Here is a 228,308-nt window from a genome sequence, read left to right as displayed (position 1 = left end):
CTGCTGATCGAGGCCGGGGGCGAGGACCGTCATCCGATGATTCCGATCCCTATCGGCATCGGCAAGACGCTCTATGACCCTTCGCTTTGCTGGTATTATCCCACCGAAGCGGAACCGGGCAACGCCGGCGAACCTCGCATGTTCATGCGCGGCCGGGTGCTGGGTGGGTCGAGTTCCGTCAATGGCATGGTCTATTGTCGCGGCCAGCCGGAGGATTATGACGGTTGGCGTGACCTTGGATGCACGGGCTGGGGCTGGGCAGACATGGCGCCCGTCTTCCGGGCCCTGGAGGATCATGAACTGGGCGATGACGGGGTGCGGGGCGTTGGCGGGCCACTCCATGTATCGGTCCGCAAAGACCGGACGCCGCTGACCGAGGCGCTGATCGACGCCGCGAACGCCATGGGGACCAGGCGCCGGGAAGATGTCAACCGGCCCGATCAGGAAGGCATCGGCTATTGTCCGGTGACCATCCGCAACGGCCGCCGCGTGAGCGCTGCGGATGCGTTCCTGAAACCGGTCCGGCACCGTCCCAACCTGACAGTCGTCACCGACACGCTGATCGACCGCCTGATGTTCGACGGTCTGCGGGTGGTGGGCGTGGTTGGCCGCGCCAAGGGTGCGCCGGTCGAATATCGCGCGCGCGGAGAAGTGATCGTCAGCAGCGGAACACTGCAGTCGCCCAAGCTGCTTATGCTGTCGGGCATCGGTCCGGCGGAAGATCTGAAGGCGTGCGGCATCACGCCACTGGTCGACAGCCCGTGGGTTGGCCGCAACCTGCTGGAGCACAAGACCATATCCCAGCAGATCCGCCTCTCGCGCGATTTCAGCCTCAACGGGAAGCTGCGGGGCTGGCGGGCCGGCCTCTCTATGCTGCGTTACCTCCTTCGGCATGACGGGCCGATGGCGGCGACATATGATATCAACGCCTTCATCAAGACGCGGCCTGAGCTTGCGCAGCCGGATGCGCAGATCCTGTTCTGGGCGATGACCATTGATCGTGACTATCAGGCTGGCGTCCGACCGGAGGCGCAGCCTGGTCTGCTCGCCATGGGCTATCCGCTGCGCACCAGCAGCGCCGGCTCGGTCCGGCTGACCGGGCCGGGCCCGGACGCGCCCTTGTCCGTCAGCACCAATTTCCTTTCGACCAATCACGACTGCGACGTCATGGTCGGCATCTTCCACTATATGCGGCGGTTGTTCGCGCAACCGGCGCTCGCCCCCTTCGTCGCGTTCGAAAGCTTTCCGGGGCCGGATGTGAAGAGCGACGAGGACATACTCGATGCGTCCAGACGCGACCTGACCTGCCAACATGCGGTCGGCACATGCCGTATGGGTCGGGCAGGGGAGGCGGTCCTTGATGAAAGGGCACGTGTCCGGGGCGTGGAGGGGTTGCGGGTCGTGGATCTTTCGGCAATGCCAACGCAGGTTTCCGGGAACACCAATGGTCCGGCCATGGCGCTTGCTTGGCGGGCTGCGGAGCTTATCGCAGCCGATAGTTGAACCGCGGCTGGCATGCGGCGCTGCCACCGCGCCAACTGGTTGCCCACCCAGAGGCTCGGCGGGCAGCCTCAGGCTATCGAGGCGTGGCATCCAGCACAGTTCGCGCAGCAAGATCCGCACCACACATCATCGCAATCTGAATGATTTCCACAGACATATATTTCCAGGACTAGGGCGGTCTGTTGCCAAGAAGTGGACGCCGCGCGTGTCGGTGTGATATGCCCTCGATGATCGCACGAATGTCTATGCAACGTTCAGCCAGGGCTTCAAGTCGGGCGTGATCCCCGGCGGCGCGCCCGAAGTCAAACCGGAAAAGATCACGGTTATGAGGTCGGCTTTAAGACCGCGCAGAGCAACTTCACGCTGAATGCTGCTGCTTTTGTAACTGTTTGGATATGTCTTTTGACGTTTTTCGCCGACAGTCTAATCTGAGCAGTCACGCCCAGGCAGTTTCAAGGCAATATCCGGGCGAGGATGACAATTATGATACCAAAGAGCCAATCCCGCACTGTCTGTCAGGCTTGTCAGGCGCATTGCACCCTTGTGGCGACGCTGGAAGATGGACGAGTCATGGCTCTCCACGGTGACAAGGATGACCCTGCCTATCACGGATATTCCTGCATCAAGGGGCGGGAGATGGCAGCCGTCCACCGCTTTCCCTCTCGTCTCCTGCATTCGATGCGGCAGTTGCCCGACGGCCGCCACGAGCCCATTGCGGTAGACCAGGCTTGCCGCGAAATCGGGAGCAGACTGCGAACGATCATTGACGAACATGGTCCGCGTTCCGTGGCGCTCTTTATCGGCACATACGGCTATTGCAATTTCCCCGCCCAGGCATTCGCCCTGGCTCTGATGCGGGCGCTCGGCAGTCCGATGGTCTTTTCCCCCCAGACGATCGATCAACCCGGCAAAGGGATTGCGATCGGCATGCATGGACTATGGCTGGCAGGCAATCCGCCGCTCGAAAGCTGGGAAGCGTTGCTCCTTGTTGGCACAAACCCGATCGTGTCGATGAACGGCGGCCTGGGGCCGAATCCCGCGCGCGCGCTCAAACGTGCCCAGGCGCGCGGGATGAAGCTTGTGGTCATTGACCCGCGCCGCACCGAAACGGCGCGGCGCGCCGATCTTCACCTCCAATGTCGCCCGGGCGAGGATGGCGCAATATTGGCGGGGATCGTTCGCGAACTCATCGCGACGGGCCGGCTGGATAATGCTTTCATTCGCGATGAAACGACAGGCCTGGATGCGCTGAAGGCATCGGTAGCGCCTTTCACCCCGGCCATGGTGGCCGAACGCGCCGGCATTCCCGCGCAGCAGATTATCGAGGCAGCGGCAATTCTGGGCAACGCGCGCGTCGGCGGAGTATCGGCTGGCACCGGCGCGAACATGTCGGGCGAAAGCGCCGTAACCGAATATCTCCTTCGTGTAATTCAAACGCTTCGCGGCTGGCTACTGCGCGCCGGCGAAAAGCGGCCCAATCCCGGCGTGCTGATAGAGCCGCTTCCCGCGCTTGCTGCTGCATCGGGTCCCAGCCCTTGCTGGGATATGGGGGAGCGCATGCGGGTGCGCGGGCTGGCGGGCACGAACATGAACCTGCCCACAGCCGCCCTGGCCGACGAAATATTGATGCCCGGCGAAGGACGGATACGCGCGCTGATCGTGCTGGGGGGAAATCCGGTTGCCGCCTGGCCCGATCAGATCAAGACGCAGGAGGCGATGCGCGCCCTGGACCTGCTCGTCTGCCTTGATCCCCGGATGACGCAGACAGCCCGGAACGCCGATTATGTGATACCGCCCAAGCTGCAGCTTGAAATCGAGACCAATTCGGCCTTTTACGAGCATTGCGGTACGGCAGGCCTGGGTGGCTGGGGATATGACGAGCCCTACGGCGTCGTCTGTCCTCCAGTGCTTTCGCCCCCCCCGGGCGCAGACGTTGAGGAGGAATGGGAGAGCCTCTACCGGATAGCTCAATCGGCAGGGGCGCCGCTGGCCATTCGCTCGCTCTCCATTCTTGATCCCGCACGTGCAGAGGCGGAGGAAACCCGGCTCGACATGACGATAAAGCCCGATGTCGCGACGGTTTGGCACGCGGTATTGAAGGGTGCGCCGGTTGACTATGACGTCGTGGCGCGATCCCCTGAAGGGCGGCTGTTCCCACGAGAAACGGTGGTGGAGCCGCGACCTGAGGGATGGACGGCGCGCCTTGACCTGGGGGCGGCACCGATCATGCAGGATCTCGAAGCGATCGCAGCGCGAAAACCGCGCGGGGATAGCTATCCCTTTAGGCTGATTGCACGTCGCATGAATGATTTCCACAACTCCAACTGGCGCGAAAGCCCTCGCCAACGTCGGCATTATTCGTACAATCCCGCGTTCATGCACCCGGACGACATGGCTGCGATCGGAGTTTTGGAGGGAGAAGAGGTGCTGATCCGGTCCGAGCGTGCGACTGTTCTGGGTATCGCCGCTGCCGATGAAGGATTGCGACCCGGTTGCGTGTCCATGAGCCATGCCTGGGGTGGCGCTCCTGACGAACCGGACCAGCCGGCAATCCACGGCACGAGTACGTCCCGACTTTGTTTCACTGATCGCGATTATGATCGCTATTCGGGGATTCCGCTAATGAGCGCGATCCCGGTTGCTATAAGTCCAGCGACAGACAATCAAGCGGTGTGATGCGCTTTGGTGTGCCGGGACCACGGTTCCCGGCCAAAGGAATTCCGGCGAACATGGCCGCCCCATCGATGCTGGGCTACTCGCCGGGAGCAATCTTTCCATAATGGGACGACGCGACGAACCCATCACGCTCTTTGAAAATGAGTATAGAGGTGGAGGAGGTACGACCGCCAATTTCGCACGTTGGCCTTAAAAGCACAGCTCCCAAGATGCGCCGTGATTGACGCGGCACACTCTTTCACTCGGCCAAGCGCACGTTGCGCATAAATGATAACATAACACGCCAAGAGGGAACGGCTACGGTTTTTCATATGACGCACAACATGCGACAAAATTCCAGTAAAACAATGAAATATAACGATATGTGGGTGACACATTAGCTTGTCACCGTTATCGTTCTGATATCCTTTTCCGCCAAATCTACGATGCGCTCGGCTCAGCCGATTTACAGGCGAAACAGCAGAGTTATTGTCCGCGTCCGTGGTGGCTGACCGGTGCCCGAGCGAGTCAGCGGAAAGCAAGGAGAGGACATCATGGTAGAGAAAGGAGTGGTTCGCCGCGTCGTCACGGCTCAGTCCAGTAACGGCAAAGGCGTTATTTCCTCCGACGGTCCTGTCCCTACTGTTTTTCGCCTTGGTGATCCAGAGGTGGCTCTCGTCGAAATCTGGAAGACCACTTTAACACCTTCCATCTTGCGCTGCGCTGATGAGGAACCAGCAACCGGTCCTTTGCTGCTGCCTCCGCCAAAAGGCGGTCATTTGTTCCGCATCTCTGACATCCCGCCCGATCCCGAAGGGCCGGTGTCGGCGGAGGCCGCGGAAGCGCTGTTCGCGCAAATGGGTGCGGTGGACGCCTCATCACATGGAGCCGAACATGAAGATTCAGGCGGCATGATGCACAGGACAGAGAGCCTGGATTACGGCATTGTGTTGGACGGCGAGATCGTTCTCGTTGTCGATGAGGGCGAAGTCCTTCTGAAGCAGGGCGACGTAGTGGTTCAGCGTGGTGCAAATCATGCCTGGTCGAACCGCTCAGGCCGCAATTGCCGTATGGCCTTTTTCATGGTGGATGCTCGCTACGCATCCGAATGAACAGCTGACGAGGACGTGCAAAGAGCGGTTGCGTTATACCGCTCGACTGGTCCGGAACGGGAACCGGGCGATTGTTCATCCCAGGCATCCCCCAAATCAACATGCGGACAACAGCGAGGTATGGAAATGAATGATCAATCGTGCTTGTACGGAACATGTTGCATAGCTGACTTGGAACTGAGCCGGGGGCCAGCGCATGACTGAGCGGTCATCTTCGCGTCTCGCCGGCCGCCACATACTGATTACTGGCGCCGCGTCCGGCATCGGCCTGGCGACTGCGACGAGGTTCGCGGCGGAAGGCGCTAAACTTGCCCTGCTAGACCGGGACCGTGAAGGACTGGAGCGCATCGCGTGTCGCTTCGGTGCCCATTTTGAAGTCGTGGACCTCCTCGACGAGGCACAGATCGCCCAAGCGGTTGCACGGTCCGTGGCGGTGCTGGGAGCGCTGGATGGCGTCGTCAACGTGGCCGGCATAGGCGGCGACATGCAGCGTCTCGAGGATATCGACAGCGCGACGTGGCGGCGCGTGGTCGATGTCAATCTGACCGCGCCCTTTCTGGTTATGCGCGAAGCGCTGCCGCATCTGCGTAAGGCCAAGGAGGCTACCGTCGTCAATATCTCATCAGGTCAGGGGCTGATGCCATCGACGCCCGGCATGGGCAGTTATTGTGCATCGAAGGGCGGACTCGTTATGTTCTCGAAAGCCATGGCGCTCGAACTTGCCCCGACCATCCGCGTCAATGTGGTGTGTCCAGGGGTCGTGGACACGCCATTGTTGCCTCCCAGCATGAGCGAAGCGGCGAAGCGTCCAGAATCTCCCTATGCGCTTAAGCGCGTAGGGGAGGCGAGCGAAATCGCTGACGCCATCTTGTTTCTGACGAGCGGGGAATCCTCCTTCGTGACCGGCATCGCCATGTCGGTCGATGGCGGACGCGTCTACCATTAAAATCATCCCAAGGAGGGAAAAAACGAGAGCATTTCTATATAGTTGCGCGATCGTGGCGCTCTCGGCACCCCCCGCATTCGCCCAGACCGCAGGCGACACGGCGCGGGCCCTGCATCAGATGGCAACGACATCATCGTTACGGCATCCAAGCTGGGCTCGCTGGACCGTCCGCCCGTTGCCGCAAGCGAAGTCAGCGCCGAGGCGGACTATCCACCATATGGCAATAGACCGGTCATCGACAACAGCTGGCTGGAGGCGATCCGGCGCGACGATGTCCGGCTGCTGAGCGATGGTATCGAATGTTTCGATGAAAGTGGGATCATCACGCTGAAGGGCGAAAATGTACCGGTGGATATCGCAATCTTCGCCACCGGTTTTCAGCCGAACGATTATTCTCACAGATCGCGACAAGCGGCAGGAACGGCGTCAACATCAACGATGTGTGGGCCGTTGACGCGCCCCGGGCCTATTGCGGCGGCCAGACGCGCGCACGGCTACGCAGTCCGACGTGCGCGCCTCGCGCATCTTGGCTGGGTTGCTGCTCCATCTTCATAAATGACAGGAGTTCGCTTATTGTCTTCTGAAATATGGACACGCAACGGATAGAGGCTGCAGAGGGGGCGCCCTTCACGGTCCGCTGAGGCGTTCTGCGTCAATAGAGCAAACAGTAGAGAATATGTTGGTCAAGCAGGAGAGAATTGAGTGATTACCATTCCCAGCCATAAGCTAGAAGGATTTGCGACCACCCCCGGACCGCTGCTCCCCGAGCTTTTTGCCAGCGATACGAGGCCACTGGAACCGGCATTGAAGGCCGACGGCAACTATGTGCCAGACTCGCGCAAGATTCCCTTCAGCCGCTATTTCAGTGCTGAGTTCGCCGAACTGGAAATGGAACATGTTTGGAAGAAATCCTGGCAGGCGGTAGCTCGGGAGGAGGATTTCCCGGAGATCGGCGATCGCAAGTCCTACGATGTGGGCAAGCTTTCCTACATTATCATCCGTTCGGGGCCCGAAAGCTATAAGGCGCTGCAGAACGCGTGCCTCCATCGCGGCACTCGCCTGTGCCACGGCTTCGCGGGGGGTGAAGCCATCAAATGCCCCTTTCATGGCTGGGAATGGAATCTTGATGGATCTCTGAAGGAAATCCCGAGCCGCTGGGACTTTCCGGACGTGCAGAATGACGCCTACCGCCTGCCGGAAGCGAAGATCGGCACCTGGGGAGGGTGGATTTTCATCAATCCGGATCATGAGGCCGGGCCGCTGGAGGAGGCGCTCGGTGTCCTGCCCGATCATTTCGGGCCGCGCGAGTCGGCTGAACGATACACGGCCGTGGGATTTCGCAAAAAGGTGCGCGGCAACTGGAAGCAGGTGCAAGAGGCATTTTTCGAGGCATATCACACAATCGCCACCCACTCCCAGATCATGAGCTACAACGGCGACACACAGACAAAATATGATGTTTGGGACGACGGCAAGTCTCAGGTCAGCCGCTTGATCACCCCATCGGCGATCCCGAGCGGGCATTTGGGCGAAGAGGCGTCGGGCCTGCGCGCGGCCGAAGATGCCATGACGACCTTTGCCCTGCCCTTTCCTGGCATTGAACGTTGCTCGATCGATCCGGATCAGGATGGTCGTGCGCAGGTTGCAGAATGGCGGCGGCAGACTCTGGGCAGCATGTTCGGAATTGATTATTCAGCCTGCTCCGACAGCTATATGCTTGATGCGACGCAATATTTCATGTTCCCGAACTTCTGGCCCTGGTGGGGAGAGGGCTTGCCGCTTGCCTATCAGTTCATGCCGCATGGCGATAATCCTGACGAATGTGTCATGGAGGTTCGTCTGACCCTTCCTATACCTGCGGCCGGGCCACGCCCCAAGTCCGCGGAACTGGTGGACATCGACTTTGACACGCCGATTGCAAGCGTGCCGGAGATGGGGATCATGGCGACTATATTCGATCAGGACTTCACGAACAGTCCCATGGTCCAGATGGGTTTGCAGTCGACGCTCGATCCCCATTTCGAAGCCACCTTCGGCCTATATCAGGAAAGCCGCATACTTGCCTTCCATGACATGATCGATCGCAAAATCAGCCAAGGCCAGGCATCGAAATAAGCGTGCCAACGAGCGCTAGTATCGACTGCCGCACCGGCGCTCGTTGGCAATTTTTGGCCCGCGGCCAACTGCCCCGGCGGTAGATGGTCGCGCTCCTCATCCTCGCTAAAGGCGACCCGGTCAGCCATAAGCCTGTTACGCCTCTTCCTTGAATGCGCTGATCGCCGACTAAACGAGTCGCTCCGAGCCATCGGCTCTGCCAAGCACGATGGAATAGTTGGTACTGGGGCAAGCGGCTTCAGATGGCGCCTGACCTGGCCCCGCTGGTAGAGCATCTCAAAATATTTCAGCGCTCCTCCGCATGGGTCGTGCCGACGCTAGGCTATCGCGACCGGCTGCCGGATGAGGCGCTCTGGCTGGATGCGAACGTGCCCTACTACACCAACTGGTCGCGCTTCGTGATGGGCTGGATTTTGGGCGACCACAAGCTTTTCAGCATATTCGATGTCGACCCCGACTGGCCCGATCCCCTGTCCGTCAACGCCGAAAACCAGGCCGCCCGGCAGATGGCGCTGGCCCATCTTGAAAACAAGCTGAAGGGTAGGCCTGACCTCATCGCCAAGAGCATCCCCGACTATCCAATTTTCGCCAACCGGCCGGTGCTGGACAATGGCTGGTTCGACGCGCTGCTGCGTGACAATGTTGAACTGGTCACCGACAGGATCGAACGCTTCACACCCGAGGGGATAGTCACCGCCGATGGCCGCAGCCATCCTCTCGATCTTGTGGTGATGGCGACCGGTTTCAATCCCAATGATTATTTCTCGGAGATCGAAATCATCGGCCGCGACGGCGTCCGCATCGCGGACCTATGGGCGGAAACCGGCCCGCAGGCCTACTGGGGGGTGATGGTGCCACACATGCCAAATCTCTTCATCCTCTATGGTCCCAATGCTAATCCTCGTAACCCTGGCCCAGTGCAATATGGCGAATGGGCCCTGGGCTTCATCCTGCGTACCATTAAGCGCATCATTGAAAATGACTGGGACGCGTTCGAGGTCAAGGAAAGCGCCTATCATGCTTTCAACGAGCGGCTGGTCGAACGATTGCAGCACATTGTATCAGTCAACCCGCGCACCACGCATGCATCCTATTATATCACCCAGCCTGGCCGATCGGCGGTGCAGTCGCCCTGGTCTTCCGCAGAGGTGCGGGCAGCGTTCACGAACATGCGCGATGAAGATTTCCTGATCGAACCAGCAGGTGGCAGTCTGGATTGATCCGGCGCTGGGGGATGGGCGAGCGGGGAGACGGGGCGTCGGCCGGTTCGCTATCGCTGGCCCGCGCTCCATTGCGAGATTGTTTGACCGGTCCATTTGGCGAACGCCCGCCGCAGGCCCCGTGCGCTGTCAAAGCTGCACATGTAGGCGACATCCTTGGCCGTCGTCTTTTCATGAAGCAGAAGCGCCATCGCCAGATTCATGCGATAGCGGTCGACCAGGCTGATATAGCTCAAGCCGAATTCCGCGAGTTTGCGGTTCAGGGTACGCTTTGAGAGGCCGAGGGATAGGGCGACGTCGCCGACCTTTGGCGGCTTGCCACATGAAAGCAGCAACTCCTGCCGCACGGCCTGGAGCAGAGGAGGGCCATCGGCAAACTCTGGCAAGAGCATGCCGCAATTGATTTCACAAAAGGTGAGCAGCGTCTTGCGATCAAGCCGCAATGGACGCATCCGATCGATCAGGCGCATCGTCATGCGGTTGATGGTTGCGCCGCTGGACACGATGTCGGCATCCAGAAGCTGTTGGCCAATACGGTCCCGTTCCGCATCGAAGGTCCGCAGCGTGATAGTGGGCCGCGAGAGACGGTGACCAGTCAGAATTTCAGCAATGGGAAAGACGCTGGCCGACGCTTCCTCGACGCAGAAGCGCTCCACTGTTGCCGACATGCCCGCGCGGCGGGGCGTCATGGTTAGATGCCAGCCTTCGCTGTCCACTGATGACACGAAGGCCAACGGATGCTCCATGAAATCCATGTAATTGATGTAGCGGTCCGTATATTCGCCATAGGTCCGGCTACGCAAAAGGCAGTAACCGATAAGCCGCAGGGCATTGAAGTTCCAGAGCAGGCCCAATTGCCAGCCCAGGCTGCCCGACCGGCGTCGGGCAAGCTCCTCCAGCCGTTCCGTGGTCTGATTCAGATCAGCCGCATTCGAACCCGGGGGCGAATAGGCAATCTGCGGAAACGGGTATCCCCGTAAGCTGTTCAGCCGCTCTACCGGCACCGACGCGGCGAACAGCAATGCTTCGACTTTTGCCGTGTGCATGCTGCTATCTCTCCTCTCATCCAAGGTACGCGCTTTGCTGGCGAGACCAAATGAAAATCACGCTGATGGCGCATTTTGCCCCCTGCCCGGCGCATTTTGCCCCCTTGCCCGGCGCATTTTGCCACCCCGTGCGGCTTCCGCCGCCACGACCATCATCTACACTGCGAACATTAGCGAAACGCACCAGCACAAAGTGCGTCTGAACGGGAGAGGCAGATGTCCGCAGAAGGGCAAGAGGGGCAGGTCGCCGAACTGCTAGCACGCGAGGCGATAAAGGAACTGCGTTACGAATTTTCGCATCTCGGCGATATCGTCGATGGTGAGTTGCGGGCCGACGAAATGGTGGCACTCTTCACTCAGGATGCGCGGTTCGAGGTAGGTGGTGCTGCCGTGCAGGGTCATGCCGCCATCCGCGAACAACTGGTGACAGGCGCGGCGCCTTTTGCGCGCGTCATGCATATCATGACAAACCCTATTTTGAAGGTCGCGGGGAACGAGGCAAGCGGTCGTTGGGCCGGTATCTTCCCGCTGGTATTTCAGGGCAGCGATCGCCCCGTCTGGCTGAGCTATTATGCTTTCGACCAGTATCGGAAGGTCGATGGCCGCTGGCTGTTCAGCTCCATCCGGACAGCACCGACAATCATCCCGCCCGAATTCAAATAAGGGTCGGACCGAATGACGCTTTCCGACCTTGCCCCTGTGCCGCCGCACGTCGATCCTGCGCTGGTCCGCGACTTTGACATCTACAATGACATGGGTTTGCTAACCGACCCTCATGCTCGCTATGTCGAACTGTTGCGCGATGCGCCTTCTTTTTTCTGGACGCCGCGCAACGGCGGCCATTGGGTGGCGTGTGGATATCAGACAGTCTCAAAGGTTTATCGCGACTTCCGCGTTTTCGGGAACGACAATCTGGGTATTCCCAAGCCGCCCGTCATGCCGGCGCGCAAGGCGTTCATTCCGTCTCAGCTCGATCCGCCCGAACATGCGGCCTACCGTCGTCTTGTCGACACGCTGTTCACGCCCGCGCGGCTGGCGGCAATGGAAGAGGATGTGCGGGCGCTGTGCAATAGCCTGATTGATGAGTTCATCGATAAAGGCCGCTGCGAGTTCGTTTCGCAGTTCGCGCTTCCTTTGCCAGTACTGATTTTCCTCAATCGCATGGGCATCCCCTCCGACCGCTACGAAGAACTCGCCGGTTGGGTGCAGGAACATAATTCGGGCAAGACCGCGGAGGCTCGCCTGGCCGCGCTTGATCGCATTGCGAGCTTCATGCGTGCCATACTCGATCGCGCCATTGATGGGCACCACGACGACTGGGTGAGCGAACTGCTGCAGATGCGGCTTGGCGACCAGCTCCTCCCCCGCGATGATGTCGTACTGCCGATGGCCATCACTATTTTCTTCGGCGGCCTGGACACCGTCAAGAATGCGCTGGCGCATATCGCGCTCGTGCTGGCTTCAAGGCCCGATCTGCAGACGATGATCGCACGGCGCGAGGTTAATTTGGCGAATGCAGTGGAGGAGCTGCTCCGTTTTCGCGGCCTTGTGAACCAGCAGAGGATCGTTCGCCAGGACACGGCGTTCGAGGGAGCGCAGATCCGCGTCGGCGAGATGGTCCACATCTGCAACGGCACATCGGGCCTGGATCCCAAAGCGAATGCGTGCCCGATGGCCATCGATCTGGAGCGGACGGGAATTAAGCACAACACCTTCGGCCAAGGGCGTCATTTCTGTGCGGGTGCGCCACTCGCCCGGCTCGAACTGCGAATATTCCTGGAGGAATGGTTCGCCCGTATTCCGCAGTTCCGGCTTGCCAACGACAAGATCGAGCGATCAACCGGCCTGATCAACACGATTGAAAGCCTGCACCTGGCGTGGAAGGATTGAGGAGGCGCGCATGACCAAGACATGGTTTATCACTGGCGCAGCGCGGGGGATCGGAGCGTCCATCGCGCGCGCCGCATACGCAGCAGGCGAGCAGGTCGTTGCGACCGCCCGGGATGTCGCGACTTTGAAGGCGGCCTTGGGCGCCGAAAACGAAAGGCTGCACTTCGTACAGCTCGACGTTACCCGGAGCGACCAAGCCACCGCCGCGGTTGGCGCTGCGATGGAACGCTTTGGCCGGATCGACGTGCTTGTGAACAATGCAGGCTATGGCCATCTCGGCATTTTCGAGGAGTTTTCCGAACAGGACATCGAACAGCAATTTGAGACGAACACATTCGGGGTTTTCCGGATGTGCCGGGCCGTGCTGCCTATAATGCGCGCACAGCGCAGCGGCTATGTCGTCAATATCAGTTCCATCGCCGGCATCGCCGGCGGGCCGGGCGGATCCATATATTGCGCTAGCAAGCATGCGGTCGAAGGCTTTTCTGAGGCGCTTGCCGGTGAAGTGCAGCCATTCGGCATTTCGGTCACGATCATAGAACCCGGCTTTTTCCGCACTGACTTCATGAGCGGTAAGTCGCTAAGATTTCCGACAGATGCCCTTGCGGATTATGCCGACATCAATGCCGCACATCGTGAATTCTATGCCCGAAATGACGGCAATCAGCCGGGAGACCCTGACCGCCTCGCCCAAATCATTTTGCAGTTTGCGGCAAGCGACGAGCCGCCGCTGCGGTTCGCCGCCGGTGGAGACGCGGTAGAGGTCATCCTGGCGAAGGCCGCAAGTCTAGGCAGCAATGCCCGGGCGCTGGAGGAACTGTCGCGGTCGACGTCGACCTTCACAGAGTGACCCAATAGGCTGGACTAAGAAAAACACGTTAAACGGGGAGAGACAGGATGCTCAGGCACAATTCAGGGTTGCGATGGATCGGGGCGTCAGCCCTCTCGATATTCGTGGCAACCATTCCGCAGATGGCATGGGGGCAGCAGGACGGCGCCACGCCCGGCCAATTTGAAGAGATCATCGTCACTGCGCAGCGCCGCAACGAGTCACTGGAGAGGACGCCGGTTGCTGTTTCAGTCCTGAGCGCATCGGCCTTGTCTGAACGCGGCATCGTCTCCGAAAGCGATTTGCAGTCGTCGGTAGCGGGCCTGACGGTGCGCGCAACGCAGAACTCAAACCAGTTGAATTACGCGATCCGCGGCCAGTCGATCGACGCCTTCTCAGATTCCCGGCCGGCTGTGCTGCCTTATTTCAATGAGGTGCCAGTGAGTAGCGAAGGATCGACGGCATTCTTCGATCTCCAGTCCATCCAGGTGTTGAAAGGTCCTCAAGGAACCCTGTTCGGTCGCAATGCCACCGGCGGCGCTGTGCTGATTACCTCGGCGGCACCGTCGAACCAGTTCGAAGGCTTCGTCAGCGGCAAGCTGGGAAATTATGACCTTCGCAGCATCGAAGGGGCGATCAATGTCCCGTTGGTGGAGGACAAGATACTCCTTCGCCTGTCGGCATTCCATCAGCGGCGCGACGGGTATCAGAAGGACGTGTTCGACGGCCGGGACATCGGCAAGATCAAGCGGACGGCGGCGCGGTTTAGCCTGACCCTCCGACCGGTGGAGGGTCTCAGCAACACGACCGTATACAATTACGAGGATGACGGCGGGACGAACACCATCCCCGTCCTGTACGGCGTCTATCCCGTTGGCTTCATCAATGCGCCCATTCCCGCGAACATACTCTTTACACCGGCGCTCGACTCTTTGTTCGGCGCAGGTGCCTGGGCAACCTATGTCGCCGCCAATCCCCGGGTCGATCCCGGCGGGCTATTTTCTTATGCGGATGTCCAGAAGGCGAGAGGGCCATTCAAGGTTAACACGCCAGTTGATCCCCGCCACGATTTCAAAAGCCATATCCTAACCAATACAACCTCTTTGGAGATTGCCGAAGATACGCAGTTACGCAACATTTTCGGCTATGTTGACATCCACAGCCAGGATATTCTGGAACTGGACGGCACGCCATTTGGTATCGAAGAGTCGGGGGCAACGGGACGGATACTCGACAGCTGGTCTGTTTCCGACGAATTGCAGATCGTAGGCAAGGCATTTGAGAAGCGCCTCGATTATGTCGCGGGGGTTTTTTATTCCAAGGATAAGAACGATACCTTGTCCGACGCGACTTTCGTTGGGCTGGAGCCGCTCCTTCCACGGGCGCGTCAGCATAATGACCAGCGCCGCCGGACGGAATCATGGGCTGTCTATGGTCATGGAACCTATGATCTTTCGGACATGACCGGGATCGGCGGTCTGAAGGTCAACGCTGGCTTGCGCTACACGCATGAGAAGATCGAGGTGTCGCAGCTGCCGACGTCGGTCTATTATAATTTCCAGCTGCAGTTCCCGGAGGCACAAGCCCTGCTATCGCGCGCTTTCGATAAGATGAGCTGGCAGTTTGGGATTCAGGATCAGGTGAATAGCGGCCTGCTCTTGTACGCTGTGACACGCCGCAGCTTCCGTAGCGGCGGCTTTAACGGGGCCGCGCCCCCGTTCCCCGGTGACGCGTCCGTCGGCGGGGCGGCATTCCGCCCGGAAATCGCGACGGATTTGGAGTTGGGTCTCAAATATCAGGGCAGTATCGGCGGCATGCCGACGCGTTTTTCGCTCGCCGCTTACAACAGTTGGGTCAAGGATGTGCAGCGGACAGTCTATGTCGGCATTCCGCAGATCGGCGGCGGGCTGGCGGCGCTGACGATCAACATCCCCAAGGCGCGGATCCGCGGCGTTGAACTGGACGGTCAGATTGCGCCTGCCAGCTGGCTGACCATTGGCGGTAGCCTCACCTATACTGACGCCAAATTCACTGATAACGAATCGACATTGTTCGGTGTGACAACGCGCTACGGCCCGTTCGCCGACACGCCAAAATGGGCAGGATCCGCCTTCGCGGATATCCGGATGCCGGTCGGCGCGGATAATGAGGCGATCCTACTGCACGGCGATGTCTATGCCCAAAGCAAATTTTACTTCAGTTCGCTCAACGACACGATCAATCCGGGTACTGCGCTCCCCGGCTATGCCATAGCCAACTTCCGATTGGCGTGGGAGCATGTCAGGGGCAGCGGGGCGACGATTTCTGCGCTGCTGCGCAATGCGTTCGACCGCACCTACTATACCGGCGGCCTGCCGGTCGGCAGCGTGCTGACCCTGAACACGGCACTTCCAGCCGAACCGAGAACGTTTCAGGTGGAGGCAAAGTTCGAATTCTGAGCCGCATCGATGTTGAAACACGCCAACGATGCCGAACGCGGGGGGCCGATCAGCGGTGATCTGCCCCCCGCTGAGTGGTCCATCGGGAACGTGCTCGCGTTCCATGATCGGATTATCCGGTATCCACATCGCACCACCGGAATAGGCGGTGGTGCCTCCGAACGTACTCAGTTTCTCCACGATGAGGGGTACCATGCCGCTCTGCTTGGCACAGCGCTGCGCAGACGGCGCTTGCCCCACTTCCGACGATCAACAGGTCCACGGTCTTCGCGGCGTCTGTGCCTTGCATGACCTCTACTTCCCAAGCTTTCGAGACGCCTTGTGCCAGCGCCATCGTTATTGACCGGGCGGGATGCGCACGCCTGCCTCTATCCGATTGACTCTTGGGAGCATACAAAGCCTGGCGGCAACTCACCGGAACGGGGATCCTTGATCAGCCTTCCTCGGGAGATGATTCCGCGAATATTCTGCCGATTACCCAGGATACCGATATTCTTGCTCGGATCGCCATCGATCACGAGAAGATCGGCTCGCTTGCCCTCGGCGATGGTTCCGAGGTCAGCGGTTCCCATCAGCGCCCCGCCATTTTTAGTCGACCATTTCAAAACCTCGAGTGCTGAAACATCCGCATTGTCGACGTAAAGGGCCAACTCGCTCGCATAATCGCCATGCGGCATGCCGGCAGCGCCATAATCATCGCCGATGCAGAGGCGGACCCCGGCCTTAGCCGCCTTCGGCAGGATGGCGAACATGGTCTGCAGATCACGCTTGATCTCGTCGGCGTCGAAACCAAACTGCGGACCCATCGCGAGCATGCGCGTCGGCAGATTCAAACTAGGCAGAACGAATACATCAGCCTTGACCATGGCATCGATGCATTCTTCGTCCATGTCGTCGCAATGGTCGAGCACGTCCACACCCGCTGCAATACACTCGAGAATGAAGGGCTTACCCACGACGTGGGCGCGGATGCGTGCACCGCGATCGTGCGCGGCCTCGACGCAGGCGCGAATCTCGTCGGTCGTGAAGTTGCGCACACCCTTTTCGCCGGCACCATGTCCGCCACTCACGAAGATTTTAATGATCTGCGCGCCGCGCTGAATCGCCGTTCGGGTCGCTCGGCGAACGCCATCCGGGCCGTCGCACAACACAAGGCCCGGCTCCGTACGGCCATCGATCCACCATGGCAGGGTCTGGTCTGCGGACGACAGCAGGTCGCGTCCGCAGGGCACCATGCGCGGTCCAGTAACGAGGCCCTTTTCGATCGCGCTGTTGAGCGACGCGTCGATATCATATACGCAGCCTGCTCCCACGACGCTGGTATACCCCCACGACATCGCCAACTGGGCATTGGACAGGGCGCGGTAGGCCGTGAATGCCGGCGGCCGTTCGAGCAGCGGGAAACCTGGCTCGGCGCCGAGATTGTGGTAAGTCGTGTGGAAATGCCCGGAAACCATCCCGGGCATCAGGATCAGGCCTTCGAGGTCGATCGTCAGATCACCGACCTCCGGTGGCGCGGCGGCGTGCGATGGGCCGACGAAGACGATGCAATCACCATCAACAATGACTGTCCGATCAGGCGTGGCGGGGTTCTCGCCATCCAGCAGGACTGCGTTGCGAAGATAGATTTTTTGCAATCTTCCTTCCTCTCACATTTCATCTCGTCGTCGTCTGCAGCCGTTTGCAGGCGCCCTCCACCGATCACCATCGTTCTCTTGAAGAGCGCGGCTGCCGGTTTTTACATTTAAATCCTCACTGATTCTTTACGATTTATAAACCGAATTGTCAGGAATTGACGACCTTGCCAGCACGCGCTTCTGTCACGACGTTCTGCCCCCATGCGACCGCACCCCTGACGATCGTCATTTCCACACCTTTCGACGTGATGATCAGCCGTTTAGCCTCGCCGGCCGATCATATCGCCTTTCCCACTTGGCCCCCGAGTCTACGGTAGTTAGGGATCAAGCTGGCGGTCGCCGGCCGTTGCGCGGATCCTGAATGATGAGCAGCACGATTGGCGGACCTACATCGGGGACGGACCGCCTATCCAGCATGGAAGGCGGGGAGATCAGTAGTCCGCGTCGGGGGCTTCTCACACGACCGGTCGTTCGACCGTCAATTTCCGCTCATGCTATTCCTGGATTGGGAGACTGGGCATCGAAGCGCTGCCGGTCCCGTATCTGGGCCCAGCGATCAAGCAGAGGGGCGAGATTGGCGGGCGTGCTGGCGTGGAAGGCGACGCCGTCGACGCCGGCATCGAACCGGTCCTGAACCGCCTGGGCGCAATGTTCGGCACTGCCGGTGGCGGTCGATCCATCGATCCACTCACGCGGCCACAGATCGCGCATGCGCCGGATCTGGTCGAGATCGCGCGAGGTGTTCTCATCGCCGATGGTCCCGGACTTCTGCTCGCCATCAATTTCGGCCAGTGCCGCCTGCAGCTTTTCAGCCGTGGCCGGATCCCAATTGTTGATCCGCATTGTCGCCTTCCACTGGCGCGGGAAGAACAGATAGGTGTTGAGCCGACGAATGATCGTGAACAGCTCGACATCTTCAGGCACTTCGCATGCGGCGGCCAGAATGGCCCAGATCTTGATCTTCGATGGGTCGCGCCCGGCCGCCTCCGCCGATGCCCGGATCCGGCGCACGCCTTCTGCCGTGGCTTCCTTGGTCCAGAAGGTGTTGAACAGCACGCCGTCGCAGAAACGCCCCGCCCATTCGCAATTTTTGAAGCCGACCGCACCCATGATGACCGGCGGCGGAGTTTCCAGTTCGATGCCGAGCGTTGCGCCGTCAAACTTGCCGGCAGGCCCTTCATAGGTCAAGCGCTCGCCGCGCCACAGGCGACGCAGAATGTCGACATAGTCCTCCACCAGCTGGTCGCTGGCGTGCGGAATGCCCACTGCTTTCTCCAGCGAATCCGTGCCGCGTCCGATGCCCAGCGTGAAGCGGTTCTGCGAAAGCATCATCGCGGTGGCCGCGTAGCTCGCCACGACCATCGGATTGCGCAGCGGCAGATTGTTGATGAGCCCGCTTGCCACCGCCATGCGGTCGGACCGGGCGATGCACGCCCCTGTCAGAACGCCGATATCCTTGGTGTTTAGCCGTTCCGAAATCCAGACCGAGCCGAGGCCCAGCCGATCTGCGTCGCGCATTTCCTCGAACACCGGGGTCGGGGCGAAGACGTGACCAGGCAAAGTGTAGAAGCCCAGCTCCGGAAAGAACCGATCCATATTCAACTCTCCAACCAGTAAAAGCCGCGAGCGGCGATAATTTCACCAAGCTCTCGCTCAAGCTTGGGCACATAGGTCCAATAGGATGACAGCACGATGGGCAGCACGGAGACGTCGTGATGATCGCCGCGGTTGAACTGCGCCATGGTGACCGTGCCATAGACGGAATTGCGAATGTCACCGAAGACGCGGCAATAGGCCAGTTCGCCGGCTGTGGGCGCTGTCCCGCCATTGCGCACATAGTGGTCGATCAGTGCGTCGGGCCGCGCGAGATAGGATGATGCATAGGCAAGATCCTCAACCGGATTGGCGATGTGCGCCAGTTCCCAATCCACCAGCGCCGTCGCCTGCCCATGCTCGATCAGGATATTGTGGAACCCGACATCGCCATGGACGATGGCGCTGCGGCCAGCGACCAGATGCGCATTGGCGCGCAGCCATGCCAGGCCGATCTCCAGCGCGGCGGACGGCACCTCGACATGTGCGCGGTATATCTCGATCCAGCGATCGATACGCTCTTGCTGATCGGTAAGGCTGGTTGCCGAATCCGGTGCGCCATCCAAGCCGGCGGCGGAAAAGTCGAGCGAATGCAGATGTGCGAGCAGGCGCCCCAACATGGCCTCCGGATCGAAATCGGGCGTTTCCCCCAGACCGAGTGAGTTTCCGTACAACCGGCCGGGCATGCGCTCGCTCAAGAGGAAGGGCGTCTGCAAGATCGCCGGATCCGCCTCCAGCAGCAGAGGTTCGGCCACAGGATAGCCCTGATCGAAAAGACTGCGCAGGAGCGGATATTCCAGTGTCACGGACGATCGATCAGCCGCGGCGAACGGCAGGTCCCGGCGCATGACCAGTTGCCGCTGCACGGCACCGCCGCGCAGCATGTCGACAAACAGCGTCTGTTTGGAATAGCCGCCGACGGCGCGCCCGACCAAACGCCCCTCTACCGCGTCGTCCCCGCTCCATTTGCGCAGAATTGCGGTCAACGCGGCGTCGGTCGGGACATCGAACACTTCGTCCTGGACCGCGTTCTCGGCCTCGATCCGCGCCCTGTGGCCCGCCTGGTCCTCCTCATACCAGCACGAATCCTCGCGGAGTAGGTCGAGCAGGCGCCCTGACGCATCGCGCCCCACCCCCTCGCCGCCGGTCAGTTGGCGGATCTCTGACGCCATCTGCTGTGCCCGGTCCAGCGATGGCGCCGCAGTTGATCGCCGATGCATCAGGTTGACGATCATCTCGATTGACTTTTCGGCAGCGAACAAGGCGCTTTCATCCGTAATCTTCGGCAGCACCCGCTGGCGGAGAGTTCGGGCGAGACCGAGCAGAAGAAGATCCGGATCAGTAAAAACAGCCATTGCTTATGTCATGCTTCCCGTGTGAATGTTTTTTCATCGGTCCCAATCGCCGCATCGCTCGCCCGGCCAATTTAGAAATTGGCCTGGAAACGAACGCCCCACGTCGCCGGCGGCCCGGGAATGCGCCAACCGCCGGTGCCCTGCCGCACCTTCAAAATGCTGTATTTGCGGTCGAGAATATTGTCCCCAAAGACGCTTATCGAATATTTGTCGCCTGGCAGAACCCAGGTCAGACCCGCATTCAGCAAGGTGCGCGCAGGCTCCCGCAACGAACGCTCGGGGTTATAGTAGAATTCGTCCGTATAGCTGAGCAGCGCGTTCAACCGGAGCGTGCCCAGGGCATCGGACAATGGCTGTTCGAATTGTCCCCGGACATATCCGCTGATCTTGGGTGCCTGAGGCAGGCCCTGGCCGCTGAAGTCGACGCCTGCCTGGATGCCATAGCCAAGCCCGCCCTGCGTGATGCACTGCGCGTTCGTCGGGAACGCGTCACAGGCAACATAGGCGTCGCCCAGATAATTTTTGTAGCGTGTGTGCAGATAGCCACCGCCGACGCCCAATTCCACCTGCCGCGAAGGGGCCCAAGTGATGTCCGTTTCTATCCCCCAGATTTTAGCCGATGCGGCGTTTTCGACCGCTGTACCACCAGTGTTCTGATCGGTCCTCTGAACCTGGAGGTCCTTATATTTGTAATAGAAGGCAGATCCGTTGAAGCGCACATTGTTGAACTGAGTTTTCCACCCGATTTCGAAATCGTCGAGTGTTTCGGGCTCAACCGTATCGGCGATGGTGAATGCCGGGGTATTGAACCCGCCACTTTTGAACCCCTGGCTATAACTGGCATAGAGCAGGACCCTGTCGACCGGCTTGTAGCTGATGCCGATTTTGGGTGTGAACTTCTTGAACTTGCGTGATGCCCCGGCTTCGTTCGACAAAGGCAAGGGATCAGGCCCAAGGCCCGTCGCAAAGACCTCGTTGCTGTCCAGCGTCTTCTTTTCCCAAGTATAGCGAAGGCCGACCAAAATCTCGAGGCTGTCGGTGATGCCGTAGGACGCCTGCATATAGGGCGCGAAGGAGTCCGTCGTCAGGTGGGAAATGGCATTCAGCTGCGGCCCTGTGTTGACTTCCCCGGTCAGTGGCCCGGACGGCACGCCGAATTGACCATCGACCGCCTGGCCGAAGACCTGGAACGTGTTGCCCCCCACCTCGCGGAAATAATAGAGGCCAGCAGTCCATTTGAACGGGCCAGTCCCGTTGGATACGGCTTGGATTTCCTGCGAATAGCTGTCGCTTTTTTCCAGAAACACATCGTGCTGGAAAGGAATGTCGACGGTATCGAGGTCGGCCGGCGCGCGCAGGTTGTTGTAACGCCAGCCGGAAATCGACGAGAGGGTGAACGGATCGAACTCATAGTCGACCCGCACCTGAACGCCGGCCTGCTTGATGTGAAGGCGTTTCACCCGGTCCTGTGTCGCGGTGTAAAAGTCGGGGCTGGGCGTTCCGCCAATCGCCACGCCGGTCTGTCTCGGCGCCCCATCGACATTGATGAACGACGCTCCCTCGAAGTCATTCTTGTCCGAATAGTCACCGGAAATCTTGATCGTCAGGCGGTCGGTCGGCTGGAACAACAGCTTGCCGCGGATCATGTCGATATTACGGTCGTTCATGCGCGGCAGGGCCGGATTGATATTGTGGACATAGCCATCGCGCTCGTCATGGAAATAGGCGAAGCGGACGGCCAGCTTGTCGCTAAGCGGAACATTGAGAACGCCGTCCACGCCGAGGCGGTTGAAGCTGCCGGTCGTCAGGCCGACATTTCCTTCGAACTGATATACAGGGTCGTTGGTGATGATGCGCAGCGCGCCGCCCGCTGCGTTGCGGCCAAAGAGCGACCCTTGCGGCCCCTTCAACACCTCTACGCGAGCGATGTCATTGAACGAGGTGAGCGCGCCTTGCGGGCGCGACATATAGAGGTCGTCAAAATAGGTCGCGACAGAGGATTCCAGGCCAAGATTGGCATATTGCGTGCCGACGCCGCGCAGATAGGGCGAAAAGAAGGCCGAGCCCGAATTGACGGTCAGGTTGGGTGTGAGCTTGGGAATATCGGCGCCCGCGTCGATGCTGGCGGACCTAAGCAGGCTGCCAGAAACCGCTGTCACCGCCACAGGAACGGACTGCAGGTTTTCAGAACGCTTCTGCGCCGTCACCACGATGTCCTGCAAGGTTGAGCCATCCTGCGGACTCGCTGCACTCTGCTGGGCCATGGCCGGGGCCGCGATCAGCAGAGCGATAGGAAGCGTAGATACTGCGCCCAAATAACAGGTCTTTATTGCCATCAGTCTCTCCCTTTGCCGTCGTTGCGGCCCGCGTCGGCTTCGCTAGCCGATTCCGACATATGTCGATGTCGTTCTTTGGATCCGCCAGACCGGTTTGGCAAGGCTGTTTTTTTGTGTTCGGTTATGCTCTATGGGACATCCGGCTTCGCTCTGATGTAAGTTTTGGGTGGGAGCATCAAAGAGGTTCATCTGGAGAACGTAGTGAGAAGCGACGGCGGAGCAGTGATGAGGAAACGGCCCCTTCGCAATGACAGTCGTGCCAAAGTCGAACAGATCGTCGATGGAACGAGTCGGCTTTTGGAACATCATGCATTACGCGACATTACCATTATCATGGTCGCGAAGGAGGCGGGGGTCGCACGCACGACGATATACGACTTCTTCCCAACGCCTTTTGCAATTTTTCAGGTCATCGCACGTGATCACGTCACGCGATCATGGAATTGGATCCACGCGGAAATCGCCAAGGCCGATCCCCAATCGCTGGACGCGTTGATTGACGCCAGCGTCGATGCGGCAAGCCGTTATTTCAACGGAAATGGCGCGGCTCGCAAAACGCTGTTCGGCAGCGGCGCGCTCGAACTTCATGTGATCGAGAGCGACTGGGATCTGATGAGTGCTCGGATGTACAGGGACTTCATGCAGCCCGCCTGGCCCGTTGAGGCGTTTTCGACAGCCGACCCTTTTCGGACAATGGGTATTTTGATGAGTGCGATCTATTCGACAAGCGTCAGACGATGGGATGCGATCACCTCTGAGATGGCTGATGAAGCAAGATTGGTGTCGCGTGCCTATATCGCAATGCGTGAGCAAACATGGGGTATGAACTCGCTCTAGGTCACATATCTATAAATGGAATCTGCCGGGGAGGTGGCTGTTGACTCGATGGCGCCATAATTTGCGTGGGCTGAGATGGCTGGGTTTGATCCATAGACTTTGAGGGGCGGGGACAGAGCCAGATGATATTATCTCCGTCAGCAAACGAGGGCTGGATCGACTACTTCCCGAATGTCTAAACGATTCCAGGCTTTTATGCCGACCTGAGCACGAGTTTCCCGATCCGGTCACAACAGGTGCAGCGGCAGTTGCAAACATTGATCTGCCCCCCACTGAATGGACCGATTGGTGGGGGCAGATCATTCTATCGCATGGCATTAGGGCACTGGCGGCATTTTCCTCGGCATTGTCCGCCCCGCCGATGCAAGCCACGTATGCGACCATTGCGCCGGCTGCCGCAGGATTCAGGATCTATTCCACCCCGCCTTTTTCGACATCACCTATAATGCCGTATCTGTCGCTGGATTGCGCGCGTGCCGGCTACTGATGCGAGAATATGTGCCATCATCAAAGTCGATCAAGCAGCGAACACTCGCAATACGCTCTAAACAAGGTCAGTCCAGACACATGCCGAGGTTGACAGCGACGGTGGTCTGACCTGCTTGCAATCGGGAAAAGGGGCGCGCGCTTCCGCTATCACTGCGGCAACTGGTAGGCAGAGGCAGCGACCGACATGTCCATTCGGTCTGATCGCTGGGGAAACAGGCAATAGTAAAAGCCGTTCAAAGCGGCGCGCAGAAATTTGCGTGTCTTGGAATAAGCACCCACGCTGCCGATCTTCCATGAGTTTGGTGCAGGTGGACCAGACTTGTCTGATCCACCTGCACCTCATTAACCGCTCAAATGGTGGACGGCACCAAAGAACGCATCGGACTGTTTCGCGGATTAGAACTTCGCTTCCACCGTGCCGCCCCACAGCCGGCGCTCGCCAAAGGCCACATAAGTGCCGAACGCGGTACGACCGCCAAAGGCCTTATAGGTCTTGTCGAACAGATTTTTCACGAACAGATATGCGCCGTATCTGTCATCCTCGGTATGCACACCAATACGTCCATTCACTACGGCGAACCCGTTCTGACGCAGCGCCGCGGTATTTTCTGGGTCGAAATAGAAGCTGCTGCGATAGGAAACAGTTCCCGAACCAGCAAAGACCAGGCCATTGTTGAGCGGCTGTTCGACATCAAGCGTTGAGTTGAACTGCCAGCGCGGCGCCTGAATCATGCGATTGCCGCTCGCATCGAAGTTCACCGCGTCCGCGACCACGAAGTCCTTGTAATTACCGTGTGTGTAGGCGCCGCTGGTCGACAGCGTTATACCTTGAGCTACGCGAGCCGTCAGTTCAAGCTCCGCGCCGGATACCTTGGCCTTGTCGGCATTGAGCACGAACGAGGTGGCCTCGGCGCTCAATGTACGCGCAACCTGGATGTTCTTGTAGTCATAGTGATAAGCCGACGCGACAACGCGCAGCCGGCGATCGAACAGTTCGGCCTTGTAGCCTGCCTCGTAGCTGGTCAGCTTTTCGGGCTTGAACTGGTTGATCCCCACTGGCGCTCCATTCACCAGCGCAGCGGGATTGAGCAGGTTGTTCAGGCCGCCGCTCTTGAAACCTTTGGCCCATCGAGCATAGACGATGCCGCCACTCGGAATGTTGTAGTTCAGCGTTACTGAAGGGGTGAATGCATGTTCCCGGCGCGAACCGCTAAAGCTTACACCGCCAGTATTGATTTGGCCCGGGAAATCAAGCGTACGCTTCTCTTCCGCATAACGACCAGAAGCGATCACTTCCGCATTGCCGAACTTATAACTTGCTTGGCCGAACACAGCCCAAGCCTTGGCCTTGAGCGTCGAATATAGATTTGGAAGCGTGGCGCGGGGGAAATCGCCGGCAAGGATTTGGGCCTTAGTGAGGCCGGTAGCGCCGCCGGGGAAGAGGATTGTGCCCGCTTCGCCTTGAATCTGATCGAACGTCTTGTCATGGAAATAGCTGCCGCCCACGATCCAGTTCAACGGACCGTCGTTGTCCGAGACCGCGCGCAGTTCCTGACTGAAGATTTTGGAGCTGAAATCAGCCGTGAATCCAGCAAGAGGGATAGGTGTCGCGTCGATTTCTGTCGATCCGATTTGGGCGTTCTCACGATAGGATGTGATCGACGTCACTGTGACATTGTTGATCGACGCCTCGATTTTTGCCGAGCCGCCGTAATCTTCAACCCATTTGAACGCCTGCTGATCCTGAGTGGACGTCCGACCGGGACGACCGGTGACAATTTCATCCGGAGTGAAATTGAAGCCGGTGATAGCGCTCAGTGTTGCAGCGACCACTTCCGGTTGAGTGTTGATCCAACCGGTGGTCCCCGTATCGTAGATATTAGTATAATCGCCGCGCAGAACGATCTTCACGTCGCCAAATTCGAGACGGATCTTCGCATCGAAGATATCGCTGTTCTTGTCTTCATAGTCACGGCGACCCTGCGGCCCCTTGCGCGGATAAATCAAGCCGCCATTGAGATTGATCTGACGTGTATCACCGGCCGTCGGATTCAGCGGATTGCTGGTATAAGGCGACGTCGCCTTGACCAGACCGTCGCGCTCGCGGTGAGCATAGGTGAAATTGGCCGCGATATTGTCCGACAGCGGAACATTGACATAGCCCTGCGCTTCCAGGGCGTTAAAGTTGCCATAGGTGAAGCGTCCAACGGCGGAAAAATTATCGGACGGCTCTTTGGTCACGATATTGATCGCGCCACCGGTTGCGTTGCGGCCGTAAAGTGCGCCCTGCGGACCTTTCAGCACTTCGACACGTTCGATGTTGGCCAACTCGGTCGATGAACTGGAACGGGGACGCGGGACATCATCGATATAGATGGCGACGCTGTTCTCAGCATAATTGCCGGCAACTTGGTTGCCTACGCCGCGTAGGAATGGCGTCAGATAACCATTCGACCCATATTGCATGTTAAGGCCTACGACGGCGTTCTGCAGTTCTTCAATTCTCGAAATGCCCTGTTTCTGCAGCATACTGCTGTCCACGGCTTGAATGGAAAGCGGCACGTTGATCAGGCTTTCCGCACGGCGCTGAGCGGTGACGACGATGTCGCTCAGGCCTCCGCTACCGGGACGACTCTGGTCAGCGGCCTGCGTAGCGGCTGAACTGGTGCTCCCGCTGTCCGGCGTACTCGGGTTGATGGGCGCAGGCTGCGCCATGGCCGAGGCGCTCCAGGCCGCCACGGCGCTTAATGCCGTTCCGACCAGCGCTTGGGTGCGTTGTACCTTCATGTTTCTATCTTCCTCCCATATGTGCGGCTCATTTTTTGAGTCGCTGTTGCTGTTATTTCGACAGGGCTAAGATCCCCGATTGGATCAGATTGATGAAAAAGCTCTGCTTCCCTTGCCTCAAGACTATTCTCCTGAGCGATTGGCGCCCCAACGCCACAGATCGTTCAGACGCCGGGATGAACCGCCATCATGCCGCCATCAACGAGATATTCGCCCCCCGTCACGAAGCTCGCCTCGTCGCTCGCCAAGAACGTCGCCATTGCGGCGATCTCGTCGGGAGCGCCCATGCGGCTCATCGGCGACATACCCGCAAAGGCCGCAAGCAGAAGCTCGGGCGCCTCGCTTTCGGCCAGCAGCTTATCGTGGATGGCTGTCTGGATAGCGCCAGGATGTATCGAATTGCAGCGGATAGGCAGACGGGCGCGGGCGCACCATACCGCGATTGACTTCGTCAGCATGCGGACAGCGCTCTTGCTGGCAGTGTAGGCTAAGTCATCGGGGATAGCGCCGTAAGCAGCCGTCGAGGCGATATTGATGATTGAACCCTGATATTCACCCGGATTCTGCCGCATAAGGGCAATGGCCGCCTGACATCCCAGCATCGGCCCGGTCAGGTTGACCCCCATGGTCCGATTCCAGGTGGCCAGGTCGGTGTTCTCAATCGATTGATAAGACAAGATGCCTGCATTGTTGACCAGGATATCAAGCCGGCCAAACCGATCACTCACAAATTGCGAGAGCGCATTCCAGGAGTCCGGATTGGCTACATCCTGCAACCGAAAAGAGCCGCCGCAAGATTCGGCAACTTGACTGCAAAGTTCCTCTTGAATGTCGGTCAATATGACTTGGGCACCTTCGGCGCTAAAGCGACGAGCGATCGCCGCGCCCATGCCTGATGCGGCTCCAGTGACTATCGCGACTTTTCCTGCCAAGCGCTCCAAACTATCCTCCCATGTAATTGTTCTTTGCGTCGCTGCGCCGATCCAAATTGACCAATGAAGATCAGGAAGCTAGCGTACCGATCGTTACGTGTCGATGCAACCTCGTATCTAGGGGTCATTCGAAATTGGCCATTCCCTTGAACAGGAACGGTTCGTCATCGGGAGAAGTGAGTTGGCAACCAAGGTTTATGGCGTAGGATTGGTCGGCGTTCAAGCTGGCAGAAGCTGGGCTGCGATAGCGCATATTCCGGCAATTCAAGCGCTTTCCGAAGACTTCAGGATTGTCGGCATCGCCAATACCAGCCTGGAGTCGGCGCAACGCGCCGTCGAAGCGACCGGCGCGGGCCGGGCTTTTGCAAGTGTAGCCGAACTCGTCAACGATCCCGACGTCGATATCGTGGCCATCACTGTGAAGGTTCCCAACCATTTCGATGTCGTCAACGCTGCGATCGGTGCCGGTAAGGCCGTGTATTGCGAATGGCCGATCGGCAATGGCTTGGCCGAAGCGCGGGAAATGGCCGAGCGTGCGCGAGAGAAGAACATACTCGCCGTAGCCGGCACCCAGGCGCGTGCCGCGCCGGCCATGCGCTATGTCGCGGATCTGGTTGCTCAGGGCTTCGTGGGAGAAGTCTTGTCCAGCACGCTGGTCGGCACTGGAATGAACTGGGGGCCTATGATCGAGAAGCCTAACGCCTATACCCTGGACGTCAGGACTGGTGCGAACATGCTGACGATACCTGTCGGGCACACGATGGCCGCGATAGCAGACACGCTGGGCCCGGTCGCCAATGTGTCCGCGCGCCTGGCCACCCGTCGGAAGACAGTTCATGTGGTTGATACCGGCGAAGATGTGCCGATGACCGCACCCGATCAGGTGCTTGTCGCTGCCACGTTGGAAAGTGGTGCGCCCTTGTCCATCCACTATCGTGGCGGCATGCCTCGGGGGACCGGTCTGTTATGGGAAATTAACGGAACAAAGGGCGACATTCAGGTCATTGGCATGGGAGGGCATGCGCAATTTGTCGACCTGTCCGTCAAGGGCGCGACCGAAGGTGATGAGGGGCTGCGCGATCTGCCGGTTCCCCAGTCATATCTGCCGTCTCAGGAATTTGACATGTTCACGCGCAATGTGGCCATCATGTATGCCCATATGGCTCATGACCTGCGCACGGGTGAAAGCACTGCCCCGACCTTTTCGGATGCGGTACGCACACATGAACTGATTGCGGCGATTGAACTGTCGGCGCGAGAAGGGCGTAGCGTAAGCGTTAAGGATGTCTGAGGCGTTCGTCGCGTGCTGAATGGCTGCATTGTGCAGAATGTGGCGATCGGCATTGTCCGCGAAGTGCCGATGGACCCGCCAGAATCGGCGCATCATACGATGCTGGACGCCGAGCTGCGCAATCGCTCGCGTGAAGCCCCGACGCCGAGACGAACTATCTCCGGATCGAGATAAGGCTGCTGCTGCAGGAAGGAGGTGCAGCCGGACGATCCGGTCCGGCTGCCCAAGAGTAACAGACTGGCCCAGCTAAATGGCTATTACGCCGTCATGCGCCCGGAATCGCTTCGATCTCTCCTTATTTGCGTCAGCCTTGGTCATAGGAAAGGATTACCCGATCAGCGGCTTCGATGGCCGCGTTAGCCGATTTCTCCGCAGAGAATATCTGGGCTGAACAACTCGCTCCCTCAAGCAACATCATGATCGCATAGGCCAGTTCGCAAGGCTTTCTTATGTTCATCTGCGCGGCGATATTGTTCAAATTTTCTAGGAAGGCGATTTTTAACTCGTCTACTTTTTGCCGCACTGGGTGATCGCGGTCAGGAAACTCTATGGCGGCATTGGCGAGTGGGCATCCTCGGTACCCTGGAGACCCTATCGCCTTCGCCGTTTCACGGATGATATAACGCAGCTGCGCTTTGGGATCGCCCGGGTGGGACGTGAGCGCATCCTTGCATATTTGGCGACCCGCTCTTGCCTGTTCGTCCAGATAGGCAATGACAAGTCCGTCCTTGGACCGGAAGTTCCGGTAAAGGTTGGTCTTGGCGACGCCCGAGAGTTCCGATATTTCGGCTACTCCGACGGCGCGGATGCCATGCCTGTAAAAAAGGCTGCTTGCCGCCTCCCAGACCTTCAGGCCTGCAGGAGTAGGTTCAAGGCCGCTTGCCATTCATAATCTCCGTTCCGTCCGGCGCTTTATCCGCCTGGGGCATTCTTCACCGCCGCATGGGCCTGCGGTAAAGCTCGCAGAGGTTCTCCGCGCTCGTGAAAGGTACATGCGTGCCAGGCCGCGCTGGAACAAGTAGAAATTTTAGCATGTTCGGCGTTCCCCTGCAGGAAAAGGGGAACGTCCGCGCCCCACGCTACATCCACGAAAGATAATAGAGTCACCGGGTTTGCCTGCTCATGCGATCACGATGCTTCCACTTTGCCCGGGTCGGCTGTAATTACAGGCTGGCCGGCAAACAGAATCCTGGAGAGTTGCATGACGTCACCCGAAGCATTTGCCATCCGGATTTCGGACGACCGCCTGGACGAGATGAAGCGCCGTCTCGAATCGACATCCTGGCCAGGAGATTTCGGAAACACGGATGGCCGATATGGCGTGAGAGAGGAGTGGCTGCAAACCATCGTGGACCACTGGATCAATCAGTATGATTGGCGCGATCATGAAGAGAAGATGAATGAGTACCCGCATTATCGGACAGAGATCGATGGCGTGCCAGTTCACTTCATTCATGTACGCAGTCCTCGGAAGGATGCGATTCCCCTTCTTTTGACACATGGCTGGCCGTGGACTTTCTACGATTGGCTTGGGGTCGTCGATCAATTGAGCCATCGCCACGATGGTCCTGCGTTCGACATAGTGGTCCCTTCACTCCCAGGTGTGGCATTCTCCGCGCCGCTTGCCACCACTGGTCTCAACGTCCGCGCTATTGCAGGGCTTTGGGCAAAGCTGATGGAGGGCTTGGGTTATGATCGTTTTGCTGCCGCGGGTGGGGATTGGGGATCACTCATCACAGCGGAACTTGGACATGCGCATGCGCATAAACTGCGCGCGATGCACCTCACGCTTGTGGCGCTGCCAGGTGTGAATCACATGCAATTGTCGCCCAGCGATTATGCGTCAGATGAGCAATGGATGGTCGCGCGCAATGCGAAAGCGCTTCCGATGATTACCAGTCACGTCGCGGTGCACAGTAATGATCCACAGACGCTTGCCTACGCCTTGGCGGACTCTCCCGTGGGTACTGCCGCCTGGATATGGGAGCGGCGGATCGCATGGGCTGACCGAAGAGAGAAGGTCGAAGATAAGGAGGAGCGGGATTTTCTGTGCACGACCGCATCGCTATACTGGCTCACCAATACAATTGGATCGTCCCTTCGTATATATAAGGAGCAGTTCGCGGGCAATGGCATCGGAATGAACTGGCTGCCACTTCACGATCAGTTGCCCCTGATAACTGTACCCACGGCGGTTGCGGTCGCACCAAAGGAACTTGTCCTCCTGCCGAAGTCATTCGTTGCCGAGCGGGTCAATCTCATGCGGTGGGAGTTGCTGCCACGGGGAGGGCATTTTTTGGCATATGAGGAGCCGTCACGCCTCGCGCGGGAATATGGCGAGTTCTTCGGGGCGCATGCCTGAGACATTCTCTGTAGTGTGACTCTAAATTCTATAATGGAAATTCGCTGGCTTAACGGGGTCCGGACATGGGCGAGGATTGCTCGCGACCGCTTCTGCGTGCTGGACCAGTAAATGCTATGGCAACGGCGATTGACAGAGCAAGATGTCGCACAAGTTGCATAACTGCGGTGCTTAGGCGATGGTTACGTCTCAAATCGCGCTACGCGGGCGTTTCTCTGATCCATGGGCCGTGGCGATATCTGATGTTGGGGGAGGTTCTTCCGGTGCTTCAGCAGTTCCAGCAAGACAATATTGGCGCCTTATCGGCGTCAAGTTTGGCGTGAAACTTTGACAAGAGACGCCGTTTTTAGGTGAAAAAGTCGCTCCAGACCGATAGCGAGGGGCCAGCAATCAATAGAGCAGACCCGTGCCGCCTCGCAGCCCGCGAAGCGGCACGGCATGCTCAGGCAAAAGAAAGTAGGTGAGTGATGTTGACCCCCTATGACGAATTCCCTGTGCATCAGGCACCTTACACGTTCAGTTACATCCCCTCCACCGACTATGCCTGGGACGAGGGTTACTGGTTTGCGGTGTTCAACCCGGACGAGAAAGTTTTTCTTGGCACCTATTTGCGGGTGAACCCGAATACCGACATGATCGGCGGCTGCGTCCTCCTGAACGTCGGCGGTATCCAGACGACGCTGCGCTTCAATCGTTGCTGGCGGGGCAACTTCGCGCTGGAGGTCGGGCCGTTCCGCGTCACGATCGTCGAGCCGCTTAAGCGTCTGCGCCTGGAACTGGCGGAGAATGACAGCGGCATGAGCTTCGACATCTTGTGGGAGGGCACCTCGCCCGCCTTTCTGGAAGACCATCATATCGCCACCAATCGGGGCCGCCGCACGACAGATCAGACCCGCTATTCACAGCCGGGCAAGGCAAGCGGATGGCTCAAGCTACGTGAACGCGAATGGAAGGTAACGCCAGACATCTGGTCGGGCGCCCGCGACCATAGCTGGGGCCTATATACCTCGCGGCCGCCGCTGTCACCGCCGCCTTCCATCCTGCCGCCGCCGTGGAGGGACGAGGGCCCGAAACGCGCGATGCGCTTTTGGACCTGCTTCCGCACAGAGCCCTATAGCGGCTTCTATCATGTTCACGAAACGGCCGAGGGCGTGCAATGCAAAATGAACGATGTATTCGGCACGCCCTTTGGCGGACGCATCTTTAAGGGCTGGGGCGAAGAGGATATCGAACTGGTGTCGGGGCGGCATGAGATGGAATTCAATCCCGGCACTCGCATTCTCAAGAAGGTGACCTTCTACCTTACCGACGTGCAGGGTCGGGACTGGCGGCAGGTGTTCGACATTGAGACCCCCCCCTGGATCGTGCAGCCCATGGGTTCCTTTCCGGGTAGCTGGAAGGATGGCGGTACATTCTTCACCTATCATGGTTCGGAAGAACTGGCGCTCGAATGGGACGAGGGCGACTATTCGGTGCAGCCCTTCGAATACATACCCTATGCCGTCAGCGGCGCGGCCGCATCGGAGGGATTCAACACCGGTACGTCGATCGGTAACATGGTGCATGGTCCCGAATATCTGGCGCGCGTGACCACCTATGCGCCCGACGGGTCGGTAAGCACAGGTTCGTCGCAGGTCGAATTGTTCATTAATGGGCCGTATGCGCCCTATGGATTCGTCTAAATGCGGTTCCCGCCGCACGAACTGGAGCCGATTCTCGCCTGCCGTGTCCGCGGGAGACGCGCTTCATGCGCTACGCGGGCGGTCCCACCTCCGCAAAGAAGCGGTAAGCAATGTCGTCCCGGTCGCGCCGGGCAGGCGCGACGATGGCCTCTATGCCTGAATCTGGGTCTCCGTGCGTGGCGGGGCGGAAATGTTTCCATTCCACGGTGATCTCGCGGTGGGAGATACGCCATTCCCCGTTGCGTCGCGACAGTCGGTCGACATAGCGGCCGCCGCAGATGAACTCATGGCCATCATCTAATGTGCCGTCCGTGCGGCATCGGTCGGCATAGGTTTTGCCGAAGAAGCCGGCGACCTTGGCGTGGTCGCCTTCCATCCGGTGATAGGCGTAATAATAGGATTCCGCTGCCGCTTCGTCGCCGTTCACGCCGATGTGGCTGTGGGTCACATGATGCATGGTCGTGACGAAGGCGTCGCCCAGAAAGGCGATGACATGGTCTGCGAATTCCTGCGCCGTCCCCTTGAAAGAAGCATGGTCGTCGCGGGCTTCGGGATGATATAGCGATTTGAGTAGATCGATATCCAGCCTGTCGATCGCGCGCGCGTAGCGTGTTAAAAGATGCTGTATTTCCTGCCGGTCCAGCAGTTCACGCAGCAGGCCTGCCTGGTTATCGGTCATCCCGTTCTCCCTTCTTGCTCAATGGTGGTAGTCGGCGTTCCCAACCATGGCCGCATCATGATGCTGGTGCCGCCGTCCACCGGAATGCTCGCGCCCGTGATATAGCGGCCGGCATCGCTCGCCAGCAACTGGACAATGCCGTGCAAGTCTTCAGGTTCGCCCAGGCGACCGAGCGCGGTCATGTCGACAAAGCCGTCAATCAACGCCTCCGCCGCATCGTCACTTTCCTCGTCGCGCAGCTGGGTGACTGCTTCGCGCAGGATCGACGTCCAGAACACGCCCAGGATCAGGCTGTTGACCGTAATGCCGAAACGACCGAGCTCCGCTGCAATGACGCGCATGAAGCCGTTGATGCCACTCTTCGCCGCTGCATAGGCCAGATTGCCCTGCAAAGGGGCGGCAAGATGCGCGGCAGTCGAGGAACTGAACAGGATGCGACCCCACCGCTGGGCCATCATATGCCGGGCGAAGCTCTGACTGAGCGCGATGTTCGCCGAAAGATTGAGCTGGAGCGTGCGGTCGACTTCCTTCGGCGTCATGGCGCCAAAGCCCTGGGCGTGAACCGCTCCGGCGTTGCCGACGAAAATGTCGACGCCTTCCAGTCGACCGACGGCGACTTCGGCAAAGCGTAGGACATCGTCCATGTCGTACAGGTCCACGGCTTCATGCAACAGCGTGGCGCCAGGCACTGCTGCGCGCAACTGCTCTGTGGCATCCACCAGCATCCCGATCCGGCGCCCGGCGATCATGACCGTAGCACCCGCCGCCGCCAGCGCTTGGGCCATGGCATAGCCCAACCCTGTCCCGCCGCCCGTTACCAAGGCCTTGCGTCCGGTGAGTTTGAACGCCTCTGGCGCGACCATGCCTCTCTCCCCGTTTTGACTTGTCGCCCATAGTCATAAGCAATTCGTGGCAGGGAGCAGGGGGGAATGATGGAATGTTCCAGAACTTCGTCAAATAGTCCCGATCGGGGGTTTTGCGGCTTGAGGACCTCTTCGGCATGATGGTGGCACACGGCGAAGGCCGAACAATGTACCAGGAGATGAGAATGACCAGCACGGCAGAGCCGATCGATCCGATCGACTTCACCAGCGTGATGCAGCAGGGCTGTCCCTATCAGACCTATACGCGGATGCATGCGGACGGACGGAAGGTCTACCAGGATCCCGGCAACGGCTATTATGTCGTTACCGATTATGCCGAAGTGCGAAAGATCGCCGCAGACACCAAGCGCTTTTCCAACAAGACGGGCATTCTGGTCCAGCGTGACACGCCGTTGCAGAAGCAGATCGACGCGATGTACGCGAAGGACGCCTGGCCGCAGATGCACACGCTGGTCACAAATGACCCGCCTTCACACCGCATGTTCCGATCACTCGTGGACCGGCTCTTTACTGCCCAGCGCGTGGCGCAGATGGAAACCTATATTCAGATGCTGGTTGACGAGGCCATCGACCGGGTCATCGACACGGGCGAGATCGACGTGGCGCGCGACCTGGCAGGTGTGTTCCCGGCGATCATCGCTGGCGATTTTCTTGGTCTGCCTCGCGAAGATCAGGAGAAGCTCAAGGATTGGACCAACGCATCCAACGCTCTTACCGAACCGACCTTCGACGAAGAAAATGAGATAGCGATGAACCGCAAGGTCATCGAATTGCTCAATTACATGGTCGAGCGCGCCAATGTTTCGGCGGCGGCCGAAGACGGATCGTTCATGCATCACGCCCGCACCTTCGAGGTCGACGGGCGGCGGCTGACTGATCAGGAACTGGCTTGGTTCCTCCAGCCCCTCTATGTCGGCGGCCACGACTCGATCACACTGCTGATTCCCACCGGCATGTTGCGCATCATCGAACAGCCGGGGCTGGAGCAGCGGCTGCGCGAGGACCCTGCACTGATCACCAATTTCATAGAGGAGTTGATGCGTTTTGATGCGCCGGTCCAGGCGCTCTGGCGCCGGGCGCTGCAGGAAGTGGAAATCGACGGCGTCGTCATCCCGGAAGGCGGCATCATCCAGCTTCAATGGGCTGCGGCCAACCGCGATCCGGACAAATTCGATCATCCCGACGAGTTCATCGTGGACCGCCCGAATGCGCGCCAGCATCTGGCCTTTGGCACGGGAGCGCATCTCTGCATCGGCAACCAGCTTGCACGCGCGGAAATGCGGATCGCCTTTGAAACGATGTTGCGCCGTATGCGCAACTTCCGCCTTTCCGACGAGGAAGGCGCCGTGCAGATGCGGCGTCACTATATGCAATGGGGTGCAGAAAAGCTGAAGCTGCGGTTCGATAAGATCGCCTAGACCGGTATAATCCCGCAGCGGGATCGTACTGCCTCTGTTGGAAGAAAAGGCCGACGCATCGATCGATGCGTCGGCCACCCCCTAAATCATTCGATACCGCCGGGCAGGGCGCTGCTGTAGAAGCCGGTCGTCAGGCCGCCGTCCACGACGATCTCCGCCCCGGTCATGTAGGCCGATTCATCACTGGCAAGGAACAGGCTTGCCTGGGCGATGTCGATCGGCTCCCCGATACGAGCAATGGGCAGTCCTTTCTGCCGGGCGTTGAGCGCTTCGGTCGATTCCTTGGCGACGTTGCCCATTTCGGTATTGATGGTGCCGGGAAAGACCGCGTTCACCCGTATCTTCTTCGGTCCCAGTTCCATGGCTGCCGTTTTTGAAAGGCCGCGCAGTGCCCATTTGCTCGCAGCATAGGGGGCGATACCGTTGAGTCCGGTCATGCCGGAAATGGAGCAGATGTTGACGATCGATCCGCCGCCGCTGCGGATCATGGATGGCGCGACATGCTTGATACCCAGCCATGCGCCCAGCAGATTGACATTGTATAGCCGGTCGAAATCGGCTTTCTCGATCTCCAGTATCGAGCCGCCCCAAAAGACGATGCCGGCATTATTCACCAAAATGTCGATTTGACCGAAGCGCCGCGCGACTTCAGCTGTCACCGCCTGCCAGCGGCTTTCGTCAGTGACGTCATGGTTCATCGCCATTGCGGCGGTGCCGATCTCCTCAGCCACAGGAGTCGTGTCGAGCACATCGGTGACGCAGACGCGCGCGCCTTGTGCGGCGAACTGCCGCGCGGTTTCCGCCCCCATGCCCCGCGCCGCGCCGGTGATTATCGCGACCTTGCCTTCCAATCTGCCCATACATTCTCCTATCCTGATTATCGCGGGCATTTTCAGCGAGCGGCGGGCGTGGGCAATCGGAAATTCTTTAAGGATTCCGGTCAGGCATCCATTATTTCTGTGCGAGACACAGATGGCTGCGCGCTATAGCTCCGGCCGACATCGTGTCGGAGACGCCATATCACGTCGCCTCTGCGCGTTTGGTTGGTGTTCAGCTCGGCGCATTGTCGCTCGGAAGAGGACATCCGATTGTGTGTTGTTAGCCCATGCCGTAAATACGCCGGCGAACAAAAAGCGAGGATGTGGAATGATCGATGTTTATGGCCCGGAATCGCCAAACGTCATAAAAGTCCTGCTGATCTTGCAGGAATTGGGCATGGCGTATGAGCGCAAGCCGCTCGACATTATGAGTGGCGAACAGTTCAGCCCCGAATTCCTGGCGATCAGTCCCAACAACAAGATCCCCGCGATCGTCGATCATGATCCGGCTGACGGCGGCCCGCCGCTGTCGCTCTTTGAATCGGGCGCGATCCTCATCTATCTCGCGGAAAAGGGCGGCGCGCTGCTGCCGACCGAGCCACGACCACGCAGCACGGTGCTGGCCTGGCTGATGTGGCAGATGGCGGGGCAGGGGCCCATGCTGGGGCAGGCGGGCCATTTCCGCAACTATGCGCCCGAGCCCAATCCCTATGGCGTGCGCCGCTATTCGGATGAGGCCGCCCGTCTGTATGGCGTGCTGGACCGGCGTCTGGAGGGGCGTGAGTGGATCGCGGATGCTTTTTCCATCGCCGACATCGCCTGCTGGCCCTGGACCCTTTTTCGTGCCCATCATGGCATCGAACTGACGGACTATCCCCATGTCAATCGCTGGTTCGCGGCCATGGAGGCAAGGCCGGCGTTCGGACGAGCCCTGCCGGACTTTCAAGCGCCACTGCCGATCACTCCCGACGACGAAACGCGGCGCATCCTCTTCAACATCAAGGATTGAAGCTATTTCGTTGTTCGGGCGCGAAGTCGATCGAAGAATAGCAACGACAAAATCAAGGAGAGGACATATGCGTCGCGACTATATCACCGTCGAGCAGGCGGTGCCGATGGCAGGCCTTCGCATTGCTTTGACGCAAGGCGTGCCCGGCCCATGGGGCGAAGCCGCGAAGGCCTTTTTCAACATCAAGGGGATAGACTTCCAGCCCGTTATCCAGAACGGCGGCCAGCCCAATGCGGAACTGCAGGCCTGGACGGGGCAGAATTCGGCACCCTGCGCCGTGCTGGATGACGAACGTCCCCGGTCTCACTGGTCGGAGATACTGATGCTGGCCGAGCGTATGCAGCCCGAGCCCCGACTGGTGCCGCTGGACGAGGAGGAGCGCGTGGCCATGTTCGGCATCGCCCATGAACTGTGCGGCGAGGATGGATTCGGCTGGTCGGCGCGGCTGTTGATGCTGCACATCATGGAACAGACCAATGCGGGCGTGCCGATCGAGCATATGCGCCGAAAATTTTCAAGTGGCGCCCCGCTCGATCATGCGGCGTCGCGAGCAGGCCAGATCCTCGACATGCTAGCCCGCCGGGCTGAGAAGCAGCAGGCCAGGGGAAGCGATTATCTGGTCGGTGACGCTCTCAGCGCGGCGGACATCTACTGGACCTGTTTTTCCAACCTGGTTGTTGCGATGGACGAGGCGGACTGCCCGATGCCGCAATATTATAGGGATTGGGGGGCAGGCTGCGTCCAATTGATCGGCCAGCCGGTGCCCGACGTTCTCATCGCGCACCGGGAACGCATCCTCAGACGCCATTTTTCCCTGCCCATGTGGTTCTGAACGGAAGCCGGGATCAGGATCGATGTTTCGCTTTCGGTCCTGATCTACCTCGCCATCAGCCCCGATCTCGCCAGATCTTTCCGATGAACTGATCCAGCGTCGTGGGCGGCCGGCCGAGCAGCCAGGTCAGGACGTTCGGGTTGCCGACGAAATCATATTGGCCGTACCACATGGCAACCGATCGGATCATCGCCTTGGGATAACGGTAGGCGTCGCCATCCCCCATGCCGTAAAAGGCCCGGAAATAATCATCCGGGGTGATGATTTCCGCGCCGATGTCCAATCCCGTCACGCGCGCAATCGCGGCGGCGATGTCGTTGCCGGAAAAATTACCCGGTGCGCAAAGCTGATAGGTCGCGCCAAAATGCGCCTCATGCTCCCGCGCGACCTTGACGACGACCTCGGCAACATCCTCCAGCGCCACCATCGCCTGCACGCGGTCCAGGTCATAGAGCTGACGCCAGACGCGGCTGCGGATCGCTTCGCCGATGACGTTTGGCATCATGTAGTCGGCGGGCTGCAACACGGTGAAGGCGATATTGGCTTCCAGCAATCGCTCCTCGATGTCCCGCTTGGCTTTGTGCTGCAACATGGGGCTGGCGATCGGATGAAGCACGGAACTGTAGATGAGATGGCCGATGCCGCTCTCACGCACGGCGTCGATCATCGCCCAACCCATCTCGCGCTCCTGCGGATGGGCGGTGGGGGTGATATAATAGACGGCGTCGACCCCGGCGACCGCTTCGCGCAGGAACGCCCGGTCGCAAGCATCGCCCACCATCACTTCGTTGGCGCCGAGCTTTTTCAACTCGTCCTCGCAATCCGATCGCGCGCGCACGGCGCGTACTTCGATTCCGGCTTCCCGCAAGCGCGGCAGGAGTATGCGGCCCTGATTACCGGCCGCCGCCATCACCAGCAGCTTCATCAGCGACGCCCCTCCAGATAGTCGTTCAACACTTCGTTGAAGAAACGCACCCGCGTCTCCTGCCCGGCAAGATAGGCGTCGGTGTAACCCTGCGAGCGCAAGCCGCGCTGCTGCCCCTCTGCGAGCATCAGGTCCTGGATCACGACGCCGCCATGCAATTCGGGCACGCCGCGCCCGCGATCGAAGGGGCGGTGGATCGGGGGCGCCTCGCGGATCGGCAATCGTTCCGAACCGACCATGGGCGTTTCGGTGAGATCCTGCCCCTCCACCGGAAAGACCATGCACCACAGGTCGAACGTGCATTTGCCCGGATCGTCGGGGTGCGGCTCGGTGCGCTGGAAGAAGATTTCATCCGGCCCGAAGGTCAGCGTCACATTCGGAAAGATGGTCGAGTGGATGCTCTCGGTCAGTTCCCGGTCGCTGAGCCGCGCATACCAGTTGCGTCCCCGTCCAGGCCCCAACCGGCGCTTGGCGGCGGCAAGGTCGTGCCAACCACGCACCACCATGGTTTCAAAGTCGGGGTAATCGGCCGGGTCGAGGCCCCAGTTGCGCAACACCTCCTCGAACGGATGCGGACCAGCCCCATAGGGATTGTCGCGCAGCGATGGGCGGAAGGGCTGGATGGTTCGGCCATGGCCTTCGCGGAACATCTCAAGCCGCGCGTTCCAATGATCCTGATCGCAGAAGGCGGACACCTGCGGATGGGCGGTGCGGGTGTGATAGCTTTCCGAGAAATTTTCGGTCGCGAATTTCCAATTGGTGTCGAGATCGATTTTGATCTGGAAGACCCGGATCATCGTGTCGAGCGGGAAATTGTCATATTGGTGGAATACGGGGCCGAGAAACGCCTCGAAGGAGGGCGCGGCGGCGCTCATCGCGTACCAGACGAACCCGCCCCAGCTGGCAACGCGCACTTCACGCAGGGAAAGCCGGCCACAAGGATTGCCCTGTGGAAAGTCGTCGGGATCGGGCAGGTCGGCAAGAACGCCGTCCTTGCCCCACAGCCAGCCATGATAGGGGCAGGTGAAACCGTCGGAGGAGCTGCTTTCCCAGGCAAGCCGCTGCCCGCGATGGCCGCAGCTGTTGTAGAATCCTCGCAGGGCGCCGTCGTCCTGGCGGACGATGATCACAGACTCGTGCATGAAGTCGTGGACCAGATAATCGCCGGGTTCGGGAACCTCATTTTCGCGGCCGGCGATGTGCCAGACCTTCTTCCACATATGGTCCCATTCGGCTTGGGCGAAGGCGGGCGACCAATAGCGTTCACCGTTCATGGGATCGCCGCGCACATTGGTCGCGTCGGCCCCGTTCATGACTGCGGAAATATCCATGCGCCTCTCCTTGGCCGGACTGACGACCATCATGCGGGTGGCGTTGGGTCGCCTTGCTCCGTTGGAGGCGAGATTAGCAAGATGAAGATATTATGCTACTATAATATTTTGCTGTACCTCGGTCCCGGCGTGGATTATCGACCGGTGATCGGCAATGCTCTCGCTTGCCGAAGGAAAGGCGCAGGACCGGACATGACCGCAGACAGCAGCCGGGCAAGCGATGGGGTAGGCCCCGTGCCGGTCGATCTCATCAAATCCAGCGCGCCCTATCTTCTGACGCTCGCCGCTCGTCTGCAGGCGGCGATCTATGCCAATCGCACCGCCGCCTGCGAGGTAAGCCCGGCCGGCACCTATATTCTTTACGAACTGAGCCGCACGGAACCGCTCACGTCCAAGGCGCTGTCACAGCAATTGAGTCTCGGCCCGGCGGCGATCGGCCAGACACTCACCCGGCTGGAGCGGGACGGGCTGATCACTCGGGACCGCGCCGCAGCCGACCGGCGCTGGGTCGAAATCCGCCTGACGCCGCGCGGCCGCGCCATCGTACCGCCGCTGAATGATGCGTCGATGGCGCTGATCCGTGAAATCCGGACCGTTCTCGGCGTGGCGGGAGAGCGCCGCTTCGTCGGTGATCTGGAAACATTGATCGGGCATTTCAGCCGCGAGGCCGAGGATGAAGGCGCCCTCCACCGCGCGCGGGCAACGGCGCGGACCGGGACGGAGGCCTGACCGCTATTTTCACGACTCCACAAGGCACAAAGCCGGGGCAAGAACAAGAGAGGAAGAGCGATGGACAGTTGGGACATGACGGCGGACGTCGTCGTCATCGGATCGGGATCGGCGGGCCTGTCGGCGGCGCTCAGCGCCCGGAATCAGGGTGCCGACGTGCTGATTTTGGAACGCTCCGACAAGCTCGGCGGCACCAGCGCGGTTTCGGGCGGCCTGCCCTGGATTCCGAACAATGCGCATATGCACGAGGTCGGGGCGAGCGACAGCCGCGAGGAAGCGCTCGCCTATCTGCGGCGCTTGTCGTTGGGCAAGATGGACGAGGCGCTGTGCGAAACCTATGTCGATGCCGCTCCTGACGTGATCCGCTTTCTGGAGGCGGAAACGGAACTGGAATTCGTCGCGCTCACCATTCCGGACTATCATCCGGAACTGGAAGGCGGCAAGATCGGCCGTTCGCTGACAGCCCGCCTGTTTCCTGCAGGCGAGCTGGGCGAATTGCGTCCGGCGCTGCGGATGAGTCCGCATTTCCCGATCCCGGTTTCGCTCGCCGATGTCGCGGACGGCAAGACCAATCTGCTCGATCCCGCGATGATCGCGGATCGCATGGCGAAAGATTTGGTAGGAACCGGCCACGCGCTGATGGCCGGGCTGATCAAGGCGGCCAGGGACAAGGGCATTGCCATGCGGCGCGGCGTGCGCGCGCAGCGGCTGGTGATTGAGGACGGCGTCGTCACCGGGCTCCATGCCGAAGAAAATGGCAGGTCTGTCCGGATCGGCGCGCGGCGGGGGGTCGTGATCGCATCGGGCGGCTTTGAATGGAATGCAAATCTGGTCAAGGACTTCATCTACGGGCCGGAGGCCGCTCCGCTCAGTCCGCCCTTCAATGAAGGCGATGGCCTGTTGATGGCGATAGAAGCCGGCGCCGAACTCGGCAACATGTGCGAGGCCTGGTATCATGCCTCGGTGCGCATCCCCGGCGAGGATTATGAGGGGCATCAACTCAACCGCCTGACATCGGCGGAACGGCACAGCCCCGGCTCCATCATCGTCAACGCGCAGGGCAAGCGCTTCGTCAACGAAGCCCTGAGCTATCACGACGTCTGCCTGGCGATGCGGGCGTTCGATCCCACCAGCTTCGGTTTCCCCAATGCGCGGGCCTGGGTGATCGTGCACCGGGACTATCTGGATAAATATACTTTCATGACCCGCATGCCCGGCGATCCCATCCCGCGCTGGCTGGCGACAGGGGAAACTATCCGGGACCTTGCCCAGGCAATCGGCGTCGACCCGGATGGGCTGGAGGACACCGTCGCTCGCTTCAACGCCAACGCGGCCAAGGGCGTGGACCCGGACTTCCATCGCGGCGAGAGCGCCTATGACCGCTATTATGGCGACCGGGAACTGGAGGGCGCGTTCCAAACGCTTGGTCCGCTCGACAAGGCGCCGTTTTTCGCGTGCGAACTGCGTATCGGCACGATCGGGACGCGCGGCGGCCCTCGCGTCAACAGCCGGGCCGAGGTGCTGTCCAGTCGTGGTGGGATCGTGCCCGGCCTCTATGCGGCAGGCAATGCGATGGCCAGCTTCACCGGCATGTCCTATCCGGGCGCCGGCGGCACGATCGGCCCGGCGCTGACATTCGGCCACATCGCCGGGCGCTCCGCCGCTGCCGGCAGCAATCGGTTCTGATATGCCCGTAGTTGAGATAGAGCGGCTGACTGCCGCGTCCCCTGCCGATGCCTGGGCGTTCATCAGCGATATGGATCAATGGGCGCCGTTGCTCGCAGGGTATCAACGGCATCAGACGATCGATGATCGTCATTCGCGATGGACGGTCAGGGGGGAGTTGGCCGGGCTTTCGCGCACGGCTGATTTTGATGTGACCATCACCGAATGGGTCGAGCCCAGCCATGTCGCCTTCACGCTTCAAGGCATTGATGAGCCCTTCGCCGGCGAGGGTGCTTTCCGGATTGCCGGGATCATGTCTGGCGAAGGGGCGGCCGAAACGTCACCAAGCCAGAACCGATGGGCGCGATGGCGGGCGACATGGCTGCGCTGGCTGCTGTCCCGCCTCACGGGACGGCGGTTGGAGCATGGCCAAGCCGCGGCAGGTCATGCGGCTGTCAGCCAAGGCGCGATGCTGAGTTGCCGCTTGGAGATCAACGCCAGCGGCGGTTCAGGCCCCGTCATGAACCTGCTGCTGCCGCCTATCCTTGCAGCGGTGGCCGAAGACACGGCGACAAAGATCGTACTGGCGCTCAATCAGGGGATGCCTGATCGCGGGGCGGCGCCAGCCATCCCACGATAGGGGCCATTAGCCGCGCCGCCTCGTGATCGCGCGAAGCATTCCGCAAGTTCAGTCCGCTCTGAAGGCCAGATCCAAAATACAGAGATCAGGCGTGATGTCCTGCCTGAATTTTCCGAATCCAATCGCCGATGCGATCTGCCCGTGCGGCGCTGTACCGCAGTTCCGGCCTATCGCCGAGCGTGAACAGCGCCTCGCGGCATCCCGCCGCCGCGCCGGCGCGGGCTAGGGCGAGAAGGTCGGTGCGGGACAGATAGAGGCTGGCTGCGCGGGACGACGGGACCGCGGGACCGCGAAGGTGCAATAATGGCAGACGTCGCGGCAAAGCTGCGTCAGCGGAATGAAGATCTTTCGCGAATAGGTGACGAGCGCACCCTTGCCCTCCAGGGTCATAGCCTCGCTCGCGGCCAGAAGGGTGGGAAGATCGAACCGATCGACAACATCCATAGCGGCTGCTGCGTCCAGCGTTTTGAGATCCGGAACTGTGGAAACGCGTGCGTTGCCGCTGCGATGCCCGCGTCTCGCCGCCCTCAATCCCTCCAAACTTGCTGTTTTGGTTCGCCAAGTCTAATCCGCTCAGCCGGTCAATATGGCGGCCATTCGCCGTTAGCAATGGCAAGCTTTGGAAACCGGTCATGAGCGAAAGATGTAGGTGCTCAACTCTACTCAAGCTCATCAGACGGACTGTTTTGCCATGCGAGATTGATCTGCGAGAGCAGGTTGTGGAGCACATCGGTGCAGTGTCATCGACTGCCCGTTGCGGCCTCGACAGCCATATGCCTGCCCTCGCTCAGCTTGCGGGCCCACCGTCCCGGGAGCACGCCCTTTCGGGGCGTGCCTCATCATTTCAAATGGGCGACGCCAGAGTCACTGCGCTGAGGGGAAGGATGTCGGCCGCTTTTCCAGGAACGCCCGCACCCCTTCGGCGAAATCGGGATCGCCCACGCACGCGACAATGCCGGCGGTCTCTGAATCCAGAATATCGCCCAGCGTCTGTTGCGGGGCGTCGTTCACCAGCTTTTTCGCGGTTTTGATTGCGAGCTGCGGCGCACGGGCGAGACGACGGGCCATCTTCATTGCCTCGTCCTCCAACGCGTCGGCAGCGACGATCCGGTGGAGGATGCCAAGGCGCAGGGCCTCTTCCGCATCCACCTTGGCAGCGGTCATCAGCAACATGCGGGCCATGCGGGTGCCGACGACCTGCGGCAGTACCGCAGTCACGCCGCCGTCCGGAGACAGAGCTACGCGTTGATGCGCGAACACGAAGGCAGCGCTTTCGTCCCCGATCGCATAATCGGCCACCAACGGGTAGAAGAGGCCGGCACCAGCGGCTGCACCGCGAACCGAAGTGACGATCGGTCCGTCAAAGGCGGCGATGGCTTCCACCAGCTTGCGCGCCAACGGCAGGCGGCGAGCGAAGTCGGCCTGGCGTGTCTCGACATCCTGCTCAAGCGACTGCGCAAAACCGGCAATATCGCCACCGGCGGAAAAGACCTTGCCTTCACCGCGCACCAGGATGCAGCGCACCGACGCATCGGCCTGCGCGGCGTGGAACAGCTCGATCAGGTGCGGGACCGAAGTCTTGGGTATGGCATTGCCGAACTGAGGCCGGTTGAACGACAGGCGCAGGACGCCATCGATCAACTCGACAAGATAGCTTTCATCTTCCGCCGATTGGATCATGTTGCAATTCCTCATGTCCGGCCGCCCCCCCCAGGCGGCAGCCGGATCGTCCGGATCAGCCCAGCGCTACCTTGACGGCAGCGATGATCGACGCGGGGTTGGGCGCGAACGCCAACTCAAGCGGCTTGGAGAAAGGCACCGGGCTATATGCACCGCCCACGCGCTGCACCGGCCCCTCCAGCTTGTCCCAGAGTTGCTCGTGCAGGACCGATGAGATTTCTGCACCAACGCCATATTCCTTGACCGCTTCATGGACGACCACGGCGCGGCCCGTCTTGGAGACCGAAGCCAAAACAGCCTCGCGATCCCAGGGCGAGATGGTCCGCAGGTCGATGACCTCGGCAGAAATGCCGTCAGCTGCCAACTTTTCCGCGGCGGCCAGCGCGTGCACTGCGCCAATCGCATAGGAAATGATGGTCACGTCCGATCCTTCGCGGCTGATCTTCGCCTTGCCCAGAGGTACCGGCTGGAAATCCACTTCGGCCGGGGTCCAGTAAAGCGGCATGCTCTCGATGAACATGACGGGATCCGGGTCCTCAATTGCCGCGCGCAGCAGGCCATAAGCGTCCGCCGGATTTGACGGTGCCACCACCTTGATGCCGGGGGTATGGGCAAACCAGGCTTCCAGATAGTCGCTGTGCTGCCCGCCCTGCGAAAAACCGCTGCCAGTCATGGTGCGGATGACGATCGGCACGCTCGTCTGACCGCCCGACATGAAGCGCAGCTTCGCGGCGTGGTTTGTGATCATGTCCATCGCCACGGTGACGAAGTTCATCAGCATGATCTCGGCCACCGGACGATAGCCGACCAGCGATGCACCGATCGCGGCGCCCATGATCGCCTGCTCGGAAATCGGCGTGGATTTGATGCGGTCGGTGCCAAAGGCGGTCGACAAGCCCTTGGTGATGCCGACGACGCCGCCTTCCTCATGGTCGGCGAGATCCTCGCCCAGCGCTAGCACTTTGGAATCGGCCGCGCAGGCATCGTGCAAGGCCCGGTTGATGGCCTCGATCATGTTCATTTTCTTAGGTTCATTCATGGCGGGCCTCAAGCAAGGTCATAGGCGAACACGTCGCGCTTCAGTTCGGACACATCGGGCAATTCGGCTGCAAAGCCGGCCTCGACAGCAGCATCGATCGCTGCCTTGATTTCTGCCTCGATCGCGGCGAGATCGGCTTCGCTGGCTACGTTTTCGGCCAGCAGGCGGGCACGCAGCGCTGGCACGGGGTCATTCTGCTTCGCGGCCGCCAATTCTTCGCGGGGAATATATTTCGCCGCGTCGCCGACCAGATGGCCGTTGAAGCGGAAAGTCATCGCCTCAATCAGGGTCGGGCCTTCGCCTGCACGGGCGCGCTCGACCGCCACCTTGACCGCGCCGTACATCTCGTCGGGATCATTGCCATTCACGGTTACGCCTTCCATGCCATAGCCAGCCGCGCGGATGGAAATGCGCTCCACCTTGGTCGAATTGGCAAAGCTGGTATGTTCGGCATAGCGATTGTTTTGGCAGATGAAGATGACCGGCAGGTCCCACAGCGCCGCCATGTTCATCGACTCGTGGAAGGCGCCGATATTGGCCGCGCCGTCACCGAAATTGGCGACCGACACCTGGCCCTTGCCGTCCAGCTTGGCAGCCCAACCCAATCCGACGGCGATCGGCATAGAGGAACCGACGACGCCCGTTGTGACCATCATCCCCTTCTTGGGGTAGGTCAGGTGCATCGGGCCGCCCTTGCCCTTGCACGACCCGTTGACGCGGCCGGCCAATTCACCCCACAGCGCTTCCAGCGGAAAGCCCTTGGCCAGCATATCGTGCGTGCCGCGATAGATGGTGCAGATATAGTCTTCGTCGGTCAGGTTCGCCGCGACGGACGAAGGGATGATCTCCTGACCCTGCGACGAATAGAAGGGCATGATCAGCTTGCCCGCGGTCATCTCCCTGATGACGCGCTCATCGTTGAGCCGGATCAGTGCGGCCTTCTTGTAGATTTCCAGAAGCGTCGCCGCATCTGGCTTCGGGTAATTCGACATATCGCCTCTCCAGTTGGGCTGATCAGTAGGATTTGGGCAGATCGAGCACCTTCTCGGCGATGAAGCTCAAGATGAGTTGCTCGGTGATCGGCGCGATCCGCAGCAGGATCGACTCGCGGAACAGGCGTTCCACCTGATATTCGCTGGAATAGCCCATGCCGCCATGGGTCATGACGGCGCGGGTGCAGGCCTCGAACGCCGCACGGCCGCCCAGGAACTTGCCCGCATTCGCCTCGGCGCCGCAGGGCTTGCCCTGGTCGTAGAGGTTGGCGGCGCGCATGATCATCCAGTAGGCCGATTCCAGATAGGTCCAGTTTTCGGCCAGCGGATGCTGTATGCCCTGATTCTGGCCGATCAGGCGGCCGAACACCTTGCGCTCACCGGCATATTTCGCGGCGCGCGCCAGGGCGCCACGGCCCAGGCCCACGGCTTCGATGCCGACCAGGATACGTTCGGGGTTGAGGCTGTGCAGGATATAGTTGAAACCCTTGCCCTCCTCGCCGATCCGGTCCTCGTCAGGCACGAAATAATCGTCGATGAACGTGGCGTTGGAATCGACCGCGTTGCGGCCCATCTTGGGAATGCGCCGCACTTCAATCTGCGACTTGTCGAGATCGGTGTAGAACAGCGTCATGCCGTCGGTCGGCTTCTTGCACTGTTCCTTGGGGGTGGTGCGGGTCAACAGCAGGATCTTGTTGGCGACCTGGCCCGACGAGGTCCAGATCTTGCGGCCAGTGACGCGGTAGCCGCCGGGCACCTTGGTCGCGAAAGTCTTGATGCTGGTGGTGTCGAGGCCGGCGTCGGGCTCGGTGACGCCGAAGCAGGCGCGGTCCTCGCCCTTGATCAGCGGGAGCAGCATGCGCTCCTTCTGTTCCGGGGTGCCGTGCACGACGACCGCATGCGGGCCGAAGATATTGAGGTGGATCGTGCTCGCCGCGGAATAGCCGCCGGCACTGGCCGATACCTCATGCATCATGATCGCGGCTTCGGTCACGCCCAGATTGGCGCCGCCCAGTTCCTCAGGCATGGTGATGCCGAGCCAGCCGGCGTCGGCCATCGCTTTGTGGAATTCGAACGGGAAGGTCTTTTCCTCTTCGCGCTTCGACCAATAGTCATCATCGAACTGGTCGCAGACCTTCCGCACGCTGTCGCGAATGGCCTCTTGCTCTTCCGAAAAGCTGATATCCACTCAATCCCTCCTACTGGGGCATAACCTAGAAAACCATGCCCGATCGAGCCGGCGTTGGTACGCATTCTAACTATAAGCAAACTCGCTGAAGTCAAGGTGCCGCACGGAAGTTTCACCCCTTTGCCGACCGGCCGAGGACAGGCCTTTGCACGGCGTTGATTCCGGATTTCATTGTCAGCCAAATCGCCGGGAATGGGAAGCCCCGATCGCCCGGGTCGGCTTTGCCCAACGCTGATCCGACGATCATCCGCCAGGCAAAAAGGCGGCGGACTTGCGTCCACCGCCTCTTCATGCACGGACCTGACGGATCAGGCCGCTCGATCATCGAACTGCGTCAGAACTTGACGCCGGCCTTCACGCCCCAGGTGATCGGCGCACCCGGTACGTACCAGCCGCCGGTCTGCTGACGCGACACGTTGACGCGATATTTCTCGTTCAGCAGATTGTCGCCGAAGACGCTGAGCGAGAATTTCTCGTCGGCTGTGGTGTAGGTGACCGAGCCCGACACCATGTTGCGCGACTTTTCTGTACCATAGGAAGCGTCCGGCCCGTAGAAGATCTTGCCGGTATAGCTGTAGAGCGTGTCGAAGCGGATCGTCGCGGCCGACGGCAGCTCCAGCGTGTAGCTCGCACGGGCATAGCCGCTGAGCTTGGGCGCCTGGGGCAGGCGGCTGCCGCTATGGTCGACGCCCGAGACGACCGTATAGCCAAGGCATGCGGCATCATCGTCGGTCCCCGGCGTCGCGAGCGCCGCCGAGCATGCCGATGTCGTTGACGACAGCACATAGGTGTCACCCACATATTTCTTGAACTTGGTGTCCAGATAGCTGGCACCCAGCCCGAATTCCAGGCCGCGGGCAGCGGCCCAGGTCAGATCGGCCTCCACGCCCTTCACTTCGGCGGTCGCGGCGTTCACCACGCAGGATCCGCCGCAGGCCAGGCTGGTCTGCGTGACCTGAAGGTTGCTGTAGTCGTAGAAGAAGGCGGCGCCGTTGAAGCGGACATTGCCCATCTCCGTCTTCCAGCCCAACTCGTAGGAATCGAGCACTTCGGGGGTCACGCGGTCGGACGGCACCGCCGTCGAAGGCGAGTTGATGCCACCCGACTTGAAGCCGCGGCTGAAGCTTGCATAGAAGAGCACATCATTGCTGGGCTTGAAGTCCAGCACGATCTTGGGCGTCAGCTTGTTGAACTTGACCTGTCCGGCCGGCTCGCTGCCGATCACCGACGTACCCGAACCCGGAATGCCGGCGATCAGGTCATGATAGAGCTGGCGCTTGCGTTCGGAGGTGTAGCGCAGGCCCGCGGTGAGCGAAAACTGGTCGTTGATATCGTAAGTGGCTTGGGCATAGGGCGCCCAGCTTTCGATATTGAACGCGGCGACAGCCTTCAGATAGGGATTGTCATACACGCTGCCGCTGGTCGGCGCGGCGTTGATGCCCAGCTGGCTGTTGACCGCCATGCCCGCGATGTTGAAATCGCTCCAGGACTTCTCCTTATAATAATAGAGGCCAACCACATATTTGAGCGGCCCGGAATTGTCGGAGACCAGCTGCACTTCCTGCGAGAAGGACTTGGTCCGTTCGCCATCGGTCAGGGCGTGGAGGAACGGGATGCTGGTGCCGTCCAGGTCGGCGCCGCCGGTGAACTTGTAGTAGCGATAGGCGGTGATCGACGACAGCGTGGCAGCGCCCAGATCCAGGTCGGCGCGCAGTGCGGCGCCGCCGTTGATCGTGTGCATCTTGTCGCCCTTGATCCGGCGCGCCAGATAATCCTGGCCGTTCTCGTAGAAGCCGGTCGGCGCCGTGCCGCCCAGGCACAGGCCGATCTGGCCGTCGGCGCAGCTGTCTTCGAGATTGGTGAAGGCCTGGCCTTCGCGGTCGCGCTTGACGCCATAGTCGCCCGACAGCTTGATCGTCAGATTGTCGGTCGGCTCATAGAGCAGCTTGCCGGTCGCGTGGAACAGGTGGCGGTCCTGCAGGCGCGGCAGCAGAGGGTCCGACGTCTTCACATAACCATCATTGGCATCGTAGATGATCGACGCGCGCGCGGCGAGATTGTCGGCCAGCGGGATATTGATCAGCGCGTCGGCGGAGGTGCGGTTGAACCGGCCATAGGTCAGGCTGGCAGCGCCTTCCCATTCACCGATCTTGGGGTCCTTCGTCACGACCTTGACCGCGCCGGCGGCCGCGTTGCGGCCATAAAGCGTGCCCTGCGGGCCCTTGAGCACTTCGATGCGCTCGATATCGTTGAAGGAGAAGGCCGCCGTCGCCGTGCGCGGCATATAGGTGTCGTCCAGATACATGGCGACGCTCGATTCCAGGCCGGGATTGGCATAGAGCGTGCCGACGCCGCGCAGGAACAGGCCGACGAAATTCGCATTGCGGTTGACCGACAGGCCCGGCGTCAGGCGGGGAAGGTTTTCCGACGCGTCGATCCGGGAATTGGTGATGAGGCTGCCGGCAAGCGCGGTGACGGCGACCGGCACATCCTGCAGATTTTCCGAACGCTTCTGGGCGGTGACGACGATTTCTTCAAGGCCGGAACCGTCCTGAGATGTTGCCGCGTCCTGAGCATAAGCGATCTGCGGGACGCATGCCAAAGCAGCGCTACCCAGCATGAGAGAGAGGCGGAACCCCATCAATTTCCTCCATATGTAGTAAAATACGCGAATGATTATCTGGTATATGGTTATAAAACGTATGGTGCACATACCGCGAGAAAATCCGCTATCAACAATGAATTGGCCAAGGGGGTCGCGTCGCAAGCTGACTGCGGCAAAAATGTCGCACCCAGGAACTTGGCCAATTGAATTAGAAGGATAGCCCAGCGAGATTCGGCCAGAGCGGCAAAGGAGAGACGATGATGGAAAGTTGGGCGGGCAAAAGTTGGTTTATCACCGGTGCTTCAAGCGGTCTCGGCAAAGCGATCGCGCGCAAGGTGCTGAAGGAGGGTGGTCGCGTGATCGCGACGGCGCGGGATCCGGGTGCGCTGGCGGAGCTTGTCGAGCTGGGCGGTGACCGCGTGCTGCCGGTCGCGCTGGATGTTGGGAACGCGGCGCAAGTGGTTAGCGCGGTGGCCGAGGCGGAGCGTTTCGGCGGCTTCGATGTGTTGCTGAACAATGCCGGCTACGGCTTTCTCGGCGGTGTCGAGGAAAGCTCCGACGAAGAGATTGCGCATCAGATGGACGTCAATTTTTTCGGGCCGGTCCGGCTGATACGCGCGGCCTTGCCGGCCATGCGCGAACGCGGGAGCGGCTATGTCATCAACATGTCCTCCATCGCCGGGATGCGGACCCGACAGGGTGCGGCCTTCTATGGGGCCTCCAAATTCGCGCTGGAAGGCATGTCGGAAGCGCTGGCGGGCGAGCTGCGATCCTTCGGAATCCACGTGATGATCGTGCAACCCGGCTATTTCCGCACCGATTTTTCGGGGCGGTCGATCGTACATGCCTCTACGCCGCATCCGGCCTATCCCTTCCTCGCTCGCCAGCGCGAACAGGCAGCGACGGTGGACGGCAAGCAGATCGGCGATCCCGCGGCGGCGGCGTCCGCCATCGTCCGCGCGATGGACAGCGATGATCCGCCGCTGCGGCTGCTTCTGGGTAGCGACGCCTATGCCATGGCGCTCGACGTTCTCGACAGCCGCCGGGCGGCGGTGGAGGACTGGCGGGGCCTCAGCGAAAGCACGGACTTCCCGCGCGACCAGTGAGCCTACGCCTTAGCGCCGCGGTCCCTTGTCCTCGAATGCCGGATGGATGAGCCTGGCTTCGGCCAGCACATCAGCGGTCAGATAGGCGCGGATCGCGGCGCGGGCCGCCTGATAGTCCGGCTCGTCCCGGCGTGCCTCCCGCTGCGACTGCAGATAGGAAAGGATGTCCTGCACGACCGCGCGCAGCGCACCCGCCTGGGTCGCCAGAATCTGGACCGACGGATAGCGCCCGGCGGGTGGCTCGGCGGCGGACATGGAGGTGGCAATGCCGCGCGCGCGATCCGCGTCGCCCGCCGAGCTCAGATAAGTAACCAACTCGCCCAGCAGCGTTTTCAGCGCCGCGATGTCGTCGGTCAGCAGCTGCCCCTCATCCTCGATTCGCAGCGCGACGTGGCGCAAAAGGTGGCCGATGGTGGCGAGCGTGCTGCGCGCGGTCGTGGTCTGCACGGCAGGTTCGACGATGTCGACCAGCGTGGCTTCGATGTTGCGGATGATTTCAACGGCGGATGGATGAATCATCGCTCTATCCCATGTCCACGGAGGTATTGAGCTGGGCGAAGCGCGGGCCGGGGATCGGCGGCACCAGCCCCATGGCAGACGCCAGGATATGCTTTGACAGATGCAGCACCTCGGTCGAGGTCCATCCCTGGCGGATATGGGCGTCCGGCCGCCGCAGCGACGCCGCGCTGTTGTGCGACATGACTGCCAGGCGGAGCGCGCGGACGAGTTGATAATATTGCACCGCCTCCGGCGCGATGCGGATCCCGGTCAGCTCGGCATAATAGTCAAGCGCCGGCTCCAGTCCCCACAGCTTTTGGCCATCGCGGACGATGTCGCCCAGAAAGCCTTGCATGAAGGCGAAGTCGGCGGCCGGATCGCCGATCGTGACCTCTTCCCAGTCGCTCAGCGCGACGATGCGGCCGTCCCGGAAAACCTCCTCGCCATAGCCATTGGTGCCCTTGCACAGGCACAGCTTTGGCGCGACGGGCGCCTTGTCGGACAGCCATTCCACCGCCTCCAGCAACAGCGGGATGGGCTCGGTAGCCAGGCCAAGAAACTGGTCGCGCGCATGGCGCAGCGCGCAGGGCGCCGCATCGGCTTCGTCACGCGGCACGGGCAGCCGCTCGCCAAAGCCGATCGTCCGCCAGTCGATCGCGTGGACGCGGGCCAGCGCGCCGATATGCTCCTTCGCAATGGCGATGCGCAGGCTGTCATAGGCCGGATCGGGATCAGAAAAATGTTCGATGTTCCAGTCGCCGTCGATCTTCTCGCGGGCGTAGAAGGGGCGGTCGGTGCGCGCGGGATCGGCTTCCCAGAACAGCGTGCGCGCGGTCGGTACGTCCACCTGCGTCAACCGGTCGTAGATGAAATATTCCAGATCCAGCGGATTGGGATCGGTGCTGCCGGCGGGAAAGTCGCTGCGCAGCACCATCTCCCGCGTCTCGCCGCCGTCGATGCTGTAGGTGACGAAGCGCGTTTCGCGCGAAGAGCCTCGCGGGAAGCCTTCTACCTTGTCCACCTTCACCCGGCCGTTCAGATGGTCGGAGAGGATCGGCTCCAGTTGCTGGGGTGTGAAGTCCATGGCGCTCAATTCATGAAAAGGGAAACGGGGGGAATACGCGATCAGTGCGGGGTCAGGCCGCCGTCGACGAACAATTCCGTGCCGGTGACATAGGATGCCGCATCGGAAGCCAAAAAGGCGACGACGGCGCCGACTTCCTCGGCCTGTCCCATGCGGCCCAGCGGGATGGCGTCGCGCAACGCGCGCACTTCGGGCAGGTCGGCCTTGGAGTCGCCGCCCAGCAGCATCTCCGTCGCCTGCGGCCCGGGATGCACGGAATTGACGCGGATGCCGGTGCCCGTCTGCGCCAGATGGATTGCGGCCGACTTGGTCATGTTGGCGACGGCGGCCTTGGTGGCGGCATAGGATGTGGTGATCGCGCTGACCCGCTGTGTCGAATTGGACGAGATGTTGACGATTGCGCCGCCGCCCTGCGCCTTCATCACCGGGATCACCGCCTGCATGCCGCGAAATGTGCCGAGCAGGTTGATGTCCAGGATCGCCTGGAAATCGCCGATCGTCAGATCTTCGATGGTGGCGGCGGTCGCGATGCCGGCATTGTTCACCAGAATGTCGAGCCGGCCGAAGGCGTCGGTCGTTGCCCGCACGGCGTCCGCCCACGCCGCCTCGTCCCGGACGTCCAGCGGAGTGAACCGGACATCATGCCCGGCCTCGCGCAATTCGGTAGCGGTCTGCTCACCCCTTTCGACGAGTAGGTCCGCGATCATGGCCTTGCCGCCCGCCTCGCAGATCGCCCAGGCGGTAGCCGCGCCCAGTCCGCGCGCGCCGCCGGTGATCAACGCGACCTTCCCGTCCAATTCGGGACTTTTCGTCCTGCGCATCCTCATCCCTCATATTTTCTGGCGGAGTCATTCTCACCGCGATAATCGGGTGCTAGCATATGGTCATCATCATAACCAGTAGCTGACGGAGAAGGAGAGATCATGGTCGACAAGCCCCTGGGACGGCTAAACCAGATTGCCTACATGGTGCCCGACCTCAATGAAGCGATCGATTGGTGGACCGAGGTGATGGGCGTTGGCCCCTTCTTCGTCTTCCCGTCCTTCGACATGGTCCGGGGCGATTATCGCGGGAAGGATCATTTCGCCCAGTTCGGTGCGGCGATCGCCTTTTCCGGCGATCTCATGGTCGAACTCATCGAACCGCGCGGTCCGTCGATCTTCCAGGAATTTCTGGATGCCGGCCGCAAGGGCGTGCATCACCTCTGCGCCTTTTCCGACAGCATGGAAGATACCGAAGCCTGGGTCGCCGAGCGGGGTGGCACGCGGCTGCAGGGCGCCGAGTTCGCGGATGGGTCCAAGATCGCCTATTTCGCGATGACCGAGGATGAGACGGTCATTCTGGAAGTCGGCGTCCTGAAGCCCGAAGTGCAGGGCCTGTTCGACATGATCCAGCAGGCTGGCGCCAATTGGGACGGCAAGACCAAGATCTTCGACCCGATGGCAGGCTGAACGCTGGTTTGGCGGGGTGGTCCACAAAAGCGGGCCGCCCCTCTCCCAGCTAATCCCCGGTAAAGTTCAACTCCACCCGCACTCCGTTCGGATCGATGGCGAAGATCTGGCGCAGCCCTATCGATTCCACGACATTGACCTCATGGGGCAGGCCCATGTCCGCCAACGTCCGGGTGATGGCGTCATGGCCATGACAATCGAACGCGACATGATGGAGCCGGCCGGTATCTCCGGCGGGGAACTGCTGGTCCCCCGGCATCGGCTCGACGAGGTGAATGACCGGGAGGCCGGCGCTGTCGCACAGCCAGACGACCTGCATGCCCGGCGGCATCCCCGGCGGCACGGTTCGCACCAGCCCCAGCAGCCGCTGGTAAAAGTCCGCGCTTTCATCGACCTGATCGGTGCGGATATTCACATGATCAATCTTGCGGACATGATTGACGGCGGTCATGCGGCGCTCCTGTTGGCCGGGCGAGGGCGATAGCCCGCGATATATTTGTCGATCATGGCATGATATTGCGCGACGCGCCGCTCCTGATTGGCCAGGATCGCCCCGCGATAGCCGCGCGAGCGCATCGCCTGCTGTTGCCCCGCCATTACCCACGCGTCGCCATCGAGCACGACGCCCAGGCTCTTTTCCCCATAGTCGATAAATTCCCGCTCGGCATGCGGCTGGTCCGACTCCCCTTCCAGCGTCACCAGCTCGATATGCGAGCTCATGCCGCCGAAACTATAGTACCAGCAGTCAAAGACGCAGCGTTCCGGATCGGTCGCGTGCGGCGTCGCGCGCAGGAACAGCATCCCGTCGGCATTGAGCGAGGTCGCGAAGTTCGGGAAGACCGTATAGTGGAACACGTCGGTCAGCTGCGCGTCGCTCAGCGCCTCATAATGGCCAAGGCCGCGCGCGGCCGCCAGCTTGCGCTTCTGCTGCTGCACCGCCTCCCGCGCGTCCCGCTCCCGTCCCGCAAAGTCCTTGGGATCAAGCTCCCACCGTTGCAGGTCGGCGGCGATCGGCGCGGTCATGCGCGGCTTGTGTTCGGGCAGCCGGTGCGCGGGCAGGCAGCATTTCGACTGGCCCAGCGCATGGCCGTTCTCGAACAGCTCCAGCCGGGTTTCCTCATAGCTGTCCTCGGAATATTCGATGCCTTCCGGGTGCGCGGTCGGCAGATGATAGGTCTCATGGAAATTGTCCATGAGCAGCTTCCAGTTGCACGGCATGCGCACCGATGTCGCCTGCACCCGCACCATATTGTCCAGCGGATAGGCGAGCCACTCGTCCCAGATCGCTCCCAGCGAGTCGCGCAGGGACGCACAATCGGGGTCCATGTTTACCCAGACAAAGCCGGAAAATTGTTCGCAGGCGACTTCGATCAGCGAAGCTTTGGCGCACGGATCGCCGCCGGGAAAATCCTTAGGATCCTGGACATAGCTGCACCGCCCGTCCAGTTCGAAGCGCCAGCTGTGATAGGGGCAGGTGAAGGACGGCATGCTGCCGGTGGCTTCCCACACCAGCTTGTTTCCCCGATGCTGGCAGACATTGTAGAAAGCCTTGATCGCCCCGTCATCCTGCCGGACGATCAGGATCGATTCGGGGCCGATTTCCTCGACCATGAAGTCGCCGGCTTCTGGAATTTCGTCGGCGCGGACGGTGATCAGCCAGCTTTTCGTAAAGACATTTTCCCATTCCGCTTCCATGAACGCGCGGGACGTATAGCGCTCACCGGCCAGCGGTCGCGCCGCACCCGGGTTGATCGCATAGCTATCGGCCATGACCTCTCCTCCAGTCTTTTGGATGGTCGCCCGAGATTATGGTTTGCGGGCGATCCGTATGGTAGCATATTAAGGCGATCGCGAGGCATTGCCAAGCCTGCGGCAGATGAGAGGATGAGTGAATGGAAGAAACGCTGTCCGGGCGGCAACCGCCCATGGCACATGCTGCGCCTGATCTGCTCGCCGCGCATTGGCTGCTGGCGGGGCAGAGGCCCACCGCCGATCCGCTGCCCTGTCCCATTCCCCTGACGGATCGCGTGCGCGCGGCGCAGCGGGCAGGCTTTGCCGGCATCGGCTTGATCGAACCGGAACTGGTCGATGCCGTCGCCATCCACGGTGTCGCGGGAATGCGGTCGCTGCTCGCCGATCATGGCATGCGCCATCTGGAAATCGAGGCATTGACCGGCTGGTGGGGCGACGATGACGACTGGCGCCGTTCGCTCGACACCATGCTCGATCTTGGGGGACAGCTTGGCGCGCGCATTCTCAAGGTCACAGGGGATTTCGCCGCTGAACCCGCGTCCACAGCGCGCATGACGGATCGATTTGCCGCCGTTGTGGAGCGCGCGCGGGGGAGCGGTGTCGTTCTCGCGCTGGAGATCATCGCCTTTTCCAATATTGCCGACGTCCCGTCCGCTCTCGCCGTTCTCGGGGACAGCCGGGACGAGGAGGCGGGATTGATGCTGGACAGCTGGCACTTCGCGCGCCGGTCGCTGCCGCTTCAGTCGCTCGCCGGTCTGCCCAGGTCGCGCATCGCGGGGGTCGAGATTTCCGACGTAACCCCCGGGACGCCCGATGATCTGTTCACCGACACGGTCGATCACCGGCATGTACCGGGGGAGGGGGCCTATGATCTGCCCGCCTTCCTTCAAGCCGTGGCGCAAACCGGTTATGACGGACCGGTCGGACTGGAAGTGCTGTCGGCGCCGCTGCGCAATGGCTCTCTGGACGATGCCCTGCAACGCTGCGCCCATGGCGCACGCGCAATAATGGCGCGGGGGCATTGAAATTATGCGCAATCATACAGTAAGCCGCCGAACCTGTTCTAGGAGAGATTTCTGACGTGACCAATGCCCAATATCTGTGGAGTGTAGCGCGCGGTTTGCGGACGCAGGTCCGCCCCAGCGTTGAGAACAGCAATGCGCGCGACGCCCTGGATAATGGGATCAGGATCCTGACCACCATGGCTAATGCTCTGGAACCGGGACCCGATGCGCTGCCAGCGCTTGCTGCCGATCAGCCGCTGGTGGATACCGACCGGCTGATTGGTCCGCCCGAAAATGCCGCCGCCTATCGCAACACGGGCGCGGCGATCGCGCAGGCGGCAGGGCAGCTGGATCAGGGCGCGTCCTTGAGCGCGCTGGCCGAGGCGATTCGCTGGGAAAAATCGCTGCTGGATGCGGCGGTGAACCGCATCGACGCCGTTGAACGATCCGCGCCCGCCCATGAGAGCGCCGATGTCAGCACGATCGATCCGATCCGTTTGCAGGCCTATCTGCGCCGCCGCCCGGGTTGCGAGGATGTGGAAGTCACCGCCTTCCGCCTGATCGTGGGCGGACGCTCGCGCCAGACCGCGTTGTTCTCCATCGCCGGGGGTGCGGACCTGCCGCGCGACATGGTCATCCAGCGCGGCATTCCCGGCCGGGCCAGCAGCGACGCCTTCCTCAGCGAGGCGCTCCAACATCAGCTACTGGAAAAGCTTGCCGGCGCCGGCATGCGCGTGCCTCGCCCCGTGCTGGTCGAAAATGATCCCGTCTGGCTGGACGCGGCCTTCCTGCTGGTCGAACAGGTGGCTGGATCGACAGTGCAGCCGGATTACTGGCTGCCGGCGAAAAGCGAACAGGTAGTACTGGGCCTTGCGCGCGAAATGGCGGTGCTGCACGCTCAGCCAGTCGATACGGTGGGCGCGGGGCTGCGCCAGGCACGCGAACGCCATGACGTCGAAGGCTGGCGCGCCGAGCTGGAATTGCTGGCCGAACAGTGGACCAGCCGGGCCCATTGGCAGTCCGTCACCATGTCGGCGGTGATTTCATGGCTGCGCGAGAATGTCGACTGCATGGATGATCGCCGGGCGATCGTCCACAACGACATGGTTTTCCACAATATCCTGGCGCAGGACGACCAGATTACCGCCGTCCTCGATTGGGAACAGTGCGCGATCGGCCATCCGGGCGAGGATTTGGGCTATTGTTATCCGGTCGTCATTGCCGTCACCGACTGGTCGAAATTCATGGACGCCTATCGCGCGGCGGGCGGCGCCGACGTACCACAGCGGCAGATCGATTTCTTCGCCCTGCGCGCGGGCCTGCGCCTCATGAACCTGGTCATCAGCGGCGGGCGCGATTCCTTCGAAGGCGGCCTGAACGACGATATTCTGGTCGCCAGCGCCGGCGCACACTTCACCCAGCGCCTGCTCCATCGCATCGCCTTCATGCTCAATTCCATTCTGGAGCGCCAGTCATGAGTGAAACCATTACCCCGTTCGTCCTGGCCGTTCCGCAGAGCGAGCTGGACGATCTGAACTATCGTCTCGACCACGCGCGCTTGCCCGAACGGGAACCGGCGGAAGGATGGTCGCAAGGTGTTCCGCTGGACCGGCTGCGCGCGCTCATCGACTATTGGCGGAACGACTATGACTGGCGCCGCTGCGAGGCGATGCTCAACGGTTTCGGCCAGTTCAAGACGCAGATCGACGGGCTCGACATCCATTTCCTGCACATCCGTTCGCCGCATGCCGATGCGATGCCGATGCTTCTGACGCATGGCTGGCCTGGTTCGGTGATCGAATTCCACAAGGTGATCGGGCCGCTCACTGATCCGGTCGCCCACGGAGGCGATGTCTCCGATGCCTTCCATCTGGTGGTGCCTTCGCTGCCGGGCTACGGCTTTTCGGGTAAGCCCGCCGAAACCGGCTGGGGCGTCGAGCGGACCGCGCGCGCATGGGCCGAACTGATGCGGCGGCTGGGCTATGACCGCTACGTCGCGCAGGGTGGCGACTGGGGCTCGGCCGTCACCGTGGCGCTGGGCGTGCAGGCGCCCCAGGGCCTTGCCGGTGTGCATTTCAACATGCTTTCCATCCGCCCCGACGATCTGGGGCCGGAACTGGATGCCGATGAGGAAAAGGCGATCGGCCAGCTCAAGCATTTCGCCGACGTCGAGTCCGCCTATGCACGGCTCCAGGCCACCCGGCCGCAGACCATCGGCTATTGCCTGGCGGACTCGCCGGTCGGGCAGGCGGCCTGGATCTATGAAAAGCTGCGCGGCTGGAGCGACTGCGATGGTGAGCCGGAAACGATCTTCACCTATGACGAGATGCTCGACAACATCATGCTCTATTGGCTGACCAACAGCGGCGCGTCATCGGCGCGGCTCTATTGGGAAAGCATGGGCTTCTTCCGGCCGATGAACATCGCCATTCCGCTCGGCTACAGCCAGTTCCCCCGCGAAATCATGTCGCCGCCGCGCAAATGGGGGGAAACCCTGTTCAGCAACATCATCCACTGGAACAATGTGGAAAAGGGCGGCCACTTCGCCGCCTTTGAACAACCCGAGATTTTCGTGAATGAAGTGCGCACCTGTTTCCGTCAGCTCCGCGGCTGACGACCTGCGTTGACCGGCGGTGCTGCGATCAGTGCAGCTCCGCCGAACAGCGATCCAACACCACCAGATCGCGTTCCTTGGCAATCGCCCTGAACCGCAGCAATTTGCTGTTTTCTTCATGAAACTCGATCCGGATCGTCTCGCCCGGCATCACCGGACGGCTGAACCGCACGAACATTGATTTGAGCCGCGCCGGATCGCCTCCGCAATAGGCGCTCAATATCGCACGGCAGGCGATCCCCTGTGTGCAGAGGCCGTGCAGGATGGGTCGTCCGAAGCCCGCCCGCCGAGCAACGGCCGGGTCCGCGTGCAGCGGATTCCAATCCCCGTTCAGCCGGTACATTAGCGCTTGCCCCGGCAGCGTCGCATATTCAAGGACGCGACCGTTCGCCGGCCCTTCGATCGGGGCGGGCGGTGAGATGGACTGGCCAAATCCTCCCTGGCCGCCATTGTTACGCAGGAACAGTGTCGCGCGGAGCGTCGCCAGCAGGTCACCGGATGCAGCATCCACCAGATTGCGCTGCTGATGCAGAAGGGCGCCCCGTCCAGCGCCCTTGTCTTCAATGCCGATGATGCTGCTGAATCCCCGCAGCTTGCCTCGCGACGGCAACGGCCGATGCAGCTCGAAACGTTGCTCTGCGTGCAGGATGCCTTGCCAGTCGATGCCGAAGGCCGGGTCCTTTTGCCAGAAAGGAGCTTCGCAAAGCAGGTTGGCGAAGGAGGGCAGGCACTGAAGATTGCGTTCGTACACAAAGGGCAGTTCATCTTCCGCGAGGGGATCGGCGCCGTAGCCGATCCCGAGCGCGTAGAGTATCACGTCCCGATGGTCGTAGGATTGTTCGACGGGATCGAGCGCGAGCTGTTCTATTTGCGCGATTTTCATCTGCGTCCCTCTTTATGTCGAAGCCGTCAAAGGCCATGGCCTGGCCTGCCCCGTGCGGCAGTGGAGCCGGTCTTGGGAGAGACTTCCGATAAACCCGTGCATGGCCGCCATGCGCCCGCACATGATCCGCCGTCGCTGCGTGGCCAGGCGAAGCTCCTGTTCCTGGATCCAAGGCGGCCGCCGAATAGGCCCTTATTGCGCGAGGGCGCCGCCATCGACGACAAGAGAGTGGCCGGTGACGAAGCTCGCCTTGTCCGAACAAAGCCAGATGATTGCTTCCGCGATCTCTTCGGGCTGAGCGATGCGGCCCATCGGCGCCATATTTTCCAGAACCCGGCGCTCATCCTCGCCCATTTCCATGACGTCCTTGACCATGTTGGTCAAGGTCACGCCCGGCAACACCGCGTTCACGCGGATGCCTGCCCTTGCGTGCTTGAGCGCGGCAACCTTGGTAAGGCCGATCACTCCATGCTTGCTGGCGGTATAGCCAGGCTGGGAAGGCACCACTGAGGCGATGAGTCCGGCGATCGAGGCGGTGTTGACGATCGAGCCCTTGCCCGTCGCGGCCATATGGCGCAGTTCGGCCCTTAGGCAGTGCATGACGCCCGAGAGGTTGATGTCCAAAGTGCGCTGAAAGGCGTCATCGTCCCACTCCCCATCCTGGGGATGGACGATGGCCGCATTGTTGACGGCATGATCCAGGCCGCCCAGCCTTGCTATGGTGTCCCCGATCATCTGCTCCACGACCGCTTTGTCGGACACATCGCCATAGACGAAAATGACTTCCGCGCCGGAACCCCGCAAAAGTTCGGCCGCTTGCTCGCCGGCTTCGCGATTCACATCCGCGATCGCCACCCGCGCGCCGCGCTCCGCAAAAAGGCGAGCAGTGGCAAGGCCAATCCCGTTTCCGCCGCCGGTGACCAGTGCCACTTTGCCTCCAAATTCCTTCAATGCATCCTCCGTAATTGCTTATTGTGCGCCGGCTATGATGGCCGCGCTTGCTTCCCAGGGATAGTCAAAAAGGCTGGCCGCGAACTGGGCACTTCCCTTCATTCGCGATAATTTCGTATTCGACAATGTGAATATCGTATACAGAAATGCTGTGGCGATTTTTGAGAGGGTCCATGTCCAGCGCCCTATTGTGGCGGATATTGGAAAAGCCGATGGTCGTGGAAGTAGCTGAAGAAACGACGGAATCCCGGCGCGGGGCGGGCAACAAGATCGGGTCCAGCGCACTGGTGGTGCAAGCGATTCAGCATATCGACGGGTTGATCGGCCGTGGATTATTGCGTCCCGGTGACGCTATCAGCGAGCCGGAAGTGGGTGCCGCGCTTTCCATCGGGCGCGTCCCGGTACGGGAAGCCATTCGCATCCTGGCAGGCGAGGGCATTCTTGAACTGGTCCCGAACCGAAGTGCTCGTGTGCGTCTGATCGAACCTGAAGAGATACTGGAAAGATTCGAGCTTCTGACATGGATGTCGGCCTGTGCCATGGAGCGGCTGGTCGTCGACGGGGGCCATGGAGCACTGGCCGATGAATTGATCAGAATCGCGCGACGCATAGAGGAGAGGGGCAAGGGCCTGGATGGCGCGGCGACCCTGCGTGAGATCAACCGCTTCCATTCGCTTATCATTCGTTCCTGCGGCAACCGCTATCTTGCCGACATGGCTGGCCGTACCCGCATGAACCATTATACCCGCTCTATCGCGACGATCCTGGGGCATCGCGCGATCAACGCGTGCGCCCCCAAATATCCTCAGATAGCGCAGGCGCTCAAGGCTGGCGACGAGGGCAAGGCTATCAAGATCCTGATGAAGCAGACGCGCAAGGTGCTAAACGACTATCGCGCTGACCGCGGCTTTGTCGAACACAAGAAGGACGGGGGCCCTCGGGCGATCGGTCATCCGCAGTCAATCTGAAGCGGAGGGCGGTTCGCCCACATGCGGGTAGTTTCCGCAGTTCTGCATCAAGAATCTGCGGCCATTCCCGCAAATTGGGCGACGATCTTGCCGTCGCTGATGGTGAAGGCATCGAACGCGCCACTGGTTCGGAAGGCGGACGTAGTCGCGTCCCAATGCACCAGGGCATGATTGCCGGAGATCAGCTCCGCCGTGACCTGGAGACGGGTATCATCGGGCCTGAATATTTCCGCGAACACATGTTCAAACAGCGCCCTGATCTGTGGTTTGCCCGCTACAACGCCGGTATCTCGAGTCATCATCACAGCGTCATCGGCATAGTCGGCCAGCAGTGCGTCGACATCTCCCTTCTGCCAGGCGTCCAAGTGCCGGTGCACGATAGCTGTCGTCTGCTCACTCATTTCACTCTCCCTGCCTAGCTCTTCATCTGACCGGACTATCGTTTCGTCAGCAAGACGGTATGCCACACTACCGTTGACGGAATCCGAGTCAACCCATATCGTATACGAGATCGTGGCGAAAAGACGCAGATAATTGCGAACACATGTCCCTTCGCGCAAAGGAGAGCGTGAATGAATACTGCAGCGAGAGAGCCGAGGGATAATGCGATGAGCGGTGAAGCATTAGAAAGCATTCTGATCGTCTATCAGAACGCGGTGGAAGGCCGTCAGGCCAGCTATGACGACTGGTACACCAATATTCACATCCGCGACGCTATGCGTCTGGACGGCGCGATCGCGACCCAGCGCTTCATTACCTCTCTGCAGCAGCCGATCGTGGACGGCCGGCCGGTCGATCCGGGCTATTTCGCGCACACCATCTATGAATGGGAAAGCGCGGCCAAATCAGTCTTGGGCCATAACGAGCGCGTGGGGACAGTTGACATGGAGGTGATCCGCGACGCGTCCTTCGAGGGACTGCGCGATTATTTCTATCGGCCCGTCTTCCTGTCGCATGGATGGACCCGAGAACAAGGCTTCAGACGTGGTGACGACGTGATCACGGCCCTGATAGTCCCTAATGAAAGAGGGGGGCTTGGCTTCAGTCAGTGGTTCGAGCAACATCACGCGCCGGACACCTTGACGTTGCCGGGCTTCGGCAGCGTCGGCCTGTTCAGCTATCATGAGGAACAGTCGCTGCCGACTCCGTTTCGGTTCCCCCTGGTCGCGATTTACGGCGTAACCGATCGTTCCGCGGCAGTGCAGGCCTGGACCGAACGCTATCATAATCGGGGCGAACTGGACCTTAGTAGTCAGGCGGAAGAGGTGGAAACGGGCTGCTGGCAGGCCCGGATCCCACGATTGCGATCGGAAGAAGTGCTTGATCCACCAGCGGCGGCAGTGGAGGAGGAAACGCGCGCACGCAAGGCCTACGCTGGCCAATTTCTGTCGACAAAGGAAGTCGCCAGTATGTTGTAGTCCGTGGCAGCGCCAGAGCTTAGGGGTGCCCGAAGGCTGAACCGGTCAATCCTCATGGATTAAACCATATACTAATATACAGTACGCTAAGCATTTTGTGCGTGCATCTTATCGAACGGTGCGTCATAAAACGAGGCGGCATACTTGCCGCTCATCTAGAAGAAGATCGATGAAAAACAGGGAACAAGCCGCCGATAAGGTGGACAATTTAGGAGAGGAGCCTTCGGCGCAACATTTCGCCTTTGGCTATCTGGTACACGACGTTTCACGCATTCGGCGGACGGTCATGGACCTCATCATGCGGCCTTATGGGATCACCCGTTCGCAATGGTCGGTGTTGAGCGCTCTGTCGCGTGGTGGCAATAACGGCATGATGCAGGTCGATCTTGCCAGATTGATGGAGGTCGGGAAGGTGACCGTCGGCGGTCTCGTCGACCGACTGGAAGCGTCCGGTCATGTCGAGCGCAGAGCAGATGCATCGGATCGGCGGGCCAAACGGGTATTCATCACGGAACGAGGGTTTGAGGTCATTCACCTGATGGTGGAGGTGTCCTCGGACGTTAATCGAAGGATATTCTCGGGCCTGACGATGCAGGAGGTCGAGGGGGCAGAGAAAGTCCTTTCTGTAGTGAAGAAAAACCTGAAGGAAATTCTTGCTGACAAGATTTCCATGGGCGAATCAAAAATATCCAGTTTGTCTGATGTGAAGACTGAGATGAGGAATGGAATCTGAAGCATCCGCGCGAGGGATGCTATGGGATGGAGCTAGAATGTATTTCATGATATTTGCCGCCGATCGACCGGGAGCGCTGGAAAAGCGCTTGGAGCATCGGCAGCGTCACGTGGATTATTGGGTCGCCCAAGGCGATATTTTGAAGGTCGCTGGAGCCATGCTCAGTGACGATGGCCCCGATGCGTCTGCCATTGGCAGTTCTTTTCTGCTGGAGGCAAAGGACGAAGAGGCGGTGAGCGCCTTGCTGGCGGCCGATCCATTCATGATCGAGGGCATATTCGCCGATAACCCGACCATCCAGCCGGTTCGCCCTGCCTTGGGCAGTTGGCGGCAGGATTGACGGACTTGGATTAGATGGGGACGGCGCCCGAGCACCGTCCCCTCTTGCAATAAGGGGCGGGGCGTTCCGGTCAATCCTCGCCGATGTAGATCAGTTTCTTGCCGGTATTGGATCCAGCGAAGAGTTCCTCAAGAACATCCGTGATCTTGTCGATTCCGTTTTCCACATCTTCGTCATAAACGAGCTTGCCTGCGAGAAGCAGGTCAGTAAGTCGTTCAATGGCGTCGCCAAAGCGAGCCACATGGTCGAAGATCACAAATCCGGTCCAGCTGAGCGTCCGCATCAGGATTTCGCGTTCGTTGCGCAACCCGGTCGGCGGCGGATTCCAGCTGGGCGTGGCAGCCGTGCCGCATTGCACAATGCGCCCGTTTTTCGCCATGGCGCGAATGGCGGTGTCCAGGATCCAGCCCCCGGTATTGTCGAAATAAATGTCGAAGCCCTCGGGCCGCGCCGCCGCCAATGTCTCCGCCAGATCGCCGGTCTTGTAGTTGAAGGCCGCGTTATAGCCAAAGCGGCTGACGCAGCGCTCAATCTTGTCGTCACTGCCGGTCAGGCCCACAACGTAAGCGCCCGCCTGCCGCGCGATCTGCCCAACGATGCTGCCGACGGTTCCAGCAGCGGTCGACACCAATATCGCCTTGCCCTCCGACGGCGGCGCGATGTCATGCAGCGCCAGCCAGGCGGTGACCCCAGGCATTCCCAGAATGCCGGCATAGGCCGGCAGCGGTGCCCGAGGGTTGGAAATATGGGACAGCAGGTCGGCGCGGGTTATCACGGCATAATCCTGCCAACCCAGGAAGCCATAGACCAGGTCGCCTTGCGCAATGGTCGGGTCCTGACTTTCGATCGCGATGCCGACCGCCAGGGCCCGCATCGGCGCGTCGATCGGGGTGAGCGCGGGGTTGCTGGCCCAACCGCGCTGCACAGGGTCGGCGGATAGATAGAGATTGCGCACCAGCACCTGGCCGGGGCCGGGGACGGGGCGCGCGACTTCCTTAAGCGCGAAATCGCTCTTGCGCGGGGTGCCCTGGGGACGCTGGGCCAGAACGATCTGGCGGTTCTTTTCAGGTGTTGAAAAGGGCGGGATTTGGGTGGTCATGACAGGCCCCTGAAATGTGTCAGAAAGTCGCGGATCGGTAGTGCAGCCCCGGTCTAGCGTCAACCGCCGGAGATGGGAGGGGCGTCGCCTCGTTGCCGCCTGCATCTCCGGAAGGTGGCGATCAGCGCCGACCCGGCGCGTCCTTCGGATCGTCGCTCACATAACGGCTCAGCGTCTGGTGCATGTGCCGGATGCGGACTTCCTGATAAGCCGAATAGATGATGTCGGCGTCACCGCCATTGCGGATGCCGTCCTGGCACAGGCGAAGGCCGGTCACGTCCTGGTCATAGATTTCACCATGCCAGGGCGGAAGAACGCCGGCGGCGGCAAAAGAGCCTTCGTCGCCCAGATCGACGACTTCCACTTCCGGAAGGAAGTCGGCATCGGCCGGTTTGGGCTTGAAGATCATGAATTCGAACGTGGACCGGTTGGGATTGCCCCGCTCGGGCAGGAAGCGATAGGCGTAGGGATAGCCGAGCGACCGGAACAGGATGATGTTCGGGAACAGCGAATATTGCACGGCATCGGCCGCTTCGGAATCGGACATTTGCGAATAGTCACGCCCATGGGCTTGGCTCATCGCCGTACGCATGCTCTCGGCCATGAAGTGCCGCGCCTTCACGCCTTCGTCCAGACGGGGGACTTCCCCGCCGCCGAACACCAAGGCCAGGGCCGAATCTAGGATTTCCTGCTCCGACAGCGCCTGGGGCAGCTGGTCGCTCATGACGCCGGTGGGCTCCAGGAAGCGGCTGACATGCGGATCGTCTGCCCAGACATCATATTGGGTGCTGGCATCGCCGCCGAAGGGCAGGGCCTGGGCGTGGATGCCCGCAAGATGGAAGGATTCGACAAAGCCCTCGATGCAGGTTTTCCAATTGGCATCCATATTCTTGCGGATGACCGTCGCCAGATACATGTCCGAATAGGACCAGTCGGCGAAATGCGCTGGCATGTGGCCCAGATAGTCCATCAAGGGCGGCGCGTCGTGGTCGCGGTTGATGAAGACGAAGCCGTCCCAGCATTCCACCCGCGCCTCGGGCAGGTTCATCTCGTTTTCCTGCAGATCAGGAAAATCCCAGCGGGACGGCACATGAGCCAACGTCCCGTCGAGGTTCCAGGTGAAGCCATGGAAGGGGCACACGATCTTGCGAACGCTGGTGTTTTCCGCGCACAGCTTCATGCCGCGATGCAGACAGCTGTTATAATAACTACGGATCTCATCGGGTGCGGAACGCACTATGACGAAGGATGCGCCGGGGCTGTTGTAGACGAGACAGTCGCCAACTTCGGGTATCTGTTCTTCACGGCAGGCCATCTGCCAGACGCGCGGCCACATGCGCTCATCCTCGAGCGCGGCGAAGGCAGGGCTACGATAGCGGTCGCGAGGTACGTGGGCCACCGGTATGTCCAACTCGGAATATTCGCGTAGCACGGCGGGCGCGGGCACGGGATCATCGGCGATGACCTGTTGGAAGAGGGGGGCGGCACTCTGGCGATAATCGGGTGCGACCTTGGTTTGGTTACCCATGCGTCCTTCTCCATAAAATTATGAGCGATCCACTGCCGCCGTGGCGACCGAAATCCGCGGAGGCGGAGCATAGCTTCCCTTGCTCCAAAGTCAAGATCGTATGCTAGCATAGCATTATATGCTGGCATCCGCGCTTTTTGATTGCTAGCATATAATGCGATTACGAACTAAGAGCGTTCAGATGGCTTGAAGGGCGCGCGGCGTCGAGGATTGAGAAGCTTATGGATATCGAAAAAATCAGCAATATGGTGATCGAACCGATCTTGCAGCCGTATGACAAGCGCGACACGATCCTGTTCGCACTGGGCCTGGGCTACGGGTCGGACCCGTTGAACGAAGCAGAACTGCCCTTCGTCTATGAGAAGGATCTGCGCTGCGTTCCGGCTTATGCCAATGTTCTGTGCCACCCAGGCTTCTGGGCGCAAAAACCCGAATTCGGCATCGACTGGGTGAAGATTCTGCACGCCGAACAGGATCTGGTCGTGCACAAGCCCCTGCCCGCGACGGGTGCCATTCGCGGTGAATATCGAGTTGCGGGGATTGAGGACAAGGGCGAAGGGCGCGGCGCGCTGCTGCACCAGGAAAAGAACCTTTATAACGACGCCAATGGAGAGCATCTGGCGACGGTGCGCTCCACTCTGTTCCTGCGGGGCAATGGCGGCGAAGGCGCTTTCGGCAATGCCATGCAGCCGGCTCAGCCTGTTCCCGATCGCGCGCCCGATCGGGTCGTGGAGATCCCGACGCTGCCCCGGCAGGCGTTGATCTACCGCTTGAGCGGCGACTGGAATCCGCTGCACGCCGATCCTGCGATCGCGCGCAAGGCCGGCTTCGAAATGCCGATCCTGCATGGCCTGTGCACCAAGGGTCTGGCCAACCGCGCCATCCTGTCGGCCTATTGCGACAATGATGTTTCGCGCTTCAAGTCGATGTTCGTGCGGTTCAGCAAGCCGGTGATGCCCGGCGAAACGATCCGCATCGAATTCTTCGAGGAAGCTAACGGCAAACTACGCTTCCGCGCGGTCGCGGTCGAGCGTGGCGAGGTGGTTCTCGATCGCTGTTCGGCGACGGTGGCCTGACCTCCTTCTCGCTTGAAAGGCGCTAGTCGATGCGTTGCCTCATCCTCTACTATTCGCTGACCGGTCAGGCCCAGAAGGCGGCCGCGTTGGCTGAGGATGCGGCGCGCGCCGCAGGGTGGGACGTGACATCGTGCCGGATCAGCACGAGCGATCCAGCCGATGTCCTCGCCCGCCCCATGAATGTCGCGGCGTCGAAAAAATGGACGCAGGGCGCCCAAAAGGGAATGGTCGTCCCTCTCGCCTATGAACCGGCGGGCGCGGTCGCGCAGAAATATGATCTGGTGCTGCTGTTCACCAACACTTGGGGCGATAATCCTTCAGTGCCGGTGCGATCCTTCCTGGAAAGCGCCGAGGCACAGGCGTTGCTGGCCGACACGCCCTTTGCGGTCTATGTGGTCTGCCGCCGGCTGTGGCAGAAGAATTTGTCTATCGTCCGCGGCTTGGCCGAGGCTGCCGGCGGACAATATCTGGGCGGCGAGCCCTTCATGCATCCGGGCGGCCAGATCGGCAGCCTGATTCAGACAGTGACATATCTGTATCGCACCGATGATGGACGGAAGCGGTTTCTGGGCTTCCCCTTGCCCCGCTATGGCCTGTCGGACGAGGCAGTGGCACGGGTCCCTGCCTTCACCAACGAAATTTTGAGCAAGGTTGACCGTCACTGAACTGACATCAGGTGGGCCTATAAAAAGATTGACGGACGAGAGCCAATGACCAGCGCAGCGCATGAATTCGATCGGGTTATCCCCTTGGAGGGAGGCCATAATTTCCGCGATATCGGCGGGTATCGGACGCAGGATGGCAGGACGGTTGCCAAGGGTCTGGTCTATAGATCCGGCACGATGTCCGAACTTTCGGACTGCGACCATGCCGCCCTCGACGCGCTCGGCCTGCAGGTGATTTGCGATTTTCGGTCGACCAGGGAACGGAACCGCCGGCCCTCGCGGCTGCCAGACGCGGCGACCTACGAAATCTGGTCGCGCGATCATCAGATGAGCGCCGGCGACCTGACCGAAGCCATGCAGCATGCCGACGCTACCCCTGAAAAGTCGCGCCAGCTGATGATAGAGGCCTATCATGATCTCGCCTATGAACAGGCACCGTCCTATCGGGAACTGTTCCAGCGACTCGCCTATGGCACGCTGCCGCTGGTCTTCCACTGCGCGGCTGGAAAGGATCGCACGGGCGTCGCGGCTGCCTTGCTGCTCGACCTTCTCGGCGTTTCGCGGGATCAGGTGATCGAGGATTATAAGCTCACGGACCAGTTTTTCTCGCGCGGCTGCGAATTGGTGACCAAGGACCCCATCGGCAACAAGCTGGCCAATGTTGCGCGCGAAATCTGGGAGCCGATGATGCGCGCCGACCCGGGATATTTGACTGCCATGTTCGACACGATCGAAGCGCGGCATGGATCAGCCGAAGGTTTTATCCGCGAAGAACTCGCCTTGGATGATGCTGGCATAGCGGCGATCCGGACGCGTCTGCTCGTCTGAACGAGTCCGCTCAACCGGGGTGGAATAAGCTGGAGCTTGGTCCTTCGGCTCCACCGGATGATTGAAACGCGATCCGCCCATAATCGGAATACATTGCCTGCCGCAAGCCGGGCGAATCGCTACTGGCTTGCGGCAGGCACGTTGTCAGGTCTTCTCAGCCCCGCGATGGGTCCGCGAAAGATACGACGGTGAGTCCCCCATCGGTGAAAAGTTCCGCCGCCGTCATATAGCTGGAGTCTTCGGACGCAAGGAAGGTGACAACCTTGCCGAACTCTGCGGGAAGCCCCATCCGACCCATTGGAATGGCGTTTTTGAGCGCGCGCACGTGCGGCAACGCCTGCACTTGCGGATTGTCGATCATTTCGGTCAGGTGCATGCCCGGATGGATCGAATTGCACCGGATATTATCGCCACGCAGGCCGCAATGAACCGCCGTGGTCTTGGTCAGATTGGCCAACGCCGCCTTGCTCGCGCCATAGAGCGAGGTGGTCGGGAGAACCATGGCGGTCGAATTGGATGAGACGTTGATGATCGAACCGCCATCATTTTTCCGCATGGCGGGCAGCGCGGCCTTGATCCCGAGGAAGGCGCCGAGCAGGTTGACGTCCAGGATCGACTGGAACTGTTCGAGCGTCGCTTCTTCGATATCGATCGGGATATTGATGCCCGCATTGTTGACGAGGCAGTCGAGCCGGCCCCAGCGGGCCATCGTATCGTCGATCGTGGCCGCCCATTGAGCGGCATCGCGGACGTCCAGATGGACATAATGGACCTTGTGTCCTTCGGCCGTCAGTCGGGCGGCGCGTTCCTGCCCGGCCGCGTCGATCACATCCGCGATGACGACCGAGGCGCCGTCGGCGCAAAGGGCATCGACGGCGCTCCCGCCCAGGCCGCGTGCGCCGCCGGTGACGATGGCGACCTTTCCATTCAATCTGCCCATGGAATTTTCCTTCCGATCGTCAGGACCGTACGGGCGCATAGGGCGCGTCCGTGGCTAGCGTAAGCGTCTCATCGACTACGGACCGTGCCAGGATCGACAGGATTTCGGGGAAATCCGGGTCGGTCTTCAGCGCCTCGACCGCCGCGAAATAGGTATTGGCGTCCGGCACATCCCATATATGGATGACGGTATTGAGCCGTTCGACCTGCTGAAACATCGCGTGCAGCATTTTGCATCCGCGTGCTTCCATCTTTTCCCGGACCTTCGGTGCGACGGTCATGAACTCCATCACACCGGCGTAGGAAAGCTCCAGCCTTGCCACCAGATACATAGCATCCTCCCGATCATGGCGGTTTATTCCGCCTGTTCCATAAAATATTTGCGAATGGCGGCGCGTTGCACTTTGCCCGATGCAGTGCGCGGCAACGCGACGCCGACCTCGATGCGACGCGGAATCTTGTACGCCGCAAGCGACTTGCGCGCAAAGGCGATGACTTCTTCCGGGTCGACATCCTGCCCTGGGCGCAGTTCCAGTGCGGCGGTCACGCCCTCGCCCCATTTGGGATGGGGAAGGCCGAACACGGCGCAATCCAGGATCGCCGGATGGTCGCGCAGCACGGCCTCGACTTCGGCCGGGTAGACATTTTCGCCCCCCGACACGATCATGTCCTTGATACGATCAGTCAGGAACAGATAGCCGTCCTTATCAATCCGGCCACCGTCACCGGACCGATACCAACCGTCGATCAGCGCTTCGGCCGTGGCTTGGGGCTTGTTCCAATATTCGATCAGCAGGCCGGGCCCTTTGACCCAGATTTCGCCGGGCGTGTCGATCGGCAAAAGCTCGGCATCCGGGCCGCGGATCGCGATGCTGAAGCCGGGCAAGGGTCGACCGACCGATCGCAGCAGATAGGGATTGCTGGCATCATGCTGCTCAGGGCCAAGGATCGCCATCGTGCCGGTCACTTCGGTCATGCCATAATATTGCAGGAAACGGCATCCGATGCGATCGACCGACCGTTCGAGCAGCGCCGGATCCATCGACGCGGCGCCATAATGGATCCCCCGCAAGGTGGGTACGCGCACGCCCCGCGCATCCATTTCGCCGATCAGCGCGCGAACCAGGGTGGGTACAATGAAGGTGCGGGTGATGCCATGTGCAAGGCAGTTGTCGAGGATGACCGCAGGATTGGTGTCCGCGATGACATAGACGGTCGCCCCTCGAACCAGCGCGGTGCACACCCACGACATGCCGCCGATATGGAAAGAGGGCAGGGGAGAGAGGAGGACTTCATCGTCCCCCCAATCCGAGAAGAAACCTGAAATATTTTCGACATGGCGGGCGATGCCGAGCGCATATTGCGATGTAACCACGCCTTTGGGACGGCCGGTGGTGCCGCTGGTATAGAGCTGAAGGCAGGGTGCAAGCGGATCAAGGGCCATGCGCGGCGCAGGCGTGGCGGCGGCGATGCGCGCGCGCAGGCCCTGCGGTCCGTCTTCATCGACCAGCAACAGCGGCAGGCTCCGCGTGTCGGCTTCCTTGATGAGGCCGGCAAATTCGGAGTCAGCGATGATCAGGCTGACCGCGCTGTCTTCGAGGACATAGCGGGTCTCAGGTGCGGTATTGCGCCAGTTGACAGGAACCATCACTGCTCCGGCGCGGATCGCGCCGATCAGCAGGATGAAAAACAGGTCATTATTCTTGCCCATATAGGCAAGGCGCCCGCCGGCGCTGACGCCATGTTCGGCAAGCAAGGTGACAGCCGCATCGCATGCCCGATCCAGTTGCGCATAGGTCCAGCTGTAGGAGCCGAAAATCAACGCGGGCTTATCGGGCGTGATGGCGGCGAAATGATTGGGATAGTCGGAAGGCAGGATCAGCCCGCTCTCATCGAGAGCGGGCCCTTCTGCAAACGCCATGCCGTCGGCGATGCCGCCGACGGGTAAGGCGATATCAGAAAGCGACATTGTCGCCCCCCTTGGTCTGCATCATTTCGCGCGCTTCGGCCGGCGTCGCGACGGTCAGGCTGAGTTCTTCGAGCACGCGGCGGATCTTCTCCACCTGCACGGCGTTGGATGTCGCCATCACGCCCTTGCCGGCATAAAGGCTGTCTTCCAGACCCACGCGCACCGATCCGCCCAGCAGGGCCGACAGCGTGACCAGCCGCATCTGATGCTTGCCCGCCGCCAGCGCCGAGAAAATGAAGTCCTCGCCGAACAGCCGGTCCGCCGTGGTTTTCATGTGCATGACATTTTCAGGATCCGGGCCAATGCCACCCAAGATGCCGAAGACGCCCTGGATGAAGAAGGGCGGTTCGACCATCTTGCGATCGACAAAATGCGCCAGATTGTAGAGATGGCCGACATCGTAACATTCGAATTCGTAGCGCGTGCCCTGTTCGGACAGCTCCGTCATCGCCCGCTCAATCTGCGCGAAGGTGTTCGACAGGATGAAGTCCTTCGTCATTTCCAGATAGGGCTTTTCCCAGTCGAACTTCCATTCGCTGGTCTTGCCGCCCGCGCCGGAGATGTTGAAGTTCACCGACCCCATGTTCATCGAACAGACTTCGGGCTTGAACTTCTTCGTCGGCGCCAGGCGATCGTCCAGGCTCATGCCCAGGCCGCCGCCGGTGGTGATGTTCAGGATCGCGTCGGTAGACTGCTTGATGCGGGGCAGGAACTGGGCAAACAGCTCCGGATCCTGCGAGGGCTGGCCGGTTTCCGGATTGCGCGCATGCAAGTGCAGCATCGCCGCGCCTGCTTCGGCCGCCGCAATGGCGTCCGCCGCGATCTGGTCCGGGGTTATCGGCAGATGGGGCGACATGGTGGGGGTGTGGATCGAGCCGGTGACGGCGCAGGTGATGATGACCTTGTCAGTACGCTTCATTTCTTTCCGGCGTCTAGCACGCCCCTCCATGTTCGATGTTCGATATTCTCGGGTCAGGCCGATCAGTTCAGGAGATTTCACCCAGAATGGTGCCGACCTCATAAGTCTCGCCCGGTTGCTTCAGGATCTTCAGCGTGCCGGAGACGGGCGCTTCGACTTCCTGAGTCGACTTGTCGCTCTCCAAGGCGAACAGGGGTTCACCCGCCTTCACTTCACCGCCATCGGCGACCAGCCACTCGGCCAGCGTGCCTTCGTTCATCGAAAAACCGAGTTTGGGCAAGATGATTTCCGTTGCCATATTCAATCCTTCTTATGGGACCGGCGAAGGTTCACCGATCATAAACATGCGATGTATGAAGTAATCTAGCGTACCGGTTCCGTCCAGCAAATTGCGCAGATTTTCTTCATTCGGGAAGAACAGTGCGCGCTGTGCGACCTCGCGTCGTAGCGCGCCCCATCTTTGCCATTGGGATTTCCGATCGATAGCTGCCACGGCGCTATCGCAGCGAAATCGCGAACGCTGTTTGACATTATTCAACAGCTGATGAATATGGGGTGCAGCAAAATTGAGTCGTGCCATGTCGAATTCCGCTATCAGTGCTGATGCCACGCGTCGAGGTCGCGGGCGCCCTCGCGCGGCAGCGGGAGCGGTAGGGGCTTCGGTGCCAGAGATGCTCCTGTCCGCCGCTATTGGGCAGTTCGCCGCGCAGGGCTATGATGCCGTGGGCGTACGGCAGATTGCCGCCTGCGCGGGCGTGGATGCGGCGATGATCGTTCATCATTTCGGCTCGAAACTGCTGTTGTGGCAAGCGGCGATCGATCAGTTATCAGCGCAGATGCTCGGTGCGCTGAAAAACCTAACGCTAGACGCGCCGACTGAGATGAACGTTGGCCAGCGTATGGATCAGGCGGTAGGCCAGATCGTCGACATGCTGTGCGACACGCCCGCCTTGTCGGCATTCGTCCTGCGCGAGATCGTCCTGGAAAATGACCGGTCGGACTATAGCTATGAACGGCTCGTCAAACCGATCCACGACAGGCTGCGGCCATTGATTGTCGAATATTCCCGCCCCCAAGGGAGCGTCGACGCCGACTATCTGTTCATCGCCCTGACCGGGGCCGTCGTCAGCACGATCGCAGCCCGGCGATTGTTCGACCGCATTTCCGGCGAGCCGCAGGATGATCGTGAATTTCGCAACCTTCTTAAGAATACCGTTTCCGCCCAGTTGGCCGTTCGTGTCGGTCGCGCCCGCGGATCCACCTGACCAAGGAGAAAGAATATGTCCAAAGCCACCGACACAGCTGACGCACCGCTCAGTTTCGCTGATCCCGCCGTTCAGCGCTGCCCTTTCTCCAGCTATGATCGGCTGCGCGAAGAGCGCCCGGTCTATCATGACCCGGTTACGGGCAACTATGTCCTGACCCGCTATGAGGATGTTCGCAAGGCGCTCCTGAACGTCAAGGCGCTGCGTAACCGGACCGGCATCAATTCGACTCGTTCGGACCCCACGGCCAACCGGATCTATGAGGAAAAGGGATGGTTGCCGATCGACACTCTGGTCTCCAACGATCCGCCGGATCACCGCATCTATCGCACGCTGGTCGATAAGGTGTTCACCCCGCCCCGCGTCGCGGCCCTGGAACCCCGCATCAAGGAGATCATCGACGAGCTGATTGACAATTTCGTCGATGCGCCCGAGATCGACTTCCTTGAGGCCTTCGCCGTGCGCCTGCCCATGTATGTGATCGCCGAGCAGCTCGGCGTCTCGCGCGCGCATATGGACCGCTTCAAACTGTGGTCGGACGTGTCGGTAGAATCGGTGAGCCCTGTTCTGACCTCCGAGCGGGAGGTCGAGATTGCGGAAATCCTTACGGAAATGCAGCGCTATCTGGCGGCGGAAATCGAAAGTGTGCGGCAAACGCCCAACGATACGCTGATCAGCCATCTGGCGAACACCGACACCGACGGGCGTCTGCTGGAGATGCGCGAGCTGCTCAGCATCATCCACCAGTTGCTCGTGGCGGGGAATGAGACGACGACGACGACACTCGCTTCGGGGATGAAGCTGTTCATCGAACAGCCGGCACTGGCCGAGGAAATCCGGCAGGATCCGGCTCGCGCCAAGCCCTTTGTGGAAGAAGTGCTGCGCACGCTTGCGCCCATCCAGACGCTGTTCCGCCGGGTGGCTGAGGATGTGGAAATCGCGGGTGTGACCATCCCGGCGGGGTCTCTGGTCGAGGTGCGCTATGGTGCGGCAAATCGTGACCCGAAACAATATGCGGAACCGGCGAAGGTCGATCTTGATCGCACCAATGCCGCCAGCCATCTTGCCTTCGGCGCGGGGCCGCATTTGTGCATCGGCAATCAGCTGGCCCGTGGCGAACTGCGTCTTGCTTTTCAGATGTTGACGCGGCGGCTGACGAATTTCCGCGCGACACGCGGGGATGACAGCTACAGCTGGATGACCAGCTATATCGCTCATGGCCCCGATCAGCTGTGGATGGCGTTCGACCGGCTCTGACCTGTCGGTCGATCGACGGACCGGCGAATGAGGCGCGGGCATTGCGGCCCGCGCCTTTTTGCTATCAGGCGAAGCTGTCCAGAACGTCGAGATCGTCGATGGCGATGGCGATGCGACGGATGAACTCGACGGTGATGTCGCGCGGCTGCATGTCCGGCACATCCTTGGACGGCGTCAGCGTCATCGTCCACCAAGCGAGCGTGGTCAGCAGCTGCTGGCGGTAGTTGAACCACGCCTCCTCGAACGGCACGGCTTCGCCGCCCGCGGCTGCGAAGGCGTCGAGATAATGACGCAGCAGCTGTTGTTCCCATTCGCGCCGTTGCTCAACGGTCAGCGCCGTCGTGATCGTATAGGCAACATCGCGCGACCAATGACCCTTCGATGTGACCTGCCAATCGCCCAGGCCCATCCGACCCTCATCGGTGATGTACCAGTTCTTCAGATGCACGTCGCCATGTGTGATGGTGAGCGGCAGTTCTCCGTGGCGCGCCGAAGCCTTGACCGTCGCGGGCCATACCTCCGCCTCGCGCGCGAGCAGGCGGGGCGGTACGACGTCAGCAGCCGCACGCAGACCCGCCTCGCACATGCTTTTGAAGTCATGGTCGCGATCGAGGGCCGCGAAACGGTCATCGTAGCGGAACATGTGGCCCAGTTCGCCATCCAGCTGCGGCGATTTATAGAAATGACCATGCAGCTTGGCGAGCAACTCCATCTGGTCCTTCACCCGCTCCAGCGTCATCTGGGTATGATGCGAACAGAAGCTCGCCTTTCCGGCCAAATCCTTCAGAACCACGATTGAGGCGTAGGATTCCGTATCATAGACCGCCAGATAGGCTTCTGGCGCTTCGATATTCAGTTGCGGGCGGATCTGGTTGTAGAAGGTGGTCTCGCTCAGCAGGGCTGACGTTGACAGCAGGATGCGATTGAGCAGGTCTACCGTTGCCTTGCAGAAAACCGATTTGGGCAGGCCGAGACGCTCGCCCGCGTCATTATATTCCACGAACACGCGGCGGCGGTTCGATGTGCCGGAATCGGGCGCGTCCAGCGAGACGGAGACGACTTTTGCCTCCGGATGGTCCTTGCACAGGATATGGGTCATCCATTCCGGCGTGATCGCCTCATAGCGCCAGGGGATGTCGCCCGGATTGACGGCGGGGCGGTCCTCCCGCTGATCGCGTTCAAAGGCCGCCTTGATGCGTTCGATCTTGTCCGACGTCATGTCTTAACTCTCCTGATGCCTTTGCGCGCGTTGAATGGAGTGCGTTATTAATATTCTAGCGAACAATATCAATGCGTACGATGATCAGATATCGAGCGTCTGTCGAGCCTCTCGGGGCCATGCGACCGGCGGGGAGCATCAGCGCACACGCTCAGCCGGGCTGGATCCGGCAGGGATGTGGGGCAACGGCGAATCATTCTATGTGGTTAGGGAGGGATTATGATGGAAGATCAGCGTTTTCTGGGCAAAGTGGCCGTCATCACAGGGGGAACGCGCGGCATCGGCCTTGCCACCGTGGAATATCTGGCGAGGCGCGGGGCGCGGGTAGCGCTCTCGTCCCGGAAGGCGGAAGCTTGCGAGGCGGTGCAGCAGCGGCTGGAAGCGGAAGGGCTCACCTGCCTCGCTGTGCCGGGGCATGCCGCGAACGACGCGGATGTCGCGCGCCTGGTCGATGAGGCGGTCAAGGCCTTTGGGGGGATCGACATGGCGATCGCCAATGCCGGTATCAACCCGGTCTTCGATCCCCTGACCGACGTCGCAGAAGAAAGCTGGGCCAAGGTCATGGACACCAATGTGGGAGGCCCACGCCGTCTGGCGCGTCATGCGCTGCCGCATATCGCCGAGCGGGGCGGAGGGGCGATGGTGTGCGTATCGTCGGTCAATGCGCGCTTCGGCATGGTCGGGAGCGGCGCCTATGGTGTGTCGAAAGCCGCCCTGGAGCAGATGGTGCGCCAATTGGCGGTCGAGTGGGGCGGGCAGGGCATCCGCATCAACGGCGTTGCGCCCGGGACCACCGGAACAGACATGATCCGCGCGCTGCAGGATCGGCCCGGCTTCATGGACACGATCCTCAGCGGCACGCCGCTACGCCGCATTGCTGATCCGGAAGATGTCGCCGCCGTGATTGCGTTCATGGCATCTGATGGCGCGCGTCACGTGACCGGCCAGACGCTGGTGGTGGACGGCGGCCAGACGATCACGCGCGGCTAAGGCAGTCGAACGCTGCGGTGCTTCAGGGATGCAGGCGGGTTGCTCAAGCCACCCGCCGTCCCTTGGAACACTAGGTCGTGCGGTCGGTCGCTTCGGCGAAGCGGGCCAGATGCAGTTCCACATCCCCGAACTGCCGCGCGATGACGTAGAGCCGCCGATAATAATGGCTGATGTTCAGTTCTTCTGTCACGCCTATGCCGCCATGCAGTTGGATCGCCTGCGCACCGACGTAGATGCCTCCGCTCGACGCATGTGTTTTGGCCGCGGAAACGGCTGCGGCGCGTGAATCGTCGTCGCCCTCGGCCATGGTGCCCAAAGCGTGGAACAGGATCGAACGAGTCATTTCCGTTTCGATCAGCATGTCCGCCATGCGATGCTGCAGCGCCTGAAAATTTGCGATCGCCGTGCCGAACTGCTTGCGAACCTTCAGATAGTCGCGAGTCGTCCACAGCGCCGCGTCCATAACGCCCAAGGCTTCTCCGCAAAGCGCGACGATGCCATGTTCCACGGCGCGGTTGATAGCGGCTTCCGCCTCCGGACCCGACGCGAGCAGCGTGCCGGCGACGTTTTCGAGACAGACGTCGGCCACCCGGCGATTGTCCAGGGTGCGGTAGATCGTCCGCGTCACGCCGGGCGCTTGCAGATCGACAAGATAGAGGCTGGTGGTGTCACCATCCCGAGCGGAAACGATGATCTGTTCCGCCGTCGCGCCGCCTTCCACCAGCGACTTGACGCCATTCAGGACATGGCTCTCGGACTTTGTGTCGATCAGCCGCCAGTCACCCCGGCCGACCGGTTCCTGCAGGGCAGGGACGATGCGCTTCTCACCCATGACCAGCCCGGCGATCAGGTCTGCCGTCACATCACCGCCGATCGCGGCCAGCAATTGGGTGGCGACGACATGAGCGATGAAGGGTTCGGTCACCAGACCGCGCCCCAATTCCTCGGCGATCAGCGCATTTTCGATGGCCCCGCCACCAAAGCCGCCGGCCTCCTCCGACAGGCCGGCACCCAGCCAGCCCAGTTCGGCAAAGGTCGCCCAGTGGCCAGCTGCCACGCCCTCGGTGGAACGGATGATGCGAAACCGTTCTTCCCAGTCAAATTCGCGCTCGACAAAGCGTTTGACACTGTCGCGCAGGGATTCCTGTTCGGATGTGTAGGAAAAGTCCACGGCGTCAAAGCTCCAAAACGGTCTTGGCGATCAAGGTGCGCTGAATCTCGTTCGCGCCGCCATAGATGGTGGTGGCACGGCGGAACATCGCCTTGGCGGCGATGCCGATGCCATGGTCAGCGACAGGCGAGGTGAGGCCATCGTCGAACATCCTGTGCTCACCCTCGGGATTGAGACAGATCGCAAGGCCACGATCGCCCAGCGCCTCGTCGGCCAGGTCGGCCACGCGCTGGCGCAGCTCCGATCCGCGCACCTTGACCAGCGATGCGACCGATCCACCGTCATGCGAGGCCGCCGTCAGCGCGCGCAGCACCGCCGTTTCCAGCGCCATCGTGTCGATTTCGATCCGCGCCAGCCGCGCTCGGAAATTGGCATCCTCGATCAGGGGGCGGCCATTTTTCAGCTCGATCTTCGCGATTTCGCGCAGTTGCGCAATGTCGCGCTTCGTGTGCGGGACTTCGGCGCTGTTGGTGCGCTCGTTGTTCAGCAGGAACTTGGCATAGGACCAACCCGCGCCTTCTTCGCCCACCAGATTTTCGGCCGGTACGCGCACGTCATCGAAGAAGAACTCGTTGACGGTCAGCCCTTCGTCGATCGTCCAGATCGGACGGCGCGTGATACCGGCGCTTTTGAGGTCGATCAGCAGCGCGGAGATGCCTGCCTGCGGCTTCACTTCGGCGTTGGTACGTACCAGCATGAAGATCATGTCGGCGTGTTGGCCTTCGGTGGTCCAGGTCTTCTGCCCGCTGACGACATAATGATCGCCGTCACGCACGGCGCGGGTGCGCAGCGATGACAGGTCGGACCCCGAACCAGGCTCCGAAAAGCCCTGCGCCCAGAATGTGTCGCCTTTCCGGATAGCGGGCAGATATTTCTGCCGCTGCTCTTCCGAAGCGAAGGTGTATAGAACCGGCGCGACGAGCTCGGTGCCGATGCGATCGGCGGTCGGTGCGTGGGCGCGGCGCATTTCCTCTTCGAAGATGAAACGCTGGACGCCGGTCCAACCCGGCCCGCCATAAGCTGCCGGCCAATGCGGCACCGACCATCCCTTTTCCGCGAGAATCTTGACCCAGCGTGACTGGTCCTGGCGTCGCGGGTGATAGTCATGAAGCCCCTGCCGCGCCAGATCAGGGGGCAGATGGGTTTCGACGAAGGCACGGACTTCAGCCCGGAAAGCCTTCTCCTCCTCACTATAGAATGACTGCATCAGTCCTCTCGAATCCTTTTCAACCCTAGTTAGCTAGCATATGGTTCGAATATTTCCTATAGCGGGATCAGGGACGTGGAGATAGGTTAATGCGGCGATACGATGCGACAGTCTATAACGGACAGTGGAGCAAGGACATTCCGACCTTGCTGGAGCTGGATGAAGTCGGGCCCGATCGATTCCGCAATCGCCACAATCAGCGTAATGTCTACCGCGCCCTCTTCGGGGGACAGATCGTGGCGCAGGCGCTGGCTGCTGCTGATCGTACGGCACCCGGCCGCACTGTGCATTCGCTCCATGCATATTTCCTGCGGGCGGGCACTGATATCGAAGCCATTGATTATCAGGTGGAGCGTATTCGGGATGGCGGGCGCTTTTCCACGCGGCGCGTCGTCGCCCAGCAAAAAGGCCAGACGCTGTTCACCATGGAATGCTCCTATCGGACGCCGGTGAACGGGTTCAGCCATTACCGTCCCAGCCCCATCCCTTTCGATCCGGAAAATGCCTTCGGACAGGACGAATTCAGCTCTTTCACGGCCGCCGACGGGAAACAATATGGCGCACTGTTCCATGGCCATTATCCGATCGAGGTGCGCTTGCCCGGCAAGGCCGGTTTCCTTGAACCTACTACGGAAGCCAAACGCCATTACTGGCTGCGGGCGCCGGGCACAGAAGGCATTGACGACCCCGCGGTGCAGCGGCAGATTTTCGCCTTCCTGTCCGATTTCATGCTCGCCGGAGCGCCGTTGGCGCCGCATACGATCGCGCTGCCCGGCCCGCATCTCTTTGTCGCGAGCCTCGACCATTGCATATGGTTCCATCGTGATGTCCGTTGCGATGACTGGCTGTTGTTCGAAACCGAAGGCCCCAATGCCGAAAATGGCGTGAACATGGCCCGGGGGCTGGTTTACAACCGGGCAGGCGAGTTGGTCGCGTCGCTCGCGCAGGAAGCGCTGCAATATGAAACGGGCGACGAAGCGGGCGCCTGATCCGGCTGATATCAGGAAGGGGTGCCGATTGCGCACCCTGTTTCAGCGGGAAGCAGAAGCAGAGCCCTTATTTCCCCCGGCCCATTAGAGGCAATGCCTCATAGCACCGGTCGGCGTCCGTGCCGCCGGCAATGCCGAGCGCGACGAGTTGCGTCATGTCGCTGGGCGCAACGTCTAATGTCACGAAGCTGTCCCAGACCAGACGTCGATGGCTGATCCGCCATTCACCGGCCCGCTTCTCATAATTGTCGAGATAGCGACCTGACACGAGGACATGCTTCGCATCGGAGCCCAAGGTGCGGTGATAGGCAATGAAGTAGAGTTCGCCATCCGCCCGTTCCTGATCGATGCGATAGGAACTGTTGCAGATATAATGCGCAGTCAGCTCGAACTGCGCCATAATTTCGGACAGCCGATCGACAAAGATCGTGGCCTTGTCGCAGAATACGACGCCATGATCATCGATGGCGTCATCATGATAGACTGATCGCAACAATTCAGGATCGCGACGGTCGATGGCACGTGAATAGCGTGCCGCAAGATCGCGCAACGCTTCCTTGTCCAGCAGCGCCTCGATCGCTGCGTTCCGGTCCATGTCCATGACTTCAGGCCCCCACAGCTTCGGGAAGGGCGCGCTGTGCCGCCTTAACACCCGCGCGGCGTCCGAAGACCACCGAACTGCCGATGCTGGTGCCGCCGCCCGCATAGCGCTTGCCATGGAAGCAGCCCAACACCTCGCCCGCGCCATAGAGCCCTTCAATCGGCCGACCACGCGTGTCGAGAACCTGACAGTCCATATTGATGTCCAGACCGGCAGCGGTGAAACCGATGATCGCGGCGCGCACCTCGACGGCATAGAAGGGCGCCGTCTTGATCGGGGTGAGCTTATGACCGTTGCCGTCTTTGCGGAACTGGCAATCCTCCCCATGCACCTCGACATCATGATTGTAGCGGCGGACCGTCTCTTCGACGGCGATGGGGTCCAGACCGGCCATGCGCGCGACTTCGGCAATGCTGTCGGCCCGGAAGGCGACGCCCTTTTCGACTTCGCGCGTGATGGTGAGTTCTTCCCAGCTCGATGTCGCAAGGCCGCTATTATAGGGATCGGCATAGGACAGATCATCGCCATTTTCGACCATGGTGGGATGATCGAAGATCGCCCAGCAACGCTTGCCAGGCTGCTCGCTGATCAGATAGCCGCAGACCGCATAGCTTTCCCATTCGGCCATGAAGCGCTTGCCCTGCTCGTTCACCGCGATGAGCCAGGGCGGCAGGAAGGCTTCGACATAGCGGTTGTCGAAGCAGGGGGAGGGTTGGATGAGGCCGCGGTCGAACCCCGTGATCTGCGCATCCACGGACTCGCCGAGCTTGATGCCGTCGCCCAGGATGAAGGGGGCGTCGCGGTGCACGGCCCAGGCCCGGTCGCCATGATAGGCCGCGGTGGGGAACCATTTTTTGAGCATTTCCGGGTTGTTGCCAAAGCCGCCCGTGGCGATGATGACGCTCGGGGCGCGCAACTCCGTTCCCTCAGCGGTGATGCCGACCACCTTGCCGTCCTCGACCAGGAAACCGTCAACACGGGTGCCAAGCGCGGTTTCGACGCCTAGGGCGCCGGCGCGGTTGATCAGCGCATCGGCGATGCCCAGGCCGAAGGTCTTGGAGGTATGGCCGCGCTGGACGTCGGTAACGTCGGAATGGACCAGCATGTTAGCCGGAAATTCGATGCCTTTTTCCTTGAGCCATTCGATCATGCCACCGCATTCGTCGGCATAATAGCGGATCAGGTCGGGCCGCACCGAATGCTGGTTCAGCGTCATGATATAGTCATAGACCGCATCGGCATCATCGCTGATGCCTTTTTCCTTTTGCGTGCTGGTGTTGCACGCATAGACGACGCCGGTCGAATTGCGCGTCGCGCCGCCCAGATGGTCATCGGCCTCCAGCACCATCACGGTGGCGCCGGCCTGCCGCGCTTCGATGGCGGCGGACATCCCTGCGGCGCCCGAGCCGATGACGATGACGTCGAAATCACGGGACATGGTGTCTCTCCTGTCGGTCGGTCGCGTTCAGGCGCGGCCGGGGATCGTGTTCAGATAGACGGGATCCTGCCGGTCGCGGCGGCCTGGCAAATTATAATGGGCGACATGGCCCGCATCGGTGATGCGCGTGCTGGGACGAATGTCGTTCCATTCATTGGTGATCTTGCGGCGCAGGATCCTCCACTGGCCGTCGCGTCGTTCGAACAGGTCGATATAGCGACCGCCGCAATAATAATCATGATAGCCGTCGATCGTGCCGTCGGCCTTCGCCTTGTCGGCATAGCCCTGACCGAAGAAGGCCGTCACCGCCTCTTCGCCGCCCGGCGCGCGCTGATAGGCCCAATAATAGGATTCGGAGGTGGCGAAGTCACCATCGACGTCGATGGTGCAATGCGTGACTGTATGCATGCCGTCGAGAATCCCCTCGCGCAACGAGGGGATGATCATCTCCGCGAACTCCATGGCATTGCCCGAAAAGGCGCCATGATCGTCGGTGCCATCGGGATGATAGATGGTCTTCAACAGTTCCAGGTCGCACCGATCGATGGCACGGCAATAGAGTTTGAGCACATGCTCGATTTCCTGCCGATCCAGCGCCAGGCGCAAACGCGCTTCGAGACTGTCGTCCATCTATCATCCTCTCATGAGCGACTCAGTCGATCGGGCCGCCTACATATGATATGGTTACATACGGTCATGGCGGGGAAAAGCCATGAAATGGCATGGCGTCTTATTTGCCGGTGAATTCAGGGCGCCGCTTTTCCAGCATGGAATGGACGGCTTCGCCAAAATCGGCGGTGTAGGTGGCCAGCCCTTCATAGGCGACACCCGCTTCAAAGACCGAACTGAACAGCTGGCGCAGGGCGATATTCGTGACTGATTTGGTGTAGCGGATGGCCGTCTGCGCGCCGCGGGCGAGCTTGGCGGTATATTTGTCGACGAACGCGTCCAGTTCGTCCGCCGGGACCGCGAAGTTGATCAGATTGCACCGCTCTGCTTCCACCGCGCCGATCGGCTCACCGGTCAGAAGATAGTGCTTCGCCTTGGCGAAACCGATCAGCTGCGGCCAGATCAGCGCGCCGCCGTCGCCCGCGACCAGGCCCAGCTTGACATGCGGGTCGGCGAAGCGCGCATGGTCGGCAGCGATGATGATGTCGCACAGAAGGGCGATGGATGCGCCAAAGCCCATCGCGTCGCCATTGACCTTCGCAATCACCGGCTTGGCACAATCGAGCAAGCCCATGACGATCCGCCGCATGCTCTTGGCTTCATGGACGAACGGCACGCGCTCACCCCTGGCCTGCTTTTCCAGCCAGTCGAAATCTCCGCCGGCGGAAAAGGCTTTGCCCTCGCCCGTCAGCACGATGACGTCGCTTTCCGTGTCGTCGGCGGCGTCGAAGAATACCCGGGCCATCTCCTCATGCAGCGCGTGGTTCACCGCATTGAGCAGTTCCGGGCGATTCATGGTGATGGTGAGAACGCGGCCGTCCCGTGAAAAGGATAGCATCTCATAATGGTCGAAGTTCATGTCGGCTCCTTGATAGGCGATAGCTGGATATTCGACATTGCGGATCAGAACGCAACGTGCAGTTGATCGAGCGTGTGGATGGCGTCAAGCAGCCGATTGTTGCGCTCGACGGTGACGTCCGACCACAGCTTGAAACGGTCATAATCCGCCCTGTCCACGCCCAGTTGATCGGCGATGATGTACATCGGCACCTTGATCGCGAATTCGGGCAACAGATGGGCCTTCCCGTTGGGCAACATCCCGTCGATCAATTCATCGACCAGCTTTTCGATATAGGGTCCAGGTCTTTGACGTCTCTTGCTTCGTCGTTGCCAATTCAGCGGCCCTATGCTCTATCCCAGTTAAGACGCTAGCATATCAAATGCTAGCATACATATCAATCGAGGACGGAGAGAAGAATGCCCGATGCAGTGGAACGCTTGGTCGCGATCGAGGAAATCAAACGTCTGAAGGCGCGATATTTCAGGCTGATGGACATTAAGGACTGGGACGGATTTTCAGCGCTTTTCACCGAAGACGCAATATTCGACGTGCGCGGCGCGCTGGAGGAAAATCCCGGACCCGATCAGGAACCGATTATCGGCCGTTCCGCTATTGTCGATTATGTCAGCAGCGGCATCAATCCGATCACCAGCGCGCATTATGGGCACATGCCCGAAATCGACATCCTGTCGGATGACGCCGCTACCGGTATCTGGGCGCTGGCGGACATATTGCGGATGCCAGCCGGAGCCCCCTTCGCGCGCTTTTACGGCTATGGCCATTACCATGAACGCTATCGTCGCGTCGAAGGGCTGTGGAAGATTGCCTCGCTCCGGATCAGCCGGCTGCTGGTGGAGACATACTGACCCCGAGCGGACGGGGTCGATAAACAAGGAACAGCACCCCGATCAGCACGAATGTCGACACATGGAGCAGGACGGTCGGCCCGTAGCTGCCAAAATGATCGAACATGGCGCCGGCCAGCGGGCCGGCGCCAAACATGAAGGGTATCTGCAGCGTATAGCACAGCCCCATGCCCAGGCCGACATTCGCCGATCCCAGCCAGCTACCCATGGTCGCGCCGAACAAGGTCAGGATGGCGTTGCTGCACATGCCGATGATGAAGGCGCATACCAGCAGCAGCGGCAGGCTATTTCCCGCACCCATCAGTCCAAGCCACGGCGCGATCTGCAGCAGCGCGATGAGGGCGAATGTCCGGCCCCCACCGATCCGATCAGCGACCCAGCCGAACAGGGGCGCGCCGACGATGCCGGCGAGGCCGAAGGCGGAAAGCAGCAGCGACGCTGACCCCAGGTCGATGCCCCGGTCGGTTGCGAGAGCAACGATGTGCGTCACCATCACAAGCCCCGCGCAACTCAATAGCGTCACGCCCGCAGTGAGGACCAGAAAGGCTTGGGATCGCAAGATCTGCGCGGCCGTCATAACCGTTTCGGCGCGCTGCGAATCCGCTGCGGCGCCCTTGGCGTGCTGACCGATCTTTTCCGGCGCATCGACCAGGAACCACATGATTGGCAGGAGCAGGGCGAGGATGAGCGCGCATGACAGGAAGGCGACCTGCAGTCCGTACTGGCTGAGCAACAGCGCTGCCAGAAGGGGCATCAGGGTATTGCCCGCCGGCATGTTGATGATGCCCAGCGCCTTGCCACGGCCGCTGTTGAACCAGTTGGAAATGACCGCAGTGCAGGTGACAGGGCCTGCCAGCGCGACGCCCGGACCGATCATCAGCACGTAGATTGCGAGCAACAGCCCGATGCTGTTGATCTGGGTGAGCGCGACGAACCCGAGCGCGTTCAGGACGACGCCGCTGATCATGATCCATTTGATGGACACGCGCTGCATGAGCGCTCCCACCAGAGGCGACAGCAGGCCCAGGGCGAGCGTCACCATGCTCAAGCCCGCCGAGGCGAGGGCGCGGCTGGTGTTGAACTCCCGCTGGATCGCTTCCACCATCGCGCCATAGGCGGCGAAGTTGACGCCGAGCACGCAGTTCAGGATCAGGAAGGTGATGGCGACCATGCGCCAACCATGGAAGCTGGACGCCGAAGGCGATGATGCGGCAACAGTCATTGTGATGGCAATCCCCTCTTGCCGGCGGCGCTAAAAGCTATTGATCCGTTCTTGCCGCTTGGCCAAATGTATGTCAGCACACGATAACAAATTCTGCTGCATGTCAAACTTTCAGGAGAGAGAGATGACAGGCCTGATCGCAGGCAAGCCTATCAGGCAGATCGCCTATTTCGTGCCCGACGTTATTACCGCCGCCAAGGCCCATATACAGGCCTTCGGTTCCGGCCCTTTTTACGTCGCTGAACATATTCCCCTGTCTCTTTCCCTTCATCGCGGGCAACCGGCCGAACTGGATCATACGTCCGCCTACGGCCAGTGGGGCGATATCATGGTGGAGTTCGTGCAGCAGAATAATGCCGGCCCCTCCGTCTTCCATGACATGTATCCCGATGGCGGGCAGGGCATGCATCACGTCGCCCTGATCGTCGACGATATCAAAGCGGAAATGGCCCGCTTCGAGGCGGCTGGACACCCTGTCGGTCTCTATGCGGAGGTTGCTCCTGGCGTCGGATTCGCCATGATGGATTGTGTCGCCGAGCTTGGTCATTATGTCGAGCTATATGAGCCAACCCCGCAATTGCTCGGCGTTTATGACTTGGTCCGCAAATCGGCTGAGGGCTTTGATGGTGCCGAGCCCATTCGCTATTTCAAGATTGGCTGATCGACCCGTTCGCGTTGACGTCAGGCCATGTTTGGAGCATGTGATCGGGCCAGGGGAGCACATGTTCCGGCGCCGCCCTTGACGCGGCGAAAATCAATCGAGGCCAGGCCGGTTGAAGTCAGTGAGCAGAATCTGGTTCACCCGCGTCAGGGTTTCCGTCAGCTCCTCCATCCTCCTCTTGCCCAGCGCCTCTTCCAACGCGTCGGTTTGCTGAACCGTCGCGCCGCGAAGCGGCTCGCGCAAGGACCGGCCCTTTTCCGTCAGATGCACCATCACGACTCGTCGATCGGACTGGACGCGCCGACGTTCGATCACGCCTGCCCGTTCGAGCCGGGTGAGGGTCTGGCCGATTGTCGCCTTGCCGATTTCCAGTCGCCGGGCCAGTTCCACCTGCGACAGCGGTTCGTTGAACCACAGTTCGCCCAGCACATAGGCTTGAGCAGGCGCAATCCCGGTGCCCGCGATCCGGGCCATATAATCGTTCTGCGTCAGCCGGGCGAACAATTGCGCCTGATAGGCCAGGCTTTCCTTGAAATGGGGGAAAGGCTCCTGCTGTTCAGGCGGCGAAACTTTCGCCAGATCGCCTTTCGGACTTGTGGATGCCATTGCTTTCCCCCGTTTAGTCAGATCCCCGGTCGCAAACCCGGGGAACCGATTTTCTTTGCCGAAGCTGGTCTTGCGGTCAAGCGTGGCCGCGTTCGATTCAACTCGTTAGATGCGCCGTCGCCTTGGCCGCGATCTCGCCCAGTTCGGTCAGGCTGGGATTGCGGCGCAGCGTCAAGCCGCCGTTGATCTGCAGATTCTGCCCCGTCATGAAGCATTCGTCGGACGCCAACCAGACCACGCCTGCGGCAATATCGTCCCGCGTACCGATCCGGCCCAGCGGATATTCACGCTCAAAGGCCTGCACCATCTCAGGATAGTCGAAGGTCGAGCCCGCCATCGGCGTTTCGGTGAGGCCCGGCGAGATGGAATTGGCCCGGATTCCCCGGACGCCATATTCATTGGCGACGGTGCGGATCACATGGTCGATGCCGGCCTTGGTGCCCATATAGGCGGCGTGATTGTCCAGCATGATGGTCGCGGTCGCCGACGAAATCTGGATGATCGATCCGCCCCGGCCCATGGTGCGCAGCATCGCCTGGATGAAGAAGAACGGCCCCTTGAACTGGATCGCCAATATCTTGTCGAGGTCGGCTTCGGTCGTTTCATGCGTCGGCTTCAGAAGACCCCAGCCGGTCGCATTGACACCGATGTCGAGCTTGCCGAAACGTGACACCGCCAGGTCCGCTGCGGCATCGACTTCCGCCTTGTCCGTGATGTCGACCTGGACCGCGGCGCCGCCCAGTTCCTTGGCCAGTGCCTCAAGTTCATCCATGTGCCGGCCACCAACGACGACCTTGCATCCTTCCGCAGCAAGGCGGCGGGCGATGGTCTGGCCCATATTATCCTTGCCAGCGGCCCCCAGGACGAGCGCTACCTTGCCGTTCAGTCGCATGTTCTTCCTCTCCCATAGCTTGATGCATGGTTAGCATATATACAGTGTGTGGGCATCCCATTATAGGGATATCTCGCATCGGTGCAATCAAGGAGTGGATGTATGGCTGGGAAGCTTGAAGGTCGGGTGGCGGTGATCACGGGCGGCGCGCGCGGGCAGGGCGAGGCCACGGCCCGGCGCTTCGCCGCGGAAGGCGCGAAGGTGGTTCTGGCGGATATGCTCGAAGCAGAAGGGCAGGCCGTGGCCGCCAGCATCGGCGAGTCCGCCATGTTCTACAAGATCGACGTGTCCGACGAAGGACAGTGGGAAGCGCTGGCGAAGGCGACCACCGATCGCTGGGGCGCGGCGGACGTGCTGGTGAACAATGCGGGCATCGTCCATCCGGCTGCGATGCTGGACCTGAAGAAGGATGATTTCGAGCGGGTTCTGCGCATCAACCTGGTGGGCGCGTGGCTCGGCATGAAGACGCTGGCGCCCGGCATGATCGCCAAGGGGAAGGGTTCGATCGTCAATGTCTGTTCCACCTCGGCACTGTGGGGCATGAACGGGCTGACCGCCTATTCGGCCAGTAAATGGGCGCTGCGCGGCATCACCAAGACGGCGGCAATGGAATTCGGGCACAAGGGCGTGCGCGTCAACGCCGTCTTCCCCGGCGGCATCAACACGGTGATGGGCAATGTCACCAATGAAGCGCCCGAGGAGCTGTCGAAATATTATGTCGGCCAGACGATCCAGCGCATCGGCGAGCCGGAGGAAGTGGCGCAGGTGAACCTGTTCCTGGCGAGCGACGAGTCCTCTTACATGTGTGGTGCGGAACTGGCCGTTGATGGCGGGCAGACGCTGGGCGTGTTCACGCCCTTCCTGCCCGGCGCTCCCAATTCCATCGTCTGACATGTTGAGGCGGCCACCTTTCGTGGTGGTCGCCTCGACCTGCGCCAAGCGGGTGGAGCGGCCATTCCTGCTTCACCCGCTATGCAACCGATCCTCGCGCAAGCGGCGCTTGTCGACCTTCCCGGTGCCCGAGAGCGGCAGCGCGTCGATGAAATAGACCGACTTGGGAAGCTTATACCCCGCGATCCTTTCGCGCGCCCAGCCTATGATGCTGTCGGGGTCCGGACTGGTGCCCGGGCGCGGGACGATGACGGCTGTCACCGCCTCACCCCAATGCGGATGCGGAAGGCCGATCACAGCCACGTTCGCGACATCGGGATGGCTGATTAGCACATTTTCGACCTCGGCCGGATAGATGTTCTCGGCGCCGGAAATGATCATGTCCTTCATCCGCCCCCGGACATAGAGATAGCCGTCAGAGTCCAGATAGCCCGCGTCGCCGGTCCGAACCCAGCCGTCGGGTGTCAGCGTATGCGCGGTCTCCTCCGGCAGGTTCCAATAGCCGACCATGTTGGCGATCGACCTGATCCGGATTTCGCCGGTTTCGCCGGTCGGCACCGGGCGCCCTTCCTCATCGGTGATGAGCAGTTCGGTCGCCGGCAGCGGCTTGCCCGCGCCGGTCATGCGCCTCGTCCCGGCCGGATCATGGTCGTCTGGCGGCAGCGCCACCGTGGGGCCGCTCGTCTCGCTCATGCCATAGCTTTGGGCGAAGCGGCAGCCGAAGGTCGCGATCGCCTGGCGCAACAGGCTGGGCGTGATCGGGGCGGAGCCGTAGATGACGGTGTCGAGCGACCGGTAATCCGCGCCTTCGGATTCCGGCAGGTCCAGGATCATCTTGATCGCGGTGGGGACGAGGGACAGCTTGCTGACCCTGTCGCCTTCGATGGCGGCGAGCGTTGCCACCGCGTCGAAGCTTTCGTGAATGACCGCCAGCGCGCCGAAGAACAACGCTCGCATCATCATGCCGAAGGCGCCGATATGGCCGAGCGGCGCCTGCACCAGCGTCACATCCATCGGGCCCCATCGATCCCATGCGATGGCGGGGCGCAGGACGTTGATGCCGAGCAGGGCACGGTGCGGCAGCATCACGCCCTTGGGGCGGCCGGTCGAGCCGGAGGTGTAGACCTGTATCGCAATCTGTTCGGGGTCATGCACCATTTCGACTGGCGCCTGCGCTTCGGCCAGCCATTCCCCGTCGTGGCGCACGGAGCGGGCGGACAGGATGGGGACCGGGTCTTGGGAGAGGGCCGTCGCCTCCTCCGCTATCCGTTCGAAGCCCGGCTCGACGAAGAGCAGGGGCGGCGCGCAATCCTGTACGATCTGCGCGATCTCTGCCGGGGCGAGGCGCCAGTTGAGCGGGACGGGGATCGCGCCGATCTTATTCGCGCCGAGTGCGAACAGGGGCACAGCGTCGCTGTTGCGGCCGAGGAAGAGGATGTGCTGCCCGGCCTTGATCCCGTCGCGGATCAGGCTGTGGGCGACGCGGTCGGCCAGGGCGTCAAGCTCCCGATAGCTGAGCGTCGCGCCGTTGAAGCGGATGGCGGGGGCATCCGGGGTCTGGCGGGCGTGACGCGCGACTGTGGCGTGGAGCGTCGGGACGACGATGTCAGGATATGGACGCATAATGGTCGCGGAGGAGGCGTTTGAGGAGTTTGCCATTTTCGCTGCGGGGGAGTTCATGAATGAAATCCACAAAAGACGGGGATTTGATGGAGGCGAGGTGCTCCCGACAATAGGACAGTAATATTGCCTTTAATTGCTCCGGGTCGACGCTCTGTTTGCGGGGGCAGATGATGGCGGCGACGCGTTGGCCATATTCCGGGTCGGGCAGGCCGATCACCGCGACTTCGCGGACGGCGGGGTGCGCTTCGAGCAGCATTTCCACCTCGCGCGGATAGATGTTCACGCCGCCCCGGATGATGAGGTCGCTGCGCCGGTCACTGATGAAGAGATAGCCCTGCCGATCGACATGACCAAGATCGCCATAGGTCGCATAACCGTCGGGCGCCCCGGCCGGCGCGTCCTGATCGCCGATATAGCGGAAGGGCACGCCGCCTTCGAAATAGATGAGGCCGATCGTGCCGGGCGGCAATTCCGTCTCGCCGTCCTCCTCGTCCAATATGTGGATGGGGCCGGTGATGGAGCGGCCGACCGAGCCTGGATGCTCCAGCCACTCCGTCGACGTGATGAAGGTGACCCCTGCATTTTCCGAGCCGCCATAATATTCGCTGAGGATCGGTCCCCACCAGTCGATCATCGCACGCTTGACGTCGATGGGGCAGGGGGCGGCGGCATGCAGTGCGACGCGATGGCTGGAAAGGTCATAGGCGGTCCGCTCCGCCAGCGGCAGGGCGAGCAGCCGGGTGAACATGGTTGGCACCCATTGCGAATGGGTGACGCGCCAATTCGCGATCGCGCGCAGGGCAGCGGCGGGATCGAAGTGCGGCAGGATGACGTTCGTGCCGCCGCTTTCGATCAGCCGCATGAGATAGCGCCCGGTGGCATGGTAGAGCGGCGCGACCGAGAGATAGATGCTGCTATCGTCCAGCGCGCACGCGGCGCGCAATTTCTGCTCGAAGGCGGGAATGACGCGAGCCTGCGCGGCGGGCGCCAGATCGCGCCTGATCCCCTTGGGCCGCCCGGTCGTGCCAGAGGAATAAATGATCTCCCGCCCGGTGACGGACGGCTGGAACGGCGTGGGCGGCATGGTGGCGACTTGCCCATCAAGGTCGGTCCAGCCTTCGCGGGCGCCGCCCAGCATGATCCAGTGGGCGGGCCCCTCGGTCCCGCATTCGCCGCGCGCCGACGCGGCGAGGTCGGCGAACGCGGGCGCGGCGACGAGCGCCCGTGCGCCACTGTCGCGCAGGATATAGACGATTTCGGCCGGTTTCAGGCGGGTGCCGAGCGGCACGAAATAGAGGCCCGCGCGCCGCGCCGCCCACCACATCTCCACGGTGCGGGCATCATTGTCGAGCAGGAGGCCGATGGTGTCGCCTTCCCGCAATCCCAGGCCGCGCAGCCAGCAGGCCAGGCGCGACGCGCGATCGTCCAGCACCGCATAGCTGACGCTTGGCCCGCCGACGACATGCAGGGCGGCCTTGTCCGGCTGCCGGGCGGTGTGCCAGCCGAGCCAGTCGGCCTCGGGCAGCTGGACCATCATGCGCAATTCAGGGCGGGAGCTGCCGCTCCTGCTCGCCAGATCATCATCGGGTGGGGGAAATCATTCTGCCGCCGCATCATGGGCCGGCATATCGTCTTTGTCCCCGCCCCGCAATGGAGCTGCCCCCGATCACCCCGCCAGCGTTTCCAGTGATCGGCGCGCCATGGCGGCGATGCGCACCACACGGTGCTGGCTGTGCACCATGACGCGCGAAGATGCGGTGCCGTCGGCCGCGCGCTTCAATATGCCCTGCACCATCGCGGCATAGCGGAACTGCGCGTAGGCGAGATACCAGCGCATGTCGGGCACGGCCATGGCGCGGCGCTCGCAATAGCGGGCGAGATATTCGTCCATCGAAGGGATGCCGAGCGCGGGCAGGTCAAGGCCGACAAGGCTGGTGGCGGCAAGGCCGGAATCGGGCAGATCCCACCAGGCCCGCAGATGATGGGCCAGGTCGATCAGCGGATCGCCAAGCGTCGCCATCTCCCAGTCGAGGACCGCCATGATGCGCGGCTCCGTGGGATGGATGATGAGGTTGTAGAGGCCATAGTCGCCATGGATGAAGCTGGTTTGTTCATTCGCAGGCAGATGACGAGGCAAGGTCTCTATCAGCCAGTCCATGTCCGCGATCGGCTCCAGCGCGGATTGCTGGTAGTTTTTCGACCAGCGGGCGAGGTTGCGCGTGGCATAGTCCCCGGTGCGGGCGAGATCGCCCAGTCCGATCGCCTGCGGGTCCAGATCATGCAGGGCGGCGAGCACGCGGTTCATGTCGTCATAGATGGTCGCGCGGTCCGACGGGGACACGCCTTCCATATCGGCTTCCCAGAAGACGCGGCCCGCCACATGTTCGACGATGTAGAATTCCGAGCCGATGACCCCTTCATCCTCGCAATAGAGGAAGGGGCGCGGAACGGGAAGGCCGGTCGATGCGAGCGAGGAAAGGATGCGATATTCGCGGTCGATCTGGTGCGCGGACGCCACCAGCTTGCCCGGCGGCTTGCGGCGCAGCACATAGGAGCCGCCGGGGCCGCTAAGCCGATAGGTGGGGTTGGACTGCCCTCCCTTGAACTTGGTGGCGATAAGGTCGCGATCCACGCCGGGCAACCGCGACGAGAGCCAGGCGGCGAGCCGGCCCAGGTCCAACTGAAGATGGGCGGGCGGCGCTTCCTCGCCGCTGAACTGTTCCTGACGTCCCGTCATGTCATGCCCTTTTGGTTATGGACGGCCGCCATCGACCCGGATCATCGATCCGGTGGTGAAGCCGCTATGGTCGCTGCAAAGATAGAGGATGGTGGTGACGATCTCTTCGGGCTCGCCGAAGCGCTTGAGCGCGGCGGGCGTGCTTGCTTCCTTGTCGGCGGGCCAATATTTGGCGACATCGGTACGGAAGGAGCCGGGCAGCACCGCGTTCACGCGCACCTTGGGCGCATATTCCTGCGCATGCGCGACCGTCATGGCGTTGAGCGCCGCTTTCGCGCCGGCATAGGGTATGATTTCCGGCGTGGGCCGGATCGAGCCCGCGCTGCTGATATTGATGATGCAGCCGCCGTCACCGGCCGCCATGCGTGAGCCCACGAGCGCGCTCATCCGCATCGGCCCCTTGAAGTTCAGCGCCAGGACGGCATCGACCAGCTTTTCTGGCGTTTCCAGCGAGGAAGCGGCCATGGGCGACATGCCGGCATTATTCACCAATATGTCCAGGCGGCCGAAATGCGCATAGGCGCGCTCCACTACCGCCTCGATCTCGTCCCAACGCCCCATATGGCCGGCCAGGGCGAGCGCGCGTCGTCCGCGTTGCTCGACCTTGCGAGCGACGGCCTCGCAATTTTCAAGCTTGCGGCTGACGATGGCGATATCGGCGCCATGATCGGCAAGGCCAAGGGCGATGGCGCGCCCCAGGCCCCGGCTGCCGCCGGTCACGAGCGCGATCTTTCCGCTTAGGTCGAACAGGCCGGTCATGAGTTCCCCAGGGTGAGCAACCTTCTGGCCGGCGATTATTACGGTACATTAGTATTTGTCAAATCTGTTCCGTCGGACGGGCAGGAACGGCGTACCTATAATGTCTGCTAACATACCATCTTGACAGGGCACGCGCGATGGCTAGCCTGCACCGCAATGAATCGATGGAGTCCGGCCCGAGCCGGATCCGAAGGTGGAGAGACTGTCGCAATGGCATCCAACATTTCAGTCGCGTGGCCCGAAACCGGGGTCGCGCTGGTCACGGTCGGCGACGGCGGCGCCTCCAACCACACCACGACGTGCGCGACGGTGTCGGCGCTGGCCGATGTGCTGGAAGGCGCGATCGGCGACGGCGCGCGGATCATCGTACTGGCATCGTCGGTGGAAGGTCATTGGCTGGAACATGCCTATCTCGACGACATCGTCCAGCTGGTCGAAGGCAAGCCGGCTTCGGGTGATCCGGCGGGCTGGTTCCGCTGCCTGCAGATCCTCAATCGGGGCAAGGCGGTGACGATCGCTGCGGTCAATGGCGACACCTCGGGTGGCGGCTGCGAACTTGGCTGGGCCTGTGACCTGCGCGTGGCGGAGGAGCAGGCGCGCTTCAGCCAGCCGGAAGTCATCATCGGCGCCGGCACCGGCATCGGCGGCACATCGCGCCTGATGCGCCTGATCGGTCGGACGGTGACCGCCGAGGTCGTGCTGACCGGCCGTCCACTGACGGCGCGGCGGCTCTATGAACTGGGCGGCGTCAACAGCGTGGTGGCGAAGGGCAAGGCGCTGGAAGAGGCGCTGAAGCTCGCCAGCGAGATCGCCAAGCTGCCGCCGCAGTCGGTGGCGGGCATGAAGCAGATGCTGGGCGAGGCCGAGGACCTCAATCAGAGCCAGGGCATCGAAAATGACCAGAAGATCAGCCAGACGCTGTTCGCCAACCCGGACAGCATAGCGAGCATGAAATCGATCCAGGCACGTTTTGATGCCGGAGAGAGCATGGATAAGGTATATTGGAGCAAGGGCTGACCGCGTCGGTCGGCAAGGCTCTCATCAGGAGGGACGATTATGGATTTGGGTCTGTCTGGACTGAAAGTGATCCTAGGCGGCGCGACCCGGGGCATCAGCCGCGAAACCGCGAAGCTGCTGGCGGCGGAAGGGGCTGAACTCGGCCTGTTCTCGCGCAATGGCGATGCGCTGGAGGATTTGAAGGAAGAACTGGGCGGCAAGGTCGTGACCCGCGAGTTCGTGCTGGAGGATCGCGACGGTTACAAGGAGATGCTGTCGGGCCTGGCCGAGGAACTGGGCGGATGCGACATCTTCATCCATTCGATCAGCTCGTCGGGCGCACAGGGTTCGATGGACTGGGACGAAAGCTACCGGCTCGACATGCTGGGCGCGGTCGACGGCTGCGAAACGCTGGAGCCCTATCTTGAAAAGTCCAAGGCCGGCTCGGTCATCCTGATGTCGAGCACCGCGGCGTTCGAGACCTTCCTGGTGCCGCAGGCGTTCAACGCGATCAAGGCGGCGGTCATCACCTATGGCAAGCAGCTGAGCCAGGCCTGGGCGTCCAAGGGCATCCGCGTCAACATGGTCTCGCCCGGCCCCATCACCTATCCGGGCGGCAACTGGGAAGGCGCCAAGGCGCTGATGCCCGATCTCTATAACGGCATCGTCGCGCAGATCCCGATGGGCCGCATGGGCAGCCCCGAGGAAGTCGCGAAGGTCGTGGCGTTCCTGGCGAGCCCGGCGGCTGGCTATGTGACTGGCACCAACGTCGTCGTCGACGGCGGTTTCACCAAACGCGTCCAGTTCTAAGGACGCAAACAAGGAGTAGGCGCGATGGCGAGCAAGGTTCGCTATGCGGAAATCCGGTTCAACGACCGGCCAATAAAGCAGCAGTTGGTAGACCCGGAGAGTTTCACGCTCGAACCGGGCGAGGTGACGGCCGATTACGAGGCCCGTTCGCCGCACCGGCTGGACCAGCTTTATCCGAACATTGCCGACTATCGCGCCGTCTCCACCAAGCGCTTCGTCGACCCGGCCGAAAAGGCGCGGGAAGAGGAAAAGCTGTGGAACAAGGTCTGGCTGCTCGCGGGCATTTCCAGCGACATTCCCAATGCCGGCGACTGGTTCAAGTTCGACATCGGGCCGCAGTCGCTGATTATCGTGCGCGACAAGGACAATGAGCTGAATGCGCTCTACAATGTCTGCAAGCATCGCGGCAATGAACTGGTGCAGGAGGATTTCGGGCAGGACGCCACCTCCTTCACCTGCATCATGCACAGCTGGCGCTACAACCTCAAAGGCAAGAATGTCCGCGTTACCGATCGCGACACTTTCGGGCCGGAGGCGCTGTGCCAGAATCTCGACCTGACGCCGGTGCATGTGAAGGAACGTGCGGGCCTGATCTTCGTCAGCCTGGCGCCCGAGCCGATGCCGTTCGAGGAATTTTACGGCGACCTGCTGCCGATGCTCGATTCCTATCACATGGAGAATATGTTCGTCGTCAAGCATCTGGTCGTGGAGGTGCCGGCAAACTGGAAGACCATGTATTCGGTCTTCAACGAAACCTATCACGCGCATGCCACGCATCCGCAGATCAAGCCCTATGTGGACGATCATTTCGTCCAGTATGACTTTTATCCCAACGGCCATAACCGCAATCTGTTCGCGGTCGGCACCGTCAGCCCGCGCTGGCCCGACGGCCGCTTCGTCAACATGGGCCTGGCCTTTTTCCTGCAGGAAGCCGGCGTTAAGACCGCGGGCTTCAAGGGCGACGCGCGCCATGTCCGCCGCGCCATCCAGCAGGCGAAGCGCAACGTGGAAAACCCCTTCGGTCTCGATTATTCGGGCTTTACCGACAATCAGCTGACCGACGACTGGAACCCCTCGCTCTTCCCCAACGTCACGATGAACATGCATCCCGAAGGCGTGCTGTTGCAGCGTTTCCGTCCGCATCCGACCGATCCGGAACGCGGCTATCAGGATGTGTTCGTGCTGTCGGCGCATCTCGCCGAGGGCCGCCGCCCGCCCGCCTATATGGGCGTCGAGGACGATGTCGACGTGTCGGGCAAGCAGCGGCCCATGGTCCGCCGCACGACGCATGAAGATCCGCAAGGCGGCGAAGTCGTCGAGCAGGACATCGCCAACATGGTGACGTTGCAGCGGGGCATGCATTCACGCGGCCTCAATGAGACGATCGTCTTTTCCGAACAGGAGCGGCGCATCCAGCAGTTCCTGGCCGAACTCGACCTGTATCTCGAAGACAAGCGCTGACGCGGCTTGCACCGGCGCCTGGCATAGGCAGGCGCCGGTCGTTCGACTGCGGCGGATGTCGCATCCCGTCACACCGGAGGATAGCCGGACCACGCACCGGCGCGGGCGGCGGCCATGCCGAGATTGACCAGCCGCGCGCATCCCGGTTCGTGCGGATCGCGACCGGGACCATTTCCCGGCGCCGGAATGCTGCTCTATCCCCGAGCCCCAATGCCAACCCGAGGACGCGACGCGGTCTTGCGGAAGCTGTCATTTGGTCTATCGAGCAAGAGGCTTGCGAGGCGGAAAGGCAGAGATTTTGGCGCGACGCGACGACAGGCCGGAACGGACGGAAAATCGCATAGCGTTTCAGCGCCAGCAGATTGTCGACCTGGCCCTTCGCCTGTTCCTCGAACGTGGTTTCGATGCCGTGAGCATGACGGAACTTGCCCAGGCGGCGGGCATCTCGCGTCGAACATTATTCCGTTATTTCGCGACGAAGGACGATATCGTCTTCCTTTCCCTCGACCGGTGTGAAGGCGACTTCATGCGCAATCACTTGCGCTCTGCGGACGGACCGACTGAGCCGGTGGAGCGGATCAAATGGGCCTATCAGGCGCTCGCGATGGAAGAGTCGCAGCACAGCGACGCGGCGCGGATCAAGACCCGGCTGATCTTCGACACCCCCTCTCTTGCGCGCCGCATGCACCAGGGGCTCAACGACTGGCAGCGCGAATTTGCCGAACTGATCATCGACCGGGTCGGCGCACAAGGTGATGCGGCGTTCCAGGTCCATGCCCAGGTCGTCGCCATCTCGATGCTCTACACCACCGCCTTCCGGCACTGGCTGGTGGATGATCGCCATAGCCTGGACGAATGGATCGAAATCGCCTTCGCCGCATTGCATTGATCAGGCCGCGTTGGTTTCAGCGGCGCGGTTGACCGCTCCGCCAGCGGCCCAATGGCCCGTCCGTCCATTTCTGAAAGGCGCGGCGCAGGCTCTGATGATTGCGGAAGCCAACTGCGCGGTATCCTTGGCACCAAGCCGTCCGGCCCGCGCCAATATTACAGCATAGGCGCGCCGATGCTCGTCAAGGACGTTGGCCGAAGCTGGTGCCTTCACTGGCTAGGCGCCGCACGAGCGTCCGGCTGCTGCCCCCCGGCGGAGCGGAGCGCCTCGATCAAGCGGGAAAAGCGGCTCGTGCGCCGCAAGCTGGCCTACATGCTGCCCAGCATGCCGGGCCTTGTCATGCCCCATTATGATCCGGCCAAGCCGAAGGTGCTGACCCGCATCGCCAAGGCGCTGGAATTCTACAAGCAGCGAGAGCCGATTCGGGTGAGCTTTGCGGATGTGGCGGACACGATCGCGCAGGCGGCCCGACCCTCCTCTCCACCTGGCGCGGTCGGGCGAAATCCCGATCGCGCGATTTTTTTCATCCCGCGATCCAGAAGAGCGTCAGCAGCGCGATGGCGACGGCGAAGACCCACGCCTCGAAGGCAAGACGCAGCGGCAGGATCGCCTCGTCAATCTCCATGTAGCGCAGGCCGATCAGCCGCACCTTGAAAAAGGCGATGACCAGGATTGCCGATCCCACGATGCGGGGATCAAACTTCATCGCCTCCAGCTGGAACAGATAGGAAGCGAGCGTCGCAACGACGAGGATGGCCCAGATCGTGACCGGGGACTGGATAACATGCTTCATGGCGCGCTCACTGATGCAGATAGAGGATGGCGAACAGGATCACCCACAATATGTCCACCAGATGCCAGAACGCGGCGCATCCTTCGATCGCCCTGATGCCGTTCGGAACTAGGGGCACGTTGCAGCGACTGCGGATAAAGGCGAGAGCGCCCAGGCCCGCGATCACGTGCATTAGGTGGATGCCTGTGAAGCTGAAGTAGAACATGAAGAAGTTGTTGGTCGTCGGATCGATCCCGGCCGCTATCTTCTCGCCATATTCGATGATCTTTACGCCGATGAAGCCGAGTCCCAAGGCGATCGCCAGGTTCGCGCCGATGCGCGCGCGGCGCAAAGCGCCCTCGCGCAGCGCGGCCACCGTGATGGCGATGGCCAGCGAACTGCTGAGCAGCAACATGGTATTGAGCAGGCCCAGGCCCTGGTTAAGCTGCACCTGCGATCGCGAGAACAGCGCCACCTCATCCAGGCGATAGGTGGCGAAGGTCAGGAAGAACAGGCCGAAGACCAGCAGGTCGCCGAACACGATCACCCAGAGGCCGGGCTCGCCGGGGATGCGCTTGGCGTGGGCATGCTGGACGGATCGTAAGTCATGCATAAGGGGCATCGCCTTCAAAGGTACGATTGATCGCGCTGAGCGTAATCGGCGTCATGATGATGAGCCAGATAAAGAAAGCCGGCGCCGGAATCCAGAAGGAAAGACGGGGTCGGGGCGCTTGTCGCTCAGCGCGCCGATGGCGATCGCGCCCACCGAAAGGTTGGGGGCAGGGGGCGCCAAGAAGCCCGACATCAGCAGCCCCGCGCCCAGCGTCGCGGCGCAGAAAGGCCCGCGCCAGGCGCATATCTTCTGATCGAGCTTGCTCAATCCTCACCCCTCCCAAATCCGATTTCTGCGCTCGATGGCCCTGGCGGTATTATGCCGTCTTCAGAATGATCGTGCTCCAATGGCACCAGGTGCCAGATATGTCAATTTGTCGCGGTCGCAAGTCGATATGCTCATTGGTACGCAGGCATACTTATATTTCCCCCCGCGGCGTGACACTGCCAGCCATGATAGACGCCCTGCGCCTCGCTTGCATCTCCATCTATGTGGCGCCTGGCATCCGCTGATCATGGCTTGCGCTTTGCCCGAGAAGGTATAATCAGCAACTGATGAATATCTGCTTGTGGCCAGCCTGAAAATGCTGGCCTCGGCAGTGTAACAACAATGAAACAGTTGAGGGGGGAAGTATGTCGGTTTCGATCAATGCACAGCGTGCGCTGATCTGGTGGGCTCTATTGATGATGGTCACCTTCATGCTCTGTTTCGTGTTCCTCATCAAAATGGTGCCGTTGCCGCCTGCGTCGCTGAACGCGGAGCAGGTCGCCGCCATCTATCGCGAAAACAGCGTCAGCATCCGCATCGGCGGCGTCATCTGCAGCTGGGTCGCCGCGTTCATGGTGCCGCTGGCGCTGGTCATCGCCGTCCAGATGCGGCGCATCGAACAGGGTTGGCCGATCTGGTCCGTCCTGCAGCTGTGCGGCGGCTGCCTCATGTCGATGTTTCTGGTCTTCCCGCCTCTGATCTGGGGCGTGGCGGCCTTCAGCCCCGATCGCCCGGCGGAGATCACGCTTGCCATTCATGAGCTGGCCAATCTGACACTGGTGACGACCGACCAATATTATATCTTCCAGTTTGTCGCGATCGCGGTCGTGTCGCTCATGGGCCGACAGGATGCGCTGTCGCCTTTCCCCCGCTGGTTCGGCTATTTGACCATCTGGACCGCGATCATGTTCGAACTGGGCGCCTTCGGCTTCATTCCGCGTACCGGTCCCTTCGCCTGGAACGGTCTGTTCGTCTTCTGGATTCCGCTCAGCATTTTCGGCCTTTGGATCATCGTAACCAGCGTGTTGATCCTGGGTGCGCTCAAGCGCCAGTCACTCGTTCCAGCCAATGCAACAGCGGACTGATTTAGCTGTATAGACAGGGTTGATAATCAACGATCGTTGAATTAAAAGGAAGGCATGTCATCATCGCCTTCCACCCCCCGCGCGCGTGGCCGACCTAGGCGTAATGCCGCCGATACCAACAGCCAAACCGGTGCCGAACGGTTGCTGGCGGTGGCGTTGGAGGCGTTCGCGACCCAGGGCTTTGAAGGCGCCGGCGTTCGGCACATCGCTGCGCAGGCGGGCGTCGATCCGGCGCTGATCAAGCATCAGTTCGGGTCGAAGGCCGATCTGTGGCGCGCGGCGGTCGATACCCTCGCCGATCAACTGCTTTCCGCCCTTGCCCCCGCCAGGGCGATCGTGAGTGAAGGCGCGGACCGGGCGGTGATCGACGCCGTATCGCATCTGGTCGATGTCACCTGCGACAATCCGCAGATCGCCAAATTCGTGCTCAGCGAACTGGTGCGGCAGAATGAACAGAGCGACTATGTTTTCCAGAAGCTGGTCAAGCCGATCCACGATCTGTTGGCGCCCCTGATCGCGTCGGCCTGCTGCACGGGCGAGGATGCGCCCGATCCCGACCTGCTGTTCTTCGCCTTCAACGGCGCGATCGTGACGGCCATTGCGGGCCGTCCCTTTATCGAGCGCATGTCGCAGGCGGCCGGCTCGAACATCTATTTCCGCGAGCAGCTCAAGCGCACGGTCGTCGCGCAACTGCTGCCCGCTGCTGTGAGAGGAAACGCCAATGGCCTATGATTTCGTCGTTGTCGGCGCGGGCAGCAACTCGCTGACCACCGCCTGCTATCTCGCCAAGGCCGGCCTGTCGGTGCTGGTGCTGGAGCGCGAGGAACAATGCGGCGGCGGCGTCGTGTCGGTGCATACCGATCCGCGCTTCACCCATGACAGCCACGCCATGGGCTATCTCATGCTGCTCGCCAACCCGGCGCTCAAGGATAATGAGCTGGAGCTGGAAACGCGCTTCGGCCTGGAATTTGCCTATGCGCCGGCGCCCTTCGCGTCGCTCTATCCCAATGGGGAGGGGCTGATCAGCTACACCGACTTCGACCGGGCGGTGAAGGAAATCGCCCGTTTTTCGGAGCGGGACGCGCGCGCCTATACCCAGCTGGTCGAGGAAGCGAACGAACTGCTGCCGCTGCTGTCGCGGGGCTTCTTCATGCCGCCCATGCCGCATGACGGCTTCATGCGCCTGCTCAACGACAGCGCCAAGGGTCGAAAGATCCGCGCCGAGCTGGAAGGCAATGTCATCGACTTCCTCAACGCGCGCTTCGAATCGCCGCATGTGAAGGTGCATATGGCGAAATGGGCGTCGGAGGTGATGAGCGCGCCCGATTATCCGGGCACCGGCCTCACCATGTATCTGATCCTGGGGCTGGGGCATAAGTACCGCATGGCGACCGTCGTCGGCGGCGCGAAAAGCGTTACCAACGCCCTGATCGCCTGCCTCAAGCATCATGGCGGCGAACTGCGCACCGGCGTCACGGTCGAACAATTTATCGGCGGCGGCGGCCGGATCGACGGCGTGATCACCGATACCGGCGAGGAAATCCGCGCGCGCAAGGCGGTGGTCGCCAACCTTCACCCCTGGGACATGGGCCGAATGGTTCCCGGCATTGACAAGGGGATCGCGGAGCGCGCGGCGGCGGTCAAGCTGTCCGAATATGGTGCCATCAACCAGCAGATCGCGCTGTCCGAACGCATCCAGTGGATCGGCGGTGAAGCCTATGACGAAGCAATCCTGGTCGAATGCATGGAGCCCGACTGGGACAATTTCATGAAGCCTTTCGAGGCCTATCGGCGCAACGAATTTCCCTATGACGTGCTGCAACCGCTGGGCGGACCGCAAAGCAATTTCGACCCCAGCCGGGCGCCCGACGGCATGACCGCCCTCTATCTCTATTGCTTCGCCCCCTATGAGACGAAGGAAGGCTGGGCGGTCGACAAGCAGCGCGCGGGCGATGCGCTGTTCGACTGGTTCTGCAAGTTCACCAGGAATATCGACCGGTCGAAGGTCCTCGGACGGCTGATCGAATGTCCGGAAGATCATGACCGCCACAGCCGCATCATGCGGCGCGGCGACATCATGGGCATCGCGATGACCGCCGACCAGTTGATGGGCGCGCGGCCAACGCCCGAACTGTCGCAATATCAGATACCTGGGATCGACGGCCTGTTCCTGACTGGCTGCACGACCCATCCGGGTGGCCTTGCCACTCTGGGCGGCCGTGCTTCGGCGATGAAGATCTACCAGAAGCTCGGCATCGACCTGAAAGCCGGCTTCACCAACTATTGAGCTACCTGGCCCCAGGGCAGAGAGGATTGATGATGGAACTGCTGACCAAAGACAATGACAGCCTGATGACGGTCGAGAAGATGTCGCCCGACGGCAACAATCTGCTGATCGAAGGCCAGATCATGGGCACGCTGCCCGTGCGCGCGGTGCTCACCCCCGATCAGGCGCGCGCTGCGCTGAAGCTGCTGAACGTCAAGACCGTCCTGTTTCTGCTGACCATCCTGTTCCGGCCCGGTCGCAAGTAAAGCGGGGAAGGGCGGTCAGCCGGGAAGCCGGTCGACCGTCTCGCCGATATTCTTGCGCCGCCATTCCGACAGGAAGACGGTGAGCAGCTGCAACTGGCAGCGCGGGATGAACAGGGCGCGCAGGCGGGGGTCGGTACGGTCGGTGAGGTCCGCATAGTCCGGCAGCTCCGCCTCCAGCAGCGACGGCGCGTCCAGCATCCAGGCGGTGCCCAGCACCGCGATCGCGAGCTTCAGATCCTCGTCGAACGCGGCCGCATCCAGCTTCGGCCCTCCCTGCCGTTCATATTCGGACAGCAGCAGTGCCTGCAGGTCCGCGTCATGCCGCGCCAGGAAGTCCGCTTCGCCCGCGCACAGCATGCCATAATAGGATTGGGCGATATTGGCCTGCGCCACGCCGCCCCAATCGAGCTGGCCCGACTGCATCACGCCATCTTCATCGCGCCAGAACCAGGCATTGTCCGGGTTCATGTTCCAGTGGACCAGCGCGATCGCGTCCCTGCGCGCGTAGAGGCGCCGCCAGATCGTTTCCTCCTTCGCCAGCACCTGCGCCGCGCCCGCCGCGAATTCGTCCAGGAAGGCGGGATCGGCGAGGCCATCGGGCAGCAGTTGCGGCGCGCGCGCGGCGAAATCCTTCAGCTTCTCAAGCTTGGTCTGCAACTGCGCCTGGTCATAGGGAATGACCTTCAGCAACGCGTCGTCGGCGGGGTTGAACGGGAACTCCTGGTCGATCTCGTCGCCGAAATGGCCGGCGCGGTGATAGGCGGCGAGCGCCGCGATCGCGCGCGCCTGCGCTTCATAATAAGGCAGCGGGTCCGCCAGTTCATAATCGACGCATTTTTCCAGCGCCGGCTCGATCCCTTCCAATCCATAGGGGATGCGCTCAGTGATCAGCAGGCCGGTCTTGAACTCGGCGCTATAGTCCCCGAACATGCAGCGCGGCACCCGCAGCGGAAAGCCGGGGCGGCGCGAAAGCAGGGCGAAGCGCACCTCCGGGTCCATCACCGGCGAAAACAGCTCGCGCAACGGATCGCCAAATTCCCGCGTGAACTTGGCGAACAGCCGGGTCGGCGCGCCTTCGTCCCGCGCATAGGTCACGTCGATAGCGACCTTGCGCCCCATGCCGCCGCCGAAAAATTCCTTCCAACGGACGATGGCGGTCACTGCATTATCGGCGCTGATCGCCTCCATCTGCCGGAACAGCGTCGTCAGGGCGGACGCGCCGCCTTCCTCCAGCACCGCAAAGCTGACCGGAAACGCGATCCCGGTATGATCCCCGGTCACATGCGTCGGATTATCCACCCTTTGCCTCTCCTGGCGCGATAGCGCGCGCTAAGCTTGTTGTTCGCAGGCCCGCCATTGCAGGACCTGTCGCCGCGATCAAGCCGGAACCGAGGCTCCGGGCCGGACCGGCATGGGTCGCACTTTGAAAATGGTTCTTTAGCATACGATGCGAGTTGCTTTTGAACCATGCGATCTTTACGGGGGTGGGAAAATTGGAGGGATCGGGTAAATGGCAAAGTTGACCGTGGTCAACCGATCAGGCGAAGAGCAGACGATCGAGGCGCAGGACGGCCTGTCGGTGATGGAACTTCTTCGCGACAACGGGTTCGACGAACTTCTCGCGCTGTGCGGTGGCTGCTGTTCCTGCGCCACCTGCCATGTGTATGTCGATCCGTCTTTCGCGGACAGCTTGCCGACGATCAGCGATGATGAAAACGACCTGCTCGACAGTTCGGATCATCGGAATGAACATAGTCGCCTCTCCTGCCAGTTGCCGTTCAGCGACTCGTTGGACGGTCTGCGCGTGACCATCGCGCCGGAAGATTGACCCGCCCCGCGCGGCCGTGTTTCAACGACGTCAGGCAAGTGTCGGTGCATCATTTGCATCGCGTTTCTCTGTCTGCGCCTGAGATGTCGTGCCCCGGCCGCTCCTTTCCTGAATAACGTTTCGTCGGCTAGGAAGGCACATCGACATGCCCGATCGCGTGGGAGAGTGATGATGAGCCAGGCCATAAGAGTCGAAACCCATTCCGGACCGGGCGGCATAATCCTTTTGCGCCTGTCGCGGCCTGAGCAGCGGAACGCCATGTCGGTTTCCATGGTCGACGGCGTCCTCGACCTGCTCGGCTCCGCGGAAGGGCAGGCGACCGGTGCGATCGTCGTCCTGGGCGAGGGCAGGGGCTTTTGCGCCGGCAGCGACCTCACCGCCCTGGCCGGGATGAGCATGCTGGAGCGGTCCGCGTTCGAGGCTGACTGCGGGCGGCTTGCGCGCGCCCTCACTGCGCACCCCCGCCCGGTCATCGCCGCGGTCCACGGCTTCGCGATCGGCGGCGGCCTGACCTTCGCTGCCGCCTGCGACATCGTGGTCAGCACCGCCGATGCCAAATGGAGCCTGCCGGAGGTTCAGATCGGCCTTTTCCCCGCCTGGGGTCTGGAAGCCGTGACGATCCGCGTCGGGCGGACGCGGGCGCGGCGCCTGTCTTTCGGCATCGAAACGCTGTCCGGCGCGGAGGCTGCCGAGGCGGGGCTGGTCGATCTGGTCGCCGAAGACCCCGCGCGCGAAGCCATCGCGATCGCCGAACGGCTCGCCGCCTTGCCCGTTGATCAGGTGGCTGCGGTCAAGGACTATTTCGCCGTGGAGCGGCTGGGCGAAGAGGCCGACCGACATGCGAACCGGCTGTTCAGCGCCGCCTGCGACAGTGAGCAGGCCCGCGCCAGCTTCGAACGCTTCGGCCGAACCTGACGCAGGCTTGACAGGTTTAAGGCCTATGCCTTAAGTCGCCGTCGCAGTGAAAGTTCAGCGTCGCGGAGAGATGAGATGCAGGTTAGTGCGGAGCAGGTGCGCCAGGTGTATCAGTCGGAGGTGCATGACCGCCCGGTTACGCGTGCGGACGAAGTGCCGCCTTCCTATATGTCCATCACCCGCGAATGGCTCGACGATGTTCTGTGCGCCGATGTGCCTGGCGCGCAGGTGGCCAACTTCTCCTTCGACGAGCGCGATGACGGGTCGTCGAACCGTCGGCGCATCTTCCTTTCCTACAATGCGGCGGGGGAGGCGGCAGGCCTGCCCGCGACCGTCTTCTGCAAGGCGGCCGAGTCGCTGGAAAACCGGATCGTGCTCGGCGTGTCCGACACCGCCCGGGCCGAGGCGGACTTCTACAATCTGGTCCAGCCGCAATTGAGCATTCCCACGCCGAAGGCGCGCTACGCCCGCTTCGACCCGCAAAGCTTCGCCTATCTCATCATGATGGATGACATGGCGCAGGGCGTGCGCTTCCCCGACGAGCGGACGACGCTGACCCGTCAGCAGGCGGAGCAGATGGCCGTCACGCTCGCTGGCTTTCACAGCCGTTTCTACCAGAGCGAAGCGCTGGGCACGGCGGCGCTGCCGTTCACGACCTGGCCGGTCTGGTGGGCGAACCAGATGAAAGGCGCGCCGGACTTTCCGGATTTCTGCGACAAGGGTTTCGAGGCCGTCGAGGAGCATCTGCCCGCCCGGCTCGTGGCGCGGCGGGCTGAAGTATGGCCGGCGACCGAAAAGTCGGTCGCGCGCCATAACGAACTGCCCCACACGCTGATCCACAGCGACGTGCACCTCAAAAACTGGTTCATCCTGCCCGACGACCGCATGGGCCTGCACGACTGGCAGCTCACCACGATCGGCCACTGGTCGCGCGACTTCGTCTTTTCGACCACGACCGCGCTGACGGTCGAGCAGCGCCGCGAATGGCATCTTGACCTGCTGCGCATCTATATCAGCGAGATGGAGCGGCACGGCGTGCCGAAGATCGACTTCGACGACGCGTTCCTCAACGTCCGTCAGCAGCTGATGACCGCTTTCGCCTTCTGGACCATCACCATGTGCCCGACCGGCGACATGCCCGACATGCAGCCGGTGCGCACGACCGTGGAATTCCTGAAGCGCATGGGCACCGCGATCGACGATTACGACGTCCTCGATTCTTTCTGACTCTGGAGGAGATGACGGCAATGTCCGACGCGATCGAACAGATCCGCCTGCTCAAGGCGCGCTATTTCCGCTTCATGGACGGGAAGGACTGGGCGGGGTTGCGCACCCTGTTCACCGATGACGTGATCTTGGACGTGCGCGGCGGTCTGGCGCCCAGCAAGATCGACGACAGCTATGCGGAACCGCCGGTGCGCGGCGCCGATGAAGCGGTCGCCTTCCTGCGCGGCGCGCTGGATGCGACAGTGTCGATCCACCAGGGTTACATGCCCGAGATCACGATCATCGATGATGAAAATGCGTCCGGCATCTGGGCGATGGCCGACATAATCCGCGCGCCGGAAGGGGCGCCCTTCCGCGAAATGCGGGGCCATGGCCATTATCACGAAACCTATCGCCGCATCGGCGGGGACTGGCGCATCGCCACGCTGCGCCTCACCCGGCTGGCGGTCGACATCAGCTGATCATCAAAGAAACAGAAAGGCAAATCCATGCCCCACGTACCCGTCAACGACTATCCATGGCAGGGTGAGTTCCCTGACACGCCCAACTGGAGCGAGAATTTCCTGCTGGCCGGGCAGGACCCCAAGGCCGGTGTCGGTTTCTGGATGCATTGCGGCCGTTGGCGCAAGGATCTGGAGATGTTCCGCGAAACGGTAGTGGTGCGCCTGCCCGATGGCACGGTGGCCGCATCGCGCGCGATCGGCAACGCCAATTCCGCCGAGGACGGACCGGGCGGCCCGCATTACGCCATCCGCATCGTCGAGCCGGGCGCGAAACTCACCTACCGTTATAACGGTGGCATTCGCCGCGTACCGTCGATGGGCATGAAGGACGCGCTGGTTGCCGAAGGCCCGCGCACGCCGATGAAGGTCGCGCTGACCTTCGAGTCCAACGCCGATGTGTGGGATCTGCACAAGGTCGGCGGCACGCAGGACTTCCTGCCGGCCGGGCATATCGAGCAGATCGGCCGCGTCACCGGCACGATCCAGGTGGGCGACGACGTCTACGAGATCGACACGATCGCCAATCGCGATCATTCGCTCGGCCCGCGCGATAACAAGGATCTGCTCAACCACCAGTGGCATCAGGGCTATTTCGAGAACGGCATCAGCTTCCTGCTGTTCGACGCGATGACCCGCAGCAACGGCAAGGTCGTGTTTTCCGAAGCGGCGGTCTATGAAGGCGACAAGCTGTACCCAGCGCGCCTGGAACTGCCCTGGCGGTGCGACAATGCTGCGCAGGATCATGATCCGGTCAGCTTCCGGCTCCACTATGAAAATGGCACGCTGGACATCCAGACGACGGAATATCAGACCGACTCCTATCTGTCGCTGACCTCGCCCAACGACCAATATGTTGGCGTCTACCCGACCGAAGGCAAACCCACGCTGGTTCTTGCCGAACAGTCGGTGGGGTTGATGCTCAACGGCTCGGTGCCCGGCTACGGCTGTTTCGAGCGGACCATCAACGGCCATGTCGAACCTGAAAGCTGAAGTTGACTGCATGAAGGCGACCCCTGCCGCCGTACCCGATCTCCCCGACGCGAAGAGGAGGCTCATCCTCGAAGCGGAACGGGCGTTCGGCGAGCAGGGGATCGCCGCCGCCTCGTTGCGCGACATTTCGGAGGCGGCGGGGCATCGCAACAAGTTCGCCGCCCAATATCATTTCGGTGACCGGAACGGCCTGATCCGCGCTGTCCTCGAATATCGTCGCCCTCATGTCGACCGGTTGCGACAGGTCTTTCTGGATGCGCGCGGTGCGGCGCCGGAAACGGCGTCCCCGCATCTGCTGGTGCTCGCCATTCTGGAGCCGCTGCTGCTGAGTGAGGACCGCCATGAACTGGCGGCCTATGGGCGCTTTCTCTATGCCCTGCTCCATTATGATGTGGAGGGCAGCCTGTGGCAGGATTCGGCATCGACCGCGCCCGTCACCCACCGCATCTATGCTGCCCTTCGCCGCCATGCCGGCCAGCTGTCGGACGAAAGCTGGAAGATGCGGCTACGGGCTTTCGGGCGCTGCTGCATCGACTTCATCGCCAACCGCAAGCTGCTGCTGCCGGGGGGCGATCCCCCGCCGCCGCCCCGGATGGAGGAGGTCGCCGCCATGCTGGTGGCGATGCTGACGATCGACGCGCCGGCCGCACATTAGAGCGTTTTCTAAGCAGATAGAATCATCTGCTGACTCGGAAAACGCGGCAAAACAAAGGTCTAGAGCAGCCGATCTGATGCAATCGGGTCGGATTCTGCTCTAGGATCGGCGCGCGCCAGCGCCAGGACGTTCAGAGCCCGGGATTGACCGGACGCATCGCCAGGCTGGCGGGGCGGATGTCCTGCCAGGCCCGCAGCACCCCCACCATTTCGGCAGGCGCGCTGCCGTGGAACAGGATGCCGTCGGCACCTGCGGCCAGCCGGGCGAGGGCAGCGTTCGCACCGTCCCAGCCGGAGCCGACGGCATTGCCGTCCTCGATCCAGCTTCGGGGATAAAGGTCCGCCATCGCGCGCAACTGGTCGATGTCCCGGGTGGTGCTCTCGTCGCCCATCGTGCCCGCTGGGCGATTACTGTCGAACCGGGCGAGAGCCTCGCGCAGGCGCACCGCCTCCGCCTTGTCCCAGCCATTGGCGTCGCAGATCGCGTCGAACATGCCGGGGAACAGAATATAGGTGTTCATGCGGCGGACGACATAGTTGAGCATCGCCTCCTCCGGCACATCGCAGGCGGTGACCAGGATCGTCCAGATCCGCACCGAAGCGGGATCGCGCCCGGCTTCCTCCGCGCCCTGCCGCACCAGCCTTGCCGACCGTTCGACCGCCTGCGGCGTCCACAGCGAATTGAAAACGACCCCGTCGGCGTGGCGCCCGGCCCATTTCAGCGTCTTTTCGCCCATCGCCGCGCAGATGATCGGCGGCGTCGTCGGCAGGTCGACGCCCAGGCGCAGACCCCGGATCGTCCCCAGCCGCCCCTCATAATTCACCGCCTCCCCGCGCCACAGCTGGCGCAGGATCGTGATATAATCCTCCATGATGCGGAAATTCACCCGTGGCGTCCCGCTCGCGTCCGCAAAACTGTCGGTTCCGCGCCCGATGCCCAGCGCGAACCGGTCGCCGGTCAGCTTCGCCATGGTCGCGGCATAGCCAGCGGCGACGATCGGGTGGCGCAGCGGCAGATTCTGGATCAGCCCGGCCGCGATTCCCATGGAGGGTGACAGCATCGCCGCAGCGCCCGACAGGACGTCGGCATTTTTTGCCGCGAACCGCTCCGAAATCCAGACCGACCCGAAGCCCAGCCGTTCGGCATCGCGTATCTCGCCAATCGCGGCGGTGGGATCGGAAATATGGCCGGGCAGGGCATAGCAGCCGAACTCCGGATAGCGGGTCACTTCCATCTCGACCTCCTCCTGCTGTCGCCCGGCGGCGATCGCTATTCGCTTTCGCTCGCTAAGGGGGTAGCCTGCCCCAGCCACCGGGTGAAGCGCGAATCCGGCCTTGCCCATTCCATCGTCGCGCGCCGCCGCATGATCAGCCAGCGATCCCCGCTCCGTACGAACTCGTCATCATAGCGGCCGCTGTGATCGATGCCGAGTTCCGTCACGACGATGATATAGGTCACGACCTTCGCACTGTCCGGTCCGGTGAACTCGATCATCGTCGTGGTCAGGTTGTGGCGCTGGAACTTCCCGCTCTCGAACGCGCCGCGCCGTTTGGCCGCGGGGTGGAGCATCGCGATGATCGCCTCGGGGCCCTTCAGTTCGCCCTTGCCCTGCACTTCGAACAGGGCGTCGGGATGAAAGACCTGATGGTGCAGCTCATATTGCGCGTTGTCCGCCGCCTTGTTGTAAAGTTCGATCGTGTAGCGGATCGCCTCTCGGGCGAGCATTTCCTGCGGGGTCATGCCGTTCCTTCCCTCCTCAAAACAGGCCGCGCGTCCAGCCGCCGTCGACGGCGATCGTCTGCCCGGTGATATAGCTCGCCCGCTCCGAACAGAGGAACGCGACCAGCCCCGATACTTCGTCCGGGCGTCCGTGCCGGCCAATCTGGATCACCGGCGGGTCCTCGCGCCGGGGACGCGCCTCTTCTCCGCCGCCCTGCGTTTCCTCATTCAGGCCAGTGGCGATGCTGCCGGGGGCGATGGTGTTGACCGTGATGCCATGCGGCGCCAGTTCGTTGGACAGGCTGCGCGCCAGGCCCACCGCCGCGACGCGATAGGTGTTGGACAGCACGATGTCGAAGAAGCGGTGCGGTTCCTTGGAACAGACCGACCCCAGATTGACGAAGCGGCCAAAGCCCTTCCGCTGCATCGCCGGATAGGTTTCCCGCGCCAGCATCGCCAGCGACAGAACGACCTGTTCATTGCTCTGTCGGAAATCATCATAGGATGCGTCGTCGAAACTATAGCGCAGCACCGACCGGACATTTCCGATGACGATGTCCGGGTCGCCAAACGTCGCACGCGTTTCCGCCACGACGCGGCGGATGTCGGCTTCCACCGTCATGTCCGCGCTGATCCAGGCGGCGCGTCCGCCCCATTTCTCTATTTCAGCGACGGTATCGCGCAGCGGGTCCTCCCGCCGCGCGACGACCATGACGGCCGCGCCTTCCTCAGCCAGTTCCAGCGCGATGGCGCGCCCCATGCCGGCGCTGCCGCCGGACACGAGCGCAACCTTGTCATCCAGCCCCAGCCTCATTCGAACCCATAGGGATCATAGCGGCCGTTGATGAACATCTCGACCTGCGCGGCGCCGCGATGGACCGAACCGTCGGGCGCGTGCAGCGTCACCCGCATCAGATATTCGACGCCGTGGGTCTTTTTGCCGTCATTGCCCTTGTCCTCAACGCCGGTGCCCTCGCCGAAATTGGTCGCCATCTGTTCCCCCGTGACCTTGTAGGGCGTGTAGGTGAAAGGTTGCTCCGACCAGTCGAACGTGTCCCATTCGATCGCCAGTTCCTCCGACCCATGATAGGTGAAGAAGGTGCCGCCATCCTTCCAGCTGCCGGGGTGATAGCCCATCGTCTGGCCCATCCATGGCGGCGCGGCGACATCATAGTCGATCCGCCATTTGCCGCCCCGGTCATCTTCCAGATGCATGGTCGCGCCGGTCAGCATGCGGGTGCCCTCGGCAAAGCGCATCTCGTGCCGGGCGGAGGTGAAATGCAGCGCCTCGCTGTCCCAGCCCTTGAACACATGCCCGCCCAGCGGCGTCCCGAAGACGTCATTCATCTTCGCCTGCACGCCCTCAGGCGTTTCGTGCAGGTGGTAGAAGCCGCTATAGTCGCCCGCCACGAAGCAGTTCCACCAACGCATCGCGCGCTGCGGCCCTGATTTCTGTCGGGGCGGCAGCAGTGAGGCGACCGGCGCGAGCGGTGGCCGCTCGGCGTACAGCCCCCAGCTGTGGTCGCGCGCGGCAAACCATTTGTCGGGCGTGATCTCGTAGCGCTTGCCCTTATACTCGGCCCAGCCAGTGGCTACGCCCGGCTGCGAATAGCGGGTCTGATCCGTGGTCAGCCGACCGCGATTTTCGGCCGAATGATGGTCCTCCAGGAAAGCGGGCGAAACACCTTCCCAAAGGATGTCGAACGACAGACCGCTGCCATTGTCTTCCAGCACGAGACGGATCTTCTTGAGCGGTTCCACGAACTCCACGCGCCACGGACCGATCGCGATGTCGAAATTGCGGCGCCAGGCACGATTGAAACGGGTGGTCGAATGAACGCCATTGTCGTTCAGAAAGGCGTAGCCGCCGAACATGTCGGTGTTCGGATTGACCCGCGCGCCGGTGGCGATGAAAATGCCCTCGTCCGGGTTGAACACGCCGAAATAATAGCCGTCGTCCCAGCTATAGTCGGTCGATGGAATGAAGCTGAAGGGGCGGGATGCCTGGTGGACGGGAAACTCGTCATAGGGCGTCAACATCAGATATCCTCTCTGTCTGTCATCGTTCAGTATCGGCCAGGTTCAGGTTGGGCGGCGCCATGGGAAGCGACGCCGGCTCATCCTTGCCGACGTCCCTCCCGATCCTTCCTGTCCCCGTCCCTTAGGCGGTTGCCGCAGCCTTTGCGGCAATTCCCTTCTCGATGGCATCAAGGATGATCAGGTTCCACTGCTGGATGATTGATTCCTGATAGGCGCCCAGATGGGTCGTCGGGTTTTCAATGTTGGCCGAATGCGCGCCGCGCTGGACACGGGGCAGATTGCCGCAATCCTGATCGAAGATATAGGCGAGGAAGCCGAACCGGTCCTGCATCGCGGTGAAGATCGACCCGTCCGGGCCGATATCGACACGCGGCGTCGCCGGGGGCCGCTTTTCGCCGGCCTTCACCGGGTAGAGCATGCGCACTTCAAAATAGCTCTTGTTCGGGTCGGTGGCATGCGGCCAGAACTGGTAGGTGAAAGGCACCGCTTCGGACAGCCAGAAGCAGCTATGCGGGTAGAAGAAATAGAGCAGGGAATCGAGCAGGATCGCGTCGGGAACCGCGCTGTCTATGCCATGCTTCGCCTTGAATGCGCCACGGATCCAGTCGGCTACCTGCTCCCGCAGATCCTTGGCGGGATCAAGCTGCGTGACCGGGTAGCCCGGATAGTGCCAGTCGCCGGTGGCCTGCATGAACATTTGCGCTGAAGCGACCGGGTCCGTGTCCAGCGGCGCATGGGCCGAAGGGATGGCGGAATAGGTCGAATTGCGGCCGACATGGCTGCCCTTGGTCGCCCACACGTCATATTTGCCCTGCGCATCGCCCGCGAAGGGGACCGCTTCGGGATGGGTGGCGTAGAGGTGATAGGCTTCCTGGAACGCTTCCTGCGCTACCTTCCAGTTGCAATCCATTTCACGCCGGAAATGGCCATGGGTATAGCGATTGGCGTAGTCATATTCCTTGAAATGTTCAGGGATCATGCCCAGCGCATCCATCAGCGACGGCGCGTTCTTGTCCGCGTTGATGAACAGGAATCCGCCCCACCGCTCCAACCGCACTTCGGGCAGGCTGCCGTTGTTCGGGGTGATTTCCTTGAAGTCCCAGTGGCTGGGGATACGCTTCAGCTTGCCGCCGTTCTGCCATTCCCATCCATGGTAGGGGCAGCGGATCGATTGGGCATTTTCCTTGGTGGCGCACAATTCGGTGCCGCGATGGGGACAGCTGTTATAATAGGCCTTGAACTCATCCTCGGCGGAATGGACGATCATGTAGGACCGGCGGCCGACGCTGACCGGCATGCGGTCGCCGACTTCGGGCAGGTCTTCCTCGCGGCCGATATAGAGCCAGCTCTTTTCCCATATGAATTCGAATTCAGCGGCGGCAATCTTCGGATCGAAATAGATGGAATGATCGAAATGGCGATGATCCGGTTCGATGTCGCCATGAACGCGCAGCGAGACATGGTCGGGGAAAAACGCCTCCTTGTCCCACACCTCCTGGGTGACGGGACGTTCCTTGGTGCCATAGCCTTTGGTTATTTCCACCTTGCGCGCAACATTTGACATGATCGAAGCCTTTACGACTGAAAAACGATATTACCTATTCGGTCTCGGAACGGCGATGTCTGTTATCAAGCCTCGCTGTTCGCCTTGTACCCGATATGCAGACTCGTGATGCCGCGATGTAGCAGCCCCGGCCAATAATCGGTATCGCTGCTTTCCAGGATATGAATGTCCTTCAGCCGCGAGAACAGCGCGGGCAGGGCGATCACCAGTTCCTTGCGCGCCAGCATCTGGCCCAGACAGCGGTGGATGCCCGGCGCGCCGAAGGCGACATGGTTGCGGGCGTCCTTGCGGGTGATGTCGAACTGGTCCGGCTTTTCGAAGCGGGCCGGATCACGATTGGCCGCATCGAAACGCAGCAGCACGGCGGCTCCTTGCGGAATTGCCGTGCCCGCCAGTTCCGTGTCGCGTGTGGCGATACGCCACATCGACGTCGCCGGCGTCTCATAGCGCAGCAATTCCTCCACCGCATTGGCTATCAACGTGGGGTCCTTGCGCAGCATCTCGATCTGCTCGGGGTGGCGGAGCAGCTGCACCAGGCCGCTCATCAGCGTATTACGCGTGGTTTCGTTGCCCGCGACCGCGATCTCCAGCGTCAGCGCCGCGGCTTCATCGTCGTTGAGCGGCGCCACGCCGTCCACGCCGATGTTCACCAGGTTTGAGATCAGGTCGTCCGCCGGCTGCTGTCGCCGCACCGCCAGCCGTTCCCGGATGAAGCGTATGAATTCCACGACATTCTTCGCCGCTTCGACTTCCTGCTCCGCCGTTCCCATGCGGCTGACCAGCAGGATGGCGGCGTCCGACCATTTGCGCACCAGATGCCAATGATCGCGGTCGAGCCCCAATATGTCGGCGATCACATAGGTGGGCAGCAGCACCGCGAATTCGTTGACGAAGTCCGCTTCATTCTTCTGCGCCATATCGTCCAGCAACTGCGTCACGATCCGTTCGATCAGCGGCTGGAGATTGGCGATGCGTCCTTGCGCGAACACGGCGTTGACCAGCGCGCGATAGCGTTTGTGGTCCGGATCGTCGGACACCAGCAGCAGCCCCGAACCGGACTTGCCCGCCTCCGCCAGAATGGCGAGCGCTTCATGATTGTCCATGTTCGGACGGTTGGTGAGATGCCCCATCTGTGAGGAGAAATCCTCGGCCCGTTTGGTCGCTTCGGCAACGGCGGCATGGCTGGTGACGAGATAGGCGTCCATGCCGCCGGGCACCCTGGCCTTCACCACTGGCCCGCGCTGGCGCAGCTCGGCCAGCGTCGCATGGGGGTTCGCCAGCAGAGCCGGGGACGTGAAATCGAACAGCGCGTCAGGCTCGAGGGTGCCGGTCGTCATCAGGCGTCTCTCTCCAGGATAGGGTCGTTGCCGCTGACCGTCGATGCGGACCCGAACAAGCAACTTACATTCTAGGCGGAATGTATGTGTGCTATCCGTGCCCTTGTAAAGGGGGAGCGAACAAGGCAGGCGGAGTTCATGGAAATACGCACAGGCAGCAGGACGGCCGCGGCGCGCCGGTCGCAGGAAGAACGCAGCGCCACCTCGCGCGCGAGCCTGATCGACAGCGCGATCCGGCACATGCGCGAACGCGGCATCGCTGCGACCAGCATGACCGAGATCGCGGCGGAGGCCAATCTGACGCGGGGCGCCATCCAGCATCATTTCAGCAGCCGGAAGGAACTGATCCTGGCCGCCGTGCGCGAACTGGACGACCGGCTCTCTCAGAAGTTCGACGGCTTTACGGTGCCTGATGGCGTGCAGGGCATCGACCGGGTGGCGGCGCTTTACGACCATGTCGTGGCGCTCACCGCCTCCGCCGACGCAGTCGCGGTTTACGACCTGTTGAGCGCCAGCCGGGGTGATCCGGTGTTGAAGCACAAGACGGTCGAGTTGCAGCGGCCCCTGACCGAAAAGTTCCGCCAGTTCTGGCGCCGCAATCTGGATGGGCACTTGCCCCGCGACCTTATCGAAGCCAGCCTCAATATCGCGCTGTTGATGAGCCAGGGCGTCGCGATGGCCCAGTTGCTCACGCAGTCGTCCGACACGATCGATCGCGCCATGGCGGCATTCCGGGTCATGCTGCTGGAATCGGTCGGCGCCCGCCTCTGATCGCCGATCGCGGCTGTCGCAAAGGGTGCCTTTTCTCAATCTGCCTGACATGTAAATGGGCCCGGAGACTTGCTCGGGGCCCGCTTCATTTCAGATCGTCACTTCGGATTACTGGCCGACCTTGTAGCTTAGACGGACCCTGACTTCACGGCCACGGCTGACCGCGCACGCCACCGGGGGTGCCGGCGCCGCTGCCGGTGAAGGGCACGTCGGTCGAAGACAACCATGTTGACCTGTGGTTGGGGAACCGGTCTATTCTTGGAGGAATCATCAGGCCGGTGCGCCTGGTAGTGCGCTAATCAAACACAGAAAATAGGAGATTGCGATGTCGGAAGAACTGGAAAAGAACAAACAGGTCGTCCGTGCCTTCCTTGCCGCCCTGGGCAAAGGGGATGTGGATGGCTTGGCGCAGGTGCTGGACCCGACAATCCAGGCGGTCGCGACAGGCACCAGCTTCATGTCGGGCACGCGCGGCTATGATGAGATTCTTTCGACGGCCGGGACGCTCGGCACGATCACCAAAAATGGCATTGATTTCCAGATCCTCAACCTGACGGCGGAGGAGGACCGTGTGTCGGCCGAGGTACGGGGCAAATCTACCCTGACCAACGGCACGCCCTATAATAATGAATATCATTTCCTCTTCACGGTGCGCGGCGGCCGGATCGTGAAGATTTCGGAATATTTCTGCACCAAGCTGGTGGAGGATGCGTTCGCGCCCCTCATGGCCCAGCAATAAGCCTTAAGACCGTTCGGGCGAGCGTGTCGATATGCGCTCGCCCGAACGGATGTCTCAGGCCGTCTTTTCGGACCGATATGCGTCGGCGCCGCTTTCAATCTCCTCCATTCGCGGCATACCCGTCAGATGGTTGCCGCCGCTCACCGGCAGGTTGACGCCGGTGATGTATGTCGGGCCCGACAGGAAAACGACCGTGTCGGCATAGTCGCGTGGCAGGCCGATGCGGCCCAGCGGCACATGGCTCGCGTACAGCTCTTCCACACCGGGGATGGAGAACAGGCCGGACGCGAGCGCCGATTTGATGGGCCCTGGCAACAGCGAATTCACACGAATGCCGCGATGGCCATATTCCAGCGCGGCATAGCCCACCAGGCAATCTGTCGCCGCCTTCGCGCAGGCATAGGCGAAATGCGGCGGCTGCGGCTGCACGGTGCTGTTGGAGGAAATAAGGGTGATGGAACCGCCGTCATTCATCACCTCGGTCATGTGGCGGATGAAGTGGACATGGGCGAAATAATTGACCTGCACGCCCTGCTGCAACTGCTCCATCGTCACGTCCTTGATCATGGAAATGACGGGCAGGGCAGCCGAATTGACCGCGATGTCGATCGCGCCATGCGCGTCGGCTGCGGCGCGGGCGAGGGCGGCGATGTCCGCTTCGCTACCGGCGTCGCATTGCACCGCCAGGCCGCCGATCTTGTCGGCGAGTCGCTGCAGGTCGCCCATGGAACGCGCGGCGACGACCACTTTGGCGCCCGCTTCCGCCAGCGCTTCTGCGATCGCCCATCCCGTTCCGCCTTCCGCCGATGCACCCAGCACCACGGCAACCTTGTCCTTCAGGCTCATCATCCGACTCCTGTTTCTTGCTCTTGTGAATGGCTCAATATAAGCAGCTTACATATCGTAAGGTCCACTACCATTGGAAAAATGACGGGCCGTGAGAACAGGAAGAGGAAGTACCCCCATGAATACGCCCCCCAGCCCAAAGCTGTTCGAGCCAGTTCAGGTGGGGACGCTGGCCCTGGCCAATCGCACGGTGATGGCGCCGATGACGCGCTGCTTCGCACCCAACGGCGTGGTGGGCCCGGATGTCGCGGGCTATTATCGACGCCGGGCCGAAGGCGGCGTGGGGCTGATCGTGACGGAGGGCACATGGATCGACCATCCCACAGCCTCCAATGAGGATCGCGCGCCGCGCTTCTACGGTGACGACGCCTTGCAGGGCTGGCGACATGTGGTGGAGGAAGTGCACGGCGCTGGCGGGCGCATCATCCCCCAGCTGTGGCATGTCGGCATGACCCGCCGGGCACAGATCGAAAATCTCTATGAGGCGATCGAAGAGGATATGAGCCTCAAGTCCAGCCCGTCCGGCTATCTCAATGTCGATGAGCAGGTCGCGGAGGGCAGCAGCGAGGCGGACATCATCGCCCTCATCGAAGCCTATGCCAAGGGCGCGGCGACGGCCAAGGCGCTGGGCTTCGATGGCGTCGAACTGCATGGCGCGCATGGCTATCTGATCGACCAGTTCCTATGGCACGGGACCAATCGCCGCACCGACGGCTGGGGCGGGCCGACGCTCGCCGAACGCGCGCGCTTCGCGGTGGAAGTGGTGCGCGCCTGCCGCCGCGAAGTGGGACCGGGTTTCCCGATCATCTTTCGCTTCTCGCAGTGGAAGCAGCAGGATTATAATGCGAAGCTGGCGACATCGCCGGAGGAACTCGCCAGCATGCTGGAGCCGCTGGCCGACGCGGGCGTCGATATTTTCCATGCCTCGCAGCGCCGTTTCTGGGAAACGGAATTTGCCGGCAGCCCGCTCAATCTGGCCGGCTGGGCGCGCAAGCTGACCGGGCGCCCTTCGATCACGGTCGGATCGCTCGGCATCGAGCGGGAAATGCTGGACACCATGTTTTCGGGCACCGAAGAGCCGTCCACCCTGGGGCGGCTCGGCATCCTGAACGAAATGCTGGAGCGCGGCGATTTCGACCTGGTGGCGATTGGCCGGTCCTTGCTGGTCGATCCGCATTGGGTCGACAAGGTTCGCCGCATGGCGCATCACGAACTGCAACCCTACAGCCCCGCTTCACTCGGCAGTCTCTCCTGAATGCAGGGCGGCTGGGCGGGGCTTCAACAGCCCAGCCGCGCCAGATTCTGCTGCATCAGCGCCAGCGTTTCTTCCGCGCTGTCGACGCGATCCCGGGGAATGCCGGCCAGCAGTTCGGCATTCATGGCGTCGATCAATTCGCGCGATCGGGCGATCAACTCCCGGCCCCGATCGGTCAGGAACAGGTTACGCTGACGCCGGTCGTGGGCGGCGACCTTGCGTTCGACCGCCCCCTGGCTTTCCAGCAGCGCCACCAGTTCGCCCAACGACACCTGGCCGATATGCATTTCCTGCGCCAGCCGGCGCTGGCTGATGCCCTCGTCCTGCGGCAGGTTCTGAAGCTGGAGCAGCAGCACCAACTGTGATCGCGTCAGCCCCAGCGGGCGCAGCGTGCGATCGAAATAATTGCGGCGCTTGCGGCTGACGTCGTGGATCAGGAAGCCGATATGGGTCCGGAATTCAGCCTCTTCGTCCTTCGCCGCGCCCGTCGCCGACGCCCTGTTTCGCTTGCTGTTCATCCGGTCTGATTACGGCCTTTCGCCCCGCCATGGCAACATGACCGGCGTGCGCGAATAATAATATGGTTCCGTAGTATATTGACCTTCTCCCACCCCGGTGCGACAGACATCCCACGCCATGGATCAGTCCGGGCCTTCCCCGGCCCCTCGCGAAAACGGATTAATTATGCACCTCATTCATGCATTTGGACGACGCCCATGATGATATCGCCCCAGGCAACCGAACTCGCGCGCAAGCTGCAGGCGTTCATGGACGAACATGTCTATCCGAACGAAGCGCTCTATTATCGGCAGCTGCACGAGGATCCCGCCGTCCAGTTTCGCGTGCCGCCGATCCTGGAAACGCTCAAGGAACAGGCGCGGGCGGAAGGGCTGTGGAACCTGTTCCTGCCCCATTCGGAAAATGGCGCGGGCCTCAGCAATCTCGACTATGCGCCGCTGGCGGAGATCATGGGCCGCGTGCATTTCGCGTCCGAAGTCTTCAACTGCTCGGCGCCGGATTCGGGCAATATGGAAGTGCTCGACCGCTATGGCACGCCGGAGCAGAAGGCCAAGTGGCTGACGCCGCTGCTCGAAGGCAGGATCCGCTCTTCCTACTGCATGACGGAACCGGCGGTCGCCTCTTCCGACGCGACCAATATCGAAACGCGTATCGAGCGGGACGGCGACTATTATGTCATCAACGGCCGCAAATGGTGGATCACCAACGCCTATCATCCCCGGAATGGCCTTTATATCGTGATGGGAAAGACCGATCCCACCGCGCCGCGTCACCTCCAGCAATCGCAGATCCTGGTCGATCCCGACACGCCCGGCATCACTCTGGTCCGTCCGCTCAGCATCTTTGGCTATCATGACGAACCCAAGGGCCATGCCGAAATCCTGTTCGACAACGTCCGCGTGCCCGCCGCCAATCTGGTGCTGGGCGAAGGACGCGGGTTCGAGATTTCGCAAGGCCGGCTTGGGCCGGGCCGCATCCACCATTGCATGCGCATCATCGGCCAGTGCGAAAGGCTGCTGGAACAGACATGCAAGCGCCTGCTGTCACGCGTGACCTTCGGCAAGCCGCTCGCCAGCCAGTCGGTATGGCAGGAACGGATCGCCGAAGCGCGCACGCAGATCAATATGTGCCGCCTGCTGACCCAGCATGCCGCGCATCTGATGGACACGGTCGGCAACAAGGAAGCGCGCAGCGAAATCTCCCAGATCAAGGTCGCGGCGACGCGGATCGGCCAGGCGATCGCCGACATGGCGATCCAGGCGCACGGCGCCGCCGGGCTCACCGACGATGATGGACTGGGTTTTGCCTTCGCGCGGATGCGCATGATCCGCATCGGCGATGGTCCCGACGAAGTGCACAACCGCACCATCGCACGCATGGAACTTGACAAATTCCGCCCGGCGCGCAACGCGCGTGACGCGTCCTCGACGGAGAAACAATGATGGCCGAAGCCTATATAGTTGCCGCCGTGCGCACAGCTGGCGGTCGTCGCGGCGGTGCGCTGCGGGACGTTCATCCGGGGCAGATGACCGCTGCGGTGCTCGATGAACTGGTCGCACGGACAGCGATCGATCCGGCGGCGATCGACGACGTTATACTGGGCTGCGTCTCGCAGGTGGGCGAGCAGAGCCGCAATATCGCACGCTATTCGCTGCTCGCCTCCCGCCTGCCGGAGTCGGTGCCCGCCACCACGATCGACCGTCAGTGCGGTTCATCGCAGCAGGCCATCCATTTCGCCGCCCAGGCGATCATGGCGGGCGTGCAGGATGTAGTGATCGCCGCCGGGGTGGAAAGCATGACCCGCGTCCCGATGGGTTCGCCCGAAAAGCTCGCGCTGGACGCGGGCATCGGCACGTCCGCCGTGCTGCCGGCGGTCTATGAGAAATATGGCGCGTCGGTCTTCAGCCAGTTCGACGGCGCCGAAATGATCGCAGACAAGCACGGCCTGACGCGGGACGAGCTTGACCGGTTCGCGCTGCTTTCGCACCAGCGGGCGGCAGCCGCGACGCAGGCGGGGCTGTTCGATGACGAGATATTGCCGCTGCAGGGGCTGGATGCCGAGGGTAATCCGACGCGCCATATCCATGACGAGGGCATTCGCTACAATGCCAGCCTGGAAGCGCTGGGCGCGATCAAACCGCTCACCGCACGGGCGCTGCTGACGGCCGGGACCTCCAGCCAGATTTGCGACGGCGCTTCGGGCGTGATGCTGGCGTCGGCCAAGGCTGTGGCCGACCATGGCCTCACACCCCTGGCGCGCATCCACCATATGACGGTGACGGCGGGCGACCCCGTGCTGATCCTGGAGGAGCCGATCGGAGCGACGCGCAAGGCTTTCGCAAAGACGGGCATGACCATCGGCGACATCGATCTTTACGAGGTCAACGAAGCCTTCGCTTCCATCCCGCTGGCTTGGGCCAAGGCGATTGGCGCGGACCCTGAGCGGCTCAATGTCCATGGCGGTGCGATTGCGCTCGGCCATCCGCTGGGCTCGTCGGGAACCAAGCTCATGACCACGCTGGTCCATGCGCTCCGGAAACGCGGCAAGCGCTATGGCCTGCAGACGATGTGCGAAGGCGGGGGCCAGGCCAATCTGACGATCGTGGAAGCGCTTTGACACGACCCGCCGTTTACGGCGGGCCGCATCATGGCGGCCCTCAACGCCAGTTGCCCGGCCGACCCAGATCCTGGTCGCCGCGAAGCGCGTGGGTATAGTCGCCCCATTGCACTTCCTGCGTATCGCCCCAGCCGACAACCTTTCCGTCCATCGACCATTCGGTCAAGCACAGCCAGGCGAACATGTTGGGCCAGCCGGTCCAGGGCAAGGTCGCGGTGGTCTTGCCGCTGATATGGTAATCCCGGCCCCATTTGTCGGTGAAACGGATTTCATGCGATAGCGGCCGCAGCGTGACCGGGTCGCGCCGTGTGATCTTCGACGCGTTGGTCAGTCGTGACAACTCCTCGCCGATGCACAGCCAGCCGTCATGGACGGTCTCGTTGCGATCGACTTCGAACACGCCCGTCCAGTCGGGATCGCGATCGGGATCATCGAAGGCGGCGAGGTTCCATGACAGCTTCTGATCGGCGAAAATCCCCGTCATCCAGGTGAAGGGCGGGCCGGCGACGAGCGCTTCGGTGCGCAACTGGCCCCAGGAACGGTCGCGGATGCCGTGGCTAGCAATCTTGTAGGTCTTGCCGCGCAGCGTGACCCGCCCCTCATTATAGGTCGCCTGGTCGAAATGATTTTCGCTGCCGCGCATCACCGGCGGCGAAAAATCGGTGATAGTGAGGTCCAGCGCATTGCCGCGCGCGGGGTCGTCATAGGTGATCCGCATCTTCTTGAACGGCTCGATGATCTGGACGCGCAGGCCGTTAGCGAAGGTCATGTCGCTGCCATCGCCCAGATTGGCGGCGGAGGCGTAGGCGGGCACGTCGAGCAGTTCGGCCGACAGCATCGAATTCTTGTGCCCGCGCGCGACACCGATGCCGGCTGTGACGACGTTCAGATTGGGGTGCACCCAGATGTGGATCTGCGAATAGATCCGTTCTTCCGGGATATACCAGAGATAGGCCCAGGTTTCGGTGAGCGTGTCGCCGGGGATATTGGCTTCGGGATGGAAAAGCTCGTCCTTGTCGCTCCATCGGCCAAACAGCGCAGCCTGTTCCGTGCCGCGATCGCCGGTCCACAGTTCCTCTTTCGCCATCCCTAGTCTCTCCTTGTGCGTGGTGGACATCGGAGCGGCGCCTCGATGCTTGTCGCACCAGCGGCGGCTGCGAATAGTGCAAGCCGATGCCGCCTTGATTTTTTGTGCAGCGGAGAGGCGGGGCGGTTTCCAGTTTCAGGCTACCGCCATTCCCGCCAATTTCAGGCTGCGTTGCGCAGCGCCGCATCCTCCAGGATCAGGTCCGCCGCCCGCCAGCCGGTTGCCATGGCGGGGGCGTTGGTGTTGCCCGAAATCAGTCCCGGCATGATCGAACAGTCGACGACGCGAAGGCCGTGCACACCGCGGACGCGAGTTCGTTCATCCACGACCGAATCCTCGTCGCTGCCCATGCGACAGCTGCGGACGCCATGGGTGCCACACATTGCGATCTCGCGGATGATTGCCAGGATCTCGTCATCGGTTACATATTGCGCTCCTGGCGCCATTTCGTCGGCAACATAGGGCGCCAGCGCGGGTTGCTTCACATATTCGCGGATATAGCGGACGATCTCTATGGCGGCGCGCCGGTCATGCTCGCTCGAAAGCCAGTTGGGCGTAATGCTGAGCGGCGCATCGGGATCGGCAGCGCTGATCTCCAGTTCACCTTCACTGTCGAGGCCGATGAGCTGAGCGGTAAAGCTCATGCCCGGCTCCTTTTGGACCGCCTGCATCGGCGCGATCGTGTCCTTTTCCTTCTCCTCCGGGATGTCGAGCGTCCAGCCGCTGACATAAAGCTGCGCATTGGGGCGCGGCTCATTGGGATTGGTCTTGACGAAAGCGCCGACCTCCATCGCGCCGTTCGACAGCGGTCCGGTCTTGAACATCAGATATTGCGCGACGCTGGTCGCGAGGCCGACGCCACGCAGCCGGTGATTGATTCCCTTTTCGCCGCCCTTCAGCCGATAGCTGACGATCATGCCCAGATGCTCAAGCACGCGCCGGCCCACATCGGGGCTGTCATACACGACGTCGATGCCGTGCCGCTGCAGCAGGGCGGCCGGGCCGATGCCCGAGAGTTGCAGCAGCTTGGGCGATCCGATGGTGCCGGCGCTGATGATGATCTCGCCATGACAGTTGTAGGTAACGGACTTGCCATCAACGCGGCACTCCACGCCCGTCGCGCGCTTGCCATCGAAGCGGATGCGATCGGCATAGACGTTGGTTACGACATTCAGGTTCGGGCGATTGCGCACCGGGTCGAGGAAGGCGATGGCCGAACTCTGGCGGCGGCCATCCTTGATATTGTAGCAATAATAGCCGACGCCTTCCTGATCCTCGCGGTTCAGGTCTTCATAATGGCGGGGCAGGCCCATCTGGACTCCCGCTTCGATAGCCTTTTCGGCCAGCGGATAGCGGACCTTGTTGGTGCAGATATGCACCGGGCCGCCGACGCCGCGCACGCCGTCATCGCCTAGTTCATGATCCTCGATCGAGCGATAGGCCTGCTTCATCTGAGCCCAGGACCAGTCCGATCCGGCTTCGCGTTCCCAGATGTCGAAATCCTGCGGCTGTCCCCGAACATAGATCATGCCGTTGATCGCCGACGAGCCACCCAGGCCGCGCCCGCGCTGCCAGACTTCGGTCGGGGAGTCTGCCGGGCCGACCGGATAAGTCCAGGCATAGGTGGGATCGGTGACAAGCTTGCCGATGCCTTTGGGCATGTTGACCATGAAGGCCTTGTTCTCTCCCCCGGCTTCAAGCAGCAGCACCTTGTGACGGGGGTCCTGCGAAAGCCGGTTGGCCAACACGCATCCCGCCGAACCCGCGCCGACGATGATATAGTCGTAACTTGCCGTCATTCCTCGCTCCTCACCACCTGTTTTTCCTTCACTCTCGTTACCTTAATCGGCAGGTCGCTCAGCGCATGGAAGGCGAACACCGGATCATATCGGATTTCGGATTGGGGCACGGCCAGTTCCACCGTGTCGAAATCGGTGATCCAGCGCAGGACGGCGGCGTTCAGTTCGGCGCGGGCCAGGAAACTGCCGACGCAATGATGGATGCCCATACCGAAAGTGATGTGCGACCGCTTGTTCTTGCGATCCAGGTCGATCTCATAGGGGTTGTCGAACAATGTCTCGTCATGTCCGGCCGACGCCCATAGCAGGAACAGGGCCGACCCCTTGGGAATGGCCACCCCGTCAATCTCCGTGTCCGCCGTCGCGGTGCGCGGCGTAGTGACCGCCGGTGCGTGAACGCGCAGGATTTCCTCGACATAATCGGGCACCCGCTCGGGCGCGGCCTTCAGCGCCGCCCACAGATCGGGCCGGATCGCCAGCATGTACATGGCCGATGACAGCGCATTGCGGGTAGTTTCATTGCCGGCGATGGTCAGCACATGCGCCATCGATAGCTTTTCCTCGATGGTCAGCGGACGGCCGTCGATATCGGCATGGGCGATGGCGCTCAGCAGATTTTCGGCCGGCGCCTCCTCAAACCGGCGCATATAGTCGGCCAGGTAGCGATAGCCTTCCACGACCGTCCGCGTCGCTTCCATCGCCCGCTCGGTCGAATGGGTGGGATCGACCAGGAAGGTGAACTCGTCGGAGAAATGTTTGATGAAGGTGGCGTCCGAATAGGGCAGGCCCAGGATCATGCAGATGAGTTCAAGCGTCAGCGGCACCGAGAAGGCGTCGACGAAATTGATCCGCCCGCCCGAAGGGATGGCATCCATCAGCTTGCCGATGATGCTGTTGATCTCAGGTTCCAGGTCGAGCACCCGCTTGCGGGTCAGGGCTGCTTCGGCAATGCGGCGATATTGCAACGAGGTTGGCGGATCGGTGGTCTGCAGCGTGTAGACGATCTTGTAGCCGCTGGTCGCGAAAATGTCGGCGATGGCGGGCTCGAAATCGCCCCAGCGCCAGACGGACGGCACCGGCTTGCTTGAAAACAACGTAGTGTCGCGCGCGATCGCCTCGATTTCCTTCCTGCGCGATACGACGAACACGGGCACGGGGCCGGGCAGGTTCAGGCTCATGATCGGCGCTTCACGCCGCATCAGTGCCCATCCCGCCGCTGGCTCGGAAAGATGATCGGGATCAAAAGGATTGAAAGAGGCTATGGCCCCCTGGCTGGCGATATCGTTCGCACTCATAGACCTCTCCTGTCCCTTGTGGCGCCGAGCGGAAAGCCGGTCGGGGCGAGCAGCACGCCGCACCTTCTCGCGGTCGTTCTTGCCGAGCGAAGCTTAGTCTTGACCATGGTTTGCTGCAATACCATATGTTGGCGATCTAATATTCGCCCGGGAGGCGGGTGTTAGGAGCCGGGCAGAGACGGCATATTCTCTCGACAAGCGATTGAAACTTGTGCTTTTCGAGGCAGCGCGACTCGGCGCTCGTTGGGGAGTGCTGCTCTGCTTATATATTCGACGGTGATAGCATGGCCAATCTTGACGATATCAACGATCGTGCGCGCGGTGCGCAGCAGCGTTTCAAATTGTCCCGGGGTGCGCGGCAGATCATCCTGATCCGACATGGGTCGAGCGTCGGCGCGACCATCGAGACGGTGCAACTGGGTGAACTCACGATCAGTGATCCTACGCTCGCGGAAGATGGGCACGTTCAGGCAGAGTTGTTGGCGCGTACGCTTGCGCGCGAGTCGATCGAGGCAATTTTCGTTACGCCTCTGAAGCGGACCCAGCAGACCGCAGCGCCACTGGTAGCCGCGACGGGAATCGAGCCGCGCGTGATCGAAGATCTGCGGGAAGTTCACCTGGGCGATTGGGAGCATAGTTTTTACGAGCACGCCTCGGCCGGCCACCCTCTCATAGCACGCATGTATATCGAGGAAAGTTGGGAGGTTATTCCCCGCGCCGAGCGCAACGCGCATTTCGCCGATCGCGTGCGAAGGGGCATTGTGGAAGTGGTATCCCACATCGGAGAAGGCGAGACGGCGGTTGTCTTCAGTCATGCGGGCACCATCGCGGAAATCTGCCGTCAGGCAACCGGCGGCAGGCGCTTCGCCTTCACCGCCCCGGAAAACTCGTCGGTGTCTCGCCTGATCGTGGGTGACGACGGACAATGGAAGTTGCGGAGCTTCAATGAGGTGTCCCACCTTCAGGAGGGATGACCCGCATCAGATTCGAATTGAATAACTGCAATAAAGTCGTTGAATTTTTAGGAGTGAGCGAATGAAGACGATGTATCGGACGATGATCAGTGCAATGTTGTTGGCATCCACTTCGGCGATGGCCGGCGGCCTGGATATTCCGCGCAATGCCCGCATTGTCTCGGGTGACGGAGCGACCTTGGGCCGTGTGGATCGGGTGTTGACGGCAAACGACGCCGTGGCCGGCGTCCAGGTGATCGTTGGTGACAAGATGGTAGTCATCCCCGGAGACACACTGTCGATGGACGGCGCGATTGTGAAGACCAGCCTGACTCGCAAGGAGGTCCGCGCGCTTCGTTGAGCGAGCTCGAGGAAATATATTTGTATGAGGGGGCCGGTCGTCACACTGTGATGGCCGGCTTTTCCTTTGGGTGGATGCCGCCTCGATATTCGCATGGGTTTTCAAGGGGCAATGGGGATATTTACACCCCAGTTAGCGATTTCCCGAACAGCGGATAAATGGAATGCAAGTCATCCGGGCACGCACCGGACTACTTCAATCCGCAGCTACCCCGACGTCCGCCATTGGTCGGAGATTTTTCCACCAGATCGATGGATTATGAGTTTCGTCTGGTTCCGCAATATCATGAAGTGGTAACGGGCTGATCGTCGATCGTCACACCGCCAAGATCATGCTGATAATAGATCAAGAAGTCAGTCGATCGATAACAAAGATCGTCGAATTCCAACAGCAATCCAGCCCAGGATTGGTAGATAATCCCAATCCTGGGCGGTTTCATTCAGCCGTCCCCCTTCGCAAGGAAGAGGTGGAGACTTACTTCTTGAACAGATCGCGTCCGATGATCTGCTTCATCACTTCCGCCGCGCCGCCTGCGATTCGGACGATGCGCGCGTCGATATAGGCGCGAGCGATCGGATATTCGGTCATATAGCCATAACCGCCGAAGAACTGGAGGCACTGGTCGACGACCTTGACGTGCAGATTGGTGACGACCAGCTTGACCTTCGCCGCTTCGACGCCAGTCAGCTCGCCTGCCATAAAGCGCTTGATGCACCAATCGGTGAACACACGCGCGGACAGGACTTCGGCGGACAGCTCCGCCAGGACGAACTGGGTGTTCTGGAAGTCTGCCAGCGTCTGGCCGAACATCTTGCGTTCAGTGGCATAGTCGACGGTCCACTGGATCGCCGCTTCCGCCACGCAGATGCTACGCACAGCCTGGGTCAGCCGCTCCTGCGCGAGCTTGCCCATCATGATGCCGAAGCCGCCACCTTCCTTGCCGAGCAGGCGATAGGCCGGCGCGCGCACATCTTCCAGGAAGATTTCGGACGTATCCTGGGCCTTGAGCCCGATCTTCTCCAGATTGCGGCCGCGCTTAAAGCCTTCCTGATGCGTATCGACCGCGATCAGGCTGACGCCCTTGGCGCCCGCAGCGGGATCGGTCTTGCTGGCGCAGACCATGACATCGGCCAGCTGGCCGTTGGAGATGTAGACCTTTTGCCCGTTAAGGACGTAGCCGTCGCCATCCTTGACGGCACGCGTGCGGATTTCCTTGACGTCGGAGCCCGCGCCCGGCTCAGTCAGGCCCAGTGCGCCGATATATTCGCCCGACACCATCTTGGGCAGCACTTCCTGCTTCAGCTCTTCCGTGCCGGCTGCCAGGATGTAGGGCGCGACCATTTCGGAATGGACCGTGAAGCCGGGGCCGGTGATGCCCTTCTTCGCCAGTTCCTCAATGACCACGACATTATAGAGCCAGTCCGCGCCGAAGCCGCCATAGGCTTCAGGGATATTGGGGCAAAGGATGCCCACTTCACCGGCGCGCTTCCAGATTTCGCGGGGGACGCACTCGTCCTTTTCCCACTGATGATGCTGGGGGACCAGTTCCTCGTCCACGAAACGGGCGACCGTCTCGCGAAACTGTTCATGTTCGGCGGAGAAGATGCCCCGTCCGCCGTCGTTCCGCAGATCAACCATTGCGCGCCTCGTGCATTGCCAGCGTCTTTTGTGCTTGTTTCAAGTGGGGAATGTCGAGCATCTTGCCATCCAGACCCAGCGTCCCGGAGTCCGGGTTGGCGGCGAACAGATCGACCACCCGCCGCGCGAAATCCACTTCTTCGGGCGAAGGAGAGAAGCTTTCGTTGATGACATCGACTTGCGCCGGGTGAATCGCGACGCGTCCCGAGAAGCCTTCGGCACGCGCGGCCTTGCAGGATGCACGCAAGCCTTCGGGATCACGAAAGTCAACATAGAGCGTGTCCACCGCTTCGCCGCCGGCCGCATGCGCGCCGAGCAGGCATAGCGAGCGCACCATCTTGTAGGTGTGCGTCCACTCGCCGGTCGCGTCGGTATTGCCGCTCGCGCCGATCGCGGAACTCAAATCTTCCGCGCCCCAGGTCAGGCCATAGAGACGGTCGAGTGCGGCGCCGGCATAATCGCCCAGACGGAAGGGCGAAACTGCCGTTTCGGTCGCGACGGGAAGGATATTGATCGAACCCGGTTCGATGCCATGGGCGACTTCCAGGGCATCGAGATAATGGCTGACCTGCGCCACGTCCTGCGGCCCATTGACCTTGGGCAGCATGATGCCGTCAGGCGCGGCGGGCACGATCGCCGCAAGGTCTTCCAGCGTCCAGGGCGTGTCGAGCGGGTTGACACGCACCCACAGCTGCGACTTGCGCTCGCCGCGCGGCCGTTCCTTGATAAAGGCCGGCACCATTTTCCGCGCGACAGGCTTGCGCGCGGCGGCAACAGCGTCTTCCAGGTCGAAGATGAAGGCATCTGCGGCAATGCCATCGACCTTGCCCAGCTTCTTTTCACTGTCGCCGGGGATGAACAGGAAAGAACGGATGGGGAGGGTCATTCTTTCGGCTTCTTCAGCTGAAGGCCAGACCGCTTGCAGGACGCGACCAGTTCGTCCTTCTGATTATAGGCCCTGTGCAGGAAGGTGACGATGCCAGCTTCCGGGCGCGACTTGGATTCGCGCAGTTCGATGACTTCGGTCACGACATGGATCGTGTCGCCGGCGAACAGCGGATTGGGGAAACGCACCTCGTCCCAGCCGAGATTAGCGACCGCCGTGCCCAGCGTCGTATCGCCGACCGAGATGCCCACCATCAGGCCGAGGGTGAAGGCCGAATTCATGAGCGGACGGCCAAACGGCGTGCTCTTCATATATTCGGCGTCGATGTGAAGCTGCGCGGGGTTGTGCGTCAGCGTCGACATCAACAGATTGTCGGTTTCCGTGAGGGTCCGGCGGATCGGATGATGGAAAACCTGCCCGATCTCCAGTTCGTCAAACCATATTCCAGCCATTATAGAAGCCCCAGGACAGAGATAGCCGCGATGCCCTGATAGGGAACGCCGCCGAGATTGTGGGTGACGCCGATGGACGGGTTCGAAAGCTGACGCTCTCCGGCGCGGCCCAGCAGCTGGCTGTAGATTTCATAGGCCATGCGCAGCCCGGACGCACCGATGGGATGACCGAAGCACTTCAAGCCACCGTCGATTTGACACGGCATGGCGCCGTCGCGGTCGTAGCGGCCGTCGAGAATATCGAACACCGCCCGGCCATCGTCGGAAAAGCCGAGATCCTCCATCGTCACCAGTTCGGTGATGGAGAAGCAGTCGTGCACCTCGGACAGGTTCACCTGGGTCTTGGGATCGGTGATCCCGGCTTCCTTGTATGCGCGCGCCGCTGCATTGCGGGTCGTCGCGACGTAGCTGCCGTCCCACTCGTTCATTTGCGTCTCGCGGCCCGAGCTGGTCGACAGCTGCAGCGCCTTGATCGTGACAAGATCCTTCCTGCCCAGCGCCTTGGCGATCTCTGGCGTAGTGACGATGGCGCAGGCCGATCCGTCAGACACGCCCGAACAGTCGAACAGACCGAGCGGATCAGAGATCATCGGCGCGTTCATGATCGTTTCCATCGACACGGCCTTCTGGAAGTGCGCCTTGGGGCTGTGAACGCCGTTCTGGTGGCTCTTCCACGACACATGGCTGATGGCGCGCTTCAGATCTTCCTTCGACGTGCCGTATTTCGCCCGATAATAGGGGGCGAGCTGGGCGAAGCCGGCGGGCGCGGAGCCCATCGGCATCCACATGTCGTTGAACGTGCCCTTGAATGGCGGCGGCAGACCGCCGAAGCCCGTGTCCTTCAGCTTCTCGGAACCGATCGCCAGCGCGATATCGACCGCGCCGGACGCAACGGCATAGACCGCGCCGCGCAGCGCTTCCGTTCCCGTCGCGCACATATTTTCGACGCGGCTGACCGGAATGCCTTCGAGCCGCAGCGCCATCGCCGCCGGGATCGAAGAGTTGCCGACGTTGATGGTCTCGCCCCAGCAGCCGAACCATGCGGCTTCGATCTGGCTGCGTTCGATGCCCGCGTCGGCCAGCGCCTCCTCAAAGGCTTCTTTCATCAGGTCGGGCGAACCCGCGTCCCACCGCTCCCCGAACTTGGAGCAGCCCATGCCAAGAATGGCGACCTTATCCTTAATACCCGTTGCCATCGCAGAAACTCCTCAAGCCGCGCCGAGCGGCGTTGCTTTCCAGAAATAGCGGTTATAACCGCGCTGCCGATCCTTTTCCTTGATCCGGTAAACCATCCGCAACTTGGCGCCGGTATCAATCCCGTCCTTGCCGATGTCCACCATTTCCATGAGCATGCGCGCGCCACTGTCGAAGCGGACAAAGCCGACCCAGAGTGGCGGCGCGGGGTGATAGGACAGCCAGTCGGCGGTGGAGGTCAGCACTTCGGCAACCTCATCGCGCAACGGCACGTCGGCGAACTGGTCGTTCGAGGCGTGGCAGTTGACGCAATATTGCAGCTGCGGGAACTGGACGGTGCCGCACTTGCCGCACTTGCCTGCGTTGAAGCCCTCCAACTGGCCGGCGGAGCGATATTGTTCGGTGAGCGCGGTCTTGCCGCTCTTTTCCGAACGCATGCCCCATTCCGCTTCGATGCCGTCATAGAAGGACAGCATCCGCAGATAGCTGTCGGTCGGCAGGGCGTCGGCGATCGAACCAGCAACGCCGCGGGCCGGACGGGCCGAGGTGATTGCGTCGGTCGCCTGGAAGATCAGCACGTCGGCGCCCTGGCCGAAGCCCACCAGCAGGATGCGATCGCCCGGCGCGGCTTTTTCAAGAGTCGCGGCAAGCATCAGCAGCGCATGGGCCGCACCGGCATAACCAACGCCATCTTCCAGCCCACCGGCAACGGCGCCCGCGAACTTCAGCTTCTTTGCAACCGCATCCGCTGCACCCTTGAGGTAAGAGGGCATCACGAAATGCTGAATGTCGCCAATGGTGAGTTGCGCATCGTCCAGGGCGGCCTTGACCGCGTTGGGGACGATCTTCGCATAACCCTCGTCACGGACCCAGCGCTCTTCCCAATTATAGTCGCTGTCCGCGCCGGCCGAGCGGAAATGATCGACGAACACATTGGCCACCGTCGCGGAGCCGACAAGGCGCGCGGCCACATTCTGGTCGGACACCACGAAAGCGGCGGCGCCCGCGCCGAAGCTCAGCTCCTGCGTGCTGGCGGGCTTGGCGAACGGGTTGTCGGCGGCGATCACCAGCGAGGATTCAGTGCCCTTGAGCGCCTGCAGCAGCGCCGACGTGCCCGCCCGCTGCGAACCGGCCGCGTCAGATGTCGCCACACCGTCGGCGGCGCCGAGCGCGCGCGCCACGATGGCCGCGTTCTGAAGATCGGCATAGGGAAGGCTGGTGGAGGCAAGCCGCACCGCGCCGACACCCTGCAGACCGCCCGGCCCGACCGCGTCGCGCGCGGCTTCCACGCCCATGGTGATCGCATCTTCGTCCCAGCTGGTGAACGCGCGGCTGCCCTTGGCTTGGCCTTTCAGACCCGGCGCCATCCATGCATGGGCGGCGGCGATGATCGAACGATCCAGCCTAAGACGAGGAATATAGGCGCCAAAGCGCGAAATACCGAATTCAGTCATGCACCTCACCCGTTCGAGGCCAAGGCCTCACATGGTTGCAACATACAGCGGGGCGACCAGCCAAAACAAAACCGCTAATGTGCCTGACATCGGCGGTTCAGAGTATCGGTTTTCGCGCCGGGAACATCGTTTCCGTAGGGAAACGGGCTGTGCTGTACCCCTCGCTTGAGATTTAGTGTGCTATCGTACATTATGCAAGTTACTTATTGTCACGGTCGCCAAAGGCTTGCATCAGGCCGGTAGCTGTTTTTTGAAAGGTTGGCATTCTTGGCACGCATTTCCTTGTCAGAGGTTCCCGAGACCGGCACCCGAGTCGTGACGGTCGAAGGGCGCAACATCCTGCTATGCCGCAGCGCGTATGGGCCGCGCGCCATGGACGAAATCTGTCCGCATCAGAAGCTTTCGCTGGACGGGGGGCGGGTGCGCGGCAATTTCATCATGTGTCCGCATCATGGCGCGCGCTTCAGTCTGGAGGATGGCAAATCGCTTTCGCCGCTCACGCCCAACAGCCTGAAGCTCTTTCCCACGCGGATCCTCGGGGACGAATTGGAGATTGATTGCGACGCCGGATGAAGTGCGGCTCCTTTCGGATGATCGGGCATTATATCCCGATCTTCCCAGTGGAAACTTCTGGCAGCGCAATCGCCCCAATATAATGTATCTGACATTCAGCATCCGCGCGGCTGCGCCGATCTGCTCGACAACGGCAAGGTGAATGCCGATAGCTGAATAGGAGAGGTTTCTTGTCTACGTCCGCCCGTCTTTTGCGTTCCCTCAATCAGACAGCGCGTCGGCTGTTCGGCCCGAACGTGGTGTATGCGTCCGATCAGGAGGCGATTCTTGCATCGCTCAACATCCTTGAATCGCGCGAGACGCTGGAGGCTGATCTCTTTTCGAACTGGCATGCGCGCCTTTCGACCCAGTTGGCGGATCTGACGAGCAGCCTGTCGCTTTCCCGATTGGCGCCTGACCTGGGCAAGAATACCGAAGCGCTCAAGGCGCAATTGGCGCAGCCGGCTCCAACGGCTGCCGAACGTGAAGCCGTGTATCGGGACGTCATGCGCGACTGGTCGGCACTGGTCGAGCGCATCGCCGGGGATCCCCGTTTGCCGGCCGAAACCCGCCTGAAAATTGTATTTGAAACGGGACAGACCGAACTCAAGCGCGTGAACGAATTGTGCGGTGACCTGCTGCCGCCAGATGTGGTTGAGGATACCGAAGTAACCCCCGAAAGGTTGCAGCGCTATCTGGTCGATCGTTTTTCCGACGAAACGATCAAGATTGTTTCCTGTCGTGTCCTGCCCGGTGGATTCGGCAAGGAAACGATCATGTTCGCGGTCGAAGGTGACAAATTCAATGGCGAATTCGTCATGCGCCGCGACCGGGACGAACCGACGGTCGACAATGACTGCCACCGCGTCTCGCGTGAGTTCCCGGTTATCCGGGCGGCCTTCGACCATGGCTTCCCGGCGCCCGAGGCACTGTGGGTGGACACCAGCCACGCGCTTCTGCCCGGTGGCGACTTCATCATCATGACGCGCGCGCCGGGCACGACAGGCGGCGATGTGCATGGAGCGTCGGGCAAGGTGGACCGGTCGCTGGTCGAACTGCTGGCGAACAGCGTGGCCCAGCTCCATTCGCTGCCGCCGCTGCGTGAGCTTGGTGCCCTTACCGAAGCGATTGCGCCGGAGCTTTGGGACCTGCCGCTCAAGGAAGTCACGCGGCGTTATATCCAGTCGATCCGCGACATCTATCTGCGGGAGATGGCGGTGCCGTCACCCGCCACCCTGGCGCTCTATGGCTGGGTCCTTGACAATATTCCTGACGCGCCGGGTCGGCCGGTGCTGCTGCATGGAGACATCGGCTTCCACAATTTCATCGTCGATGATGGCAGGCTGAGCGCCGTGGTCGATTGGGAGTTCGCGCATATAGGCGATCCAGCTGATGATGTCGGCTATGTCCGCAATACGGTAGGCCGCTCGCTCGACTGGGACGAATTCATGAGCATCTATCGGGCAGCGGGCGGACCCGAACTGAGTGATGCGCGGATCCGCTTCTTCCAGATCTGGGGGCACCTGCGCAACCTGACCGCCAGCCAGCTGACCACCAACTGCTTTGAAACGGGCAAGCTCGACGAATTGAAGCTGGGCCATGTCGGCCATTCGATGATGGCGGGCTTCCTCGCCCCGATCATGGCTCTCATGGAGCCCCAATCCGCATAAGATGAGCGGAACGTGGCGACAGTCACGTTCCGTGCGGGCTTACCATCAGCTTGGCCGGATGGGAGCCAGTGCGCATGGCTTCAAACTGGTCGGGCAGAGCATCGAGGTCGATCGTTCCACCGATCATGGCCCGGGGCTGCACCGCACCGCTCGCCATGATCTCGACGCTCTGGCGGAACTCGGCCGAGCCATAGGCGACGCTGAAGCGCAGCAGGATATCCTTGTACATCGCAACCGCAGGCAGGATCGGGTCCGCATGGATGCAGCCCCCCAGCGACAGCACGGTGCCGCCCAGGCGAACCAGTTCGATCGCCTGCTGGATCGTGCCCGCCGCGCCCGCCGCCTCGATCACAATATCGGGCATGCCGCCTAACTCGCGGACGAGATTTTCGGACAGGTCCTCGCCCACCGTCAGGAAAGCGTCCGCGCCCATCGCGGCGGCCAGCGCTTCGTTGCGCCTGCTGCGCGCGACCATGGCGATCGGCCCGGCGCCCAATTGCCGCGCCCAGAAGGCAGCCGCACCGCCAATGGCGCCGGCGCCGATGATCGCGACGCGCGCCCGCGGCAGATCCGGCAATCGCCGGACGCCGCGGAGGCCCGATGCGAGAGGCTCGACGAGGGCCCCGTCCTCGAACGTCAACTGGTCGGGCAGGCGGATCGCCTTGCGGGTATCGATCAACGTATATTCGCTATAGCCGCCCGCCAGCGATTCCATGGAAGTGCAATGCAGCGGCATGTCCTCAAGGCAGGCCGGACATTGGCCGCAGCCGGCGATCGGCAGGGCCGTCACGCGATCCCCGACCTTGATGTCAACCACGTCGGTGCCCCGCTCGACCACCACACCGGCATATTCATGTCCAAGCGCGGTTCCGCAGGGAACATCGAAGGGGCTGCCGCTGGTCATGTGGAGATCAGATCCGCAAATGCCGCAGCGTTCCACCCGGATCAGCGCCTGATGGGCGGAGGGATGCGGTATGGCGCGGTCCTCGATCGCCAAAGGCTTGCCCGCACCAATGAAGATTGCCGATCTCATCCGCTCCGATCCTTGCGATTTTCTAGGATGCCAGCATACGGTAAGCGGTCGATTCGACAATGGACAAAAGGAGAGAGGCGTGTCTGAAGGGGTGAACGTGCCGCTACGCTATCAGGATGTGAATGCCCGCTGGGTGACGGAAGCGTTGCGTGGGACGTGGCCCGATGTCGAGGTGAAGGACGTTCGCCCGGGACCCATTTTCGGCTATAAGCAGAATAAGTTCCGTATCGAGGTCGACTATGTGGCCGACGGCAACGATCGCCCCCGTACCTTCATCGTCAAGGGCAACTTTCCCGGTGAAAATGATCCCTCGACGGGCTCCGCATGGGCGATGGCGAATGAGCTGCGCTCCATCCGCGACATAGCCCCGCTGGTCGCCGCGCCCGAAGGGCCTAAATGGCACCATATCTCGGTGGGCGAAGAAGCTTCGGCGATCCTGATGGAGGATCTGACGCCCAGCGGCGCGATCTTCTTCGATGCGTTTCACACGCTGGGCCTGGGCCAAGCCATGGGGTTCATGGACGCCTTTGCCAAGATGCACGCCAGCTGCTGGAACAGCCCGATGTTTGCCGAAGGCGGGGTGATGGGCCCCGGTACGCTGGCAGAGGAAAACCGGCGGCTGGTGAACGACGTCTATTTTCCGACCTTCTTCGATCCGAAAAATTGGCAGTCCTATGTCGACCTGCCCCGGGGCAGGGCACTGCCCAACGCCTTCCAAAATCTCGACAAGGCGCAGAAAGCCTGGACGAACCTTTGGGCGTTACTGCCGCAGACGGCGATGGTCGTCGTTCATGGCGACGAGCATCTCGGAAATCTCTACGTCACGGCGTCGGGCAAGCCTGGCCTCATAGACTGGGTTGCCCGGCCGGAACATTGGCCGATCGGCATTTCCTATTTCATGCTGTGCGCCATCGACGTGGCCGACCGGCGGAAATGGGAGCGCGCGCTGCTGTCGCATTATCTGACGCGGCTGGCGGCTTATGGCGCGCAGGACGTGCCTTCGTTCGAGGAAGCCTGGTTCATTTATCGGTGCGCGACTTTCTATCCGGTCGTAACCTGGCTCAATAATAGCGGGATCTGGCAGCCCGAGGCGATCAACACCGCCAATACGGTCCGTGCGGCTACCGCTGCGCTGGATCATGATGCGTTCGGCTTGCTCGGCGTCTGACAGGCCGGCGGGTCAGCCCGCTTTCACTCCACAAAAAGGGGCAGGCCGAAACCTGCCTCTTTTGTGGACTAGGGAGAAACTGTGCTGATCAGATTGCGACGCACAGTTCGGACGCAAGAACAGGCCTCAGCCAAATCAGGCACTTTAACCCTGGTCATCCTTATAAGTGGGATAATCGGTGTAACCCGTAGCCTCGCCCACATAGGCAAAGTCGAAATTCGCCTGGGCGAGCGGCTTGCCCTCGCGGAAGCGGGTGACGAGGTCGGGATTGGCGATATAGGGACGGCCGAAGGAGATCGCCTCCGCCTTGCCGCTGGCGATATACTCGCCTGCCGTTTCAGCGTCGAAGCTGCCATTCTGGATGATCGTGCCTTTGAACACGCCACGCAGATGGTCCATGACGGGATAGTCGGGCTTTTCCATAAAGCCCGACGCGATCGGCTCGATCAGGTGGATGTAGGCTAAGCCATAGTGCTGCGCCAGCTTTCCGATGGCTTCGGTTAGCGCCGCCGGGTTGGCATCGCCCATGCCCTTGCGTTCGCTGGTGGGGCTAACGCGCAATCCGACGCGGCTGGGATCGATCTCCGCGACCACCGCCTCGATGATTTCCTTGAGGAAGCGGACGCGGTTTTCGACGCTGCCGCCATAGCCGTCGGTGCGCTGATTGGTCTTGGATTGCAGGAACTGGTCGATGATGTAGCCGTTCGCGCCATGAATTTCTGCGCCGTCGAAGCCGGCCGCCTTCGCGTTGCGCGCGCCCGCGCGATAGGCTTCGATCACCTGATCAATATCGGCCTGCGTCATCTCGCGCGGCACGACATAGGGCTTCATCGGCAGGAAATGGCTGGTGTCGCCCGCCGGCCGTGGCGCGAAGGTTTCGCCTTCACCGGCGATGGGGGACGGGCCGAGGGGGAGTTGGCCACCGATATAATCGGGCAGCACCAGGCGGCCCATGTGCCAGAGCTGCGCATAGATGCGGCCACCCTTTGCATGGACGGCGTCGGTCACGCCCTTCCAGCCATGCACCATCTCGTCCGACCAGATGCCAGGCGCGCGATACCAACCCATGCCGAGCGGATCGACGGCGGTGGCTTCCGAAATGATCAGCCCCGCGTCGGCGCGCTGGGCATAATATTCCGCCTGCAGGCTGGTCGGGACATGATTTTCATCGGCACGCGCACGCGTCAGCGGCGCCATGATGATCCGGTTCGGGATCTCGAGCGTGCCGATGGTCAGAGGCGCAAACAGGGCATCAATGGACATGGGAGGAGGCTTTCTACAAACAAAGCGGCGGCACGGATCAGGTGCCACCGCGCTGTGGGAGGGATCAGGGAAGGCGCGATCGAGCGACCTTCCCTGATGCCATCAGATGTATTCGATCAGGGATCGAGCCATTCACCCGGATTGATGCCGGCGTTGGACCGGGCGAACTTCAGGATCTTGGCGACGCGTTCACCCAGGACCGTGGGATCCTTCGACGCTTCGCAGCTCGGGCCATGCTGCCAGCTTTCCGCGACGGTAATGCCGTAGCCCCACACTTCGAACACGCGGCCGCTCACGGCGCGGGCTTCTGGGCTGGCCAGCCAGGCGACGAAGCCGGCAATCCATTCCGGATCGCGGCGTTCCAGCTGCTCCGGCGTCCATTCGCGCAGACCAGCGGTCATGCGGGTTTCGGCGCGCGGCGCGATGGCGTTCACGGTGACGCCGATGCGCTGCAGCTCGCGCGCGGCGACCTGGCTGAAGCTGGCGATGCCGCCCTTGGCCGCGGCATAGTTGGCCTGGCCGATATTGGCATAGAGCGCCGAGTGCGACGTCGTGTTGATGACGCGGGCGTCAGGCTGACGGCCGGCCTTGCTTTCCGTGCGCCAGTAATTGGCGGCGTGGTGGGTCGGCGCGAACGTGCCCTTCAGATGCACCTTGACGACGATGTCCCATTCATCCTCGCTCATGTTGACGAGCATGCGGTCACGCAGGATGCCGGCATTGTTGACGAGGATGTCGAGACGACCGAAGGTGTCGACGGCCTGATCGACCATCGCCTTGGCGTTTTCCCAGTTGGAAACGTCGCCGCCATTCACGATGGCTTCACCGCCGCGCGACTTGATTTCCTCGACGACTTCCTGCGCCGGCGTCAGGTCGGCGCCGCCGCCTGCTGCGTCGCCGCCCAGGTCGTTGACGACGACCTTCGCGCCATGTTCGGCCAGCTTGAGTGCGTAGGTGCGGCCGACGCCACGACCACCGCCGGTGACAATGGCCACCCTCCCTTCAAGAAAACTCATCTTTCGTTCCTCGCTCTTGATAATTGACTTGGATATTAAAGCGTTGCCGGTCACCTAAAGCGTGACGCGGGTTCCGCTGGCTGCAGATTTTTCAATGGCGTCGATCAGGCGATGCCGCTTCACCGCATGCTCGAAAGTGGGGCATGTCGACGTGCCATCGCGCAGGTCATTGGCGAGGCGAACATAGGCCTGCGCCACATTTTCCGCGAACGGTGGTACGTCGGGCGCCCACTTATATTTGGCCGGCACCGCCAGCGGCGCCACGGCCTGATCACCGTCGCGGCCGCCGAACAGGGTCAGTGGGAACATCTGGGCATGGCCGGCATCGGCGGTGGCGACGATATCGCCTTCCGTGCCGTTGATTTCCCAGCGGAAATTGGTGCCGCGCGAAACGCCGCCGCGATAATGGACAGCGGCGATCGCGCCGCCTTCCAGCGTGCCTGTGACCGTCATCTGATCCTCGGCCGTCATCGGCATCTGCTTGCCATCGGGAACCAGGGTGAAGCTGTCGCGCCGGTTGGCGAGCGTGGCGGTCAGCGACGTGAACTCGCCCAGGCACATCGCCACCGCGTCGATGGTGTGGCCGAAGGGAATCGTCAGCAAGGTCGCGCCATTTGCCTTGTCCGCCGTATAGGCGTTGGGCTGGTCGATGAACGCGCCCCAGTTCATGCCTGAACCGACCAGCGTGGTCGACAGCACCGTGCCGACATAGCCCTCGGCGATCAGGTCGCGCACATAGTTGAAGCTGGGGGCGGAGCAGGCCTGCAGGCCGACGGCGCCGATCACGCCCTTTTCCCGGGCGAGGGCGGCCATGCGCTCGGCTTCGGCCAGGCCATTGCCCAGCGGCCATTCGCAATAGACATGCTTGCCCGCCTCGATCGCGGCGGTGACGAGTTCGAGATGATGGGGGACCTTCACCGCCACCACGACCAGATCGACGTCCGGGTCGTTAACCAGGGCCTGATGATTGTCATAGGCCTTCGCCACGCCGAATTCCGCAGCCGCGGCCGACGCGCTTTCCTGTCGAGTCGTGCTGAGCGCGCGAATCTCATAGTCGGGAAGAGCCCGAAGCGCGGGAATGTGGGACAGGGCGGCCCAGCTGCGCCCCGGCGCTACGCCGATGATTCCGACGCCGATCGTCATATTGTCCCTCACTTAGTCCGCTACCGATTGGTCCGTAAGCGTACTATATGCTTTACTCAGGGACTGCAATGCCTTGCTCATGCCAACGCCGCCATCGCCTGCTGAAACTGGGCCGCATCGAAATAGTCGCGCCAGCGGGCGATCAGGCCATCGCGCAGTTCAAACGTGCCCATGACCGGCATTTCGATCCACTGGCCCTTGATGAGAAAACGGTCGAGCCGTTCCGTCAGCACCGCGCCGTCGGGCGTTTCAGCGGCATGAAGGACGCGCCAGTCGATCGCTTCGGCATCGCCCACGAACATCGCCAGCCCCTCGCGGATCGCATCGCGCCCGACCAGCGGCGGCCAGGGGATATTATGATAGAAGCAGTCGTCCGTCATGGCCGCCAGGATTGCATCCAGGTCGCGGCGACTCCAAAGCTCGATGAAGGCCAGAGCCTGATCGCGATTCGTCATCATTGTGCCTCTCCTGCTTCTTCGGTCATTCTATTTGTTCGTCCATTGCGGCGGCCGTCGTTCGACAAAGGCCCGCTTGCCTTCTACCGCGTCCTCGCTGTCCATCACTTCTTGCAGAGTTGGAAAATGGCGCATGTCGAGCGCGGAGGCGAGGTCCGGCAGATCGAACGAGCCATAGGCGATTTCCTTTGAACAGCGAATGGCGATCGGCGCGCAGGCCACGATCTGTTCCGCCCAGCGCCGCGCAGTCGGCATCAGTTCCTCGGGCGCCACGACCTCGCTCGCCAGGCCGATGGCGAAGGCTTCCTGCGCACCCACGGTCCGCGCGGTCAGAATGATGTCCATTGCCCGCTTCATGCCCACCGAACGGGGCAGGCGTTGGATGCCGCCGCCGGCAGCGGCCCAGCCGACCTTGGGTTCGGGCAGGCCGAAGGTCGCGTTGGTGGAAGCGATGATGAAGTCGCAGGCGAGCGCGAGTTCGAAACCCCCGCCCAATGCCATGCCGTTGACGGCGGCAATGACCGGCAGCGGATAGGCCGCGCGCCCGTTGAAGCCGGCAAAGCCAGCCTCGCCGATTTCCATGACGCCGGTTTCCAGATTGTCCTTCAGGTCATAGCCCGAACAAAAGGCCCGATCGCCCGCGCCGGTGATGATGACGGCGCGCACCTCCTGCATCGCCGGCAACCGGTCAAACAGGTCGTTCAATTCATGGTGCGCGGCTGGATGCAACGAATTCATCCGGTCGGTACGGTTGATGGTGACGGTGGCGATCCCATCGGCAAAGGCAAGCGTGCAAAAGCGGCCCTGATCCGTCATGACTGACCTGCTGCATCCTTCGGCATGGGTTCGCGCCTGTGATCGCGAAGGCCTATTGATACGCTGCAATATGATATATATGCAAATGATATCTTCGGCATGGGAGGGGACGAGTGGCGGTTACCGACACGCTCAAATTTGCGGGCATTCGTGCGATTATCGCGCAGAAAATGACAGAAAGTCTGGAAAAGACCGCGCAGCTCAGTTTCTTCTGCGACATCGACGCCAGCAAGCTGGCGGCCGCGCGGGATTCCTGGAAAGCCGCTGGCATCAAGATCGGCTATGAGGATCTGATCGCGAAGGCGGTGTCGCTGGTCCTGCCTGACTTTCCGATCTTCAACGCGGTCGAAACCCCGGCGGGCGTCGAATTGCATGACGAATATCATGTCGGTTGCGCCATTGCTTTGCCGGGCGCGCTGGTGGCGCCGGCGATCTTCAACGTCGAACGGCTGACGCTGCCAGAGATCGCCGAAAAGCGCGCGGATCTGGTCGCGCGGGCTCGCATCAACAAGCTGACCATTGCGGAGCTGACCGGCGCCACCATCACGCTCACCAATCTGGGCCTGACCCGCGTCGAACATTTCACGCCGATCCTGACCTATCCCCAGCAGGCGATCATCGGACTTGGCCGGATCGCGCCCAAGCCGTGGGTCGGCGAGGACGGGCAGACGCTGGTCGTGCGCCCGGTCATGGGCCTTTCGCTGACCGTCGACCACCGTGTGATCGATGGCGGTCCCGCCGGCGATTTCCTCAGCCGGCTCGCGCAGGCACTGGAAAGCGCGGAAGGTCTGTCCGCGCCCGCCTAGTCGTTGCCGAGCAACTGGCGGATATTGGCTTTCACCAGCGCCAGCGTGTCTTCGGTGATGCGCTGATGCTCGGGCGAAACGCCAGCCAGGATCGAACGGTTGAGCTTGTTGCCGACTTTCTGCATGTCCCCGATCACGTCGAAGCCCTTCTGCGTGATGAAGACGCGGCGGGCGCGGCGGTCATCAGCGTCCATGCGGCGTTCAACATATCCCGCCGCTTCCAGCCGGTCGATCAATCCACCGATCGTCACCTTGCCCACGTCCATATGGCGGGAAATGTCGACCTGCATCATGCCGTCCCGGCCGACGCGTGAAAGCGTGGCAAGAACCGACCATTGAGAGCGCGTGACGCCACGGGAACGCATCGCATCGTCGAACAAGGTCCGGCGCATGCGCGAAACATCATGGACAAGAAAGCCGAAGCGGAATGGCCGGACCACGGGCCGGTTGTCGGCGTCGCCGTCCGTTTTCTTGTCCATCTTTTTCCCAGTCGTCTTCATCGTCTCTTGGGGCTCCTTGGCGGCATGCAACCCGGGTACCAGAGCATGGACGTCGAGAATGTCACGGTGTGTCCGAAACAGGTTGCAAATGTACTATATGTTATCATACGAAATGCCGCAAAGCGCCAGGTGTTTCTGGCAGGAGAGCGTTGATGCTGTTACATGAGGATTATCCCCACACCGTTCCGACGCGCGCGTGGCTGCGCTGGAAGGAAAATTACTTCTGGGTCTTCATGGATCCGGAGCGGGATATTTCCTGCCTCGCCCATTGTACCGCCGAACCGACCTATGACCGGGCCTTCGCCTCCTTCACGGTCTTGCACAAGGGCAAGAAGCTGATCAGCGGCAAGGAAGTGCCGATGCCCTCGCCCTTCGAGCATCAGAAGGAACTGCACTACGGCAATCTGGCGCTGCACTTCCTGAAGCCCCAGGCTGAATTTCGCGTCGAGTTCGAGGATGAGAATGTCTCAGCGGTGCTCAACTTCACGCGCCGCATGCACCTGTTCGATTTCCAGGCCTGCGCGGACGTCAATCCGGACTGGTTCTCGGTGTCGGAAAATACCGCGTTCGAGCGAAACTCCTTCCGGCATCAGGGCCAGTGCATGAACGCGACCGGCAATGTCACCTTCAAGTCAGGTGAGTGGGCCGGCACGTCTATCGACGTCGATGGTTCGGGCTATCGCGATCATAGCTGGGGCATGCGCAACGATCAGATGACGCTCAGTCACAACTGGACCTTCTTTAATTTCAAGGACATGGGCTTCCACTTGTTCCGCGTGCGCAATGTCATCCGCCCGGAAAGCCAGACCTCCGAAGGCTATATCGCTCGGCCGGAAGGCAATGAGGTGGTGAAGGCGCTGGACATCGAACATGTCGGCGAAGGCCCCGACGGCATGCCTGACAAGGTGATCTATCGCGCGACCACGCTCAGCGGGGAGAAATTCACCCTGGTCGCTGACGTCGGCAACGCCTTTGCGCGCCTGCCGCTGCATTCGCAAAAGCCCGGCTCCAAAGTCTATCTCAATGTCGAGAATATGTGCCGGGTGCGGTGCGAGGAAACGGGCGAGGAAGGCCTCGCCAATGTCGAGATCGGCGCGCTGGTCGACGCCTGATCCCAAAGCCCGGGGCAAACGGCGTCCCGCGCCGCTCGCCCCGGCGCTCCTGTCATCGCAGAGGGGTGGAGCATGGACGTTCCCGAGCATTTTCGGTTTGAGGTGCAGGATCATGTCGCCACGATCACTTTCGATCGTGCCGACAAGCTCAATGCCTTCACCCGGCCCATGGCGCAGGATCTCGTGGCGATGTTCGACCGCGTCGATGCGGACGATGATATCCGCGCCGTGATCCTGACGGGCGCTGGCCGCGCCTTCTGCGCGGGCGCCGATCTTTCGCCGGGCCAGTCGTCCCTGTCGTCAGCGCGACCGACGGACGAAGCGCCTGCCGAGGTCGACTGGACGGATCCCGCCACGCGCGATTTCGGCGGGTTGATCACGCTGCGTCTTTATGACTGTCTTAAGCCCGTGATCGTGGCCTTCAACGGCCCGGCCGCCGGCATGGGCGTGACGATGGCGCTGGCGGCAGATTTCCGCCTTGCTTCGACCAGCGCAAAATTCACTCTGCCTTTCACGCGCCGGGGAATCGTGCCGGAATCGGCGTCCAGCTGGTTCCTGCCGCGCATCGTGGGGCTGGCGCAGGCGCTGGAATGGACGCTGACGGGCGCGACCTTTTCCGCGGAGGAGGCGAAGGCCGCCGGGCTCGTCCGATCGCTGCACGAACCGCAGGATCTGCTCCCCGCTGCGACAGCTCTGGCCCAGGACATCGCAGCGAACACGGCGCCCGTGTCGGTTGCGCTCACCCGGCAGATGCTGTGGCGTTCCTTCGACATGGCGCATCCGATGGCGGCGCATCGGATCGAGAGCCGTGGCATTTATGCCCGCGCGCGGGCGGCGGATGTTCGGGAGGGCGTGCAAAGCTTTCTGGAGAAGCGATCGCCCGATTTCCCTGACAAGGTATCGAGCGACATGCCCAGCTTTTTCCCATGGTGGGAAAGCGAAAATTACTGAAGTGTGATATTTGTGCCGCGCATTTCCCGTAACCGCGCAAGAGGTTAGTTTCGCTTCTTGCGGCGCCGATGCGGTCCCGTTATAGGTTTGCAGGCATACGATAGGCTTCAACAGTGGACGAGCCCACAGGAAAATCCGGGGCCGTGTTGAATTCGGAATCAACAATTGCAAAAGGGGAGGATGCGAATGCTTCGGACATCCATTTTTTCGATAGGTTCAGTGCGTAAGTCACGTTTGGCTCTGCTGGTGTCTTGTGCGGCTATCGGTGGTTCGACTCTGTTCAGTGGCATGGCCAGTGCGCAGGAAAACCAGCTTCAGGACATCGTCGTCACTGCGCAGAAACGATCGCAGAATGTTCAGGATACGCCGCTGTCCGTGACGGCGGTTTCCGGTGATCAGCTGACGTCCGCCGGCATTTCGACCGTTCAGGAACTCAACCGCGTCGACCCGGCCCTGCAAATCGGACAGGCGACGGGTACGGTCACGACCTTCATTCGTGGCATCGGCAACCCGGTCACGACCGCGGGCAACGAAGCGAGCGTGCCGGTATATATTGACGATGTTTACTTCGTCCGCGCGTCAGTGCCTTTCTTTGATCTCGCCAGCGTCGAACGCGTCGAAGTGCTCAAGGGCCCTCAGGGCACATTGTTCGGTCGTAACGCGTCTGGTGGTGTGATCTCGATCTACACCAAGGATCCGAGTCAGAATGCTGAACTCGAAGCACGACTTGGTTATGCCAATTACGAGACAATGGATGCCAAATTTTATCTGAACCTGCCGGTTACGGATACTCTGGCGGCCAATGTTTCCGTCAGCTATCATAATCAGGACAAGGGTTGGGGCAAGAACCGAACCTTGGTCGATCCCTTCGACACGTCGCTCGGCTATCTGCCCAGCAATGACGATTACTGGAAGAGCCGCAGCTTCAGCACGCGGGGCAAGATCCTGTGGGAGCCCGCCGACGGCCTATCGGTCAAGCTGATCGGCTATTATCAGAATAGCTGGAGCCAGATCGGCATCTACTCGCGTCCTTTCCCTGGCACGGAGGGTGGAACGCCTGATCCGGCGCACAATGGCTTTGGCAATTCGGGGAACTTCCCCATCCCGTCGCAGGTGCTGCCGCCGCTCGGTTTCTACGACGTTGCGCTCGGGGCGACCCAGAAACAATATGATGATTCGGAAGGCTATGGCTTCTCCGGCCGCGTCGACTATGAAATGGGCTTCGCCGATGTCGTCAGCATCACCGCCTATCGTAAAAACAAGGAGCTATATGCTTCTGCGGGAAATTACTCTCCCTATAACTGGACTCGTTATGACCTGAACATTGTCGACAACCAGTTCTCCCAAGAGTTCCAGCTGAAGTCTAAGGCGGGTTCGCCCGTCAACTGGATCGCTGGCCTCTATTATCTGAACGCCGATGGTGGCTTCGACCCGACCACAATCTACGGTCCGGGTATGGAGGCGCTGCTGGTGGACTCGGTCAACATACGGGGTGAGCAGAACGTCAAATCCTATGCCGCTTTCGGCCAGCTGACATACCCGATCACCGAAAGCACCAATATAACCGGCGGCCTGCGCTACACGATCGACAAGGTGGCAGGCCGCGGCAGCACCACGACACTGTTCATTCCGGAGTTGCCGTTCCTGCTTCAGAACGTGCCTGCGGTCGCGGCGGCATTCGGTGCGCAGAACGGAAATGTCTTCGATGCAGCGACGGCGAATGCCATCGTGGCAGGGGCCCAGACGCCGGTGGACAATGTGCCTGGCGGCGGTGTCGCCCGAAAGACGTTCAAGAAGTTGACGTGGAAGGCTACAATCGACCACAAATTCTCTGAAGACATCATGGTCTATGCCAACTACAGCCGCGGTTACAAGGCGGGCACGTTCAATACTCTGCCGCTTGATCAGGCTGAGCCGCTGTCGCCTGAAGTGGTTGATGCCTATGAAATTGGCTTCAAGACAGAACTGGCTGACCGTCGTATCCGCTTGAACGGCGCGCTGTTCTGGAACGACCTGAGCAACCCGCAGGTGCAGGCGCAGCGCAACGGCCTGGTGTTCCTGAAAAATGCAGGATCGGCCCGGACCAAGGGCGCCGAGTTCGACCTGACCGCCGTCGCCGCCGAAGGTCTGACGCTTCGAGTGGCCGGGACATATCTGATCGCCAAGTTCCGCGACTTCCCGGACGCGCCTTCCTACTGTCCCAACCCGCAGGTGAATGCGGCAACCTGTCAGGCGCTCACTCCCAACCTGCCGATTGCTCCCGGCAATTTGAATACCATCGTGGTCGATGCTTCGGGCAATTACATGCCCTACGCCTCGAAATGGAAGTTCAGCGGCGGGTTCAGCTATGACTATAAGCTTGCAGACGATAGCGAGCTTACATTCGATATGAACGCCAACTGGGCCAGCAAATTCAACTGGGATGCTGACAACGTCATCAAGGAACCCGCTCACCTCCTTCTCGACGGTTCGGTCTCCTTCACGCCGGCGGCTGCAGAGCATCTGACCTTGCGCTTCTGGATGAAGAACATCACGGGCGAAAAATTCAATATCAACTATTATGCCCAGGCATCCGGTTCCGCTTTTTCCACCGCTCCGGGTGCGCCGCGCACCTATGGCGGCGAACTGGTGTTCAAGTTCTAAGCCATCTAAAATCTTAAAAAGGGGGCGGTCGACAGTGTCGGCCGCCCCCTTTGTTCGTCTAGGGATAATTGACTGAAAGGAAGATGCCATGCGGTTCTGGCTGCACATTCACAACACGCCGCCTGAACAGGGCCTGGAACTGGCCATCATGGCGGAACAACTCGGTTTTGAAGGCGTGCTAGGCGACGATCACTGGTTCATGCCAGCCGGAACCGGCGTGCAGGATCCCAATGAACGTGCGCCCTTGCCGATGGATTACATCTTCCCCGACATATTCGCCTTCGGCGGCGCAGTGCTTGCCCGCACGAGCCGGTTGAAATTTGGTTCGTGCATCATGGTTCTGGCCAATCGGACCAATCCTTTCCTGGTCGCCAAGGGGGCGGCGACACTCGCGCGCCTTAGTGATGACCGGTTCGTCATGGGTGTCGGCACCGGCTGGATGCGCGACGAATATGACATGGCTGGCGTCGACTGGAGCAGCCGCGTTCCCCGCACGGTGGAAATGATGGAGATCCTGCGCAAGCTATGGAGCGACAAGCCCGCCGAACATCATGGCACCTTCTTCGATTTCCCGCCCACCTTTGCAGAGCCGCGTCCGGCGCGGCCCATTCCCATCTATATGGGATCGGTGGCGCCGGTGGCGCTGCGGCGCACCGGTAAGGTAGCGGACGGGTGGATGGGGATGACGTCGAAATTGTCGGACGTCGCCGGTCAGATCGCGCTGATTGAGGAAGGTCGGCGCGATGCCGGGCGGGAAAAGCTTCCCTTTGAATATATGGTCGGCCTCGCCCCCCATGACGACGGGTCCCTGCCTTCGCTCGACGATTATAAGCGCGCCGCCGATCTGGGCGTGACCCAGCACCATGTCGGCCCGATCGACCATGCGCTGGGCGTGCTCCGGTCCAGCTTCGACGACAAGAAGCGCTTCGTCGAGGAGTTCGCCCAACGCAACATGCGGTAACCGGGAAAGGAAAGGGCGCGCAGGAAACAGTCCGGCGCGCCCCTTGGGATCGGTCAGGATCGGATCAGCGATTGAGATCGCGGTCGATCAGTTCGTGCCATGCCTGGATCATGCCTTCCTGATAGGCGCCCAAGCGTGAATGCGGCGCGCTCGGATCGGCGGCCTTCAGGCCTTTCTGGATCAGCGGCAGATTGCTCATGTCCTGATCGAAGATCATGCCCAGGAAGCTGTAGGCCGGTGCCTTTTCCGCGATGCTTTCATGCTCGCCGATTTCGATCACTTCGGCGGCCGGGGGACGTGGCTGTCCTTCCGCATAGGGCATCAGCAGGCGAACGTCGAAATAGCAGTAATTCGGATCGCTCTCATGGGGCAGGAACTGGTAAACGAACGGCACCGCTTCCGACAGCCACAACGTGAAATGCGGGTAGAGGAAGTAGAGCGCGCTGTCGAGCATGACGGCGTCTGGCTGGCCATTGAGCCGACCATAGGTCTGCTCATAGACGTCACGAGCCCATTTCGCGACCTGGGCGCGAATGTCCCCTTCAGGGTCCAGCTCCGGCATGGTGGCGTTGGGATAATGCCATGCCTGCTGCACCTGCGCGAAGGCCAGGCCCGCCATCAGCGTGGTCGCCGAAGCGTCCGCATGCATGCTTGGCACCGCCGAAGGCACGGCTTCGCGCGCTACTGCGCCCATGGGCGTGGTGAAGATATCATATTGCGACTGGCTGTCGCCGGTGAAGGGAACGCCTTCCGGATGCGTCGCATAGAGGTGATAGGATTCCTGGAAGGCTTCCTGCGTGATCTTCCAGTTGGCATGGACCAGTTTGCGGAACCGGGCCTTGGTATAGCGCTTTTCAGGCGCGAAGTCCTTGAAATGCGCGGGCATGGGCCCCAGCGCCTCCAACAGCGGGCGCGCATCCTTGTCGGCATTGACGAAGATAAAGCCGCCCCAGCGCTCCAGCCTGATTTCCGGCAGGGAGCCATTGAGGCGCGTGATGTCCGGAAAGTCCCAATGGCTGGGAATCCGCTTCAGCCGCCCGTCCACATTCCATTCCCAGGCATGATAGGGGCAGCGGATCGTTTCGGCCGATTCCTTCTTCGCGCACAGCATCGTCCCGCGATGCAGGCAGCTGTTGTAGAAAGCGCGAAATTCGTCCTGTTCGGACCGGACGATGAAATAGGAATGCGATCCGACCTGCAGCGGCAAGCGATCGCCGACCTCCGGGATATCCTCCTCCCGGCAGGCAAAGATCCACTGCTTGGACCAGATCTTTTCCAGTTCCAGCTTGAAGAATTCGGGGTGGTAATAGCGGCGGTAGTCGATCTGCCGGTTGTCCGGCTCATAATCACCGCGGGCGCGCATGGCGTCATTTGCCCCTACGGAATCCTTCTCCCACAGTTCGCTCAGCAGCGGCCGATCCTTGCTCCCATAACCGCGGATACGGTCCTTGTTCAGCGTGGTTGCCACGATTTCGTTTCCTCTTCTTGCGATGCCTGGGGTCTGCTGATCCGGGCATTCTAATGGTATGCTGGATTACTACTAGCATTCTCCGGGAGCGCGCGCAACACCGAGTGCCATCAAGAGCATCACATATGCGAGTAACCGCCACTCATTCATGTATCTCGCGCGGTCAAGCCGCCATCGACCGGAATAACGGCGCCGGTGACGAAGGCCCATTCCGCTAGGCAGAGGCTCAGGATCATGTGCGCCAGCTCCTCAGGACGGCCGTAGCGCCCGAGCGCGGTCCTGCGCCGGGCGAAGGTCGCTCGGTCCTCGGCGGAAAATCTCCGGGTCAGGCCGGTTTCCACCGGGCCCGGACAGATGCAGCGTAATCAGCATGTCGATTGCCATGCGGCTCGCAGCCCCCAAGACCAGGGCGACGCGCCCGCTCAGGCTGCAGGCGGCTTCATAGGCAAGGCCGTCGATCATTGCTCTTCTTTCCTCTCGCTGCCCTAGAGCGGCAAAATAACGCTAGCATATCATTTGCCAGCGTCCTATTCTCTTCCGCCACGGGATCATGCAAGCGGATGGAGAGCGTATGTCGGAGACCGATTGGAACAGCAATCTGGGCCAGGGCTTCGGCAAGCATGTCGCCGAGGATGAATTTTACCATGGAGTCGGTGAACCGGTCGACTCACTGACGGAAACCTGGTTTTGGAACTTCCATGTGCCGGAAGCAGCCATCAACTGCTTCGCCTATTGCTGGGTGCATCCGACGCTGAAGGTCGTGACGTCCGGGCTGATGGTCTATCAGGGCATGAAGACCAGTCATCTGCAAGCCGAACTGTTCGATATCCGCGACTATATGTCGATGGATGCCGTGGGCGACGGCAGCGATATCCAGTTGCCCAACAGCATGCGCATGCAAACCATCGTGCCGCTGGAACATGTGCGGATGACCTTTGACGATCCGCAGCGGGAAACCAGCATCAATGTCGAAATGCGGGCCGTGGGCGTGCCGATCATGCGCGCCAACAACAAGCATTTCGAACAGGTGATGCATGTGACGGGCGATCTGGTCCTGCGCGGCGCGACGTACAAGGTCGACTGTCTGGCCGTGCGCGATCGCAGCTGGGGGGAACCGCGCCCGGAAAATCACAACCCGGCGCCGCCCTATACCTGGGTCACGGGCACCTTTGGCGAGGAATTCGCCTTCAACGTCGGTTCGCATGATGATCCCGATCGCGATCCGGAGTGGAAGGATGTCATGCCGGTGCCCGCGCGCATCTTCAACGACGGCTGGGTGGTTGTGAAAGGCGAGCAGCGCCGCGTGCGCAATTCATCGAAAATCACCGTCCGCACTCCCGACCGGCGCAGTCCCATCACCCACGACTACACTTTCGAGGATGAGCAGGGCGATAGCTATCATATCACGGGCAAGCTGATCGCGCAGGCGCCTTGGGGCGGCTGGTCCAACATGACATGTCATCTCGGCCTTGTCGAATGGGACTGGAACGGCAAGAAGGGCTATGGCGAAAGCCAGGAAGTCCAGTGGAACGATTATGTCTGGAAAATGTCGCAGCAAAAATAAGCCGTCGTGAGCGGGGGGAAGGGACTGCCATGACTACAGTGCGAGTGATTGCCTGGATCGTGATCGCGATCATGGGCGCCAATATTGCGAATGTGTTGCTGAACAGCGGCCTTCATCATGGCGTCGGCTTCGATACTTTTCTTGCCGGGTCGGGCGACCCGTGGCAGCTTTTCATCAACAATGATCTGGTCACGGGCCTGTTATTCATGGTGAGCTGGATGGCCCTTCGGGAAAAAGGCGGACGCCTGCTGGACACGATCGCCTGGATCTGGATGGTGATGTGGTGGGGCAACGTCGTCGTCGCCATCTATGTACTGCGCGCAGTCAGTCAGGCGAACGGGGATTGGCAGCGCTTTTTCCTCGGCGGCCGGGCGGGCGTCGTCGCCGCTGCTCCCGTCTCGGCCCCGGGACGGGCGCTGTGCGGGCTGGGAGCGATCCTCGTCTCTGCCTGGCTGATGTGGAGCCTTCAGGCTGCAAGCTTCGCGGCGATCCCAACCCTCGGATACGTGTTGGGCTTCCTGCCGATCATCCTGTCCTTTGCGCTCGTCGCATTCCCTGCCCGCCCAATGCCTGTTTCAGGAGGAAATCATGTCCACGCCGAAGTTCGATGACATTCCCAAGGACATCAATGCGCTGATCGCGGCGCACATCAAGCAGTATCTGACCGATCCTGAAGCCGCCCATATGTGGGACGCGCGACCAGTCGGGCTGCCGGGCGAGGCCACGACGCTGCTGCTCACTACCATCGGGCGCAAGAGCGGTGAACCGCGCCATGTTCCCCTGTTGTATGTCGATGATGGCGATGGCTATCTCATCATCGGGTCGAAGGGCGGCAATGTCGATCATCCAGTCTGGTTCCTGAACCTGCAGGCCAATCCAGAATGCGAAATCCGGGTGGGTGCGCCCCCGATCAAAGCCCGCGCGCGGGTGCTGGAAGGCGATGAAAGAGCGCGTGCCTGGAAGAAGATCACCGATCTCCATCATGTCTATGCCAAATATCAGGCACGGGCCGATCGCCAGATCCCGGTCGTGCGGCTGGAACCGATCAAGGAATGACGTAGGCTTGGCATGGTCGAAGCGCGGCTGATAACAGCCGTGCTGGACGCACGAGGAGAGGGTGCATGTCGGTCTATCTGATCGTCGAACTTGTCTACAGCGATCAATCCTGGCGCGAAGAATATCGCCGCGGGGTTCCGTCCTTGGTCACAGCCTATGGCGGCCGTTACCTTGCCCTTGCCACCCCTCCCGAACTGATGGAGGGTGAGAGGAAGGCTCCCGATACGTTGGCCGTGTTCGACTTTCCCACGGCAGAGGCGGTGCGCACTTTCCTCGCCTGCCCCGAATATCAGCCCTATGCCGAGGCGCGCCGTGCCGGCGCGAAAACGCAAATCTACATGCTGGAAGCGCTGCCCTCGCCCGCCTAATGCGCGGTGGATTTTCGGAGCGACCGACCACGCAAATAGTCCGCTGTAACGGCCCGATCGAAATAGGAACATGATGTTGATGGTCGCCGGGCGTCGTGGATGATCTCCATCACCATCCTCGACATCGTTATTCAGACCGTGTCACCCCGCTGGGTAGCCGGGCGGGCGCTGGCGGCATTCCAGACGGCGGTCGCGGTCGGCAGCTGGGGCTGGGGGCCATTTGGCCCAATGGATTCATGTCGACGGGACATTGCTGGCCGCAGGCATTCTCGCTTGGCGCCGGATGGCTGCTGCCTCTGCCACGCGCACTCGAGCCCGTAGGCGAAGAGATCGACCCGCTGGAGGCACCGCGTGTCGACCTGGCTATTACCGATCGGAGCGGTCCGACCGTCGTCTGGATCGAGTATCGGGTGGCGCGGCACGATGCCCGTGCTTTCCACAGCGTGATGTAGGATGTCCAGTTCATCCGCCGACGCAGCGGCGCCTATGCCTGGGCGATCGCCCGCCACCTAGCCGATCCGGAGATCTGGACGGAGCGGTTCCACTGCCCGACATGGCTCGACTATCTGCGCCAGCGCAGTCGCGATACCCATGCCGACAGCTCTTCTGGCTCGCGCTTTTGCCTATAAGGCGGACGGCTGGTCCGGCGCATGCTAGAACGCCCCTTCGGCTCGGTGCGCTGGCGCGAGGACGTGCCAGACAATCCCGTCCCGCCACTGTTGCAGGCCGTGCAGGGTACCGGCAGTCCCCGAAAGGTCCGACCGGGTTATTCCATCTTCAGGCCTTGCCCGATACCTTGGCCTTCGGGGTGAATACGTCCGCTTCGACCTTGGGCAGCGGCTTGCGATCGATCCCGTTTAGCTGAAGTCTGCAATCTGGCATGCCCGGGGAGTATGAACCAGAAGCCGCCGAACGCGCTTACCGGGCGATCAATGCGCTTTTTTTTGGGAATGGGCGATGGCGCAGCGGCGGCCGCATAATAGGCGGCTGGCCTCAGCCGTGGAGCGACAGTTGCAGGTTGCACCCCGTCATGCAAGCGGACTCCTGCGACAGCAGAAAGGCGATGACCCGCGCTGCCGCTTCCGGCCTGACCCAGGCCGAAGGATCGGCATCGGGCATGTCGCGGCGATTGGCGGGCGTGTCGATGATGGTCGGCAGCACGGCATTGACCCGAATTCCGCGCGCCTTGAATTCGTCCGCCAGACTTTCGGTCAGCGCACGTACGCCTGCCTTGGAGGATGCATAGGGGGCCATGCCCATCATCGCCTGATTGGCTGCCGCCGCGCCCACATTGACGATCGCGCCCCCGTTGCGCAACAGATGCGGCAGCGCCGCGCGGGCCGAAACGGCGGCGGTGCGCAGGTTCATCCGATACATTCGGTCCCAGCTGTCCATCGAGCCGTTTTCGAGAGGTTCCCAGATAAAGCCACCTGCCACATTGACCAGCCCGGCCAGCCCGCCCAGCCGTTCGGCAGCATCCTGATAGGCGCGGGTGACGGCGGCCTCGTCCGCGAGGTCGACGCCGCCGATCGAAACCTGCGCCGCACCCTCGAGCGCTGCCGGGGCCAGGTCAACGACAGCGACATTCCAGCCGCGGCTGGCGAGTTCCTGCACGACCGACCGTCCCAGTGCGCCGGAACCTCCTGCCACGATGACTCCCAAGCCCATATCAACTCTCCTTTGGACCAGCCGCTCTTGGCAAGCCCACATTGCTGTGCCGCTGCAATATTGATCGATCGATCAGCACGAAATTTTGCGTTACGGCGAATAGAGCGTAGGACGGCGCCCAAGGCAAGGAAGATGCAAGTCGTAATGACCAAGTTCGTTGAGAGACTACGATCAATCGTCGGTGCCGCGCGGGTAGAAACCGACGTCGCCGCAACGCTTCCCTATCGCTCTGGCTTCCGGTTCGGCAGCGGGGCGGCCCTCGCCGTGGTGCAGCCGCAGAGCCTCGTAGACATGTGGCGAGTAGTCGAAGCCTGTGTCGAGGCGGAGGTGATCGTCATTATGCAGGCTGCGAACACCGGATTGACCGGGGGCTCCACGCCCAATGGCGATGACTATGATCGCGATATCGTCATCATCAGCACGCTGGCGATGGACAGCATCCATGTGATCGATGAAGGTCGGCAGGTGGTCTGCCTTCCCGGCGCGACCTTGCACGCTCTGGAAGCCAAGCTGCGACCGCTTGGCCGTGAGCCGCATTCGGTGATCGGGTCGTCCTGCTTCGGCGCGTCGGTGGTCGGCGGCGTCTGCAACAACAGCGGTGGCGCGCTGATCCGTCGCGGGCCTGCATTTACCCAACTCGCGCTCTACGCCCAGCGCGGCGAGGATGGCGTACTGCGCCTTGTCAATCATCTGGGCATTCGGCTGGAGGGTAAGCCCGAAGACATGCTGCGGCAGATCGAAGCCGGGCATTTCGCGCCGTCTGATGTGGCGCTCGACGTCGGCCACGCGTCGGACCCTGATTATGATCGGCACGTTCGCGACATCCACAGCGACAGGCCCGCCCGCTTCAACGCCGATCCGCGAAGGTTGAAGGAAGCGGCGGGCAGCGCGGGGCATGTGATCATATTCGCGGTCAGGCTGGACACGTTCCCGATCGAAAGCGAAGCACGGACCTTCTACATCGGCACGAACGATCCGGCCGAACTGACGGCCATCCGCCGTCACATGTTGACTACCTTCCCGACATTGCCGATTTCGGCCGAATATTTGCATCGCGACGTTTTCGATCTGGCGGCGGAATATGGAAAGGACAGTTTCGTGGCGATCCGGCTGCTGGGCACCAGCCGCTTGCCGCAACTCGCCCGGCTTCAGACGCGCGTCAACCGCATGGCGGCGCGGATGGGTATGAAGCCTGGCTTTTCCGATCGGCTGCTGCAGCGGATTGCAGGCTGGCTGCCATTGCATCTGCCTGCCCGGATGCGCGAATGGCGTGCGCGCTATGAACATCATCTGCTGCTCAAAGTGGCGAAGGATGAAGCGAAGGCCACGGCTGCCTATCTTTCATCCATCTTTCCTTCCGCGGCCGGCGACATGTTCGTCTGCACGGCGCAGGAGGCGGAGAAAGCGTTCCTGCATCGCTTCGTCGCGGCAGGGGCGGCGGTGCGATATCGGACGGTCCATCCCGAGACGGTGGAGGATATCGTGGCGCTCGATATTGCCCTGCCACGGAACGCCACCGACTGGATGGAAATATTGCCGCCGGAGATCGACGCGCAGATCGTGCGGAAACTCTATTATGGCCATTTCTTTTGCCATGTTTTCCACCAGGATTATGTAGTGCGCAAAGGCTGCGATCCGCTGGAACTGGAGCATCGCATGTGGGCGCTTCTGGATGCTCGGCGCGCGGAATATCCGGCCGAGCATAATGTCGGCCACCTCTACCCGGCGAAACCGGCGCTTGCCGACTTTTACCGCTCGCTGGATCCGTGCAACAGCTTCAATCCCGGCGTCGGCCAGACGTCCAAGAAGGCGCGCTGGAACTGAATGGCCGTTAGACGAGCAGTCGCATCCGCAAAGCTCTCCCCGCGATCCTCGTCCAGACCAGAGATGCGAGATAGCCGTCGATGGAACCGCATTCCGCCTCCATCGCGTCGAACCCGGCCAGCAGATAGCTTTCATCCACGTCATACATCTGCGATGCGAATTCCTGGCGCGATCGGCCCCCAGTTCTTCAACAAGGCGCTGTTCGGTAAGGGCCGCCATCTCCATAAGGCCCGGCGCCCCGCGGCTGCGCATATGCTATGGGAAGAGCTGAAAAATGCAGATTTCTTGTCGGCCTGCATGGGTCGGCCCGCGAGATATGGTGCGCCGCCATACTATGAGGCATAAGGAGCCGACGAGCCGCGAAAGCGCGCCATGCCATGAGGATGAGGAATGACAGAAGACGTGCGCCTGCATCACCGTTCATGCCCCTTTTGCGAAGCGGCGTGTGGCATCCGTGTACAGGCCGACCATGGCAACCGCACGATCCTGGATGTCCGTGGCGATCCGGAAGATCCTTTCAGCCAGGGCTTCATCTGCCCCAAATCCTATGGCCTCACGCAGCTTCATTCCGACCCAGACAGGCTGCGCCGTCCGGTCCGCCGCCGGGGCAAGGATTGGGAGGAGATCGGCTGGGACGAGGCGATGGACGAGGCCGCCGACCGGCTCGGCGCGCTGCTCAAGACGCATGGGCCGAACAGCATCGCCTATTATCTGGGCAACCCGTCGGGCCACAAGGCGCCCTTCCTGCTTTACGGCCCGTTGCTGATCCGCGCGTTGCAGACCAACCAATTCTATACGCCGGGCACGCTCGACCAGATCCCTAAATATGTCAGCGCCTCCTACATGTTCGGCGGGCCGACGCTCCAGCCGCTCGCGGATCTTGACCGCACCAATTATCTGATCGTCATCGGCAACAATCCGGTCGTCAGCCAGGGCAGCATGATGGTCGCGCCGGGCATGAAGCGGCGGCTGGAGGATATTCGCAAGCGGGGAGGCCGCGTGGTGGTTATCGACCCGCGCCGCACCGAAACGGCGCAGATCGCCGACGAATATGTCGCGGTACGCCCCGGCACGGATGCCTATCTGCTGTTCGCCATGGTCGATGTGCTGGCGCGGGAGGGGTTGATCGATCTTGGCTCCGTGGCGGCGCATGTGAAGAATCTCGATGCCCTTGTGGAAGCCGCGGGTCGCTATCCGGCCGAGCGTGTGGAACAGATCACTTCGGTCCCCGCCGATACCATCCGCCGCATTGCGCGCGAATTCGCCACCGCCGATGGCGCAGCGATCTATGGCCGCACGGGCACCTGCACGCAGCGTTTCGGCACGCTCACTTCCTGGTTGATCGATGCGCTCAACACCATCAGCGGCAATATGGACCGCGAGGGCGGCAACCTGTTTTCGGGCGGCGGCATCCCCATGGGCACGCTGTGGGAGGATAATTGCACGCCCGAAGGCGTGTTCCCCATCGGCCGCTGGCGTTCGCGGGTGAAGAAGCTGCCCGAGGCGATCGGGATGCTGCCCTGCGCCGCGCTGGCGGACGAAATGCTGGTGCCGGGCGACGGGCAGGTGCGCGGTTTGGTGACGCAGGCGGGCAATGTCATCCTGTCCAATCCCAATGCGGCGAAGCTACAACGCGCCTTTGACGGGCTGGATTTCATGCTCTCGCTCGACATCTATGTGAATGAGACGACCCGTCACGCCGACATCATCATTCCCGGTCCTTCCTATGCCGAACATAGCGATTTCGCGGCGGTGACGGCTTATGAGACGATCCACAAGTTCATCAAATGGGCGCCGCCGATCTTCCCGCCGGAAGGTGACACGCCGCACGACTGGCAGATTTTCGCGGGCATCGCCGCGCGTCTCCGTGGCATCAGCACGGCCGAGATCGAGGAGGAATATGTCCGCGAGATGCTCGCCACCGCGATCGCGAACGGGCGTCCCGAATGCCGCGATGTGCCGATCGACGATGCGCGCGCGATCATCGGCGAAGAGCCGGGGCAGGACCGGCTGTTCGACATTCTGATCCGGGGTGGCCCGATGGGTGACGCCTTTGGGCGGGTGCCCGACGGCCTCACTCTGGATAAGGTCCGCTCCTATCCCCATGGGGTGGACTTCGGGCCGCTCGATGCGGGCATGATCCCGGCGGTGCTCAAGACGCCGGATGCCAGGATCGATCTCGCGCCGCCGCAGTTGCTCGATGATCTGCCACGGCTCGAGGCCTTCATGGCGGAAATGGAAAGACCCGACACGATGCTGATGATCGGGCGGCGCGACATACGGTCGAAAAATGCCTGGATGCACAATGTCGAACTGCTGGTGAAGGGCAAGAACCGCTGCACGTTGCTGGTCCATCCCCAGGATGCCGAACGGCTGGGCCTGGAGACGGGCGATCAGGCTCGGGTTACGACGCATATCGGGGAGGTGATCGCGCCGGTGGTGGTGAGTGACGAAATCATGCCGGGCGTCGTCAGCCTGCCGCATGGCTGGGGCCACACGATGCGCGACACCCGCCAGCGCGTCGCCAACCGTACGATTGGCGTCAACGCCAACGCGATCATCGATGAGAGCGATCTGGACGTGCCCTCCGCGACGACTGTCCTCAATGGTGTGCCGGTCGTGGTCGAAGCGGTGCGCCAGCCGGTTCTGCTGACGGAGCCGGCATAGCAGCGGCTGCAACGGTGGGGGAGGAGCGCGCGCCCCTCCCTTCGTGGCTTAGAGGCGACCGAGGGCCTTGAGCGCCGGTTCGTCGACGAACCGATCAATATACCAGTGGGGATACACCGGCGGCAGCGGCGTGGCGGCGTCCAACGCGGCGATCTCCTGATCGGACAGAGACAGCGATGCGGCGCCCAGATTGTCATCGAGCTGCTCGACCTTGCTCGCCCCCATCAGCACGCTGGTCACGGCCGGGCGGGCAAGCAGCCAGGCAAGCGCCACCTGCGCCACGCTGGCGCCATGGGCAGAGGCGATGTCGCGCAGCCGTTCCAGCACCGCAAAACCGGCTTGCCGATCGAATGGCAACAGGTTGAAGCTGCCGATGCGGGTTTGCGGATCGGCCAGCATCTCGGGCGTATATTTACCGCTGAGAAAGCCGAAGGCGAGGGGGCTCCACAGGGTGAGGCCCAGGCCATAGCGTTGCGCCATCGGCACCATGTCGCGCTCCACGTCGCGGCCGAGCAGTGAATAATAGACCTGCCCATGGCAGAAGCGCGCGAGGCCATTGGTGCGTTGAATCTCCATCGCGGCGGCCACCCGCCATGCCGACCAGTTGGAAAAGCCGAGATAACGCACCTTGCCCGCACGTACGATGCTGTCCAGCGCCTCCAGCGTTTCTTCCAGCGGGGTCAGCGGATCTTCGCGATGGACGATGTAGACGTCGATCCAGTCCGTGCCGAGCCGCCGCAGACTGTCATCCACCGACGCCAGTATATGGCGGCGCGACAGGCCAGATTGTGTGAGCGGATCGCCGGTCCGGCCACCGACCTTGGTGGCGATGACCACGTCCTTGCGCCGCGACCGCAACGCCTGTCCCAACAATGTTTCCGATTCACCGCGAGCGTAAACATCGGCTGTGTCGAAGAAATTGACCCCGGCATCAAGCGACCGGCCGACCAGTTGATCGGCGAGTTCGGCGCCGACCTTGTAGACCTGCGCCAAGTCGCTGTTGCCCTGCGTGAAAGTCATCGCGCCGAATGCGAGGCGAGACACCAGAAGACCCGAATTGCCCAAGGTTGAATATTGCATGAGGCACTCTCCCGTTATGCTTCACCTGTCGTGCTTCCGGAGGGGTGATACGCCGGTGGATGGCTTTGTCAAAGAACCGATCGCGCGGTCGCACGATGCGGAATTCGCACTTCGTCAGCCAAGACGGATTCTTTTCCGCCTGGTGCCATGAAAAGAGGTGACGTCAATAGCGCCCTTGCTTAAACAAAGGCAATTCGCCATCGGCTGGCGGTTCGCGCAGGAGAAGGATGGTGCATCGGGAAAGACAGGTGGTCCCGCATATTGCGGTCTCTTGGCCGAGATATTGAGGTGATGAGCATTGTCGTTGACGAAGCAGCCATCATTCGGCTCGCGACCCAATTGGACGATGCGGTTGACCGGAAGGACTGGGCTCGCTTCCGACAGTTCTTCGCGAACACTATATCGGTGGACGTCGGCGTGGTCGCCGGGCATAGCATAGTCGAAATGGCAGCGGAGGCGTTCATGGCCGAGGTCGCAGCCTTCAATCTCCCGGCCAAACTCGCCTGCCACAGCTTCACCAATCCCCTTGTGTCAATCCAAGGCGATCGCGCGGAGTTCAATGCCAACCGCTATGGCTGGAACCTTTGTGCTGATTTCGACCCGCCCCTTTATGAATTATGGGCGCGCATTACCTATGGATTGTGTCGCCAGGGCGATGACGGGTGGGTGATCGACAGCATGAAAATGGTAAAACTGCGCGACGCCGGCAATATGGCCGTCAGTCTGCTCAGGTCCGAATGAGCGCGGTTCGTTAAGGGCCGACCATATGTGCTAAAATGATCCCGGGATATCAGCGCGAAGGCAATGAAAACACCGGCAGGTAATCGAGCACTATTAGCAGCAAATCGATAGAACCATAGCAAGCGCTATAGCTCCCCCATTGGCAGGCGTTAAGCGGCCCGTCCGATGACGGGGCTGTCGGTGGCGCGGCGAGCTACCCAATTATGTTTCGATGCCGAGCTGGATTTAGAATTCCGTCGCTTGTGCCGGAATGAGGCTGGGCCTGCCCCAGAGCATGATCCGGTCAGATTGGATCGGATCATGCTCCATTTTCCTTTGTTTTCCGTATTTCCCGGGCCAGCAGATAATGCCATCTGCTCGAAAATGCTCGCTAGATTGTCTGGCATCCCCCTCGCGACCATTCCGGATCTGGTCATGTATAATTGCGTGGCGTTGGTCGCATCTGCCTACAATTTTAAGCTCCGGAAGCTAATCAATTCCGTAGCCGCTTTGCGTTTACTGATCGCACGGTTCAGCCGAGCAGCTGGATTATGGACGAAAAGTCGCGGCCTCCTTCGCCCTTGTTCGCCAACAGTTGGTAGAGGCTTTCTGCTTGAGCCCCCATGGGCACGCTGGCATTGACGGAGGCGGCCGCCTCCAACGCGAGCTTGAGATCTTTGAGCATCAGCGCCACGGCGAACCCGCCCTGATAATCGGCATCAGCTGGCGTCTGGGGTCCGACGCCGGGCAGCGGGCAATAACTGGTCATTGACCAGCTTTGTCCCGAAGACACACTGGAGATGTCATAGAAGGTCTGGGGATCGAGGCCGATCTTCTGCGCCATGGCAAAGGCTTCGCAGGTGGCGACCATCGTCGCCCCCAGCAGCATGTTGTTGCAGATCTTGGCCGCTTGGCCGTTGCCCGCGCCACCGGCGTGGATCACCGCCTTGCCCATGGCGGACAGTATCGGCTTCGCCTTAGCGAAGGCGTCATCCTCTCCGCCGACCATGAAGGTCAGGGTGCCACCATTGGCCGCGGCAATGCCCCCGGAAACCGGCGCATCGACCATTTCGAACCCCTTGGCCAGAGCTGCCGCCATGACCCGGCGGGCAGTCGCGACGTCGATGGTCGAACAATCGAGGAACAGCGCGCCGGCCTTGGCCGCGCCGAACACCTCGTTATTATAGACGGCTTCGACATGCTTGCCGGCCGGTAGCATAGTGACCACCGCATCGGCGCCGGAGACCGCATCGGCGGCGCTGGCGGCGCGAATGGCTCCAGCCGCCTCCGCCTTGACCAGTGCATCCTCCGACAGGTCGAAGGCGCGTACGGAAAAGCCGTTCTTGACCAGATTGGCGGCCATGCCACCGCCCATATTACCCAAGCCGATGAAGGCGATTGTCTTAGTCACATCCTGCTCCTTACAGCGATCGTCCTTGGGCAGTAGGGTGCCCATCCTTTGCCATGCCGGCTTGCGGCGGCTCGTCTCGTCAGCGGCCCTTCCAGACGCCGGCGCGCTTTTCCACGAAGGCGGTCATGCCTTCCTTCTTATCCTCGGTGGCCGTGAGGATCTGGAACAAGCGGCGCTCCGTCAGCAATCCTTGGGCCAGGCCTATTTCAAAAGCGATGTTGATCATTTCCTTGTTCACCATCGCGGCCATGGGCGGCAGCGCGGCGATCGTCGCGGCGGTCTTGAGCGCTTCCTCCAACAGGTCTGCGGCCGGCACGATGCGGCTCACCAAGCCCGACCGCTCAGCTTCGGCGGCATCCATCATCCGGCCGGTCAGGCACATCTCCATCGCCTTGGCCTTGCCCACGGCGCGGGTCAGGCGCTGCGACCCGCCCATGCCCGGCGCCACGCCCAGCTTGATCTCGGGCTGGCCGAACTTGGCCGTGTCGCCCGCAATGATGAAATCGGCCATCATCGCAAGTTCACATCCGCCGCCCAGCGCAAACCCCTGCACCGCCGCGATCCATGGCTTGCGAGTGGCGACCACCCCGGTCTGCCAACCGGCGAAGAAGTCCTCCAGGAAGAAGTCCGCCGCCTGCTTTTCCACCATTTCCTTGATGTCGGCGCCCGCCGCGAAGGCCTTTTCACCGCTGCCGGTCAGCACCGCGCAGCGTTGGGTCGGATCGGCATCATAGGCAGCGAAGGCAGCGCTCAGATCCTTCAAGACCTGGCTGTTGAGCGCGTTCAGCGCCTGCGGCCGGTTGAGCGTGATCAGCGTGACGGCGTCGCGCTGATCGGCGAGAATGGTTTCATAGGTCATGGCTGATTTTCTGTTTGAGGCAGGGGCGTCCATTCCTTTTCCGGCGCCAGCGGCGCGAAAAGACTATCGATCAGGGCGTCGTCGACCGCTTCCGGCGTTGCGGGGGTCCAGCGCGCGGCATTGTCCTTGTCGAAGATCACCGCACGCACGCCCTCCATAAAGTCGGGCCGGCGGATGATGTGGCAGGCAAGGCGATATTCATTTCGCATATTTTCGGCGAAGTCGGTGATGGCAGCACCTTCGACGAGCTGGCGCAGCGCGACTTTGACCGTTTGCGGGGATTTTGTGGCGAGTATGGCCAGCTGTTTCTCCGACCATTCCGATCCATCGGTCTTCAGGGCGGCCAATATGTCCTCATACCGGTCCAACGCGAACAGTTGGTCTATCCTGTCGCGCTGCGCCATCAGGCGGGAGTCGGGGGCGGGTTCGTTCGCTTGGTTGAGAAGGGCCGGTAAGGCGCCCGGATCGGCCAATATGGCGGCCTTCAAGGCATTGAGCTTCTCCGATCCGACATAGTGGGTCGCGATGCCGATAGCCACGCAATCCGCCCCGTCGATCCGCGATCCCGTAACGGCCAGCCAGGCGCCGATCCGGCCAGGAAGGCGCGGCAGGAACCAGCCGCCGCCCACGTCCGGGAACAGCCCTATGCCGGTTTCCGGCATGGCGAAGGTCGTCCGCTCGGTCGCAACGCGATAGCGGCAGGGCAGGGACAGGCCCACGCCGCCGCCCATGACGATGCCATCGATGAAGGCGACGATCGGCTTGTCATAGACGAACAGAAGATGGTTCATCCGATATTCGACGTGGAAGAAGCGCTCGGCCTCCACGCAGTCCATCTTGGCGCTGTTCGCGATCAGCGCGATGTCGCCGCCCGCGCAGAAGCCGCGCGACAATTTGGGATCGCCATCGGGCGCGGGCAGATGGTCGATCATGACCGCGACCACCGCAGGATCATCGCGCCATGTCAGCAGCGCCTGATTGATCGCCTCGCACATGTCGGGGGTTAGGGCGTGGATCGCCTTGGGGCGGTTCAGCCGGATACGACCGACCCCATGGTCGATAACGGTCAGAACTTGATCGGTCATGGTCTTCTTCTTCAGTCGCGCAACATGTCACGCGCAATGATCATGCGCATGACCTGGTTGGTGCCTTCCAGGATCGAATGGACGCGCAGGTCGCGCCAGATGCGCTCGATCGGATAATCCATCAGATAGCCGTAGCCGCCATGCAATTGCAGCGCGCGATCGACCACGGACGAACCGGTATCGGTGGCAAAGCGCTTCGCCATGGCGGCGAAGCGGGTCTTGTCGGGAGCATTCTCCGTCACCTTGACGGCAGCGGCGTAGAGCAGGGTACGCGCGGCTTCCAATTCCGTCTGCATGTCCGCCAGCATGAATTGTGTATTCTGGAAATCGGCGATCGACTGGCCGAACTGCTTGCGATCCTTAGTGTAACGTACCGCCTCATCGATGGCGCGCTGAGCGCCGCCGAGCGAACAGGCGCCGATGTTGAGCCGGCCGCCGTCCAGACCCATCATCGCAATGCGGAAGCCTTCGCCTTCCGCACCGACCAGATTATCCACCGGCACGCGCACACCGTCGAAATTGACCTGCGCGGTCGGCTGGCTGTGCCAGCCCAGCTTGCGTTCCTGCGCGCCGAAGCTGACGCCGGGCATGTCCTTTTCGACGACAAGGCAACTAATGCCCTTCGGTCCGTCCTCTCCGGTGCGGACCATGACAACATAGACGTCATTCTCGCCGCCGCCGGAAATGAACTGCTTCGATCCGGTGACGACATAATGATCGCCATCCCGCACCGCCTTGGTCTTGAGAGCGGCGGCGTCTGATCCCGCACCGGCCTCGGTCAGGCAATAGCTCGCCATCCGCCTCATCGGGACCAGATCGGGCAGATATCTATCCTTCAACGCTTGGCTGCCGAAACGGTCGATCATCCACGCCCCCATATTATGGATCGAGATGAAGGCGCTGGTCGAAGGACAGCCATAAGCCATCGCTTCCATGATCAACGCCGCTTCGAGCCGTCCAAGGCCGATGCCGCCCGACTGTTCCGACACATAGATGCTGCCGAAGCCCAGCTCCGCCGCCGCGCGGATCGTATCGCGCGGGAAGATATGTTTTTCGTCCCACTCGGCAGCATGCGGGGTGATCGCGTCGGCCGTGAAGCGCTGCGCCATCTCATGGATTGTACGTTGGTCGTCGGTCAGATCGAACTGGGTCATGGCCTATTGTCCAAACACATCCCGCACGCTGGCGGAGATCAGCATCCATCGGCATCAGGCTTGCCCTGCCGATACGGCGGAGGAGGGGGCGGCAAGATGCCGCCCCCTCCCTGACCTCACCCCATTGTCGGGATGACGAAGGCGCTGTCACTGGTGGCGCCGCCATCGGGCCAGCGCTGGGTGATGGTCTTGACCTTGGTCCAGAACTTCACGCCTTCCATGCCATGCTGGTTGGTGTCGCCAAAGGCCGACCGCTTCCATCCGCCGAAGGTGTGATAGGCGACCGGCACCGGGATCGGCACGTTGATGCCGACCATGCCGACATTGACGCGCGCTGCAAATTCGCGGGCGGCGTGGCCGTTGCGGGTGAAGATCGCGACGCCATTGCCATATTGATGCTGGCTGGGGAGGGCGAGTGCCTCCTCGAAGCTCTCCGCGCGCACCATCTGTAGCACGGGGCCGAAAATCTCCTCCTTGTAGGAGCGCATAGACGGCTTCACATGGTCGAACAGCGTCGGGCCGACGAAAAAGCCCTCCTCATGCCCCTGAAGCGTAAAGCCGCGTCCATCGACGACCAGTTCCGCGCCTTCATCGACGCCCATCTGGATATAGCTTTCGATCTTCGCCTTGTGCGCGGCGGTGACGACCGGACCATAATGGGCGTCGGGATCGGTGGAAACGCCAACGCGCAGCGCCTCGATCGCGGGGATCAGCTTCTCGCGCAGCGCCATCGCCGTCTTCTCACCCACCGGGGTGACGACGGGGAGCGCCATGCAGCGTTCGCCGGCCGAACCGAAAGCCGCGCCCGAAAGATCGTTCACCACCTGATCGAGATCAGCGTCGGGCATGACGATGCCGTGGTTCTTGGCCCCACCCATTGCCTGCACGCGCTTGCCGTTGTCGACGCCGCGCTTGTAGACATAATGGGCGATGTCAGACGAACCGACAAAGCTGATCGCGCCGATGTCGGGATGGTCGAGAATGGCGTCGACCATTTCCTTGTCGCCGTGAACCACCTGCAATATGCCTTCCGGCAGGCCCGCTTCCAGGAAAAGCTCCGCCAGACGGACGGGCACCGATGGGTCGCGCTCCGAAGGCTTCAGGATGAAGGCGTTGCCGGTCGCAATGGCGACGCCCGACATCCAGAGCGGGATCATGCCCGGAAAGTTGAAGGGCGTAATGCCCGCGCCGATGCCGATCGGCTGGCGGAAGCTGTAGACATCAATGCCAGGGCCCGCACCTTGGGTAAATTCACCCTTCAGCACGTGCGGGATGCCGCAGCAGAATTCTATGACCTCCAGGCCGCGCTGAATGTCCCCCTTCGAATCCGCGATCACCTTGCCATGTTCGGAGCTGAGCAGATGCGCCAGCTCGTCCATATGCTTCTCGACCAGGGTCTTGAAGTTAAACATGACCCGCGCGCGGCGCTGCGGATTGACGGCCGCCCAAGCGGGTTGCGCCTTCTTCGCGGCTTCCACCGCCTTGTCGAGCAGAGCGGCATCGCCCAAAGCCACGCGGGCCTGAACGCCGCCATTATTAGGATCAAAAATGTCGCTGTAGCGCGTGGGTGCGATGTCATGCGCGAAGGCGAGCTTATGGGAGATGTCACGCATTCAACTATTCCTCTCTAATCTCTATTGCTGCTGTAACGGAGAGGCCTTCTTGTAAGCAATCCCGGATCGCTGCATGTATATGCTGCAAATTTGCAGCATGTGGGGCCAATGTTCGACTGGGACGATCTTAAGGTATTTTTGGCCGTGGCGCGAGCACGCAAGGTCGCGGCCGCCGCTCGCAATCTCGGCGTCGATGCGACGACGGTCATGAGGCGCCTCTCTCGCCTTGAGCTTGCGCTAGGCGCGGAGCTGTTCGAAGTCAGGGCCGGAGATCGCGTTTTGACGACGCGCGGCCAAGAAATGCTGGGTCATGCCGAGGCGGTGGAAAGCGCGGCACTAGCGGCCGTCGAACCCGAAGGCGGATTGGAGCGCAGGCTTACCGGCCAAGTCCGACTTTCGGTCGCCGAAGGGTTTGGCACTTGGGTGCTTGCACCGGGAATGGCCGATTTCAATCAGCTACACCCCGGCATCCGGCTCGACCTCATAACCTCATCTGGCTTCCTCAACCCCTCAAAGCGAGAGGCTGATATGGCTGTGATGCTGACACGTCCGCAACGCGGAAGATTAACTGTACGCCGCTTGGGCGACTATCGGCTGCATCTTTACGCAGCGCCCGCCTATTTGGAACGGGTGGGCCGGCCCGGAACGCCGTCAGACCTTCACGAATGCACCCTGATTGGCTACGTCCCGGAGTTCATATTCTCGCCCGAACTGGATTATCTGGACGAAGTGGAGGCGGGCCTTGAGGCGAATTTACGTTCGACCAGCATCAATCTTCAGCACCGGATGATCGCCGCTGGAGCAGGCGTAGGCGTGCTTCCCGATTTCATCGCCCGCTGCGATCAGAGCTTGGTTCCCTTGATGACCAATCATGTGGAGATCACACGGAGCTTCTGGCTGGTCACCCATGACGATATGCGGCGGCTGGGGCGTATCGAGGCTGTCGCTCAGTGGCTTCAGCAAAGAGTGGAAATATCCCGACGTTTAAAGGCCTGAACTACTAAAGGCCTGAACTACTGCATGTGGCGAAGTAGATCCTATGCACAATCGCTTATTCGAACCTTATCTCGAAGATATTGTTAAAAGATCCGCTCGCCCTCAAGCTCATCCTCTCGCACTGGTCCAGTTTACATGAACAGCTGCGGCATAGCTATTAACATAATACCTATTATCGGACAATTAAAATTCTAATGGGTGGATTCTATTTCGAAGTGCGAAATCCTAGGATTATAGGGGTTTAATGTGATGAGCGAGAGACGTGCCTGCATCAACGCGATCGGCTGCGCGATCCCTGATCAGGACGTCCATATCCCCTTCATTCGCTGGGCCAGCCAACAGCTGAAGGATGAACGGACACGGAGCCTGTTCACCCGGATGGCCGAACGGAGCGGCATCGATCATCGCTGGTCGGTCCTGCCCACGGTTCCGGGCGGCGGATCGCCGGTCGATCCGGGTGGCTTCTATGCCGAAGCGCCGCCTTCCACATTCCAGCGCATGCAGCTGTATCAACGCTTTGCCCCCGCATTGGCCTTGCGCGCCATCGACATGCTGAAGGCAAAGGCCGACATTGACGGGATCACCCATCTGGTGGTGGCCAGCTGCACTGGCTTCGTTGCGCCGGGTATCGACCAGATCATCGCCGATGCGCTTGGCCTTTCGGGCGTGGAGCGTACCTTGGTGGGCTTCATGGGCTGCTACGCGGCCGTCGCGGCCCTGCGGACGGCGCGCCATATCGTCCGGTCCGAACCTGCCGCGCGGGCGCTGGTCGTTACGGTCGAGCTGTCCTCCCTGCATCTTCAGGCGGACCAGCAGCTGGAAAGACTGCTCATGATGCTGCAATTTGGCGATGGAGCGGCGGCGGCTCTGGTCAGCGCACAGGACAGTGGTTTTGCGATGCAGACGCCCTTCGCCATCAATCTGGCGAACTCGGCCGACCTGATCCGATGGGAAATTGGCGACACCGGCTTTATCATGCACCTGTCGGGCGAAGTTCCCGGCCGTATCCAGACCGCCTTGCGTGACGAAGGCGTCAGGGATCGCCTATGTGGCGCGTCCGACCCCGCGACGATCGACAATTGGGCTGTCCATGCGGGCGGCCGCTCCATCCTCGATGCAGTGGAAAATGGCCTCGACCTCAAGGGTGATGCGCTCTCGGTTTCCCGCGGCATCCTCTCGCGCAACGGCAACATGTCCTCGGCGACGCTGATGTTTATATTGGCGGACCTGCTGGAACAGGACAGGCAGGGTCAGGGCGTCGCGCTCGCTTTCGGACCAGGCGTCGCCGTCGAAGGCTTCCGCTTTACACGGGCGGGCTGATGACCCCCCCCACTGACCAGGAGGCGCTGATCATCGGTGGAGGCCCCGCCGGTTCCGCCGCTGCGATCGTCCTAGCCAGGGCCGGAACCGCCCCGCATCTGGTGGAGCGGCGAACGGCAGGGCAAAATGGCGTATGCGGGGGTTTTCTGGGCTGGGACGCGATCGCGGCACTCGCGGAGCTGGGTATCGACCCCTGGAAGCTGGGCGCGGCGCCGATCTCTCGGGTCCGGCTGGTGACGGCTGACCGCTATGTCGAGTCCGCACTGCCGGGCCTGGCGGCGGGCCTTTCCCGCCATATACTCGACAATGCCCTGATCGAAACCGCCGCAACTGCCGGAGCGGTGGTCAGTCGCGGCAGGACAGCGCGCGCCATCGACCCGGCCAGCCGATCCGTCAGGTTCGATGAAGGCGATCCGATCACCGCCAAAACGCTGTTCCTGGGCGTCGGCAAGCACGAACTGCGCGGGATGGCGCGCGACTTTTCCGTGTCATCGATTGGGCTGCGAACCACCCTTCCCGCCTCTGCAACGCTGCGGGACGCACTGTTGAATATGGTCGAAATGCATCTGTTCAACGATGGCTATGCCGGACTGCTGTTGCAGGAGGATGGATCGGCCAATCTCTGCCTGTCCGTCAGTCGCGCCCGGCTGGTCGCGGCCGGAAACGTGCCGGCACTGCTAAAGCAACTGACGCAGGAAGCGCCCCTGCTGGCGGAGAGGCTGAAACCGGATCCTCCGACCCGTTTTGATGCCGTCGCTGGCGTGCCCTATGGTTGGCGCGCGCAACCCAGCTACCCAGGCGTCTTTCGCATCGGCGACCAAAGTGCGGTCATCGCCTCACTAGCCGGCGACGGCATCGCCATCGCACTTGCCAGCGGCGCGAGCGCCGCCAACGCACTGCTGACCGACGGCCCGAAAGCGGCGCCCGCCTGGCAGCGGAAATGGCGGCGTGAATGCGGCAGGCCGGTCGGCGTCGCGGAGGCGCTGCGTTATGCCGCAGCCGCTCCCATGACCCGCGCCGCCATGATGGCCCTGCTCCGCTTCGCGCCTGCGTTGGGCACCGCCGCAGCCGCCTTGACCCGCGTCAGAAAGGCTTAAAGCGGTCGATCCCGCACGCGCTCCACGCATAGGCGAAAGGCGAAACGGCGAACAATCCGCACCTGTTCCTCCGATATGCCAGCCTCTGCCAGAAGGGCGCGCCATTCGGCCCGCCTGAATGAGCGGGCGATCGACAATCGCCCGTCCTCTCGCACGATCCTGTGCACATGCAGCAGCCGGGCGAGTATGGGATAGCCCCAATGGGCAAAGCCATGGCGGTGCAGGTCGCAGACCAGCCAGCCCCACCGGGCATTCCCCTCCATATGGCGCAGAAAGGTCAGAAGTTGCGCATCCGTCATATGGTGCGCGACCTGACTGGAAATGATGAAGTCGAACGGTTCGGGCTGGTCCAGATAGTCGCCCGCGCAATACTCTATCTTGAGGTCGGGAGGAGTTGCGCGCCGCGCCGCCTGAAGGCTCTTTGCGTTAAGATCGACGCCGACCAGTTCCGCCTCTATCCCCCGCCGCCGCGCCCAACGCGCGATGGCGCGCAGAACATCCCCCTCGCCGAACCCGACGTCGAGCAACCGGAAACGCCTGGCCGGGCCGATCGCGCGATTGAGGAAGGCGATGCTGGGCCAGGCCGTGAAGGTCCAGCGATTGACGCGGGCCAGATCATGCAGCACCCGTTCGTAGACGGCCGGGTCAAGACCGGGCGCGTCCATCTGCTCTTCCTGCCGCGATCTTGTGGTCAGCTTTCCCATTTCCGTCGGTTCCCCGCCCCCCTGCTATCCCGCCACTCGCCGCCGGGGTTAGCCGACTTCCCACTGGAATATGCCATAGCGCATGGCGCCTGTGCGGAGCGCGACGATCAGGCGCGGCAGGCTGAGGATGAAGTCCCGGCTCTGCGTGGCATGGCTGAACGCCAATTGCCGGATGTCCCGGTGGCGGATCATGCTCCCGGCCAATCGGCGCAGGCATATGGACCATGTGCGCCGGACCTGTCGGCTGATGTCCTGATAATCCAGCAGCCGGAAGCCAGCGACCTCCGCCAGATCGGAATAGTCGGCGCGGCTTCCCATGCTGGGCAATCGGCCTTCGCGGCAGATGGGAAGCAACAGGCGCCGCACTTCCCACGGTCGGACCCACTCTCCTTCCAGCCAGGCGCACACGACCAGCCGACCGCCCGGCCGCAATATGCGCCGCGCCTCGGTGAAGAAGCGTGCCTTGTCCACCATATGCTCGGAACTTTCGATCGCATAGGCACGGTCGAACGATGCTGACGGAAGGCCGTTGTCGAGCCAGTCCCGCACAAGGCAGGAAAAGCCGGGCGAACGATCCTTTGCGATTGCGTGCTGGGCGGGCGACAAGGTCAGGCCGAGGATGAAGACCTGGTGACGCGTCAACAGGTCGGCTGCCGTCGCGCCATAGCCGCAGCCAATGTCACAGACCCGGTGGCCCGGCTCCAACGCCAGCCTCTCTTCGACCAGCCCGACCAGCGCTGCCGTCGCCTGTTCCGGCGTCTCGTTGCCGTCACGCCAATAGCCATGGTGAACATGATCGCCCCAGACATGGCGATAGGCCGGGTCCAGTTCATCATAGTGGACAGCCACGCCGGTGGCGTTCGAGGGATGATCGGGCACGATCATGCAGCGGTCATGTGCATGGGCACTCCTCTCGCGCGACAGGCCCCACCCTTCGCATCATTGCGCCTGTTGGGCCGTGACTGGCATGTCGCCCGTCGGTGCATAGGGTTCAGGCGTCTCAAGGCTGGTATAGGCGATCAGCGCGGCGAGAGCGATGCAGGCGGCAACAATCACCCATAGCCACCGCTTCGCATTTCTCCGGCGCCTGGGTTCCCTATCGTCAGACATCACACCTGCCTCCGCCATCGTTTCTGGCCGCTAACGCAAGCTGAGGACAGCCCCTCTTGCGTTCAGCCCGATATAGGCAGAACATCGCCCCCGCAGACAACCGTCTTCGCCGAGAAAGATGGATGAGGAGAGCAAGGATGAGCGGCATTGATACGCGCTCCATTGCGCTGATCGGCCCCGCCGGAGCGGGAAAAACCAGCCTCGCGGAAGCAATATTATTTACAACCGGCACGATCCCGCGACAGGGCTCGGTAGAGGCGGGAACCAGTAGCGGCGACGCGACTCCGGAAGCGCGCGAACGCGGCAGTTCCACTGAAATGAACATCATGCATTTCGAGTGGATGGGCGACCGCTTCTCCCTTGTCGACGCGCCGGGTTCGCCGAGTTTCGCCGAGGATGCGGCAATCGCTCTTAACGCCGTGGATCTCGCAATCGTCGTGGTCGATCCCGATCCGGCACGCGCGGTGCTGGCCGAACCGGTCTTGCGCAAGCTGGAACGCGCGGGCGTGCCCCATGCCCTGTTCGTGAACAAGATCGAACAGGCGCGCGGCACTATCCAGGACCTGCTGACCGCCCTTGCCCCGATGAGCAGCGCGGCGCTGGTCGCCCGGCAGATACCCCTCCGCTCGGGCGAGCATATCGACGGCTTCGTCGATCTCGCGCTGGAAAGAGCCTATCATTATGAGGCGGGCAAGCCATCTCATCCAATCCCTATCGCCGACGATATCAAGAGTGAAGAAAGCGCCGCGCGCTTCCACATGCTCGAACAACTGGCCGATCATGACGACATCCTGCTCGAACAGCTTCTGTCGGATGAGCAGCCGAGCCTGCAGACCATCTTCGCCGACCTGGCGCAGGAAACCGCGAGCGGCCTGATCGTGCCGGTGTTGTTCGGGTCCGCCGCCAACGGTTTCGGCATCCGCCGTCTGCTGAAGATGCTGCGGCACGACACGCCGTCAGCGGCGCAGACGGCCCAGCGGCTGCGGATCGACGGCGCGGCGGCGCAAGTGTTGAAGATTTCCCATGCGGCGACAGTCGGGCGGCTGGCGATAGCGCGGCTGTTCGGCGGGCAAATGGCGGATGGCGCGGAGCTTCAGGACAGCGCAGGACAGAGCATGCGCGCTGGCGGCATATTCGCCATTCAGGGATCGGCCACCAGCAAGATCGCCTCCGCGCAACCCGGCGCGATCGTGGGAATCGCCAAAGTCGACAGCGTGCGGGCTGGCGATCTGGTCGGCATCGCCTGCAAGCCCACCGGACCCGGCCTGACGGTGGATAGGCCCGCGACCAATTGCGCGCTTGCGATCGCGGCAAAGGATCACAAGGACGAGGTCCGCCTGTCCACCGCCCTCAACCGGCTGGCAGAGGAAGATCACGCTCTCCACTGGGCGCAGGACGAAGCCTCGCGCGAGACGTTGCTCCATGGCGTGAGCGACGAACATCTCAATGTTGCGCTCGGGCGTCTGAAGCGCCGCTATGGCGTGGCCGTGTCAGTGCAGTCGCCGTCGATCGCCTACAAGGAATCCGTCCGAAAGACGGTGACGCAGCGCGGGCGGCACAAGAAGCAATCGGGCGGCCATGGCCAGTTCGGCGATGTCGTGCTGGAGGTTCGGCCGCTCGAACGAGGCGAAGGTGTCCGTTTCGAGGAGCGGATAACCGGCGGGGCGATTCCCAAACAGTGGATACCCGCCGTTGAAAAGGGCGTGCATGACGCACTGACAAAGGGGCCGCTGGGCTTTCCGGTGGTCGATATCGCGGCGACATTGATCGACGGGTCATTTCACAGCGTGGACAGTTCCGAACTCGCCTTCCGCACCGCAGGGCGGATAGCAATGGCCGATGCGCTCGCCGCAGCATCGCCTTATCTGCTCGAACCGGTCGCCCATGTGACGATCGTGACGCCGGGGGGCGCTACTTCCCGCATGACCTCGGCAGTGGCGAGCCGCCGGGGCCAGATGCTGCGGATGACGACCCGCGAAGGCTGGTCTGGCTGGGACATAATCGAGGCGCTGATTCCCGAGGCGGGTCTACAGGGCCTTGAAGCTGAAATCCGGTCGATGAGCCAGGGCATGGCCCATTTCGATGCGCATTTCGATCACCTTGCCGAAGTAACGCCGAAGCTGGCGAGCAGCATCGTCCAGCGCGTGAAGGAGCCTGCCTGACAAGGCTCCTTCACTGCTGTCAGGCCGCAAGCCCCCGTAGACGCAGCAGCGCGTCGACCTGTGGCGGGCGACCTGCGAATGCCTGGAAATTTTCCGCCGCGGGACGGCTCGCCCCTGCCGCCAGGATCTCGCGGCGAAACGCCGTCGCCCCTGCCCCCGGCACATCGGCATGAGAGAATATCTCGAACGCGTCCGCCGACAGCAACTCCGCCCACAGATAGGAATAATAGCCCGCCGCATAGCCGCCCGCGAAGATATGGCTGAAGGCATGGGCAAAACGATTCCATGCGGGAGGATGCAGCACCGCCACCGCCGCCCGCACCTGTTCCAGCATCTGCGTCACGCGCGCACCCTGCGCCGGGTCATAGTCACGGTGCAGCAGCAGGTCGAAGGTCGCAAACTCGATCTGGCGCAGCAAAGCCAGCCCCGCCTGAAACTGGCGCGCGGCAAGAAGTCGGTCGAACAACGGCTCCGGCAACGGCTCACCGCTGTCGACATGGCCTGACAAGCCGATCAGCTTGTCCTTTTCCCAGGCGAAATTCTCCATGAACTGGCTGGGCAGCTCGACCGCGTCCCACTCCACGCCGGAAATGCCGCCGACCGAAGGCAGATCGACCTCGGTCAGCAGGTGATGCAGCACATGGCCGAATTCGTGGAACAGCGTCACCACATCATTATGCGTGACCAGCGACGGACGGTCGCCAGCGGGCGGCGCGAAATTGGTGGTCAGATAGGCGACCGGCCGGTGAAAGCGATCGGCATCGCGAAAGCGGGATCGGCAAACGTCCATCCATGCCCCGCCCCGCTTTCCCGCGCGCGCGAACAGGTCGAGATAGACCCCCGCGACGATCTCTCCGCTGGCGTCCAGAACGTCGTAGAAGATAACGTCGGGATGCCATGTGGAAACACCTGCCCGCTCGATCAGGCGAACGCCGAACAATTGCTCGATCAGCCCCTGTGTCCCGGCAAGAACGCGGGGCAAGGGGAAATAGGCCTTCAACGCTTCCTGATCGACGCCATGCAGGGTGCGGCGCATCGCCTCTGCCACATAGGGTAGATCCCAGGGCAGCAGTTCGGACAGGTTGAAATGTTCGGCGGCAAAGGCGCGGGCCTCCGCAAGCTCCTTTTCGCCGACCGGTCGCGCGCGCTGGGCAAGGTCGGCAAGAAAAGCGAGCGCTTCGTCGGCATCGGCCGCCATCTTGGTTTCCAGCGAATGCGCAGCCGCATCGGCAAAGCCGAGTATCTGCGCAGCTTCATGGCGCAGCGCCATGATCGCGTCGATCCTTTCGCTATTGTCATGGGTCGGATCGTCCGCCTGATCGGAGGCGCGGATATTATGGGCCCGATAGACCCGTTCGCGCAGGGCACGATCGTCGGCATGCAGCAGGATCGCCAGAACACTCGGCTGCCGCAGCGTCACCAGCCACCCCGGCAACCCCTTTTCCTGCGCATAGGCCGCCAGGATCGCCTTGTCGCTATCGGGCACGCCCGCGAGCGCCGCTTCGTCGGTCACATGCTCGCTCCAGGCCTCTGTCGCGTCCAGCACGGCATTGCCGAAACGGGTGCTAAGGTCGCTGAGCGCGACGCCGATGTCCAGGAAACGCTGCCGCGCCTCGCCCTCCAGAGCGACGCCGGCCAGGCGGAAACCGCGCAGGGCGAGCTCGACCGCCCGTTGGCGCGCTGGGGGCAGATCGGCGAAATCGGGCCGAGCCGCCACGCGCGCCACGGCATCATGATGGTCGCGATTCTGCCCGGCTTCCATCAGATAGGCGGTCATCAGCGCCTGGGCGGCGGCATGCGCTTCCCGCAATTCGGGCGTGTCGGCGACCGATGCCAGATGGCCGATCGGCGACCATGTGCGCGACAGCAGGAAATCGGCCCGTTCCGCCGCCAATATGACAGCGTCGAAATCGTCGGCGTCGCAAGCCGTGATCCGGGCAATGGCGGCGCGATGCTGTTCTATCGCCTCCTCGACGGCGGGAACCACATGGGCCGCTTCGATAGCGGCGAAGTCAGGCAGGTCGTGATCGGCAAGCAGGGGATTGGCGGCGGTCATGGCAACTCTTGGCTGGAACGGGATGATGATGTCCTAATTGGGCGATGACGACCGCCTCTTCAAGCTCCCCGTCGGGTCACGCCGCGCTTCTATTTCTCCGCACACCCTGTTGGGTGAATCCGAGGAGCATGGCGGCGTGTCCCCATGCTCCTCTCTGCTGATGGTCGTTGGATCAATGTGTCGATCATCGACGTCAACCGCGGATCGTTGATACGCGGCCGAAAAACAGGCTGTCGGATCGGATTGCAGGGTCTCCTTCTCTTGATTGAGGAGGAGGCCTTTTTTAATGCCATGCTCGCTGGCAACAAGGCGGGAACTATGAATATAATTTAAAGGCGCGACAATTAAGATGCATGATGCTATGTCCGATTTATTATGCCGAACTCTCTAGAGTATGCGCGTAACTGAGAGACAATCGTGCTCCCGTTTGAAATATGAGGAGCATTTCATTGGAAGATCTGAACTATCTTTTGCGTCGCGAGCAGGAAGAAATTTTGCGTGCGGATTTTGCTTCCTGCCCAGCGGCGCGGACGGCCCATCACGGCCTCGCCCAAGGCTATGCCCGCCGCATTCGCGACCACCGGCTGCCATATCGTTCGCAACGGCCGGATGGTTCCACGCCCTTCGGTTGCACCCCCTTCGTGGCATTGGAGAAATCCGCATGAGCCGCGCCGTCCACATTCTCGAAGTGCCCGCCACAATCGAGGAATTGTGCAAAAAGCATGCTTTGCGGGTATCCACTATCGAACCGCTTCTTTCAGGTGGTTCGCGGGCAGTGATGCTTGACCCGAGGGATGCCGACACCCTGCGCGTGTTGATGAAGTCCAAGCTGATCTCCGGGGATGTGAAACGATCCCCCTCTCACCTCGCGCGCCAGCCACCTCCCTATGGGCGCAGATAATATATGACCCCGATTGAATCTTTGAAAGTTACTCGGACGATGGCGCTGGACAATGCGCTGCGCGCTGCCTGTTCCGAAAAACGAAGCGCCCACGAAGCGCATGCCCGCGCATGTGACAAGATCATCGACGCGCTTCGCCGGGAGGATCGGGAATCGGCCGCCCGGCGCCGCATCTGGTCGTCTTGCGCGGCAACGGCCTGATCCACCCCGAAGGCAAATTGCAATCGGGCTGAGCGCGTATATTTGGAAATCGACATGATATTTTCGGCATGGCCGGAGATATAATCGAATTCTAGCACCGGTCCCCCGCCCAGCGGGCCATCGACGATCAGGTCCGTCTCGCAAAAGGCCTGCACGCCGTTACGACCATAGGTCCACGCCGCGCCGTCGTTCGTCGTTGAAGGCGATTGGGACGGCTATTTCGCCAACGGCTAGGAAGTCCGCGACGAGCAAGACCCGATCCGATTGGGCCGGGCGCCTTTATTGTGTTCGCGATCGCCGTCAGTCCTCGTCGATCAATATACGAACCGCTGCACCATCGGTGTCGTCGAACTGCCCATCGCGCAACGCCCAGAAGAAAGCGGCAAGGCCCAGCAGGCCGAAAACCAGAGCAATCGGGATGAGCAGGCCAAGGCCGGTCACTTCGCGGCTCCCTTCAGACGCAAGGCATTGGCGATGACGATCAGCGAGGAGGTCGACATGGCAATCGCGGCGACCAGCGGAGTAACCTGCCCCGCGATGGCGAGCGGCACGGCAAGCACATTATAGCCGATGGCGAGCGCGAAATTCTGCTTCACGACCGCAATCGTCCTGCGCGCAGTCCTCACGGCCAGCGCCACGGGCGTCAGCCGGTCGCCCAGGAATACCGCGTCCGCTGTCAATTGGCTCGCGTCGCTGGCGGATGCAGGTGCCATGCTGGCATGCCCCGCGGCAAGCGCTGGACCGTCATTCAACCCGTCACCAATCATCAGCACCTTCTCACCCTGTCGCCGCAGCCGGTCGATCAGGGCCAGCTTGTCGGCGGGGCGCATATGGCCGATCGCGGTGGTCCGGGTTGCGCGGGCGATGTCCTCCAGCGCTTCTGGCCGGTCGCCGCTGGCGATCAGCGTCTTGACGCCCAGCCCGCGCAGCGCGTCCAGCGTCTCGACGGCATCGGGCCGCAGCGCGTCGGTGAAGGACAACAGCAGCGCCTGGTCGCCGCGCCGGTACTCGCTGGCAAGCCCGGCCAGGCTGACGACCTTGTCGGGCCGCGCCAGCGCTACCGGCATGCCCCTATATTCAGCAAAAACGCCTTGTCCCGCGACTTCGCGGACAGGGCCAAGCGCGGCCGGAACCACGCCGTCCGTTTCCAGCGCCTGTCGCAACGCCATGCTGAGCGGATGGCGCGATCCCCGCGCCAGCGCCAGAAGGATGGCTTGATCTTCGGCCGTCAGGCGATCGAGATTCTGCGGCATCGGCCGACCGAGCGTCAGCGTGCCCGTCTTGTCGAACACAGCCTCGCTGACTTCGGCGAGCCGTTCCAGCGCGGACCCGTCCTTCACCAGCACGCCCCGCCGCATCAGCGCGCCGCAGGCCACGATCTGTGCCGCCGGGACGGCGAGGCCAAGCGCGCAGGGACAGGTGATGAGCAGCACCGCAACCGCAATCAGCAGGGCCTGATGCACGCCCGCGCCCGCAATCAGCCATCCCGCGAAGGACAGCGCAGCGAGCAGATGGACGCTAGGTGCATAATAGCGTGCCGCCCGGTCTGCGAGACGAACATAGCGCGACCTGCCCTGCCCCGCCTCTTCCATCAGGCGGGCGATGTCGGCGATCACCGTGTCGGCGCCAGCCGCAGTCACATCGACCGTGAGCGGACCTTCCACATTCATCGATCCGGCCTGCACCATATCTCCGGCATGAACCCGCAAGGGCGCGCTCTCGCCCGTCAGGAAGGCAAGATCGACCCCGCTTTCGCCCTCAACCACGCGCCCGTCGGCCGCCAGCCTTTCGCCTGCCGCGACCAGCATCCTCATGCCCGGGCGCAGGGCGCTGGCGGCGGTCCATTGGCTGTGGCCCTTCCCATCGAGCACCATCGCACCGGGCGCTGTCTGTTTCAGCAGGGCTGCGACGCCGGCGCGCGCGCGCGATCGCATCATCCCGTCCAGGCATCGTCCGGCAAGCAGGAAGAAAAGCAGCATTACCGCCCCGTCGAACCAGGCATGCTCCCCGCCGGTAATCGTCTCGAACAGGCTCATCGCCGTTGTCAGCAGCACGCCTATGCTGATTGGCACATCCATGTTCGTCCGCTTCCGCCGCAGCGCCGCCCAGGCTGAACGGAAAAAGGGCTGGCCCGCATAGGCGACGGTGGGCAGCGCGATCATCGCGGACAGCCAGTGGAACATCGTCCGCGTCGCCCCGTCCGCGCCTGACCAGATGGACACCGACAGCAGCATGATGTTCATCGCCGCAAAGCCTGCGACCGCCAGCGCGCGGACCAGCGCGCGGTTTTCGGCCGCTGCAACGTCCAGGCCCGGATCCGCCAGCGGTTCCGCTTCAAAGCCAAGCGCCAGGATGGCCGCCTTCAGTTCGGGCGGCATCAGTGCGGGATCATGGCGGATCGCGACCCGCTTCGCCCCCAAGTTGACGCGCGCCGTCAGGATGCCGGGGGTCAGCAGCAGCCCATTTTCAATTTTGGACAGGCAACCAGCGCAGTGGATTCCCGGCACCGCGAACAGACTTTCCTTCGCCTCGACAGATGTTTCTGCAAAAGGCTGCGGTCGGCTGGCCATCACTTCACCTCCCGCAGCAGATGTTCCTCGCCACCGCTATGGCGAATGTCGAAGCGCACTTGCCATCTGCCGACCGGCAAGGGTCTGTCACTAACGTAGACGCGGGGTCCAGCCTCATGCAGATGCAGGGCCATGTCCGACGCGCGGCCCAGCGGATGCTGCGCCAACGCCGTCACTCCTGCGCCAGTGACGTTCAGCTTCATCGTCACGCGGCGCGCCGGGTCCAGCGTCACCTCGTCGCGCCAGCCCAGCCTTTCCTGAGCCTTCGCCTGCGCCAACCATCCGTTGAACTTCTGGCTGGCGACATAGCTGTTTTCGACTACCCTGCCGCCGAAGGACCGCACGGCGATGGTCGCCATCAGCATGTTGACGGCCAAAATGACGGCAAAGAAGGCAACAAGAATCGCCGTCATGTGCCAGCCGGTGAAGGCGCGGGTGGACTTGCGGGCGTCGGTCATGCGTTCAGGGCCTTTCAAATCGGGCGGGTTCGCTGTCGCCGCCGCCTTCGCGGTCCGTGGCGCGCACGGTGAAGGCGAAATCTTCCCGCACTGGGCCTGCCGAGGGCAGCAGCAGGAAGACGCGCAGCTTTTCCACGCTGTCGGCGGCGACCATCGTGGTCAGGGCGCTGCTCGCCTGCTCGCGCGAACCGGCATCGGTCCACATCTTCGCATTGGCCAAACCGGTTACGCTGACCTGCATCCGGCGCGGTCGCGCCTCCATGTTACGCAGCTTTATCGTATAGGCGTTGCGGATCGTCCCGTCCGACAGACGCACGAAAATCGGGTTGCGATCCTGCTGCACGCTGATGTCGAGCCGTGTGCGAACGCCCAGCGCAAAGAGCATCGCCGCGCCGACGCCGATCCACAGGGCGAAGTAGGCAAGGGTCCGCAGCCGCAGCAGCGTGTTGAGCACGGCACGAGGGGCGCCGCCTTTCTGCTCGGCCAGCGCATCATCTTCCGTGCAATAGTCGATCAGGCCGCGCGGCTTTCCGATTTGCGCCATCACGGCATCGCACGCATCCACGCATAGCGCGCAGGTGATGCAACCGATCTGCGGACCTTCACGAATATCGACGCCGGTGGGGCAGACTGCGACGCACTGGTTACAGTCGATACAATCGCCATAAATGTCCGGCGCGGCCTGTGCTTTCTTCAGGCTCCCGCGCTTTTCGCCGCGCCAATGCTTGTAGGTCACGACCAGCGATTTTTCGTCCAGCATCGCGGTCTGTATGCGCGGCCAGGGGCACATGTAGATGCACACCTGCTCGCGCATGAAGCCGCCAAGGATGAAGGTGGTGGCCGTCAGCACGGCGACGGCGCCATAGGCAACGGGTGCGGCCGTGCCGGTCCAGAATTGCTGCTGCAATGTCGACGCATCGGCAAAGTAGAAAATCCACGCGCCCCCGGTCAGGAAGGCGATGACCAGCCACACCGCCCATTTCGCCAGCCGCCGGACGATCTTCGGGAGGCTCCATGGCGCGTTGGCCAGCCGAACCTGCGCATTGCGGTCGCCGTCGATAAAGCGTTCCACATGCTGATAGAGATCGGTCCATACCGTCTGCGGGCAGGCATAGCCGCACCAGGCGCGGCCGACCGCCGACGTCACCAGGAACAGGCCGACGCCTGCCATGATGAGCAAGCCAGCCACATAGTAAAATTCATGCGGCCAGATTTCGATGGAGAACATGTAAAATCGGCGGTTCGCCAGATCGACCAGCACCGCCTGATCGGGTGCGTAAGGGCCACGATCCCACCGCAGCCATGGCGTGCCCCAATATATGGCCAGCGTCACAACCATAACCGCCCATTTGAGACGGCGATAGAAGCCATCGACCGCTTTGGGATAAACACCCTTGCGCTTTTCGTAGAGCGATGGCGATCCTGTCATCAACATGGCTCAGCCGCCCGGCTTTGTCAGGGTTTCCGGCCTGGTCTCGCCCCCGCCCAGGCTGTGGACATAGGCCGCCAGCATTCGGACGGTCACCTTGTCCAGCTTATCGTCCCATCGCGGCATCACGCCATGACGGCTGTTCCACACCGTATCGTGGATCGAGTCCGTATCCCCGCCATAGAGCCAGATGGCGTCGGCCAGGTTCGGCGCGCCGACCGTCCGGTCGCCCGCGCCCTTCGGGCCATGGCAGACGGCACAATTGTCGGCGAACAGCTTTGCCCCACGCCGCGATGCGGCGTTCGCCCTGTCCTGCCCGCTGATCGCCCGGACATGCGCCACGACGTCATCCACTTGCGCAGCCGTCAGCAGCTGATCCTTGCCGAAAGCAGGCATCAGCGATTGCCGCGTCGCCTGATGATCCGGGTTGCGCACGCCATCGGCGATCGTCTTTTCAATGGCGGCAAGATCACCGCCCCACAGCCAATCGTCGTCATTGAGATTGGGGTAGCCCTTTGATCCCGCCGCGCCCGATCCATGGCACTGCACGCAGTGCACGCGAAAAGCCGCGCGTCCACCCTCGATTGCCGCCTGCATCAGTTGGGGGCGGTGCGGCAGGACGGTGACGGACGTGTCGGCGATCGCCTGACGGATTGGCGCCATCTGCTGCTCGCGGGCGGCAAGTTCCTTGTCCAGCGCCCCTCGGCTCGACCAGCCCAGCAGCCCGCCGGTCGCCCGGTCGATCATCGGCCAGGCCGGATAAGCGACCATATAGCCGATCGCAAACAGGATCGTCGCATAGAAGGTCCACAGCCACCAGCGCGGCAGCGGCGTGTCCAGTTCCTGGATGCCGTCCCACTCATGATGCTTGATTTCGGTCCCCGTCGCGGCGTCGATACGCTTGTCGTCAGCCATTGTCGGCCTCCGTCTGATCTTCGAAGATGGCGCGTGCGGCTTCGCCGCTGCGCTGTCGCCCATGAGGCAGGAAGAGCCAGCCGATCAGGACGAGGTAGAGCAAGGCCATGAAGACCAGCCCCCAGCTGTCGGCGAAATGGCGCAGGGCGTCATAGCTCATCGTTCGACCTCCTGCGGCCTGGCGCTGTCCACATCGACCAGCGTGCCCAGCATCTGGAGGTAGGCGACCAACGCATCCATTTCGGTCAACTGGCCGGGATTGCCGTCGAAATCCCGCGCCTGCGCCTTGGGATAGCGTTTGATGAGGTCGCCCGCATCCGCATCGGGATCGGCCTGCGCCTTCAGGTCGTCATTGGCCTTGGCGATGTCATCTTCAGTATAGGGCACGCCGACATTGTTGAGCGCGGCCAGATCCTTGCGCATGTCGGGCAGCTTCAACCTGCGCTCTGCGAGGAAGGCATAGCCGGGCATGATCGATTCCGGCACGACCGCGCGCGGGTCTTTCAGATGCTGGACATGCCATTCGTCCGAATATCGTCCACCCACGCGGGCAAGGTCCGGCCCCGTGCGCTTCGACCCCCATTGGAAGGGATGGTCATACATGCTTTCGGCGGCGAGGCTGTAATGGCCATAGCGTTCCGTTTCGTCGCGAAATGGCCGGATCATCTGGCTATGACAATTATAACATCCCTCGCGGATGTAGATGTTGCGGCCCGCCAGCTCCAGCGGCGTGTAAGGGCGCATGCCTTCCACTTTCTCGATCGTATTGTCGATCCAGAACAGCGGCGCGATCTCTACGATACCGCCGATGGCGACTACGATGAGGGCAGCTATGCCCAGAAGAGAGACATTCCGTTCCAGCCTGCCATGGTCGAAGAATTTGGTTGCCATTTTCGGTTACTCCCTCAGGCAGGTTGGGTGACGAGCGGCCGGTCTGCGGCGGCGTCATAGGCAGCGTCGTTCATCGGCTTTTCTTCCCGCAGGGGACTGCCCGCGATGGTCTTGCCTATGTTCCAGGCCATGATGATCGCGCCAGTGAGGTACATCAGACCACCCGCAGCCCGAATGACGTACATGGGGAACATGGCGCTCACGACTTCGGAGAAGGCGTAGACAAGGTAACCATCAGCCCCATATTCGCGCCACATCAGCCCCTGCATGATGCCCGCGACCCACATCGACGCGGCGTAGAGGACGATACCCAGCGTCGCGAGCCAGAAGTGCCAGTTCACCAGACGCAGCGAATAAAGCCGTTCCCGCTTCCACAACCGAGGCGTCAGATAATAAAGGCAGGCAAAGGTGATGAGCCCGTTCCATCCCAACGCGCCGCTATGCACATGGCCGATGGTCCATTCGGTATAGTGCGACAGGCTGTTCACCGCCTTCACCGACATCATCGGCCCTTCAAAGGTCGACATGCCGTAAAAAGCCAATGCCATCACCATCATGCGGATGATCGGATCGGTGCGGATGCGGTCCCATGCGCCGTTCAGCGTCATGAGGCCGTTGATCATGCCGCCCCAGCTGGGCATCCACAGCATGACCGAAAAGACCATGCCCAGCGTCTGCGCCCAGTCGGGCAGCGCGGTGTAATGCAGGTGATGTGGGCCCGCCCAAATATAAAGGAAGATCAGCGACCAGAAGTGAATGATCGACAGGCGGTAGCTGTAGACTGGCCGCTCCGCCTGCTTGGGCACGAAATAATACATCATGGCCAAAAAGCCGGCCGTCAGGAAAAAACCGACGGCATTATGCCCGTACCACCACTGGGTCAGCGCATCCTGCACGCCCGCGAATGCGCTGTAGCTCTTGGATCCCAACAGGCTGACAGGCATGGAAAGATTGTTGACGATGTGCAGCATCGCAATCGTCAGGATGAAGCTGAGATAGAACCAGTTCGCCACATAGATATGCGGTTCGCTGCGGCGCAGGATGGTGCCGCCGAACACGACGAGATAGGCGACCCAGACGATCGTCAGCCACAGGTCCACATACCATTCGGGCTCGGCATATTCGCGGCCTTCAGTGATGCCCAGCACATAGCCGGTCGCCGCCAGCACGATGAACAGCTGATAACCCCAGAAGACGAAGCGCGCGAGCGCCGGGAAGGCCAGCCGCGCCCGGCATGTACGCTGCACCACGTAAAAGCTGGTCGCGATAAGCGCATTGCCGCCAAAGGCGAAGATCACCGCCGATGTGTGCAGCGGACGCAATCGGCCAAAACTGGTATATTCCAGCCCAAGGTTGAGAGCCGGAAAGGCGAGTTGCAAGGCAATGTAGAGCCCGGCGAGAAAGCCCGCCAAGCCCCAGAATACAGTCGCGATCACGCCCCAGCGGATCGGATCATCGTCATATTTCCCCGGATCAGCAGGCATCTTCAGCAACCCGCGCGCGATCGCTTCATAATCGGCATGCCGCATGGTCAGCACCGCAGCAGTCAGAGCCGCCGCGCAGATGATGCCCATATGCACCGCAAAACCGGAGTCCACCGCCCCCAGGGCCGCAAGAAATGCCAGCAACGCCAACACAAACCAGCTGCCCGTCTTCAACAGCAATTGATCCATCGGATTTCCCCACCAAAGGCTTGCGGCTTCCGATGCTCGCGAAGCCCGCATTACGCATTGATCCCTGTCAAAGCGGACGCGGGCAGTATGTAGGGGAATGTCCTTATTCGGTGGGACGTCGTGGCCGCATCATGCCAGCAGATGTGCCGTCACTCGCCCTCTGCGATGCTTTCCAACTGCTCGACATCGCAGATTCGCACGCCCCGGCGGCCCAAAAGCGAGATCACGCCTTCGCGTTTCAACTCTGTAACCTGTCGGGACACGGTCTCTATCGTCAGCCCCAGAACGTCCGCGATCTGCTGCCGGGACAGGGGCAATTCGATCGTTCCCTGCGCGTCCGCCTGCACACGATTGCGCATGTCGAGCAGTAGAGTGGCGACCTTTTCCCGCGCATTCTTCCTGCCGAGCAGCAGCATCCAGGCGCGTGTCCGGTCCAGATCGTCCAGCGTCCGTTGCAACAGCCGATGCTCCAGCGCCGGATGTTCCCGCGCGAAGCCGTCGAAAGCGCCTCGTGGATAAAGGCATAGCCGCGCATCGGTCAGCGCCGTCACGCTATGCGGTGTGTAAGATCCAAATGGACGCCCGATGAAGTCGGAGGCATAGACGACGCCAACAATCTGTTCGCGGCCGTCGGCGGTCGATGTGGACAGTTTCAGCGTGCCTTCAATCACATTGGCCACCAGCGTCGAACTGTCGCCTTCCCACATGACGGTCTGCCCAGTCTTCAGGGCGACACGCCGACCGATACGGTTGAGCGTAGTCCGGTCCGTCGCTCCAAGGTCCGCGCAGATCGCCCGGTCGCGCACTTCGCAGCGGTCGCAATATTGAGCGCCGCAACCTGCGTCGGGTGCTGTTTTAACGGGCGCGATTTGCGCCAGATCAAATTGCATGTTCATAGGCCTTGCCTGCCCTTGCCTGCGGCGCAGACCTATCCGTAATTATCCCTAGGTCGCTAATCCTGCGACGCATGAAAGGCGATGCGCAGCGCTTCAGCGAGGCTTTTTACCTCCAGCTTGTGCATCAGGTTGGCGCGATGGATTTCCACCGTGCGCGGGCTGATGCCCAGATCATAGGCGATTGTCTTGTTCGGCAGCCCCTCGACCAGCCCGTCCAACACCTCACGCTCTCGTTCGGTGAGGATGTTAAGGCGAGCGCGGGCATCCTGCGCGCGGGCGCTGGCGCCCCGATCCGCGAGCGACAGTTTCCGCGCCGCCTCCACGCATCCCAGCAACGCCGCCTTTTCAAACGGCTTTTCAATGAAGTCGCTTGCCCCGGTTTTCATCGCGCTCACGGCCATGTCGACGTCGCCATGACCGGTCATGATCACAACCGGCAGCATGATACCGCGCGCGCGCAATTCGCGCTGCACCTCCAGCCCGTCGATTTCCGGCATCCTTACGTCCAGCAGCACGCAGCCGGAGGCCAGATCGGCTGCGTCGCGAAGAAACTCGACGCCGCCCGCGAACAGTTGCACCGCATAGCCGCTGGTCTTGAGCATGAAGGACAGCGACCGACGGATCGCGTCATCATCATCCACGACATAGATGGGATAGGGTTCGCTCATGCTCCGTCCGCTATGTCCAATGTGAAATGAAAGGCCGCTCCGCCCCATTGGGACGGTTCGGCCCAGATACGCCCGCCATGCCCTTCCACAATGGTCTGGCATATGGACAGTCCGACACCCATACCCGACGCCTTGGTGGTGGTGAAGGGGGTGAACAGCGTTCGCGACATGTCGGGATCAAGGCCCGGACCGCTGTCGGATACCACAACTTCCACGCGGCCATCCTCTGCGGGAGCGGCGGACAGGCGCAGGATCCGGGCGGGGCTGTCCGCCATTGCGTCAACAGCGTTTCTGACCAGATTGATGATTACCTGTTGCAGCTGGACGCGATTGACGAAAACCTCGTCCACTCGCCGGTCGACGCTGATGTCCATGTCGATGCCCCGGCTGTCAGCGCCAATGAAGGCCAAGGCCGTACCTTCCGCCAGCAGGCCGCGCAACGGTTCAGGCTGGCGCATGGTTTCCCCGCGCTTGATGAACTCGCGCAGCGAACGGATGATCTCGCCAGCGCGAAGAGCCTGGGCCGCGCTCTCCGCCATTGCCTCGCGCAGCAGCTCGCGGTCGATGGGCTGGTCGCTGTCCAGCATGTCGCGCCCCGCCTCCAGATAGTTGGCGATCGCGGTCAAAGGCTGATTCAGTTCGTGAGCCAGCGCCGATGCCAGCGTGCCCATGGCGGTCACACGGCTCGCATGGGCCAGTTCGGCCTGCAGGTCGGCGACGCGCGTTTCGGCCTGTTGCCGTTCGGTCAGGTCGCGGATGAAGCCCGTGAACAGTCGCTTACCCTGATCATGCACCTCGCCAACGGACAGCTCGATGGGGAAAACGGACCCATCCCGCCGCCGCGCGCTGGTAAGACGCCCGATGCCGATGATCCGTTTTTCGCCGGTGCCGAGATAATGGTTGATATAGCCGTCATGCCGCTCCCGGTCTGGGGACGGCATCAGCATGGAGATATTCTCGCCCAGCACATCGCTTTCGGCATATTGGAACATGAGCTGCGCTGCGGCGCTGAACGAAATGATCTGCCCCCTCATGTCGATGACGATCAGCGCGTCGGGAACGGTCGCCAGGATGGATCCCAGCAACGCCTGTTCCAAGCTGTGTTCGCGTGCGCTCAAGCCATCAATTTCATCATCCGAAACGCCCATTCCCGCACAATGCCGATTCTTCAGTGGGCCAGCAAGAGCGGCAGCCGAGCCGCGTCGAGCATGGTGCGCGTTACGCCGCCAAAGACGAATTCCCGCATGCGGCTGTGGCCGAATGCACCCATCGCGATCCAATCAGGCTTCAGCCCTGCTATCTTGGCTTCAAGCGCCTGCGGGACCGTCCGCCCGTCCGGCGAGACGCTGTGCAGTTCCGAGCGGATACCATGCAGCGCCAGATATTCGCATGCCTGCGTCGCCGGGAATGGATATTTCCCCGCTTCTTCGACGGACACTATATGCACCTGCTCGGCCAGCTTCAGAAGCGGCGATGCAAGCCGCAACGCGGCCGATGCTTCCTGCGATCCGTCCCAGGCGATCGCGGCGACCCCGGAAAGGGGCAAGGATTTCGCCGTCTGCGGCATCGCCAGAACAGGCGTCCGCCCGCCAAGTGCCAGCGCACCGGCGAGGTTCAGCGGATCCTTGACATGGTTGCTCCTGCGTTCGGGTAGAGTGACGATGATGACATCGGCCAGTGTAGCGGCGGAAAGCAGCCCATGGATGACGTCGCCATCCATATGTGTCCATTCCCAGTTCACGCCTTCGCGGCGCAACCGATCCTCGACCTGCCCCCGCGTCCTTTCGTCTTCTTCGCGCAATTCGGCCATGACTTCCGGGGCGATTGCGGCGCCGCCATACATGTCGGCGCCGATGAAGTCGGGCATCGCGGTCACCTGAACGCAGTGAATGCGCCCGTTCGTTGCGCGTACGATGTCGCATGCCGCCTGCAGACGGCTTTCCGCGCCCAGATCGTCACGAATATGCAGCAGAACCGATTTCATCCTACGTCTCCCGGCAGGCATAACTGTCCCCACGGTTATGACGGGCGGATACATCACCGCCATCCGGGATAGTCCGTATATCCTTTCCCACCTGGGAATCGGATTGAGTAGGATATGACATGGACGACGATACGCCTTGAACTCGCACGCACGCATGCCTTTCCCAACGGTTCGGCCGCGCGCAGCTATGTGCTGCGGCTGCCGCTGGGGCCAGATGGCCTGATCGACGAACATGAGTATCGGCGTCATCCCGAACTGGCGACGGTTCGCCGCTTCTGGCCGAATGAGCCAGATCATCATGGTTGTCTGCTCCATACCGCCGCGGGCTGGACGCTGTCCTATGAAAAGGGCGATGAGGATGACGAAAGGATTTTCCGGCTGAACACGCACGCGATCATGCCCGGCAGCTATCTCACCCTGACAGGACCGGATGGCGAGCGCCTGCCCTTCGTGGTGAAGGCGTTGGCGTCAGCATGAAGCGGCGGGGCGTGCAACCACGCCCCGCCGCCATCGATCATTACAGCTTCATGCCGATGCCGACGCCAAAGACGAAGGGATCAAGGCTTACCTTGACGCGCTGCACGCCAGCGGCACCGGTGGTCAGCCGTACCTTGGTGTCGATGTCGATATATTTGACGTCCAGATTAAGGAACAGCCGGTCGTTCAGGTCGATATCGACGCCAGCCTGACCTGCCCAGCCGACGCTGTCGGACATATGGACGCGGGTGGCGCCTACTGCGCTTTCCAGTGCGTTCGACGCCTTTTCATTATAGAAAAGCGTATAGTTGATCCCCGCGCCGACATAGGGGCGGATTTTTGCGTCCGGCAGGAAATGATATTGCGCCGTCAGCGTCGGCGGCAGAACCCAGGTAGAGGCGAGCTTGCCGATTGATCCGGTCGTGCCGGTACGCCCGCTGGCGCCATGTTTGGTGGTCGCGGCGATCAGCTCGAACCCGATATGGTCGGTGGCCATGTAGCTGATGTCGATTTCCGGCATCACGCTGTCATCCACCTTCACCTTTTCACCAGGAAAGCCGGGAAGCACGCTGCCGCTCTTTTCATTGGGCGCGACCATGATACCGCGCAGCCGGACCAGCACATCGCCCTGCGCCGCCTGCGCCGGACCCGTCGCCAGCGCGCCCATGGCGACCGCACCGAGCAGAATTTTCCTGAATGTCATAGGCATATCTCCACCCTGTTGTTGGAGACCCCCCTTTGCCCGAGCGCTGCACGCGCCGCTTTGATCCTGCACAATTGGAGATTTGACCTTGCTCAATGTGCTGCGCCGCCCGTCATGGGATCGGGATGGTCATGTGGACATATCATCCCGATCTGCTCGCCCGGTCAGTGCCGCGCTACACCAGCTATCCCACTGCCGCCCAATTCAGCAGCGAAGTGGGCGCGGCCGATCTGGGTGCGCGGCTCGACGCGGTGCAGCGCGGCACCGACATTTCCCTCTATCTCCACATTCCCTACTGTCATGACATCTGCTGGTATTGCGGGTGCAATACAGGCGCCGCCAATCGCGCCCAACGCCTGACAGCCTATGTCGAAGCGCTGGAGCGGGAAATCGCGCTGGTCGCCCGGCATCTGGACCAGCGGGGTCATGTCGTCAGGATCGCCTTTGGCGGTGGCAGTCCCAATTCGCTGCCGCGCGTCGATTTTGTGCGCCTGCTACAGCAGCTATTTCTGTGCTTCGATGCTGGCGGTGCAGAGATTTCCGTCGAACTCGACCCGCGTCGGCTCGATGCGCAATGGGTCGCAACCCTGGCGGCGACGGGCATTGATCGGGTCAATCTGGGGGTCCAGACCTTTACGCCGCATGTCCAGACCCGCATCGGCCGCATCCAGCCGCTCGACTTGGTCGAACGCGCCGTCGATCAGCTGGCGAAAGCTGGCATCGCAGTCGGGTTCGACCTGATGTACGGCTTGCCCGGCCAACGGATCGAGGATCTCACCTCCACGATAGAGGCGAGCATCGGCATGAAGCCTGCGCGGATCGCTCTGTTCGGCTATGCCCATATGCCGCGGATGCTACCGCGCCAGCGCCGGATCGACGCCGCCGCTCTGCCGGACCTTTCCACCCGCTTCGATATGGCGGCGCAGGGCCATGACATGCTGGTCGCGGCGGGCTATCAGGCGATCGGCTTCGATCACTTCGCATTGCCAGAGGACGGCCTTGCCCGCGCCGCGCGTGAGGGAAGGCTTCACCGCAATTTCCAAGGCTTCACCGATGATCCGGCCGAAATCCTGCTGGGCCTTGGCGCGAGCGCGATCAGTCAGTTTCCCGACCTGATCGTTCAGAATGAAAAGCAGGCGGGGCCGTGGCGCAACTTGGTCGAGCAGGGCCAGCTTTCGGCCACGCGCGGAACGCACCGGACGCCTGAAGACCGCCGCCGGGGCCGCATCATCGAAAATCTTCTCTGTCAGGGCGAGGCTAACATCGGCGTCACCCAGCCCGTAGTCGACCTGTCGCCCTTCATTGATCTTGGTCTGGCGCGCATGGCCGGGGACCGCATTCTGCTGACAGCGGAAGGGCTGCCCTATGCCCGCAGCGTCGCGGCTTGTTTCGACACCTATCTCGTCCCCGCAGAGGGGCGATTCAGCCGTGCGATATAGCGGCTGGATGCTGGCCGCCTCTGCCGCTGCGGGGCTTTCGGCCGGGCAAACGCCGCAGCGCACGCCTTCGCCCGCAAGCTTCTGCGGCTCCATTCCACTCAACTGGAATCCGCCCTGGCAGCGCAAGCCGGTCAGGGCGCCCGACAAGGATGGGCTGTGCCACCTTGTCCTTTGCGAGAGACGCAAGATGCGGGGTCGCAGTCCGAGCGCCAATCCCGATGCCTGAACGAGGTCGGGCATTTATCAAAACATGGTTCCCCATTTTGACGGCCATCAAATCCGCAGCGGCAGGATCGCGATAGTCTGGGTAGAAAGGAGACCTTTAATGACCGACCTTATCAGCACCCATTATGATCTGCTTGTTGTCGTCGCCCTGCTCACCTTCATGGCAGTGCTTGCGGGCGTGTCGATCGAAGACGCGTTGAAAGGGCGCCGTGGATGACGCAGGCTGAGGCGCGCGTCGTCCCCTTCGAAGCGGTCGGGGGAGCAGAAGGCGTACGGCGCATCGTCGATCGTTTCTATGACCTGATGGATAGCGTGCCCGCCTATCGTGAACTGCGGGCGTTGCATGCCGACAATCTTCGGCCCCTGCGGGAATCGCTTGCCGGATTTCTGACCGGCTGGCTGGGCGGACCACGCGATTGGTTCGATGCTCATCCCGGCAAATGCATGATGTCCGCCCATGCGCCCATTGCAATCGATGCGATCACCGCAGAGCAGTGGATCAGCGCGATGAGCGACGCGATGCGGGACGTCGCAGTGGATCAGCCGATAGCAGGCCAGATGGAGACAGCCTTCAAGGCTATGGCGTCCGCCATGATCCGCCGCTGACTGTCGCATCGTTCAGGCCGGGATTTAACGTCTAAAGCCCACCGACAAATCATTATGGCACGGCTCCAATGGTATCGGCGACATAGGCACGGCGCTCGCCCATCGGCTTTGGCCGGCCGATGGTTGTATCCTCCGCGGTTTGATGCTCGATCTCGCTGTTCAGTTCCGCGCCCAGAACCAGAATATAGGCCGACAGATACAGCCACATCAGCGTGACGACTACGGCGCTCAACGCCCCATAGGTCGCGCCATAGTTACCGAAATGCGACGCATAGACGCCAAATCCAAGACTCACCGCTAGCCAGCCCACCGTCGCCAACACCGATCCCGGCGTCAGCCATCGCCATTGCGCGCGATGCCGGTCGGGAGCGTAGCGGTAGACCATGCTGACGATCATGCTGGCGGCAAGTGCGGCCAACAGCCAGAAGCCGATGCGGATTGCCGTCGTCACGATGCCCGGCGCGCCCGGCATCAGCTGTTCCATAAATGCGAGCGCTGCAATGGCGAAAATCGCGATAACAGCCGTGACCAACAGGCCAATGGTGATCAGACAGGCCAGCGCCGTCAGCCTGATGAAGCTGCGGCTTTCTTCTTCGTCATAGGCGATGTTTACCGCCTTCACGATCGCGCTGGCGCCGTTCATCGCCCCATAGATGGACAGGGTGAGGGACACGAGCAGGCCAAAGCCCTTCTTGTCGGCGCTTGTGTTGATGACGGACAGCAACTGTTCACCGATAAGCCGGGCGGCTTCTTCCGGCAGCAGTTGGAACAACGACCGCAGATGATCGGCGATCGTCGATGGATCGGCCAGCAGCCCATAACAGAGGACGAGCGCAGCCAATGTCGGCACGAAGGCGAGGAAACCATAAAAGGCAACTCCGGCGGAAACCAGGCCGACATTATCGGTGCTGCTTTCATTCCAGGTCCGTAGCAATATGTCGCGCCACGCCGCCTTCGGCATATCCCGCGGCCGTTGCGCTGATCGGCCCCTATCGGTGTCCTGTGCTGCCATGCTCACTCCCTTCTGCATGAGAGCTAACATCCGAGAGCCAAGACCGATCCGGATATGGTGGCCGCTATATCGCTCGGCCAATTATGCGATAATATGGTTTGTCATGAAAAACCTGTCGGGGCCGAGGCTTGATGAAAAGGATGAAGGCCCCCCGGCTGACTTGGACATGCTGGTCGTGGGCGGGGGCGTCAATGGCGCCGGCATCGCCCGCGACGCCGCCGGACGGGGTTACAGACTATTGCTCGTCGAGCAGGATGACCTTGCCGGCCACACATCGTCCGCATCGACCAAGCTGATCCATGGCGGACTGCGTTATCTTGAGTATGGCGAGTTCAGCCTGGTGCGCGAGTCCCTGATCGAACGGGAACGGCTGTGGCGCATGGCGCCGCACATCATCTGGCCGCTCAGTTTCCTGTTGCCTCAGACCCTCTCTCCGCGCCCCGCATGGATGGTTCGGCTCGGCCTTTTCCTTTACGATCATCTGGGCGGACGCAAGGCGCTGCCCGCCACCCGGACAGTGGCGCTGGATCGCTCTCCCTTCGGCGACGGGCTGGCCGACCGCCGGGGCCGCGCATTCCTCTATTCGGATTGCTGGGTGGATGACAGTCGGCTGGTCGTCCTGAACGCGCTCGACGCTGCCGAACGTGGCGCGCTCGTCCGTACCCGCACCCGTCTGTTGCACGCGCGTCGCGAGGGCGCGTTCTGGCGCGCCAGGATCGCCGATGCCAGGGGCGAGCAGGAAGTCCGCGCCCGCATACTCGTCAACGCAGCCGGACCGTGGGTAAGCGATGTCATCGGCAGAGCGGGCCTTCACAGCGAGCGGGCCGTTCGCCTGGTCAAAGGCAGTCATATCGTCGTGCCGCGCCTCTATGAAGGCGATCACGCCTTCACGCTGCAAAATGCCGATCGCCGGATCGTCTTTGCCATCCCCTATGAAGGGCGCTTCACCCTGATCGGCACGACGGAGGAGGACTGGACCGGCCCGCCCGGAAAGGCGCAGATCGACGATGCAGAGATCCGCTATCTGCTCGACACAGCGGGCCGCTATTTCGCGCGTACACCTACACGGGAGGATATTCGCTGGTCCTATGCGGGCATCCGTCCGCTCCATGATGACAAGGCCGGGCGGGCTTCTGCCGTCACACGGGATTACGTCCTCGATCTGGATAGCGACGGCCCCCCGCTGCTCAGCATATTCGGCGGCAAGATCACCACTTACCGCAGGCTTGCCGAGCAGGCCCTCAATCTCCTCGCCTCGCAAGGCATCGAAACCTGCGGCGCGTGGACAGGAGAATCAAAGTTGCCCGGCGGAGACATGCCGCAAGGCGACATCGATGCGCTGGTCAGCAGGCTGGGGGATCAATATCCCGCCCTGCCCGGCGCTTTGCTGCGCCGCCTCGCCCACGCTTATGGCTCGCGGGCGCCACAGCTGCTTGGCAGGGCGCAGGGTCTCGACGATCTGGGCGAGACATTCGGCGGCGACCTGACGCGGGCGGAGGTCGATTATCTCGTCAGCAAGGAATGGGCACGCACGGCGGAGGATATTCTCTTCCGCCGCAGCAAGCTGGGCCTCCACCTCCCGCCTGAGGCGGTTGACCGGCTGTCCGCCTATCTCGATGGCGCAATCCGCGATCCGTCAGAAGCACGGCCGACGTCGTTACAGGAAAAAGAATGAAGCACAGCGCCCCGTGGTGGGGAGATAGGTCTTTGGGACGCTGTGCTTCTCTCCCAGAGTGCGACCCGAGGGAGCAAAGAGGTTGCGGCCAACGATGTGGCCGACGCTGACATTCGATGTCCTGCGAACATGGGTAAGGGCTTCGTCCAGGCCCCGCCTCACCATGCCGCCTAAAGCCAAAACGGCATTAACCCGGGGAGCGACCTGCGCAACCCGATGGTCCAAAATCCATATCTGAAGAGAAAAGGCCAAGCGCTTTCATCGCATATGTTCCTGCTTCGGTAACCCCGCTATCTCCACCTAAGAGACCGGAAGCTTTGCGTCCTGCCGTCACCGACAGTTTGCCCTTTCGGCCAGGAAGCTCGCTGCGGCGCGCTTCTTTGCCTTACCGCTCGTTTAACCGGATTATTGCGTCATGTCAATCATTTGTGGGCATAATGTGTCCATATTTGGTAACCATGGCCGCGACCAGCTTATAGTCACTCACTCTTTGCGACGGACCCCAAACGGTCGGACAATTCGTCCAGCCAGACCGACGCTCCCCCGTCCGAAGGCGCACGCCAGTCTCCCCGTGGCGACAGCGCGCCGCCGCCCGACACCTTCGGCCCATTTGGTATGGCCGACCGCTTGAACTGGCTGATGGTGAAGAAGCGGTACAGGAAATTGTCCAGCCAATGGCGGATGGTGGGCAGGTCGTAGGCCAGCTTTGCGCCCTCGGGATAGCCGGGTGGCCAGCTTCCCGCCTCCACATCGCGCCAGGCGTGCCAGGCCAGGAATGCGACCTTGGACGGCGGCTGTCCCCAGCGGACGATATGGTGCAGGAAAAAGTCGTTCAGCGCGTACGGGCCGACCCGGCTTTCCGTACTCTGCATCGCGCCGGTGGCGTCAGCAGGCACCAATTCCGGCGATATTTCCTGATCCACGATCGCCTGCAATATCGCGTCCGTCTCCGCATCGAACTGGTCCGTCGCGATGCACCAGCGGATCAGATATTGGATCAGCGTCTTGGGTACGCCACTGTTGACGGCATAATGGCTCATATGATCGCCGACGCCATAGGTGCACCACCCTAGCGCCAGTTCGGAAAGGTCGCCCGTCCCGACGACAAAACCGCCATTGCGATTAGCGAGGCGAAACAGATAATCGGTCCGCAGTCCCGCCTGCACATTTTCAAAGGTGACGTCGTAGACCGCCTCCCCTTTGGCGAAGGGATGGTCCATGTCGGCAAGCATCTGCCGCGCGGCTGGCCGAATGTCAATTTCCGCCCCCTTCACCCCCAAGGCGTTCATCAGGCGCCAGGCGTTGGCTTTGGTATGTTCGCCCGTGGCAAAGCCCGGCATCGTATAGCCAAGGATCGCCGATCGCGGCAGGCCCAGCCGGTCGCACGCCTTGGCCGCGACGATAAGCGCATGGGTAGAATCGAGCCCGCCCGACACGCCAATGACAAAATGCTTGCCCGCCGTGGCGCGGAATCGGGTGACCTGCCCCTCCACCTGGATATTGAATGCTTCATAGCAGTCCGCGTCCAGCTGCAAGGGGTCGGCCGGGACAAAGGGGAAGCGGCGCACCGGGCGATGAAGCCCTTCGCGGTCCCCAACGGCCGCCGCCTCGAACGTCACGCGGCGAAACCGCAGCTCTGGATGGCCCATCGCTTCGGCCGTATCGTTGAAGGTGCCGTTGCGCATCCTTTCCAACCGCAGCCGCTGGGCATCGATATCGGCATAGATGATCTCCGGCGCATCGCCAAAGCGCGCCGATTGCGCCAGCATGTCGCCCATCTCATGCACCATCGCCTGCCCGTCCCAGGCCATGTCAGTGGTGCTTTCGCCGTACCCTGCCGCCGAATAGGCATAGGCAGCGATACATCGCATCGATTGCGCGGCGGACAGCAAATCCCGGTCCCGCGCCTTTCCGACGATAATGTTGGAGGCCGAGAGATTGCACAGGATCAAGGCCCCCGCCAGCGCACCGAATGTTGATGGGGGCAGCGGCGCCCAATAATCCTCGCAAATTTCGACATGAAAGATGAAGTCCGCACGATTCCCGGCCTCAAAGATCAAATCAGGGCCAAAGGGCGCGCGATAGCCAGCCAGGTCGATGTCCAGTCCGGTCAGGCCAGCGCCCGGCGCAAACCAGCGCTTTTCATAATATTCCCGATAATTGGGCAGATAGCTTTTCGGCACCACGCCCAGCAGCCTGCCGCCCGCGATCACGAGCGCGGCATTATACAGCCGCCCGTTCCGCCGCACCGGAGCGCCGACCAGCAGCACGGGCAAGTCCGCGCTGGCGTGGACAAGCCGCCCTATCTCCGCTTCCACCCTATCCAGCAGCGCATCCTGAAGATGCAGGTCGTCGATCGCGTAGGAGGACAGGCAAAGTTCGGGGAAAAGGATGATGTCTGCCCCCTTTTCGGCAGCCTGCCGCGCGAGTTGCAGGATCGCCTTTGCATTGGCGCCCACATCGGCCACGCTCGCTTCGGGTGTCGCGGCGGCCAGCCTTACCAGCCCATGCGTCTCGATGGCCTCGAAGCGATCAACGGGCATCAACAGCCTCCCTCATCATTTCCAGCGCCACCGCGATCGCTTCCAACCGGATCGGCCCGCGCCCAATGTCGCCAAAATGTTCTTCGCGATGCCGGGTCTTGGCCCCACGGCGGGCGCAGCCGAAATGAACGAGGCCCGGCTCATCCCCCGGCGGTGCGGAGCCTGCATAGCCGGTCACCGCCAGCGCGATATCGGCATTGGATTTGTTTATCGCGCCTTCCGCCATGGCGATCGCCACATCGCGGCTGACCGCGCCGCATGCGTCGATCTGCTCGCGCGCGATCCCCAGCAGGTCGCATTTCGCATCCTCGCTATAGACCACGAATCCGCGCTCGAAAGCGTGGCTCGCGCCCTCCACGTCGGTCAGCAGCGACGCCAGCAATCCACCGGTACAGCTTTCCGCCGTGCTGATTTTCAGATCCGCTTCGCAACATAGTCGCAGCAGGGCTTCGGCCGCCGCTTCTGTGTCGTCGGGAAGAACGCCGGAAAGCGTTTGGGCAGGTCCACCATCAGTGACGTCATCGCTACTCATCACATCCTCCCTGACGCGCGTAACGAAGCGATCGTGAGAGCTGTTCCTTTGGCGGGACTTCCCGTCACACTCGAATGCGGTTAACAGCGAGCGCTGGCTTGAACGAAATGGAAAAGGCCGACATGACCCAATTCGCTCTAACCGAAGAGCAGATCGCCATTCAGGAGGTGGCGAGGCGCTTTACCTCTGATGCGATTACCCCCCAGGCAGCCGAATGGGATGAAAAGCACATCTTCCCGCGTGACACGATCCGTGCCGCCGCGCAGCTCGGTTTTGGTGGCATCTATGTATCGGAATCTTCCGGGGGCATCGGCCTTGGGCGCCTGGAATCGGCGCTGATAATGGAGGCGATGGCCTATGGCTGCCCATCCACCAGCGCCTTCATTTCCATCCACAATATGGCTGCCTGGATGATCGACCGATTTGGTAGCCAGGTGGTGAAGGACAAATATCTGCCCTCAATGGTGCCGATGGACCGAATGGGCAGCTATTGCCTGACGGAAGCGGGTGCAGGCTCCGACGCCGCCGCGCTCAAGACACGCGCAGTGAAGGACGGCGATCATTATGTCGTCACCGGTTCCAAGCAGTTCATATCGGGCGGCGGCGAAAATGACATCTATGTCGTCATGGTCCGCACTGGCGAGGAAGGCCCAAGGGGCATTAGTTGCCTTGTCGTCGAAAAGGACATGCCGGGCGTCAGCTTCGGCGCGCAGGAACGCAAGCTCGGGTGGCATTCGCAACCCACCGCCCAGGTCAATTTCGACGCCGTGCGCGTGCCGGTGGATAATCTGGTCGGTGCGGAAGGTGAAGGCTTTCGCATTGCGATGATGGGCCTTGACGGCGGTCGCCTCAACATCGGCGCCTGCTCGCTGGGCGGCGCGCAGCGCTGCATCGACGAAGCCGTCGCCTTTACGAAGGACCGCACGCAGTTCGGTCAGCCGATCGCCGATTTCCAGAACACGCAGTTCACGCTTGCCGACATGGAAACAGAAGTTCAGGCCGCCCGCGCGTTGCTTTACATGGCTGCCGTCAAGGTCACCGAAAACACCCCTGACAAGACCTGCTTCGCCGCCATGGCCAAGCGCATCGCGACCGATACCGGCTCCAGCGTTGCTGACCGCGCGCTCCAGTTGCACGGCGGCTATGGCTACCTCATGGACTATCCAATCGAACGCGTCTGGCGTGACCTGCGCGTCCATTCAATCCTGGAGGGCACCAATCAGGTGATGCGGATGATCGTCGCACGCGACATGCTGCGGCAATAATGGAGGGATGATGACAGACCAGCTTCTGATTTCGATCGACAATGGCGTCGGCCGCATCCGGCTGAACCGGCCCAGGGCGATCCATGCACTGACTACCGAAATGTGCGCCGCGATGATCGATACGCTGCTCGCCTGGCGCCGGGACGATCGGGTCGTCGCGGTGATGCTGGACCATGCCGTGTCGCCGGATGGCGATCCCAAATTGTCGCGTGGTTTCTGCGCCGGTGGCGATATCGCCACGTTGGCCAGCAGCGCAAAGGGCGACTGCGTCGAGGCCGAGCGCTTCTTTCACACCGAATATCGCCTGAACCATCTGCTCTTTGTTTATGAAAAGCCGGTCATCGCCTTCATTGACGGCATTGTCATGGGCGGCGGCGTCGGCATTTCCGATCCTGCCCGCTACCGCATAGCGACCGAACGGACCATCTACGCCATGCCCGAAACCGGCATCGGCCTGTTCCCGGACGTCGGCGGCGGTTGGTTTCTGCCCCGCATGCCGGGCCGCACGGGCACCTGGCTCGCGACCACTGGCGCGCGTATCAACGGGGCGGATTGCTTGGCGATCGGCATCGCGACTCATTATATTGCGTCGGACAAGCTGGATGCGGTCAAAGCCCGCATCATCGCCGATCCTGACGGCCTTAGCGAAATCCTCGATGAAATGAGCGACACGCCGCCGCCTTCCAATTGGGACGCCCAGCGGGCCGACATCGATCGCCTCTTCGCCTCAGACCGCTACGAGGACATTCTCGCTGCTCTCCGGGCGGATGCATCGGAATGGGCACGGGCGCAGCTTGCGATCCTTTCCACCAAATCGCCCCAGACGATCAAGGTCGCCCTGCGGCAGATGGCGGAAGGCGCGGCCTTCGCGGACTTTGCCGACAATATGCGCAACGAATATCGCATCGGTTGCCATGTCATCCGGCGTCCCGACTTTATCGAAGGCGTGCGCGCGGTGATCATCGACAAGGATAATGCGCCGCGCTGGAATCCGGCGACGCCAGAAGAGGTGACGGACGATCTGATCGACAGCCTGTTCGCACCGCTGCCGCCCGAAAAAGAATGGACGCCGCTACCCGAACTGCGCGGCTGACACATAATGAGGAGTGCCTGACATGAGCCAGACCGTCGCCTTCATCGGCCTCGGCAATATGGGCGGCGGCATGGCCGCCAACTTGCTGAAGCATGGCTTTACCGTGCGCGCCTTCGACCTGTCCGAAGACGCGCTTGCAAAGGCGCAGGCCCTCGGTGCGATCCGTTGCGCCAGCGCCGCGGAAGCCGCCTCGCAGGCCGACGCCATAATCTCCATGCTTCCCGCCGGGAGCCATGTGGAAAGCGTCTATACCGGCGAAATCTTCGATGCTGCGCAGCCCGGCGCGCTGTTTCTCGATTGCTCCACCATTGACGTTGCCACCGCCCGCCGGGTCGAGGAAGCAGCGCAGGCCAGGGGCTTTGAGATGGTCGATGCCCCGGTTTCGGGCGGTATCGCGGCTGCTGCTGGCGGCACGCTCACCTTCATGGTCGGCGGCAGCGACGCCGCTTTCAGCCGCGCAAAGCCCATCCTCTCCGCCATGGGCAAGGCCGTGATCCATGCCGGTGGTGCGGGCAATGGCCAGGCGGCCAAGATCTGCAACAACATGCTGCTGGGCGCCACCATGGTGGCCACGTGCGAGAGCTTCGCCATGGCGAAGAAGCTGGGCCTTGACCCGCAGACCTTCTACGACATTTCCAGCGTATCGTCGGGCCAGAGTTGGTCGATGACCAGCTATTGCCCTGTCTCCGGCGTCGGCCCGCAAAGCCCGTCCGACAACGGCTATCAGGGCGGCTTTGCCGTCGGCCTGATGCTCAAGGATTTGAAGCTCGCGACGCAAGCCGCCGCGTCTGTCAACGCCAGCGTTCCCATGGGCAACGCCGCCGAAGCGCTTTACCAATTGCTCGCCAACCGGGGGGAAGCCGCCCGCGACTTTTCCCTGATGATCGAGTTGCTGGAAGGGAAATAGGCCATTCGCCGGATAGACTAGAGGATCTTCGCCACGCCCAGTTCCGCTGCGATCGCCCGGTTGGAGATTGGCGCATCGCGCGACAGCTTCTCGACGATCTTGGTCCAGCGGATCGAGCCGATGTCGGCTCATTTCAGTCAAGCGGCACCTTGGACGGGCTCGCTCATCAGGCAAAGGGCGACAGTCCGGTCAGGATCATCCGTACAAGATCCGCCTGACCCTTTGTCCCCGTCTTTTCATAAATACGCTTCGAATAATTGCGCGCGGTTTCACTTGTCAGGCGCAGCCGTTCGCCCGCGCTGACAATGCTCTCTCCCATGCTCAGCGCATGGGCCAGCGCCGCCTCGCTGTGCGACAGGCCATGCAATGCCGCCAGTGTCCCGGTCGCAGCAGTGGCCGATTCACGCCGCGGCATGCGCAATATGCCGATCACCGCAGGCAAGGCGCAAGGTTGGCTCAGCGCCAGATCCGATTTGCGCAACAGCAGGTCGATCCCCCTTGCTTCATCGATCCGAATGACCCGGGTCGCGCCCGGCGGCGCGGCGGCCATGTCCGCACAGGCGATATTCAGTGCGTGCGCCACATCCGGAAGCAACTGCAAGCGCCGTTCGGGACTGGGGCCGGGCCTGACGGTGAAGGCCAGCATCGCCTCTGCGACCGGGTCGGCTGCCATCACGCGCCCGCCCCGGTCGAACGCCAGTTGCGCCACGCCTAGCCGGGCAAGCGCGCCCTGAGCCATCGCCACCTGCAATCGCGCCTCGATCAAAGCGACCAGCGCGCGCAGCGCCGCCCCGAAATGAGGCGCGATGCTCGATAGCACGGAGACCGCCGAAGCCGAAAAATCCTCCCGCTCCCGCACCAGCAGGAAATGTGCGTCCGCCACGCCGCCTGCGGCAACGCGCAGCCAGCGGCCGTAGCGAATGTTCATTTCGCTCAACGCCTCGCGCTGGCGCGCCAGCTCATCGGCATTGTCGTAATTCAGCATCTCGTCCAGCGCATAGACGCGTCCGGCGCGCAGCGACCCATAGGGGTGCAGCCGCAGAGCATCCAACCGCCGGAAATCCAGAGGCGGCTCCTGTGACGCGCGCGGCGCCGCGATATGGATGACGGTCGGTTCCTGGTCGGCCATGGCATTGGCCAGCGAAATGATCAGGAAAGCGCGCCGTGCATAGGTGCGCCCCACCAAATTGCGGATGAACGCGCTGAAGGGGGGGCTTTCATGGATGCCTTCCACCAGCGGGAGGAACAGTTCGTTCTGATCGGCCCAAAAAGATGGCATGCCCCATCACTCCCATATGGGAGGTTTCCGGTCAAGCCACAGTCATCGGCGCGTCAGCAGGGCCGGGCATTTTTTCCGATGCGGCCGGTCGATCATCTTGCCATCGAGCACCAGGACGCCCGCGCCCGGATTGGCGGCAAGGGCATCCACCACGCGCCTGAAACCATCAGGCCGCAAATTCCCGCTCGACGGTCCCGTAAAGCGTTGTCCGTTGCCGCGCATGCCGGCCCGCCGCCTGCGCCGTGCGGTGCATCTGCGCGACATCGAAACATTGGCCGTGCGCGCCGCCAGCTGCGCGGGTGATGGATTCGTCCATCAGCACGCCGCCAAGATCATTGACCCCCGCACGCAGCGCCGCGATCACGCCCTGCTCGCCCAGCTTCACCCAGCTCGCCTGAATATTCGGGATCGCGCCATGCAGGGCGATCCGCGCCACCGCCTGCATCAATATCGCCTCGCGAAAGCTGGGGCCGGATCGCGCCTTGCCCTTGCGCCACATCGGCGCTTCCATATGGACGAAGGGCAGGGGCACGAACTCGGTAAAGCCGCCCGTCTCCTCCTGCACATCGCGCACGATCCGCAGGTGCCGCGCCCAATGATGATAATCATCGACATGACCGAACATGATCGTCGCGGTGCTCTTCAAGCCGACGCGGTGCGCCGCCCGCATGACCGCGACCCACTCATTGGCCGACACCTTGTCCGGGCACAGGATCGCCCGCACCTCTTCATGCAGCACCTCGGCAGCGGTGCCGGGCAGGGTCGATAGCCCTTCCTCCTTCAACATCGCCAGATAAGGTTCCAGCCCCATCCCCATGGTCGATGCGCCATGCGCAATTTCCAGCGGTGAAAATGCGTGGACATGGATCCCCGGCGCAGCATCGCGCACTGCCCTTATGATCGACAGGTAAGTTTCGCCATCATAGTCCGGGTGAATGCCGCCTTGCAGGCACAGCTCGGTCGCTCCGCGCGCCTGCGCTTCCGCCCCCCGGCGCGCCACTTCCTCCAGGTCAAGGCGATAGGCAGGGCCGCGCAGCGCCTTGGCCGTCCCTTTGGAAAATGCGCAAAAGCCGCACTTATAGGTACAGATATTGGTATAGTTGATGTTGCGGTTAACGACATAAGTGACGACGTCGCCCACCACCTCTTGCCGCAAGGCGTCGGCCGCCTCCATCACCCGACCGGCGTCAGGTCCGGCCGCCTGGAACAAGGTGACGATCTCGCCTTCCCCCAGCCCCCGCCGATCCGCAGCCTTGTCAAGGATCGCGTCGATCCGCCCGGCCGACAGCGTGCGCCCCGCCCGTGGCAGCAGCGGCGGCGCTTCGCTCGCTCCCGCACGCCAGCGTTCGACGATCGGCAATCCGCGCGCATCCACGGCCCGCCGCACCTGCAGGGCAATCGCAGGTTCCAGCCAGCGTTCCGGTTCCTTCGCATAGGCAGGCCCGACCGCCAGCCGTTCGGTCAACACCCGCCCGGCCGCCGCCGTCGCAGCGGCCAGCGCCATCAGGTGCGGCCAAGGCGCTTCCGGGTTCACATGGTCGGGCGTCACCGGCGACACCCCGCCCCAGTCATTTACCCCGGCCCGCATCAACGCGGCCAGGCCGTCCGGCTGCAAATTGGGCGGCGCCTGGATGGTCATGGCGGGGCCAAGGATCAGGCGCGCCGCCGCGACCGTCCACAGATGCTCCTCCAACGGCGGTTCGGCATGATCGGCCATCCGGGTCGCGGGCTTGGCGCGAAAATTCTGGATAATGACTTCCTGCACATGCCCGTGGCGGGCATGTGCGTCACGGATCGCCAACAGCGCCTCGATCCGCTCCATCCGGCTTTCGCCTATGCCGATCAGCAGGCCCGTGGTGAACGGCACCCGCGCGCGGCCAGCCGCCTCGATCGCCGCCAACCGCACCGCCGGTACCTTGTCCGGCGATCCATGGTGCGGCCCACCCTTGGCGCACAGCCGCTCTGACGTGCTTTCCAGCATCAGCCCCATCGACGCCGCCACCGGCCGCAACATCGCCAGATCGTCGTCCATCATGATGCCGGGGTTTAAATGCGGCAGCAGGCTGGTTTCCGCCAGCACGGCGGCAGCCGCCTCCCGCAGATAGCTCAGGGTCGATGGCTTGCCCATATGGGCAAGCGCTTCGCGCGCCACGGCATAGCGATCCTCCGGCCGGTCACCCAGCGTGAACAGCGCCTCACGGCACCCCGCTTTTTCCCCCGCGCGCGCAATCTCCAGCACCTGATCGATCGTCAGATACGGCGCGCCGGCATTGCGCGGGGCCTTGGCAAAAGTGCAATAATGACAAACGTCGCGGCAAAGGTGGGTCAGCGGAATGAAGACCTTGCGCGAATAGGTGACTGTCGCGCCAAATGATGCCAGCGTCATCGCTTCGGCCTGATCCAGCAACGCGTCGATCGGCATGCCGCCGAGCATTTGCATCCACAAAGCTGCCGAATCGCGGTTTTCCGTCCTCATTCCTCGCCTCTAGTCATGCTGTCGGATCTCACGACAGCGTTTTTTGTGCATTCAGTCCGTCTCAAACCACGCCGATGCGCGGCAGGTGAAAGCACTGGCCGTTCGGCGGTATCAAATCAAGCTTTTGGCGGCTGGAAGAGCGCGGCGTCCTTTTTCCACTTTGCCCCGGCCGCATTCGCATGCACAAAGCTTGCCAATTGCCATGGCCGATCTGGTGTTTTATCGCCACTTAACCATGTGGCAGCAAGGACAAGCGATGGACGACCTCATGACCCAGGACCGGCAGGGCGCGTCAACGCCCCTTTCACCGCAGGAATTGGGGGATGGACTGTCCGTCATCTCGATCGCGAAAAGCTATGACAAGCGCACGGTCCTGGCCGACGTGTCACTGACCGTCGGCAAGGGCGAGGTTGTCGGCCTGCTCGGTCCCAATGGTGCAGGCAAGACGACATGCTTCTATTCCGTCATGGGCCTGGTCCGCCCCGATCATGGCCGGATCATGCTGGATGGGCAGGATATTACCGGCCTGCCCATGTATCGCCGCGCTATCCTTGGCCTTGGCTATCTGCCGCAGGAAACTTCGATTTTCCGGGGCCTGACCGTCGCGCAGAATATCAGCGCCGTGCTGGAACTGGCCGAGCCTGACAAGAGCGCGCGGGAAGCCCGCCTTGCCCAGTTGCTGGAGGAATTCGGCCTTACCCGCCTCGCCAACTCGTCCGCCATGGCATTGTCGGGCGGTGAACGCCGCCGCTGCGAAATCGCCCGCGCGCTGGCGGCCAACCCGTCCATCGTCCTGCTCGACGAACCCTTTGCGGGCATCGATCCGCTGTCCATCGCCGACATTCGCGACCTGGTGAAGCAATTGAAGACGCGCGGAATCGGCGTGCTCATCACCGATCATAATGTCCGCGAAACGCTGGAAATCGTCGATCGCGCCTGCATCATCTATGGCGGTCAGGTTCTCTTCGCGGGCAGCCCGACGGAACTGGTCGCCAATGCCGAGGTTCGCCGCCTCTATCTGGGCGAGAATTTCTCGCTCTGATGAGCGGACTGCGCGCCTCCCCCCCTATTGACGGCACGGCCACCGGCTGATGTCGCTCGCACCTCGCCTCGACATTCGGCAAAGCCAGTCGTTGGTGATGACGCCGCAGCTTCAGCAGGCGATCAAGCTGCTGGCGCTGTCCAATCTGGAGATTGAGGCGTTCGTCGCCAGCGAACTGGAAAAAAACCCGCTGCTGGAACCGGGGGCGCCGCTGAACCTGGCCCCGCCGCCCGATGGCGTCGATGCGCAGGTCGAACGTCCTGCGCTGGCTTCCGAAACCGGCGGCGCTGACGACCTGATCGGTCAGGGACTGGGCGAATCCGATGCGCCGCTGGACGTCGATTATGGCGCGGAAACCTTCATCGACGATGGCCCGGGCGACCGCGTCGGCCCGTCTGTCGGTTCGGGCGGCCCCGATATGCTGTCCGGCAGCGGCGAGGCGTTCGACTTCGACAGTGTCGCCAATCCCGAACAGGGTTTGCAGGAACATCTGATGGATCAGGCGCGCGGCGCGCTAGACGGCATCGACCTGCTCATCGCCACCCAGCTTGTCGGCCAGATCAGCGAAGCAGGCTATCTGGAGGCGAACCTCCTTGAAACCGCCCACGGCCTTGGCGTCCCGCTGGCGCAGGCGGAGCGGGTGCTGGGCGTCATCCATGGCTTTGATCCCACTGGCGTGGGCGCCCGCTCGCTGTCCGAATGCCTGATGCTTCAGGCGAAGGAGGCCGACCGCTACGATCCTTGCATGGCAAAGCTGCTCGCCAATCTCGACCTCCTCGCGCGGGGCGCGCTGCCCCAACTGCGCCGCATCTGCGGCGTGGATGAGGAGGATATGGCCGACATGATCCGCGAACTGCGCGGTTATGATCCGAAACCCGGCCTGCGCTATTCCACCGACCGTACGCCGCCGGTCACGCCCGACCTGTTCGTCAATCCCACGGCGGATGGCTGGTCGATAGAGATAAACAGCGCCACGCTGCCTCGCCTGCTCATCAATCGCAGCTATTATGTCGAGCTTGCCTCTGGCCCGCAGGACCGCGCGTCAAAGGCATGGCTGGCCGACTGCCTCGCCAGCGCCAACTGGCTGGTAAAGGCGCTCGACCAGCGGCAAAAGACCATCATCAAGGTCGCGACCGAGATCGTCCGTTGCCAGGAAGAGTTTTTCCGCAAGGGCGTCGCGCACCTGAAACCGCTGACGCTGCGCATGGTCGCCGAAGCGATCGGCATGCACGAATCCACCGTCAGCCGCGTGACGTCCAACAAATATCTCGCCTGCCCGCGCGGCGTTTACGAACTCAAATATTTCTTCACCAGCGGCGTGGCCGCATCGGGCGGCGAAGGATCGGTCTCGGCCGAGGCGGTCAAGAGTCACATAAAGGCGCTGATCGCCAGCGAAGCGCCCGACGCGATCCTGTCGGACGACACACTGGTCGATCTGCTCCGCGCCAAGGGGATGGACATCGCCCGCCGCACCGTCGCCAAATATCGCGAGGCGCTGGGCATCGGCTCCTCCGTCCAGCGGCGACGGCAAAAGGCGTTGAGGGGCAAAGCCGCCTGAGGCCTGCTCACTCCCAGCGCTCACCAAGGGACCAGTCCCCACCCCCGTTCGCCCTGAGCCTGTCGAAGGGCGCACACCCAGACCAGTCCCAAAGGCCCCGCCCCTAAACCAGTCCCAATCGCGTCAATTCGCCCAGCATTGCAGGCGGCATCGCATCCAGATCATCGGCCTCGCCCGATCCAAGGTCCGGCGGCGCGTCCTTATCCTCCAGATAGCGCCACCCCTGATGCGCGCGCTTGGGCGTTCCACGCACCGGGATCAGCCGTGGTTCCAGCCTGATCCAGAACCGCCCCTGACCCGTTTCCTGAAAACCGATCAGCGGGCTGCGCCCCACCAGCCGGTGCTGGTGCACCCAATAAAGCGACCCGCCCGCCATCTCCGCCACCCGCTTGGGCAGGTAGCGCGTGGTCAGCCGCGCCTCCGGGTGCTGGCTTTCCAGCCACGCCTTCAGCGTCGCGGGACTTTCGCTGCCAAAGGCGATCTTGGTGATGTGTAGCGGCATGATCGCAAGATGGGCGCTGGATGATCGCGGTCAAGGCATCCCGGCGGCCTACAGGCCCCAGACGGTCGCAAGCCCCAGGAAGGAAAAGAACCCCATGACATCGGTCAATGTCGTCACGAACACGGCGGATGACACGGCCGGGTCGATGTTGAACCGATCCAGCGTCACGGGAACCAATATGCCCGCCAGCCCCGCGACCAGATTGTTGATCAGCATCGCCATCGCGATCACCAACCCCAGATCAGGGTTGCCATAGATCAGCCCGACCGCGATCCCGACCAAAATCCCCAGCGCCGTTCCATTCGCGCTGGCGATGCGGAATTCGCGCACTATCTGGCGGAGAGTGTTGGAACTGGTCAACTGGTTGGTTGCCAGCGCCCGCACCGCGACCGCCATGGTCTGCGTTCCCGCATTGCCGCCCATGCCAGACACGATAGGCATCAGCACCGCCAGCACGACATATTTGGAGATCGTCTCCTGAAAGAAGCCGACGACCGAGGCGGCCAGGACCGCCGTGCCCAGATTGACGACCAGCCAGGACAGGCGCGTGCGCACCGCTTCCAATATGGGCTGGTTGATGTCGCCCTCGCCCGCACCGGACAGGCGCAATATGTCCTCGCCCGCTTCTTCGGCGATGATGTGAACGATGTCGTCCACCGTGATCATGCCGACCAGCCGACCGCTGCCATCTACCACGGCGGCGGAGATAAGCGCATATTTCTGGAAACGCAGCGCCACTTCTTCCTGGTCCATGTCGACCGGGATCAGCGTCTGCTCGCGCTTCATGACGTCCGCCATCGCGACGGAGCGGGGGCAGGTCAGTATCCAGCTCAACTGGCACGTGCCGATCGGCTTGTGCGCTTCGTCCACCACGAAGATTTCCCAGAAATCGGTGGTCAGGTCGCGATTGTCGCGCAGATAGTCGATCACCTGCCCGACGGTCATATGTTCGGGCACCGCAACCAGATCGCGCTGCATCAAACGGCCGGCGGATTCCTCGGGATAGGACAGCGCGCTTTCAATCGCGGCGCGGTCTTCCGGGTCCAGCGCATCGAGGACGGCCTGCTGGTCGGCCGCCTCCATGTCCTCGATCATCGCGACGGCGTCGTCGGTATCCAGTTCGGCGGCGAACTCCGCCACCTGTTGCGGCTCCAGCGCGTCGAGCAGGTCGTCGCGGACATAGTCGTTCAGCTCGGACAGCACTTCCGCGCCGACGAGGTCGCCCAACGCCGCCGCGACCTGACCACGGCGGTCCGATGGCGTCAGTTCCAGAAGGTCGGCAATGTCCGCCGGATGCAGCGGCGACACCAGATCCCGCGCCAGGTCGCGGTCGCCATCCTCCACCGCGTCCAGCACGGCGGACACGAAATCCGGCCTTAGCCGGTCGTCCTCGTCATGGCGTGATTCCGCCTGATCGGCGGCCTTGCCATCAATAGGCAGTTCGTCCGGCCGGGGTTCGGCCATGTCGGCTCGTTCGCTCATCGCGTCCCCTACTGTCCGGTTCCTGTAGCATTTCGCTGCTTTTGCCGATGAACGGGATAAATGCAATGCCTCAAAGGTTGATTGAGGCGCTTCCATCCACGCCCTAACGCTCTATATGAACCCACATTTCCACACTCCCCCGAAAGAGGAGAATTTCATGGCCGACGAAACGCTCACCCTCACCCTCGACAGCGGCGGCGATGTCGTCATCAAGCTGCGTCCCGATCTGGCGCCCGGCCATGTCGAACGCATCGCTGAACTGGCGAAAGACGGCTTTTACGATGGCGTCGTCTTCCACCGCGTCATCCCCGGTTTCATGGCGCAGGGCGGCGATCCGACCGGCACGGGCATGGGCGGGTCGAAGCTGCCTGACCTGAAGGCTGAATTCAGCCGCGAACCGCATGTCCGTGGCGTCTGTTCGATGGCCCGCTCGTCGAACCCGAACAGCGCGAACAGCCAGTTCTTCATCTGCTTCGACGACGCAACCTTCCTTGACGGTCAGTATACCGTATGGGGCGAAGTCACCTCCGGCATGGAACATGTCGATGCCCTGCCCAAGGGTGAGCCGCCGCGTACGCCGGGCAAGATCGTTAAGGCCAGCATTTCCTAAAAGCTGACCGCTCAATCCGCGTCGAGCGAAGCCGAAGAACATCGCGCATGCAGTGTCCCGGCTTCGCTCGACAGGAACGGTCAGTCAAGCGTCACTCCGCAACGTTGCTCGCCGCGTCTTGATTTTCAGGCGGAACGTAAGGCCCAATCGCCTCGATATGCCAGCGCCGGTCCGCATCGCTCGATCCCGGCACATCATTGGCCCGCCGCAGCGTCACCTGCCGCAGCCTGTACCAAGGCTTGCCGTTCGCCGCGAGCCGCCCGTAAACCTGCACGGGCACCGTCACATACAGCGATCCCGCCGCGCCCTCAATCTGCCCCGGCGCACCGATATTGGCGTGGATCTCGCTGAAACTGCGGAATCGCCGCGCGAAAGCTTCGGCATCCTCGGCACCCACGGCGCTCTGATCGTTCCACAGGTCCTGCGCCTCATCGAACCGGCGCTCCTCCAACAGGCCATAATAGCCCTGCACGAGTTGCGCAGCGCCTTGCGGCCCATCGGGATCGATCGCACCCTCTTCCAACGGCGTCCCGTCGTCGGGCAACCCGCCCGGCGTTCCGGGCTCAGGCGGCTTTAGCGGTTCCAACAGCGTACGCGCCTCCGCCTGCAGGTTGTTTTGCACCTGCGCCGCGTTGGCGCCGTTGGCGAGATTGTCGATCGCGCTTTCCTCCCGCCCGTCACAGGCGGCGAGCGAAAGACATGCGACAAGCGCGGCGGCTGCCCCCTTGGCCCGCATCAGCGCCGCAAAGTCCCGCGCCAATTGTTGTCGCCGTCGGATCGTGAGCCGCCGGAGTCGCCCGACCGGCCAGACCGGCCACCGCTCCAGCTTCCGCGCGGGCTGCCGCCCCGCGGCTCGCTGCGCGCTACGGGCGGAGCGACAGCATCGCCACGGTCGCGCCCACGGCCACCGCGCCAGTTCCGCCGCTCGCCCTGTTCGGGCCGCGCCAGACTGCCGCGCCAATGCTCGCCGCGCTGGGCCTGCTGGCCACGCCGGCCTTCCCAATAGCGCCGCTGACCATCGTTCCAGCGATGACGGCGGCCACCGCGATCATAGACGTAATAACCACTGCCGGGATAATAGAAGCCGTTATACCAACCGCCATAATAGCCCGGCTGGTAATAGCCCGGACCCCAATAATCATCGTAATAGCCGCCAGCATAATAGCCGGACCCGACACTGACGCCGCCATAATAGCCATTGTCATAGCCGCAGCCGCCCAAAGCGACCGTACCAGCAAGGCCAATCGCAGCCAGAAGCTTCTGTCCGGACCACGTCATTGCCTCTCTCCTTCTCTCCAATAATGGCAGGATAACGTTCGCCGGTTGAATTGGTTGTGAATGAAAACCAGACAGCTTCTGCTGTCCAGCGCTTTGCAGTCGCACTTCGACTTCTTTGCGCCCACACGACAACATCGTTCATCCAGCCTTCATCTGAACAAAGCGATTTGCCTAAGGATCATTATTGGAAAGGTCGCGTGTCGGCCTGTCTGACGCCTTGCGCCTTCCTTCCAGAAGGCCAGGGGTTCGGGGCGGCGTGGACTGCCGCCGTCCCGGATTCCCCTATCCGCTATTACGCAATGCCGTCGCGATCGCGTTGATGGACAGCTCGATCCCTTCCTTGACGCGCGGGTCATCCTCGCCGCCGCGATGCCGCTTCATCAATTCTACCTGCAGCAGGTTCAGCGGCTCGATATAAGGCAGGCGCAGCCGGATCGATTCGTCCAGCTTGGGATTCTTTTCCAGCAGCCGCGATTGCCCGGTCGCCGCCAGCAGCCCGTCATGGGTCAGTTCCCAACCTTGCCGGATCCGGTCGAATATCGCCCCACCGACCGCCTGATCCTCGACCAGCGGCAGATAATGGGCGGCAATCCCCAGGTCCGACTTCGCCAACACCATCTCCAGATTGGCCAGCGCCGACTGAAGGAAGGACCAGCATTGCGCCATGTCGGCCAGCAGCGCCTTGTCACCGAACGCCTCGAACGCCTGTCCCATGCCGTACCAGCCCGGCAACATCACGCGCGCCTGCGACCAGCTGAACACCCAGGGAATCGCGCGCAAATCCTCGATCCGCGTGCTCTTGGTCCGGCTTGCGGGCCGCGACCCGATCTTCAGGCCTGAAATCTCCTGTATCGGCGTCAGCTGGCGGAAAAATTCCTTGAACCCTTCCGTGCCGTAGACAAGGTCGCGATAGGCGGAAAAGGCGCTTTTCGACAACTCGTCCATCGCCGCGGTGAAGCGCGCCGCATCCCGGTCCGAAATACCCTGTGGCTCCAGGCTGGCGAGCAGCGTGGCGCTCGTCATCGCCTCCAGATTGGTCATCGCCACATCGCGCGTGCCGAACTTGGCGGCGATCACCTCGCCCTGTTCGGTGATGCGGATGCGTCCCTGCACCGTGCCCTTGGGCTGCGCCTGGATCGCGGCAAAGGATGACCCGCCGCCGCGCCCGACCGCACCGCCACGGCCATGGAACAGCTGCATCGCCGTCCCCGCCCTTTCGAACACCGGCGCCAGCGCCTTGCTCGCCTGGTATAGCGACCAGGTCGATGTCATGTAGCCGCCATCCTTGTTGCTATCGGAATAGCCGATCATCACTTCCTGATGACCGCGTTCCCGGACGACACCGGCTATTTCCGGCAGTCCGAAATAGGCGGCCATGATGCTGGGCGCGGCCTCAAGGTCGGCGATGGTCTCGAACAGCGGCACGGCCATGATCGCCGCCTGCGCGGGCGCATTGTCCTTGCCCGTGCGCCACAGGCCCGCTTCCTTCAGCAGCAGGTTGACCTCCAGCAGGTCCGAAACGCTTTCCGCCTTTGAAATGATATAGTGGCTGATGCACGCCGGGCCGTAGATGCGGTGCGCGTCCGCCGCCGCCTGCACGATCGCCAGCTCCGACGCCGTCTCCTCCGAATATTCCGAAAAGCGCGTACCCAGCGGACGATTGCTCGCCAGTTCCCGCCGCAGCAGGGCGATGCGCGCATATTCGTCCAACGCCGCATAATCGTCCTGCACTCCTGCGACCTTCAGCAGTTCGGTAACGACCCGCTCATGCACATCGCTATTCTGCCGCATGTCCAGCGTCGCGAGATGAAAGCCGAACGTCTCCACCGCCCGGATCAAGCGCCCCAGCGCCCCGCCGGTCGCCAGCGCGCCGTCCCCCTCGCCCGCCAGCCCCTGCGCCACGGTGACCAGATCCCGCCGCAGGTCGCCCGGCTGCGCATAGGGTTCGCCCGTCAACCGGGAAGGCCGTGGCGGTTCATGCCCGACCATCGTGCGATATGTCGCCGCCAGCCGGGCATAGATGCCGGAAATCGCGCGGCGATAGGGTTCATCCTGTCGGCTGGGCGATGTGTCGCCGCTCGCCTCAGCCAACGCCAGAACGCCGTCCGGCACATGCGCCAGTTCGGTCGAAAGCGACAATTCCGCACCCAATGCGTGCAGCGCGTCGAGATAATAGCCGACCGCCGCCTCGCATCCGCGCGCCAATGCAGACCGCAATTGCGGGGCCTGGACAAAGGGATTGCCGTCCCGGTCCCCACCGATCCAGTTGCCCACGCGCAGGAAACTGGGCGGCCGCACGCCCAACACGCGCTCCCACCGGGCGTAGAGCGCAGGCAGGACCGGCAGGAAAACGTCCCGGAAATAGGTCAGGACATTGTCGATCTCGTCCTGCACGAACAGCTTTTGCCGCCGCAAAGGCCGGGTTTGCCACAGCAGCGCGATCTGCCGGGCAATCGCCTCGTCCAGATCCTCGCCCTCATCGGTCTCGCTGCGCCCCGCATCCTTCAACAGCATCAGGTCGGCGATGCGATTCTTGTGGTCGATCATGCTCTTGCGCCGCACCTCGGTCGGGTGGGCGGTCAGCACTGGCACGATCAGCGCATTGTTGAGCAGCGCGAGCACCGCATCCCGATCGATCCCGTGCGACGCCAGCCGCTCTATGGCGGATTCGACATCGGCGTCAGGATCTGCCGCCACGCCCTGCCGATCCTCGGCCAGATTGGCCAGCATCGAAAACAGCATGAAGCCGCGTACGAAGGATAGCGTATCGTCCAGGCTCAACGCCTCCAGCCCGGTATCGACCACATCCACCCCGTGGATGCCGCGCGCCCGATCGACCGATGCCGACCGGATATATTCCGTCTGCCGGTACAGCCTGTCCCCGCCATAGGCCCGGATCACATCGCCCAACAGGCGTCCGAGATAACGGATGTCAGGATTTTGCGTGACGGGCGGAGTAGAGGATACAGGAGTCGCCATAATGTGGATGCTGCACTGCACCAATGATGGGGTCAAGGGGAACCCACCCGACATACGCCTCCCCCGTTCGGGCTGAGCTGGTCGAAGCCCGCACGCCGCCCTTGCGCGAATGCCATCCTATGGGCCAAAGACGCTGCTGTGACCGCCACCATCAGCATAGGAACCGACGGCAACGGCAATCCCGTTCCGATCGACGTAGAGGAACTGCTCGCCACCCGCCTGCTCGTTCAGGGCAATTCGGGCTCGGGCAAGTCGCACCTCCTGCGCCGTTTGCTGGAAGAAAGCGCGACGCTGGTGCAGCAGGTGGTCATCGACCCCGAAGGCGACTTCGTCACGCTGGCCGATGAATATGGCCATGTCGTCATCGACGCGGGCGATTATAATGAGCGGGAAATCGTCAAGATGGCGATGCGCATCCGCGAACATCGCGCCTCGGTGGTCCTCAGCCTCGAAAGCCTGGAACTGGAAGCGCAGATGAAATGCGCCGCCACTTTCCTGTCCACCCTGTTCGACGCGCCGCGCGACCATTGGTATCCCGCCCTTGTCGTGGTCGATGAAGCGCAGATGTTCGCGCCTGTCGCCGCCGGAGACGTCTCCGACGAAGCCCGCCGCCTGTCGCTCGCCGCCATGACCAACCTCATGTGCCGGGGCCGCAAGCGCGGCCTGGCAGGCGTCATCGCCACCCAGCGGCTTGCCAAGCTTGCCAAGAATGTTGCTGCGGAAGCGTCCAACTTCCTGATGGGCCGCACCTTCCTCGACATCGACATGGCCCGCGCCGCCGACCTGCTGGGCATGGAGCGCCGTCAGGCCGAACAGATACGCGATCTGGAACGCGGCCGCTTCCTCGCGCTTGGCCCCGCCATCTGCCGCCGCCCGGTCGCCGTGAAAATCGGCGCGGTGAAAACCAGCACGCGCGGCGGCACGCACAAGCTGATGCCGCCCCCGGCCGCCGCGACCGAAAATATGCAGGAACTGCTCTTCGCCAGCGCGGGCGAGGATGACGCGCTCCCGCCTCCGCCGCCCCGCGCCGCACCACCGCCCCTACCTGCGGAAGAGCTGATGCGCGCGCTCGCCAACACGCCCTCGGCAAAGCCAGCCGCGCCCGAACTCGACTTCGGCCAGAACGAGCCGGTGGTCATCGCTGTCCTTGAAGAGATCGTCGCCGACCTTGGCGACGCGCAGCCCAGCGTCTCGACTCTCTATCAGGATTTCGGCGTCCGTTGCCGGATGAAGGGGCTGCGCACGCCTCCGCTCGACCTTTCCGCCTTCCGCAAGCGGTTCGCCATGGCGCAGGCGGGCATGTTCGACGCCGCCGACCCGCGCTGGGACGATGCGATGAAGGCGGCCCAGCCCCTGCCCGAAGACATGCTGGCCCCCTTCCTCCTCATCGCCCGCGCCGCGATGCAGGGCCTGCCCTGCCCCGACGATGCCGCCCTCGCGCGCGCCTATGGCACCAGTTCGCCGGGCCGGGTCCGCCGCCTCATCGACTATATGGAAAAGATCGGCGTCATCGTCGCGCGCACCGACTTTGGCGGCCGGCGCTCGATCGGCGTGCCCCAACTCGGCCTCTCCACCGCAGCGGCCGAAGGATGAGCGTCTCCGTCCTCTTCGTCTGCCTCGGCAATATCTGCCGCTCGCCACTGGCGGAAGCCGCGCTGCGCGCCGAAGCCGAACGCGCAGGACTTTCCATCCAGGTGGATTCCGCTGGCACCGGCGACTGGCATGTCGATTGCCCGCCGGACAGCCGCGCGCAGGCGGTCGCGCTGCGTAACGGCATCGACATATCCACCTATCGCGGCCGGCAGGTAACGCCCCAGGATTTTCACCGCTTTGAACATATTTTCGCCCTGGACGCGGAAAACCTGAAAAACCTTCGCCGCATCCGCCCCTCAGACGGCACCGCCCACCTCCGCCTCCTCATGGACATCGTCCCCGGCCGCGAAGGCACCAGCGTCGCCGACCCCTATTTCGGCGAGGATGCGGGCTTCGACGAGACTTGGGAAGACGTAACCCGCGCGGCAATGGCGCTGATAGAACTGCTACGGGGCGTCGGCTGACCAAAGCCTCTCATCCAGAAGTGCCTTCAAAACCTTTGCGAACTCTGCGCCTTGCGCGAAAAATCAAAGGCTCCCGTCGAAGGCACGACCGATGAGCAGCAGCGGCATGCAGCAGTTCAAGGCCGGCGTCCTGCCGGTGCTGCTCTGCTCCGCCGTGACATGCGCGGCCTATGCCCTGCTGATCTAGGCCGCCTTCACCCGCGCGCGATAGGCATGCAGCAACGGCTCGGTATAGCCATTGGGCTGCGCCACGCCTTCGAAAACCAGCGCCCGCGCCGCCTGGAACGCCAGGCTGCTCTCTTCCCGCCCGCTCATCGGCTGGTAGAGCGGATCGCCCGCATTCTGCGCATCGACCTTTGCCGCCATCCGCCGCAGCGCCGCCTCGACCTCATCGGCTGAACACACGCCATGCAGCAACCAGTTGGCGATATGTTGCGAGGAAATGCGCAACGTCGCGCGGTCCTCCATCAAGCCGATGTCATGAATGTCCGGCACCTTGGAACAGCCGACGCCCTGGTCCACCCAGCGCACGACATAGCCCAATATGCCCTGCGCATTATTATCCAGCTCGTCGCGTATATCCTGCGGAGACCAGTTCTGCCCCGCCGCCAGCGGGATCGTGAGCAAGGCATCCAGCCCCGCCACCGGCTCAGCCTTCCGCTCTTCCTGCCGCGCGAACACATCGACCGATTGATAATGCGTGGCGTGCAGCGTCGCGGCAGTAGGCGATGGCACCCAGGCCGTATTCGCGCCCGTCATGGGATGTCCGATCTTCTGGTCCAGCATGTCCGCCATCCGGTCTGGCGCGGCCCACATGCCCTTGCCGATCTGCGCCTTGCCGGACAGCCCGCAGGCAAGGCCGATCTGCACATTGCGATCTTCATAGGCCTTGATCCACGCCGCGCCCTTCATGTCGCCCTTGCGGATCATCGGGCCCGCGCGCATCGACGTGTGGATTTCATCGCCCGTGCGATCGAGGAAGCCGGTGTTGATGAACACGATCCGGTCGCGCACCGCATGGATGCAGGCGGCAAGGTTGGCGGACGTCCGCCGCTCTTCATCCATCACCCCGACCTTCAGCTGATGCCGGTCCAGGCCCAGCAAATCCTCGATCGCATCGAACAGGTCGTTGGTGAAGGCGACCTCTTCCGGCCCGTGCATCTTGGGCTTGACGATATAGATGCTGCCCGCGCGGCTGTTGACGAAACGCCCCTTCCGGCGAAGGTCATGCAAGGCGATCAGGGTGGTGACGATGCCATCCAATATCCCCTCCGGCGCCTCCGTCCCATCGGCCAGCCGCACGGCGGGCGTCGTCATCAGATGGCCGACATTGCGCACGAACAGCAGCGACCGTCCCGGCAGCGTGAAGCTGCTTCCGTCCGGCGCGACATAGCTGCGATCGCCATTTAACCGCCGCGTCATCATCGCGCCATTCTTGTCGAACGTCTCTTCCAGTTCGCCCTTCATCAGCCCCAGCCAATTGGCATAGGCCGCAACCTTGTCGACAGCGTCCACCGCCGCGACCGAATCCTCCAGGTCGCAGATCGTCGACAGCGCCGATTCCAGAACAATGTCGGCCAGATGCGCCGGATCATCCCGCCCGATGGGATGTACGGCGTCGATCACCAGCTCGATATGCAGGCCGTTGTTGCGCAGCAGGATATTGTCGCCAGCGCGGCCCGCCAGTTGCGTTGGATCACGCAGCACAGGCGCGCCGCCCGTCCAGTCGGTCCAGCTTCCTTCGGCCAGCGGAACCGCCCGATCCAGAAACGCCTTGGCCCAAGCGATGACCTGCGCGCCGCGCGCCGCGTCATAGCCCTTGCCAGCAGGCGTGTCGGTGATCGCATCGGAGCCGTACAGCGCGTCATACAGGCTGCCCCAGCGCGCATTGGCGGCGTTCAGCAGGAACCGCGCGTTGAGGATCGGCACGACCAGCTGCGGACCGGCCAGCGTCGCCAGTTCATCATCGACCCGCGTCGATCCGATGGCGAAAGGCGCAGGCTCCGGCGTGAGATAACCGATCTCCGTCAGGAACGCCTGATAGGCTCCGTTATCCAGCTTCTGCCCGGTCCGCGCGGCATGCCATGCATCAATCTGTGCCTGGATCGCGTCCCGCTTTGCCAGCAGAGCGGCATTGCGCGGCGCGAACTGCGCGAAAATCCCTGCCACCCCGCTCCAGAAGGACGCGGCGTCAATGCCGGTCCCCGGCAAAACCTGCTCATCAATGAAGCCCGCCAGCGGCGCGGCGACCTTCAGGCCGGATTTTTCGATCATGTCGGGCATGGAAACACTCCGCAAAAAGACTGCGCTTCGCCTATAGACCCTTGGCCATCCTCGCACTAGGCAACAAAAGGTTGAAAGATATTTTCCTGTGGGGAAAAGATGACGATGGACCCGGATTATGTTCTGTTCGCTAGGGCGATCGACGCGGGCAGTCTGTCGGCAGCGGGCCGGATACTCAACATTTCGCCAGCGATGATGTCGAAGCGCATTTCGCGCCTTGAAACACGCCTTGGCGTCCGCCTGGTCCACCGCACCACCCGCAGGCTGGCGCTGACCGAGGAAGGGGCTATCCTTCATCGGGACATCGTCGCCATTCTGGAAGCGATCCAGCAGGCCGAGGACCGGGTCATGAACCGCCACCGCGCCGCAACGGGATCGCTGCGCATCTCCGCCCCGACATCATTTGGCCGGCTGCATGTCGCGCCGCATGTCGGCCGCTTCCTCGACGCCCATCCAAGGGTCGAACTCCAACTCAATCTTTCCGACGCTTATGAAGACCTGCTGGCCCAGCGCATCGACGTCGCCATTCGCATAACCGATGCCATTCCACATCATCTGGAAGGACATCATCTGGCCGCCAACCGCCGCATCCTGTGCGCCAGTCCGGCCTATCTCGCCGCGCATGAAGCGCCTCGAAAAATCGCCGACCTGCCCGACCACCGGCTGCTCGCCGCGGAAGGACAGCTTCCCTGGCGGCTGGTCAACGGCCGGTCGCGCAAGCTGATCGACGGCCGCAGCCATGTGCGCACCAACTCCAGCGAGATCGTCCGCGAACTGGCGCTGACCGGCACCGGCATCGCCCTCCGCTCCCTCTGGGATGTGGGCGTCCTGCTGGCCGAAGGAAAACTTGTCCGCATCCTGGATGGCTGGGAAGGCCCCGATGATCTTGCCGTTTATGCGGTTCACCCACGCGCCGCCGGTCGCCCCGCCGCCGTCGATGCCTTCATCGGCTTTCTGCGCGATATCTTCCGCCATGCATCGTGGAATAAGGGCGGACGGACGATCCCGGACCCGGCCCGTTGACTGGAATTTCCCTGTTTTCGCAGCCCATTACGCATAAAAAAATTTTGGTGAAACAGGGTCAGAAAATTGCAGCATTTTTGCTTATAACCTGCATTATAGCTGCCGCGACAGACCCGATGATATAAGGGTCGGCATAAGAAGTAGAGAGGACAGGGTCATGCGCCCCCATGACGCATCGCATTTTTCGGCCTGCGCGGCCAAGGAAGCGCGGCGGGCCAGAGAAGCCCGTCTGCGCGGCGCAGACCAGGCGACCATCGCCCAGCACAATGAACGAGCCGTCCGCTTCCAGGCGATGGCCCTGCGGCTTCAAAGAAGTCCTGCAACCTCGTTGAACTGAGCTTCACTCTTTTGGGTAGGATGGAAGGAGTGCAGGGCACGGATTGCGCGCCACTGATGAAAGTCTCCGCACGCAGGAATTGATATAGCGCGCCTACCGGGTACGAGTTCGCCGCGAAAAATATTTACTATCAATATCTTATAAATGCTCGTCGATACACTCGGAGCAGAAGTATAGACGATTTCAAATGATTGTAATCTTTACTTAGGTTATCGCCAGGAAATTTCGCATGATGGTTGACGGAGGCGCGGCCTTATGTAAATTTCCGTTACGGTAAGCTGAACAAAGAATCGGCTGCTGGAGAGGATGCCAATGAAGCACGCACCAGTCCGGGGTGCTGTTTTTCACGCGATTCTACGCGATTGCCTGGAAGCACAGCGCGCTCCCAAGGAAACTGAAATACAACTGATCGCCTGCAAGATCTGGCAAGACAGTTTCGCAACTATTGCCAACAAGGACTGGCACGATCTTGTTCCTGACAGCCAGGAATATCAATATACTATCGACGCCGCTCGAATGGCCTTCGGCATCCACGCAGCGAATAGCGCCGCCTGACAAGTTTTCCAGGCTCAGCTTCGCTCCATCAGACACTCGAGCGCTGCAAAATTTGCACCTTCATTCGTTATTTTGCCCCCTCCCCCTGCCAAAACGACGCCACAATTCTCATATCGCACAGGGCAATTTGGGATGGGAATGAGAAATGCGCGATCCGGTCGTCATAGTGGGCTATGCCAGAACGCCCATGGGCGGGTTCCAGGGCGCACTATCCCCACTCAAGGCGACTGAACTCGGCGCGGCCGCCGTCAGGGCCGCAGCGGACCGCGCACATGTTCCGACCGATAGCATCGGCCGCATCTATATGGGTTGCGTCCTTGCCGCCGGACTGGGGCAAGCCCCTGCAAGGCAGGCTGCACTCGGCGCGGGCCTGCCGGAGTCCGTCGAAGCCACGACTATCAACAAGATGTGCGGTTCGGGCATGCAGGCCGCGATCATGGCGCAGGAAGCGCTTCTCGCCGGAACTGCCAACATCATCGTCGCAGGCGGCATGGAAAGCATGACCAACGCCCCCTATGCACTGCCTAAGCACCGTTCCGGCGCGCGCATCGGTCATGACCGGATCATCGACACAATGATGATGGACGGGCTGGAGGATGCCTACGAACCCGGCAAGGCCATGGGCGTCTTTGCCGAACAGGCCGTCCGCGATTATCAGTTTACCCGCGCCCAGCAGGATGACTATGCGGTCCGATCCCTGGAACGCGCTCAGGCGGCCATCGCCAGCGGCGCTTTCCAGCGCGAGATCGTCGCCGTATCGGTGCCGGGCCGTTCCGGCGACACGCTGGTCGACACGGACGAACAGCCGGGCAAGGCGCGACCCGAAAAGATCGCGTCCCTCAAGCCCGCCTTCGTCAAGGACGGCACGATCACCGCCGCCAATTCGTCGTCCATCTCCGACGGCGCGGCTGCGCTCGTGATGACCCGCCGCAGCGTTGCGGAACGACTGGGCCTGCCGATCCTCGCGACCGTTATCGCCTCTGCCGCGCACGCACATGAACCGGCCCGTTTCACCACCGCTCCGGTACCCGCCATCGCCAGGCTGCTTGAGCGGGCAGGTTGGTCAGTTGGTGACGTCGACCTGTTTGAAGTCAACGAAGCCTTCGCCGTCGTCGCCATGATCGCCGCAAGGGAATTGAACATCCCCACCGAAAAGCTCAACGTCAACGGCGGCGCGACCGCATTGGGTCACCCGATCGGGGCCAGCGGCGCACGCATCCTCACCACCCTGATCGCAGCGCTGGAAAATCGCGGCCTGAAACGGGGCATCGCCAGCCTGTGCATCGGCGGTGGCGAAGCGACCGCGATGGCAATCGAACTCGCCTGACCGTATCTCCGGCGACTCTCGCCAGGTGATCAGGACGGATCGGTCAGCATTGCGCGGATGCGCGTTGCCAGCGCCTCCATCGCGAAGGGTTTTGTGATCATTTCCATCCCCGGTTCCAGGAAACCCGACGCAAGGGCGGCATTTTCCGCGTAGCCGGTCATGAACAATATCTTGAGCGAAGGCCGCAGCTCCCTCGCCGCGTCGGCCAGCTGGCGACCGTTCAGGCCCGGCAATCCAATGTCGGTGACAAGGAGGTCGATCCGGCGCTTCGACCGCAGCATATCGAGGCCGCTGTTGCCATCGACCGCCTCCAGCGCGGCATAGCCAAGTTCATGCAATTCTTCCATGATCAGACCGCGCACCACGGCCTCATCCTCGACCACCAGAACCACTTCGCCGTCCTCGGCCTGATGAAGGGCGCTCAGTTGCGGGACGCCTTCCTCCTCCTCTGCGCTGCCACGGTAACGGGGCAGATAGAGTTTGAAGGTCGTTCCCTGACCAACCTCGCTGTAGATCTTGGCATAGCCTTCCGACTGCTGCGCAAAGCCGTAGATCATCGACAGGCCCAGGCCCGTGCCCTGGCCGATCGGTTTCGTCGTGAAAAAGGGTTCGAACGCCTTGCTGATCGTGTCGGCGCTCATGCCGATGCCTGTATCGCTGACGCACAGGCAAACATATTGGCCCGGCCGTACGCCCCGTTGTCGCGCGACATAGGCGCGGTCGAGATGGGCGTTGCACGTCTCTATCGTCAACTTGCCGCCGTCGGGCATCGCATCGCGAGCGTTGATCGCGAGGTTCAGGATTGCGCTTTCCAGCTGGTTGGGGTCGCACTTCGTGACCCACAGTCCGCCCGCGAGTACCAGTTCCAGCTCGATCCGTTCGCCAATGGTGCGGCGAAGCAAGTCCTCCATCGACGCGACGAGGGCGTTGGCCCGTATCGGCTTGGGATCCAGCGGCTGACGGCGGGAAAATGCCAACAGCCGGTGCGTCAGGGCCGCAGCGCGATTGGCAGCGGTCGATGCGCCGGTGATGAAGCGATCCAGTTCGTCCAGCCGCCCCTGCGCCACCCGCCGCTGGACGATCTCCAGACTGCCGGTG

217 protein-coding genes, 2 pseudogenes and 1 riboswitch (2 of these 220 cut by a window edge) are annotated in these 228,308 nt (G+C 61.9%); of the genes and pseudogenes, 101 read left to right on the top strand and 118 right to left on the bottom strand.

Features of this window, described 5'->3' with window-relative positions; all coding sequences use genetic code 11:
• From K663_RS17820 to K663_RS17805, 4 genes are all read left to right on the top strand, one after another.
• A protein-coding gene (locus tag K663_RS17820) for a GMC family oxidoreductase (protein WP_235589578.1) crosses the window boundary here: on the top strand, positions 1-1,503 show its 3' portion. The gene continues 96 nt to the left of window position 1, outside the view; only the last 1,503 of its 1,599 coding nucleotides appear in the window; its start codon lies off the left edge, out of view; its stop codon occupies positions 1,501-1,503.
• A gap of 474 nt (positions 1,504-1,977) precedes the next feature.
• Positions 1,978-4,179: a molybdopterin-containing oxidoreductase family protein gene (locus tag K663_RS17815; protein ID WP_083536008.1), complete on the top strand. Its 2,202-nt coding sequence runs from the start codon at positions 1,978-1,980 to the stop codon at positions 4,177-4,179.
• A 494-nt stretch (positions 4,180-4,673) separates the two neighbouring features.
• Positions 4,674-5,270, top strand: coding sequence for a cupin domain-containing protein (locus K663_RS17810; RefSeq protein WP_235589600.1), 597 nt, complete (start codon positions 4,674-4,676; stop codon positions 5,268-5,270).
• A 196-nt stretch (positions 5,271-5,466) separates the two neighbouring features.
• Positions 5,467-6,216 carry an SDR family NAD(P)-dependent oxidoreductase gene (locus K663_RS17805; RefSeq protein WP_062121404.1) on the top strand — a complete coding sequence of 250 codons (750 nt, stop codon included), beginning with the start codon at positions 5,467-5,469 and terminating at the stop codon, positions 6,214-6,216.
• Positions 6,217-6,330: 114 nt separating this feature from the next.
• Here the strand turns inward: K663_RS17805 and K663_RS23995 are convergent, their stop codons facing one another.
• On the bottom strand, positions 6,331-6,615 hold the full coding sequence (locus K663_RS23995) for a hypothetical protein (protein ID WP_145902364.1): 285 nt from the start codon (positions 6,613-6,615) through the stop codon (positions 6,331-6,333).
• Between the two features lie 303 nt (positions 6,616-6,918).
• Between K663_RS23995 and K663_RS17795 the strand changes: the two genes are divergently transcribed.
• Together K663_RS17795 and K663_RS17790 are read left to right on the top strand one after the other, a co-directional pair.
• Positions 6,919-8,331, top strand: a complete 1,413-nt coding sequence (locus K663_RS17795; RefSeq protein WP_062121402.1) for an aromatic ring-hydroxylating oxygenase subunit alpha — start codon at positions 6,919-6,921, stop codon at positions 8,329-8,331.
• A 242-nt stretch (positions 8,332-8,573) separates the two neighbouring features.
• On the top strand, positions 8,574-9,551 hold the full coding sequence (locus K663_RS17790; protein WP_062121401.1) for a flavin-containing monooxygenase: 978 nt from the start codon (positions 8,574-8,576) through the stop codon (positions 9,549-9,551).
• A 50-nt stretch (positions 9,552-9,601) separates the two neighbouring features.
• Here K663_RS17790 and K663_RS17785 read toward each other — a convergent pair whose 3' ends face one another.
• A complete protein-coding gene (locus K663_RS17785; RefSeq protein WP_062121400.1) occupies positions 9,602-10,597 on the bottom strand; it encodes a helix-turn-helix transcriptional regulator in 996 nt (331 codons plus the stop codon).
• A 216-nt stretch (positions 10,598-10,813) separates the two neighbouring features.
• Between K663_RS17785 and K663_RS17780 the strand changes: the two genes are divergently transcribed.
• The 4 genes from K663_RS17780 to K663_RS17765 all read left to right on the top strand — a co-directional run bounded on the left by K663_RS17780 (position 10,814) and on the right by K663_RS17765 (position 15,754).
• Positions 10,814-11,260, top strand: coding sequence for a nuclear transport factor 2 family protein (locus tag K663_RS17780; protein WP_062121399.1), 447 nt, complete (start codon positions 10,814-10,816; stop codon positions 11,258-11,260).
• Positions 11,261-11,392: 132 nt separating this feature from the next.
• Complete coding sequence (locus K663_RS17775; RefSeq protein ID WP_158511217.1) at positions 11,393-12,487, top strand: cytochrome P450; 1,095 nt, start codon at positions 11,393-11,395, stop codon at positions 12,485-12,487.
• A 10-nt stretch (positions 12,488-12,497) separates the two neighbouring features.
• On the top strand, positions 12,498-13,337 hold the full coding sequence (locus K663_RS17770) for an oxidoreductase (RefSeq protein WP_062121397.1): 840 nt from the start codon (positions 12,498-12,500) through the stop codon (positions 13,335-13,337).
• Positions 13,338-13,384: 47 nt separating this feature from the next.
• Positions 13,385-15,754, top strand: coding sequence for a TonB-dependent receptor (locus tag K663_RS17765; protein ID WP_083536007.1), 2,370 nt, complete (start codon positions 13,385-13,387; stop codon positions 15,752-15,754).
• Positions 15,755-16,122: 368 nt separating this feature from the next.
• Here K663_RS17765 and K663_RS17760 read toward each other — a convergent pair whose 3' ends face one another.
• From K663_RS17760 to K663_RS17745, 4 genes are all read right to left on the bottom strand, one after another.
• Positions 16,123-17,391: a metal-dependent hydrolase family protein gene (locus K663_RS17760; RefSeq protein WP_062121395.1), complete on the bottom strand. Its 1,269-nt coding sequence runs from the start codon at positions 17,389-17,391 to the stop codon at positions 16,123-16,125.
• 489 nt (positions 17,392-17,880) lie between these two features.
• Entirely contained in the window at positions 17,881-18,987 is a 1,107-nt protein-coding gene (locus K663_RS17755; protein WP_062121394.1) for a TIGR03857 family LLM class F420-dependent oxidoreductase, read from the bottom strand.
• A 2-nt stretch (positions 18,988-18,989) separates the two neighbouring features.
• On the bottom strand, positions 18,990-20,339 hold the full coding sequence (locus tag K663_RS17750) for a phosphotransferase family protein (protein WP_062121393.1): 1,350 nt from the start codon (positions 20,337-20,339) through the stop codon (positions 18,990-18,992).
• A 71-nt stretch (positions 20,340-20,410) separates the two neighbouring features.
• Entirely contained in the window at positions 20,411-22,675 is a 2,265-nt protein-coding gene (locus K663_RS17745; protein WP_083536006.1) for a TonB-dependent receptor, read from the bottom strand.
• A 201-nt stretch (positions 22,676-22,876) separates the two neighbouring features.
• Between K663_RS17745 and K663_RS17740 the strand changes: the two genes are divergently transcribed.
• The gene (locus tag K663_RS17740; protein ID WP_145902363.1) at positions 22,877-23,512 is read left to right on the top strand and encodes a TetR/AcrR family transcriptional regulator; all 636 of its coding nucleotides are present in this window, start codon (positions 22,877-22,879) and stop codon (positions 23,510-23,512) included.
• 885 nt (positions 23,513-24,397) lie between these two features.
• Here K663_RS17740 and K663_RS17735 read toward each other — a convergent pair.
• Both K663_RS17735 and K663_RS17730 read right to left on the bottom strand, forming a co-directional pair.
• A complete protein-coding gene (locus K663_RS17735) occupies positions 24,398-26,788 on the bottom strand; it encodes a TonB-dependent receptor (protein WP_062121390.1) in 2,391 nt (796 codons plus the stop codon).
• Between the two features lie 164 nt (positions 26,789-26,952).
• Positions 26,953-27,720, bottom strand: coding sequence for an SDR family NAD(P)-dependent oxidoreductase (locus K663_RS17730; RefSeq protein ID WP_256382212.1), 768 nt, complete (start codon positions 27,718-27,720; stop codon positions 26,953-26,955).
• Between the two features lie 181 nt (positions 27,721-27,901).
• Here K663_RS17730 and K663_RS17725 point away from each other — a divergent pair, with 181 nt between their 5' ends.
• Complete coding sequence (locus K663_RS17725) at positions 27,902-29,011, top strand: Gfo/Idh/MocA family protein (RefSeq protein WP_062121388.1); 1,110 nt, start codon at positions 27,902-27,904, stop codon at positions 29,009-29,011.
• A 304-nt stretch (positions 29,012-29,315) separates the two neighbouring features.
• On the opposite strand, the gene K663_RS17720 is transcribed toward K663_RS17725, so the two are convergent.
• Entirely contained in the window at positions 29,316-29,897 is a 582-nt protein-coding gene (locus K663_RS17720; RefSeq protein ID WP_062121387.1) for a TetR/AcrR family transcriptional regulator, read from the bottom strand.
• A gap of 315 nt (positions 29,898-30,212) precedes the next feature.
• Between K663_RS17720 and K663_RS17715 the strand changes: the two genes are divergently transcribed.
• Positions 30,213-31,373 (top strand): epoxide hydrolase family protein, encoded by a 1,161-nt coding sequence (locus K663_RS17715; RefSeq protein ID WP_062121386.1) that lies wholly within the window; start codon positions 30,213-30,215, stop codon positions 31,371-31,373.
• 464 nt (positions 31,374-31,837) lie between these two features.
• Entirely contained in the window at positions 31,838-33,055 is a 1,218-nt protein-coding gene (locus K663_RS17710) for a hypothetical protein (RefSeq protein ID WP_201026715.1), read from the top strand.
• Between the two features lie 70 nt (positions 33,056-33,125).
• On the opposite strand, the gene K663_RS17705 is transcribed toward K663_RS17710, so the two are convergent.
• Together K663_RS17705 and K663_RS17700 are read right to left on the bottom strand one after the other, a co-directional pair.
• The gene (locus K663_RS17705) at positions 33,126-33,734 is read right to left on the bottom strand and encodes a nuclear transport factor 2 family protein (protein WP_062121384.1); all 609 of its coding nucleotides are present in this window, start codon (positions 33,732-33,734) and stop codon (positions 33,126-33,128) included.
• Positions 33,731-34,597 carry an SDR family NAD(P)-dependent oxidoreductase gene (locus K663_RS17700; RefSeq protein WP_062121383.1) on the bottom strand — a complete coding sequence of 289 codons (867 nt, stop codon included), beginning with the start codon at positions 34,595-34,597 and terminating at the stop codon, positions 33,731-33,733. The genes K663_RS17705 and K663_RS17700 overlap by 4 nt, the downstream gene beginning before the upstream one ends.
• Before the next feature lie 185 nt (positions 34,598-34,782).
• On the opposite strand from K663_RS17700, the gene K663_RS17695 reads away from it, so the two are divergent.
• Entirely contained in the window at positions 34,783-36,036 is a 1,254-nt protein-coding gene (locus K663_RS17695) for a cytochrome P450 (protein WP_062121382.1), read from the top strand.
• An 86-nt stretch (positions 36,037-36,122) separates the two neighbouring features.
• Here K663_RS17695 and K663_RS17690 read toward each other — a convergent pair whose 3' ends face one another.
• Positions 36,123-36,896 carry an SDR family NAD(P)-dependent oxidoreductase gene (locus tag K663_RS17690; RefSeq protein WP_062121381.1) on the bottom strand — a complete coding sequence of 258 codons (774 nt, stop codon included), beginning with the start codon at positions 36,894-36,896 and terminating at the stop codon, positions 36,123-36,125.
• Positions 36,897-37,182: 286 nt separating this feature from the next.
• Here K663_RS17690 and K663_RS17685 point away from each other — a divergent pair, with 286 nt between their 5' ends.
• Together K663_RS17685 and K663_RS17680 are read left to right on the top strand one after the other, a co-directional pair.
• Entirely contained in the window at positions 37,183-37,863 is a 681-nt protein-coding gene (locus tag K663_RS17685) for a glutathione S-transferase N-terminal domain-containing protein (protein ID WP_062121380.1), read from the top strand.
• 67 nt (positions 37,864-37,930) lie between these two features.
• Positions 37,931-38,695 (top strand): hypothetical protein, encoded by a 765-nt coding sequence (locus tag K663_RS17680; RefSeq protein WP_062121379.1) that lies wholly within the window; start codon positions 37,931-37,933, stop codon positions 38,693-38,695.
• Between the two features lie 55 nt (positions 38,696-38,750).
• Here K663_RS17680 and K663_RS17675 read toward each other — a convergent pair whose 3' ends face one another.
• Both K663_RS17675 and K663_RS17670 read right to left on the bottom strand, forming a co-directional pair.
• Positions 38,751-39,620, bottom strand: coding sequence for an SDR family oxidoreductase (locus K663_RS17675; protein WP_062121378.1), 870 nt, complete (start codon positions 39,618-39,620; stop codon positions 38,751-38,753).
• Positions 39,620-40,951: an aromatic ring-hydroxylating oxygenase subunit alpha gene (locus K663_RS17670; protein ID WP_063619103.1), complete on the bottom strand. Its 1,332-nt coding sequence runs from the start codon at positions 40,949-40,951 to the stop codon at positions 39,620-39,622. Before K663_RS17670 ends, K663_RS17675 begins: the two co-directional genes overlap by 1 nt.
• 192 nt (positions 40,952-41,143) lie before the next feature.
• Here K663_RS17670 and K663_RS24415 point away from each other — a divergent pair, with 192 nt between their 5' ends.
• The 3 genes from K663_RS24415 to K663_RS17655 are packed head-to-tail and all read left to right on the top strand — an operon-like array spanning position 41,144 to position 43,985.
• Positions 41,144-41,680 carry a MarR family winged helix-turn-helix transcriptional regulator gene (locus tag K663_RS24415; RefSeq protein ID WP_158511215.1) on the top strand — a complete coding sequence of 179 codons (537 nt, stop codon included), beginning with the start codon at positions 41,144-41,146 and terminating at the stop codon, positions 41,678-41,680.
• A 60-nt stretch (positions 41,681-41,740) separates the two neighbouring features.
• Positions 41,741-43,366: an FAD-dependent oxidoreductase gene (locus K663_RS17660; protein WP_063619083.1), complete on the top strand. Its 1,626-nt coding sequence runs from the start codon at positions 41,741-41,743 to the stop codon at positions 43,364-43,366.
• Position 43,367: 1 nt separating this feature from the next.
• Positions 43,368-43,985 carry a CoxG family protein gene (locus tag K663_RS17655; RefSeq protein ID WP_062121374.1) on the top strand — a complete coding sequence of 206 codons (618 nt, stop codon included), beginning with the start codon at positions 43,368-43,370 and terminating at the stop codon, positions 43,983-43,985.
• 222 nt (positions 43,986-44,207) lie between these two features.
• On the opposite strand, the gene K663_RS17650 is transcribed toward K663_RS17655, so the two are convergent.
• The 6 genes from K663_RS17650 to K663_RS17620 form a co-directional block, all read right to left on the bottom strand.
• Positions 44,208-44,429 carry a hypothetical protein gene (locus tag K663_RS17650; RefSeq protein WP_062121373.1) on the bottom strand — a complete coding sequence of 74 codons (222 nt, stop codon included), beginning with the start codon at positions 44,427-44,429 and terminating at the stop codon, positions 44,208-44,210.
• A gap of 420 nt (positions 44,430-44,849) precedes the next feature.
• Complete coding sequence (locus K663_RS17645; protein WP_062121372.1) at positions 44,850-45,665, bottom strand: enoyl-CoA hydratase/isomerase family protein; 816 nt, start codon at positions 45,663-45,665, stop codon at positions 44,850-44,852.
• Between the two features lie 55 nt (positions 45,666-45,720).
• Positions 45,721-46,686 carry an alpha-ketoacid dehydrogenase subunit beta gene (locus K663_RS17640; RefSeq protein WP_235589599.1) on the bottom strand — a complete coding sequence of 322 codons (966 nt, stop codon included), beginning with the start codon at positions 46,684-46,686 and terminating at the stop codon, positions 45,721-45,723.
• Positions 46,687-46,712: 26 nt separating this feature from the next.
• Positions 46,713-47,696 (bottom strand): thiamine pyrophosphate-dependent dehydrogenase E1 component subunit alpha, encoded by a 984-nt coding sequence (locus K663_RS17635; RefSeq protein ID WP_062121370.1) that lies wholly within the window; start codon positions 47,694-47,696, stop codon positions 46,713-46,715.
• 22 nt (positions 47,697-47,718) lie between these two features.
• On the bottom strand, positions 47,719-48,885 hold the full coding sequence (locus tag K663_RS17630) for an acyl-CoA dehydrogenase family protein (protein WP_062121369.1): 1,167 nt from the start codon (positions 48,883-48,885) through the stop codon (positions 47,719-47,721).
• Positions 48,886-49,219: 334 nt separating this feature from the next.
• Complete coding sequence (locus K663_RS17620; protein WP_158511214.1) at positions 49,220-51,526, bottom strand: TonB-dependent receptor; 2,307 nt, start codon at positions 51,524-51,526, stop codon at positions 49,220-49,222.
• Positions 51,527-51,747: 221 nt separating this feature from the next.
• On the opposite strand from K663_RS17620, the gene K663_RS17615 reads away from it, so the two are divergent.
• On the top strand, positions 51,748-52,596 hold the full coding sequence (locus K663_RS17615; protein ID WP_201026714.1) for an oxidoreductase: 849 nt from the start codon (positions 51,748-51,750) through the stop codon (positions 52,594-52,596).
• Between the two features lie 9 nt (positions 52,597-52,605).
• On the opposite strand, the gene K663_RS17610 is transcribed toward K663_RS17615, so the two are convergent.
• Genes K663_RS17610 through K663_RS17600 form a run of 3 tightly spaced genes read right to left on the bottom strand, consistent with a single transcriptional unit; the run spans position 52,606 to position 54,999 of the window.
• Positions 52,606-53,115, bottom strand: coding sequence for a hypothetical protein (locus K663_RS17610; protein ID WP_062121366.1), 510 nt, complete (start codon positions 53,113-53,115; stop codon positions 52,606-52,608).
• Positions 53,116-53,119: 4 nt separating this feature from the next.
• The gene (locus K663_RS17605; RefSeq protein WP_062121365.1) at positions 53,120-54,178 is read right to left on the bottom strand and encodes a phosphotransferase family protein; all 1,059 of its coding nucleotides are present in this window, start codon (positions 54,176-54,178) and stop codon (positions 53,120-53,122) included.
• Between the two features lie 41 nt (positions 54,179-54,219).
• Positions 54,220-54,999 (bottom strand): SDR family NAD(P)-dependent oxidoreductase, encoded by a 780-nt coding sequence (locus K663_RS17600; protein ID WP_062121649.1) that lies wholly within the window; start codon positions 54,997-54,999, stop codon positions 54,220-54,222.
• A gap of 102 nt (positions 55,000-55,101) precedes the next feature.
• Here K663_RS17600 and K663_RS17595 point away from each other — a divergent pair, with 102 nt between their 5' ends.
• Entirely contained in the window at positions 55,102-55,629 is a 528-nt protein-coding gene (locus K663_RS17595) for a VOC family protein (RefSeq protein ID WP_062121364.1), read from the top strand.
• A 49-nt stretch (positions 55,630-55,678) separates the two neighbouring features.
• Here K663_RS17595 and K663_RS17590 read toward each other — a convergent pair whose 3' ends face one another.
• Both K663_RS17590 and K663_RS17585 read right to left on the bottom strand, forming a co-directional pair.
• A complete protein-coding gene (locus K663_RS17590) occupies positions 55,679-56,080 on the bottom strand; it encodes a VOC family protein (RefSeq protein WP_062121363.1) in 402 nt (133 codons plus the stop codon).
• Positions 56,077-57,399 carry an aromatic ring-hydroxylating oxygenase subunit alpha gene (locus tag K663_RS17585; RefSeq protein WP_062121362.1) on the bottom strand — a complete coding sequence of 441 codons (1,323 nt, stop codon included), beginning with the start codon at positions 57,397-57,399 and terminating at the stop codon, positions 56,077-56,079. Before K663_RS17585 ends, K663_RS17590 begins: the two co-directional genes overlap by 4 nt.
• A gap of 122 nt (positions 57,400-57,521) precedes the next feature.
• On the opposite strand from K663_RS17585, the gene K663_RS17580 reads away from it, so the two are divergent.
• The 3 genes from K663_RS17580 to K663_RS17570 are packed head-to-tail and all read left to right on the top strand — an operon-like array spanning position 57,522 to position 60,999.
• Entirely contained in the window at positions 57,522-58,406 is an 885-nt protein-coding gene (locus K663_RS17580) for a sugar phosphate isomerase/epimerase family protein (protein ID WP_062121361.1), read from the top strand.
• 56 nt (positions 58,407-58,462) lie between these two features.
• On the top strand, positions 58,463-59,863 hold the full coding sequence (locus tag K663_RS17575; protein ID WP_062121360.1) for a phosphotransferase family protein: 1,401 nt from the start codon (positions 58,463-58,465) through the stop codon (positions 59,861-59,863).
• A complete protein-coding gene (locus K663_RS17570; protein WP_062121359.1) occupies positions 59,860-60,999 on the top strand; it encodes an epoxide hydrolase family protein in 1,140 nt (379 codons plus the stop codon). The genes K663_RS17575 and K663_RS17570 overlap by 4 nt, the downstream gene beginning before the upstream one ends.
• A 28-nt stretch (positions 61,000-61,027) precedes the next feature.
• Here K663_RS17570 and K663_RS17565 read toward each other — a convergent pair whose 3' ends face one another.
• A complete protein-coding gene (locus tag K663_RS17565) occupies positions 61,028-61,882 on the bottom strand; it encodes a MaoC/PaaZ C-terminal domain-containing protein (protein ID WP_062121358.1) in 855 nt (284 codons plus the stop codon).
• A 192-nt stretch (positions 61,883-62,074) separates the two neighbouring features.
• Entirely contained in the window at positions 62,075-62,833 is a 759-nt protein-coding gene (locus K663_RS17560; RefSeq protein ID WP_062121357.1) for an SDR family NAD(P)-dependent oxidoreductase, read from the bottom strand.
• A 173-nt stretch (positions 62,834-63,006) separates the two neighbouring features.
• On the opposite strand from K663_RS17560, the gene K663_RS17555 reads away from it, so the two are divergent.
• Positions 63,007-63,801 carry a GntR family transcriptional regulator gene (locus K663_RS17555; protein WP_062121356.1) on the top strand — a complete coding sequence of 265 codons (795 nt, stop codon included), beginning with the start codon at positions 63,007-63,009 and terminating at the stop codon, positions 63,799-63,801.
• 47 nt (positions 63,802-63,848) lie between these two features.
• Here the strand turns inward: K663_RS17555 and K663_RS17550 are convergent, their stop codons facing one another.
• Entirely contained in the window at positions 63,849-64,202 is a 354-nt protein-coding gene (locus K663_RS17550) for a nuclear transport factor 2 family protein (RefSeq protein ID WP_083536000.1), read from the bottom strand.
• Positions 64,203-64,373: 171 nt separating this feature from the next.
• Here K663_RS17550 and K663_RS17545 point away from each other — a divergent pair, with 171 nt between their 5' ends.
• The 3 genes from K663_RS17545 to K663_RS17535 all read left to right on the top strand — a co-directional run bounded on the left by K663_RS17545 (position 64,374) and on the right by K663_RS17535 (position 66,292).
• The gene (locus K663_RS17545; protein WP_145902361.1) at positions 64,374-65,219 is read left to right on the top strand and encodes a hypothetical protein; all 846 of its coding nucleotides are present in this window, start codon (positions 64,374-64,376) and stop codon (positions 65,217-65,219) included.
• Positions 65,220-65,388: 169 nt separating this feature from the next.
• The gene (locus tag K663_RS17540) at positions 65,389-65,952 is read left to right on the top strand and encodes a MarR family winged helix-turn-helix transcriptional regulator (protein ID WP_062121353.1); all 564 of its coding nucleotides are present in this window, start codon (positions 65,389-65,391) and stop codon (positions 65,950-65,952) included.
• Positions 65,953-65,989: 37 nt separating this feature from the next.
• Entirely contained in the window at positions 65,990-66,292 is a 303-nt protein-coding gene (locus K663_RS17535; protein WP_062121352.1) for a YciI family protein, read from the top strand.
• Between the two features lie 70 nt (positions 66,293-66,362).
• Here K663_RS17535 and K663_RS17530 read toward each other — a convergent pair whose 3' ends face one another.
• Positions 66,363-67,391 (bottom strand): NADP-dependent oxidoreductase, encoded by a 1,029-nt coding sequence (locus tag K663_RS17530; RefSeq protein ID WP_062121351.1) that lies wholly within the window; start codon positions 67,389-67,391, stop codon positions 66,363-66,365.
• A gap of 121 nt (positions 67,392-67,512) precedes the next feature.
• Complete coding sequence (locus K663_RS17525; RefSeq protein WP_062121350.1) at positions 67,513-68,919, bottom strand: aromatic ring-hydroxylating oxygenase subunit alpha; 1,407 nt, start codon at positions 68,917-68,919, stop codon at positions 67,513-67,515.
• Positions 68,920-69,140: 221 nt separating this feature from the next.
• On the opposite strand from K663_RS17525, the gene K663_RS17520 reads away from it, so the two are divergent.
• From K663_RS17520 to K663_RS17510, 3 genes are read left to right on the top strand one after another with little or no spacing between them, the layout of a single operon-like run.
• Positions 69,141-69,995 (top strand): MaoC/PaaZ C-terminal domain-containing protein, encoded by an 855-nt coding sequence (locus K663_RS17520; RefSeq protein ID WP_062121349.1) that lies wholly within the window; start codon positions 69,141-69,143, stop codon positions 69,993-69,995.
• A gap of 29 nt (positions 69,996-70,024) precedes the next feature.
• Positions 70,025-70,660, top strand: coding sequence for a hypothetical protein (locus tag K663_RS17515; protein WP_062121348.1), 636 nt, complete (start codon positions 70,025-70,027; stop codon positions 70,658-70,660).
• Between the two features lie 45 nt (positions 70,661-70,705).
• Positions 70,706-71,488 carry a tyrosine-protein phosphatase gene (locus K663_RS17510; protein WP_062121347.1) on the top strand — a complete coding sequence of 261 codons (783 nt, stop codon included), beginning with the start codon at positions 70,706-70,708 and terminating at the stop codon, positions 71,486-71,488.
• Between the two features lie 154 nt (positions 71,489-71,642).
• Here K663_RS17510 and K663_RS17505 read toward each other — a convergent pair whose 3' ends face one another.
• The 6 genes from K663_RS17505 to K663_RS17480 form a co-directional block, all read right to left on the bottom strand.
• Positions 71,643-72,428 carry an SDR family NAD(P)-dependent oxidoreductase gene (locus K663_RS17505; RefSeq protein WP_062121346.1) on the bottom strand — a complete coding sequence of 262 codons (786 nt, stop codon included), beginning with the start codon at positions 72,426-72,428 and terminating at the stop codon, positions 71,643-71,645.
• 19 nt (positions 72,429-72,447) lie between these two features.
• Positions 72,448-72,759, bottom strand: a complete 312-nt coding sequence (locus tag K663_RS17500; RefSeq protein ID WP_062121345.1) for an NIPSNAP family protein — start codon at positions 72,757-72,759, stop codon at positions 72,448-72,450.
• A 23-nt stretch (positions 72,760-72,782) separates the two neighbouring features.
• The gene (locus K663_RS17495) at positions 72,783-74,396 is read right to left on the bottom strand and encodes a class I adenylate-forming enzyme family protein (RefSeq protein ID WP_062121344.1); all 1,614 of its coding nucleotides are present in this window, start codon (positions 74,394-74,396) and stop codon (positions 72,783-72,785) included.
• Entirely contained in the window at positions 74,383-75,315 is a 933-nt protein-coding gene (locus K663_RS17490; protein WP_062121343.1) for a 3-keto-5-aminohexanoate cleavage protein, read from the bottom strand. The genes K663_RS17495 and K663_RS17490 overlap by 14 nt, the downstream gene beginning before the upstream one ends.
• A 67-nt stretch (positions 75,316-75,382) precedes the next feature.
• Positions 75,383-75,613, bottom strand: coding sequence for a biotin/lipoyl-containing protein (locus K663_RS17485; RefSeq protein ID WP_062121342.1), 231 nt, complete (start codon positions 75,611-75,613; stop codon positions 75,383-75,385).
• A gap of 12 nt (positions 75,614-75,625) precedes the next feature.
• Positions 75,626-75,895 carry a hypothetical protein gene (locus K663_RS17480; RefSeq protein ID WP_062121341.1) on the bottom strand — a complete coding sequence of 90 codons (270 nt, stop codon included), beginning with the start codon at positions 75,893-75,895 and terminating at the stop codon, positions 75,626-75,628.
• 91 nt (positions 75,896-75,986) lie between these two features.
• Here K663_RS17480 and K663_RS25130 point away from each other — a divergent pair, with 91 nt between their 5' ends.
• Positions 75,987-76,580, top strand: coding sequence for a TetR/AcrR family transcriptional regulator (locus K663_RS25130; protein ID WP_062121340.1), 594 nt, complete (start codon positions 75,987-75,989; stop codon positions 76,578-76,580).
• 15 nt (positions 76,581-76,595) lie between these two features.
• A complete protein-coding gene (locus tag K663_RS17470; protein ID WP_062121339.1) occupies positions 76,596-77,837 on the top strand; it encodes a cytochrome P450 in 1,242 nt (413 codons plus the stop codon).
• Positions 77,838-77,901: 64 nt separating this feature from the next.
• On the opposite strand, the gene K663_RS17465 is transcribed toward K663_RS17470, so the two are convergent.
• Positions 77,902-79,056: a phosphotransferase gene (locus K663_RS17465; RefSeq protein ID WP_062121338.1), complete on the bottom strand. Its 1,155-nt coding sequence runs from the start codon at positions 79,054-79,056 to the stop codon at positions 77,902-77,904.
• A 219-nt stretch (positions 79,057-79,275) separates the two neighbouring features.
• On the opposite strand from K663_RS17465, the gene K663_RS17460 reads away from it, so the two are divergent.
• Complete coding sequence (locus K663_RS17460) at positions 79,276-80,046, top strand: SDR family NAD(P)-dependent oxidoreductase (RefSeq protein ID WP_062121337.1); 771 nt, start codon at positions 79,276-79,278, stop codon at positions 80,044-80,046.
• A 70-nt stretch (positions 80,047-80,116) separates the two neighbouring features.
• On the opposite strand, the gene K663_RS17455 is transcribed toward K663_RS17460, so the two are convergent.
• Together K663_RS17455 and K663_RS17450 are read right to left on the bottom strand one after the other, a co-directional pair.
• On the bottom strand, positions 80,117-81,217 hold the full coding sequence (locus K663_RS17455; protein ID WP_062121336.1) for an acyl-CoA dehydrogenase family protein: 1,101 nt from the start codon (positions 81,215-81,217) through the stop codon (positions 80,117-80,119).
• Positions 81,218-81,221: 4 nt separating this feature from the next.
• Entirely contained in the window at positions 81,222-82,424 is a 1,203-nt protein-coding gene (locus K663_RS17450) for an acyl-CoA dehydrogenase family protein (RefSeq protein WP_062121335.1), read from the bottom strand.
• An 89-nt stretch (positions 82,425-82,513) separates the two neighbouring features.
• Between K663_RS17450 and K663_RS17445 the strand changes: the two genes are divergently transcribed.
• The gene (locus K663_RS17445; RefSeq protein ID WP_062121334.1) at positions 82,514-83,413 is read left to right on the top strand and encodes an acyl-CoA thioesterase; all 900 of its coding nucleotides are present in this window, start codon (positions 82,514-82,516) and stop codon (positions 83,411-83,413) included.
• A 67-nt stretch (positions 83,414-83,480) separates the two neighbouring features.
• On the opposite strand, the gene K663_RS17440 is transcribed toward K663_RS17445, so the two are convergent.
• From K663_RS17440 to K663_RS17420, 5 genes are all read right to left on the bottom strand, one after another.
• Positions 83,481-84,014 (bottom strand): nuclear transport factor 2 family protein, encoded by a 534-nt coding sequence (locus tag K663_RS17440; RefSeq protein WP_062121333.1) that lies wholly within the window; start codon positions 84,012-84,014, stop codon positions 83,481-83,483.
• 4 nt (positions 84,015-84,018) lie between these two features.
• Positions 84,019-85,452, bottom strand: a complete 1,434-nt coding sequence (locus tag K663_RS17435; protein ID WP_063619082.1) for an FAD-dependent oxidoreductase — start codon at positions 85,450-85,452, stop codon at positions 84,019-84,021.
• Positions 85,453-85,479: 27 nt separating this feature from the next.
• Positions 85,480-86,082, bottom strand: coding sequence for a nuclear transport factor 2 family protein (locus K663_RS17430; protein WP_062121331.1), 603 nt, complete (start codon positions 86,080-86,082; stop codon positions 85,480-85,482).
• A 100-nt stretch (positions 86,083-86,182) separates the two neighbouring features.
• Positions 86,183-86,980: an enoyl-CoA hydratase-related protein gene (locus K663_RS17425; RefSeq protein WP_062121330.1), complete on the bottom strand. Its 798-nt coding sequence runs from the start codon at positions 86,978-86,980 to the stop codon at positions 86,183-86,185.
• Between the two features lie 44 nt (positions 86,981-87,024).
• Positions 87,025-87,219 (bottom strand): hypothetical protein, encoded by a 195-nt coding sequence (locus tag K663_RS17420; protein ID WP_062121329.1) that lies wholly within the window; start codon positions 87,217-87,219, stop codon positions 87,025-87,027.
• 159 nt (positions 87,220-87,378) lie between these two features.
• Here K663_RS17420 and K663_RS17415 point away from each other — a divergent pair, with 159 nt between their 5' ends.
• Positions 87,379-87,828: a nuclear transport factor 2 family protein gene (locus K663_RS17415; protein ID WP_062121328.1), complete on the top strand. Its 450-nt coding sequence runs from the start codon at positions 87,379-87,381 to the stop codon at positions 87,826-87,828.
• Here K663_RS17415 and K663_RS17410 read toward each other — a convergent pair.
• Positions 87,800-89,050 carry an MFS transporter gene (locus K663_RS17410; protein ID WP_062121327.1) on the bottom strand — a complete coding sequence of 417 codons (1,251 nt, stop codon included), beginning with the start codon at positions 89,048-89,050 and terminating at the stop codon, positions 87,800-87,802. The genes K663_RS17415 and K663_RS17410 overlap by 29 nt on opposite strands.
• 124 nt (positions 89,051-89,174) lie before the next feature.
• Here K663_RS17410 and K663_RS17405 point away from each other — a divergent pair, with 124 nt between their 5' ends.
• Entirely contained in the window at positions 89,175-89,711 is a 537-nt protein-coding gene (locus K663_RS17405) for a VOC family protein (RefSeq protein WP_062121326.1), read from the top strand.
• A gap of 93 nt (positions 89,712-89,804) precedes the next feature.
• Here K663_RS17405 and K663_RS17400 read toward each other — a convergent pair whose 3' ends face one another.
• Positions 89,805-90,317 carry a MarR family winged helix-turn-helix transcriptional regulator gene (locus K663_RS17400; RefSeq protein WP_062121325.1) on the bottom strand — a complete coding sequence of 171 codons (513 nt, stop codon included), beginning with the start codon at positions 90,315-90,317 and terminating at the stop codon, positions 89,805-89,807.
• A 97-nt stretch (positions 90,318-90,414) separates the two neighbouring features.
• Complete coding sequence (locus tag K663_RS17395) at positions 90,415-91,209, bottom strand: SDR family oxidoreductase (RefSeq protein ID WP_062121324.1); 795 nt, start codon at positions 91,207-91,209, stop codon at positions 90,415-90,417.
• A gap of 102 nt (positions 91,210-91,311) precedes the next feature.
• Here K663_RS17395 and K663_RS17390 point away from each other — a divergent pair, with 102 nt between their 5' ends.
• Positions 91,312-92,100 (top strand): SDR family NAD(P)-dependent oxidoreductase, encoded by a 789-nt coding sequence (locus K663_RS17390; protein ID WP_062121323.1) that lies wholly within the window; start codon positions 91,312-91,314, stop codon positions 92,098-92,100.
• A 72-nt stretch (positions 92,101-92,172) separates the two neighbouring features.
• Here the strand turns inward: K663_RS17390 and K663_RS17385 are convergent, their stop codons facing one another.
• The 4 genes from K663_RS17385 to K663_RS17370 form a co-directional block, all read right to left on the bottom strand.
• A complete protein-coding gene (locus tag K663_RS17385) occupies positions 92,173-93,723 on the bottom strand; it encodes a long-chain-fatty-acid--CoA ligase (RefSeq protein WP_062121322.1) in 1,551 nt (516 codons plus the stop codon).
• On the bottom strand, positions 93,707-95,260 hold the full coding sequence (locus K663_RS17380; protein WP_062121321.1) for an AMP-binding protein: 1,554 nt from the start codon (positions 95,258-95,260) through the stop codon (positions 93,707-93,709). The genes K663_RS17385 and K663_RS17380 overlap by 17 nt, the downstream gene beginning before the upstream one ends.
• A 129-nt stretch (positions 95,261-95,389) precedes the next feature.
• Entirely contained in the window at positions 95,390-96,460 is a 1,071-nt protein-coding gene (locus tag K663_RS17375) for a phosphotransferase family protein (protein ID WP_062121320.1), read from the bottom strand.
• Between the two features lie 15 nt (positions 96,461-96,475).
• On the bottom strand, positions 96,476-97,219 hold the full coding sequence (locus tag K663_RS17370) for an SDR family NAD(P)-dependent oxidoreductase (protein ID WP_062121319.1): 744 nt from the start codon (positions 97,217-97,219) through the stop codon (positions 96,476-96,478).
• Between the two features lie 210 nt (positions 97,220-97,429).
• Here K663_RS17370 and K663_RS17365 point away from each other — a divergent pair, with 210 nt between their 5' ends.
• The 4 genes from K663_RS17365 (at position 97,430) to K663_RS17350 (ending at position 101,375) form a co-directional block, all read left to right on the top strand.
• A complete protein-coding gene (locus tag K663_RS17365) occupies positions 97,430-98,236 on the top strand; it encodes an enoyl-CoA hydratase/isomerase family protein (RefSeq protein ID WP_062121318.1) in 807 nt (268 codons plus the stop codon).
• A gap of 39 nt (positions 98,237-98,275) precedes the next feature.
• Positions 98,276-99,025, top strand: coding sequence for an SDR family NAD(P)-dependent oxidoreductase (locus tag K663_RS17360; RefSeq protein ID WP_062121317.1), 750 nt, complete (start codon positions 98,276-98,278; stop codon positions 99,023-99,025).
• A gap of 24 nt (positions 99,026-99,049) precedes the next feature.
• A complete protein-coding gene (locus tag K663_RS17355; protein ID WP_062121316.1) occupies positions 99,050-100,486 on the top strand; it encodes an aromatic ring-hydroxylating oxygenase subunit alpha in 1,437 nt (478 codons plus the stop codon).
• Between the two features lie 298 nt (positions 100,487-100,784).
• Entirely contained in the window at positions 100,785-101,375 is a 591-nt protein-coding gene (locus K663_RS17350; RefSeq protein WP_062121315.1) for a TetR family transcriptional regulator, read from the top strand.
• A 523-nt stretch (positions 101,376-101,898) separates the two neighbouring features.
• On the opposite strand, the gene K663_RS17345 is transcribed toward K663_RS17350, so the two are convergent.
• Together K663_RS17345 and K663_RS17340 are read right to left on the bottom strand one after the other, a co-directional pair.
• On the bottom strand, positions 101,899-102,168 hold the full coding sequence (locus K663_RS17345) for a cytochrome C oxidase subunit IV family protein (RefSeq protein ID WP_062121314.1): 270 nt from the start codon (positions 102,166-102,168) through the stop codon (positions 101,899-101,901).
• A gap of 7 nt (positions 102,169-102,175) precedes the next feature.
• Positions 102,176-102,760, bottom strand: coding sequence for a cytochrome c oxidase subunit 3 (locus K663_RS17340; RefSeq protein WP_062121313.1), 585 nt, complete (start codon positions 102,758-102,760; stop codon positions 102,176-102,178).
• Positions 102,761-102,878: 118 nt separating this feature from the next.
• Between K663_RS17340 and K663_RS25100 the strand changes: the two genes are divergently transcribed.
• From K663_RS25100 to K663_RS17320, 5 genes are all read left to right on the top strand, one after another.
• Positions 102,879-103,013: a hypothetical protein gene (locus tag K663_RS25100; protein WP_256382211.1), complete on the top strand. Its 135-nt coding sequence runs from the start codon at positions 102,879-102,881 to the stop codon at positions 103,011-103,013.
• A gap of 379 nt (positions 103,014-103,392) precedes the next feature.
• Entirely contained in the window at positions 103,393-104,112 is a 720-nt protein-coding gene (locus K663_RS17335) for a hypothetical protein (protein ID WP_062121312.1), read from the top strand.
• 54 nt (positions 104,113-104,166) lie between these two features.
• A complete protein-coding gene (locus K663_RS17330) occupies positions 104,167-104,844 on the top strand; it encodes a TetR/AcrR family transcriptional regulator (protein ID WP_062121311.1) in 678 nt (225 codons plus the stop codon).
• Positions 104,834-106,399, top strand: coding sequence for a phytoene desaturase family protein (locus K663_RS17325; RefSeq protein ID WP_062121310.1), 1,566 nt, complete (start codon positions 104,834-104,836; stop codon positions 106,397-106,399). Before K663_RS17330 ends, K663_RS17325 begins: the two co-directional genes overlap by 11 nt.
• 29 nt (positions 106,400-106,428) lie before the next feature.
• The gene (locus tag K663_RS17320; protein ID WP_062121309.1) at positions 106,429-106,644 is read left to right on the top strand and encodes a hypothetical protein; all 216 of its coding nucleotides are present in this window, start codon (positions 106,429-106,431) and stop codon (positions 106,642-106,644) included.
• Positions 106,645-106,659: 15 nt separating this feature from the next.
• Here K663_RS17320 and K663_RS17315 read toward each other — a convergent pair whose 3' ends face one another.
• Positions 106,660-107,943 (bottom strand): hypothetical protein, encoded by a 1,284-nt coding sequence (locus tag K663_RS17315; RefSeq protein ID WP_062121308.1) that lies wholly within the window; start codon positions 107,941-107,943, stop codon positions 106,660-106,662.
• Between the two features lie 211 nt (positions 107,944-108,154).
• Between K663_RS17315 and K663_RS17310 the strand changes: the two genes are divergently transcribed.
• From K663_RS17310 to K663_RS17285, 6 genes are all read left to right on the top strand, one after another.
• Positions 108,155-108,472, top strand: a complete 318-nt coding sequence (locus K663_RS17310) for a 2Fe-2S iron-sulfur cluster-binding protein (RefSeq protein ID WP_062121307.1) — start codon at positions 108,155-108,157, stop codon at positions 108,470-108,472.
• A 168-nt stretch (positions 108,473-108,640) separates the two neighbouring features.
• A complete protein-coding gene (locus K663_RS17305; RefSeq protein ID WP_062121306.1) occupies positions 108,641-109,387 on the top strand; it encodes an enoyl-CoA hydratase/isomerase family protein in 747 nt (248 codons plus the stop codon).
• 75 nt (positions 109,388-109,462) lie between these two features.
• A complete protein-coding gene (locus K663_RS17300; RefSeq protein WP_062121305.1) occupies positions 109,463-110,614 on the top strand; it encodes an aminoglycoside phosphotransferase family protein in 1,152 nt (383 codons plus the stop codon).
• Between the two features lie 20 nt (positions 110,615-110,634).
• A complete protein-coding gene (locus K663_RS17295) occupies positions 110,635-111,075 on the top strand; it encodes a nuclear transport factor 2 family protein (RefSeq protein WP_062121648.1) in 441 nt (146 codons plus the stop codon).
• 27 nt (positions 111,076-111,102) lie between these two features.
• Positions 111,103-112,107, top strand: coding sequence for a hypothetical protein (locus K663_RS17290; RefSeq protein ID WP_062121304.1), 1,005 nt, complete (start codon positions 111,103-111,105; stop codon positions 112,105-112,107).
• Between the two features lie 10 nt (positions 112,108-112,117).
• Positions 112,118-112,762: a TetR family transcriptional regulator gene (locus tag K663_RS17285; protein ID WP_062121303.1), complete on the top strand. Its 645-nt coding sequence runs from the start codon at positions 112,118-112,120 to the stop codon at positions 112,760-112,762.
• A 130-nt stretch (positions 112,763-112,892) separates the two neighbouring features.
• Here K663_RS17285 and K663_RS17280 read toward each other — a convergent pair whose 3' ends face one another.
• The 6 genes from K663_RS17280 to K663_RS23435 form a co-directional block, all read right to left on the bottom strand.
• Positions 112,893-113,996: a TIGR03857 family LLM class F420-dependent oxidoreductase gene (locus K663_RS17280; protein ID WP_062121302.1), complete on the bottom strand. Its 1,104-nt coding sequence runs from the start codon at positions 113,994-113,996 to the stop codon at positions 112,893-112,895.
• Between the two features lie 35 nt (positions 113,997-114,031).
• Positions 114,032-114,502, bottom strand: coding sequence for a nuclear transport factor 2 family protein (locus tag K663_RS17275; protein WP_062121301.1), 471 nt, complete (start codon positions 114,500-114,502; stop codon positions 114,032-114,034).
• A gap of 16 nt (positions 114,503-114,518) precedes the next feature.
• Positions 114,519-115,295, bottom strand: a complete 777-nt coding sequence (locus tag K663_RS17270; protein WP_062121300.1) for an SDR family NAD(P)-dependent oxidoreductase — start codon at positions 115,293-115,295, stop codon at positions 114,519-114,521.
• Positions 115,292-116,521: a hypothetical protein gene (locus tag K663_RS17265; RefSeq protein WP_062121299.1), complete on the bottom strand. Its 1,230-nt coding sequence runs from the start codon at positions 116,519-116,521 to the stop codon at positions 115,292-115,294. The genes K663_RS17270 and K663_RS17265 overlap by 4 nt, the downstream gene beginning before the upstream one ends.
• A gap of 121 nt (positions 116,522-116,642) precedes the next feature.
• Positions 116,643-118,085: an aromatic ring-hydroxylating oxygenase subunit alpha gene (locus K663_RS17260; RefSeq protein WP_062121298.1), complete on the bottom strand. Its 1,443-nt coding sequence runs from the start codon at positions 118,083-118,085 to the stop codon at positions 116,643-116,645.
• A 65-nt stretch (positions 118,086-118,150) separates the two neighbouring features.
• On the bottom strand, positions 118,151-119,422 hold the full coding sequence (locus K663_RS23435) for a cytochrome P450 (RefSeq protein WP_062121297.1): 1,272 nt from the start codon (positions 119,420-119,422) through the stop codon (positions 118,151-118,153).
• A gap of 138 nt (positions 119,423-119,560) precedes the next feature.
• Here K663_RS23435 and K663_RS23985 point away from each other — a divergent pair, with 138 nt between their 5' ends.
• Complete coding sequence (locus K663_RS23985) at positions 119,561-120,193, top strand: TetR/AcrR family transcriptional regulator (protein ID WP_062121296.1); 633 nt, start codon at positions 119,561-119,563, stop codon at positions 120,191-120,193.
• A gap of 325 nt (positions 120,194-120,518) precedes the next feature.
• Complete coding sequence (locus K663_RS17245; protein ID WP_062121295.1) at positions 120,519-120,932, top strand: nuclear transport factor 2 family protein; 414 nt, start codon at positions 120,519-120,521, stop codon at positions 120,930-120,932.
• Positions 120,933-120,986: 54 nt separating this feature from the next.
• Here K663_RS17245 and K663_RS17240 read toward each other — a convergent pair whose 3' ends face one another.
• Positions 120,987-121,781, bottom strand: coding sequence for an SDR family NAD(P)-dependent oxidoreductase (locus K663_RS17240; protein ID WP_062121294.1), 795 nt, complete (start codon positions 121,779-121,781; stop codon positions 120,987-120,989).
• 115 nt (positions 121,782-121,896) lie between these two features.
• Here K663_RS17240 and K663_RS17235 point away from each other — a divergent pair, with 115 nt between their 5' ends.
• Positions 121,897-123,033 (top strand): NADH:flavin oxidoreductase, encoded by a 1,137-nt coding sequence (locus tag K663_RS17235; RefSeq protein ID WP_062121293.1) that lies wholly within the window; start codon positions 121,897-121,899, stop codon positions 123,031-123,033.
• 23 nt (positions 123,034-123,056) lie between these two features.
• On the opposite strand, the gene K663_RS17230 is transcribed toward K663_RS17235, so the two are convergent.
• Positions 123,057-123,551, bottom strand: coding sequence for a MarR family winged helix-turn-helix transcriptional regulator (locus tag K663_RS17230; RefSeq protein ID WP_062121292.1), 495 nt, complete (start codon positions 123,549-123,551; stop codon positions 123,057-123,059).
• Positions 123,552-123,749: 198 nt separating this feature from the next.
• Here K663_RS17230 and K663_RS17225 point away from each other — a divergent pair, with 198 nt between their 5' ends.
• Both K663_RS17225 and K663_RS17220 read left to right on the top strand, forming a co-directional pair.
• A complete protein-coding gene (locus K663_RS17225; protein ID WP_062121291.1) occupies positions 123,750-124,994 on the top strand; it encodes an acyl-CoA dehydrogenase family protein in 1,245 nt (414 codons plus the stop codon).
• Positions 124,994-126,169 carry an acetyl-CoA C-acetyltransferase gene (locus K663_RS17220; protein WP_062121290.1) on the top strand — a complete coding sequence of 392 codons (1,176 nt, stop codon included), beginning with the start codon at positions 124,994-124,996 and terminating at the stop codon, positions 126,167-126,169. The genes K663_RS17225 and K663_RS17220 overlap by 1 nt, the downstream gene beginning before the upstream one ends.
• Positions 126,170-126,209: 40 nt before the next feature.
• Here the strand turns inward: K663_RS17220 and K663_RS17215 are convergent, their stop codons facing one another.
• From K663_RS17215 to K663_RS17205, 3 genes are all read right to left on the bottom strand, one after another.
• Positions 126,210-127,256: a DUF7065 domain-containing protein gene (locus K663_RS17215; protein WP_062121289.1), complete on the bottom strand. Its 1,047-nt coding sequence runs from the start codon at positions 127,254-127,256 to the stop codon at positions 126,210-126,212.
• Positions 127,257-127,417: 161 nt separating this feature from the next.
• Positions 127,418-129,055 carry a GMC family oxidoreductase gene (locus tag K663_RS17210; protein ID WP_062121288.1) on the bottom strand — a complete coding sequence of 546 codons (1,638 nt, stop codon included), beginning with the start codon at positions 129,053-129,055 and terminating at the stop codon, positions 127,418-127,420.
• The gene (locus K663_RS17205) at positions 129,052-130,350 is read right to left on the bottom strand and encodes a cytochrome P450 (RefSeq protein WP_062121287.1); all 1,299 of its coding nucleotides are present in this window, start codon (positions 130,348-130,350) and stop codon (positions 129,052-129,054) included. Before K663_RS17205 ends, K663_RS17210 begins: the two co-directional genes overlap by 4 nt.
• Before the next feature lie 284 nt (positions 130,351-130,634).
• On the opposite strand from K663_RS17205, the gene K663_RS17200 reads away from it, so the two are divergent.
• Both K663_RS17200 and K663_RS17195 read left to right on the top strand, forming a co-directional pair.
• Positions 130,635-131,324 carry a histidine phosphatase family protein gene (locus K663_RS17200; RefSeq protein ID WP_062121286.1) on the top strand — a complete coding sequence of 230 codons (690 nt, stop codon included), beginning with the start codon at positions 130,635-130,637 and terminating at the stop codon, positions 131,322-131,324.
• Between the two features lie 61 nt (positions 131,325-131,385).
• Positions 131,386-131,664 carry a hypothetical protein gene (locus tag K663_RS17195; protein ID WP_062121285.1) on the top strand — a complete coding sequence of 93 codons (279 nt, stop codon included), beginning with the start codon at positions 131,386-131,388 and terminating at the stop codon, positions 131,662-131,664.
• 474 nt (positions 131,665-132,138) lie between these two features.
• Here K663_RS17195 and K663_RS17190 read toward each other — a convergent pair whose 3' ends face one another.
• Genes K663_RS17190 through K663_RS17170 form a run of 5 tightly spaced genes read right to left on the bottom strand, consistent with a single transcriptional unit; the run spans position 132,139 to position 137,288 of the window.
• Positions 132,139-133,302, bottom strand: a complete 1,164-nt coding sequence (locus tag K663_RS17190; RefSeq protein ID WP_062121284.1) for an acyl-CoA dehydrogenase family protein — start codon at positions 133,300-133,302, stop codon at positions 132,139-132,141.
• Positions 133,295-134,188, bottom strand: coding sequence for an HpcH/HpaI aldolase/citrate lyase family protein (locus K663_RS17185; RefSeq protein ID WP_062121283.1), 894 nt, complete (start codon positions 134,186-134,188; stop codon positions 133,295-133,297). Before K663_RS17185 ends, K663_RS17190 begins: the two co-directional genes overlap by 8 nt.
• Positions 134,185-134,640, bottom strand: a complete 456-nt coding sequence (locus K663_RS17180; RefSeq protein ID WP_062121282.1) for a MaoC family dehydratase — start codon at positions 134,638-134,640, stop codon at positions 134,185-134,187. Before K663_RS17180 ends, K663_RS17185 begins: the two co-directional genes overlap by 4 nt.
• Entirely contained in the window at positions 134,640-135,836 is a 1,197-nt protein-coding gene (locus K663_RS17175; protein WP_062121281.1) for an acetyl-CoA acetyltransferase, read from the bottom strand. Before K663_RS17175 ends, K663_RS17180 begins: the two co-directional genes overlap by 1 nt.
• A 12-nt stretch (positions 135,837-135,848) precedes the next feature.
• The gene (locus K663_RS17170; protein ID WP_062121280.1) at positions 135,849-137,288 is read right to left on the bottom strand and encodes a 3-oxoacyl-[acyl-carrier-protein] synthase III C-terminal domain-containing protein; all 1,440 of its coding nucleotides are present in this window, start codon (positions 137,286-137,288) and stop codon (positions 135,849-135,851) included.
• A 267-nt stretch (positions 137,289-137,555) separates the two neighbouring features.
• Between K663_RS17170 and K663_RS17165 the strand changes: the two genes are divergently transcribed.
• Complete coding sequence (locus tag K663_RS17165) at positions 137,556-137,861, top strand: Rieske (2Fe-2S) protein (RefSeq protein ID WP_158511211.1); 306 nt, start codon at positions 137,556-137,558, stop codon at positions 137,859-137,861.
• Positions 137,862-138,031: 170 nt separating this feature from the next.
• Positions 138,032-139,510, top strand: a complete 1,479-nt coding sequence (locus tag K663_RS17160; protein ID WP_145902356.1) for a phosphotransferase family protein — start codon at positions 138,032-138,034, stop codon at positions 139,508-139,510.
• A 22-nt stretch (positions 139,511-139,532) separates the two neighbouring features.
• On the opposite strand, the gene K663_RS17155 is transcribed toward K663_RS17160, so the two are convergent.
• Positions 139,533-140,543, bottom strand: coding sequence for a zinc-dependent alcohol dehydrogenase (locus K663_RS17155; protein WP_062121277.1), 1,011 nt, complete (start codon positions 140,541-140,543; stop codon positions 139,533-139,535).
• A gap of 79 nt (positions 140,544-140,622) precedes the next feature.
• On the opposite strand from K663_RS17155, the gene K663_RS17150 reads away from it, so the two are divergent.
• The gene (locus tag K663_RS17150) at positions 140,623-141,711 is read left to right on the top strand and encodes a phosphotransferase (RefSeq protein ID WP_158511210.1); all 1,089 of its coding nucleotides are present in this window, start codon (positions 140,623-140,625) and stop codon (positions 141,709-141,711) included.
• 144 nt (positions 141,712-141,855) lie between these two features.
• On the opposite strand, the gene K663_RS17145 is transcribed toward K663_RS17150, so the two are convergent.
• The 5 genes from K663_RS17145 to K663_RS17125 form a co-directional block, all read right to left on the bottom strand.
• Positions 141,856-142,974: an alkene reductase gene (locus tag K663_RS17145; protein ID WP_062121275.1), complete on the bottom strand. Its 1,119-nt coding sequence runs from the start codon at positions 142,972-142,974 to the stop codon at positions 141,856-141,858.
• A gap of 116 nt (positions 142,975-143,090) precedes the next feature.
• A complete protein-coding gene (locus K663_RS17140) occupies positions 143,091-143,990 on the bottom strand; it encodes an SDR family NAD(P)-dependent oxidoreductase (protein ID WP_062121274.1) in 900 nt (299 codons plus the stop codon).
• Between the two features lie 54 nt (positions 143,991-144,044).
• Positions 144,045-145,133 (bottom strand): Gfo/Idh/MocA family protein, encoded by a 1,089-nt coding sequence (locus tag K663_RS17135; RefSeq protein ID WP_062121273.1) that lies wholly within the window; start codon positions 145,131-145,133, stop codon positions 144,045-144,047.
• A gap of 77 nt (positions 145,134-145,210) precedes the next feature.
• Complete coding sequence (locus K663_RS17130; RefSeq protein WP_062121272.1) at positions 145,211-145,591, bottom strand: limonene-1,2-epoxide hydrolase family protein; 381 nt, start codon at positions 145,589-145,591, stop codon at positions 145,211-145,213.
• Between the two features lie 27 nt (positions 145,592-145,618).
• Positions 145,619-146,404: an enoyl-CoA hydratase-related protein gene (locus K663_RS17125; RefSeq protein ID WP_062121271.1), complete on the bottom strand. Its 786-nt coding sequence runs from the start codon at positions 146,402-146,404 to the stop codon at positions 145,619-145,621.
• Between the two features lie 113 nt (positions 146,405-146,517).
• Between K663_RS17125 and K663_RS17120 the strand changes: the two genes are divergently transcribed.
• Positions 146,518-147,210 carry a 2-oxo acid dehydrogenase subunit E2 gene (locus K663_RS17120; RefSeq protein ID WP_062121270.1) on the top strand — a complete coding sequence of 231 codons (693 nt, stop codon included), beginning with the start codon at positions 146,518-146,520 and terminating at the stop codon, positions 147,208-147,210.
• Here the strand turns inward: K663_RS17120 and K663_RS17115 are convergent.
• The gene (locus tag K663_RS17115; protein ID WP_063619092.1) at positions 147,207-147,710 is read right to left on the bottom strand and encodes a MarR family winged helix-turn-helix transcriptional regulator; all 504 of its coding nucleotides are present in this window, start codon (positions 147,708-147,710) and stop codon (positions 147,207-147,209) included. The two genes, K663_RS17120 and K663_RS17115, sit on opposite strands and share 4 nt — an antisense overlap.
• A gap of 152 nt (positions 147,711-147,862) precedes the next feature.
• Between K663_RS17115 and K663_RS17110 the strand changes: the two genes are divergently transcribed.
• The 4 genes from K663_RS17110 to K663_RS17095 all read left to right on the top strand — a co-directional run bounded on the left by K663_RS17110 (position 147,863) and on the right by K663_RS17095 (position 153,377).
• Positions 147,863-148,822, top strand: coding sequence for a hypothetical protein (locus K663_RS17110; RefSeq protein WP_062121268.1), 960 nt, complete (start codon positions 147,863-147,865; stop codon positions 148,820-148,822).
• A gap of 72 nt (positions 148,823-148,894) precedes the next feature.
• Complete coding sequence (locus K663_RS17105; RefSeq protein ID WP_062121267.1) at positions 148,895-149,773, top strand: crotonase/enoyl-CoA hydratase family protein; 879 nt, start codon at positions 148,895-148,897, stop codon at positions 149,771-149,773.
• A 219-nt stretch (positions 149,774-149,992) separates the two neighbouring features.
• Positions 149,993-152,416 carry a TonB-dependent receptor gene (locus tag K663_RS17100; protein WP_158511209.1) on the top strand — a complete coding sequence of 808 codons (2,424 nt, stop codon included), beginning with the start codon at positions 149,993-149,995 and terminating at the stop codon, positions 152,414-152,416.
• A gap of 88 nt (positions 152,417-152,504) precedes the next feature.
• The gene (locus K663_RS17095) at positions 152,505-153,377 is read left to right on the top strand and encodes a TIGR03619 family F420-dependent LLM class oxidoreductase (protein WP_062121265.1); all 873 of its coding nucleotides are present in this window, start codon (positions 152,505-152,507) and stop codon (positions 153,375-153,377) included.
• Between the two features lie 64 nt (positions 153,378-153,441).
• Here the strand turns inward: K663_RS17095 and K663_RS17090 are convergent, their stop codons facing one another.
• From K663_RS17090 to K663_RS24935, 3 genes are all read right to left on the bottom strand, one after another.
• On the bottom strand, positions 153,442-154,845 hold the full coding sequence (locus K663_RS17090) for an aromatic ring-hydroxylating oxygenase subunit alpha (protein ID WP_062121264.1): 1,404 nt from the start codon (positions 154,843-154,845) through the stop codon (positions 153,442-153,444).
• A 146-nt stretch (positions 154,846-154,991) separates the two neighbouring features.
• Positions 154,992-155,186 carry an SDR family oxidoreductase gene (locus tag K663_RS23430; protein WP_235589597.1) on the bottom strand — a complete coding sequence of 65 codons (195 nt, stop codon included), beginning with the start codon at positions 155,184-155,186 and terminating at the stop codon, positions 154,992-154,994.
• The gene (locus K663_RS24935) at positions 155,095-155,307 is read right to left on the bottom strand and encodes a hypothetical protein (RefSeq protein ID WP_062121263.1); all 213 of its coding nucleotides are present in this window, start codon (positions 155,305-155,307) and stop codon (positions 155,095-155,097) included. The genes K663_RS23430 and K663_RS24935 overlap by 92 nt, the downstream gene beginning before the upstream one ends.
• 109 nt (positions 155,308-155,416) lie before the next feature.
• Here K663_RS24935 and K663_RS17080 point away from each other — a divergent pair, with 109 nt between their 5' ends.
• From K663_RS17080 to K663_RS25290, 7 genes are all read left to right on the top strand, one after another.
• Complete coding sequence (locus K663_RS17080) at positions 155,417-156,409, top strand: DUF7064 domain-containing protein (RefSeq protein WP_062121262.1); 993 nt, start codon at positions 155,417-155,419, stop codon at positions 156,407-156,409.
• Between the two features lie 29 nt (positions 156,410-156,438).
• Positions 156,439-157,020, top strand: a complete 582-nt coding sequence (locus K663_RS17075) for a hypothetical protein (protein ID WP_145902355.1) — start codon at positions 156,439-156,441, stop codon at positions 157,018-157,020.
• Positions 156,998-157,465 (top strand): nitroreductase family deazaflavin-dependent oxidoreductase, encoded by a 468-nt coding sequence (locus K663_RS17070; protein WP_062121260.1) that lies wholly within the window; start codon positions 156,998-157,000, stop codon positions 157,463-157,465. Before K663_RS17075 ends, K663_RS17070 begins: the two co-directional genes overlap by 23 nt.
• Before the next feature lie 65 nt (positions 157,466-157,530).
• On the top strand, positions 157,531-157,833 hold the full coding sequence (locus tag K663_RS17065; protein ID WP_062121259.1) for a DUF1330 domain-containing protein: 303 nt from the start codon (positions 157,531-157,533) through the stop codon (positions 157,831-157,833).
• Positions 157,834-157,932: 99 nt separating this feature from the next.
• Complete coding sequence (locus K663_RS25295) at positions 157,933-158,154, top strand: MFS transporter (protein ID WP_145902354.1); 222 nt, start codon at positions 157,933-157,935, stop codon at positions 158,152-158,154.
• A complete protein-coding gene (locus K663_RS23975) occupies positions 158,070-158,285 on the top strand; it encodes an MFS transporter (RefSeq protein WP_145902353.1) in 216 nt (71 codons plus the stop codon). The genes K663_RS25295 and K663_RS23975 overlap by 85 nt, the downstream gene beginning before the upstream one ends.
• Positions 158,286-158,297: 12 nt before the next feature.
• The gene (locus K663_RS25290; protein ID WP_083536041.1) at positions 158,298-158,462 is read left to right on the top strand and encodes an MFS transporter; all 165 of its coding nucleotides are present in this window, start codon (positions 158,298-158,300) and stop codon (positions 158,460-158,462) included.
• A 364-nt stretch (positions 158,463-158,826) separates the two neighbouring features.
• Here K663_RS25290 and K663_RS17055 read toward each other — a convergent pair whose 3' ends face one another.
• Positions 158,827-159,501, bottom strand: coding sequence for an SDR family NAD(P)-dependent oxidoreductase (locus K663_RS17055; protein ID WP_062121257.1), 675 nt, complete (start codon positions 159,499-159,501; stop codon positions 158,827-158,829).
• Positions 159,502-159,645: 144 nt separating this feature from the next.
• On the opposite strand from K663_RS17055, the gene dld reads away from it, so the two are divergent.
• A complete protein-coding gene (gene dld, locus K663_RS17050; RefSeq protein ID WP_201026713.1) occupies positions 159,646-161,325 on the top strand; it encodes a D-lactate dehydrogenase in 1,680 nt (559 codons plus the stop codon).
• Between the two features lie 7 nt (positions 161,326-161,332).
• On the opposite strand, the pseudogene K663_RS23970 reads toward dld, so the two are convergent.
• Positions 161,333-161,479, bottom strand: a pseudogene (locus tag K663_RS23970) (hypothetical protein); the annotation flags it as partial.
• Between the two features lie 236 nt (positions 161,480-161,715).
• Here K663_RS23970 and K663_RS17040 point away from each other — a divergent pair.
• Positions 161,716-163,992 carry a molybdopterin-dependent oxidoreductase gene (locus K663_RS17040; RefSeq protein ID WP_062121254.1) on the top strand — a complete coding sequence of 759 codons (2,277 nt, stop codon included), beginning with the start codon at positions 161,716-161,718 and terminating at the stop codon, positions 163,990-163,992.
• A gap of 48 nt (positions 163,993-164,040) precedes the next feature.
• On the opposite strand, the gene K663_RS17035 is transcribed toward K663_RS17040, so the two are convergent.
• Complete coding sequence (locus tag K663_RS17035; RefSeq protein WP_062121253.1) at positions 164,041-165,072, bottom strand: aldo/keto reductase; 1,032 nt, start codon at positions 165,070-165,072, stop codon at positions 164,041-164,043.
• A gap of 291 nt (positions 165,073-165,363) precedes the next feature.
• Here K663_RS17035 and K663_RS17030 point away from each other — a divergent pair, with 291 nt between their 5' ends.
• Positions 165,364-165,813 (top strand): nuclear transport factor 2 family protein, encoded by a 450-nt coding sequence (locus tag K663_RS17030; protein WP_062121252.1) that lies wholly within the window; start codon positions 165,364-165,366, stop codon positions 165,811-165,813.
• 511 nt (positions 165,814-166,324) lie between these two features.
• Here the strand turns inward: K663_RS17030 and mmsB (K663_RS17025) are convergent.
• The 5 genes from mmsB (K663_RS17025) to K663_RS17005 all read right to left on the bottom strand — a co-directional run bounded on the left by mmsB (K663_RS17025) (position 166,325) and on the right by K663_RS17005 (position 171,914).
• Positions 166,325-167,248: a 3-hydroxyisobutyrate dehydrogenase gene (gene mmsB / locus K663_RS17025; protein ID WP_335339102.1), complete on the bottom strand. Its 924-nt coding sequence runs from the start codon at positions 167,246-167,248 to the stop codon at positions 166,325-166,327.
• 34 nt (positions 167,249-167,282) lie between these two features.
• Positions 167,283-168,062, bottom strand: a complete 780-nt coding sequence (locus K663_RS17020; protein WP_062121251.1) for an enoyl-CoA hydratase-related protein — start codon at positions 168,060-168,062, stop codon at positions 167,283-167,285.
• Entirely contained in the window at positions 168,059-169,147 is a 1,089-nt protein-coding gene (locus K663_RS17015; protein WP_062121250.1) for an enoyl-CoA hydratase/isomerase family protein, read from the bottom strand. Before K663_RS17015 ends, K663_RS17020 begins: the two co-directional genes overlap by 4 nt.
• Positions 169,148-169,158: 11 nt before the next feature.
• The gene (locus K663_RS17010) at positions 169,159-170,301 is read right to left on the bottom strand and encodes an acyl-CoA dehydrogenase family protein (RefSeq protein WP_062121249.1); all 1,143 of its coding nucleotides are present in this window, start codon (positions 170,299-170,301) and stop codon (positions 169,159-169,161) included.
• 116 nt (positions 170,302-170,417) lie between these two features.
• Positions 170,418-171,914 carry a CoA-acylating methylmalonate-semialdehyde dehydrogenase gene (locus K663_RS17005; protein WP_062121248.1) on the bottom strand — a complete coding sequence of 499 codons (1,497 nt, stop codon included), beginning with the start codon at positions 171,912-171,914 and terminating at the stop codon, positions 170,418-170,420.
• Positions 171,915-172,022: 108 nt separating this feature from the next.
• On the opposite strand from K663_RS17005, the gene K663_RS17000 reads away from it, so the two are divergent.
• From K663_RS17000 to K663_RS16990, 3 genes are all read left to right on the top strand, one after another.
• On the top strand, positions 172,023-172,910 hold the full coding sequence (locus tag K663_RS17000; RefSeq protein WP_062121247.1) for a LysR family transcriptional regulator: 888 nt from the start codon (positions 172,023-172,025) through the stop codon (positions 172,908-172,910).
• A gap of 249 nt (positions 172,911-173,159) precedes the next feature.
• Positions 173,160-174,230, top strand: coding sequence for a type III polyketide synthase (locus K663_RS16995; RefSeq protein ID WP_062121246.1), 1,071 nt, complete (start codon positions 173,160-173,162; stop codon positions 174,228-174,230).
• Positions 174,230-175,327: an NAD(P)/FAD-dependent oxidoreductase gene (locus K663_RS16990; protein WP_062121245.1), complete on the top strand. Its 1,098-nt coding sequence runs from the start codon at positions 174,230-174,232 to the stop codon at positions 175,325-175,327. Before K663_RS16995 ends, K663_RS16990 begins: the two co-directional genes overlap by 1 nt.
• On the opposite strand, the gene K663_RS16985 is transcribed toward K663_RS16990, so the two are convergent.
• Genes K663_RS16985 through K663_RS24405 form a run of 3 tightly spaced genes read right to left on the bottom strand, consistent with a single transcriptional unit; the run spans position 175,324 to position 177,141 of the window.
• A complete protein-coding gene (locus K663_RS16985; RefSeq protein ID WP_062121244.1) occupies positions 175,324-176,031 on the bottom strand; it encodes a methyltransferase domain-containing protein in 708 nt (235 codons plus the stop codon). The genes K663_RS16990 and K663_RS16985 overlap by 4 nt on opposite strands.
• A gap of 48 nt (positions 176,032-176,079) precedes the next feature.
• Positions 176,080-176,916, bottom strand: coding sequence for a class I SAM-dependent methyltransferase (locus K663_RS16980; protein WP_062121243.1), 837 nt, complete (start codon positions 176,914-176,916; stop codon positions 176,080-176,082).
• Positions 176,917-176,970: 54 nt separating this feature from the next.
• Positions 176,971-177,141 (bottom strand): hypothetical protein, encoded by a 171-nt coding sequence (locus tag K663_RS24405; protein WP_158511208.1) that lies wholly within the window; start codon positions 177,139-177,141, stop codon positions 176,971-176,973.
• Positions 177,142-177,278: 137 nt separating this feature from the next.
• On the opposite strand from K663_RS24405, the gene K663_RS16970 reads away from it, so the two are divergent.
• Positions 177,279-179,303, top strand: coding sequence for an elongation factor G (locus tag K663_RS16970; RefSeq protein WP_083535987.1), 2,025 nt, complete (start codon positions 177,279-177,281; stop codon positions 179,301-179,303).
• Positions 179,304-179,322: 19 nt separating this feature from the next.
• On the opposite strand, the gene K663_RS16965 is transcribed toward K663_RS16970, so the two are convergent.
• Positions 179,323-181,359, bottom strand: coding sequence for a M3 family metallopeptidase (locus tag K663_RS16965; protein ID WP_062121240.1), 2,037 nt, complete (start codon positions 181,357-181,359; stop codon positions 179,323-179,325).
• Between the two features lie 449 nt (positions 181,360-181,808).
• On the opposite strand from K663_RS16965, the gene K663_RS23420 reads away from it, so the two are divergent.
• Together K663_RS23420 and K663_RS23415 are read left to right on the top strand one after the other, a co-directional pair.
• A complete protein-coding gene (locus tag K663_RS23420) occupies positions 181,809-182,024 on the top strand; it encodes a hypothetical protein (RefSeq protein ID WP_235589596.1) in 216 nt (71 codons plus the stop codon).
• On the top strand, positions 182,021-182,260 hold the full coding sequence (locus K663_RS23415; RefSeq protein ID WP_083535985.1) for a hypothetical protein: 240 nt from the start codon (positions 182,021-182,023) through the stop codon (positions 182,258-182,260). Before K663_RS23420 ends, K663_RS23415 begins: the two co-directional genes overlap by 4 nt.
• A gap of 501 nt (positions 182,261-182,761) precedes the next feature.
• On the opposite strand, the gene ccoS is transcribed toward K663_RS23415, so the two are convergent.
• From ccoS to K663_RS16895, 12 genes are all read right to left on the bottom strand, one after another.
• A complete protein-coding gene (gene ccoS, locus K663_RS16950) occupies positions 182,762-182,902 on the bottom strand; it encodes a cbb3-type cytochrome oxidase assembly protein CcoS (RefSeq protein ID WP_062121237.1) in 141 nt (46 codons plus the stop codon).
• Positions 182,899-185,031 (bottom strand): heavy metal translocating P-type ATPase, encoded by a 2,133-nt coding sequence (locus K663_RS16945; RefSeq protein WP_062121236.1) that lies wholly within the window; start codon positions 185,029-185,031, stop codon positions 182,899-182,901. The genes ccoS and K663_RS16945 overlap by 4 nt, the downstream gene beginning before the upstream one ends.
• On the bottom strand, positions 185,031-185,489 hold the full coding sequence (locus K663_RS16940; RefSeq protein WP_062121235.1) for a FixH family protein: 459 nt from the start codon (positions 185,487-185,489) through the stop codon (positions 185,031-185,033). Before K663_RS16940 ends, K663_RS16945 begins: the two co-directional genes overlap by 1 nt.
• A 4-nt stretch (positions 185,490-185,493) precedes the next feature.
• Complete coding sequence (gene ccoG, locus K663_RS16935) at positions 185,494-186,924, bottom strand: cytochrome c oxidase accessory protein CcoG (protein WP_062121234.1); 1,431 nt, start codon at positions 186,922-186,924, stop codon at positions 185,494-185,496.
• Positions 186,925-186,927: 3 nt separating this feature from the next.
• Complete coding sequence (gene ccoP, locus K663_RS16930) at positions 186,928-187,833, bottom strand: cytochrome-c oxidase, cbb3-type subunit III (RefSeq protein WP_062121233.1); 906 nt, start codon at positions 187,831-187,833, stop codon at positions 186,928-186,930.
• Positions 187,826-187,993, bottom strand: a complete 168-nt coding sequence (locus K663_RS16925; protein ID WP_062121232.1) for a cbb3-type cytochrome c oxidase subunit 3 — start codon at positions 187,991-187,993, stop codon at positions 187,826-187,828. The genes ccoP and K663_RS16925 overlap by 8 nt, the downstream gene beginning before the upstream one ends.
• Positions 187,990-188,724 (bottom strand): cytochrome-c oxidase, cbb3-type subunit II, encoded by a 735-nt coding sequence (ccoO, locus tag K663_RS16920; protein WP_062121231.1) that lies wholly within the window; start codon positions 188,722-188,724, stop codon positions 187,990-187,992. The genes K663_RS16925 and ccoO overlap by 4 nt, the downstream gene beginning before the upstream one ends.
• Before the next feature lie 14 nt (positions 188,725-188,738).
• A complete protein-coding gene (gene ccoN / locus K663_RS16915; protein ID WP_062121230.1) occupies positions 188,739-190,397 on the bottom strand; it encodes a cytochrome-c oxidase, cbb3-type subunit I in 1,659 nt (552 codons plus the stop codon).
• 149 nt (positions 190,398-190,546) lie between these two features.
• Entirely contained in the window at positions 190,547-191,293 is a 747-nt protein-coding gene (locus K663_RS16910; protein WP_062121229.1) for a Crp/Fnr family transcriptional regulator, read from the bottom strand.
• Between the two features lie 56 nt (positions 191,294-191,349).
• Positions 191,350-191,961 carry a response regulator FixJ gene (fixJ, locus tag K663_RS16905; RefSeq protein ID WP_062121228.1) on the bottom strand — a complete coding sequence of 204 codons (612 nt, stop codon included), beginning with the start codon at positions 191,959-191,961 and terminating at the stop codon, positions 191,350-191,352.
• Positions 191,958-193,109 carry a sensor histidine kinase gene (locus K663_RS16900; protein ID WP_062121227.1) on the bottom strand — a complete coding sequence of 384 codons (1,152 nt, stop codon included), beginning with the start codon at positions 193,107-193,109 and terminating at the stop codon, positions 191,958-191,960. The genes fixJ and K663_RS16900 overlap by 4 nt, the downstream gene beginning before the upstream one ends.
• A 20-nt stretch (positions 193,110-193,129) precedes the next feature.
• Entirely contained in the window at positions 193,130-193,945 is an 816-nt protein-coding gene (locus tag K663_RS16895; RefSeq protein WP_062121226.1) for a universal stress protein, read from the bottom strand.
• 114 nt (positions 193,946-194,059) lie between these two features.
• On the opposite strand from K663_RS16895, the gene K663_RS16890 reads away from it, so the two are divergent.
• Positions 194,060-194,422, top strand: coding sequence for a hypothetical protein (locus K663_RS16890; protein ID WP_062121225.1), 363 nt, complete (start codon positions 194,060-194,062; stop codon positions 194,420-194,422).
• Positions 194,423-194,462: 40 nt separating this feature from the next.
• On the opposite strand, the gene K663_RS16885 is transcribed toward K663_RS16890, so the two are convergent.
• Entirely contained in the window at positions 194,463-195,125 is a 663-nt protein-coding gene (locus K663_RS16885) for an OmpW/AlkL family protein (protein WP_062121223.1), read from the bottom strand.
• A gap of 131 nt (positions 195,126-195,256) precedes the next feature.
• Between K663_RS16885 and hemN the strand changes: the two genes are divergently transcribed.
• From hemN to K663_RS16870, 3 genes are all read left to right on the top strand, one after another.
• Positions 195,257-196,564: an oxygen-independent coproporphyrinogen III oxidase gene (gene hemN / locus K663_RS16880; RefSeq protein WP_062121646.1), complete on the top strand. Its 1,308-nt coding sequence runs from the start codon at positions 195,257-195,259 to the stop codon at positions 196,562-196,564.
• Positions 196,554-196,790: a hypothetical protein gene (locus K663_RS16875; RefSeq protein ID WP_063619079.1), complete on the top strand. Its 237-nt coding sequence runs from the start codon at positions 196,554-196,556 to the stop codon at positions 196,788-196,790. Before hemN ends, K663_RS16875 begins: the two co-directional genes overlap by 11 nt.
• A gap of 212 nt (positions 196,791-197,002) precedes the next feature.
• Positions 197,003-197,395, top strand: a complete 393-nt coding sequence (locus K663_RS16870) for a group II truncated hemoglobin (RefSeq protein WP_062121219.1) — start codon at positions 197,003-197,005, stop codon at positions 197,393-197,395.
• A 52-nt stretch (positions 197,396-197,447) separates the two neighbouring features.
• Here the strand turns inward: K663_RS16870 and K663_RS16865 are convergent, their stop codons facing one another.
• Entirely contained in the window at positions 197,448-198,407 is a 960-nt protein-coding gene (locus K663_RS16865) for a YihY/virulence factor BrkB family protein (protein WP_062121645.1), read from the bottom strand.
• Between the two features lie 103 nt (positions 198,408-198,510).
• On the opposite strand from K663_RS16865, the gene K663_RS16860 reads away from it, so the two are divergent.
• Positions 198,511-200,082 carry a glycerol-3-phosphate dehydrogenase gene (locus K663_RS16860; RefSeq protein WP_062121217.1) on the top strand — a complete coding sequence of 524 codons (1,572 nt, stop codon included), beginning with the start codon at positions 198,511-198,513 and terminating at the stop codon, positions 200,080-200,082.
• A gap of 277 nt (positions 200,083-200,359) precedes the next feature.
• Positions 200,360-200,438: riboswitch (cyclic di-GMP riboswitch) on the bottom strand.
• Between the two features lie 123 nt (positions 200,439-200,561).
• Here the strand turns inward: K663_RS16860 and K663_RS16855 are convergent.
• Both K663_RS16855 and K663_RS16850 read right to left on the bottom strand, forming a co-directional pair.
• Entirely contained in the window at positions 200,562-202,625 is a 2,064-nt protein-coding gene (locus K663_RS16855) for an NAD(+) synthase (protein WP_062121215.1), read from the bottom strand.
• A complete protein-coding gene (locus tag K663_RS16850; protein ID WP_062121213.1) occupies positions 202,615-203,157 on the bottom strand; it encodes a CinA family protein in 543 nt (180 codons plus the stop codon). The genes K663_RS16855 and K663_RS16850 overlap by 11 nt, the downstream gene beginning before the upstream one ends.
• A gap of 122 nt (positions 203,158-203,279) precedes the next feature.
• On the opposite strand from K663_RS16850, the gene K663_RS16845 reads away from it, so the two are divergent.
• From K663_RS16845 to mmsB (K663_RS16835), 3 genes are read left to right on the top strand one after another with little or no spacing between them, the layout of a single operon-like run.
• Positions 203,280-204,422, top strand: coding sequence for an acyl-CoA dehydrogenase family protein (locus tag K663_RS16845; RefSeq protein ID WP_062121644.1), 1,143 nt, complete (start codon positions 203,280-203,282; stop codon positions 204,420-204,422).
• Between the two features lie 10 nt (positions 204,423-204,432).
• Positions 204,433-205,515: an enoyl-CoA hydratase/isomerase family protein gene (locus tag K663_RS16840; protein ID WP_062121643.1), complete on the top strand. Its 1,083-nt coding sequence runs from the start codon at positions 204,433-204,435 to the stop codon at positions 205,513-205,515.
• Between the two features lie 22 nt (positions 205,516-205,537).
• The gene (gene mmsB / locus K663_RS16835; protein WP_062121211.1) at positions 205,538-206,422 is read left to right on the top strand and encodes a 3-hydroxyisobutyrate dehydrogenase; all 885 of its coding nucleotides are present in this window, start codon (positions 205,538-205,540) and stop codon (positions 206,420-206,422) included.
• Between the two features lie 166 nt (positions 206,423-206,588).
• On the opposite strand, the gene K663_RS16830 is transcribed toward mmsB (K663_RS16835), so the two are convergent.
• The 3 genes and pseudogenes from K663_RS16830 to cofH form a co-directional block, all read right to left on the bottom strand.
• Positions 206,589-207,701 (bottom strand): helix-turn-helix transcriptional regulator, encoded by a 1,113-nt coding sequence (locus tag K663_RS16830; RefSeq protein WP_062121209.1) that lies wholly within the window; start codon positions 207,699-207,701, stop codon positions 206,589-206,591.
• Positions 207,702-207,743: 42 nt separating this feature from the next.
• Positions 207,744-207,860, bottom strand: a pseudogene (locus tag K663_RS23965) (CoA ester lyase); the annotation flags it as partial.
• Positions 207,861-207,867: 7 nt separating this feature from the next.
• Positions 207,868-210,177, bottom strand: coding sequence for a 5-amino-6-(D-ribitylamino)uracil--L-tyrosine 4-hydroxyphenyl transferase CofH (gene cofH, locus K663_RS16825; protein WP_062121207.1), 2,310 nt, complete (start codon positions 210,175-210,177; stop codon positions 207,868-207,870).
• Positions 210,178-210,433: 256 nt separating this feature from the next.
• On the opposite strand from cofH, the gene lptB reads away from it, so the two are divergent.
• Both lptB and rpoN read left to right on the top strand, forming a co-directional pair.
• Complete coding sequence (gene lptB, locus K663_RS16820) at positions 210,434-211,219, top strand: LPS export ABC transporter ATP-binding protein (protein WP_062121642.1); 786 nt, start codon at positions 210,434-210,436, stop codon at positions 211,217-211,219.
• A 49-nt stretch (positions 211,220-211,268) separates the two neighbouring features.
• Positions 211,269-212,777, top strand: coding sequence for an RNA polymerase factor sigma-54 (gene rpoN, locus K663_RS16815; RefSeq protein ID WP_062121205.1), 1,509 nt, complete (start codon positions 211,269-211,271; stop codon positions 212,775-212,777).
• A 103-nt stretch (positions 212,778-212,880) separates the two neighbouring features.
• Here the strand turns inward: rpoN and K663_RS16810 are convergent, their stop codons facing one another.
• A complete protein-coding gene (locus K663_RS16810) occupies positions 212,881-213,279 on the bottom strand; it encodes a DUF1489 family protein (RefSeq protein WP_062121203.1) in 399 nt (132 codons plus the stop codon).
• A 48-nt stretch (positions 213,280-213,327) separates the two neighbouring features.
• Positions 213,328-214,761 carry a magnesium transporter gene (gene mgtE, locus K663_RS16805; protein ID WP_062121200.1) on the bottom strand — a complete coding sequence of 478 codons (1,434 nt, stop codon included), beginning with the start codon at positions 214,759-214,761 and terminating at the stop codon, positions 213,328-213,330.
• 157 nt (positions 214,762-214,918) lie between these two features.
• Here mgtE and K663_RS16800 point away from each other — a divergent pair, with 157 nt between their 5' ends.
• Positions 214,919-215,371, top strand: coding sequence for a peptidylprolyl isomerase (locus K663_RS16800; protein ID WP_062121198.1), 453 nt, complete (start codon positions 214,919-214,921; stop codon positions 215,369-215,371).
• 91 nt (positions 215,372-215,462) lie between these two features.
• Here the strand turns inward: K663_RS16800 and K663_RS16795 are convergent, their stop codons facing one another.
• From K663_RS16795 to ppc, 3 genes are all read right to left on the bottom strand, one after another.
• Positions 215,463-216,107 carry a hypothetical protein gene (locus tag K663_RS16795; protein ID WP_062121641.1) on the bottom strand — a complete coding sequence of 215 codons (645 nt, stop codon included), beginning with the start codon at positions 216,105-216,107 and terminating at the stop codon, positions 215,463-215,465.
• Complete coding sequence (locus tag K663_RS16790) at positions 216,107-216,649, bottom strand: hypothetical protein (protein WP_062121196.1); 543 nt, start codon at positions 216,647-216,649, stop codon at positions 216,107-216,109. The genes K663_RS16795 and K663_RS16790 overlap by 1 nt, the downstream gene beginning before the upstream one ends.
• 282 nt (positions 216,650-216,931) lie before the next feature.
• On the bottom strand, positions 216,932-219,628 hold the full coding sequence (ppc, locus tag K663_RS16785) for a phosphoenolpyruvate carboxylase (RefSeq protein ID WP_062121194.1): 2,697 nt from the start codon (positions 219,626-219,628) through the stop codon (positions 216,932-216,934).
• A 138-nt stretch (positions 219,629-219,766) separates the two neighbouring features.
• Here ppc and K663_RS16780 point away from each other — a divergent pair, with 138 nt between their 5' ends.
• Together K663_RS16780 and K663_RS16775 are read left to right on the top strand one after the other, a co-directional pair.
• Entirely contained in the window at positions 219,767-221,221 is a 1,455-nt protein-coding gene (locus tag K663_RS16780; protein ID WP_062121193.1) for an ATP-binding protein, read from the top strand.
• Positions 221,218-221,685 carry a low molecular weight protein-tyrosine-phosphatase gene (locus tag K663_RS16775; protein WP_062121191.1) on the top strand — a complete coding sequence of 156 codons (468 nt, stop codon included), beginning with the start codon at positions 221,218-221,220 and terminating at the stop codon, positions 221,683-221,685. Before K663_RS16780 ends, K663_RS16775 begins: the two co-directional genes overlap by 4 nt.
• Positions 221,686-221,868: 183 nt before the next feature.
• On the opposite strand, the gene K663_RS16770 is transcribed toward K663_RS16775, so the two are convergent.
• Positions 221,869-223,968, bottom strand: a complete 2,100-nt coding sequence (locus K663_RS16770; RefSeq protein ID WP_062121189.1) for a malate synthase G — start codon at positions 223,966-223,968, stop codon at positions 221,869-221,871.
• A gap of 105 nt (positions 223,969-224,073) precedes the next feature.
• Here K663_RS16770 and K663_RS16765 point away from each other — a divergent pair, with 105 nt between their 5' ends.
• From K663_RS16765 to K663_RS16750, 3 genes are all read left to right on the top strand, one after another.
• Positions 224,074-224,991: a LysR family transcriptional regulator gene (locus K663_RS16765; protein ID WP_201026716.1), complete on the top strand. Its 918-nt coding sequence runs from the start codon at positions 224,074-224,076 to the stop codon at positions 224,989-224,991.
• A 643-nt stretch (positions 224,992-225,634) separates the two neighbouring features.
• Positions 225,635-225,883 (top strand): hypothetical protein, encoded by a 249-nt coding sequence (locus K663_RS16755; protein WP_145902351.1) that lies wholly within the window; start codon positions 225,635-225,637, stop codon positions 225,881-225,883.
• A 145-nt stretch (positions 225,884-226,028) separates the two neighbouring features.
• Positions 226,029-227,210, top strand: a complete 1,182-nt coding sequence (locus tag K663_RS16750; protein WP_062121182.1) for an acetyl-CoA C-acyltransferase — start codon at positions 226,029-226,031, stop codon at positions 227,208-227,210.
• Between the two features lie 29 nt (positions 227,211-227,239).
• On the opposite strand, the gene K663_RS16745 is transcribed toward K663_RS16750, so the two are convergent.
• Positions 227,240-228,308: the 3' portion of a PAS domain S-box protein gene (locus K663_RS16745; RefSeq protein WP_062121180.1), read on the bottom strand. Its footprint extends 1,238 nt past the window's final position; 1,069 of the gene's 2,307 nt are visible here — the last part of the coding sequence; its start codon lies beyond the right edge, outside the window; it ends in the stop codon at positions 227,240-227,242.

It is taken from the genome of Sphingobium sp. MI1205 (assembly GCF_001563285.1).
In the GTDB taxonomy this organism is placed as follows: Bacteria; Pseudomonadota; Alphaproteobacteria; order Sphingomonadales; family Sphingomonadaceae; genus Sphingobium.
This window is presented reverse-complemented; position numbering and strand designations above follow the sequence as displayed.

Bases quoted from the DNA above. Each gene is read 5' to 3' on its own strand.
- K663_RS17815 (WP_083536008.1), top strand. From the start codon at position 1,978: ATGACAATTATGATACCAAAGAGCCAATCCCGCACTGTCTGTCAGGCT.
- K663_RS17805 (WP_062121404.1), top strand. From the start codon at position 5,467: ATGACTGAGCGGTCATCTTCGCGTCTCGCCGGCCGCCACATACTGATT.
- K663_RS17790 (WP_062121401.1), top strand. From the start codon at position 8,574: ATGGCGCCTGACCTGGCCCCGCTGGTAGAGCATCTCAAAATATTTCAG.
- K663_RS17785 (WP_062121400.1), bottom strand. From the start codon at position 10,597: ATGCACACGGCAAAAGTCGAAGCATTGCTGTTCGCCGCGTCGGTGCCG.
- K663_RS17780 (WP_062121399.1), top strand. From the start codon at position 10,814: ATGTCCGCAGAAGGGCAAGAGGGGCAGGTCGCCGAACTGCTAGCACGC.
- K663_RS17770 (WP_062121397.1), top strand. From the start codon at position 12,498: ATGACCAAGACATGGTTTATCACTGGCGCAGCGCGGGGGATCGGAGCG.
- K663_RS17765 (WP_083536007.1), top strand. From the start codon at position 13,385: ATGCTCAGGCACAATTCAGGGTTGCGATGGATCGGGGCGTCAGCCCTC.
- K663_RS17755 (WP_062121394.1), bottom strand. From the start codon at position 18,987: ATGGATCGGTTCTTTCCGGAGCTGGGCTTCTACACTTTGCCTGGTCAC.
- K663_RS17750 (WP_062121393.1), bottom strand. From the start codon at position 20,339: ATGGCTGTTTTTACTGATCCGGATCTTCTTCTGCTCGGTCTCGCCCGA.
- K663_RS17745 (WP_083536006.1), bottom strand. From the start codon at position 22,675: ATGGCAATAAAGACCTGTTATTTGGGCGCAGTATCTACGCTTCCTATC.
- K663_RS17735 (WP_062121390.1), bottom strand. From the start codon at position 26,788: ATGAAGGTACAACGCACCCAAGCGCTGGTCGGAACGGCATTAAGCGCC.
- K663_RS17720 (WP_062121387.1), bottom strand. From the start codon at position 29,897: ATGGCAAGCGGCCTTGAACCTACTCCTGCAGGCCTGAAGGTCTGGGAG.
- K663_RS17715 (WP_062121386.1), top strand. From the start codon at position 30,213: ATGACGTCACCCGAAGCATTTGCCATCCGGATTTCGGACGACCGCCTG.
- K663_RS17705 (WP_062121384.1), bottom strand. From the start codon at position 33,734: ATGACCGATAACCAGGCAGGCCTGCTGCGTGAACTGCTGGACCGGCAG.
- K663_RS17700 (WP_062121383.1), bottom strand. From the start codon at position 34,597: ATGGTCGCGCCAGAGGCGTTCAAACTCACCGGACGCAAGGCCTTGGTA.
- K663_RS17695 (WP_062121382.1), top strand. From the start codon at position 34,783: ATGACCAGCACGGCAGAGCCGATCGATCCGATCGACTTCACCAGCGTG.
- K663_RS17690 (WP_062121381.1), bottom strand. From the start codon at position 36,896: ATGGGCAGATTGGAAGGCAAGGTCGCGATAATCACCGGCGCGGCGCGG.
- K663_RS17685 (WP_062121380.1), top strand. From the start codon at position 37,183: ATGATCGATGTTTATGGCCCGGAATCGCCAAACGTCATAAAAGTCCTG.
- K663_RS17680 (WP_062121379.1), top strand. From the start codon at position 37,931: ATGCGTCGCGACTATATCACCGTCGAGCAGGCGGTGCCGATGGCAGGC.
- K663_RS17675 (WP_062121378.1), bottom strand. From the start codon at position 39,620: ATGAAGCTGCTGGTGATGGCGGCGGCCGGTAATCAGGGCCGCATACTC.
- K663_RS17670 (WP_063619103.1), bottom strand. From the start codon at position 40,951: ATGGATATTTCCGCAGTCATGAACGGGGCCGACGCGACCAATGTGCGC.
- K663_RS24415 (WP_158511215.1), top strand. From the start codon at position 41,144: ATGACCGCAGACAGCAGCCGGGCAAGCGATGGGGTAGGCCCCGTGCCG.
- K663_RS17660 (WP_063619083.1), top strand. From the start codon at position 41,741: ATGGACAGTTGGGACATGACGGCGGACGTCGTCGTCATCGGATCGGGA.
- K663_RS17655 (WP_062121374.1), top strand. From the start codon at position 43,368: ATGCCCGTAGTTGAGATAGAGCGGCTGACTGCCGCGTCCCCTGCCGAT.
- K663_RS17650 (WP_062121373.1), bottom strand. From the start codon at position 44,429: ATGGATGTTGTCGATCGGTTCGATCTTCCCACCCTTCTGGCCGCGAGC.
- K663_RS17645 (WP_062121372.1), bottom strand. From the start codon at position 45,665: ATGATCCAATCGGCGGAAGATGAAAGCTATCTTGTCGAGTTGATCGAT.
- K663_RS17640 (WP_235589599.1), bottom strand. From the start codon at position 46,686: ATGAACATGATCGAGGCCATCAACCGGGCCTTGCACGATGCCTGCGCG.
- K663_RS17635 (WP_062121370.1), bottom strand. From the start codon at position 47,696: ATGTCGAATTACCCGAAGCCAGATGCGGCGACGCTTCTGGAAATCTAC.
- K663_RS17620 (WP_158511214.1), bottom strand. From the start codon at position 51,526: ATGGGGTTCCGCCTCTCTCTCATGCTGGGTAGCGCTGCTTTGGCATGC.
- K663_RS17615 (WP_201026714.1), top strand. From the start codon at position 51,748: ATGATGGAAAGTTGGGCGGGCAAAAGTTGGTTTATCACCGGTGCTTCA.
- K663_RS17610 (WP_062121366.1), bottom strand. From the start codon at position 53,115: ATGATTCATCCATCCGCCGTTGAAATCATCCGCAACATCGAAGCCACG.
- K663_RS17605 (WP_062121365.1), bottom strand. From the start codon at position 54,178: ATGGACTTCACACCCCAGCAACTGGAGCCGATCCTCTCCGACCATCTG.
- K663_RS17600 (WP_062121649.1), bottom strand. From the start codon at position 54,999: ATGCGCAGGACGAAAAGTCCCGAATTGGACGGGAAGGTCGCGTTGATC.
- K663_RS17595 (WP_062121364.1), top strand. From the start codon at position 55,102: ATGGTCGACAAGCCCCTGGGACGGCTAAACCAGATTGCCTACATGGTG.
- K663_RS17590 (WP_062121363.1), bottom strand. From the start codon at position 56,080: ATGACCGCCGTCAATCATGTCCGCAAGATTGATCATGTGAATATCCGC.
- K663_RS17585 (WP_062121362.1), bottom strand. From the start codon at position 57,399: ATGGCCGATAGCTATGCGATCAACCCGGGTGCGGCGCGACCGCTGGCC.
- K663_RS17580 (WP_062121361.1), top strand. From the start codon at position 57,522: ATGGAAGAAACGCTGTCCGGGCGGCAACCGCCCATGGCACATGCTGCG.
- K663_RS17570 (WP_062121359.1), top strand. From the start codon at position 59,860: ATGAGTGAAACCATTACCCCGTTCGTCCTGGCCGTTCCGCAGAGCGAG.
- K663_RS17565 (WP_062121358.1), bottom strand. From the start codon at position 61,882: ATGAAAATCGCGCAAATAGAACAGCTCGCGCTCGATCCCGTCGAACAA.
- K663_RS17555 (WP_062121356.1), top strand. From the start codon at position 63,007: ATGTCCAGCGCCCTATTGTGGCGGATATTGGAAAAGCCGATGGTCGTG.
- K663_RS17550 (WP_083536000.1), bottom strand. From the start codon at position 64,202: ATGAGTGAGCAGACGACAGCTATCGTGCACCGGCACTTGGACGCCTGG.
- K663_RS17545 (WP_145902361.1), top strand. From the start codon at position 64,374: ATGAATACTGCAGCGAGAGAGCCGAGGGATAATGCGATGAGCGGTGAA.
- K663_RS17540 (WP_062121353.1), top strand. From the start codon at position 65,389: ATGAAAAACAGGGAACAAGCCGCCGATAAGGTGGACAATTTAGGAGAG.
- K663_RS17535 (WP_062121352.1), top strand. From the start codon at position 65,990: ATGTATTTCATGATATTTGCCGCCGATCGACCGGGAGCGCTGGAAAAG.
- K663_RS17530 (WP_062121351.1), bottom strand. From the start codon at position 67,391: ATGACCACCCAAATCCCGCCCTTTTCAACACCTGAAAAGAACCGCCAG.
- K663_RS17525 (WP_062121350.1), bottom strand. From the start codon at position 68,919: ATGGGTAACCAAACCAAGGTCGCACCCGATTATCGCCAGAGTGCCGCC.
- K663_RS17520 (WP_062121349.1), top strand. From the start codon at position 69,141: ATGGATATCGAAAAAATCAGCAATATGGTGATCGAACCGATCTTGCAG.
- K663_RS17515 (WP_062121348.1), top strand. From the start codon at position 70,025: ATGCGTTGCCTCATCCTCTACTATTCGCTGACCGGTCAGGCCCAGAAG.
- K663_RS17510 (WP_062121347.1), top strand. From the start codon at position 70,706: ATGACCAGCGCAGCGCATGAATTCGATCGGGTTATCCCCTTGGAGGGA.
- K663_RS17505 (WP_062121346.1), bottom strand. From the start codon at position 72,428: ATGGGCAGATTGAATGGAAAGGTCGCCATCGTCACCGGCGGCGCACGC.
- K663_RS17500 (WP_062121345.1), bottom strand. From the start codon at position 72,759: ATGTATCTGGTGGCAAGGCTGGAGCTTTCCTACGCCGGTGTGATGGAG.
- K663_RS17495 (WP_062121344.1), bottom strand. From the start codon at position 74,396: ATGTCGCTTTCTGATATCGCCTTACCCGTCGGCGGCATCGCCGACGGC.
- K663_RS17490 (WP_062121343.1), bottom strand. From the start codon at position 75,315: ATGAAGCGTACTGACAAGGTCATCATCACCTGCGCCGTCACCGGCTCG.
- K663_RS17485 (WP_062121342.1), bottom strand. From the start codon at position 75,613: ATGGCAACGGAAATCATCTTGCCCAAACTCGGTTTTTCGATGAACGAA.
- K663_RS17480 (WP_062121341.1), bottom strand. From the start codon at position 75,895: ATGGCACGACTCAATTTTGCTGCACCCCATATTCATCAGCTGTTGAAT.
- K663_RS25130 (WP_062121340.1), top strand. From the start codon at position 75,987: ATGCTCCTGTCCGCCGCTATTGGGCAGTTCGCCGCGCAGGGCTATGAT.
- K663_RS17470 (WP_062121339.1), top strand. From the start codon at position 76,596: ATGTCCAAAGCCACCGACACAGCTGACGCACCGCTCAGTTTCGCTGAT.
- K663_RS17465 (WP_062121338.1), bottom strand. From the start codon at position 79,056: ATGACGTCGGACAAGATCGAACGCATCAAGGCGGCCTTTGAACGCGAT.
- K663_RS17460 (WP_062121337.1), top strand. From the start codon at position 79,276: ATGATGGAAGATCAGCGTTTTCTGGGCAAAGTGGCCGTCATCACAGGG.
- K663_RS17450 (WP_062121335.1), bottom strand. From the start codon at position 82,424: ATGCAGTCATTCTATAGTGAGGAGGAGAAGGCTTTCCGGGCTGAAGTC.
- K663_RS17445 (WP_062121334.1), top strand. From the start codon at position 82,514: ATGCGGCGATACGATGCGACAGTCTATAACGGACAGTGGAGCAAGGAC.
- K663_RS17440 (WP_062121333.1), bottom strand. From the start codon at position 84,014: ATGGACATGGACCGGAACGCAGCGATCGAGGCGCTGCTGGACAAGGAA.
- K663_RS17435 (WP_063619082.1), bottom strand. From the start codon at position 85,452: ATGTCCCGTGATTTCGACGTCATCGTCATCGGCTCGGGCGCCGCAGGG.
- K663_RS17430 (WP_062121331.1), bottom strand. From the start codon at position 86,082: ATGGACGACAGTCTCGAAGCGCGTTTGCGCCTGGCGCTGGATCGGCAG.
- K663_RS17425 (WP_062121330.1), bottom strand. From the start codon at position 86,980: ATGAACTTCGACCATTATGAGATGCTATCCTTTTCACGGGACGGCCGC.
- K663_RS17420 (WP_062121329.1), bottom strand. From the start codon at position 87,219: ATGTTGCCCAACGGGAAGGCCCATCTGTTGCCCGAATTCGCGATCAAG.
- K663_RS17415 (WP_062121328.1), top strand. From the start codon at position 87,379: ATGCCCGATGCAGTGGAACGCTTGGTCGCGATCGAGGAAATCAAACGT.
- K663_RS17410 (WP_062121327.1), bottom strand. From the start codon at position 89,050: ATGACTGTTGCCGCATCATCGCCTTCGGCGTCCAGCTTCCATGGTTGG.
- K663_RS17405 (WP_062121326.1), top strand. From the start codon at position 89,175: ATGACAGGCCTGATCGCAGGCAAGCCTATCAGGCAGATCGCCTATTTC.
- K663_RS17400 (WP_062121325.1), bottom strand. From the start codon at position 90,317: ATGGCATCCACAAGTCCGAAAGGCGATCTGGCGAAAGTTTCGCCGCCT.
- K663_RS17395 (WP_062121324.1), bottom strand. From the start codon at position 91,209: ATGCGACTGAACGGCAAGGTAGCGCTCGTCCTGGGGGCCGCTGGCAAG.
- K663_RS17390 (WP_062121323.1), top strand. From the start codon at position 91,312: ATGGCTGGGAAGCTTGAAGGTCGGGTGGCGGTGATCACGGGCGGCGCG.
- K663_RS17385 (WP_062121322.1), bottom strand. From the start codon at position 93,723: ATGCGTCCATATCCTGACATCGTCGTCCCGACGCTCCACGCCACAGTC.
- K663_RS17380 (WP_062121321.1), bottom strand. From the start codon at position 95,260: ATGATGGTCCAGCTGCCCGAGGCCGACTGGCTCGGCTGGCACACCGCC.
- K663_RS17375 (WP_062121320.1), bottom strand. From the start codon at position 96,460: ATGACGGGACGTCAGGAACAGTTCAGCGGCGAGGAAGCGCCGCCCGCC.
- K663_RS17370 (WP_062121319.1), bottom strand. From the start codon at position 97,219: ATGACCGGCCTGTTCGACCTAAGCGGAAAGATCGCGCTCGTGACCGGC.
- K663_RS17365 (WP_062121318.1), top strand. From the start codon at position 97,430: ATGGCATCCAACATTTCAGTCGCGTGGCCCGAAACCGGGGTCGCGCTG.
- K663_RS17360 (WP_062121317.1), top strand. From the start codon at position 98,276: ATGGATTTGGGTCTGTCTGGACTGAAAGTGATCCTAGGCGGCGCGACC.
- K663_RS17355 (WP_062121316.1), top strand. From the start codon at position 99,050: ATGGCGAGCAAGGTTCGCTATGCGGAAATCCGGTTCAACGACCGGCCA.
- K663_RS17345 (WP_062121314.1), bottom strand. From the start codon at position 102,168: ATGAAGCATGTTATCCAGTCCCCGGTCACGATCTGGGCCATCCTCGTC.
- K663_RS17340 (WP_062121313.1), bottom strand. From the start codon at position 102,760: ATGCATGACTTACGATCCGTCCAGCATGCCCACGCCAAGCGCATCCCC.
- K663_RS17335 (WP_062121312.1), top strand. From the start codon at position 103,393: ATGTCGGTTTCGATCAATGCACAGCGTGCGCTGATCTGGTGGGCTCTA.
- K663_RS17330 (WP_062121311.1), top strand. From the start codon at position 104,167: ATGTCATCATCGCCTTCCACCCCCCGCGCGCGTGGCCGACCTAGGCGT.
- K663_RS17325 (WP_062121310.1), top strand. From the start codon at position 104,834: ATGGCCTATGATTTCGTCGTTGTCGGCGCGGGCAGCAACTCGCTGACC.
- K663_RS17320 (WP_062121309.1), top strand. From the start codon at position 106,429: ATGATGGAACTGCTGACCAAAGACAATGACAGCCTGATGACGGTCGAG.
- K663_RS17310 (WP_062121307.1), top strand. From the start codon at position 108,155: ATGGCAAAGTTGACCGTGGTCAACCGATCAGGCGAAGAGCAGACGATC.
- K663_RS17305 (WP_062121306.1), top strand. From the start codon at position 108,641: ATGATGAGCCAGGCCATAAGAGTCGAAACCCATTCCGGACCGGGCGGC.
- K663_RS17300 (WP_062121305.1), top strand. From the start codon at position 109,463: ATGCAGGTTAGTGCGGAGCAGGTGCGCCAGGTGTATCAGTCGGAGGTG.
- K663_RS17295 (WP_062121648.1), top strand. From the start codon at position 110,635: ATGTCCGACGCGATCGAACAGATCCGCCTGCTCAAGGCGCGCTATTTC.
- K663_RS17290 (WP_062121304.1), top strand. From the start codon at position 111,103: ATGCCCCACGTACCCGTCAACGACTATCCATGGCAGGGTGAGTTCCCT.
- K663_RS17285 (WP_062121303.1), top strand. From the start codon at position 112,118: ATGAAGGCGACCCCTGCCGCCGTACCCGATCTCCCCGACGCGAAGAGG.
- K663_RS17280 (WP_062121302.1), bottom strand. From the start codon at position 113,996: ATGGAAGTGACCCGCTATCCGGAGTTCGGCTGCTATGCCCTGCCCGGC.
- K663_RS17275 (WP_062121301.1), bottom strand. From the start codon at position 114,502: ATGACCCCGCAGGAAATGCTCGCCCGAGAGGCGATCCGCTACACGATC.
- K663_RS17270 (WP_062121300.1), bottom strand. From the start codon at position 115,295: ATGAGGCTGGGGCTGGATGACAAGGTTGCGCTCGTGTCCGGCGGCAGC.
- K663_RS17265 (WP_062121299.1), bottom strand. From the start codon at position 116,521: ATGTTGACGCCCTATGACGAGTTTCCCGTCCACCAGGCATCCCGCCCC.
- K663_RS17260 (WP_062121298.1), bottom strand. From the start codon at position 118,085: ATGTCAAATGTTGCGCGCAAGGTGGAAATAACCAAAGGCTATGGCACC.
- K663_RS23435 (WP_062121297.1), bottom strand. From the start codon at position 119,422: ATGACGACCGGCACCCTCGAGCCTGACGCGCTGTTCGATTTCACGTCC.
- K663_RS23985 (WP_062121296.1), top strand. From the start codon at position 119,561: ATGGAAATACGCACAGGCAGCAGGACGGCCGCGGCGCGCCGGTCGCAG.
- K663_RS17245 (WP_062121295.1), top strand. From the start codon at position 120,519: ATGTCGGAAGAACTGGAAAAGAACAAACAGGTCGTCCGTGCCTTCCTT.
- K663_RS17240 (WP_062121294.1), bottom strand. From the start codon at position 121,781: ATGATGAGCCTGAAGGACAAGGTTGCCGTGGTGCTGGGTGCATCGGCG.
- K663_RS17235 (WP_062121293.1), top strand. From the start codon at position 121,897: ATGAATACGCCCCCCAGCCCAAAGCTGTTCGAGCCAGTTCAGGTGGGG.
- K663_RS17230 (WP_062121292.1), bottom strand. From the start codon at position 123,551: ATGAACAGCAAGCGAAACAGGGCGTCGGCGACGGGCGCGGCGAAGGAC.
- K663_RS17225 (WP_062121291.1), top strand. From the start codon at position 123,750: ATGATGATATCGCCCCAGGCAACCGAACTCGCGCGCAAGCTGCAGGCG.
- K663_RS17220 (WP_062121290.1), top strand. From the start codon at position 124,994: ATGGCCGAAGCCTATATAGTTGCCGCCGTGCGCACAGCTGGCGGTCGT.
- K663_RS17215 (WP_062121289.1), bottom strand. From the start codon at position 127,256: ATGGCGAAAGAGGAACTGTGGACCGGCGATCGCGGCACGGAACAGGCT.
- K663_RS17210 (WP_062121288.1), bottom strand. From the start codon at position 129,055: ATGACGGCAAGTTACGACTATATCATCGTCGGCGCGGGTTCGGCGGGA.
- K663_RS17205 (WP_062121287.1), bottom strand. From the start codon at position 130,350: ATGAGTGCGAACGATATCGCCAGCCAGGGGGCCATAGCCTCTTTCAAT.
- K663_RS17200 (WP_062121286.1), top strand. From the start codon at position 130,635: ATGGCCAATCTTGACGATATCAACGATCGTGCGCGCGGTGCGCAGCAG.
- K663_RS17195 (WP_062121285.1), top strand. From the start codon at position 131,386: ATGAAGACGATGTATCGGACGATGATCAGTGCAATGTTGTTGGCATCC.
- K663_RS17190 (WP_062121284.1), bottom strand. From the start codon at position 133,302: ATGGTTGATCTGCGGAACGACGGCGGACGGGGCATCTTCTCCGCCGAA.
- K663_RS17185 (WP_062121283.1), bottom strand. From the start codon at position 134,188: ATGACCCTCCCCATCCGTTCTTTCCTGTTCATCCCCGGCGACAGTGAA.
- K663_RS17180 (WP_062121282.1), bottom strand. From the start codon at position 134,640: ATGGCTGGAATATGGTTTGACGAACTGGAGATCGGGCAGGTTTTCCAT.
- K663_RS17175 (WP_062121281.1), bottom strand. From the start codon at position 135,836: ATGGCAACGGGTATTAAGGATAAGGTCGCCATTCTTGGCATGGGCTGC.
- K663_RS17170 (WP_062121280.1), bottom strand. From the start codon at position 137,288: ATGACTGAATTCGGTATTTCGCGCTTTGGCGCCTATATTCCTCGTCTT.
- K663_RS17155 (WP_062121277.1), bottom strand. From the start codon at position 140,543: ATGAGATCGGCAATCTTCATTGGTGCGGGCAAGCCTTTGGCGATCGAG.
- K663_RS17145 (WP_062121275.1), bottom strand. From the start codon at position 142,974: ATGTCCATTGATGCCCTGTTTGCGCCTCTGACCATCGGCACGCTCGAG.
- K663_RS17140 (WP_062121274.1), bottom strand. From the start codon at position 143,990: ATGAGTTTTCTTGAAGGGAGGGTGGCCATTGTCACCGGCGGTGGTCGT.
- K663_RS17135 (WP_062121273.1), bottom strand. From the start codon at position 145,133: ATGACGATCGGCGTCGGAATCATCGGCGTAGCGCCGGGGCGCAGCTGG.
- K663_RS17130 (WP_062121272.1), bottom strand. From the start codon at position 145,591: ATGATGACGAATCGCGATCAGGCTCTGGCCTTCATCGAGCTTTGGAGT.
- K663_RS17125 (WP_062121271.1), bottom strand. From the start codon at position 146,404: ATGACGGATCAGGGCCGCTTTTGCACGCTTGCCTTTGCCGATGGGATC.
- K663_RS17115 (WP_063619092.1), bottom strand. From the start codon at position 147,710: ATGAAGACGACTGGGAAAAAGATGGACAAGAAAACGGACGGCGACGCC.
- K663_RS17110 (WP_062121268.1), top strand. From the start codon at position 147,863: ATGCTGTTACATGAGGATTATCCCCACACCGTTCCGACGCGCGCGTGG.
- K663_RS17105 (WP_062121267.1), top strand. From the start codon at position 148,895: ATGGACGTTCCCGAGCATTTTCGGTTTGAGGTGCAGGATCATGTCGCC.
- K663_RS17095 (WP_062121265.1), top strand. From the start codon at position 152,505: ATGCGGTTCTGGCTGCACATTCACAACACGCCGCCTGAACAGGGCCTG.
- K663_RS24935 (WP_062121263.1), bottom strand. From the start codon at position 155,307: ATGATCGACGGCCTTGCCTATGAAGCCGCCTGCAGCCTGAGCGGGCGC.
- K663_RS17080 (WP_062121262.1), top strand. From the start codon at position 155,417: ATGTCGGAGACCGATTGGAACAGCAATCTGGGCCAGGGCTTCGGCAAG.
- K663_RS17075 (WP_145902355.1), top strand. From the start codon at position 156,439: ATGACTACAGTGCGAGTGATTGCCTGGATCGTGATCGCGATCATGGGC.
- K663_RS17070 (WP_062121260.1), top strand. From the start codon at position 156,998: ATGTCCACGCCGAAGTTCGATGACATTCCCAAGGACATCAATGCGCTG.
- K663_RS17065 (WP_062121259.1), top strand. From the start codon at position 157,531: ATGTCGGTCTATCTGATCGTCGAACTTGTCTACAGCGATCAATCCTGG.
- K663_RS25295 (WP_145902354.1), top strand. From the start codon at position 157,933: ATGATCTCCATCACCATCCTCGACATCGTTATTCAGACCGTGTCACCC.
- K663_RS23975 (WP_145902353.1), top strand. From the start codon at position 158,070: ATGTCGACGGGACATTGCTGGCCGCAGGCATTCTCGCTTGGCGCCGGA.
- K663_RS17055 (WP_062121257.1), bottom strand. From the start codon at position 159,501: ATGGGCTTGGGAGTCATCGTGGCAGGAGGTTCCGGCGCACTGGGACGG.
- dld (WP_201026713.1), top strand. From the start codon at position 159,646: ATGACCAAGTTCGTTGAGAGACTACGATCAATCGTCGGTGCCGCGCGG.
- K663_RS17040 (WP_062121254.1), top strand. From the start codon at position 161,716: ATGACAGAAGACGTGCGCCTGCATCACCGTTCATGCCCCTTTTGCGAA.
- K663_RS17035 (WP_062121253.1), bottom strand. From the start codon at position 165,072: ATGCAATATTCAACCTTGGGCAATTCGGGTCTTCTGGTGTCTCGCCTC.
- K663_RS17030 (WP_062121252.1), top strand. From the start codon at position 165,364: ATGAGCATTGTCGTTGACGAAGCAGCCATCATTCGGCTCGCGACCCAA.
- mmsB (WP_335339102.1), bottom strand. From the start codon at position 167,248: ATGGGCACCCTACTGCCCAAGGACGATCGCTGTAAGGAGCAGGATGTG.
- K663_RS17020 (WP_062121251.1), bottom strand. From the start codon at position 168,062: ATGACCTATGAAACCATTCTCGCCGATCAGCGCGACGCCGTCACGCTG.
- K663_RS17015 (WP_062121250.1), bottom strand. From the start codon at position 169,147: ATGACCGATCAAGTTCTGACCGTTATCGACCATGGGGTCGGTCGTATC.
- K663_RS17010 (WP_062121249.1), bottom strand. From the start codon at position 170,301: ATGACCCAGTTCGATCTGACCGACGACCAACGTACAATCCATGAGATG.
- K663_RS17005 (WP_062121248.1), bottom strand. From the start codon at position 171,914: ATGCGTGACATCTCCCATAAGCTCGCCTTCGCGCATGACATCGCACCC.
- K663_RS17000 (WP_062121247.1), top strand. From the start codon at position 172,023: ATGTTCGACTGGGACGATCTTAAGGTATTTTTGGCCGTGGCGCGAGCA.
- K663_RS16995 (WP_062121246.1), top strand. From the start codon at position 173,160: ATGAGCGAGAGACGTGCCTGCATCAACGCGATCGGCTGCGCGATCCCT.
- K663_RS16990 (WP_062121245.1), top strand. From the start codon at position 174,230: ATGACCCCCCCCACTGACCAGGAGGCGCTGATCATCGGTGGAGGCCCC.
- K663_RS16985 (WP_062121244.1), bottom strand. From the start codon at position 176,031: ATGGGAAAGCTGACCACAAGATCGCGGCAGGAAGAGCAGATGGACGCG.
- K663_RS16980 (WP_062121243.1), bottom strand. From the start codon at position 176,916: ATGATCGTGCCCGATCATCCCTCGAACGCCACCGGCGTGGCTGTCCAC.
- K663_RS24405 (WP_158511208.1), bottom strand. From the start codon at position 177,141: ATGTCTGACGATAGGGAACCCAGGCGCCGGAGAAATGCGAAGCGGTGG.
- K663_RS16970 (WP_083535987.1), top strand. From the start codon at position 177,279: ATGAGCGGCATTGATACGCGCTCCATTGCGCTGATCGGCCCCGCCGGA.
- K663_RS16965 (WP_062121240.1), bottom strand. From the start codon at position 181,359: ATGACCGCCGCCAATCCCCTGCTTGCCGATCACGACCTGCCTGACTTC.
- K663_RS23415 (WP_083535985.1), top strand. From the start codon at position 182,021: ATGAGCCGCGCCGTCCACATTCTCGAAGTGCCCGCCACAATCGAGGAA.
- K663_RS16945 (WP_062121236.1), bottom strand. From the start codon at position 185,031: ATGGCCAGCCGACCGCAGCCTTTTGCAGAAACATCTGTCGAGGCGAAG.
- K663_RS16940 (WP_062121235.1), bottom strand. From the start codon at position 185,489: ATGACCGACGCCCGCAAGTCCACCCGCGCCTTCACCGGCTGGCACATG.
- ccoG (WP_062121234.1), bottom strand. From the start codon at position 186,924: ATGTTGATGACAGGATCGCCATCGCTCTACGAAAAGCGCAAGGGTGTT.
- ccoP (WP_062121233.1), bottom strand. From the start codon at position 187,833: ATGGCTGACGACAAGCGTATCGACGCCGCGACGGGGACCGAAATCAAG.
- K663_RS16925 (WP_062121232.1), bottom strand. From the start codon at position 187,993: ATGAGCTATGACGCCCTGCGCCATTTCGCCGACAGCTGGGGGCTGGTC.
- ccoO (WP_062121231.1), bottom strand. From the start codon at position 188,724: ATGGCAACCAAATTCTTCGACCATGGCAGGCTGGAACGGAATGTCTCT.
- ccoN (WP_062121230.1), bottom strand. From the start codon at position 190,397: ATGGATCAATTGCTGTTGAAGACGGGCAGCTGGTTTGTGTTGGCGTTG.
- K663_RS16910 (WP_062121229.1), bottom strand. From the start codon at position 191,293: ATGAACATGCAATTTGATCTGGCGCAAATCGCGCCCGTTAAAACAGCA.
- fixJ (WP_062121228.1), bottom strand. From the start codon at position 191,961: ATGAGCGAACCCTATCCCATCTATGTCGTGGATGATGATGACGCGATC.
- K663_RS16900 (WP_062121227.1), bottom strand. From the start codon at position 193,109: ATGGGCGTTTCGGATGATGAAATTGATGGCTTGAGCGCACGCGAACAC.
- K663_RS16895 (WP_062121226.1), bottom strand. From the start codon at position 193,945: ATGAAATCGGTTCTGCTGCATATTCGTGACGATCTGGGCGCGGAAAGC.
- K663_RS16890 (WP_062121225.1), top strand. From the start codon at position 194,060: ATGACATGGACGACGATACGCCTTGAACTCGCACGCACGCATGCCTTT.
- K663_RS16885 (WP_062121223.1), bottom strand. From the start codon at position 195,125: ATGACATTCAGGAAAATTCTGCTCGGTGCGGTCGCCATGGGCGCGCTG.
- hemN (WP_062121646.1), top strand. From the start codon at position 195,257: ATGTGGACATATCATCCCGATCTGCTCGCCCGGTCAGTGCCGCGCTAC.
- K663_RS16870 (WP_062121219.1), top strand. From the start codon at position 197,003: ATGACGCAGGCTGAGGCGCGCGTCGTCCCCTTCGAAGCGGTCGGGGGA.
- K663_RS16865 (WP_062121645.1), bottom strand. From the start codon at position 198,407: ATGGCAGCACAGGACACCGATAGGGGCCGATCAGCGCAACGGCCGCGG.
- K663_RS16860 (WP_062121217.1), top strand. From the start codon at position 198,511: ATGAAAAACCTGTCGGGGCCGAGGCTTGATGAAAAGGATGAAGGCCCC.
- K663_RS16855 (WP_062121215.1), bottom strand. From the start codon at position 202,625: ATGCCCGTTGATCGCTTCGAGGCCATCGAGACGCATGGGCTGGTAAGG.
- K663_RS16850 (WP_062121213.1), bottom strand. From the start codon at position 203,157: ATGAGTAGCGATGACGTCACTGATGGTGGACCTGCCCAAACGCTTTCC.
- K663_RS16845 (WP_062121644.1), top strand. From the start codon at position 203,280: ATGACCCAATTCGCTCTAACCGAAGAGCAGATCGCCATTCAGGAGGTG.
- K663_RS16840 (WP_062121643.1), top strand. From the start codon at position 204,433: ATGACAGACCAGCTTCTGATTTCGATCGACAATGGCGTCGGCCGCATC.
- mmsB (WP_062121211.1), top strand. From the start codon at position 205,538: ATGAGCCAGACCGTCGCCTTCATCGGCCTCGGCAATATGGGCGGCGGC.
- K663_RS16830 (WP_062121209.1), bottom strand. From the start codon at position 207,701: ATGCCATCTTTTTGGGCCGATCAGAACGAACTGTTCCTCCCGCTGGTG.
- cofH (WP_062121207.1), bottom strand. From the start codon at position 210,177: ATGAGGACGGAAAACCGCGATTCGGCAGCTTTGTGGATGCAAATGCTC.
- lptB (WP_062121642.1), top strand. From the start codon at position 210,434: ATGGACGACCTCATGACCCAGGACCGGCAGGGCGCGTCAACGCCCCTT.
- rpoN (WP_062121205.1), top strand. From the start codon at position 211,269: ATGTCGCTCGCACCTCGCCTCGACATTCGGCAAAGCCAGTCGTTGGTG.
- K663_RS16810 (WP_062121203.1), bottom strand. From the start codon at position 213,279: ATGCCGCTACACATCACCAAGATCGCCTTTGGCAGCGAAAGTCCCGCG.
- mgtE (WP_062121200.1), bottom strand. From the start codon at position 214,761: ATGAGCGAACGAGCCGACATGGCCGAACCCCGGCCGGACGAACTGCCT.
- K663_RS16800 (WP_062121198.1), top strand. From the start codon at position 214,919: ATGGCCGACGAAACGCTCACCCTCACCCTCGACAGCGGCGGCGATGTC.
- K663_RS16795 (WP_062121641.1), bottom strand. From the start codon at position 216,107: ATGCGGGCCAAGGGGGCAGCCGCCGCGCTTGTCGCATGTCTTTCGCTC.
- K663_RS16790 (WP_062121196.1), bottom strand. From the start codon at position 216,649: ATGACGTGGTCCGGACAGAAGCTTCTGGCTGCGATTGGCCTTGCTGGT.
- ppc (WP_062121194.1), bottom strand. From the start codon at position 219,628: ATGGCGACTCCTGTATCCTCTACTCCGCCCGTCACGCAAAATCCTGAC.
- K663_RS16775 (WP_062121191.1), top strand. From the start codon at position 221,218: ATGAGCGTCTCCGTCCTCTTCGTCTGCCTCGGCAATATCTGCCGCTCG.
- K663_RS16770 (WP_062121189.1), bottom strand. From the start codon at position 223,968: ATGCCCGACATGATCGAAAAATCCGGCCTGAAGGTCGCCGCGCCGCTG.
- K663_RS16765 (WP_201026716.1), top strand. From the start codon at position 224,074: ATGGACCCGGATTATGTTCTGTTCGCTAGGGCGATCGACGCGGGCAGT.
- K663_RS16755 (WP_145902351.1), top strand. From the start codon at position 225,635: ATGCCAATGAAGCACGCACCAGTCCGGGGTGCTGTTTTTCACGCGATT.
- K663_RS16750 (WP_062121182.1), top strand. From the start codon at position 226,029: ATGCGCGATCCGGTCGTCATAGTGGGCTATGCCAGAACGCCCATGGGC.